This window comes from Rhodococcus ruber, from assembly GCF_016804345.1.
Lineage (GTDB): Bacteria > Actinomycetota > Actinomycetes > Mycobacteriales > Mycobacteriaceae > Rhodococcus > Rhodococcus ruber.
This window is the reverse complement of record NZ_CP044211.1, coordinates 1,431,800-1,656,638: the sequence shown is the minus strand read 5'-3', so window position 1 is coordinate 1,656,638 and position 224,839 is coordinate 1,431,800. Positions and strand designations below refer to the sequence as shown.

Below are 224,839 nucleotides of genomic sequence, written 5' to 3'. Positions count from 1 at the left end.
TGTGGTCCCGGAGCCCGGTGAGTTCACCGAGGACGACCGAGCGTTGCTCGCGCAGGCCGACGCGCTGCTCGACAAGGTCCGGGCGGAGTTCGACGTGCAGGCGCTGCACCTCGCGCTCGAGTCGATCTGGCACGTCCTCGGCGAGACCAACCGGTACTTCTCCGCACAGGCGCCGTGGGTGCTGCGCAAGACCGATCCCGCCCGGATGGCCACGGTGCTGTACGTGACGCTCGAAGTCGTGCGGATCGTCGGCCTGCTCGTGCAGCCGGTGATGCCGGACTCCGCCGCCAAGATCCTGGATCTGGTGGGGCAGGATCCGCAGGCGCGGCAGTTCGCGGACATCGCCACGCGCCTCGCGCCGGGCACGCAGTTGCCGGCCCCGGCCCCGGTGTTCCCGCGCTACGAATAGCGCCACGCCGCCTGTCGGTGGCCTCGTGCACACTCCGCGCATGGGGCGAGATAGAACACACTTTCGACAGGCGGCGACCGGGTCCGGCGCATCCGAGGAGATCTTCCACCTCGGAATCCGGCCGCTACTCGACGAACTGGGCGCCGCGTACGAGCGCGGCTGGCAACCGGTCGACGTCCTGCACGTGACGGCCCGTTCCGGCGACACCACGGACGTCCCACTGGCGGCCGCCGCGGTGCTTTTCGACGCCCGCCGCAGCGGCGCGGCCGACCGGGCACCCCTCGACTGGGTGCGCCAGCTCGGTGCGATCGCGCAACGCTGTCCCGCCGCCGCGCGGATCGCCGACCGGGTGCCACCCGACGCGCCCGCCCGCCAGTTGGGCGCGGAACTGCTGCGCGAGCTGCCCGGCCTGTCCCGCTTCCAGGTGATGGGGCTGGCGTTCGCCTGGAAGTACCTGCCGCAGTTCTCCCCACTCCTGCCGCTGCCCTCGCAGTGGCCGCCGCTGCGACCGGTCCCTGCGGCCGGCGAGGCCGCGACCCCGGATCCGCGGGTGCTCGCCCGGATCCGCGGCCTCCTGGCGAAGGCCGAGTCCACGGACTATCCGGAAGAGGCCGAGACCCTCACCGCCAAGGCCCAGGAACTGATGACCCGGTACGCGATCGGCACGGCCCTGGTCACTCGTGCGGGCGCGGACACTGCGCGAGGACGCCGCGTGCACGTCGACAATCCGTACGCGAAGGAGAAGGTTCTGCTGCTCACCGCGATCGGGAACGCGAACCGCACGCGCACGGTGTGGTTCACCAAGGTCGGAATCGCCACGATCGTCGGCGCCGACGTCGACCTGCAGCAGGTGGAGCTGCTGTTCGCGTCGCTCTCGGTGCAGGCCGCCCGGGCCGTGCGTGCCGCCGGGACGGGTGGCCGCACCGGCGGCGCGGCGACGGCGTTCCGCCGTGCCTTCCTGACCGGATACGCATATCGGGTCGGCGAACGGCTGCGGCAGGCGGACGCATGCGCGACCGCGACCGCCGCGGCCGACGCGAGCATGTCCGTCACACAACTCGCGCCGCTGCTGGCCCGTCGCTCCGAGGCCGTGGACTCGGAGTTCCGCCGCCTGTTCCCGACGACCCGGTCGACCCGTACACGCAGCGTCGATGCCGAGGGATGGTTCGCCGGCCGCGACGCCGCCGAGACCGCCTTCCTCGCATCCCCGCCCGGGTGAGCACTGCCCCGGTCGCCGCCTGTCACGTTCGGGGGCCGAGCGGTGTCCCATGTGCGACCGCGGACATCGTCGACAACAGAAGGGGTGGTCAGGATGACAACCGATGTGGTGGTGCTCGGAGCCGGGTACGCGGGAGTGATGGCAGCGAACCGTCTGCTCGCCACGCATCCGGGGGTATCGGTGACGGTCGTCGCGCCGCGACCGGTGTTCGTCGAGAGGGTGCGGTTGCATCAGGTCGCCGCCGGCTCCGGTGCGGCCACACACGACCTCGCCGACGTGCTGCATCCGGCGGCGGCCGTGCACGTCGGCACCGCAGTGCACATCGGAGCGGACCGGGTGCTGCTCGCCGACGGGACGACGTTGCCGTTCCACGTCGCGATCTACGCCGTCGGCAGCGGCGCCGCCGTACCCGCGATCCCGGGCGCCGACCGGCTGCACTCGACGGCCGAGCTCGAACGCGCCCTGGACACGGCCGCCGCGCTCGGGGAACTCGGCGACGGGGCGGGCGTGGTGGTCGTCGGCGGCGGGCTCACCGGCGTCGAGTCGGCCGCCGAGATCGCCGAGGCGCATCCCCGCCTGTCGGTCACCCTCGTCGGGGATCCCGTCGCACACCTGCCCGGGTCCACCCGGCGGTTCGTCGCCGCGCGGCTGCGACGGCTCGGTGTCCGGATCCGGCCGGGCCGGGTCGTCGCCGTCGAGGACGGCGCGGTGCTGCTCGCCGACGGCGACGCGGTACCGGCCGAGCTCGTCGTCTGGGCGGGCGGATTCACGGTGCCGGACCTGGCCCGGCGCAGTGCTCTGCCCGTCGACGAGACGGGCCGGCTGCGGGTCGACGCTACCCTGCGGAGCGCGGACGGAGCGAACGTCGTGGGCGTGGGCGACGCCGTGACCGTCGACGGCCAGGATCACATCCGGATGAGCTGCCAGGCGGCGCTGCCGCTCGGCGCCCACGGCGCCGACACCACCTGGGCACTGCTGACGGGTACGGATCCGCGGCCGCTGTCGCTGGGGTTCGCGGCGCAGTGCATCTCGCTGGGCCGCTCCTCCGGCGTCGTGCAGCGCACCCGTCCCGACGACACGCCCCGCTCCCTCGCGCTGCGCGGTACGTTGGGGTCGTTCGGCAAGGAGGCGGTGGTGCGCGGGACGGTCTGGATGCTGCGACGGCAGGCGCGAGGGCACAGCTACCTGTTCCCCGCGGGTCCGGCCCCCGCGTCCGAGCCGATCGCGGTCCGTCGATGACCCCCGACGACACGCCTCGCGACGAGACGACGCACGACAAGACGACCCACGATGAACTGTTCACCCGGCACCGAGGCCTGCTGTTCGGCATCGCGTACGAGATCACCGGCAGCGTCGCCGACAGCGAGGACATCCTGCAGGACAGCTACCTGCGCTGGGCCGAGGTGGAGCTCGACGAGGTGGCGAACCCGCGTGCTTATCTGAGCCGCGTGGTCACCCGGCAGGCGCTGAACTCGCTGCGCACGGCGCAGCGGCGCCGGGAGGACTACGTCGGGCCGTGGCTGCCCGAACCGGTGCGGACCGCCCCCGACGCCGCCGAGGACGTGCTGCTCGCCGAATCGGTGTCGATGGCGATGATGCTGGTGCTCGAGACACTCGGCCCGCTCGAACGAGCGGTGTTCGTGCTGCGCGAGGTGTTCGGCTTCGACCACGCCCAGATCGCCGCGGCCGTCGGCAGGCAGGAGGCGACGGTGCGGCAGATCGCGCACCGCGCCCGCAGCCACGTGCAGGCGCGTCGCCGGCGGTACGCCGCGTCCGACGAGCAGGCGCGCCGGGTCGTGACGGAGCTGCTGTCCGCCGCTGCCGGCGGGGACGTGGAGGCACTCATGGCGGTACTCGCACCGGACGTCGTCTACGTCGCCGACGGCGGCGGCAAGGTGACGGCCGCGCGGGTCCCGGTGAGCGGAGCGCGGAAGGTCGCACGCGTGCTGAGCGGCCTGAGCCGCCGGCCGCTGCCCGACATGCGAGTGGAGTTCGCCGCGTTCAACGGCCTGCCCGCGCTGGCCGTGTACTCGGGCGAGCGACTCGATCTGGTCATGCTGATCGAGATGGACGCGGGCCTGGTCACCGGCCTGTATGTGGTGCGGAACCCGGACAAGCTCGGTGCGGCGGACCGGGTGATGCCGCTCGTCCGCTGACCGCCCGGCGGGATTCGGTCCGTTCCGGGGCCGCGTGGGAAGCTGTGCCCATGCGGATGGAACGGCTCGGCACCGGGGGCAGCCCGGCGCAGGTGCTGCGACTGCTGGGCGCCCGGGCCGAGGCGGCGGGCGCCCCGCCACCGGCTGCACTGACCGGAACGTGGTTCGGCGCAGCTGCGGTCCTCGCGCCCCACGTGCGTGCCGTCGCCACCCCACCGGCCGACGCCTTCGTCCTGCGCGGCCGCTCGGCCCCGGGCCGCGGCGAACCGGTCGTCGGCGGGGGGTGGATCGGCTATCTCGCATATCCGGACCGCACGCCCACCCACCCGGCGCTGCCTCGCGCGGCCGGAGGATGGACGGACACCGTCCTGCGGCTCGACCACGACGGCTGCTGGTGGTACGAGAGCCTCACCGACGCGGCGTGCCCGGCCGGGCTCGCCGCCGCCGTCCGCGAGGCGCCCGACGCCTCCGCTCGGGCACCGTGGCGCATCGACTGGACACCGCCCGATCGCGACGCCCACCGCCGCGGCGTGCGGCAATGCCTCGAGGCGATCCGCGCCGGCGAGGTCTACCAGGCGTGCGTGTGCACTCGTTTCACCGGTGCCTGGTCCGGCAGTCCGCTGCACTTCTTCGCCGACGGGATCGAGCGCACCGCCCCGGCCCGGGCGGCGTACGTCGCGGGCGACTGGGGTGCGGTCGCGTCCCTGTCACCGGAGTTGTTCCTCGCGCGCCACGGCGACCGGGTGACGTCGAGCCCGATCAAGGGCACGCTCCCGATCGGCGCCGATCCGGCCCGGTTGCGCGCGTCCGTCAAGGACGTCGCGGAGAACGTGATGATCGTGGACCTCGTGCGCAACGACCTGGGGCGCGTTGCCGAGACGGGGAGCGTCACCGTGCCGGACCTGCTCGGGGTGCATCCGGCCCCCGGGGTCTGGCACCTGGTGTCCACCGTCGCGGCCTCGTTGCGGATCGGGGTGGACACCGCGCGGTTGCTCGATGCGGCATTCCCCCCGGCGTCGGTGACCGGCTGCCCCAAGATCCGGGCGCGGGAGTTCCTGCAGGTCTGGGAGCCGCACCCGCGGGGCGTGTACTGCGGCACGGTGGGCATGGCCAGTCCCGTCGCCGGGGTGGAACTGAACGTGGCGATCCGCACCGTCGAGTTCGGCCGCGGGGACGCGGACACGCCGGGCTCGTGCGGGCTCGGCGTCGGCGGCGGCATCACCATCGATTCCGATCCGGACGCCGAATGGCAGGAGTGCCTCGACAAGGCCGCCAGCATCCTGGGGCTCAGCCCTCGCACACCGTCCGGCCGGCCACCGGCAGATCGGACTGTGGCAGCGTCTCGGTGATCCGGCCCGTCGTCGAGGCGCAGATCCGCGCGACGATCGACTCGACGTCCAGGCTCCAGGTGCGCACCGTCCCGTCGCCGCCCGCCGCGATCACGGCGTTGCGGCCCGGCAGGAAGCCGACCTGCCACCGTCCGACACCGATCTCGGTGATCGGGCCGCCCACCGGGTGCATGTGCTCCGAGTCGGCGACGTGCCACAGTCGTACCGTGCCGTCGTCGCTGCCGCTGACCACCTCGCTGCCGTTCGGGGTGACGGACACCGAGTAGACGGTGCCGGTGTGGCCGCGCAGCGCGTCGGGCCGGACGGTGAACGATCCGTCGGGTCCGCGGTCCCACACGCGGACCGTGTGGTCGTCGCCGCCGGTGGCGAGGACGTTGCCGTCGGCGCTGAACGCGAGGGCGTTGACGCCGGCGGTGTGACCGTCCGACACCGGCAGCGCGACGGGGGCGGACGGATCGGTGACGTCCCACGCATAGAGCGAGCCGTCCGCGCTGGTCACGACCAGATGCCGGCCGTCCGGCGTGAACGCGGCCGCCCGCACGAGATTCGTCGGGCCCCGCAGCGGTGCTCCCCGGCGCACCGGACGCGCCGGATCCGACACGTCCCACAGCACGAGAGAGTGGTCGTCGTGGCCGGTGACGAGGGTGGTGCCCCCGGGGCCGAAGTCGAGTTCGGACGTGAACCGGGTCTCGGTCACGATCGGGTCCACCCACAGCCGCGGGGCCGTGGGGTCGCGGACATCCCACAGGTGGATCTCGCCGTCGGTCGTCGAGGCGGTGACCAGAGTCGCGGCGGAGGGCGACAGGGCGGTGGTCACCGCGCCGCCCACCGGTCTGGGACGATCCACGACGCCGAGCGGCGCCCAGTGCCCGTCGGAGCCGATCCGCCACAGCGGCACGGAGGAGTTGTACCCGCCGGTGGCGACGAACGAGCCGGAGCGATCGATCGCGGGCAGCGTCAGCGCAGAGTCCGCGACCGCGACGCGTCCGCGCGGCAGCGTCCAGATCCGGATGTTGCCGTCGTGCCCGCCGGTGACCAACGCGGCGCCGTCGGGGGTGAACGCGAGCGCGGGGACGCCGCCGCCGTTGCCTGCGAGAGCCGGCCGCATCTCGTCGATCATCCGCGTCTTCGGGTCGACCGCCCACAGCTTCGCGGTCCCGTCCCACGACGCGCTCGCCAGGGTGCGGCCGTCGGGTGCGAACGCGACGGTCCACACCCCGCCGGTGTGCGCCTGCACGGGAGGGCCGGTCGGGCGCACCGCCGCCGGGTCCGTGGTGTCGAACATCGTGACGACACCGTCGTCGCTGCTGACCGCGAGGGTCCGGCCGTCGGGGGCGAACGCGACGGAGTGCGCCACGTCGCGGAAACCGGTCAGCGCAGCGCCGACGGGCACGGCGGCGGCCGGGTCGGTCATATCCCACAGCCGCACCGACCGATCGTCGCTCGACGTGGCCAGCACGGTACCGCCGGGGTGGAACGCCACGGTGCGCACCGCCGCGCCGTGCGCGGGCAGGACGGTGCGGGGAAATCCCCGCGTCCGGGGCTCGCTCGTGTCGACGAGCACGACCGATCCGTTGTCGTACGGCACCGCGAGCGACCGGCCGTCCGGGCCGAACCGCACATTGTGGACGACCTCCGGCACGAACACCTCGCCGGTCAGCAGCGCGACGGGCCGGTCCCGGTCGGTGACGTCCCAGATCCACACCGCACCTGTTGCACCACCCGCCGCGAGCAGGGTGCCGTCCGGGCTGAAGGCGACCGAGGCCAGATACTCGGGCTCGTCGGACACCAGCGCTCCGAGCGGCCGCGGCGCGCCCCGGTCGGACAGATCCCACAGGCGGACACTGCCGTCGTCGCTCGCAGAGGCCAGGGTGGTGCCGTCCGGGGCGATCGCCAGCCCGTAGACGGGACCGCTGTGGCCTTCCAGGGGCAGTGCCAGCGGCATCTGCTCGGTCGCGACGAGCCGCGAGTACGCGACCTCGCTGTCCGGACGCAGGCGCCACGCCGCGAGCGCCAGCTGGGCCGCGGTGGACGGGTCCCGCTCCCGCATGGAGTCGGCGAGCGCGACGACCTGCTGGAACTGGGCGGCGCTGCGCTCGGCCTCGGCGCGGCTCTTGCCCGCCCAGGCCAGCGTCCCCATCACCACTGCGACGACGGTGGAGAGCACGAGGGCGGCGATGGCACCGTTGCGGACGCGGGTCCGGCGACGGATCTGCCGCCGCGACTCCTGGAGGAAGGCCACCGCGGTCGGACTGAGCGCGGCCTCGACGCCGCCGGCCGGGGTCCGCCCCACCAGCTCCCGGTCCTCGTGCTCGGCGACGAGGTCCATCCGGCCCCGCCGGTACAGCAGGTCCGCGTGCCGGCGGCCCGCGACCCAGCCCGCCGCGTCCGCCTCGATCTGCTGGCGCAGCGCGGCGTACGAACGGTCGGCACGGATCCACGACTTCAGGCGCGGCCAGGCGTCGATCACCGTGTCGTGCACCAGCTCGACGCTGCCGTCGTCGACGACGAGGACGCGGGCGGTGACGAAGTGGTCGACCACCCGGCGTCCCGCCTCGGCGTCGTCGCCGGCGGCGGCGAGCAGCCGATCCAGCGGGCGCCGGATCTTCACGTCGGTGCCGGTGCCGGTCACGTAGACCAGGTGGACGAGCATCGCGCGCGCGAGTCGGCGGCCGCGGTCGTCGAGCTCTTCCCACGCACGTTCCGCGCTCGCCGCGATCGATCCGCGTACCCCGCCGGTAGCGCGGTACCCGGCCACGGTCAGGTGACCGCCGCGCCGGCGTTCCCACAGGGCGTCGAGCAGGTGTGACAGCAGGGGCAGTTCGGCCCCGCCGACGTCGTCGTCGGTCAGCACTCCGAGGTCGTGCAGGATCAGTTCGACCAGGCCCGGCTCGAACCGCAGACCGAGCAACCGCGCCGGCGCGGTGATCACCTCGACCAGGTCGTCCCGGGTCAGGGGCTGGACCGTCTTGCTGTGCCGCTCCAGCGCCCGGGCCAGCACGGGATAGGTCACGGCCCGCTCGTAGAAGTCCGATCTCAGCGTGGCCACCACCGAGACCGGTGTGTCGCCGTCACCGACGGTCGCGGCCTGATCGAGCAGCGCGAGGAACGCCGAGCGTTCGGCCGCGTCCTCGCAGTGGGTGAACAGCTCCTCGATCTGGTCGACGACGATCAGCAGGCCCGCGCTGCCCTCTCGGGCGGCGGCGGCGTGCAGCCGCGCCACCGCGGTCGGCTCGTCCGCATCCGAGATGTCGGCGAGTTCGGGTACGCACTCGACGAGCTGCGCCACCGGGTGCCGTCCCGGGGTCAGGACCACCGGCCGCCAACGGTCGTCACGGCACAGTTCCGGGACCAGGCCGGCCTGCACGAGGGAGGACTTGCCGACGCCGGAGGCACCGGTCACCACCACGATGCCGTGACCGTGGGCGGCGACGACGGTCTCGGCGAGTTCGCGCACGCTCCGGGCCCGGCCGAAGAACAGCTGCGCGTCCCGATCGCGGTACGCCTCGAGACCGCGGTAGGGCCGCACGCCGGGGGGCAGTGCCGCGGCGGGCGGCTCGGTGGGCTCCGTCCGGGCCCGCCCGGCCGGTCCCCGGGCGTGTTCCCACCACCGCTCCCACTGCTTGATCGAGTAGAGGCCGGGCGTCGGCGGCTGCGCGTGCAGAGCCCGGGCGGAGCGGATCAGCACCACCAGGACCGGACGGATCGTCTCGAACGTGGCGGGTACCCGGGCACCGGATCGCCAGTCGCTGATCCGCTGCACGGACACGGTGCGCTCGCTGCCCACGGAGCGGGCGACGGCCGACGCCTCGGAGGCGACCTTCTTGAGCGCGGGACGTCCCGCCGCCGCGAACAGCGTCCGGAGCTGGTCGGCGAACAGCTGCCGGGGCTCCGCCGCGGTTCGCTCGTCGACCGGTTCCATCTCCCGCATCCTCCCTGCTCCGCACCCCCCGAGGGCCCGGATCGTCCGCTGCGGAAAAACTCCTCACCGGTCCTGACCTGGGATGATATCGCGAGCGGGACGCGAACCGGTTGGTCACCCGGGATATCCCCGACAGAGTTGTTCCCGAGCGGGAAGACCCCGCGACGCGCTGCACCTCCACACCGGCCGGAACCCGACGAGGGGTGGTTCCGCCCGGTGCGGAGGGAAGGCGGCGCGCGACCCGAACCGAGGGACCGTGTACAAGCTCGTCGACCGGATCGTCCACGGCGTTCCGCCCACGTTGGTCGCGGCCCTGATCGTCGCGGTCGCCGTGCTGCTGATCGTCGCGCTCTCCTCGGCCGCGCCGTAACGCCCGGCCGCGGCTACCGCGTCGGCGTGCGGCTGTCCTTCGCGCCGAGCAGGTACGGATCCCGGGCGAGGTACTCCTTCGTCTCGCGGGCGATGAGTCCCGAGAGGATGAGCAGCCCGATCAGGTTGGGCAGTGCCATCAGGCCGTTCATCACATCGGAGAAGTTCCACACCACCTCGAGCTCGGTGGTGGCGCCGACGTAGACGACGAGTACGAAGATCGCCCGGTACGGGAGGACGCCGCCGCGGCCGACGAGACGTTCGACGCAGCGGTCGCCGTAGTACGACCACCCGAGAATCGTCGAGAAGGCGAAGAACACCACGGAGATCGTGACGATCCAGCTGCCCCAGTCACCGCCGAGGCCGTCCGAGAAGGCGAGGGAGGTCATCGCCGCGCCCTGCTCCTCGGATGTCCAGGCTCCGGTGGTGATGATGACCATGCCCGTGAAGGTCACGACGATGATCGTGTCGATGAAGGTCTGGGTCATCGACACCAGGCCCTGCCGGACCGGGTGGGTGGTCTGCGCGGCGGCAGCGGCGATCGCGGCGCTGCCCATGCCGGACTCGTTGGAGAAGATGCCGCGGGCCACGCCGTAGCGCAGGGCGATCATGAACACCGAACCGATGAAGCCGCCGGTCGCGGCGGTGCCGGTGAATGCGTCGGTGAACACGAGGGCGAACGCCTCGGGGATGTCGGTGATGTTGACCGCGAGGACGATGATCCCGGCGCCGACGTACAGCAGGATCATCGCGGGCACGAATCCGGCGGTGACCCTGCCGATGGACTTGATGCCGCCGAGCAGCACCGCGGCGGCGAGCACCGTCATGACGATCCCGGACAGCCAGGTCGGTACCCCGAACGTGGAGTCCATCTGGGTGGCGACGGTGTTGGCCTGCGTCATGTTGCCGATGCCGAAGCTGGCGAGCACCGCGAACACCGCGAACATCAGGCTCAGCACCAGACCGAACTTGTTGGGGATGGCGCGGGCCAGGTAGTACTGCGGGCCGCCGGACTGCTCGCCCTTGGCGTCGGTGACGCGATACTTGACACCGAGGAACGCCTCGGAGTACTTGCTGGCCATGCCGACGAGGCCGGTGATCCACATCCAGAACAGAGCCCCCGGCCCGCCGAAGTAGATGGCGGTGGCGACACCGGCGATGTTGCCGACGCCCACGGTGGCGGCCAGGGCGGTCGTCAGTGCCTGGTACTGAGAGATGTCACCTTCGGTGGCGTCCGGGTCCTTCCGGATGATCAGCCCCAGCCGCAGGGCCGGCCACAGCTTGCGGAACTGCACCCCCCGCAGCCGCACCGTCAGGATCACGCCGGTGCCCAGCAGCAGCGGTATGAGCATGTACGGGCCCCATACCACCGACGCGACCTCGACGAGGAATTCGTTCACCGACTCCATCCGTACCTCCTGCTGCGCGGTAAGGGGCAGAGTCTACGACGACGACTCGTCCTGCCGCGCGGCCAGTACCGCGTCGTACAGTTCGCGTTTGGAGACCCCGGCGGTCGCGACCTGGGCGCACGCGTCCTTCAGCCGCACCCCGTCCGCCACGAGCTGTTCGACCGCGTCGACCAGGTCGGCAGGCTCCGCCACCTGCGCCGAGGCGCCCTCGAGCACGACGGTGATCTCGCCGCGGGCACTCTCGGCGGCCCACTGCGCCAGCTCCGCGAGCGTGCCGCGACGCACCTCCTCGTAGGTCTTGGTCAGTTCCCGGCACACCGCGGCGCGTCGCTGCCCGCCGAGCACGTCGACCGCGTCGGCCAGGCACGCGGCGAGGCGGTGCGGGGCCTCGAAGAACACCACCGCGCGCGGCTCGGCGGTCAGGGTCTGCAGCCACGCGCGACGCGCGCCGGCCTTGCGGGGCGGGAAGCCCTCGAAGCAGAACCGCTCGACCGGCAGACCGGACAGCGCGAGCGCGGTGGTCACCGCGGAGGGACCGGGCAGGCACGTGACGGGCAGCCCGGCCGCGACGCACGCCGCCACCAGCCGGTAGCCGGGATCGCTGACGGACGGCATCCCGGCGTCGGTGACCAGCAGCACCGTCCGGCCCGCCTCGATGTCGGCGACCAGCGCCGGGGTCCGGGCGGACTCCACCTGGTCGTAGAAGCTGACCACCCGCCCGGTGACGGTGACCCCCAGCGCGGCGGCGAGCGACCGGGTCCGACGGGTGTCCTCGGCCGCGACGACGTCGGCGGTGCCGAGCGCGTCGCAGAGCCGTTTGGAGGCGTCGCCGATGTCGCCCATGGGGGTGGCGGCGAGCACGAGCCGGCCCTGTCCCGGATTGTCTGGCTGCATGCGCCTCAGCCTACGATCGGGACGTGACCGTGACGGACGAGCGCCCTGCCGAGGCATCGGACCGTCGCCGGATGCACAGCCCGGGTCCGACGGTGCCGGCATCGGATTTCGGTCCGGTCGACCGCGGCCGGGGCTGGGTGGTGACGCTGTTCGTCACCGCGATCGCGGCGATCACCCGGTTCACGATGCTGCACTACCCCACCGACGCGAAGACACCGGTGTTCGACGAGAAGCACTACGCCCCGCAGGGCTGGCAGGTGCTCACCGGCGGCGGGATCGAGGACAACCCCGGCTACGGCCTCGTCGTGCACCCACCGGTGGGCAAGCAGCTCATCGCGCTCGGCGAGGCGTTGTTCGGTTACAACGGGTGGGGATGGCGGTTCTCGGCCGCCGTCGCCGGGACGTTGCTGGTCCTGCTGGTGGTGCGGATCGTGCGGCGGTTGACCCGCTCGACCCTGCTCGGCGGTCTGGCCGGGATTCTCCTGATCGCCGACGGCGTCACCTTCGTCTCGTCGCGCCTCGGGATGCTGGACATCTTCCTGGCGCTGTTCGCGGTCGCCGCGTTCGGGTGCCTGATCGTCGACCGGGACGAGGTGCGGGCGCGGATGGCGCGCGTGCACGCCGAGGGACGCATCGCCGACACGGTGTGGGGTCCCCGGCTGGGCGTGCGGTGGTGGCGGTTCGGGGCCGGTGTGCTGCTGGGCCTGGCGGTGGGCACGAAGTGGTCGGGGCTGTATCTGATCGCGTTCTTCGGGTTGATGTCGGTGGCGTTCGACGTCGCCGCGCGCCGCGCCTACGGCGTGCGACGACCGTGGCTCGGGACCGGTCTGCGTGACGTCGGCCCGGCCCTCTACGCGCTCGTGGTGGTGCCGCTGGCCGTGTATCTGGCGACGTTCTGGGCGTGGTTCGCGGGCGAGACCGGGGTGTACCGGCATGCGGTGGGCCGGCAGATCGGCACGGACGGGGCGTTCTCGTTCGTGCCGGACGCGCTGCGCTCGCTGTGGTACTACAGCGCCTCCGTGCTCGAGTTCCACTCGGGTCTGACGAACTCGGCCGGCAACGTGCATCCGTGGGAGTCCAAGCCGTGGACGTGGCCGATGGGGTTGCGTCCGATGCTGTACTACTTCGCCGACGGCGAGCAGATCCGTGGGTGCGGCGGTGAGCAGTGCGTCAAGGCCGTCATGCTGGTGGGCACCCCGGCGATGTGGTGGCTGGCACTGCCGATGCTCGTGTGGGGCGGATGGCAACTGCTGGTGCGGCGGGACTGGCGGTGGGCCGCGGTGCTCACCGGGTACGCGGCGACGTTGCTGCCGTGGTTCGCCACGCTCGACCGGCAGATGTACTACTTCTACGCGGTTCCGCTCGCGCCGTTCCTGGTCATGGGGCTGACACTGGTGCTCGGCGACGTGCTCGGATCGCCGCGGGCCTCGACCGAGCGGCGGTCGACCGGTCTGCTGGTCGTGTGCCTCTACGTCGGCCTGGTGGTGGCGAACTTCGTGTGGCTGTGGCCGATCCTGACGGCCGCGCCGATCACCGTGGAGACGTGGCACCAGCAGCTGTGGCTGCCGAGCTGGCGGTGACGTCCGCGGGCGCGGCCCGCACGCCGACGGTCCGGCCGCCCTCGACGATGTCGACGATCGCGTAACCGCAGCGCGAGAGCAGCGCGCTGATCCGCATCGACACCGGTCCGACGGCCAGCCCCGGAGGGGGTTCGTCGAACACCCACAGCTCGCCGGTGGGTCGCAACAGCGACGCGACAGCCGTCGGCGCGGCGGGGTCGTCGCTGCGGAAACTGGGGACGTTGACGGCGAAGACGAGATCGAACGACCCCGGCAGGTCGACGCCGGGGAACTCGCCGACACGCAGTTCGGCGAGCCCGGCGTCGAGGCCGTCCCGGATGCGGCGACGCGCCCGGTCGATCTGCGTCGCCGAGCGGTCCACCCCCACGACGCAGCCGCGGCGGCGCAGCCGCTCGCACACGAGCGCGAGCGCGACGCCCCCTCCGCAGCCGATCTCGAGCACGTCGCTGCCCGGTTGCGGATCCATGGCCTCGACCGCGAACGCGATGCGCGCCGGCACGGTGCCACTCATGGGAAACTCCTCGTTGACGGGTGGGTGTCGGTGGTTTCAGGCGCCGCGCAGCGCCGCGACGACGAACTCGAGCACCTCGTCGTCGGACATGCCGAGGGTGCGCAGTTCGCGGACGTAGCCGGTGGCGGCGCGCTGGGCGAGCGTGCGGGTCGGGTCACCGGAATCCGCGACGAACGTGCCCGCCCGGCCCCGCGTCTCGATGATGCCGAGCTGCTCGAGCTCACGGTAGGTCTTGGCCACGGTGTTCGGGGCGATGCCGAGGTGTTCGGCCAGCCCGCGGACGGTGGGCAGCTTGGTGCCGGCGATCAGTTCGTCGCGCCGCACCATCGTGACGATCCGCTGGCGCAACTGCTCGTACGGCGGGACCGGCGAGCCGGGGTCGATGACGATGTCGAGCATCGGGGCGTCCTCAGGTGGGCTGATGGTGCGTCGAGGCTAACAGTGCCGGCCGACCGTTCCCGAATGCGCCGCGGCACCCCCGCACTCGCCCGTGCCGCACGGCAGAATGTGGCCATGGCAACGACCGCGACGATCTACCACAACCCCCGGTGCAGCACGTCCCGCAACACCCTGAAGGTGTTGCAGGAGGCGGGCCTCGAACCGACCGTCGTCAAGTACCTCGAGACCCCGCCGTCGCGCGACGGGCTGCGCAAGCTGCTCGACGACGCCGGCCTGGTCCCGAGCCAGGCGATCCGGCGGAAGGAGTCGCTGTTCGGCGAGCTGAACCTGGCGGATGCCTCCGAGGACGAGTTGCTCGACGCGATGGTGGCCCATCCGATCCTCATCGAGCGCCCGATCGTGGTCACCGACAAGGGCACCGTCCTGGCCCGGCCCGTCGAGAAGGTGCGCGAGATCCTCTAGGTCCCCGCCTCGCCCGCGGTCGGCCGGGCGCGGGCGAGCGGGCAGGACATGCAGCGGGGCCCGCCGCGTCCGGAGCCCAGCTCGGACCCGGCGATGCGCAGCACCTCGATGCCCGCGTCCTCGAGGCGCGTGTTGGTCTCGAGGTTGCGTTCGTAGGCCACCACCACGCCGGGCGCGAGGGCCAGGGTGTTGTTGCCGTCGTCCCACTGTTCCCGTTCGGCGACGACCGGATCGAGGCCGGTGTCGATGACGCGGAGCTTCTCGATCCCCATCGCGTCGGCGGCCGCCTCGAGGAACCCGCGCGGCCCACTGATCCGGACGTCACCGTTCTCCCGGCGGAGAGTGAAGGCCTGCAACGTCTCCCGCACCGCCGGGTACATCACCACGGCGTCGACGTCCACCATCGTGCACACGGTGTCCAGATGCATCGAGGCCCGCTGCTGCGCGATCGGCACCGCCAGCACGGTGTGCGCGAGACCGTCCTCGAAGACGCTCCGAGCGAGCGCTTCCGCACCCGCCGGGGTCGTGCGCTCCCCCACGCCCACGGCCACGACGCCCGGAGCGAGCAGCAGCACGTCCCCGCCCTCGACCGGCGCGGTGTGCGATTCGTAGGCCCGCCGCACCCCCAGGAACCGCGGGTGGAACGCGTAGATCAGGTCGGTGAGCGCCGCCTCCCGGCGCCGGGCCGGCAGGGCCAGGGTGGGGATCGCGACCCGGGGACCGACCCAGAACGACGAGTCCCGGGTGAACAGCAGGTTCGGCAGCGGCTCGATCACGAAGTCGGCACCGTGGTGCATCAACCGCACCAGCGACGGCGCGGCCCCGAGTCCCGCGGCGGGCAGTTCGTCGAACGTCATGCCCGCGACGAGGACGCGGGTGAGGTCCGCGGCGGACATCGCGCGCAGGTGGGCGGCGAGTTCGTGCGCCAGCCCGTGCCCGAGCCGGCGCGGGTCCACCGCGGACGACACCCCCTGGACGCGGGCGGCGCCGCTGACCTCGAGGGTCTCGGTGAGCAGGTCGGACAGGAGCAGCACCTCCACGCCCCGCCCCCGCAGCAGCTCGACGAACGCGTCGTGTTCCTCCTGCGCCCGCGCCACCCAGGGCAGCGCGTCGAACAGCAACTGGTCGTTGTTGCGGGGAGTCAGGCGTTCGAGTTCCGCGCCCGGCCGGTGCATGAGCACCGCTCTCAGCGCCCCCACCTCGGAGTCCACACCCAGCGCAGCGTTCATGGAATAGACCGTAATGCCGCGGGCCGCCTCACGGTGCGCCGAAACTCCCCGAACCCGACCCGGCGTCCATCCGCGGTGGCAGGATCGGCGGTGCCCGACGACCGAGGAGACATTCATGACCGACACCGACCCGCTCGGTGACCTCGCCGACTTCGCCGGCCGCTGGGTGGGCGGCGGCGAAGGCCACTACCCCACCATCGAGGACTTCACCTACGACGAGACCATCGACTTCACCGCCGTCCCGGGGAAGCCGTTCCTGATGTACGTCAGCCGCACGAAGAACCCCGGCACCGGTCAGCCCATGCACACCGAGAACGGCTACCTCCGTCTCGCCGACCACGACGTGGAGCTGCTGGTCTCCCAGCCGACCGGATTCGTCGAGATCCAGCGCTCCCGGCTCACCCAGGGCGTCCTCGACTTCACGCCCGTCCACCTCGAGCGCTCTCCGCACGCCAAGCCGGTGCACGAGCTGCGGCGGCGGTTCGTACTCGACGGCGACGACCTGTCCTACGACCTGTGGATGGCGCACGCGCAGACCCCGCTCACGCACCATCTGCACGCGACGCTGCGACGCGCCGGCTGACCCTCAGAGCAGGCCGCGCTCGCGTGCCGCGGCGACCGCCGCGGTGCGCGAGTCCACACCCAGCTTCGAGAACGCGTGCACCAGATGGGACTTGACGGTGGCTTCGCTCACGAACAGTTCCTTGGCGACGGCCCGGTTGGACAGGCCGCGCGCCACCGCGGCGAGCACCTCGATCTCGCGGGCGCTCAGCTCCACCCGGGGTGTCTGCATGCTGCGGTAGAGACGTTGCGCCACACCGGGATCCAGCACGGTTTCGCCCCGCGCCGCCCGGGTCACCGCGTCGACGAGCACGGCGGGGTCGGCGTCCTTGAGCAGGTAGCCGGCCGCCCCCGCCTCGACCGCGCGCAGAATGTCGGAGTCGGTGTCGTACGTGGTCAGCACCAGCACCTTCGGCGGATCCGGCGCGGCCGCGAGTTCGGCCGTCGCGTCCGCCCCGTCCATCCCGGGTCCGAGCCGCAGGTCCATCAGCACCACGTCCGGGCGGTGCGCGGCGTTCTGGGCGACGGCCTCCTGCCCGGACGCGGCCTCGGCCACCACCTCGAGCCCGGGCTCCGACGCGAGCAGCGCGCGCAGGCCCGCCCGCACGACGGGATGGTCGTCGACGAGCAGCACCCGGATCACGGCAGCATCCGCACGGGAAGCGTTGCGGCCACGGCGGTTCCGTCGCCGGGCGCCGACTCGACGACGACCGCGCCGCCGAGTTCGGCGAGCCGATCCCGCATGGCGGTGAGCCCGAAGCCCCCGCCCGAACCGGCCGCGTCGACGTCGAAACCGGCTCCGTCGTCGACCACGTCGAGCCGGACCTCGTCCGGGGCGTAGGCGAGGGTCACCCGCACGCGGCGGGCCCGCGCATGCAGCCGGACGTTCGCCAGCGCGCTCTGCGCCACCCGCAGCAACGCCACGTCGAATCCCGTGGGCAGCGGCAGCGGTTCACCGTCCACGCGCAGTTCGGCGTCGATGCCGGTGTCACCGCGCAACCGGTCCAGGACGCGGCCGAGGGCTGCCGCCAGCGGCGCGTCGTCGAGGTCGGACGGACGCAGCTTGTCCACGACCCGGCGGGCCTCGACGAGATTGCGCCGCGCGGTCTCCTCGATCCGGCCGAGCAGCGCCGCGGTGTCGCCGCCGGTCCGCAACCCGGCGCGGGCGAGCAGCAGGATCGACGAGAAGCCCTGGGCCAGCGTGTCGTGGATGTCGCGGGCGAGGCGGGCCCGTTCGGCGGTGGCGCCGGTCTCCCGCTGCAACCGCACCAGCTCGTCCTGGGCGTCGAGCAGTTCGCGGTGCGCCGCGGTGAGTTCGGTGAGCAGCGCGTCGCGTTGCTCCGCGTCGCGCACGAGCTGGCGGTAGATCAGGGCCGTGCCGGACGCCACGAGCGCCCCGAACAGGGGCCCGAGCACGGCGGCCGTCGGGTTGGCGGTGCCGTGCCCGATGCTCGCGGCGATCGCGACCGCCGTCAGTGCCGCGGTCGCCGCGATCGCGGCGACCGTGGGCAGCAGATGGAAGCACAGGAAGAACAGCGCGAAGGCGAGCCACACGAAATCCGGCGCGAGCAGCACCAGCGCCAGCCACCCGGCCAGCAGCACCGCCAGCCAGATTCCGCCGCGGGATCCGCGCCGGGCGAACCACAGCCCCGAGACGTACCAGGCGAATTCGGCGCCCGCGAGGACCAGCACCCCCGCCGAGCCGGCACCGCGCAGTGCCCCGACCAGCAGCAGCAGCACGAACAGCGCGTGCTGGCCCAGCTGCATCGCACGCAGCACCGGGACCGTCCCCTCGGGAGGGTGCGGTCGGGCGGTCTGCATTGCACCGACGCTAACACCGCCGACCACGCCGCCGCCTCCTACTTTCGATTGATCCGCGAACCCATCCGCCGAGCGATGCGCGGGCACCGTCGCGCCGGGCACGGTGGAACTCATGTTCCTCGCACTGCGCGATCTGCGCTTCGCCACGGGGCGCTTCGCCGTCATGACGGCGGTGCTCGTCCTGATTTCGTTCCTCGTCGTCATGCTCTCCGGCCTCACCGCGGGCCTGGGCAACCAGTCGATCGCCGCGATCCGCGGCATCGGCGCCGAGCACTTCGCCCTCGACGGCGGCGGCACCGATCCGTCCGACGTGTCGTTCGGCGAGTCCACCGTCACCGACTCGCAACGCGCCGCACTCGCCGCGCAGCCCGGTGTGGCCGACACCGCCGTGCTCGGGGTCGCGCCCGGCCGCGTCGGGTCGGGCGGACGCGAGGTGGCGGCGGCCCTGTTCGGGGTCGCTCCCGGGTCCTTCGCGGCACCGGCAGGCCTGCGCCCGGCGACGGCGGCCGTCGACGCGCAACTCGCCGCAGACAACGGCTGGTCGCCGGGCACGATCCTGACCGTCGGCGGCCGGGAGGTCACCGTCGCCGCCCTCGTCGAGGACTCCTACTACAGCCATCAGCCCGTCGTGTGGCTCGACCTCGGCACCTGGCGCGACCTGCCCGCGACGGCCGGCGCCGACGGGACGGTGATCGCGCTGCGGACCGGACCCGGGTTCGACGCGCCCACGGTCGCGACCGCGACCGGCACGAGCGTGCTCGACACCTCCGCGACCCTGGACACCATCGGGTCGTACACCTCCGAACGCGGGTCGCTGCTGCTGATGCAGGCCATGCTGCTCGTCGTCGGCGCCCTCGTCGTGGGGGCGTTCTTCACGGTGTGGACCGTCCAGCGCAGCCGGGACATCGCGGTGCTGCGCGCGATCGGTGCCTCCACCTCCTACCTGCTGCGCGACGCCCTCGGACAGGCCGCCGTGGTGCTCGTGCTCGGAACCGGGCTGGGCACCGTCGCCGCCACCGCCGCCGGGGCGGCCGCCGCCACCGTCGTTCCGTTCACGCTGAGCGCGGCCACGACCGTCCTGCCGTTCGTCGCGCTGGTCGGGATCGGCCTCCTCGGTGCCGCGGCGGCCGTCGCCCGCATCGGCTCCGTCGACCCGCTGACCGCGCTCGCCGCGGCCCACTGAGCTGTTCGAGAGATCCGTTCGAGAAAGGCACCACCATGAGCGTGCGGCTCACCGACATCGTCCTCACCTATCCCGACGGAGACGCCACCCTGCGCGTCCTCGACGGCCTGAACTTCCACGCCGAGGCCGGCGAGACGGTCGCCGTCACCGGCCCGTCCGGATCCGGCAAGTCGAGCCTGCTCGCCGTCGCGGGACTGCTCACCGTGCCCGATTCCGGCCGAGTGGTCCTCGACGGCGTGGACACCACGGATCTCGACGCGGCGACGCGGACCCGGCTGCGGCGGGACCGGATCGGCTTCGTGTTCCAGCAGGCGAACCTGCTGCCCTCGCTGACCGCTACGGAGCAGCTCGCGCTGGTCGCGCACCTGAGCGGGCGCCGGATCGACCGGGCCCGCGCCCGCGACCTGCTCGCGGCGGTGGGGCTGACGCAGCAGGCCGACCGCCGTCCCCACCAGCTCTCCGGCGGGCAGCGGCAGCGGGTCGCGATCGCCCGCAGTCTCGTCAACGATCCTGCGGTCCTGCTGGTCGACGAACCGACGTCGGCGCTGGACGCCGACCGCAGCCGCGAGATCGTCGAACTGCTCGAACGCACGGCGCGCGAGCGCGACGTCGCCGTCGTGATGGTCACGCACGATCGGGAAGCGCTGCGGGCGGGAACGCGGTTACGCGAGTTCGCCCTCGACAAGACCTCGGCCTGAGCGTCACCGGCGGGTGCGGACGGCCTCGAGGGTGCGGGAGAAGTAGTTGTTGGCCAGTTGCATCACCACGTTGTACGGCGGGGCGAACTTGCGGGCCCACCAGTAGCCGAAACGCACGTCGAACGACGTGTACACCAGGAAGCGGTTCTTCCGGATCCCGGCGAGGATGCACCCGGCGACCTTCTCCGGCGACGCGGCGTGCCGCTCGAACCGGGCGGTGAGCTTGCGGGCGGCCGGATGGTCGCGGTCCACGCCGACGATCTGCACGGAGTTCACCAGCGGGGTGCGGACCGCACCGGGCACGACGAGCGAGACCCCGATGCGATGCCGGTGCAGGTCGAACCGCAGCACCTCGGACACGCCGCGCAGACCGAACTTGCTCGCGCTGTACGCCGCGTGCCACGGCAGGGCCAGCAGTCCCGCCGCGGAGGAGACGTTGACGAGATGCCCACCGCGGCCGGCCTCGATCATCGGCGGCACGAAGTTCTCGATGACGTGGATCGGCCCCATGAGGTTGACGTCGACCATCTGCTTCCAGTGCCGGTGCTCGAGCGCGTCGACCGTGCCCCACACCGACGTTCCGGCGACGTTGGCGACGACGTCGAGGGCCCCGGCGCGCTCGTGGACGTCGGCGGCGAAGGCGGTGACGGCGTCGTAGTCGGAGACGTCGAGCGCCGCGGCGTGCAGCACCGAGCCCCCACGTTCGCGCACGGTGTGGACCGTGTCGTCGAGACCGTCGGCGGCGAGGTCGGTGAGCACCAGTTCGGCGCCCTCCGCGGCGGCGGCCAGGGCCAGTGCCCGGCCGATACCGCTGGCCGCTCCGGTCACGAGGAACTTCCTGCCCCGCAGGTCCTTGATCGCCATGCCCGCCCCCGCTCTCGTCGTCTGCGGGCCACCTTAGCGCGACGTCGACCGCCGCGGCGCCGCGCAGGTGCCGTGGTGCAAGGAGCGTTCGTCCTCCCGTCCGCGGGGTGAGTCAGAGGCGCTGGGCCATTTCCTCCTGGTACTTGCGGATCGTCTCCTCGATGCCGTCGGCGTCGGCGTCGCGGCCTTCGCTGCGGGCGCTGTCGGCACGTTCGCGGAGCACTCGAATAGCGCGCCGCAACTCGTCGTCACTCATCCTGTGTTCCATGTCACACAGTCTCCCCGACCGCGCGGCTGTTCGGCCCGCAATCGGCGGCACGACATCGACGACGAAAGGCGCCTCCCGGCCCGGGAGACGCCCTTCGGTGGTGGAGCTGAGGGGAATCGAACCCCTGACCTCTTCGATGCGAACGAAGCGCGCTACCAACTGCGCCACAGCCCCGCGGGTTCCGTTCGGAACCGCCCGCAAACTGTAGCAAACGTGCGCGCCGGAGACGAAATTGAGGTATCGGCACAGGTCACGGCGGCGGACAATCGACCTGTGGATGCAGTGCGCCTACGTGGGGACCAGGCCCTGCGGGAGGGTCGGTGGGCCGCCGCGCTGGCCGACCTGACGTCGGTGGCGGCCGCGACCGACGATCCGGCGGCGTGGCTCGGCATCGGCGAGGCGTCGTGGTGGCTCGGGCGCCTCGACGACAGCGTCGCCGCCTGTCGCAGGGCCTACACGACGGCTCTCCGGAGCGGCGACCGGGAGAGCGCGGTTCGCTGCGCGGCGTGGCTGAGCATCAGCTACACGTCCGATTTCGGCAATCGGTCGGTGGCCCACGGTTGGGTCCGCCGGGCGCAGCGACTGCTGCCCGAGGGGGCACCGGGCGCGTTGCACGCCCTGGTGTGGGTGGCACACGCCCACCGCCTGCTCCCGGACGCCGCGGCGGCCGCGCCGTGGGTGGCGCGCGCCCTGGACGCCGCACGCCGATGCGGCGACCGGGATCTCGAACTGGTGGCACTCGCCCAGTCCGGACACGTGGCTGTGGCCCGGGGCGACCTGGAACCCGGATTCGCGCTGCTGGACGAGGCCGCGGCGGCCGCCCTGGGCGATGCGGACCGCCGATTCGACACCGTCGTGTTCGTCTGCTGCGACATGCTCGGCGCGTGTGCGCTCGCCGGCGACACCCGTCGCGCCGGCGAGTGGTGCCGCGTCGCCGAGGACTTCACCTCCCGCCGGGGGTGCCCCTTCCTGTACGTCGAGTGCCGCACCCTCTACGGGGCACTGCTGCTCACCGCGGGCCGCTGGGCGGAGGCGGACCGTCTGCTGACGGCGGTGCTCACGCTCGACGAGAAGGTCTGCCCCGCTGTCCACGCGCGCGCCGTCGCGGCCCTCGCCACGCTCCGGGTCCGGCAGGGGCGGCTCGACGAGGCCCGGGCGATGCTGGATCGATCCCCCCGCCCGACCGCGGAGTTGGACACCGCTCGCGCCGAGGTCGCCCTCGCCGACGGTGACCCCGCAACCGCCCGGCGGCTGCTCGAACGTCGCGGCGCCACGTCCCTGCTGTGCGCCCGGGCCCAGGCGGCCACGGGCGACCTGGACGCGGCGACGGCCACCGCGGCGGCGCTCGACCCCGACGGTCCCGAGGCGGTGGAGGCGGCGGGGCTGACCGCCGCGGCGCGGGGCCGCGTGGTGGCCGCAGTCGATGCCTTCGAGACGGCCGCTGCTCGCTGGGCGGACCGCGCGGCGCCGTTCGAGGCGGCCCGCTGCCTGCTCGAACTGGCCGAATCGGCGATGAACGACGATCCCACCCTCGCGGCCGCACGGGGGCGAACGGCGGTGACGATCTTCCGGGAACTCGGAGCCGTCGCCGCCGCGGACCGCTCCGCGGCCCTGTTGCGGCGTCTCGGGGTGCGCGGCCCCGGCATCCGCGCCACCGCTCGCACCGCCCCGGGCCTCGACAGCGGCCTCACCGCCCGCGAACGCGAGGTGCTGGACCTGCTCGCGGTGGGCCTGACGAATCCGGAGATCGCCGGCCGGCTGTTCGTCTCCCGCAAGACGGTGGCGCACCACGTGAGCCATATCCTCCGCAAGCTCGGCGTGCGGAACCGCTCGGAGGCCGCCGCGTATGCCGCCGCCCACCCGGAAGATGGGTCACCTGCCCGATGCGCCGTACCCGGGCGCGGCGCCACCCTCGGGACATGACGAACACGACCGAGAACTTCGGGATTTCACCGGCGGCCGCGGAGGTGTACGAGTCACGCTTCGTACCCGCGCTCTTCGCGCAGTGGGCGCCACGGCTGCTGGACCAGGCTGCGATCACGACGGGCACACGGGTGCTGGACGTGGCATGCGGAACCGGGATCGTCGCGCGCGTGGCCGCCGACCGGGTAGGGCCGTCGGGCCGGGTCGTCGGTGTCGATGTCAGCGAGGCCATGCTGGCGGTGGCACGCCGGATGTGTCCCGACGTCGAATGGCGCCGGGGTGACGCCGGCGCGCTGCCGTTCGCGGACGGTTCGTTCGATGCGGCGCTGTGCCAGATGGCGCTGATGTTCTTTCCCGATCGTGCCCGGGCGCTGCGCGAGATGCGACGCGTGGCGACGGAGGTGGTCGCCGTGTGTGTGCCGGCCGCGTTGGACGAGCAGCCGGCCTACCGGGACTTCGTCGACGTCGCGGTCCGGCACGCCGGTCCGCCCGCGGCGTCTCTCCTGGGCACCTACTGGAGTTGTGGGGACCGCGACGAACTGCGGGGATGGTTCCGCGACGCCGGACTCACCGTCGATCGGTTCACCACGCACACCGGAAGCGCGCGGTTCCCGTCCGTGGATGCGATGGTGGCGACCGAGGTCGAGGGCAGCCCGTTGATCGAACGGATCGACGCCGGCACGTACGAGGCGATCACCTCGGAGGCCCGATCGGTGCTGGCCCGGTTCACCGACCCGGACGGCTCGGTGTCGGCGCCTCTCGTGGCACACATCGTCACCGGGCGCTGAATACTCCCGAGCGGACCGACGGCTACTCGCCGGATGCCCGGCGCACCGGGTAGTCGTCGGCGTCGTAGCGGGGTTCGTACGCCTCGTAGGCGGGTTCGTCGTCCGCGTAGCGGTCCAGGTGCTCGAACACCGGGTCCTCGTCGTCGGCCTCGAGCACGACCGCGCCGGGACGGCGCAGCCGCGCCGGGACGAGACGTAACTCGTCGTCGCTGTGCGACTCGACGCCCAGGCGCGAGCGGTTCAGGCGGGCCATGCGACGACGACGGATCTCCTGTTCGACGCGCACCTGACGACGAAGGTAGACGAGGTAGCCCGCGAGGGCGGCCGTCGCGACCGCGCACAGCCACCACAGCGCCGACGAGACGACGAGGGCGAGGGCGGCGGTCATGATCGCTGCGAACAGCAGGCCGAGCACGGTGCGCTGCCGGAACTCGTAGCGCGCGGCGCGGGCCATGGCGTCGGCCTGGGGATCGAATCCGCCGCGTCCGCGGCGCTGAGGCACGAACTCCCGGGCGGGAGCACGTTCGGGACGGTCGTCGAAGTCGGTGTCGTGGTCGGTGTCGAGCTGTGTGTCCATGCGGTCCTCCGCTGGGTGGCGGTGTCTGCGGTCGTCCACCGTGCGGACGCGACCGGAGTCGTCGCCGGCAGTGGGACGGGCGGAATCCCGACTCGGACGCCAGTGGGGATCGCGGCGATGACCTGCGGCCGGCCCGCGCGGGGCGAGTGGCTCGTCGTCACCTCGGTGCAGAACCCGGGTTGCGAGTGCGGCGTCGGTCGTCTGACGGATACGGGGGCGCTTCGTGACCAGCATCGGCACCAGAACGAACAACCACACGGCGACCAACCCGATCCACAGGAGCGAGTTCGGCATTCGGCGGCCCTCCTCCCAGTCGTCGCCTACCAGTCCGTCGACGCCACTGACCCCGTCAGGTTAGCGGCCCCGAGGCCGTCACCAGGACAGAAACGCCGACTCAGATGACTACAGCTGTCACACGAGTCACGCGAACCATGTGACACTCTCTTCACTCTAGTCACACGCATATACCCACGTGTGGGTATTACTACGCATCGCTACACGTAATCTGCGTTACAGCCGTCAGGCCCAGCCGGCCCGGCCGCCCCGGATCAGCACGTCGGACACGCTGCCGGGTACCTCCTCGACCGTCATGGCGACCAGCAGATGGTCGCGGAAGCGCCCGTCGACGTCGAGGTAGCGCCGCAGCAGGCCCTCCTCGCGGAAACCCACATTGCGCAGCACCGCGCGGCTCGCGACGTTCTCCGGCCGCACCGTGGCCTCGACCCGGTGCAACCCGGCCGGGCCGAAGCAGTGGTCCAACCCGAGCGCCACCGCGGCCGTGGCCACACCCAGGCCGTTGACGTGCTTGGCCACCCAGTAGCCGATCCACGCCGACCGCAGCGCACCGCGCACGACGTTGCCCACGGTGATCTGTCCACAGAACTCCCCGTCGAGCTCGATCGCCATCGGCAGCATGTGACCCCGGCGGGCCTCCGCCCGCAGGCTGCGGTACAGCCCGGGCCACACCGTGATGTGATGGCGCATCTCCCAGGGCACGTCCCCGGTGGGCTCCCACGGCTCGAGGTGCGCCCGGTCCCGGATCCGCAGCCGGCTCCACGCCGCCGCGTCGCGCAACCGGATCGGCCGCACCGTGACCAGTCCACCGGCAACCCGCAGCGGACCCAGCTCCGCCGGCCATCCCGGATGACGGCTCATCAGCCGCGCTGTCCGAGGAAGGCGACGTCCACCGGATCGCCGGTGCGCACCTCGGTCACCTCCGGATCGATCAGCACCAGACAGTTCGCCTCGGCCAGCGTCGCCAGCAGGTGCGACGACGCGCCCGCCGCACCACCGAGCGCCTGGACCATGTACTCGCCCGTCGCCTCGTCGCGCATCAGCTGCCCCCGCAGGAATCCCTTGCGATCCGGGATCGAGGTGATCGGCGTGACGGTGCGGGCCGTGACGACGCGTCGCATCGGCTGCCGGCGCCCGAGCGCGATACGGATCAGCGGCCGCACCATCACCTCGAACACGACCAGCGCGCTGACCGGATTCCCCGGGAGCAGGAAGGTGGGCACCTCGTCGCGGCCGAGCTGGCCGAATCCCTGCACCGAGCCGGGGTGCATCGCCACCCGCTCCACCTCGAGCTTGCCGAGGTCGGCCAGCGCCTCGCGCACCTCCTCGAGCGCACCACCGCCGACGGCTCCCGCGACCACGACGATCTCGGACCGGATCAGCTGGCCCTCGACCACCTCCCGCAGGCGCTTCGGGTCGGTGCTGGCGATCCCCACGCGGTTGACGTCCGCGCCTGCGTCGCGGGCGGCCGCCGCCAGGGCGTACGAGTTGACGTCGTACACCTGGCCGGGACCCGGGGTGCGGTCCACGTCCACGAGCTCGCCGCCGACGGAGATCACCGACAGCCGGGGACGCGGATGGACCAGCACCTTGTCGCGGCCGACCGCCGCGAGCAGACCGACCTGGGCGGCGCCGATGATCGTGCCGGCCCGGACCGCGACATCGCCGGGCTGGACGTCGTCGCCCGCCCGGCGGACGTACTCACCCGACCGGACGGGACGCAGGACCTTGATACGCGCGCGGCCACCGTCGGTGCGGTCGAGCGGAAGGACGGCGTCGGCGAGGGTCGGCAGCGGCGCCCCGGTGTCCACCCGCACCGCCTGCCGCGGCTGCAGCCGGATCGGCTGACGCGACCCGGCCGAGACCTCGCCCACCACGGGCAGCGTCAACTCGATCGGTTCGCCGTCGTCGCCGATCGCATCGGTGCCCGCACCCTGGACGTCGACGCTGCGCACCGCGTAGCCGTCGATCGCGGCCTGATCGAAGCCGGGCAGGGGCCGCTCGGTGACGACCTCCTCCGCACAGAGCAGGCCCTGCGCCTCGGAGATGGCGACCCGGACCGGCCGGGGCGCCACCGCTGCCGCCGTGACCCTGGCCTGTTGATCCTCGACCGACCGCATACCGCTTCTCGTCCTCCCGACCTGTCGCGCCGTCAGTGCTTCAGGCGCTCGACGAGCCACTCCCGCAGGGAGGGGCCGTACTCCTCGCTGTTCAACGCAGAGTCAACCGCAGCGCGCAGATAGCCGCCGGGATTTCCGAGGTCGTGTCGAGTGCCCCGATGGACCACCACGTGCACGGGGTGACCCTCCTCGATGAGCAGGGCGATTGCGTCGGTGAGCTGCAGTTCACCGCCCGCACCGGGAGTGATCCGGCGCAGCGCGTCGAAGATCGCCCGATCGAGCAGATAGCGCCCGGCGGCGGCGAACGTGGACGGCGCATTCTCGGGCGCCGGCTTCTCGACCATGCCCACGACCTTCAGCACGTCCGGGTTCACGGCGTCGGGCACCTCTTCGACGTCGAAGACACCGTAGGCGCTCACCTGGTCCTTGGGCACGTCGATCGCGCACAGCACCGTGCCGCCGCGCTTGGCCCGCACCCGCTGCATGGTCTCGAGGACTCCGCGCGGCAACACGAGGTCGTCCGGCAGGAGGACGGCGACGGAGTCCTCGTCGGGATCGAGGGCGGCCTCGGCGCACGCGACGGCGTGCCCGAGTCCGAGCGGCTGCTCCTGCACCACCGACTCCACTTCGAGCAGCCCCGGCGCCTTGCGGACCTTCTCGAGCAGGTGGTACTTGCCGCTCTCCTTCAGCTTCGACTCGAGAACCAGGTCCTCGACGAAATGGGCGACGACGCCGTCCTTGCCCGGCGCCGTCACGATCACCAGTCGCTCGGCACCCGAGTCCGCGGCCTCCCCCGCCACGAGCTCGATTCCCGGCGTGTCCACCACCGGGAGGAGTTCCTTCGGCACGGTTTTGGTCGCCGGCAGAAAGCGCGTACCGAGGCCGGCCGCGGGAACCACTGCCGTGCGGAAATGGCCCGCTGCACCGGTCGCATTGTTCGTCATAGATCCCACCCTAACTTTCGGCTACCACCCGGTAGATAGGTCAGATCCTAAGGTGACGGATATGAGCGCACTCTCCAAGTCACAATGGCGGGCCCGAATCGTTGCTGCGCGACGGGCCCGTGACGACGAGGAGCGCCGCGGTGAGGACGCCGCCCTCGCCGCGGCGGCACGATCCCTGGCCCCCACCCGGGCGACGGTATGCGCCTACGTGCCGGTGGGGTCCGAGCCCGGCGCGTTGTCCCTGCTCGATGCTCTCTGCGAGGCCGGAAACCGGGTGCTGCTGCCGCTCACCCGTGCGGACAGCACCCTGGACTGGGCGCAGTACACCGGGGCCGGCGCACTCGCCCCCGCCGGGTACGGCCTGCTCGAGCCCACCGGACCGGCCCTGGGGCCGGAAGAGGTGCGCCGCGCGCACACCGTGCTGGTGCCGGCGCTCGCAGTGGACGAACGCGGCGTCCGGCTCGGTCGCGGAGCCGGCTTCTACGACCGGACGCTGCATCTCGCGGCCGCCGACGCCGTCCTCGTGGCAGTGGTCCGGGACGAGGAACTCGTACCGGAGCTGCCGGAGGATCCCCACGACATCCGGATGGGCTGGGCCCTGACGCCCGGCCGCGGCCTGGTGCCGCTGAACGGGTCGGGGAATAGAGAACCCAGGTAGCGATGTTGGCACTGTCGGCTGTAGAGTGCTAATGCTGCGGTCGCCAACCAACTCGCGGAGGATCCACCGGTGCCCACTTACTCCTATGCCTGTACGTCCTGCGACAACCGATTCGACATCGTGCAGTCGTTCACCGACGACGCCCTGACGGAATGCAACGAGTGCTCGGGCAAGCTGCGCAAGCTGTTCAATTCGGTCGGCATCGTCTTCAAGGGCAGTGGTTTCTACCGCACCGATTCCCGCAGCGGAAGCAGCACCGCCAGCGAGCCGGCCAAGTCCGACTCGTCGCCGGCCGCATCGTCGAGCACCTCGTCGTCGAGCAGCTCGTCCTCGAGCACCTCGGCACCGGCCGCAGCCGCGAGCTGACACCGTTCATCCACAAGCGGACGATTCATCCACAGTCCGCCCCTGATCGGCGCTTCGACGGGCCGGCGGGTACGACCCGACCCCTAGGGTTCGGGCCATGCCCGCCGGCCCGTTCTCGTTCCCGCACCTGCGCAATCCGCTCGACCCCACGCTGACCGACCGGCTCACGGCGCTGACTCGGCCCGGCTGGGCGCGCACCGTCGCCGTGCGCCGCGCGATCGCGGCCGGTCTCGTCGGTGTCGCGGCGGTCTCCGCCGTCACCGGCGGCGCGTCGGACGACCGGACCCGCACGGTCGTCGCCGCGCGCGACCTGCGCCCCGGGCAGACCCTCACCGTCGACGACGTCATCGTCATCGAACGCGACGCCTCCCAACTCCCGTCCGGGGCCCTCACCGACCCCGCCGAGGCCCTCGGCCACACCCTGGCCGGCCCGGTGCCCTCCGGCGAAGTCCTCGTCGGGGTGCGGATGCTCGGGCCGCGGCTCGCGGCGGCCACGACCGGCGACAGTGCGGCTCGGGTAGTGCCCGTCCGATTGGCCGACCCCGGCGTCGGGGATCTGCTCCGCGAGGGCGACCTCGTCGACGTCCTCACCGTCGCCGACGCCTCTGCTCCGTCGGCACCGGAGGTACGGGTGCTGGCAACGGGGGCGACGGTCGTGCTGGCTCAGGGAACGGAGGAGACGAACATTCGCGGAGAGAAGGTGGTGCTGCTCGCGCTGCCGCCCGAGCCCGCCACAGCCGTGGCAGCGGCCTCCCTCGTCAGCGCACTGACGGTGACCTTGCACTGAGCCGGACGACGTCCCCGCATTTCGGGTTGAACGTCATACCGGCTGGTTTATGGTGCGACTGCGAGCACGACGACAACACCTGCCTAGGAGACGCACCATGCTGAAGGGCTTCAAGGATTTCCTGCTCCGCGGAAACGTACTCGACCTCGCCGTCGCGGTCGTCGTCGGCACCGCGTTCACGGCCATCGTCACCGCCTTCACCAGCTACATCATCGAACCGCTCATCGCGGCGATCGGTGGGGACAACGAGATGGGCTGGGGCGTCCAGGTCCTGCCCGACAACCCCGAGACGTTCCTCAACTTCGGCGCCGTGGTATCGGCGATCATCAACTTCATCATCATTGCGGCCGTCGTCTACTTCGTGCTGATCGTCCCGGCGAACGCCGCCAAGAAGCGGTTCGCCACCGAGAAGGACGACACCAAGGCGAGTGCCGAGGACCTGCTCATCCAGATCCGCGACATCCTCGAGGCGCAGAGCGGTCAGAGCGGTGCGCACGCCAAGCCGAGCCTCGAAGAGCAGGAGCGATAGGCACGCACTGCGCCGGACAACGAAACAGGTTGGGCCCGCTCGGAATTCCGAGCGGGCCCAACCTGTTTCAGCCTGCGGCCGGAACGTCGCGTCAGACGGTCCAGGGCTTGCCGTAGGTGGTCACGTTGTCGCCGTTCGCGGTGATGGCGCGGACGAACGGACGGACCTGGACGGCGCCGATGACGCCGGAGGCGGTGCCGTGGACGTTGGAGAACTGGACGGTCTTGAAATCACCGTCGAACTCGCCCTCGGCGACGACGAGCTCCTCGATGCCCGGAGCCGGGGTCAGCTCGAGCTCGGCGTAGGCCTGCGGGAGGATGTCGGTCACGGTGGCGGTGGCACCGTCCGCAGCCGAGAGCTCGAGCTCCAGCTGCGGAGTGGAGTAGGTGACGCCGATGGCGCCGTCGATGCTGCCGGCCCACGCGAACTGGTAGCCGAACTGGAACGTGGTGCCCTCGGCGTCGGCAGCATCCTCACCGATCAGGTTCGCGGTGCCGCGGCCGTTGTGGAACCACTCGCGGTTGAAGGGGCTGCCACCCAGGGCCGGCACGCCGTGGATGAAGGTGTCCTCCTGGGTCACGACGACCTCGAGGCCGTCCGAGACGATCCGGTTCTGATCGTCGACCGCAGCCTGCGCGGAGCCGGTCGCACCGAGGACCAGGCCCAGGACGGCGGCACCGGACACCGCGGCGTTACGTGCGGCCTTGAAGCCACGCGACTTGATTCCCATGATTTCTCCGTATTTCTTGGTGGGGATTACTGCAGGGTGGGGCGGAGCAGGACTAGATCGTCCAGACCTTGCCGTAGGTGGTGACGTTGTCGCCGTTCGCGGTGATCACGCGGACGAAGGGGCGGACCGAGACCGCGCCGAGGACGCCGGTGGCGGCGCCGTGCACGTTGGCGAACTGCACGTGCTTGTAGTCACCGTCGAACTCGCCCTCGGCGACGACGAGCTCCTCGATGCCCGGAGCCGGGGTCAGCTCGATGCCGGCGGTGAACTGGGGCAGGATGCTGTCGACGGTGAGGGTGTTCTCGACGTCTACGGCGCTGGCATCCGGATCAATCGTGTACGCCGGGATCTTGTCTTCCGGATTGTCCGAGTTCGGATCATCGATCAGGACCGGGCGAGTCTGGTCCGGGTTGTTCGGGTCCGGTTCCGTAACAGGTACGTACACCTTGCCGGGCGAAGCTGCGACCTCGAGCTCGGCCTGCGGGCTGGACCACGCGATGCCGATCGAGCCGTCCAGGCTGCCCGACCACGCGAACTGGTAGCCGAACTGGAAGGTCGAGCCCTCGAAGTCCGCGGCGTCGGGGCCGACGATGTTGGCGATGCCGCGGCCGTTATGGAACCACTCACGGCTGAGCGGGCTGCCGCCGATCGGGGGGACACCCTGGATGAAGGTGTCCTCCTGGGTCACGATGACCTCGTGACCGTCCGACACGATCCGGTTCTGGTCGTCGACCACAGCGCCGGCGGTCCCGGTCGATCCCAGAACCAGGCCGAACACGGCGGCGGCGGCCACCGTGACGTTGCGGGCGGCCTTCACACCGCGTCGCGTCTGCATCTTCATGAATGCCTCATCCATTCTCTGCGTGCCGGGTCACGCACACGCGTCCGACAACTGCCCTGTCGCCCGCGAGGCATGCCACACCATGAACACCGGCGGGCACCCGCCCGCCGGTGCGACGTGTGCGTCATCCGCACGGTTGCGTTTCCGATTCGTGATGAAGACCGCGACGTGTGCCGTTGATCTTGACCTCAGCGAACCACGACAGAGACTAGACCGTGACCTCGAACCCCAGCAACGGCTACGTCGGCGCGCAGAGCCCCGCCGGGACGGAAATGTTTCGGCCCAGTGAAACAACGGGTGACCAGCACCCACGGCGGCACACAGAGGCCGCGCGATGTCAAATCTTAGGTTCGGCTTATCCGCATTCGTGCATACCCACAGGTGACACCCGCAAACCGGGGTGTGATGCGGTGCATCCGCCCGGTGCGACGGTGATCGACCTCACCTGAAAGGGTGCCGATGATCAAGGTGAAACGCCGAGCGGAAGGGTTACGAAGAGATTTCGAACGGTCGGCCGAGAAATGAACGACCGCCCCTCGGGAAACAACTTTAAGTGGGGTAGATCACACACTGCCGTGGTGGGGCGGGACCTGCCGTCGCAGCCACTCGTCCGAGTCGGACGACTCGTCGCCCGGCGAGCGCTCGTCGCGAGTCGTCTCGGGGAGCACGTCACCGAAGACGCGGCGGAGCCGGGCCCGGTCGATCCGGGCCCGGCCGGCGTCGCCGCGCTGCGGTGCGTCGTCCGGCGACGCACCGGCAGCACTCTCGTCCGTGCCTGTGATGGCTATCCCTCCACTCGCGACAGTTCCTCGATCACGTGCGAGGCGAGCGGCAGCAGCGTGGCCATGCCGTCGCGGATCGCGGCGCGCGACGAAGCCAGATTGGCGACCAACGTGGACCCGGACAGGCCGACCAGACCGCGGGACAGCCCGGCATCCATCGCGCCGGCGGAGAAACCGGACGAGCGCAACGCCTCCCCGATCCCCTGGAGCTCCCGGTCGAGCACATCGGACGTGGCGTCAGGCGTCACGTCGCGCGGCGACACCCCGGTCCCACCGACGGAGATCACCAGGTCCACGCCGCCGATGACGGCGGTGTTGAGGGCGTTGCGGATCTCCACCTCGTCGGCCGACACGGTGACGACACCGTCGACGGCGAACCCCGCCTCGGCGAGCAGTTCGGTCACCAGCGGTCCGGCGGAGTCCGGGTTGTCGCCGTGCGCTACCCGGTCGTCCACGATCACCACGAGGGCTCGTCCGGTCCTGGGGGTTTCGAATTCCATGATGCCCACCGTAGTTCCCCTGTCCGTCGAACGAGCTGTATGTCCGAGAATGAATCCGACGGTCGATTCTGCTCTCATCGGCCACCCGCCTCGGCCTCTGCGAGCTGCACCTCGACGGTCTTCTCGCCGCCACCCTGGGCATCGGTGTAGGTGATGCGGACGGTGTCACCGGGCGCGTAGGAACGCACGGCCGCGATCAGGGAGTCTCCGTCCGTGACGAGCCGGTCGTCCACCTTGGTGATGATCACGCCGCTCGGAATTCCGGCCCGCTCCGCCGGGCCGCCCGCGGTGACCTCCATGACCCGTGCGCCGCGCACGTCGCTCTGCGACGGCACCTGCACGCCGATGATGGCGTGGGTGGCCTTCCCGGTCTCGACGAGCTGGTCAGCGATGCGACGGGCCTGATCGACCGGGATGGCGAACCCGAGGCCGATGGATCCGGACTGTCCACCGGCGGTGGCAATGGCCGTGTTGACGCCGATCAGCCGGCCGTCCATGTCCACGAGCGCGCCACCGGAGTTGCCGGGGTTGATCGCGGCGTCGGTCTGCAGCGCGTCGATGACGGTGTTCTGGTTCCCGGTCTCCCCGCTGGTCGACACCGGCCGGTCGAGGGCCGAGACGATCCCCGTGGTCACCGTGCTCTCGAGCCCGAGCGGTGAGCCGACCGCGACGACCTGCTGGCCCACCTGCACGGCGGCGGAATCGCCGAGCTCGATCGGCGTGAGGTCGGTGCGGCCCTCGGCCCGGATCACGGCGATGTCGGAGATCGGATCGGTCCCCACGACGGTCGCCGGAGCGGAACTTCCGTCGGAGAAGTATGCGGTGAGCTGCGCGCCGGCGCCGCCGCCGGCGACGACGTGGTTGTTGGTGAGGATCAGGCCGTCGGAGGACAGGATCACCCCCGAGCCCTCGCCCTGTGCCGTGCGGCCGACCACCTCGATGCGCACGACGCTCGGCACGACCTTCTGCGCGACGGCCTGCACCGACCCCGCGGGCGCGGCGGCGACCGTCGTCGTGGACGGCCTCGGCGCGTCGAGAGCATTGGTGACGGACGCACCGCCGGTCGACTGTTGCGTGGTCCACGCGCCGACCGCGCCGCCGATGCCGCCGCTGACCAGTGCCAGCGCGACGGCGCCGAGGGCGAGCAGGCCCCGCGCGGACCGCGGTGCGCCCTGGGGTCCCGGCGCGGGCTGGGGCGGGGCGCCGAACGGCGCGGTGTGCCCGTACCCCGGACCGGAGGGGGCTTGGTAGGGATTCGGCTGGGGCGGTATCGGCTGGTGGGGCTCTCGGTGGCCGCCACCCTGGGTGGGGTCCTCGCTCATCTCATCGCTTTCGTGTACACGGCCGCCGGGTCGGTGGCTCGTCGGCTTCCAGCATGCCCGCGGCGGCTGAGAGTCCGCTTAGACCCGACGCCGATTTTCCTGTCAATCCGCCGGGTGTTCGAGGTGCGGCGCGCCGGGCAGCACGATCCGGACGAGGGCGCCCCCGCGCGACGAGGCGTCGACCGCGATGGTGCCGCCGTGCTTCATCACGACCTGCCGCACGATCGCGAGGCCCAGGCCGGATCCGGGCATCGACCGCGACGCGGTCGAACGGTAGAACCGCTCGAACACCAGCTCGCGGTCCTCCTCCGGGATGCCGGGGCCGGCGTCGTCGACGGTCAGTTCCATCAGGCCGGGCCCGAGCTGGCGCATCGACACGAGCACCTCGGCGTCGGCGGGACTCCATTTGGCGGCGTTGTCGAGGACGTTGAGCACCGCCCGCGACAGCGCGGCCTGGTCGCCGTAGACGAACCACGGTTCCGTGTGGGCCGTGAAGTCGAGGTCGGAGCGGCGCCGCCGGGCCCGTTCGAGGCTGCGCTCGACGACGTCGGAGATGTCGACCGGCTCGAACACCGTCTCGGGTGCGTCCTCGCGGGCGAGGTCGACGAGGTCCCCCACCAGGGTGGACAGCTCCTCTATCTGCGCCACGACGTCGGCGCGCAGTTCCGCCATGTCCTCCTCGGGCAGGCTCGGGGCGTCCGGCCGGCTCGCCGCGATGAGCAGTTCCATGTTCGTGCGCAACGACGTCAGCGGGGTGCGCAGCTCGTGGCCGGCATCGGCGACGAGCCGGCTCTGCCGCTCCCGCGACTCGGCGAGCGCGCGCAGCATCGTGTTGAAGCTCTCGGTGAGGCGGGCCAGCTCGTCGTGCCCGGTCACGCGGATCGGCCGCAGGTCGTCGGTGCGGGCGACCCGCTCGGCCGCCGCGGTGAGCCGCGCGACGGGGCGCAGACCGGTGCGTCCGACCGTCGCACCGGCGGCCGCGGCGAGCACCACCCCGCACCCGCCGACAACGAACAGCACGCTCGCGAGCCGTTTCAGGATGTCCGCGGTGGGCTGCAGTCGCTGCGAGATGACGATGGTGCTGCCGTCGGGGATGCGCTGCGCGAGCACCCGCTGATGACCGACGGTGCGCAGCGACGACTCCCGTTCGCCCTTCGCGACGGCGAACTCGGCGCTGCCGATCGGGACGGAGGATCCGGGTGGCACGTACTGCCCCAGGTCGGGATAGACGAGCGCCACGCTGATGTCGGAGCTGTAGAGCTGGGCGCCACCGATGTAGCGGGGGTCGTAGGTGATGAGGGTGCTGCTCTCGACGAGCGCGGCGGCGCGCGCCCGCAACTGCTTGTCGACGTCGGCGTAGAGAGCGCGCGCGACCACCGCATACGCCGCGATCGAGGTGACCGCGACGGCGATCGCCACGGCGCCGGCCGCCAGCAGCGTGACACGACGGCGCAGCGGCACCGACCGGGTCAGCAGCAGCGGGGGCCGCATCGGGCGCCCGGAATCCGGGTCGGCGCCTTCGAGTCGGGTCACGGCGGGGTTTCCCGCAGGACGTAGCCGACGCCGCGCACCGTGTGGATCAGGCGCGGCTCACCCTCGGCCTCGGTCTTGCGGCGCAGGTACCCCACGTAGACCTCGAGGGCGTTGCCCGAGGTGGGAAAGTCGTAGCCCCACACCTCCTCGAGGATCCGGCTGCGGCTCAGGACGCGGCGGGGGTTCGCCATGAGCATTTCCATGAGGGCGAACTCGGTGCGGGTGAGACTGATCGAGCGGGCACCGCGGGTGACCTCACGGGTGGACGGGTTCAGGGTCAGGTCCGCGAACCGCAGCGTCTCCTCCGACTCGGCCGGGTCGGGTGAGGCGCGACGGAGCAGCGCGCGCAGCCGGGCGAGCAGTTCCTCGAGCGCGAACGGCTTGGGCAGGTAGTCGTCGGCGCCGGCGTCCAGGCCCGCGACGCGCTCGGAGACGGAATCCCGGGCGGTGAGCACGAGGATGGGGAGGTCGTCGCCGGTGCTGCGCAGTCGGCGGCACACCTCGAGGCCGTCGACCCGCGGCATCATCACGTCGAGGACCATCGCGTCGGGCCGTTCGGCCGCGACGTGTTCGAGGGCGTCCTGCCCGTCCGTGGCGAGCTCGACGCTGTATCCGTTGAAGCTCAGTGATCGGCGCAGGGACTCCCGCACCGCCCGGTCGTCGTCGACCACCAGAATGCGCATGGCTTCCAGTGTGGACCCGACCGCTGAGAGGTGTCTGAGAGGAGGGCGGCGTGTCCGGCGAGGGAATCGCGGGGGGTTGCGATCCCCTCGCCGGCCGTCACACCTCGTTGGGGTCGATCACTCCGAGCCGCACGGCCTTGACGAGCCGTCGCGGCACGTGGTGGGTGACACCGGCGACGGTGACCGGCACCAGGGCCGGGGCCTGCGCGTTCCACTGCGAGCGTCGGCTGCGGGTGTTGGACCGGGACATCCGGCGCTTGGGTACTGCCATCGTGGTTCTCCTCGGGTGGGTCGGTCAGGGACGGCGGCGCTTGCCGTACTTGCGTTCGAACTTCTCGACGCGGCCCGCGGCGTCGAGCACCCGGGCAGTTCCCGTCCAGAAGGGGTGGGACTCGCTGGTGGCGTCCACGACGATCAGCGGGTAGGTGTTGCCGTCGGACCATTCGACCGTGCGGTCGGAGGTGACGGTGGAGCGGGTGAGGAACGTCGATCCGGTGTTCGCGTCCTGGAACACCACGGGGCGGTAGTCGGGGTGGATGCCGGGCTTCATGCTCGTCCTTCTCCTTCTGTCGGTGCGGCGTCGGCTGTGGGTGCCGGGAGGTCGTCGCACGGGTCTTCGTGGTAGTCGCCGAACGGGTCGTCCCATGTCGGCCAGGCCGCCGGGTCGGCGAACTCCTCGTCGGTGAGCAGCGCCCACTCCAGGGCGCGACGGATCTCGTCGGGGTCGGCGTCGTGGGTGAGGATCACCATCGAGGTGTCGCGGTCTCCGTAGGTGTCGTCCCAGCGCAGCGCCGCCATGGCGCGCCGTTCGCCGGAGACTCGTTGCTGCTGCTCGGGAGTCATCGCGGCGAGCCACGGTCCGGCGTGGGCGACGCGCAGCCCTTCCCCGGCGGACTCGATCAGCAGCGCGGTGTCCGGTTGCGTCGCGACCCAGGCCCGCCCGCGAGCCCGGACGACGCCGTCGAGGAGGACGTCGATCGCCTCGTGCAGGCGCTGCGGGTGGAAGGGCCGGCGGGCACCGAACTCGAGCAGCCGCACGCCGCAATCCTCGCCGAGCGGTGGCTGGCCGCGCAGCAGCGGCGAGTGGGCGTCGGAGACCGTCCCGCGCCGCGCCCCGGCGGGGATCTGCCGGAGCAGGTGTTCGACGTCGACGTCCTCACCCCACGCGACGGGGGCGTCGGGCGCGAGCCGGGCGAGCACCGCATGCAGCTTCGCCTGGTGCCAGCCGTCGGCGCCGGGCCGGACGACGAGAGCGTCGGCGAATTCGACCTGGCCCACGACGACCTGGGCGACGGTGCGGTCGTCGTCGAGTTCCTCGTCGCCGGTGGCGTCGGCGAGCCACGTGGCGGCGTCGATGCAGGTGACGGTGGCCTCGATCCGCACGTCGTGGGCGGCGGGTCCGTCGATCTGCCCGACGATGCCGGAGACGACGACGTGCTCGACGGCCCAGCACAACGCCTCGGGTTCGAGCAGCGGGTCGAGCAGCAGGACGATGCGGTCGACGTTGCTGCGGGCATGCAGGCGGCGCAGCAGCGGGAGCAGATCCTCGCGGAGGGTGCAGGAGACGCAGCCGTGGGCCAGTTCGAGCACGTCGAGGCGGTGATCGTGCTCGGTGGTGAGGGTGCGGCGCACGACGCCCTCACCGACGTGGACGAGGTCGTGATGCACCACGACGGTCCCCGGACGCAGCAGGGCCCGCGCGGTCCGTTCGGTGGGTCCGCGCCGGCCGGAGACGACGATCAGCGGCGTTCTGGTGTCCACCGGAGCCCCTTTCGATAACGATTGTCATTAGCTCGCCGAGAGCGTACAGTCGCTCGGGCCATTTGTCGAAAACGATTGTCGTTACGCCCACGGGGCGCCGACAGAAGGGAGCCCGCCGTGTCGGCGCACTGCCAGGTGACCGGACGCAAGCCCGGCTTCGGGAAATCCGTCTCCCATTCCCACGTCCGCACCAACCGGCGCTGGGACCCGAACATCCAGCGCAAGACCTACTACCTGCCGTCCGAGGGACGCCGCGTCACCCTGACGCTCTCCGCGAAGGGCATCAAGACCGTCGACCGCGACGGCATCGAGGCCGTCGTCGCCCGTCTCCGCGCCCGGGGAGTGAAGCTCTGATGGCCCGCAACGAGATCCGGCCCATCGTCAAGCTCCGCTCCACCGGCGGCACCGGCTACACGTACGTCACCCGCAAGAACCGGCGCAACGATCCCGACCGGCTCGTCCTGCGCAAGTACGATCCCGTGCTGCGCCGCCACATCGACTTCCGCGAGGAGAAGTAGGTCATGGCCAAGAAGTCGAAGATCGCACGCAACGAGCAGCGGGCGCTCGTCGTCGCCCGCTACGCCGAACGTCGCGCGGAGCTGAAGGAGATCGTGCGGCGACCGTCGAGCACCGACGCGCAGCGCCGCGCCGCACAGACCGCCCTGCAGCGTCTGCCGCGCGACGCCAGTCCGGTACGATTGCGCAATCGAGACGCTGCGGATGGACGTCCGCGCGGCCACCTGCGGAAGTTCGGGCTCTCACGCGTGCGCGTGAGGGAGCTCGCGCACCGCGGCGAGCTGCCCGGCGTCCACAAGTCGAGCTGGTGAGGAGCGAGTCATGGCAGTCAAGAGGGGCCCGTCGAAGAAGTCGCGTGCCGTGGAAGGCCGCAAGCCCAAGAAGAACCCGCTGTTCGCGGCGAAGATCGAGTACGTCGACTACAAGGACGTGAACCTGCTCCGCACGTTCATCTCCGATCGCGGCAAGATCCGCAGCCGTCGCGTGACCGGCCTGACCCCGCAGCAGCAGCGTCAGGTGGCCACCGCGGTGAAGAACGCCCGCGAGATGGCCCTGCTGCCCTTCACCACCACCAGCAAGTAGAGCTCCACTCGCGGCGAGGGCCGCGCGGGCACGTGCCCGCGCGGCCCTCGCCGCATTCGTGGACCGTCGAGTGCGCAGTTCTCGTGCCACTGCCCGGCGTGTCGCCACGAGAAGTGCACACTCGCGCGAGTTGTCCACAGGACCCCGTGACCGCGGTTCCCTCCGGTACGGCCACCGGGCATTCTCGGCGATCATGGGGGAATTCGACGAACCGTTCCTGGGGACGCACGCCGTCCAGGCGGGCATTCTGACGCCGCATCAGCTCCGGCGATTCCGGCGCGTCCATCGGAATGTGTACATCCACCGGGACGCGGCCGTCGCACCGTGCAGCCGCGCGCGAGCGGCATGGCACTGGGCGGGGGGCGACGGAGTGCTGGCCGGCTACTCGGCTGCGGCCCTGTTCGGCAGCCGGTGGATCGATGCGACCGCGCCCGCGGAGCTGATCCGGCGCGGTAGCCGCAGGGGTCGTCGTGCACGCCGGGACGCTCCCCGACGACGAGGTGTGCGAGTTGGCAGACATGCGAGTGACGTCACCGGCTCGCACCGCGTTCGACCTCGGCCGTCGCCTCGCCCTGGATGCCGCGGTCGAACAGCTCGACGCACTGTGTCGTGCCACTCGCTCCGATCCTGCGTGTGTCGCCGAACTGGCCGATCGGCACAGCGGCGCCCGTGGCGTGCAGCGGTTGCGGGAGGCCCTGGCGCTGGTGGACCCAGGAGCCGAGTCGCTTCCGGAAACGCGGGTGCGGCTGCTTCTCGTGCGCGGCGGCCTCCCCCGCCCCAGCACCCAGGTCCCGGTCGTAGGGGTGGACGGACGCATTCTGGGCTGGGCCGACCTGGGCTGGAAGCAATGGCGCACCGTCGTCGAGTACGACGGCATCCATCACTGGACGGACGAGCGCCAGCGCACCAAGGACATCGAACGATACGAGGCCTTCGCGGCGCTGGGCTGGTCCGTCGTCCGCGTCAACTCCGAGCAGCTTCGCCTGCGCCCCGCGTCGATCGTGGCACGCGTGCGGGCGCGACTTCGATCGGCGGGCGCTCCGGTCTGACCGCCGAGTGCGCACTTCTCGTGCCACTGCCCGGCGTGTCGCCACGAGAAGTGCGCGCTCACGGGACTTGACCTCACGGGACGACGGACGCCCGCAGGGCAGGCGCGGCGGGCCGACGCAGGGCGTGCGCGACGTCGTCGAGCCGGACCGGTGCCGCGACGAGCTCGTCCCACGGGTACGTCCCCGCGGTGCGGGTCAGGAAGGCCACGGCACGACGCAGGTGGGCGGGCTCGTAGTTGTGGACTCCGGTGACGGTGAGCCACCCGCGCACGACGGCCTCGGGGTCGACGGGCACCGATGGGCCGGGCGTCACGGATCCCGCCAGGACGAGGCGGCCGCCGACGTCGAGCCGGTGCAGGCACTCCCCCACCGCGACGACGGATCCCGAGAAGTCGAGCGCGACGTCGACGGAGCCGCCTTCGTCGCCGACGCCTCCGAACCGCTCGGCGACCGCGACCCGCTCCGCGTCCGGGTCGGCGACGCGCACATCGGCGCCGGCCTCCGCGCACAACGCGGTCGCAGTGACCCCGAGCATGCCCGCGCCGCACACCAGGACCCGCCGTCCGGCGACGTCACCGGCCGCCTCGACGGCGGCGACCGCCGTCGCCGTCGCACATGCCGCCGGGGCCGCGACGACGTCCGGCACCGTGTCCGGCACCCGGACCACGCCCACTCCGGCCGGCAGCACGATGTGCCGGGCGTAGGTGCCGGACAACCCCCAGGCGCCGTCGAAAGGTTCGTGACCCACCTTGCGCAGGGTCCGGCACTTGGCGGTCCGGCCGGACCCGCACCTGTCGCACGCACCGCACGAGGCCGTGACGGTCCACACGACCCGCGTGCCGACGACGGTCCCCGCACCGGGTCCGGCCGCGACGACCTCGCCGACGGCCTCGTGTCCGAGCACCGACGGCTGGGGCCCGGCCCGTCGTCCGGCGACGGTGTGCAGGTCGCTGCCGCACACCGTCGCGAGCCGGATCCGTACCAGCAGTTCCCGGTCACTGAGGCGCGGGACGGGCACGTCGCGCACGTCGACGCCGGTGCCCGTCCACACGGCCGCGCGCGTCAGACCACCAGCGACCGGATCCATCCCGACACCCTTTCGATCAGGTAGACGACGGCGAACACGACGAGCACGATCGCTCCGGCGAACTCGAAGTTCAGGGTCCGGATCGCCTCGAAGAGCAGGAAGCCGACTCCGCCGGCGCCGACGATGCCGAGCACCGTCGAGGTGCGGATGTTGACGTCGAGCAGGTAGAGGCTCGAGCCGATCACGGACGGCACCGCCTGCGGAATCACCGCCGCGAACAACGTCTTCCACCAACCGCAGCCCACGGCCCGCGCCGCCTCGACGGGACCGGGGTCGATCTCCTCGACGGCGTCCGCCACGAGCTTGCCGAGGAATCCCACGGATCCGAGAGCGAGCGCGCACGCCCCGGCGACGGGGCCGAGTCCGATCGCGGCGACGAAGATCACCGCGAGGATCAGTTCGGGCACCGCGCGGACGAACAGGATCACCGAGCGCGCCGACCAGTACACGGCCGGATGCGGGGACACGTTGCGGGCGGCGAGTATCCCGAACGGCAGCGAGAGCACGATGCCGGCGGCCGTGGCGACCGCACCGATCGCGAGGGTTTGGAGCACGGCGTCGACCAGCTTGCCGCCGACCGCGGTGAAGTCCGGCGGGAGCAGACGGGTGAACACCTCGAGCGAGGGGCCGATCCACGTGAGCAGCGCGCGCGGGTCGATACGCAGGCTGATCAGCGCACCGACGGTGGCGGCGGCGACCGCGCCGGAGAAGATGAGTCGCGCGGCCTTCTCGCGGCGCGGATCCGGATCGGTGGGTGCCAGCAGGGTCCGCCGGACGAGGACCGCGAGCACCTCCATCGCGGCGATGATCGCGAGGATCACGCACACGATGCCCAGCGCCCGCGGATACACCAGACCGCGCAGGGCGTCCTGGAGCGCGAACCCGATGCCGCCGGCGCCGACGAATCCGAGCACGACGGAGGTGCGCAGGTTGATGTCGATGCGGTAGACGAACGTCCCCAGCCAGGCGGGAACCACCTGGGGCAACACGGCATTGATCATCTCGCGGACGTACCCGGCCCCCGTGCTGCGGACCGCCTCCCGGGGCCCGGGCTCGGTCTGCTCGACGGGGTCGGCGAACAGCTTGCCGAGCATGCCGATGGAGTGCAGGGCGAGCGCGAGCACGCCGGGTAGGACGCCGATCCCGAGGGCGCGGACGAACAGCACCGCGAACAGCAGGTCCGGCACCGCCCGGCAGAAGGTGATCACCGCGCGCGCCACCGTGTACACGGCGGGGTGCGGGGTGGTGTTGCGGGCGGCCAGGAAGGCCAGCGGCACCGACGCGACGGTCGCGAGCACCGTGCCGAGCACCGCCATCAGCAGGGTGTCGAGGGCGAGCTTCCAGATCCGGCCCGGATCGTCGAGGGTTGGGGGCAGCATGCGGCCGAGCAGGCCGGCGACGTCGTCGAGCCCGTCGAGCAGCGCCGCGGGGGCGAAGTCGATGTAGCGGGCGGAGGCCAGGACGGCGAGGAACGCGACAGCCCCGCACGTCCCCAGCAGACGCCGGCGGCGGACGGCCGACCCCGGCAGGTGCCGCCCGACGCGGTCGGGCGGCGCGGGCGCGAGGGCGGTGCTCACGACGGTCCCGTCGGCGCCGAGGCCGGCTGGGCGGCCGGGTCGACCCGTCGATAGATGTCCATGGCGTCGGCCCGGCTCAGTTCCACGGCGGGCCGGTCGAGCACCTTCCGCCCGCCGCGCAGGCCGACGATCCGATGGGCCCAGCCCAGCGCAAGGTCCACCTGGTGCAGGGTGCACACGACGGTGAGCGTGTCCTCCATGCACACCCGGAAGAGCAGGTCCATCACCACCCCGGCGTTCTCGGGGTCGAGGGACGCGACCGGTTCGTCGGCGAGCAGGACGGTGGGGCGCTGCATCAGCGTCCGCGCGATCGCGACTCGCTGCTGCTGCCCACCGGAGAGGGTGTCGGCGCGGCGGTCCGCGAGGTCGGCCAACCCGACGCGGTCGAGATGGGCGAGGGCCTCGGTGCGCATCCGCCTCGGGTACGTCGCGGCGCCGTAGCGGGGAACGCGCAGCCGTCCGAGTCCGCCGACGAGGACGTTCTCGAGGCAGCTGAGCCGGCCGACTAGGTTGAAGTGCTGGAAGACGAACCCCACGTCCCGGCGCAGGTTGCGCAGCTCGGCGCGCGACGCCAGATCGACGCGGGTGCCGGCCACCTCCACGGCCCCGTCGGTGACGCTGTGCAGGCCGTTGAGGCAGCGCAGCAGCGTCGACTTGCCGGAGCCGGACAGGCCCAGCAGCACGACGAGTTCGCTGCGGTGCACGGCGAGGTCGACACCGTCGAGAGCCACGGTACCGCCGAACTTCTTCGTGACGCGACGGGCGGAGACGACGACGTCGTCGCCCGCGACGGTCGGGGCGTCGTCGCCCACGACGGTGTGATCGCTGTTCAATTCAGTCCTTGCACTTGTCGGATTCGGTCAGGGCGCACACCTCGCGCACGCCCTCGTAGTCGGCGTCGGTCGCGGAGACGACGCCCCATGCCCGTTCGTCGGTGATACGGCACTCGCCCTCGCACAGTCCTGCGGCGCGCATGTGATCGGCGTTGGCCTTGTCGACGAAGATCGCGCGGAGCCGGTCGACGACGTCGGCACCGAGCGAGTTGCTCGCCACGAACAGCGAGCCGGCGATCGTCTCGGACTCCCAGACCTTCTTCAGTTCGCCTTCCTCCAGGTCACCGCTGGCGATCATGGTCTCGTCGACCATGGTGTCGAAGGCGAAGCCCGCATCGCAGTCGCCGGCGGCGATCGCGAGGGCCGACGCGTCGTGGCCGCCCGCGTAGACCGGGTTCACACCGGCGGCGACGGCCTGCTCGGTGCCGGATTCGACGACGCCGGCCTCGATGAGTCCCGCGGAGGGGTACAGGAATCCGGACGTGGAGCCCGGATCCACGAAGCACACGTCCTTGCCGGCGAAGTCGTCGATGCCGTCGATCTCGGTGTTGTCGGAGCGGGTGAGGCCGTAGGACCGGTAACCCGGCTCTCCGCCGGGTTCCTGGACGACGGCGCCGAGCGGGCTGACGGCGGCGCCGTTGACGCCGGCCACGACGTAGGCGAACGGACCGAAGAAGGCGAGGTCGACGTTGTCGGCGATGATGCCCTCGACCACGCCGGCGTAGTCGGAGGCCTGCACGAACTCGACCTCGGCGCCGGTCTCGCGCTCGAGGAGCGCGAGGAGCGGATCGTAACTGGCCTGCAGATCCGCCGAGTTCTCCGCGGGAATCGCGGCCAGGGTGAGCTTCTCGGGGAAGCCCTGAGCATTGACGGCGTCGGGATCGGAGCCGCCGCAGGCGGTGAGGGTGAGAGCGAGGCCGGTCGCGAGCGAGGCCGCGGCGACCGTGCGGCGGGAGAAGTACGGGTGCATGTCGGGAGTCCTCGGGGTCGGAGGTGTCGGTCAGGACTGCAGGAGCAGATCGGGCAGGTCGGCGACGGAACCGACGATGTGGGTGGCCCCGGCGTCGCGCAGCGTCTGTTCGTCGTGGGCGCCGGTGCGGGTGCCGACGACGACGGAGGCGCCGGCGCGGCGCCCGGAGAGAATGTCGCCCACGGTGTCGCCGACCACGGCGACCTCGCGCACGTCGTCGATCTCGGCGCGCAGCAGCGCGGTGAGCACCAGGTCGGGGTACGGCCGGCCGCGACCGGCGTCGGACGGTGCGAGGGTGAGGTCGGCGAGGTCCTGCCAGCCGAGCGCCGAAAGCAGCCGGTCCTGGGTGGCGCGGCTGAAGCCGGTGGTGAGCGCCACGACGAGCCCGGCGTCGCGCAGCCGGGTGATCGCGTCCGCGGCTCCGGGGATCGGCTCGACCTCGCCGGCGTCGACGAAGTCGTCGTAGGCACGTTCGAAGGCGGCGTTGGCGGCGCGGGCGCGCTCCTCGGAGCCGAACAGGGACCGGAAGACGACGATCTTGGACCGGCCCATCGTGTCGAGTACGTAGCGCCGGGCGGCGTCGCGTTCGGGTCCGTCGGTGGGCAGTCCGACGCTGGTGGCGGCCGCGTCGAAGGCGCGCAGGACGAGGCCACCGTCGGCGACGGTGGTGCCGGCCATGTCGAGCACGGCCAGTCGGATGACAGTCATCGGTACTCCGGAATGGTTGCGAGAGAGGATGTTCAGAGACTCAGGAGGTCGGCGGTGCACTCACCGAGGTAGGGGCCGAGGGTCATGCCGCGGCCGCCCGGTCCGGCGATGATCCAGACGTCGTCGTCGACGCGGGCACGGTGGACGAGTTCGGTGGGATCGAGGCACTGGCTGTAGACCCCGGCCCACCGGCGCACCACGGGCGGGAGCCGGCGTCCGAGCAGCTCCTCGGTGACGGTGACGAGGTGCTCGTACGGGGCCTCGTCGACGTCGAACGCGAACGGTTCGTCGTACTCGTGCGTGTCGCCGAGGGTCAGCCCGCCGTCGAGTCGCTGCACGCACAGCAACTGCATGCGGTGCTGCTCGGCGGTGAGCGCCTGCGGTTCGCGCGCCTTCAGCTCGTCCAGCGCGGCCCCGGCGAATCCCGGGTAGTAGCGCAGGCTGTCGCCGTCGGCGACGGACGTGGTGAGCTTCTCGCCCAGCGGTGCGGTCTGCATCATCTGCAGGCGCACGCGGCGCAGGGGCAGGTCGCCGCCGAGTTCACGGGCGAGACCGGACAGGGTCGCCCCGGGGCACACGAGCACGAGGTCGGTCTCGTGGACGGTGCCGTGGTCGTCGCGCACCTGCACCGTGCCGTGGGCGGTGCGGGTCACGCTGCGGGCCTCGGTCTCCGGCCGGAAACGGTACCGCCCGGAGGTGGCGAGGTGCCACCGGATCGCGGGCAGGGCGACGCGGGATTCGACGGCGGCGTCGGTGCTGCAGTGCAGGCCGGCGGCGAACTTGCCCCGGAGGGCGGGATTGAGCCGGCGGATCGCTTCGGCCTCGAGCAGGGTGAAACCCCGGTCGCGGGCGTCGGCGCGGTCGGCGGCCGCCCGGGCGACGACCACCTCCGCGTCGCTGCGGAGAAGGGTGATCGAACCGTTCGCCCGGAAACCGATGCCGGGGACGCGGGCGCCGAGGTCGGCCCACAGCTCGCGGGAGCGCAGGGTGGCGGCCAGTTCGTCCTCGGTGCGCCCGGAGACCCACACGAGGCCGAAGTTGCGGACGGTGGCGCCCCGGGCTTCCGGCTCGCGTTCGAGGTGGACGACGTCGTGTCCGCGGCGGACGGCGGCGTCGGCGTGGGCGGTGCCCAGGATGCCGCCGCCGATGATCAGGACTCGCATGACCCGAGCCTGAGTGATGGTCTAGACCAATAATGGGACGGCAGGCGAACGCCCGGTGAACAATTGGTATAGACCAGAATCCGGTACGATTCGACCGTGCCAGAAACCGCTCGCGAGACCCGGGTCCCCAAGCACCAGATCGTGCGGCATCAGGTCACCGCCCTGCTCGACGAGCTCTCCGTCGGCGACCCGGTGCCCTCCGAGCGTGAACTCGCCAGCCGGTTCGACGTGGCCCGGGAAACCGTCCGCCAGGCGCTGCGCGAGCTCCTCGTCGACGGCCGCATCGAACGCCGCGGCCGGGGCACCGTCGTCGCGAAGCCCAAGATCCTGCAACCGCTGATCATCGGTTCCTACACCGAGGCGGCCCTCGCGGAGGGCCGGAGCGCGGGACGCATCCTCGTCGGCTGGACCGACCTCGCCGCCGACCCCGACCTCGCCGCGGTCCTCGCGATCGCCGTCGGCGATCCCGTCCTCGAACTCGAACGCGTCCTGCTCACCGACGGCGTCCGCGTCGGACTGGAACGGACCCGCCTGCCCGCCGCCCGCTTTCCGGGACTCGCCGACAGCTTCGACGCCACGTCGTCGCTGTACGCGGCGATCCGCGCACGCGGCATCACCTTCGCGCGCGCGGTCGAGTACATCGAGACCACCCTGCCCGACGCACGCGAGGCGGCGCTCCTCGACGCCGACATCCGCACGCCCATGCTCCTGCTCAACCGCGTTTCCTACGATCGGCACGAGGCACCGATCGAGCAGCGGCGCTCGCTCTACCGTGGGGACCGGATGACGTTCGTCGCCACGGTGACGCCCTGAGCCGTTCCCGGGGCCCGGCAGACCTCACGAACCGTCGTCGCCCCAGACGCCGAGATGCTGCAGGACCAGTTCCTGCCGCCGTACGAGCCGCTCCGAGAGCGTCCAGTCCGCGTGCTGATACCGCGGATGCTGGGCCAGCGCGATGACGTTGGCCGGGGGATGAACAATCGGGTCGGTCGGCATTTTTTCAGCATCGCAGATTCCCGGCCCCGGTGCCCGGTCGGCGTCCGTTCGCGGCGTCTCACCGGACGGGGCGACAAGGGCGGGATGTGCCCCGTGCCGTTACCGCCGGTAAGGTTCTCGGTCTGGCGTGCAGCGCCTGCATATCGTGTGCTTTCGAAGGGTTGTGTCGGTGTCGGGCGTGATCGCGGGATTCAGCGTCATCTTCGTGATCATCGCGATCGGATTCGTACTCGGCCGGACGGGCACGCTCGGACCCGAGGCCCAGTTCGTGCTCAGCCGGATGGTGTTCTTCGTCGCCACCCCCGCGCTGCTGTTCGACTCGCTGGCCACCTCCGACCTGTCGGTGATCTTCTCCCCCACCCTGTACGTCGCCGCAGCCACCGCGTTCGCCGTCGCCGCGCTCTACCTCGTCGTCGCGAAGCTGTGGCTGCGCCGGCCCCTGCCGGAGCTGACGATCGGCGCGCTTGCCGCCTCGTACGTCAACTCCGCCAATCTCGGCATTCCGATCGCTGTGTTCGTCCTCGGCGACGCCTCGTTCGTCGCGCCGCTGCTGCTGTTCCAGATCGTGCTGTTCTCCCCCATCGCCTTGACGATGCTGGACCTGTCGACGATGCGCCCCGGCGCGTCACGACGGGAGACGATCACCGCCCCGTTCAAGAACCCGATCGTGCTGGCGGGCGCGGCCGGACTCGCCGTCGCCGTCGCCGGCTGGACGCCGCCTGCCGCGCTGATGCAGCCGTTCCACCTCCTCGGTGGCGCCTCCGTACCGGGTGCCCTGCTCGCATTCGGCCTGTCGCTCCAGGGGGTGCGGGTGCTCGAGAAGGGCACCAGCCCGCGCCGCGACGTCGCGCTCGCATCGGTGCTCAAGATCGTGGTGCAGCCCGTCCTCGCCTACGTCATGGCCCGGCACCTGATGGGCCTGGACGGGCACGAACTCTTCGCGATCGTCGTGGTGGCGACGCTGCCGACCGCACAGAACGTGTTCGTCTACGCGAGCCGCTACGGCCGCGGCATGGTGCTCGCCCGCGACGCCGCGCTGGTCACCACCCTCGCCTCGATCCCCGCGATCGGCGTCGTCGCCGCGCTCCTCGCATGACGGGCGCGGCTAGGTTGAGAGCCATGCGATTGCCGGTGCTCGCCGTGTGCTGCGTCCTGGCCGTCGCGTGCGGTCCGGGCGGCGCCGGCGTCCCCGCCCTGCCCGAGGCGCCGACGCCGGAGGGGGCAACGGTCTTCACGGCCCGCGACGATCTCGTCGACCCGCACCCGATCCCGATACAGTCGTGGACCCGCGTCGGCGGCGACCGCATCGCCGTCCACTTCGAGACCGGCACACCCGAGTGTTTCGGGGTCGAAGCCACCGTCACCGAGTCCGGCACCTCCGTGACGGTGGCGCTGCGCGGCGGCACGCTGCCCGAGGCGGTGGACCGGGCGTGCATCATGATCGCCGTCACCGGTGTGCTCGAACTGACGCTGCGGGCGCCGCTCGCCGACCGGATCGTGACGGCCGGCTGATCGATGGCCCGCACCCCCCGGCACTGGCTGCTGCTCCTGTGCACGGCGACGGCGCTGCTGCACGCGACGTTCCAGTCGGTGCGCGTCCTCGTCTCCTACCGCGTTCTCGCCCTCGGCGGCGACGCGGCCGTGATCGGCGTGGTGACGGCCCTGTTCGCCCTCGTTCCGCTGGTGCTCGCGGTGCCACTCGGCCGGGCCGTCGACCGCCGGCACGCGGCCGGAATCCTCCGGGCCGGGGTGGTCGTGTCGGTGGCCGGTGCGCTGATCATCGCCCTCAGCCCGGACCTGCTGGTGCTCGGTCTCGGCAACGCCGTCCTGGGTCTCGGTCAGCTCCTGGTGACGGTGTCGGGGCAGGCGTTCGTGTCGATCCTGTCGCCGCCGGGCGAGCTCGATCGCGGCTTCGCGGGCATCACCCTCGGGGTGTCGGTCGGTCAGGCGATCGGGGTGCCGCTCGCCGGCGTGATCGCTGCGGCGAGCAACGGCGAGACCGTCGAGACCACGCCGGCGCTGCTCGTGATGACGGTTCTGGCCGCGATGGCCCTGCCGTTCGTCGTCGGCCTGCGCGAACCACCCGGTTCCGGACGCACCCCGGACGACGCGCCCCCGCAGTCGGTGCTGTCGATGCTGCGCACGCGCGGGATGAAGCCCGCGATGTTCTCGAGCCTCGTGGTGCTGGCGTCCGTGGACATCGTCGTCGCGTACCTGCCGCTGCTCGGTGAGGAGTTCGGATTCGGGGTGCTGCTCGTGTCGGCTCTGCTCACCGCCCGCACCGTCGCGTCGATCGTCTCGCGCGCGGTGCTGCCGTGGGCGCTGCGGACGATCCCGCGGCGACGTCTGCTGCTGTCGGCGACGGCGTGCACTGCGCTGCCCGTCGCGGCCCTACCGTTTCTGCCCAACCCGTGGGCGCTGGGCGCGCTCCTGGCGCTCTGCGGCGCCTTCTGGGGTTTCGGGCAGCCGCTGACCATGACGTGGGTGGTCGAACTGGTGGCACCGGCGGACCGGGCGTCGGCGCTGGCGGTACGCCTCACCGGCAACCGTCTCGGCCAAGTGTCGGTGCCGTTGGCAGCCGGCGCGATCGCCGGGGTCGCCGGCACCGCCTCGGTGTTCCTGGTAACCGCGGGACTGCTCTCGACCGCCGCGGTGAGCACGTGGCGGGCGCTGCGCAGGTAGACGCCACCCGTGCGCGTTTCCGGTAGTTCCCGCTACCAGAATCGCGCACGGGGTGGGTCAGCGGCGGCGCAGCCGCACGTAGTCGCCTACGACGGCGGCCCCGAGGCCGTCGACGTCCGGCGCGACGACCCGGCCACCGACCCGGCGGGCCATCCGGTCGACGATCCGCGCCAGCCCGGGATCGTCGCCGAGCCGGAAGATCGTCACGTGCGCCCCGACGCGGGCGAGATGGTCGAGCTCACGGACCGTCATGCCGAGCGTGCGGGCGCTGGGCGGATAGTCGAACGCCGCGTAGCCGTCCGCCTCGAGATGCGCGGTGGGCTCACCGTCGGTGACCACCAGCACCACCGGCTGGGCATTGGAATGCCGGCGCAGGTGCCGGCCGGCCAGCATCAGCGCGTGGTGCAGGTTCGTGCCCTGCTCGTACACCCCGTCCAGCCCGGCGAGTTCGGAGGCGGTGACGACGCGGGCGTGCCGGCCGAACGCGATCAGCTGCAGCGCGTCGCCGCGGAACCGGGTCGAGACCAGGTGGTTGAGGGCCAGGGCCGTGCGCTTCATCGGCACCCACCGGCCGTCCATCACCATCGAGAACGACGTGTCCACCAGCAGCGCCACCGCCGCCTGGGTGCGCTGCTCGGTCTCGACGACCTCGACGTCGGTGACATCCATCCGCACCGGGATCCGCGCGGGGGCGCGCAGGGTCGCGTTGGTGAGGGTGCGCACCACGTCCCACGGCTCGGTGTCGCCGAACTCCCACGGGCGCGACGCCCCGGTGGGCTCACCGGTGGCCCCCGCCCGGCGGGTCTCGCGCTGCCCGCCCCGGGTGGACAGCTGGTCCATGACGTCGCGCAGCGCGGTCCGGCCGAGTTCGCGCATCGCCTTGGGCGACAGGCGCCACTGCCCGTCGGCGCCCCGGTCGAAGAACCCCTGCCGCTGCAGTTCCTTCTCGAGCTGGGCGAGCGTGCGCGCATCGGCCGCGGCGTCGTCGCCGAGCTGGCGGGCCAGCGCGTCGAGGTCGATGTCGTCGAGGGAGGCGCCGGCGTACTGCTGGGAGAGCTGCTCGGCGAGTGCGTCGAGTTCGGCGACGTCCTGCAGCGCCCCCGTCGCTTCGCCCAGGCCCATTCCCCGGTCCCCTCGGAACCGCTCCGACCCGGTCCAGTCCTCCCCCGGGCGGGCGGCACGCAGGTGCGAGTCGAGACGGTCGAGCTGCGACATCAGGCTCGGCGAACCGAACGCCTGCTGAGCGAGGGCGTCGAGCTCGTCGCGCTGTTCCTGGCTGAGCGAGTTGCGCAGGCGCTGCGCCGCCGCCGCGCGCTGGGCCAGCGAGTCGAGCAGTTCCTCCACGTTGCCGGGATTCTCCGGGAAGAAGTCGCCGTGTTCGGCCATGAACCGCTCGAAGTCCTCCTGGGTGTCCTCCCCGCGGGAATGCTTGTCCAGCAGATCGTTCAGATCCTCGAGCATGCGGTTCACGCGCTCACGGTCCTCGTCGGTGGCACCTTCGAGGGCCTGCTTCATCCCGGCGAACCGCTGGTCGAGCACCTCGCGGCCCAGCAGGTCACGGATCTTCTCGTAGTCCTCCCGGGCCTGCGGGCTGCGCCAGTCGTAGTCGGCGAGCTCCTGCACGGCCTGCGCGGTGGAGGCGGGCAGTTCCTCGATCCGCATCTCCGCGAACCGGGCGTCGTCGTCGAGTGCGCGTGCGAGGGCCTTGCGTTCCTCGAGGACGGCCCGGTCGAGCAGCTCACGCACCTCGCGCAGCGTGCCGTCGAGGTTCGTCCGGTCCAGCAGCTCCCGCCGACGCCGATTCGCCTGCGCCGCAAGGCGGTCCAGCCCGCGCATCGAGCCGTGACCGCGGCGCAGCAGTTCCCGCAGCGCACGTCGCGGCGAACTGCCGGCCAGCACGTCCTCGCCGATCGCGGCGAGGGCCTCACGCAGATCCACCGGCGGGGCGAGGGGGTCGCCGCCGTCGTAGGGCCCGTACCGCGCGCCCCGGCTCATCAGGAGTACACCGCGGCGCCGTCGTCGTCGGCGTGCTTGGCGATCCGCCGCGCGAGGTAGAGGCCCTCGAGCGCGAGTTCGGCGGCGGCAGCCCGCGTTCCGATGTCCTCCGCGCCGAGCCGCTCGGCGACGACGTCGAGGACGGGCAGGTCGGGCAGTTCGTCCAGCAGCGCCTTGGCGGTGATCCGTTCCCCGGTCACCACCGGCTGTCCCTGCTCGACGGCGGTGACGAGCGGGCCGAGGTTCACCCCGGCGAGCCGGGTGCGGGCGGCGTCCGCGGTGGCCCGCCTCAGGAGGTGATCGAGGACCTCGAATTCCCTTCCCTCCTCGCCGGATTCGAACTCGACCTTGCCCCGCAGCACCTCCACGACGGTGCCGAGGTCGACGGGACGCGCGACGGGGTCGGCCTCGCCGAGCACGGCGCCGCGACGCATCGCCGCGGCGGCGACGGTCTCGGCGCCGGCGACGGCGAAGCGCGCCGACACACCGGAACGCTGGTCCACCGAGGTGGATTCACGCAGCAGGCGGGTGAAGCGGGCGAGGATCTCGAGCAGGAAGTCCGGGACCCGGGCCTGCAGCTGCGCCTCCTGCTCGATGACGGCGATCTCGTCGTCGAGCTGCGTCGGGTAGTGGGTGCGGATCTCGGCGCCGAACCGGTCCTTGAGCGGGGTGATGATCCGGCCGCGGTTGGTGTAGTCCTCCGGATTGGCGCTGGCGACGAGCAGGACGTCGAGCGGGAGCCGCAGCGTGTACCCGCGCACCTGGATGTCGCGTTCCTCCATGACGTTGAGCAGCGAGACCTGGATGCGCTCGGCGAGGTCTGGCAGCTCGTTGACGGCGACGATGCCGCGGTGGGCGCGCGGCACGAGACCGAAGTGGATGGTCTCGGGGTCGCCGAGGCTGCGGCCCTCGGCGACCTTGACGGGGTCGACGTCGCCGACCAGGTCGGCGACGGAGGTGTCGGGGGTGGCGAGTTTCTCGGCGTAGCGTTCGCTGCGGTGCCGCCAGGCGACGGGCAGGTCGTCGCCGAGTTCGGCGGCGCGGCGGATCGAGGCGGGGGTGATCGGGTCGTAGGGGTGCTCGCCGAGTTCGGAACCGGCGATAACCGGTGTCCACTCGTCGAGCAGCAGCGGCAGGGTGCGCAGCAACCGGGTCTTGCCCTGCCCGCGTTCACCGAGCAGCACCACGTCGTGGCCCGCGAGCAGCGCACGTTCGAGTTGCGGAACGACGGTGTCGTCGAATCCGACGATGCCCGGCCACGGGTCGAGGCCGTCGCGCAGGGCGGCGAGCAGGTTCTGCCGGATCTCGTCCTTGACGGAGCGGTGCTCGTGTCCCGAGGCACGCAGCTCTCCGACGGTGGACGGCCTGAGTGTGGGTGACGTCACCCCTCCCAAGGTACGAGCGTTCGGTGATTTCGGCACCTGCAGCCGCGGCGGTGCCCCACCCGGAACCGGCGCCGTACCGGCAGCTCTTCCCGGATCGGGCCGTGCCGGAGCGCGCTGTCGGCACCGATCCCTAGACTCCCGCCATGGACACCTGGCTCCTCGCGGCACTGCTGGGCATCGGGCTGGCCGCCGCCACCGGCCTGCGCACCTTTCTCCCGCTGCTGATGCTCGGCACCGCAGTGCACTTCGGCCTGTTCGGAATCGCGCTCAACGAGTCGATGCAGTGGGTCGGGTCGACGGGCGCGCTCGTCGCCCTGGCGATCGCCACCGTCGTCGAGGTCGGCGCCGACCTCGTCCCCTTCGTCGACAACGTCCTCTCGGCCGTCGCGACCGTCGTGCGGCCCGTCGCGGGCGCGCTGGCCGCCTGGGCGGCGTTCGCCGATCTCGACCCGGCGATGGCCGCTCTCGCCGGCATCGTCGTCGGCGCCCCGACCGCGATGGCGGTGAGCACTGTGCAGACCGGCACCCGCGCGGCGAGCACGGTCACCACCGCGGGACTCGGCAACCCGGCGCTGTCGCTGCTCGACGACCTGCTGTCGTTCGTCACGTCGCTGATCGCGCTCGTCGTCCCGCTGCTCGTCGTGCCCCTGCTCGCGGGCTTCGTGTGGGCCGTCCACCGCGGGTATCGACGGCTGAGCCGCCTGCGGACGGTCTGACCGGTTCTGATAGACACGACGCATGGCGGACACCGACATCTCCTTCTCCAGCGGCGACGTGACCCTGCACGGCAGCCTGCGCGTGCCCGCCGCGAGCGACGGAAACGTCCCCGCCGTGCTGCTGCTCGCCGGCAGCGGTCCCACCGATCGCAACGGCGACAGTGCGCTGCTGCCCGGCCCGATCGGCACGCTGCGCCACCTCGCCGACGTGCTCGAGCGCAACGGCTTCGCGAGCCTGCGCTACGACAAGCTCGGCAGCGGTGTGACCGGCCTCGGCCCGTACGACGTCGCCGACGTCGCCGACCTCGGGTTCTCCACGTTCATCGACGCCGCCACGGACGGCCTCCGGTTCCTCGCCGCGCAGCCGGGCATCGACGCCGAGCGGCTCTACGTGGTCGGGCACAGCGAGGGCGCCCTCATCGCCCTCACCCTCGCCGACGCCGGTGCCCCGGTCGCAGGCATCGCGCTGCTCGAGCCCTTGGCCGTGCGGTTGCTGGACCTGCTCACCGCCCAGATCGACGCCCAGCTCGACGCGGTCGTCGACGCCGGTCAGCTCCCGATCCAGGTCGCCGACGAACTGCGCCTGGCCCTCGCCGGCGCCGTGGAATCGCTGCGCGCCGACGGCACCCTCAGCGACACCCTGCCCGAGCCGCTGCGCAACGCCGGTCTGGTCTCGGCCAACGCCAAGGCCCTCGCCGAGGAGGACGCGCTCGATCCGCGGATGCTCGCGGCTCAGCTCGAGGGCGGGCTGCCGGTGCTGACCAGCGTCTCGGCGAAGGACATCCAGGTGCGGGTCGAGGACGTCGACGCCCTCGACTCGGCGCTCGTGCACACGAACCTGACGTCCCTGCGCCTGTACCGGTCCAACCACGTGCTCAAGGACATCGGCGACCAGCAGTCCACCGGTGCCGACTACATCGCCGATCTGCCCTTCTCCGACGAGTTCACCCGCGGTTTCGAGGCGTGGCTCGCCAAGCTCTGACCCCTCGCCCGAGACGGGCGGAACACAAGAGATGTCAGATTCGCTTTACTCGGGTATGGTGTCCGGTTAACCCGTAGGAACACACGAGAAAGGTACGGTCCGATGCGAGACGACAAGGTCATCGCGGCGAAGTCGATGCGCGTTGCCGTACCCAGCTGGTGCCGACACACCTACGCGTACTTCCACTTCGCCAAGTGGCGACCCCGGGAATGAGTCGACGACTCGATCGATTCCTTCTCGGGCACCCGGGCACATCGCCTCGGGTGCCCTTTCTTTTCCCCGCATACCGATCTTGTCCAGTAAGAGGAGAACACGATGAAACTGCGACTCGGCGCCACCGGCGCCGTCCCCAAGGACCTGCCCGACGATCTCACCGGTCACGCGATCACGATCGACCTGAGCCACGTCGGCACCGAACAGGCTGCGGCCGCTGCGGACCTCATCCGCGAACTGCTCGACCGCGGTGCCGCCCGGCTGGTCATCTCCGACGCCCGCGACGCCGCGCCGCGGACGGTGACCCGCCCGGCGACCGGGCACCCGCACGCGGCCTGACCGGCGCGTGCGGGCGGCCGGCGTCGCTCAGTGCGCGAAGTGGCGTGCGCCGGTGAGGTACAGGGTCACGCCGGCCTCGCGAGCGGCCTCGATGACCTCGTTGTCGCGCACCGAACCGCCCGGCTGCACGACGGCCCGGACACCGGCCTCGGTGAGCACCTGCAGGCCGTCCGCGAACGGGAAGAACGCGTCGGATGCGGCGACGGATCCGACGACCCGGTCCCCGGCGCGGGAGACCGCGAGCCGGGCGGAGTCCACACGATTGACCTGCCCCATGCCGACACCGACGGTGGCGCCGCCCGCGGCGAGCAGGATCGCGTTGGACTTCACGGCCCGGCAGGCACGCCACGCGAACTCGAGATCCGCGAGGGTCTCGGCGTCGGCGGCCTCGCCGCAGGCCAGCTCCCAGTTCGCGGCCGAATCGCCCGGCGCGGTGAGGGTGTCGCGCTCCTGCAGCAGCATTCCGCCTGAGATCTGCCGCAGTTCGATCTGCGCCGCCTGCGGCGAGTCGGCCCGCAGAATGCGGATGTTCTTCTTGCGGCTGAGCACCTCGACCGCGCCGTCCGCGTAGCCGGGGGCGATGATCACCTCGGTGAAGATCTCGGCGACCTGCTCGGCCATCGCCACGCTCACTTCACGGTTGACGGCGATCACGCCGCCGAACGCACTCACCGGATCGCACTCGTGTGCCTTGCGGTGCGCCTCGGCGACGGACTCCGCGACCGCGATCCCACACGGGTTGGCGTGCTTGATGATCGCGACGCACGGCCGGTCGTGGTCGTGCGCGGCGCGCCAGGCCGCGTCGGCGTCCTGATAGTTGTTGTACGACATCTCCTTGCCGTGGAACTGCTCGGCCCGCGCCAGACCCGGCTCGCCCGCCTCGTTCACGTACAGCGCCGCCGCCTGGTGCGGGTTCTCGCCGTAGCGCAGCACGGCCGCGCGCTCCCACGTCGCACCGGCCCACGCCGGGAACTGCTCGGCGGTGTCGGCCTCCCCGGCGGCGTAGCCGGCGTTCATCCAGCTCGCCACCGCCACGTCGTAGGCGGCGGTGTGCTGGAATGCCTGGGCGGCAAGGGCTTTGCGCTGCGACAGGGTGAAACCGCCGCCCTTGACGGCGTCGAGCACGTCGTCGTAGCGGGCCGGGTCGACGACCACCGCGACCGACGGGTGGTTCTTCGCGGCGGCACGCACCATGGACGGGCCGCCGATGTCGATCTGCTCGACGCACTCGTCGGCGGTGGCGCCGGAGGCGACGGTCTGCGTGAACGGGTACAGGTTCACCACGACCAGTTCGAACGCCTCGACACCGAGTTCGGCGAGCTGATCGAGATGATCCTGCTTGCGCGTGTCGGCGAGGATGCCGGCGTGCACCCGCGGGTGCAGCGTCTTGACCCGGCCCTCGAGACATTCGGGGAATCCGGTGAGGTCCTCCACCTTGGTGACGGGGATTCCGGCGCCGGCGATGGTGGCCGCCGTGGACCCGGTGGAGACCAGCGCGACACCCGCCTCGTGCAGGCCCGTCGCCAGTTCGACCAAACCGGTCTTGTCGTAGACGCTGACGAGTGCGCGTCGCACAGCCTTACGTTCGGTCACTGGGGATCACGGCCTTTCGTCCATCGGATACAACTCCACGGGTGGCGACGGCGGCGACCACGTCGGCCAGCAGTCGTCGCTCCACAACCTTGATGCGTTCGTGCAGGGTGGCCTCGTCGTCGTCGTCGAGGACCGGCACGGGTTCCTGCGCCAGGATGGGACCGGTGTCGACACCCGCGTCGACCAGGTGCACGGTCGAGCCGGTGACCTTCACCCCGTAGGCGAGGGCGTCCGGCACGGCGTGTGCGCCGGGGAACGCGGGCAGCAGCGCCGGATGGGTGTTGACGATGCGGCCCCCGAACCGGTCCAGGAAGACCGGCCCCAGGATCTTCATGAAACCGGCCGAGACCACCAGGTCCGGCTCGTGCGCAGCGACGGCGTCGGTCAAGGCGCGGTCCCACGCGGCCCGGTCCGGGTGCTCGCGCAGAGCGACACGGACATGGGGAATACCGGCGGCCTCCGCATGCCCCTCGGCGGCACACTCGCGGTCCACTCCGACGGCGACGATCCGGGCGGGATATCCGTCCGTGTGCGTCGCGTCGATCAGCGACCGCAGCAGGCTGCCGGTGCCCGAAGCGAGGACGACGACCCGTGCCGGCACAGTGGGCGGCAGCTGGTCACGCGAGGCAGTCAGCGCTCTACTCCTGGAACTCGAGAGGGGGCGGCCGGAGGCTCGGCCGGGTAGAGCCTAGCCCTTGGGGGGTGTGGCACCCTCCGGCAGGTCGCCGTTGGGCTCCGGTGGCGCGCCGGCATCCCGGTCCCTCTCGACGGGCCGGGCCGGCTCGTCGGCCGCGTCCTCGATCGTCGCGTCGACGTCCGTACGTTCGGCGACGGGGTCCTCGGTGTCCGGGTCCTCGGTGTCCGGGTCCTCGGTGCCCGGGTCCTCGGTGTCCGCGTCCTCGGTGTCCGGGTCCGCGGTGTCCGGGTCCGCGGCGACGGGCGTATCGGCGGCGGCCGAGGGGTCGTCCTCGACGATCTCGGCATCGAGCACGTCGGCGGCCGGTGCCGCCTCGAGCTCCCGGACGTCGTCGTCGGGGTTCTCGTCCGGCTCGTCGCCGGGGCCCTCGGCCGCCTCGTCGCCGGGCTCCTCGTCGGCGAGCTGCTCTCCGGCGACCTCGTCATCGGTGAGCTTCTCCTCGGCGGCCGACTGCCGGGCGGCTTCCACCGCAGCCAGGCGGTGCTCGCGCCACAGCAGCAGCTGCGAGGTGACGAGGCCGAGCAGTCCCGTCCACGCGAACACCAGCACCCCGGCCAGCCACCAGTTTCCGCCGACCACACCGAAGACCCCCAGCGGGCCACCGGCAGCCCACGTGGCCAGCGCGGTCGTCGCACCGGCGAGCGCCGCCGCAGCAACCACCGTGAGGGCGGCGTCGGTGGACGACACGCGTTCCCCTCGGGCGCGTGCCTCGAGGTGGCACCGGGCGACGTACCGCCCGAGCAGCGCGCCCACCGTCGCGGGGACGGCGAGCAGCACGGGCCAGAACGGCGCGGCCGGTCCCGGTGGGATCACGGCAAGCACCGGCAGGGCAGGCAGGTCCCCGCCGGTCGCCTCGAACAGGCTCACGCGCACGTCGCCGAACTGCACCGTGCTGCCGGTCACCACGGCGGCGGCCCCGATCAGCACGTTGGGCAGGTACAGCACCGACAACACCGTCAGCCCGAGGGCGCCGACCGCTCCCCCGCCGCGGCCGATCAGGTCACCGACCACGGTCCACGACCACAGCAGCGCGAGCACGGTCACCACCCCGCCCGCGGCGAACATCCCCAGCACCGTCCGGGCCGCGGGACGCACGGCGGCGACCAGCCAGTTCGGCACCCCGTAGCGGGACGCCAGCGGCCGCCACGTCCGGGAACCGATGCCGAGCCCGGCCCCGACCAGGTACAGCGCGGTCACCCACGCCAGCGCGGACGCGGGATTGGGGGTGACGACAGGCAGGACACTTGCCGCATCCTGGATCACGATCAGTGCCGCCACCGTGATCACCGTCGGACCGGCGAGGGTGGCCGCCGCGATGCGCGAGGCGTTCCGGCGATCGAGCGGACGGCCACCGAGGGCGACGACACCATCGGTGGCCGACCGTGCGGCCCGAGCGGTCAGCCACACCAGCACCGCTGTCGGCAGCAACGGCAGCACCCCCAGCGGTACCCCGTCGATCGTCAATGTCACCTGGTGCAGGGCCAGCCAGCTGCCCGCGATGGCCGCGTAGATGCCGGTCAGGTCGCTGCTCGCGGCCACCATCGTGGTCACCACCAGCGTGGCGATCAACGCGAGGGTCACCGCCGGCACCTTGGCCGCCGTGCCGAGCAGGATCCGCAACTGCTCCGGTTCGACCGGGGTGCCTTCCGGGGTCGTGTGCCGGTCGGACCGGCCTAGCGTCGAGGTCATCGTGTCGAGAGTGTCACCCGGCGACGATCGGGACGGTCAGGCGCGCCGCAGCATGTGCGGGAGCCCTCACCGCGGTTCGTCGCCGGGACGGAACGCCTGCGTCGGCGCCGGATCCGACGTCCGCTCGGTGTCCCCCTCCGAGGAACGGCCGGTGGCCTCCCGCTCGGAGTCTGCGTCCCGGGGGGCGAGCACCGTCGGCTCGTCGACGTCGCCGCCGGCAGACTCGCCCGTCCGACCGGCGGGACCCGGAGTCCCCGCACCGTACGGCGCCTGCGCGCCCGTCGGGGTGTAGGCCTGCTGTCCGGGGTGCTGGCCCTCGGAATGCTGCCGGTCGACGCGCAGCGGCTGGCTCAGGTGTTCGGTCTGGGCGCCGGCGTCCGGGCTGGGGTAGTGCTCGCGCGGCTGCGCCCCCGAGTACTGGGTGCCGGGGTACTGGCCCCCGGCGTACTGGCCGGAGGGGTACTGGCCGGACGGGTACTGGCCCGACGGGTACTGGCCCGACGGGTACTGACCGGACGGGTACTGACCCGAGGGGTACTGCGCCTGCTGGTAGCCGGGGTACTGCGCCGAGGTCCCGGACGGGTAGGCCGAGGTCCCGGAGGGGTAGGCCGAGGATCCGGAAGGGTACCCGGAGCCCGGCGTTCCGTATCCGCTCGCCGTCGCGCCGGGAGCGTAACCCTGCCCCCCACCGGCACCCTGCGCACCGTAGCCCTGCGCACCGTAGCCCTGCGCTCCGGCACCCTGCGCTCCGTAACCCTGCCCGCCGTAACCCTGGCCGCCGAACGACTGCGCGGGCGAACGACGCTGGCCGGGCACCAAAATCCCGATCCCGAAGAGCAGCGCCATGAGCGCGAGCGCGGTCTGCAGGAAACCGAGGACGAGGATCGACACCCCACCCCAGGAGATGCCGGTGTCGTCCGGGAGGTGGAAGAGCTGGAACAGCGACACCACGAAGCCGACCGCGGAGGCCGCCACCGCGACGGAGCGCAGGTCCTGACCCGGCAGCAGCGACAGCGCAGCGGCCGCGCCGCCGAAGAGCAGGAAGGCCAGCGGGACGACCGCGAACCCGAAGTCGAACGACGACAGCGCGACCTGGGTGCCGAAGGAGATGCGCACGTACGGCGCCAGGCCGAGCAGGAAGTTCAGCACCGCCAGCACCGCGACGGCGATCGGCAGGAGCAGCGGCACCACCTTGTCGGAGACGCCGCGGGCGGCGGACCCGGGTCCTGCCCCGGTCGACGACCCCGAGGGGCCTGCCGGGTTGTCGGACCGGCCCGTTCCCGAGCCTGCTGGGTAGGTCATCGCTCCTCCTGATGTCGTCGGCTGCTCTGCGACCAGCCTAGGCACGATCACCGTGGGCGGCAGGAGTCCCGCGAATCCGGCGAATCCCCACCGGCGAGAATGTGCCCATGCCCAGCACCCTCGAGCCCGGACCGGACGTCGTCGCCGAGACGGAGATCAAGCACTCCCGCTTCCTCGCCGTGCTGCGCCGCGTCGACTCGGACACCGCCGCGCTCGCCTTCGTCGAAGAACAGCGGCGGCTGTATCCCGATGCGCGGCATCATTGCTGGGCCTTCGTGGTGGGCGACGAGCCGGCGCACCGGGCGGAGCGGTCGAGCGACGACGGGGAGCCGGGTGGCACGGCCGGGGTGCCGATGCTGCAGGTGCTGCACCACCGCGACCTGGTGAACGTCGCGGTGGTGGTCACCCGATGGTTCGGGGGCATCAAGCTCGGCGCGGGCGGACTGGTCCGAGCGTATTCGGGTGCGGTGGCGGTTGCGGTCGACGCGGCGACGCTGGTGCCGCGGGAGCGGCGGGAGGTGTTCACGCTGGCGGTGGGGCACGGTGATGCCGGACGCGTGGAGTCGGAACTACGGGGCCGCGGAGTGAGCGTGCTCGACGTGTCCTACACGGAGCGTGTCGTCTTCACCGTCGCGGCGCGGGATGCGACCGACCTGCAGAGCGTGGTGGCGTCGGTGACGGCCGGTGCGGGGGAACTCGTGCCCGTCGGCACCGAATGGGTCGACGGGTAGGCAGCGGAGCCGCCGGTGTGTCCTTTGGGCTGCCTGGACCGCCCAAAGGACACACCGGCGGCGAAGCCGCTCCGCTCTGTTCTAGAGCGACTGCAGGATCTCGCGCGCGAGAGCGGCGGTCTCGGACGGCGTCTTGCCGACCTTCACGCCGGCCGCCTCGAGGGCGTCCTTCTTGGCCTGCGCGGTGCCCGAGGAGCCGGAGACGATGGCGCCGGCGTGGCCCATGGTCTTGCCCTCGGGAGCGGTGAACCCGGCGACGTAGCCGACGACCGGCTTGGTCACGTTCGCCTTGATGTAGTCGGCCGCGCGCTCCTCGGCGTCGCCGCCGATCTCGCCGATCATGACGATGAGCTTGGTCTCGGGATCCTTCTCGAACGCCTCGATGGCGTCGATGTGGGTGGTGCCGATGACCGGGTCGCCGCCGATGCCGATGGCGGTCGAGAAGCCGAAGTCACGCAGCTCGAACATCATCTGGTAGGTCAGCGTGCCGGACTTCGACACCAGGCCGACCGGGCCCTTGCCGGAGATGTTGGCCGGGGTGATGCCGACCAGCGACTCGCCGGGGGTGATGATGCCGGGGCAGTTGGGGCCGATGATCCGGGTCTTGCTGCCCTTCTCGACGTTGTAGGCCCACGCGTACGCGGTGTCCTGCACCGGGATGCCCTCGGTGATGACCACGAGCAGCGGGATCTCCGCGTCGATGGCCTCGATGATGGCGTCCTTGGCGAACTTGGGGGGAACGAACGCGATCGAGACGTCCGCGCCGGTCTCCTTCATCGCCTCGGCGACGGTGCCGAAGACGGGCAGCTCGACGGCGGAACCGTCGGCCGCGGTGTGGGACACCGTGGTGCCGGCCTTACGGGCGTTGACGCCGCCGACGACCTGGGTCCCGGCCTTGAGCATCAGGGCGGTGTGCTTGGTGCCCTCGCCGCCGGTGATGCCCTGGACGATGACCTTCGAGTCCTTGTTGAGGAAGATAGACATGTTCTCCGTGTGTCCTTACTTCGCGGCGTACGCCAGCTCGGCGGCCTTGTCAGCGGCCTCGTCCATGGTTCCGACCAGCGTGACCAGCGGGTGGTTGGCGTCGGCCAGGATCTTGCGGCCGGCCTCGACATTGTTGCCGTCCAGACGGACGACCAGCGGCTTGTTGGCCTCGTCGCCGAGGATCTCGAGCGCCTTGACGATGCCGTTGGCGACGGCGTCGCACGCGGTGATGCCACCGAACACGTTGACGAACACGCTCTGGACCTGGGAGTCGTTCAGGATCACGTCCAGGCCGGCGGCCATGACCTCGGCCGAGGCGCCACCGCCGATGTCGAGGAAGTTGGCGGGCTTGACGCCGCCGTGCTTCTCACCGGCGTACGCGACGACGTCGAGGGTCGACATGACCAGACCCGCGCCGTTGCCGATGATGCCGACCTGACCGTCGAGCTTGACGTAGTTCAGGTCGTGCTCCTTGGCCTTGGCCTCGAGCGGATCGGTGGAGTCCTTGTCCTCGAGCTCGGCGTGCTCGGGGTGACGGAAGCCCGCGTTCTCGTCGATGGTGACCTTGCCGTCCAGGGCGAGGATCTGATCGTCGGGGGTACGCACGAGGGGGTTGACCTCGACCAGGGTGGCGTCCTCGGCGACGAAGACCTCCCACAGCTTCTGGATGGTCACGGCCGCGGCGTCGAGCACCTCGGCGGGCAGGTGGCCCTGCTCGGCGATGCTGCGCGCGAACGCGAGGTCGACACCCTTGACGGCGTCCACGGACACCTTGGCGAGACGCTCGGGCTTGGTTGCCGCGACCTCTTCGATCTCCATGCCGCCCTCGACCGAGCACATGGCCAGGTAGGTGCGGTTGGCACGGTCGAGCAGGAAGGAGATGTAGTACTCCTCCGCGATGTCGCTGGCCTCGGCGACCAGCAGCTTCTTGACGATGTGACCCTTGATGTCGAGGCCGAGGATGTTCTCGGCGTGGGTCTTCGCATCCTCGGGGGTGGCGGCGTACTTCACGCCGCCGGCCTTGCCACGACCACCGGTCTTGACCTGGGCCTTGACCATCACAGGCTTACCGATTTCCTCGGCGATAGCCTTGGCATCGTCGGCCGTGTCGGTCACACGACCCAGCGACGTCGGCACACCATGCTTGGCGAAGAGTTCCTTCGCCTGGTATTCGAAGAGATCCATCTGCTCACCGTCTCGTCTGCGTTGACGCCCGCTCGAGGGGTATGAGCGGGTCCGTTCGGACTGTAACTAGTCGGAAGTCCCACCAAACGCCCGCACTCCTGGTATGTGTCGCATGTCACCGGAGTGGGGCCCCGAGGGGTACCTCACGGATTTTCCTCCCGGATTGTGAGCCACGCCGCAGCCAGGAGGAGCACCACCCCCAGGATTGCAGGCAGCGTGAGGACTCCGTTCACCGGCTCCTGCTCCGGGGTCCGTACGAGCACCCACGAGGCCGCGTACAGGGCCACCGAGGCCGCCGCACCGAGCAACAGCACACTGCCGCGGGCCGGCCGCGCACGCGCTGCGACCAGCACCGCGGCGACCACCGCGACGGCGAGCACCGCCCGCCCCCACACGTCGTACCCCCAGGGGTAGCTCAGCACCGAGCCGGCGCCGGGCTGCAACGGCAGCAGCACCCCGGCACCGGCAGTGAGCGCCGCCGCCGCGCCCACCGTGCGCGCGACGGGCCCGGCGATCCGTTCGACGGAGGTGTCGATGCCGTCGCGTTCCGCACCTCCCGCGAGGACGACGAACACGCCCGTCACCGCCGCCCCCAGGATGGCGGCCCCGGCCAGCCAGGTGCCCGGCCCGGCGCCGACACCGGGCAGGCCCGCGGCGAGCACCCAGGACTGCAGCACCGCCCCGGCGGCGGTGACCACCCCGGCGGCCGGCACCACGACGGCGGGTCGCAGCGGAGCAGCGAACTCGGAGAGCAGCAGCCACACGCTCAGTGCCAGCACGAGCAGACCCGCGGCGAACAGCATGCGGGCGGCAGGCAGTTCGGGCGCCGCACCGGCGGGCACCGACAGCGCCGGCAGCAGCGAACCCACTGTCGCGACGGCGCCGGTGACGAGCCCCGCGACACCCGCCTGCCGATGCCGCGCCGCGGGAGCGGACGGCAGCACCCTGGGCACCGGCCCGGCGGCGTGATCGGACCGTGCGACGAGCCGGGGCAGCGCGGCCGCGGCCGCGACGAGCAGGACGGCAGCGAGCACGCCGACGGCGGCCGCGGACGACGGCGTCAGCCGCGCACCGCTCAGTCCCGCCGCCAGCCGGGGCCCCAGGATGCCCAGCGCACCGAGCCCCGCACCGGCCAACGCCCCGGCTGCGGCGGCCGACGACGAGGTCACCAGCGCCCACGTCGCCGCCAGCAGCACCGCGACCGCCGCCACCAGGGCGCCGATCGCCGCAGCCGGCGTGGCGTCGAGGACGCCGGAACCGAGCAGGACCGGGTCGTTCGACACGAAGGGCGGGGCGAGCAGCGCACCGGCCGCGGCAAGTGCAGCTCCCGCCACACCGGCCGCCGCCGGAGCCCCGGTGCGGGCAACCGCGGGCCGGTCCTCGCCGGGGAGGTGGGCGTCGGGCTCGGCTTCCAGTTGCCGGACCGCGACGGCTCCGAGGGCCCCGGCGAGGACCGAGGCGAGATGACCGGCGAGGACGACGCCCGCGCCGGGACCTGCCGCGAGTCCCGCGGCGGTGACGGGCCGGAACAGCTCGAGGCGGTCCGCGTCGAGGGCGTCGGTGAACAGCGCGACGTCGAGCAGGGCCGCGCCGAGTGCGACGAACCCCGCTCCAGCGAGAAGCGCGGCGGCCCGGACGGCGGGGAGGGGGCCGCGCCGGCGGGCAAGACTCACCGCACCGGCGGGAACCGCGAGCGCGACGACGGCAGCGACGAGGGACGCGGCGCCCGAGGCGGCGCCGACCGGTCCCGTGTCGGCACGGACCACGGGCAGGAGCGGCGCGACCGCCACCGCGGTGGCTCCGAGCGCGGCCAGGACGAGCGCAGCGAGAAGTACGGGCGGGCGGCTCGGCACGATCCGACGCTACGACGGCCTTCCGGTACATCCCGGCGTGACACACCGTAAGTCTTCGGTATCGCCCCGTAACCAGGGAAATGTTTCCAGATTTGCCCAGCTCAAACTGTGATGCCGGTCACAAGGTCCGATTTCCTGCCCGTTTAGGTTGCCACGCTTGCGATCGTTTCGTTACCGTCGCTTCGGTCCGAGTAACGGTCAGGTCACGAACGGAGGACGGCAGTCGATGCACACTTGCACTCCCCGCGCCGACAGCCGTCCCGACAGCGAGTTCGACGATATCGACTTCGCAGGGGCGACCGACCGCCTCTACCCGGGCCACTGGCAGCCGCACGAGCACTACTTCGACGAGGGCCCTGCGGACGATCCGGACGTCTCGAGCATTGTGAATTTCCGTAACACCAGCACCACCGAGCAGTACGAATTCTACGGCGACGAGCCGGCCCGCCCGCTCACCGCCCTCGCAGTGTCCGACGGTGATCCGGCCGCCCCGCCTCGTCGCGGCGGCGCCCACCGCGTTCCCACTCCGCCCGCCGCCCTCAAGGGCCGTGCCGCGGTCCTCGCGGTCGCCGCCGGCGCCGTCGTCGCCGCGGGTCAGGCCGCCACCAGCGGCCCCGCTCAGAACTCCGAGCATTCCGAGGTCGCCCTCGCCGCCGACACCACCGGCTCGAACGTCATCACCGCCACCGCGGTGCCGCAGGCCGCCCAGTTCGCCGCGGAGACCGAGTCCGAGAGCGCGACTCCCTCCCAGGCCCCTCAGGTCCTCAACATCGCGGACCCGAACGACCTGTCCCAGTTCTCCAATCTGCTCGCCAAGGGCCAGCGCTTCAGCGAGGAGCGCGCCGCCCGCGAGGCCGCCGCCCGTCGCCCCCTGTTCGTCCTGCCGGCCGCGGGCGTCTTCACCTCCAGCTACGGCGCCCGCTGGGGAACCCTGCACGCCGGTGTGGACATCGCCGGTCCCATCGGAACCCCGATCCTCGCGGTCGCCGACGGCACCGTCATCGACTCCGGTCCGGCGTCCGGGTTCGGCATGTGGGTGCGTCTGCGCCACGCCGACGGCACCGTCACCGTCTACGGTCACATCGACCAGTCCTTCGTGACCGTCGGTCAGCAGGTCATGGCGGGTGACCAGATCGCCACCATGGGCAACCGTGGCCAGTCCACCGGCCCGCACCTGCACTTCGAGGTCCACCTCAACGGCATCGACAAGATCGATCCGCTGCCCTGGCTCGCGACTCGCGGCATCTCCCTCGGCATCCGGAACGACTGACCGCCGACCGCATTCGCGATACGGGCCCCGCACCGGCTGGTGCGGGGCCCGTATCGCGTCCGGCTCAGAGTTTGACCATCGGCACGCCGCCGACGAGCATCAACCGCACCTTCCCGGCGCTGCCGAAGTCGACGACCACCGTCGCGGTCGGCCCGGAGCCGCGGGTTTCGAGGACCGTGCCGAGGCCGTACTTGTCGTGGCTGACCCGATCGCCGACGGCGAGCACGAGATGGTTGTTGCGCGAACGCCCGGAACTCGGCGTCGACGGCCGGTCCCCGCCGAACCGGGAAGTCCCGCCCCCGAAGCCGGAACCGATTCCGCCGTAACCGCTCCGGCCCCGCCCGGCACCGATGGCGTGCCCACCGGCGACCCCCGGATCCTCCCGGCGCCATTCCACGAGTTCCTGCGGGATCTCCTGGAGGAAACGCGATTCCGGATTGGTCACGGGCTGCCCCCAGGCCGAGCGCAGCACCGCGCGGCTCAGATACAGGCGGTGCCGCGCACGGGTGAGGCCGACATAGGCCAGGCGCCGTTCCTCCGAGAGTTCGGCAGGGTCGCCGAGAGCGCGCATGTGCGGGAACTGCCCGTCCTCCCACCCGGTGACGAACACCACCGGGAATTCGAGCCCCTTGGCGGTGTGCAGCGTCATCAGGGTGACGACCCCGTCGCCCTCCTCGGGGATCTGATCGGCGTCGGCCACCAGCGACACCCGCTCGAGGAACGCCGCCAGGGAACCGGGCTCGGGCTCCCCCTCCGGCACCTCGCGTTCGTCCTCGAGACCCGCGGCGTTGCGCGCGTCCGAACAGAATTCTCTTGCGACGCTGACCAACTCGTTGAGGTTGTCGAGCCTCGTGCCGTCCTGCGGGTCGTCGCTGGCCTCGAGCTCGGCGCGATATCCGGTGCGATCGAGCACCGCTTCGACGATGTCGCCGATGTCGACGAGGTCGTTGCCGTCGGCGTCGGTCTCGGTGAGCATCGCCCGTAGTTCGTCCATGAGGTCGACGAACGCGGCGACGGCCTTCTGCGAGCGGGAATTCAGCAGCGGCACGGTCCCCTCGGCGGCGTCGCGCAGGGCCCGGCCGAACCCGACGCCCGTGCGTTCGGCGTGCACCGCCACGCAGGCCTCGGCGCGGTCGCCGATGCCGCGACGGGGGGTGTTGAGGATCCGGCGCAGGCTGACCGTGTCGTCCGGGTTCGCGAGCACCCGCAGGTACGCGACGAGGTCCCGCACCTCCTTGCGCTCGTAGAAGCGCACGCCGCCGACCACCCGGTAGGGCACGCCGTGCCGGATGAACACGTCCTCGAGGGCGCGCGAGGAGTTGTTGGTGCGGTAGAAGACGGCGATGTCGGCGAATTTCGCGTCCCCGGCGTCGACGAGCCGGTCGATCTCCGCGGCGACGAACTGCGCCTCGTCGTGCTCGTTGTCGGCGACGTACCCGGTGATCGGCTCCCCCGCACCGGAGTCAGTCCACAGCCGTTTCTCCCGACGCCCGGTGTTGCGGGCGATCACCGCGTTCGCCGCGGAGAGGATGGTCTGGGTGGAACGGTAGTTCTGCTCGAGCAGGATCGTGCGAGCCTCGGGATAGTCGCGTTCGAACTCCTCGATGTTGCGGATCGTCGCGCCGCGGAACGCGTAGATGGACTGGTCGGCGTCGCCGACGACACACAGTTCCGCCGGCGCGACCGCGTCGTCCGACACGGTGTCGTCCGCCCCGCCGACGAGCGTGCGCACGAGCACGTACTGCGCGTGGTTGGTGTCCTGGTACTCGTCGACGAGAACGTGGCGGAACCGTCGGCGGTAGTACTCCGCCACCGGCGGATGCGCCTGCAACAGCGCCACCGTCTCCCCGATCAGGTCGTCGAAGTCGAAGGCGTTGGCCGCGCGCAGCCGCTGCTGGTAGTGGGCGTAGACCGTCGCGACGATCCGCGGCAGGTCCGCCGCCTCGCGATCCGCGGCGGCCGCGGCCTCCTCGGGACCGATCAGCTCGTTCTTGAGATTGGAGATGTGCGTAGCCAGCAGCCGCGCGGAGTACCGCTTGACGTCGAGGTCGAGATCCTTGGCGATCATGGTGAGCAGCCGCCGGGAGTCGTCGGCGTCGTAGATGGTGAAGTTCGAGTTCATCCCCGACAGCAGCGCCGACTGCGCGCGCAGGATCCGCACGCAGCTCGAGTGGAACGTCGACACCCACATGCTGTTCGCCCGCGGGCCGACCAGGTGGGCGACACGCTCGCGCATCTCGGCGGCCGCCTTGTTGGTGAACGTGATGGCCAGGATCTGGCCCGGCGTCACCCTCCGCTCCCCCAGCAGGTACGCGATGCGCCGCGTCAGCACCGCCGTCTTCCCCGAGCCGGCGCCCGCGACGATGAGCAGCGGAGAACCCGTGTGGGTCACCGCCTCCCGCTGCTGTGGGTTGAGGCCCTCGAGCAGAGCGTCGGAGGTCGTCGCTCGCACCCCCGGGTTCGGGGCGGGGACGGGACGGCCGGAGGCAACGGGAGTGTTCATCGTGGTACCAAACTACCGGCGATCGCCGACAGCCGTGCCGGCCGGGCGGGGGCGATTCGACAGGTATGCCTTACTTGGCCGGTTCGGGGACGGGTGGCAAACTGAACGTCATGTCATGTGCTCCACGTCGCCGCTACCGGCGACACTGCCATCGGTGTGAGAGCCGATGACCGAGGCCTGACCGCACCCCGAGGCTTCGGCTGCCGCGCCACCGAAGCCCGAGCCGACGGCCGGACCGGTAACGCCCGCAGAATCCGAAGCGATCCCAGAGCTGACGCGAGGAGACGACATGAGCACCAACACCGAGGCCACCGGTTCCGGAGCCAGCGCATCCGATGCTGCCCTGCCCACCACCGAGGCGGAGATCGACGAGCTCCGCAAGGAGATCGATCGGCTCGACGCCGAGATCCTGGCGGCGGTCAAGCGCCGCACCGAGGTCTCGCGCATCATCGGCCAGACCCGGATGGCATCCGGCGGCACCCGCCTGGTCCACAGCCGGGAGATGAAGGTCCTCGAGCGCTTCAGCGAGCTGGGCCAGGAGGGTCACACGCTGGCCATGCTGCTGCTGCGACTCGGCCGCGGCCGCCTGGGTCACTGAGGCCGCGGCCGCCTGGACCCACCGAGGCCGCGGCCGCCTGGACCCACCGAGGCTGCGGCCGGGGTCACCGAGGCACCCCGGCCCCGGTACGCCCCCGAGCACGCGACGGTCGGGGGCGTAGCCGTCGCGCAGGTCACTGCAGCGCGATGTACTTCGTCTCGAGGTACTCCTCGATGCCTTCGCTGCCGCCCTCGCGGCCCAGCCCGGAGGCCTTGACGCCGCCGAAGGGCGCCGCGACGTCGGAGATCACGCCCCGGTTGACGCCCACCATGCCGGATTCGAGGGCCTCGGACACCCGCAGCGCCCGGTCCAGGTTCTGCGTGTAGATGTACGCGGCCAGTCCGTATTCGGTGGCGTTGGCCGCGTCGATCGCCTCCTGCTCGGTGTCGAATCCGGTCACAGCGGCGACGGGACCGAACACCTCCTCGCGCAGGATCCGGGCGTCGGCCGTCACTCCGTCGAGCACGGTCGCGGGGTAGAACCACCCCCGACCGTCGGGGACGTCCCCGCCGAGCCGCACGCTCGCACCGGCCGCGACCGCGTCCTGCACCAGCGTGCCGACGGTCTCCCGCTGGCCCGCGTTGATCAGCGGACCGAGCGTGGTGCCGGGGTCGGTACCCGGCCCGAGCCGGTACTGCGCCATGCGCTCGGTGAGCTTCTTCACGAACTCCTCCCGCACCGGGTTGGCGACGTGGAAGCGGTTCGCGGCCGTGCACGCCTCGCCTCCGTTGCGCAGCTTGGCGGCCAGTGCTCCCTCCACCGCGGCGTCGAGGTCGGCGTCGTCGAACACCAGGAACGGCGCGTTGCCACCCAGTTCCATCGACGTGCGCAGCATCGCCTTCCCGGCCCGTTCGGACAGGGTCCGGCCCACCTCGGTGGAACCGGTGAAGGTCAGCTTGCGCAGGCGGGGATCGTCGATCAGCGGGCCGGTGACCGCGCCGGCACGCGAGGTCGGCAGCACCGACAGCACCCCCTTCGGAAGCCCGGCCTCGGCGAACAGCTGGGCGAGCAGCAGCATCGTCAGGGGGGTCTCCGACGCGGGCTTCATCAGGATCGTGCAGCCCGCGGCGAGGGCGGGACCGATCTTGCGGGTGCCCATCGCGAGCGGGAAGTTCCACGGCGTGATCGCCAGGCACGGTCCCACCGCTTGCTTGGTCACCAGGATCCGTCCGTTGCCGGCGGGTGCGTGCGTGTAGCGCCCCGAGATCCGCACCGCCTCCTCGGCGAACCAGCGGAAGAACTCGGCCCCGTACTTGGCCTCGGCCCGGCTCTCCGGCAGGGCCTTGCCCATTTCGAGAGTCATCAGGAGCGCGAAGTCCTCGGCCCGTTCGGTGATCCTCGCGAACACCGAACGCAGCAGTTCACCCCGCTCGCGCGGCGCGGTCGCCGCCCACTCGTGCTGGGCGGCCACCGCGGCGTCGAGGGCGCGGACGGCGTCGGCGGGGCTCGCGTCGGCGACGTCGGTGAGGATGTCGCCGGTGGCGGGATCGTGGACGGTGAAGGTGGCGCCGTTCTCGGCGGCCACCCATTCCCCGCCGAGGAACAGTTCTGTCGGTACGGTCCGGATCAGTTCTTCGGTGTCCATGTCCCACATCATGCGCTCCGGGACCCGGGCGGGTTCCGAACCCGCCGGTAACTACGGGCCCGCACTAGGCTCTGAATTCATGAGCGACGTGACTCGAACCGCACCGTGGCAGCAGCTGTCCCAGCACCGTTCGGAGCTCGAGGCGGTGGATCTGCGAGGGTTGTTCGCGGCGGATCCGGGTCGGGCGCAGCGGTTGTCGGTGACCGCGGGCGACTGGTACATCGACTACAGCAAGCACCGCATCACCGACACCACCGTCGCGTTGCTGCTGGATCTGGCCCGGGCCGCCGGGGTCGAATCCCGCCGCGACGCGATGCTCGCCGGGGAACGCATCAACAGCACCGAGGACCGGGCGGTGCTGCACACCGCGCTGCGGCTGCCGCGGTCGGCGACGCTGCCCGTGGACGGCGCCGACGTGGTCCCCGACGTCCACACCGTGCTCGACGCGATGGCCGGCTTCGCCGAGCAGGTCCGCTCCGGCACCTGGCGCGGCGCCACCGGGGAGACGATCACCACGGTGATCAACATCGGCATCGGCGGCTCGGACCTGGGCCCAGCGATGGTGGCGCGGGCGTTGCGGCACTACGCCGACGGCCCGGACGCCCGGTTCGTCGCCAACATCGATCCGGCGGATCTGACCGCGCAGCTGTCCGACCTGGATCCGGCCCGGACGCTGTTCGTGGTGGCGTCGAAGACGTTCACCACCATCGAAACGCTCACCAACGCCACCGCCGCGCGGCGCTGGCTGGTCGCCGCCCTCGGCGAGGACGCCGTCGCGGCGCACTTCGTGGCGGTGTCCACCAATGCCGCCAAGGTCGCCGAGTTCGGTATCGACCCGGCGAACATGTTCGGGTTCTGGGACTGGGTGGGTGGGCGGTACTCGGTGGGTTCGGCGATCGGCCTGTCGGTGATGTGCGCGATCGGCCCGGTGCGGTTCGCCGAATTCCTGGCCGGGATGCACACCGTCGACGAGCACTTCGCCACCGCGCCGCTCGAGGCGAACGCGCCGGTGCTGCTCGGGCTGCTGGGGGTGTGGTACGCGTCGGTGCTGGGAGCGCAGACGCGGGCAGTGCTGCCCTACAGCCAGGACCTGGCGCGGCTGCCGGCGTATCTGCAGCAGCTGACCATGGAGTCGAACGGCAAGTCGGTGCGACTCGACGGCAGCCCCGTCGACCACGACACCGGGGAGATCTTCTGGGGTGAGCCGGGCACGAACGGTCAGCACGCGTTCTTCCAGCTGCTGCACCAGGGCACCCGGCTGATCCCGGCCGACTTCGTCGGGTTCGCCACCGCGCTCGAGGATCTGCCCACCATCGACGGCACCGGCAGCATGCACCAGGTGCTGCTGGCGAACATGCTCGCCCAGGCCAAGGTGCTCGCGTTCGGCAAGACCGCGGCCGAGGTCGCCGCCGACGGCACCGACCCGGCGCTGGTGGCGCACAAGGTGATGCCCGGCAACCGGCCCTCGACCACCCTGCTCGCCCCGGCGCTGACGCCGGCGACGCTGGGCCAGTTGATCGCCCTGTACGAGCATCAGGTGTTCGTCCAGGGGGTGATCTGGGGTATCGATTCGTTCGACCAGTGGGGCGTCGAACTCGGCAAGACCCAGGCCCTGCAACTGACACCCGCCCTGACCGGCGCGGCGGACCCCGACACCGGCGACACCTCCACCGACACCCTCGTCCGCACAATCCGGCGGTGGCGTAAGAACTAGAGCAGACACCCGTTGTGGCGGGCTTGCACCGGTTTCCGACTGCGGAAACGGGGGCAAGCCCGCCGATTCGGGCGCAAGCTCTGCCGCTCAGGCGGCGTGCGGGCGGGACCAGCGGCGGGTCGTGTGGACCCGGTCGCCGTCGACGAGGCGGGCGGCCAGGTCGTACTGCTCGAGCCACCGCACCGCGGGCGCTCCGCGGCGCAGAGCTGCCGCGGCCGCGGCGTCGGCCCACAACGCGTCCTCGGCGATGACGGTGACCTGCACCCACCGTCCGGAGACGTCCTTTCCGCCGTCCTGCTCTGCGTCGGAGTCGTCGCGCACGCGCGTCGCTATGGCGCTTCCGGCCGGGAGTTCGACGGTCCCGGCGCCGGGGACGGACACCTGCCACCCACCGGCGGGACTGTGACCGGCGGTGGCCGTCACGTCGCCCATCCGCACCAGGACACCGCATTCGAGGCTGCGGGCCACGGTCGCGGCGGCCCGATCGGCGGTGTCGGCCCTGGCCGTCTCGGTGATGTCGAGGTTGACGCCGAACGGGGCCAGCACGGTCTCGCCGTCGAGGTGGATGTCGCTGTAATCGGGGAGCGGATGGATGGGCGGGGTGGCGTCCTCGTCGATCCCTGCGTCGTCGGCCGCCAAGGGACTCACCGTCCCGTCGGTCATCCGGGCGACCCAGAGCGCCGAGCGCAGCAACGCCGACAGCCGCGGGCTGACCTGGACGGGAATGCCCTGGGCGAGGTTGACCTCGTGGATCTCCGCGTCGCCGCGCTGCGGGTTGCACGCCGCCTCGGATTCCGCGATCGCGGCACGCACCCGCGTTTCGGCCTCCGCCAGGGCGGCGTACTCCGTGACGGCCACCGTCACCGGGACCCCCCATTCCCGCCATTCGCTGCTTCTGATCATGAGGGGCTCCGGGCTCGCTCGACGATCGTTGTCGTTACCTCCAGTATGCCCTGACCTCCAGGATGCCCTGTGGGTCGTCGCCCGTCGGCTCGCGTGAGGGTCGCCGCGGATCAGACGCGCGCGAGGATCGCCGCGGTGTCCAGGCCGGTGGGCATGGTCCCCAGGGCGATGCCCCAGTCGTCGCCCAGCCGGGTGGCGCAGAAGGCGTCCGCGACGGCCGGATGCCCGTGCCGCACGAGCTGTGCACCCTGCAGGACCAGCGCCATCAGTTCCACGATCCGGCGGGCCCGGTACTCGACGTTCTCGAGATCGGCGAGTTCCTTGCCGACGCGCGCCACGGCGTCGTCGAGCCGGGAGTCGGCGCCCTCGGCCAGGCGTACCTCGGCGAAGAACGCGTCCACGGTCTCGGGCTGCTTGACCATCGCGCGCAGTGCGTCGAGGGCGGCGACGTTGCCCGAGCCTTCCCAGATCGACATGAGCGGTGCCTCGCGGTACAGCCGCGGCATCCCGGATTCCTCGGCGTAGCCGTTGCCGCCGAGGCATTCGAGGGCCTCCGCGGCGTGGGCGGGGGCGCGCTTGCACACCCAGTACTTGGTGACCGCGAGGGCGATGCGGCGCAGCGCCGCCTCCTGCGGATCCGTCGATGCGCGGTCCGTCGCACCGGCCAGCCGCATCATCATGGTCGTCGCGGCTTCCGACTCGACGATCAGGTCGGCGAGCACGTTCCGCATGAGCGGCTGGTCGACGAGCAGGGCGCCGAACGCCTTCCGGTGGCGGGCGTGGTGGACGGCGCGCAGCGTCGCCGCGCGCATTCCGGTCGCCGAGCCGATCACGCAGTCCAGGCGCGTCATGTTCACCATCTCGATGATGGTGTTGACGCCGCGGCCCTCCGCGCCGACGAGCCAGCCGGTTGCGCCCTCGTACTCGATCTCGGAGGACGCGTTCGACTTGTTCCCGAGCTTGTCCTTGAGCCGCTGGATGCGGATGCGGTTGCGGCTGCCGTCGGGAAGCACCCGCGGCAGCAGGAAGCACGAGAGGCCGCTGGTGGTCTGCGCCAGCGTGAGGAACATGTCCGACATCGGTGCGGAGGTGAACCACTTGTGTCCGACGATGCGGTAACTGCCGTCCGCCTGAGGGGTCGCGGTCGTCGTGTTGGCCCGCACGTCCGATCCGCCCTGCTTCTCGGTCATGGACATGCCGGCGATCAGGCCGCGCTTGGTGGACGGTTCCCGGAGCCCGAAGTCGTAGTGCGGGGCGGTGAGCAGCGGCTCGTACGTCGCGGCGAGTTCGGGATTGTGCCGCAGCGCCGGTATCACCGCGTACGTCATGGAGATCGGGCACATGTGTCCCGCTTCGGCCTGGCCCCACACGTAGAACTTGGCGGCCCGGGCGACGTGCGCCCCGGCCCGGGGGTCGCGCCACGGTGCCGCGTGCATGCCGTGCTCGACGGCCACCGTCATGAGGTCGTGCCAGTGCGGATGGAACTCCACCTCGTCGACGCGGTGCCCGTAGCGATCGTGGGTGTGCAGCACGGGCGGGTACTCGTCGACGAGCCTGCCCCATTCCTGCGCACGCGTCCCTCCGGCGAGCGCGCCGATCTCCCGGACTTCGTCCTCGGCCCAGGCGGCTCCTTCGCGGCGCAGGCCCTCGAGCAGTGCCGCGTCGTCGGCCGCCTGGTACGGCACGAGGTCGGGCACCTGGTTGAACACCTCGTGGGTGGCGGGAAACGTGGGTGATTCGGTCATGGCCGGGCTCCTAGTGCGCGTAGGGCGAATGCGACGAGTTCGGGGACGGTGTCGGTGGCGGCCACGCCGGACTGCAGCGGGCCGGTGAGAACCTCGCCGACCGCCCCGACGAGGGCGGCGGCGGACAGCGCCGGGTTGCGAGAGGTGAGATCGCCCGAGTCGACACCGCGGCGCAGGGCGTCCTCGAACGCCGCCGCGAAGGCGCGGCGCAGCACCAGGCGTTCGGCGTCGACGGCCGCGTCGACGGGTTCGGCGAGCAGGGCGTAGGCGAGGGTGGGGTTGCGCAGGGCGCGGCGGGCGAAGGTCTCGACGACGGCGGCCACCTGTGCGGCCGCACCGTCCGGCCGGGCCGCGTCGGCGGCCGCGACGACGGCGTCGACCTCCCGGCCGCACAGGCTGCGGAAGATGCGCACCATCAGTTCGGACTTGTCGGCGTAGTGCCGGTAGACGCTGCCGGTGGCGACGCCGGCGCGCTCGGCGACCGCCGCGATGGACAGTCCCTGGTAGCCGCGCTCGGACAGCAGGCTCACGGCGGCGTCGGCGATCGCCTCGCGTTGCGCGTCGAGCCGCTGCTGCACGGCGGGGGTCCGGCGGTAGGCCACGAAAGAATTGAACCTCGATTCACAGCTTGGGTCAAGGACGGCGGCTACCGTCGGGACCGTGAACCGGCTCAGCGTGGTGGACGAGATCTTCCTGTACAGACATCGCGGCCTCGGCCTGCCCGTCGCACTGCAGGGACTGTGGCGCACCGGCGACACCGTGGGCGCCCCCCTGCTGATCTCGCTGCACGACGCACTCGGCCGCGGCCCCCTCGGCCGCCGCGTGGTTCGCCCGCACGTCCCGGGCGCCCGCCCCCGGCTCGAGCCGGGCCTGCGCAGCTACCCGCTGCGCTACCCACCCGAGCCGATCCCCACCACCGACGTCCTCACCTGGGCGGACCAGCAGGCGGAAGTGGACGTCGACCCCGAACTCGGACCGGGCTGGGCGCTGACCGCCACCCGCGTCGAGGGCGGCGGAACGGTCGTCTCGCTGGTGTGCTCGCACGTGCTCGCCGACGCGCGCGGTCTGATCGACGCCGTCGCCGACGCGCTGGCCGAGCGGATCCGTCCGTCCGACCCCGAGCGCGTCTCCGACCTCCGCGACGCCGCACGCCTGGTCCGTCGCGTCGCCCGCGGCCTGCGCCGGGCCCGCTGGTCCCCCACGACCGGCAAGCCCCCGCGTCCCCGTCCGATCCGCTCACCGGCGCGGACGGCACTGCTCGACGTGGACGCGCTCGCCTGGGACACCGCCGCCGACACGGCCGGCGGCACCCCCAACTCGCTCTTCCTCGCCCTCGCCACGGGCGTCGCGCACCGCGCCGGGCTCGACTGGCCGGTGCGGATCGCGGTGCCCGTCGACGGCCGCACCGCCGCGCCCGGGCTCCCCGGCGCCGGCAACGGGGTGACGATGACCGAGGTGGTGGTCGACGCCTCCGATACCCCGGCGTCGATCCGCCACCACGCCCGGGCGGCGTACACCCGCGGCCGGGAGGGGGCGCCGCACGGCCTGCCGGACGAGGCGCTGCAACTGCTGCCCGACCGGCTCGCCGCGCGCCTCGCCGCCGGGGCCGGTGAGCGGGACCTGCTGTGCTCCAATATCGGACCGTTGCCCGCGGTGCTCGACGGCTTCGGGCCGCACCGCACCACCGGCGTCGCGACCCGCGCCGTCCACCCGGGACTCGCGACCGCCCGGGCCGCGACATCCACCCGGCTCGCCGCATACCTGTGCCGTCAGGGGGACCGCTACACCTTGGCCCTCGTCGCACTCGACGACGAGTGCTTCCCCACCCGGGCCACCCTGCGCGCCCACACCGACGCCGAGCTCGCCGCCCACGGCCTGCACGGCCGGCACTGGTAACGCGGCACCTATGACCGGCCGTCACGTACAGTTCGAACATGGCGGACGAGACCCTTGTCACAGTTTCCGACGGTGCCCTGCGGGGCACCCGCATCGGCGACCTGCTCGCCTGGCGCGGAGTCCCCTACGCAGCTCCTCCGGTCGGCCCGCTGCGACTGCGCGCCCCGCAACCGGTGCAGCCGTGGACCGGCGAGCGCGACGCCACGCACTTCGGTGCCGCGGCGAGCCAGCACCCACGGGGCCTGACCATCGGCTTCCGGAAACAGCAGCCCGCGAGCGAGGACTGCCTGACGCTCAACGTGCTGGCACCCGCGGCCCCCGCCGCGGCACCCCGACCGGTGATGGTGTTCATCCACGGCGGCGCCTACACGCTGGGCACTACGGCGCTGCCGCTCTACGGCGGGGAATCGCTGGTACGCCGCGGTGACCTGATCTACGTGTCGATCAACTACCGGCTCGGCAGCCTCGGCTATCTCGACTTCACCGAATTCTCCACGGCCGAAAGACCGTTCGACTCCAATCTCGGACTACGCGACCAGGTTGCCGCGCTGGCGTGGGTGCGCCGCAACATCGCCGCCTTCGGCGGCGACCCCGACAACATCACGATCTTCGGCGAGTCCGCCGGCGGCAATGCCGTGACCACGCTGCTCGCCACCCCGGCGGCCGAAGGACTGTTCGCCCGCGCCGTCGCCCAGAGTTCGGCACCCAACCTCGTCGTCGACGCCGAGCATGCGGCCGAGTGGGCGCGACGTTTCGTCGAACTGCTCGGCGCAGACCGGGATTCCGCGGTCGAGGCACTCGGGTCCGCCACTCCGGTCGACTTCGGCCGTGCCGCCCGGCGGCTCAGCGGGCGCATCCTGCACGAGACTCCCGGCCTGCACGCGTTCGGTCCCGTCGTCGACGGCGACTACCTCCCCACCACCCCCGTCGAGGCCTACGAAACCGGTGCCGCACATCGGGTTCCGCTCGTCATCGGCACCAATGCCCGGGAGGGGACGCTGTTCCCGCGGGTCCTCGACGCGCTGCCGACCAATCAACTCCGCATCGAGCAGATGTTCGGGCTCACCGATCCCACGGCGCAGGAACGCGTCGTCGCGGCCTATCCCGGGTATCCGGACGCCCGGGCGGCCGTCGACCTCGGCGGCGACCTCACGTTCTGGCATCCCTCGATCGAGATCGCCCAGGCCCACTCCCGCCACGCCCCCACCTACAGCTACCGGTTCGACTACGCGCCGCCGCTGCTGCGCTGGACCGGCTTCCACGCCACCCACGCCTTCGAACTGCTCTCCGTGTTCGGCCAGGCCGACACCGCCCTGGGACGGGTGGTCACCGCCGCCGGGGGCCGGCGTGCGCTGCGCACGGTGAGCGACGCGGTGCAGCGCCAATGGCTGCACTTCGCGCACGTGGGAGAGCCGCTGCCGTCGTGGCCGCGCTACGACGAACACGACCGCGCCACCGTCGTCTTCGACGACCCGACGCACGTGGAGTACGACCCGTGGCGGGAGCGGCGACTCGCCTGGGCCGGGTACCGCGGCTACCGCGGAGTGGCGCTGCCGCAGCGGTGAGCGCTCACTTGACCACGGTCAGCAGGAACACGACGTCCTCGAGCGCGGTGACGCTGTGCCGGACGGTGGGCAGCACCAGATAGTCGCCGGTCGAACCCTTCCAGGAATCGTCCCCGGCGATCAGGGACAGGCGCCCGCTGAGCACCTGCAGGGACCCCTCGCCGGGGCCGTCGTGCTCGGCGAGTTCGTGTCCGGCGAGCAGCGCGACCATCGTCTGCCGCAGATGCCTGGCGTGCCCGCCGAAGATGGTCTGCGAGCTGCGGCCGCTGCTCGATGCCGCCGCCAGCTTCAGTTGCTGTCGCGCCAGAGCCGTGAGGGATAGCTTGTCCATGGCTGCCCTTCCTGGTCGGGGTACGCCCTCGCAGTATGGCCCACCGGACGCGCCACCGGTCAGGTTCGCGTGTACCGGACGAAACGGAACCCGATTCCGTCGCCGGATTCCTGCCGCTCACCGACGTCCACGGCCGTCCACTCGGAACCGATCGGCGGGGCGAAGGCATCCGCTCCGGTGTCCAGGTCCACCTCCGTGACGAGCAGCTGCGTCGCGTGCGGTACGGCCTGCGCGTAGATCTGTCCGCCACCTATGACGCAGACGTCGCCGTCCCCGGCGAGCGCCAGGGCCTGCGGCACCCCGTGGGCCACCTCGGCGCCCGCGTCCGACCAGGCCGGGTCGCGGGTGACGACGATGTTGCGCCGGCCCGGCAGCGGCCGGAAGCGCGGCGGCAGCGACTCCCACGTCAACCGGCCCATGATCACCGGCTTTCCCCGCGTCGCGGCCCGGAAGTGCGCCATGTCCTCGGGGATGTGCCACGGGATCGCACCGTCGCGGCCGATGCCCCCGGCGCGGTCCTGCGCCCAGATCAGGACGACGTCCCCCGCCGCCGTCATACCGCGACCGGGGCCTTGATGGGCGGGTGGTGCCGGTAGCCGGTGACCTGCACGTCCTCGTACTCGTACTCGAAGATCGACCCGCGCCGGTTCAGCTCCAGGGTGGGGTACGGATAGGGCTCCCGGGCGAGCTGCTCGGTGACCTGCTCGACGTGGTTGTCGTAGATGTGGCAGTCCCCGCCCGTCCACACGAACTCGCCCGGCTCGAGATCGGTCTGCTGAGCGACCATGTGGGTGAGCAGCGCATAGCTGGCGATGTTGAACGGCACGCCGAGGAACAGGTCGGCGCTGCGCTGGTACAGCTGGCAGCTGAGCCTGCCGCCGGCGACGTGGAACTGGAAGAACGCGTGGCACGGCGCGAGCGCCATCTTGTCGATCTCGCCGACGTTCCACGCGGAGACCACGATGCGCCGCGAGTCGGGGTCGGTGCGGATGGTGTCGATCGCCTTGGTGATCTGGTCGATGTGCCCGCCGTCGGGGGCCGGCCAGGACCGCCACTGCACCCCGTAGACGGGACCGAGCTCGCCGTCGGCGTCGGCCCACTCGTCCCAGATGGTCACGCCGTGCTCCTGCAGCCACTTGACGTTCGAGTCGCCGCGCAGGAACCACAGCAGCTCGTACACGATCGACTTCAGGTGCACCTTCTTGGTGGTGATCAGCGGAAAGCCCTGCGCGAGGTCGAAACGCATCTGGTGCCCGAACAGGCTGCGCGTACCGGTGCCCGTCCGGTCCGCCTTCGGCGTGCCGGTCTCGAGCACCAAGCGGAGGAGGTCTTCGTACGGGGTGGGCACGGCAGTCACCCCGACAGGCTATCGCCCGTGCGTGGTTGTGGTCGTCGGGGCAGCCCGAAGCACGCACGAGCGCGATAGCCTGGCACCATGCCCGAGCTGCCCGAGGTGGAAGCCCTGGCGGTGTTCCTGCGCGAGCACGCCGTCGGTGCCGTCGTCGGCCGGATCGACGTGGCGGCGCTCAGCGTCCTGCAGACCGCCGACCCGCCGGTCACCGCGCTGCAGGGCCGCGACGTCACCGGCGTGTCCCGATTCGGGAAGTTCCTCGCGGTCGACTGCGCCGGGCTCTGGCTCGTCGTGCACCTGTCACGCGCCGGGTGGCTGCGCTGGCAGGACAACCCGTCGCCGGCCCCGCCGAAGCTGGGCCGCGGCCCACTCGCGCTGCGGGTACATCTGTTCACCCCCGAGGCCGCCACCCCCGCCTTCGACCTCACCGAGGCCGGCACCCGCAAACGTCTGGCCGTGTGGATCGTCGACCGCCCGCAGCAGGTGCCCGGCATCGCCCGGCTCGGTCCCGACGCCCTGGCCGTCACCGCCGACGAGCTGGCCGCGCGACTGGCCGGCAGCACCGCCCGCCTGAAGACCGCCCTCACCGACCAGCAGGTGCTCGCCGGGATCGGCAACGCCTACTCCGACGAGATCCTGCACGTCGCCCGGCTGTCGCCGTTCGCGCCGGCGGGCCGGCTCGGCGACGAGCAACGACAGGCGCTGTACGACGCGATGCGCACGGTGCTGCTCGACGCCGTCACCCGTTCCGTGGGGCAGGACGCCGCACGGCTCAAAGGCGAGAAGCGGTCGGGGATGCGGGTCCACGCCCGCGCCGGGCTGCCCTGCCCGGAGTGCGGCGACACCGTCCGCGAGGTCGCCTACGCCGAGCGCTCCTTCCAGTACTGCCCCACGTGTCAGACCGGCGGCAGGATCCTCGCGGACCGGCGGCTGTCGCGGCTGGTCAAGTGAGCGGTGCCGTGCGGACCCGCGCCGACCCGGACGGACACCCGGCGGTAGCGTGCGGCTGTGACGGTTCTCGACGGTCTCCGCGGGTGCGCCCGCACGCTCGACCCCGGCTACTTCGCGCTCGTGATGGCGACCGGCATCGTGTCGATCGGCATGCATCTGCACGGCCTGACGACGGTGTCGGCCGCGTTGCTGCTGGTCTCCGCCGTCGCCTACGTCGTCCTGCTCGCGCTGACCGGGTGGCGGCTCGTGCGGTTCCGCGACGAGGTCCGCACCGACCTCACCGACGCGAGCCGCGCATTCGGATTCTTCACGTTCGTCGCGGGCAGCAACGTGCTGGGGATCCGACTGACCATGGACGGGTGGCACTCGACGGCCGCGGTCCTGCTCGCCGGCGCGGCCGCGACGTGGCTCGTGCTCGGCTACGTCATCCCGTGGACGGCGGTGCTCGGCACCCGCCGGCGCCCGGTGATCGCCAAGGCCAACGGCAGCTGGTTCGTGTGGGTGGTCGCAGCCCAGTCGGTCGCACTCGCCGCGGCGACCCTCGAGCCGGTCTACGACGACCTGCGCCGGCCGCTGTCGCTGGTGGCGGTGTTCGCGTGGTCGGTGGGCCTGTTCCTCTACGCCGCGGCGGGCGTGTTCGTCGCGGCACGGATGATGCAGTATCCGCTGCGGCCGGTGGACCTCACGCCGTCGTACTGGGTGTCGATGGGGGCCGCGGCGATCACCGTGGTGGCCGGTTCCCGCATCGTGGCCATGGAGTCGGCCCCGATGGTCGACGCCACCCGCGGACTCGTCGCCGGGCTGGTCGTGGTGTTCTGGGCGTTCGCGACGTGGCTGCTGCCCGCCCTCGTCGCCGCCGGATGGTGGCGGCACCGCACCCACCGCATCCGGCTGCGCTACGAACCGGGCCTGTGGTCGATCGTGTTCCCGCTCGGGATGTACGGCGTCGCCGGGATCTACCTCGCCGAGGCCGACGAGCTGCCGTGGGTCGGTGTCGTCGGCCGGACGGAACTGTGGGTGGCCGTGACGGTGTGGGCGGCGGTGTTCGCCGCGATGCTCGTGCACCTGTGGCGCACGGTGCTGCGTCCGCGTCCGGCTACCGTGGGCCGGTGACGACCGAGGCCCTCGACGACGATTCGGTGCACGGCGTGCTGCATCACCCCGACGGCGCTCCGCGCGGTGCGGTGGCCCTGACCCACGGGGCGGGCGGCAACTGCGACGCGGCGATCCTGCGGCAGCTGTGCGGCGCGTTCGCCGACGCGGGGTTCCTCGCGTTGCGCTTCGACCTGCCGTTCCGGCGCCGACGCCCGAAGGGGCCGCCGCAGCCGTCGCGGGCCGCGGAGGACCGGGCCGGGATCGCGGCGGCGGCCGAGGCGATGCGGGCCCGCACAGTCGGCCGACTCGTGCTCGGCGGCGTCTCGTACGGCGGCCGGCAGACGTCGATGCTCGCGGCCGAACGGCCCGGCGTCGCGGACGCGCTCGTCCTGCTGTCCTATCCGCTGCATCCGCCGGGCAAGCCCGAGAAAGCGCGCACCGAGCACCTGCCCGCGCTCGCCGTGCCGGCGGTGTTCGCCCACGGTGACCGCGACCCGTTCGGCACCCTGGACGAGATGCGCGACGCGGTGCCGCTGATCCCAGCGCCCGTCGTGCTGCTCCCGGTGACGGGCGCGGCCCACGACCTCGGCAAGTCGAGGACCGATCCGGCACCGTCGATCGTGCACGCCGTGTCCGGGCTGCTCTCGGACACGGCGTCCCGGGCGTAGCACCCCCGACCGCGGGCGGGGCGTCGGTGGCCGGGTCTCGGGTGGATCCTCCCCGACGACGGCCGGGGCGGTCTCTCGCATCCAGCCGAACCGCCGTTGCAGCCGGTGTCCGGCAGTCGATTCGGCCCTCCAACCTCCGACGGGACGCGGAATCCGGGGGTTAGAGTCGATCACGTCGGACCTGGGAGCAGGGAGGTGGGCGGTGCCTACGTCTCGGTTGCAGACCCCCGCGAGGACCCTGCCGATCATCCTGGCCCTGTCCCTCGCCTTCACGATCACGGTCGTCGACCCGCTGGTGCTGAGCCTGAACATGCCCCAGGTGAGCCGTGCCCTCGATGTGCCACCGCAGCTCGTCGGATTGCTCGGCGGCACGGCGACACTGGTGATGGCCGCAGCCGTCCTCGCCGCGGGCAACCTCGGCGACGCGTTCGGGCTTCGACGCCTGCTGATGTCGGGACTGGTCGTCGTCACCGTCGCCGATCTGCTCTCCATGCTCTCGCCCCACTACGCCTTCCTGCTTGCGATGCGGGTCGTGGCCGGATTGGGAATGACGGCGCTGCTCGGAGTGCCGCTGGCACTGCTCAAGACGTCCGTGACGGACAAGCAGCGGCCGACGGCCATCGGCGTCTTCGTGGCCGTCGAGATGATTCTCTGTGGGATACTCCCTGCGTTGACGGGCTGGGCGGTGGCGGCCGCCGGCTGGCAAGTGGTGTTCCTGGTCGCACCGCTGCTGGCCGTGATCTCGCTTCTGCTGACGGCGAGGTTCGTCCCGGAGACGCCCGTTCAGCATCGCGCTCGGCTGGACGTGGCCGGCGTCGTCCTGGTCGGTACGGCGCTCCTGGCACTCGTCATCGGGCTGGCAGCCGCGCAGAACGGCATCCTCCGGCCCCAGACATGGCTCCCGTTGGCTGTCAGCGTGGTCGCCGCCGTGCTGTTCGTTCGCCACGAACGTCGCACCCCCGTACCGGCACTGGACCTGGCGCTGTTCGGAAGCCGGGCCTTCAGCGTGGCCCTGGCGGCGACCTTCACGCTGAATTTCCTCATGGCCGGGCTCGGCATCGTCCTGGGGCAGTTCGGCAGTGTGGTGCTCGCGCTGTCGCCGGAGACCGTCGGCCTGCTGTTCCTCCCCGGCACGCTGCTGATCGCCGGTTTCGTGGTCTGGTCCGGGAGCCTGGTGGGGAGGTTCTCGCCGAGACCGGTGATGGTCGTCGGCCTCCTGTTCATGGCAGCCGGCGGACTGCTGATGGCGGGCACGATCGATCCGGCAATGGCGCTGTGGTTGCTCGTCTCGGCCGTGTGGCTGTACAACCTGGGCTCGATGGTGACCTCCACCTCCGTGTCCGAGACGGTGCTCTCGCAGGCGCCGAGCGGGCAGTCCGGAACGGTGGCTTCCGTGCAGCTGGCCTTCGGGATGACCGGCTATGCGTTCGGGCCCACCGTGTACCTGCTGCTTCTCAACGTGTTCTTCCAGCGAGAATGGCTGGCCGACACCGAGGCACGCGGGCTGACGGCGACCCAGGGCGAGCAGGCCGTGGATGCCGCGCGTAGCGCGGTGGCGCAGAGCCTCGGTGGCGCCGGGTACGACCCGAACCTGCTCCGGCAGGCGGGCGGTCTCGATCTCGGCGCGGACCTGGCCGACGCGGTGCGCCTCACCATGCTGACGGTCAGCGTCCTGCCCGTCGCCGTGGCGGTGGCGGCCTTCGTGCTCATGTCCCGCCGCACGGGGCCGACGGAGCGAAGGTGACCACCAGCACGTCCCTCCGCGCCGGCTTTCCGGGGTCGACGGGCCGGATCGGCGAAACACCGTGCCAGGTGCAACGGTCGTCGCCCAGGAGGAAGGTGCCGGGTTCGCGCAGGGTCGTCGTCACGAGTCGCTCGCCGTCCGGGCCGAACACCGAGCTTTCGCCCCCGGCGGCGTTGTCGACGCCGATCAACAGGGAACCGACCAGCGTGACGCCGTCGCGGTGCACGCCCTCGGGTGTGGGCCGGCCCTCGTTGTCTGCCGAGGCGACCACACGGAACGGATGCACCCACACCGTCCATTCGGGAGCTTCGTCGAGGACCGGCGCGATCCGGCCCACGAGCTTCACCGTGCGCTCGAACAGCGGATCTTCGAGGAACGCGGCCCTCAGCGGTTCGAAACGGCGGTCCCGGGCGAGGTAGAGGACGTTGGAGCCGTCCGGCTGGACGAAGTCCCGGTGCGCCGCGGGCTCCAGCGCGCCGTCGGCCGTCCGGTACCGGAATCGGCCGTAGCGCCGCAGCCGGTGCACACCCTGTTCTGCCGCGTACGGGTCGGGCTCGAGCTCCTCCCAATGCGCGGAGAACCGGACCCACGCATCGGCGTCGGCACCGAGGGATCGCCACAGGTCTGCCGCCGGCATCAGGAACGTACCCACGGAGGCGAGCGCACGCCGTGCGGCGTCGACCGGATCCGTGCCGGACTCCGCACCCCCCGCAACCGTCATCGACTCAGAATCGGCGAGGACGGCCCCCAGCGCAACCGTCGCCGGTGCAGACCACGCCGCTGCCCACAACGCCGCTGCCCACCGAAGAGCCGCCGAAGGAAACCCATGGGGTCGACGAGCGCGAACGCCACCGTCGGCACGGCGAGCTGCCCAGGAAGCGGCCTCCGCCCGCCGCGGCAGTCAACCGGTCAGGGAGCCTGCCGAGCACCGCGCAACCGATCCAGATCGTCCTGCACCCGTGCACTCACCGCCACGGGATACGGCGCCCCCGCCTCGTCGAGGGAACGAAGCGCCGTCGGAAGGGCGTCGATCTGCTGCCGTGCACGCCGTCGCGCGTCGTCGAGTCCTGTGTCGTACTGCGGCAGCCGCCGGCCGGCTCTCATGACGGGCACCAGCAGCGGCTCACCCGGGAGGTCCTCGTCCGGCCGGCCGATGGTGTCGCCGGCGAATACGCCGCCGTCGGTCCGCCGGAACACCTGCTTGCGCCCGGGATGGAGCACCTTGCCGCTCGACAGCTTCGTACGTCCGACGCCGGCGTACTCGACCAGCTTGTACGCCATGTCGAGGGTCGGCGCGTCCTGGGCGATCGACAGGTGGGTGCCCACACCGAAGCCGTCGACGGGGCAACCGGCGTCGAGCAGTGCCGCGATGCTGTACTCGTCGAGGCCCGACGAGGCGAAGATCCGGACGTCGTGCAGCCCCGCTGCGTCGAGCCGGGCGCGCGCGGCCTTCGACAGGGCACCGAGATCACCGGAATCCAGCCGGATCGCGCGCACGTCGAACCGATCGCCCAGCCTCCCGGCCAGGTCGACGACGAGGTCCACGCCGCGCAGGGTGTCGTAGGTGTCGACCAGCAGCGTCGTACCCGGATACAGCCGGGCGAACGCCTCGAAGGCCTCGGCCTCGTCGTCGAAGGCCTGGACGAAGCTGTGCGCCATCGTGCCGAACGCCGGAATCCCGTACTCCCTGGCGGCGAGCAGATTCGACGTTCCGGCGGCTCCCGCGAGGTATCCGGCGCGGGCGACTTCGAGCGCGGCGTCCGTGCCGTGCGCCCGGCGTGCGCCGAAATCCACCACCGGGCGCCCCTGCGCGGCCTCGACGATGCGCGCGGCCTTGCTGGCGAGGACGCTCTGCAGGTGGATCCGGTTCAGCACGAACGTCTCGACGAGCTGTGCCTCCAGGATCGGCGCGACGACCTGCACGATCGGTTCGTTCGGGAAGACCACCGTGCCCTCCGGCACCGCCCACACGTCGCCGGTGAAGCGCACCGCAGCGAGCTGTCCGAGGAACTCGTCGGAGAACAATCCGAGCCCGCGCAGGTATCGCAGGTCGTCGTCCTCGAACCGGAACGCCTCGAGGAAGTCGAGCACATCGGGCAGGCCGGCGGCCACCACGTACGACCTTCCGGGCGGCAGCTTCCGGAAGAACGTCTCGAACACGGCCGTCTCCGACATGCCCCGGACCGCGTAGGCCTGCGCCATCGTGACCTCGTACAGGTCGGTGAACAGCGCGGCGCCCGGGAATCGCACGGCGACCGTCACCCGAGCCCGGTCCGGGCCGGTGTGTTCTCCATACCCGAATTCTCACACGCCGGCGAGGCGCCGGCGGCCGGTTGCGTCCGGTGCACGAGAGGGGCCGTCTTCGACGGCACCTATGCTGACGGTGTGAGCACTACCGGTGACGCTACGACCGCCGGCACCGCCGTCGGTCGCCCCGGTGACGGCACCGCCGTCGGTCGCCCCGGCGACCGCACCGCCGACATCGACGGACTGCTCGCCGAGATCCGGGATCGGCTGACCGACACCGTCACCACCCGCGCGAGCCTGCAGAGCCTGCTCGAGGCGGTGCTCGTCGTCGGGTCGGGTCTCGAACTCGACTCGATGCTCCAGCGCATCGTCTCCGCGGCCGTCACGCTGCTCGACGCCCGCTACGGCGCGCTGGGCGTGCGGGCTCCCGACGGTGGACTCTCGGAGTTCGTCTACGTGGGTATCGCCCCCGAGGCGCGCGGCCGCATGGGGCATCTGCCGGAGGGCCGCGGCCTCCTCGGTCTGCTCATCAACGACCCGAGGCCGGTGCGCATCGCGGACCTGTCCCGGCATCCCGCGTCGATCGGCTTCCCTCCGGGACATCCGCCGATGAAGAGCTTCCTCGGGACCCCGATCATGGTGCGCGGCAAGGTGTTCGGCAGCATCTACCTCACGGAGAAGGTCGGTTCCCCGGCGTTCACCGAAGAGGACGAGGTGATCCTGAAGGTGCTCGCGACCTCCGCGGGCGTCGCGATCGACAACGCGCGCCTGTTCGAGGGCTCCGTCACCCGCGAACGCTGGCTCGAGGCGGTGGCGACGATCAACTCCCGGCTGCTGGTCGGCGGCTCGGTCGACGAAACGCTGGAACTGCTGGTCGACCGCGTGCGCGACCTCGCCCACACCGACGGCAGCTACGTCGTGCTCGTCGACGGCACCCAGGGCACGGTCCGGGCCGCCGCCGCACCCGGCCCGCCGTCGGTCGGCACTCGCCTCGACCTCACCGGTTCTCCTGTGCTCGAGGCGATCCGGACGCGGCGCACCCTGCTCACCGACAGTCTCGAGGGCATCCCGGACGCGGCGGGCACCGACGGCCGCGCCGTCGTCCTGCCGTTGTCCGCCACCTCCGGCGCGAGCGGCGCCCTGATCGTCACCCGGGCGGCCCGATCCGACGCGTGGGACGACGAGGACGTCACGCGGCTCGAATCCATGGCCGATCTCGTCACCGTCGCGCTGGAGTTCGCCACGCAGCAACGCAAGAAGCGGTTGCTGGACGTGCTCGCGGACCGCGACCGCATCGCGCAGGATCTGCACGACAACGTGATCCAGCGGTTGTTCGCCACCGGGATGAGCCTGCAGAGCACGCTGGTTCCCGGCACCGACCCCGACCGGGTCGCGAACGTGGTCCAGCACGCCGTCGAGCAACTCGACCGCACCGTCCGCGAGATCCGCACCACCATCTTCGATCTGCACACCACCGGCGCCGCGGCATCGACCAGCCTGCGGCGGCGGCTGCTGGACGTGGTCGGCGACCTGACCGCCCAGTCGCCGGTGGCGCCGAACGTCCAGTTCTCCGGGCCGATAGACACTCTGGTCCCCGCCCGCATCCATCCGCACGCCGAAGCGGTGCTGCGGGAAGGACTCAGCAACGCGTTGCGTCACTCGCAGTCGGAGAAGATCTCCGTATCCGTCTCAGCGGGAGACGAATTCACGATCGAGATCGTCGACGACGGCATCGGGCTGCCGGACGCCCCGCGCCGCAGCGGCCTCACCAACCTCGAGCGTCGCGCCCAGCAGTGCGGCGGCCGCTGCAGCATCGGCCCCGGTGCGACGGGCGGCACGCGCGTGGTGTGGCAGGCGCCGCTCTGACGGGTCGGCGTCAGACCTCGCGCTGCTTGCGCAACTCGGTGGCGAGCACCGCGGCCTGCGTGCGACGCTGCATCCCGAGCTTGGCCAGCAGCCGCGAGACGTAGTTCTTGATCGTCTTCTCCGCCAGGAACAGCCGCTCGGCGATCTCGCGATTGGTCAGGCCCTCCCCGATCAGCTCGAACACGGCCCGTTCCTGGTCGGACAGTTCGGCGAGCGGATCCGCCGTGCGGGACGCGCGGATGCGTTCCATGAGCGCGGCCGTGGCCCGGCTGTCGAGCAGCGAGCCGCCGGCCGCGACGGTCCGGATCGCCGACACCAGGTCGGTGCCGAGGATCTGCTTGAGCACGAATCCGGACGCACCCGCCATGATCGCGTCGAACAGGGCCTCGTCGTCGGCGTAGGAGGTGAGCATGAGAGCGCGCAGCTCCGGCATGCGGGCCCGCAGCTCACGGCACAGTTCCACGCCGTTGCCGTCGGGCAGGCGCACGTCGAGGACCGCGACTTCGGCTCCGCTCCCCGGGATGCGGGCCAGCGCCTCGCCGACCGACGCGGCCTCCCCGACGACCGTGAAGTCGGGCACGCTGTCGAGCAGGTCGACCAACCCGCGCCGCACGATCTCGTGGTCGTCGACGAGAAATACCCGAGGCATCGTCCCTCACCTTTCCTGGCACCGGTGTTGCGGTGACCATGCTCGCACACCACCTGCCGCGGGCCGTTCGACGGCAGTTTCGGGACCTTCGGCACATGCGCCCGGCACAGTCCACGGGCGATGCTCGGAACGTCGCCCCGATGAGCCGTGCGGGGGTGACCGACCAGGACGAGGAGGCTGCGATGTCCACGGTGCCCGACACCTGGTCCACGAGTGACACCGAGGTCATCGCGCGTGCCGTGATCGAGGCCCCCTCCATCCACGACACCCAGCCGTGGAATCTGCGTCTCCCGGCGCGCACCGCCGAACTGGAGGAGCGGGTCGAGTTCGCCGCGCCCGGTCCGGACCCGTTGCGCCCGGATCGCCTCATCTCGTGCGGGGCCGCCGTCGCCAATCTCGAACTCGGCATCCGGGCGCTCGGCTGGAGCACCCGGACCCTGCTGCTACCGGAGCCGGAGCGGCCCGAGCTGATCGCGCGGATCGAGGCGGCGGCTCCGGCCACCCCGTCGAGCACCGATCTGGGGTACTTCGCCGCGATCTCGCACCGGCGCAGCCACCGCGAGTCGTTCGCCCGGATCCCGGTGCCGGCCACCACCATCGCCGACGTGATGGCGGCCGCCGACATCCCCGGTGTCCGGGTTCGCCTGCTGGCCTCGGACGAGGCACCGGCCCTCGCCGACATGCTCACGTACTCGGCCGAGGCGATGCGCCGCAACCCGCACTACCAGCGCGAGATGTTCCGGTGGACGTCGCACTGGCATCCGGAGGGCAACGCCGAGGTGGTGACCGACTGGGGCGCCGATCTGGACGCCGGCGGAGCGGCCGGGCGCGCACTGATCACCACCGGCGTGCCGGACACCGCCGAACTCGCGGCGGCCATCGACCGGGAGACCGTGCTGGTCTTCTCGGTACAGTCCGCCGATCCGATCGACCTGGTGCGGGTGGGCATCGCATCCGAGCGGGCGTGGCTGGCGGCGGTCGATGCCCGGCTGTCCGCCTCCGTGCTCACCTATCCACTGCGCGTGGAGGACTCCGCGGCCCGGCTCGCCGAACGGATGGACCTCGACGGTCTTCCGCAACTGATCATGCGTATCGGGTTCTGACCGGACCGAACGGGGCGTCGCAGGGGGGCGCCCCGACCAATCAGAGAGGGAATGCATCACTGTGACAAGGGAACTCACGGACCTGCAGCTGCTCCGGGAGCTCGAGCCGATCGCCGAGGACAACGTCCACCGCCACCTGGCGATGGCGAAGGACTGGCATCCGCACGACTATGTTCCGTGGGACGAGGGCCGCAACTTCGCCGCCCTCGGCGGCACCGACTGGGATCCCGCCCAGTCCGCGTTGTCCGACACCGCCCAGGCAGCGATGATCACCAATCTGCTCACCGAGGACAACCTGCCCTCCTACCACCGCGAGATCGCCGAGCACTTCAGCCTCGACGGCGCGTGGGGCACGTGGGTGGGACGCTGGACGGCCGAGGAGAACAAGCACTCCGTCGTCATGCGGGACTACCTCGTGGTCACCCGCGGGGTGGACCCCGTCGCACTCGAGAACGCGCGCATGGCGCACATGACCACCGGCTTCGACCCGGGGTCGACATCGATGCTCGAGTCCGTGTCGTACGTGACCTTCCAGGAACTGGCGACCCGGGTCTCGCACCGCAACACCGGCAGGGCGTGCGGCGACCCGATCGCGGACCGCATGCTCGCCCGCGTCGCCGCGGACGAGAACCTGCACATGATGTTCTATCGCAACATCGTCGACGGCGCCCTCGACATCGCCCCCGACCAGACGTTGGCCGCGATCATGAGCGTGCTGACCCGGTTCCGGATGCCCGGTGCGTCGATGGCGAACTTCCGGCGCAACGCCGTCCTGATCGCCAAGGGCGGCATCTACGACCTGCGCCAGCACCTCGACGACGTGGTGCTGCCGGTGCTCCGCAAGTGGCGCGTGTTCGAGCGCACCGACTTCGGCGGCCGCGGCGAGCAGCTGCGCGAGGACCTCGACGTCTTCCTCACCGATCTGCAGACGAAGGCCGAGCGGTTCGAGGAAGCCCGGGACCGCGCGCTCGCACGTCAGGCCCACCGCGACGAGCACGCGGGGGCGAGCGCATGACCAGCGTGCGCGAGCCCGGGACCGGAACCCCCCGGACCGGAACCCCCCGGACCGGAACCACCGACAGCAAGCTGTTCGGCTCGGTTCTGGACATGGCGCGCGCCGCGAAGCGCGGCGACGTGTCCGGCTGGCTGACCGCCAAGAGCAGTACCCACCGCCCGGAGGACGTCGCCTACCTGAGCTCGGTGCTGCTGGGCGTCCTCATCGAGAACGACGCGGTCCGTCGCGGCATCCATCCCGCCGACGTCTGGCGCGAACTGCGCGAGCGTGGCCTCGACGACTTCGGCTGACTCGCGCACCGAGGAGACCACCGTGCGACGATGCCCGGCACCCGCTTCCGGGTGCCGGGCATCGAGCGTCCGGGTACGGTCGCGCGGTGCGGTGCTTCTCGCGCGCGTGAGAACGCGCGCGAGAAGCACCCAGCCGCGCAACCACATGCGGCGCAGGCCGGGACGGGAGGGCTACTTCTCGCCGTCGGGCCGGACGATCAGCACGGGGCAGTCGGCGGTCTGCATCAGCGCATTGCTGGTCGATCCGAGCAGCAGGCCCTTGAAGCCGCCGCGGCCTCGGGAGCCGACGACGATCAGCTGGGCGCGTTCGGCGTACTCGCTCAGCACCCGCACCGGCCGGTCCCGCGCGACGACGCGTTCGACGACGACGTCCGGGTAGCGCTCCTGGAACCCGGCGAGGTTCTCGGCGAGCACGACCTCCTCGCCCGTCTGGATCCGGCTCCACTGCGGATCCTCGGGCACCGCGCCCAGCGACGGCTGCACGCTCACGTCGCTCCACACGTTCACCGCGACGAGCGTGGCCTTGCGGGCGGCCGCCTCGGCGAACGCCACCTCGACGGCGCGCACCGACGCCTCGGAGCCGTCGACGCCCACCACGACCGGGCCGTCGGAGGGGGGTGCCCCGTCGAGGGTGCGGCCGCGCACGATCGCGACCGGGCAGTGGGCGTGCGAGGCGAGACCGAGGGTGACGGAGCCGACGAGCAGCCCCTTGACCTCGCCGAGGCCGCGGGAGCCGAGCACGACGGTGTCGGCACGGCGCGAAACCTCGACGAGGGTGGGGACGACCTTGCCCTCGATCTGCTCGGTGGTGATCTCGACCGGGCCCTGCTCGTCGGCGATGCGCTTGGCGAGCACCACGGCGCTGTCGAGCCGGGCCCGCGCCGTCTCCTTCATCTCCTCGTGGAAGCTCTCCGCGAGGTAGGGCTCGGAGTAGTAGAAGGCGGGGATGTGCACGACGGTGACGATGTGCAGCGGCAACGCACGGGCCGCGGCGGCGCGGGCCGCCCAGATCACCGCGGTGGCCGCCGCGTCGGATCCGTCGACCGCGACGACGATCGGTTGGGTATCGGTCATAGGTGTCCCCTCTGTCGGCGGGCCGGCGGCCCGGTTCTCGCGAGCGTCAGTTGCAGATCTCCCGCAGCTGTTCGATCAGTCGGACCCGGCCGGCGGTGTTCTCCGCGATCGGGGTGACGGTGAGGGTGGTGACGCCGGCTTCGGCGAACGCGGCGACCCGCTCCCGGACGTAACTCTCGGGGCCGATCAGCGAGACGGCCCGCACGAGGTCGTCGGGCACTGCGGCGGCCGCCTCCTCCTTGCGGCCGGCGAGGTACAGGTCCTGAATGGTCTCTGCTTCCTTCGCGTAGCCGTAGCGGACGGCGAGATCGTTGTAGAAGTTCTTCCCCTTCGCACCCATGCCGCCGATGTACAACGCCAGGTGCGGGCGCACGAAGTCGAGGAGGAAGTCGACGTCGTCACCGATCGCGAGGGCGGCCCCGACGTAGACCTGCAGGTCGCCCAGCGAGGGGTCGCGCTTGGCCTTGCCGCGCGCGAGGGAATCGCCCCAGACGTCGGCGGCCTTCTCCGGATGGAAGAAGATCGGCTCCCAGCCCTCGGCGATCTCGGCGGTCATCTCGACGTTCTTGGGGCCGATCGCGGCGATCAGGACGGGGATGCGTTCCCGCACCGGGTGGTTGATGAGCTTGAGCGGTTTGCCGAGCCCGGTGCCCTTCTCCGGCGGCAGCGGGATCTGGTAGTACTTGCCCTGGTATTCGACCTTTTCCCGGCGCCACACCTGACGGCAGATGTCGACGAGCTCCCGGGTGCGGCCGAGCGGCGCGTCGTACTTGACGCCGTGGAATCCCTCGATGACCTGCGGGCCGGACGCACCGATCCCCAGGACGAAACGGCCGTCGGAGACGTAGTCCAGTCCTGCGGCGGTCATCGCGGTCAGGCTCGGCGTGCGGGTGTAGATCTGGAAGATGCCCGAGGCCAGCTCGAGTCGTTCGGTCTTGGCCGCGAGGTAGCCGAGCTGACTGACCGCGTCGAACGAGTACGCCTCCGGCACGAAGATGATGTCGAGGCCGGCCCGTTCCAGATCGGCCACCTCCGCCGCCGTCTCGGCGAAGCCGCCGCTGTAGTTCAGTCCCATCCCGATGCGCATCGGCATACCCCGTGATCCGTTGGTGCGTGCCCGGACGGGCACGCTCGTACCGTTTTCCCGGTACCCTACCGCCGGGGCGCGGCACCGATCCTCAGGACTCGTCGGGGCGCACGACCATCACGGGGCAGTGGGCGTCCCGGATCAGCGAGTTGCTGGTGGAACCGAGCAGCATGCCGGTGAATCCGCCGCGTCCGCGGCTGCCGACCACCAGCAGCTGCGCCTTCTCGGACCAGGCGAGCAGGTGAGCGCGCGGCCCGTCGACGTACACCTCGCGGCGCACGTTCACGTCGGGGTAGCGGTCGTGGAATCCGGCGAGACGCTCGGCGAGCAGGGCCTGCTCGGATTCCGCGAACGCGTCGGGATCGATCGAGACCTCGACGGCCTCGTCGAACGTCCCGCGCCGCATGTCGCTCCACACGTGGACCGCGACCAGGTCGACACCCCGCAGACCGGCCTCCTCGAACGCCGCGTGCACGGCCTTCTCGCTGAGGGTGCTGCCGTCGACCCCGACGACGACGGGCCGGGTGTCGGGCAGGGACTCCGGTGCCTCGCCGCGAACGACGACGACGGGGCACCGGCCGTGGCTGGCCACGGAAACGGGGGTGGAGCCGAGCAGGGCCTCGCCCACCCGGCCGGTGCCGGAGGAACCGAGCACGAGCATGCGCGCGTGGGCGGACAGGTCGATGAGCCAGCGGGCGCTGCCGGTGGCGGCGAGTCGGGTGGTGATCTCGAGCGCCGGCGCGACGGTGCGGGCGACCTCCTCGGCCCGTTGCAGCAGCGTCTTGCCCTCGTCCTCGACCCATTCGAAGACCTGCGCGGTCTGGATGAACGGCGCCCCGCTGTACCCGCTGGGGGCGAAGTCCAGAGCGTGCACGATGTGCAGCGGCAACCCGCGGTCGGCGGCGGTCGCGGCGGCCCACCGGACGGCGTCGTCGGAGGCCGGAGAGCCGTCGATCCCGACCACCACGGTGTTCGACCGCACCGCCTCGTCGTGCGCGGGTTCGTGGTGCGTCTTGCTGCCGGGGAACTTCACGTCGGTCACCGCTCTCGTCGCAGGGATCGTCCTCGGCCTCGAGGTTAACCCGCTCCCCCTGGGCCAGGAATGGTCTTTGGTCCTTCTCCGGGAAGTCCGGAGCCACTGGTCCGGCGGGGAGGATGCGGCCACAATCGTGGGGAGAGGAGGCGCGTCATGTCCGGTGGTCCGATCCGCGTGACGGATGCCGCGGCCCGCAAGGTCCGCGCGGCGGACGTGATGAGCACGCCGGTGCTGGCGGTGACGGTGGACGCCACCTTGGAGCGGGCCGGGGAGGTGCTGGCGCGCAACGGTTTCACCACACTTCCGGTGGTGGACGAGTACGGCCGGTTGTGCGGCCTGATCACCGAGGAGGCCCTGGCGGGGGCGCACCTGGCGCGGCTGTCGGTGTATGCCGATCTGCCCGAGCCGATCGTGAGCGCGATCCGCCGGCCGCTGACGGTGCGGGCGGTGGCGCTGCCGCCCGTCGCCCTCGACGCGGACGCGGAGCTGTTCGACATCGCGCGAGCGATGCTGCAGATGCGGCTGCGGTCCGTGCCGGTGGTGCGCGACGGCCGGCCGATCGGAATCGTCAGCTGGCGCAATATCCTTCCCCTGCTCGAGCACTGAAGACCGGAAAGCGATCTGCGTCACATTAAATTGTCATTTGGGATGACAATTATCTAGTCTCGGTTCATGCAACTCACCCAGTTCACCGATCTCGGACTGAGAGTTGTCATGTACCTGGCGGCCGCCGCGCCCGACAGCTCCCCCAGTACCAGAAGCGTTGCCGAGCAACTGGAGTTGTCGTACGCCCACACCACCAAGGTGGTCGCACGACTGAGCGAACTCGGCGTCGTCACGACCCGCCGCGGCCGCGGCGGCGGACTGGCCATCACCGAACTCGGCCGGTCCGCCACCGTCGGATGGCTCGCCCGGCAACTCGAAGGCGACAACGAGGTCGTCGCCTGCGAGGGCGACAAGCCGTGTCCGCTGCGCGCCGGGTGCAGCCTCCGGGGCGCACTGCGACGCGCCCAGGAGGCGTTCTACACCGCCCTCGACGCCGTCACCGTCGCCGACCTCGCCCGCCCGCCCACCCGCACCGTCCTGCTCGAACTCACCCGCCCCGCCGTCTGACCGCAGGGTTCCACAGCCCGCGAACCCGCCCAGCCCGATCGAAACGGAGTCCACGATGCCGCTCTCAGCCGAGTCCAAGGAAGTCATCCGCGCCACCCTCCCCGCCGTGGGTGCCGCCATCGGCGACATCACCCCCCTGTTCTACAAGAAGATGTTCGCCGCGCACCCCGAGCTCGAGCGGAACCTGTTCAACCGCGGCAACCAGAAGCAGGGCGAACAGCAGAAGGCCCTCGCCGGCTCCATCGCCGCGTTCGCGACCCTGCAACTCGACCCCGATCCCGCCCGGGTCGAGGCCATCCTGTCCCGCATCGCGCACAAGCATGCCTCCCTCGGCATCAAGCCCGACGAGTACTGGATCGTCCACAAGCACCTGTTCGAGGCCATCGTGGAGGTCCTCGGCGAAGCCGTCACCCCCGAGGTCGCCGCGGCCTGGGACGAGCTGTACTGGCTGATGGCCAACACCCTCATCAAGCTCGAGGACGACCTGTACAAGGCCGCGGGCGTCGCACCGGGCGACGTGTGGCGCACCGTCCGCGTCGCCGAGCGCCGGCACCAGTCCGCCGACACGGTCTCGTTCGTCCTGACCTCGCTCGACGGCGCCCCGCTGCCTGCTTTCCGCCCGGGCCAGTACCTCTCGGTGGGCGTCGTGCTCCCCGACGGCGCCCGCCAGATCCGCCAGTACAGCCTGACCAACGCGCCGTCGCAGGGAGACTGGCGCATCACCGTCAAGCGGATCCTGGCGACCACCACCCCCGACGGCGCCGTCGCGCCGGCCGGTGAAGTGTCGAACTTCCTGTACGACAACGTCTTCGAAGGCGACGATCTGCAGGTGACCACGCCGTTCGGCGACCTGGTGCTGCCCGACGACGGCGCCCCGCTGCTGCTGGCCTCCGCCGGCATCGGCTGCACCCCGATGATCGGCATGCTCGCGCATCTGGCGGAAACCGGTGACGAGCGCAAGGTTTCGGTGCTGCACGCCGACCGCTCCGTCGCCAACCACGCCCACCGGCACGAACTCGCCACCCTCGTCGAGCGCATCCCGTCCGCCGAGGTGCACCGCTGGTACGAGGATCTCGGTGCCCGCGAACCGCTCGAGACCGTGCGCGTGGGCCGGGCCGACGTGTCGGACCTGCCGCTCGACCCGAACACCAAGGCGTACCTGTGCGGTCCGCTGCCGTTCATGCTCTCGCTGCGCGAGGCCCTGATCGAGCGCAACGTGCCCGCCGAGAACATCCACTACGAGGTGTTCGGCCCGGACAGCTGGGCCCCCAGCGCCTGAGTCCCAGCGCCTGAGTCCCAGCGCCTGAGTTCCCTGCGACCGTGCCCCGGCCCCGGCCGGGGCACGGTCGTCTCCACGATCCGGCGCTAGGCTCGCTCGCATGGACGACGTCGCGGTCCCCGCCCGTGCGGACACGCCCCGCGGTCCCGTCCGGATCGGACTGCTCGTGCTGCTCCTCGTCGCGCTCACGGCCACGCTGCGGACCCCGGTGGCGCCCGCGCCGGCCGACACCCCACCGACCGAGTTCAGCGCCGCCCGCGCGACGGCGCACGTCGAGGCGGTGGCCGCGCAGCCGCGCCCGCCCGGCTCGGCCGGCCATGCCGCGGCGCGGGACTACCTGGTCCGCGTCCTCGACGGACTCGGCTGGGCCGCCCGCGTCGACGACGGCGTCGGCTGGTCGACCACCGCCGTGCAGGGCACCCAGCGCGGCGGCCGGGTCGCCAACGTGGTCGCCACCCTCCCGGGCACCGACCCCACCGGTTCCGTCGTGCTCGCCGCGCACTACGACACGGTCCCCGCTTCCCCCGGCGCGGGCGACGACGGGATCGGAATCGCCACGGTCCTCGAGGCCGCCCGGGCCCTGTCCGCCGGCCCCCGTCCCCGGAACGACGTGACGGTGCTCGTCACCGACGGCGAGGAACGCGGCCTGCTCGGCGCCGAGGAGTACACGAGGCGGCAGCCGGCCGACGCGCGGCCGACCGTGGTGCTCAACCACGAGGCCCGCGGCAACGGCGGCGTCCCCGTCACCTTCCGGATCTCCTCACCCAACGCCGGTCTCGTGGGTGTGCTGTCCGACGTGCCGGGCACGACCGCGGACTCGTTCACCCAGACGGCGTTCGAGTTGCTGCCCAACGACACCGACTTCCGCCGCCTCACCGAGGCCGGCCTGCACGCCGCGGACACCGCGGTCGCCGGCGGCGGCGCCTACTATCACAGCCCCGTCGACACCGCGGACCGGCTCGACACCTCGTCGCTGCAGCGCATGGGCGAAACGACCCTCGCTGCGGCACAGCGATTCTCGTCCATCGACCTGGCCGAACTCGGTTCCGGCGGCGACGACGTCGTCGTCACCCTGCCCTGGGGACCGGTGCACTTCCCCCGCTGGCTCGAGATCGCCCTGACCGCGCTGCTCGCCGCCGTCACCGGTGCCCTCGTGGCCCGGCGGATCCGGGACGGCACCGCCTCGGCGGGCCGGCTCGCGGCATCGGGCGGGATCTCGATCGCCGTGGCGGCCGCGGCGGCGGGTGCGGCGTTCGTCCCGTGGTGGCTCGCGCTGCGGATCGCCCCCGGGCAGGCCTCGGCGGTCCTGCGGGAACCGTACCGGCCGGTGCCCTATCAGGTTGCCGCGGTGGCCGCGGCCGTCGCCGTCCTGCTCGCGGCGTACCCGGCGGTGCGCCGCCGCGTCGGCCCGGCGGCGTTCGCGACGGGCGCGCTGCTCGCCGTCGCGGTCACCGCCGTGGCCGCGCTGCCCTTCCTGGGCGTCGCGACCGTCCTGGTCCTGCCGGCGCTGCCGGCCGCGGTCGCCGCGCTCGTCGTGGACCGGCTGCCGGCCGACCGGCGCGGGTGGCGGACGCCCGTGACGGTGGCCGGGACCGTGCCGGCGGTCGTGGTGCTCGTGCCCGGCGCGGTCGCGTCGTTCGACGCCGGTCTGCTCACCGGAGCGCCGCTCGCGGGCGTGTTCGTCGCGGTGCTGTTCGCGCTGGCGCTGCCGCTCGTCGACGCCGCCGGCGACCCGTCGCAGCTGCGGCTCGCCGCGATCGCCGCCGCGGCGGTCGTGGTGGTGGCCGCGCCGACCGGGGGTTGGGTCAACCGCGACGGCGCCACCCCGCCGCGGCAGGAACAGCTCCTCTACGCACTGAACGCCGACACCGGCGCCGCCGTGTGGGCCTCGCCGCGCGCCCCCGCGTCGGACTGGAGCCGCGCCCTGTTGACCGAGGCGCCGGCCACCCTGCCGGACGCGTTCCCGTGGCGCAGCGAGACCAGGTTCGCCCACGGCCGGGCACCGGCCGCGCCGCTGCCCGCGCCCGGGCTCGACGTCGTCGCGGACGTCACCGACGGCGACGAGCGGACGCTGACGTTGCGGCTGACGTCACCGCGCGGGGCGCCCACGGTCGGGCTGTGGGTGGACGAGACGACCGCGGAGGTGCGCGAGGTCGCGGTGGCCGGCCGGAACGCCGCACCGGCCGCGCCGTTCGGGTTCCTGTTCTCGGGGACGCCGGCCGAGGGCATCGAGGTGCGGCTGACCGTCGTTCCGCGCTCCGGTACCACCGTGCTGCACGTCGCCGATGTCACCGACGAGCTGACCGCGGTCCCGGAATACCGCGCTCCGGACGACCGGGTCGTGGTCACCCCGGCGGTCGCGGTGACCCGGACCGTCCGGTTGTGATCACACCGCGCCGAGCGGCCACTCGTGAACGGGCTTGCCACCGAGCATGTTCCGGATGTAGTCGCGCATCATTCCGTGGAGGGCGGTGCGCCGGTCGGCGCCGGCGTCCTCCCGTTCGACGACCTGCGCGCGCTGCCACGCCGCACCGGTCTGCCGGTTCAGGCACCGGCCCTCGATGATGCCCAGGTACCTGTCCCGCGCCTGCTGCGACAGGCCGAAGGCGGTCAGCCCCGCGTCCGCCATCGGCAGCAGCCGGCGCAGCACGAGTTCGTCGGCTCCGACCCACCCCAGTCCGGGCCAGTACAGCCGCGCGTCGAGACCGTACTTGGCCCCGATCCCGAGGTTCTCGCGGGCGGCGTCGAAGCTCATGAACCGGCACAGCGGCACGTCGGCGTCGACGAGAGCCCGCAGCGCCCCGTAGTAGAACGCGGCGTTGGCCATGACGTCGAGCACCGTCGGCCCCGCCGGCAGCACCCGGTTCTCGAGCCGCAGGTGCGGGTGGTCGTCGGCGACGTCGTAGACGGGCCGGTTCCAGCGGTAGATGGTGCCGTTGTGCATCTGCAGCTCGCGCAGGCCCGGAGTCCGTCCGGCATCGAGCTCGGCGAGCGGGTCGACCTCGGAGACCTCGGGAAGCAGTGCCGGAAAGTACCGCGAGTTCTCCTCGAACAGGTCGGTCACCGAGTCGATCCAGCGCTCGCCGAACCACACCCGCGGGCGCACCCCCTGGTTCTTCAGCTCCTGAGTGCGGGTGTCGGTGGCCTGCGCGAACAGCGGAATCCGGCTCTCGTGCCACAGCGCCTTGCCGGCGAGGAACGGGGAGTTGGCGGCGAGCGCCACCTGCACCCCGGCCAGGCACTGGGCGGCGTTCCAGTGTTCGGCGAAGTCTTCCGGAGCCACCCGCAGATGCAGTTGCAGCGACGTGCACGCCGCCTCCGGCACGACCGAGTTGGCATCGGCCCGCAGTTGTTCGGCACCGTCGCGGCCGGGCAGGGGCACGCCGTCGAGATCGAGTTCGATGTCTTCGCCGCGCGCGGCGAAGATCTGCTCGTTGAGGGCCTCGTAGCGCGGATTGGCGGTGATGCGTTCCCGGTCGAGGTGGGCGAGCTCGAGCGTCGGCAGCATGCCGATCATGACGAGCTGGGCGTCCTGTCGGTGCATCCGCGTGTCGGCGCGGCGCAGCGACTCGCGCAGGGAGTTCTCGATGTCGAGGACGGCGTCGCCGGCGAACGGCCCGGGGTCGACGTTCATCTCGACGTTGAACTGGCCGAGCTCGGTCTGGAACACGGCGTGATCGTCGATCGCCTGCAACACCTCGAGGTTGCACATGGCCGGTTCCATGTCGTCCTGGACGAGGTTGAACTCGATCTCCATGCCCAGGAGCGGCTCCGGGCGTTCGCGCGCATCGGTGAAGGCGCCTTCGCGCAGCATCCGCTCCAGGGCGGCCAGGCAGGCCTGCACCTTGGTGCGGAACTCGCGCCGGTCGGCGCGAGTGAAGGACCGAGCCTTGATCTGCGTGCCCATGGAGCCGTGTCCCTCTCCCCCGCTAGGTGATGATTCGTCAGCCTAGCGGCCGAGCGACCGCAGGTGGGGGCGAGCGTCAGACGGCGCGGTAGCTGCTCCAGTCGGCGACGACGCCGCGTGTGCTGAGCCAGGCGTTGGGGTCGGTCTTGCCGCCGGCCTGATCCCACACCTCGAAGTGCAGGTGCGGTCCGGTGGACCAGCCCCGGTTGCCGACGGTGGCGATCTGCTGACCGGCGGTGACCCGCTGGCCGGCGCTGACCTGGTAGGTGTCCACGTGGCCGTAGACCGCGGTGGTGCCGTCGTCGTTGAGGACGCGCACCCACTGGCCGTAGCCGGAAGCGGCGCCCGCGTCGAGCACGGTGCCGTCGGCGGCGGACTTGATGGGGGTGCCGATGGGGGCGGCGATGTCGATGCCGCCGTGGTGGCTGCCCCAGCGGGGGCCGAAGTCCGAGGTGAGCGTGCCCGAGACGGGCTGCACGGTGGCGGGCTTGGCCGGGTTGAGGTTGTTCAGCCAGCCCTGACCCGTGGCGAACTGGTCGACCAGGGCGTCGAGCTCCGGCGGCAGGGCGGGAGCGGCGGCATGCCCGTGGCCGTGTTCGTCGGCGGGGGCGGGCGCTCCGGGCAGCTGCGGGAGCTCGAAGCCCTCGGGCAGCAGACCCTGGGGCACCTCGAAGGGCAGCGTGCCGGTCTGAGCGGGGGCGGGGGCGGCACTGGCCGTGCCGGCGGTGAGCTGCGCGCCGACGGCGAAGAAGGCGCCGGTGGCGGCGGCGACGGTGGCGGCCTTCACGGGCGCCGACGGGCCGGCGGGCTCGACGCGGTGCCGGCCGCGGCCGGAGGACGCACCGGACAGGTCCATCTCGAAGGTGGTCGCCTCGTCGCCTGCCCGCTGGTGCCGTCCCACAGTTGCTACCTCATCCGTCGTCCGTTGCGCGCCGGGTGACCCCCGGCCGTTTCTGGCGACTCAAAGTAACAAAACGATATAGGCCAGCGCCAGCGTTACGTTTCGGACACCGTCGCGGTGGGTAGGGCGGCCGACGCCGCGGCGCCGTCGTCGGCTGTCGCGCTTCCCGCGCCCTCGTGAACAGCGGAAACCCGTCCTGCGGTGGGCACGACACGGCGGAAGCGTCCACCGGACCCCGACGCCGCGTCCCACTCCCGCACAACCGGCCGGAGCCGCCTCCGGTTATGTGATTGTGATCACAGCGGTTCGCCTGCCGCCTCAGCCGACATACGCGAGGGGCGCGTCGGGGACATAGTCGACGCACGAGAGCAACGGCGTCGGCGACGGGCTGAGGTAGCCGGTATCGAATGCCTGGATGCGCTGCTCGACGGTGCCGTGGGTGCGCTCCGGCCCCTTGTCCTCCCCCACCGCGGCGAACGCCCGCCCCAGTGATGCCAGGTCGGCCTGCTCGATCGTGACGCCGAGATCCCGTTCGGAGTACGCGACGAAGGCGCCCGATCCGCAGTCGGCCTGGTTCTCGTACGGGATTGCGCTGTTGGGTTCTGCCGGGTCGGGCTGCGGCAGCCCCAGCATCGTCTGGAAGTGATGCGTCACCTCATGGCTCAGCACCGCGGCAACGGCGATCTCCCCGTAGTCACTCACCAGTTCCCTCGCCGCCTTCTCGCCGATGTAGAGGCTGCGGTCGGCCGCGCAGTACATCAGCGAGTTCTCGTCGTAGGCGCAGCCGGGCGCCGCCTCCCCCGGCTTCCCGGCCGATACCGCGTAGTAGGCGTTCGGATGCGGCATGTCCGTATAGGTGGCGTCGATCCACGACTCGATCGACGGAAGGAAGCACTGCACATACGGTCCCATCATCTCCGTCGTGTACTGCCCGGTGGGCCCGGCGGCGAACGGACACTCCGCCGTGGGCGAAAGCTGTTGCAGTGCAGCCTCGTCCTCCGCGGCGGCCGGAGCGACGGCACCGAGGGCGGGCACCACGGCGACGACGGCCACGGCGGCGAGGCGGATCGTGCACGAAACGGAACGAGGCATGAGCACTCCCGGGGGACGAGGATTCGGCTTGCGGATCCACCCTCCGGCGTGCGGGGGTCTCGATCCAGGGCTCTTCGGGCTGCGCCCCGTCACCCCGAGGGGGACGTTTCCCACCCCCGGGATCACTGGCCGCACCTCCGCCGGGATGCGCCCGACTGCCGCCGCCGGGGTGCGCCCGACTGCCGCCGCCGGGGTGCGCCCGACTGCCGTCGCCGGGGTGCGCCCGACCGAATGTCACATGCGTTCGGCTGGATCGACGGCGTGTGACATTCGGTCGGGCGGAGTGGCCGGGCGGAGTGGGCGGGTACAACCGCTGCGCCCCAGGTCCGCGACCGTTTCACACCGGTACCCCGATCCCGGCTACACTCACACCGCGCATCGAATCGAACCGGTTCACCGCGCGCCGCCCTCGTAGCTCAGGGGATAGAGCACGGCTCTCCTAAAGCCGGTGTCGCAGGTTCGAATCCTGCCGGGGGCACACGGGAACGCCGGCCGAGTTCCGCTGCCGGCCCTGGATCAGTCGACCTTCGCTTCAGGGGCGACGTCGAGCCGCAGGTACGACCGGACGCCGAACAGGCGGTGCATCCTTCTCGATGCCGGTGTCAGATGCGGTTCCGCTTCCGCTGCGGGCACGATCACGGGAGCGACGACGTCGTAGCGCACGCCGGCCTGCTCGAGGGTGCAGCCCCCACCGGCCAGGACGTTGCGGCACCAGTCGACGTCGGTGCCGTAGGGCAGATGGACGAAGAACGACTGTCCGGCTCGTTCCGCCCAGACCGGGGTGACGTACGGCTTCCCGGATCGGCGGCCGACGTGGTGCACCGCGGTGACCGTCGCCCCTCTCCTCTTCAGGATCACCGGGTTGAGGACGGACTTGTTGTACCGGCGCACGGCAGTCAGGGCGGGCTTCCAACGCGAGCGCCACACGGCGACACGCACCACCGTGAAGGCTGTGTCGACGACGAGCACGGCGCCGTCGTACACCCGCTCGGCCAGTCGCCGGAGCACGGACCGGCCGGTCGCAGCTCCACCCTCGTCACTCACGGAGGATATCGGCCTTGCTCGCCGTGTCGGCCGAGCGGCCGTCGGCATCCGGTCCGTCCGCGGAGTTCGCCCACCGGAGGAACCTCGCTGCGAGGTCGGCACGTAGTTCAGCGAAGAGGTCGCCGTCCCGCGCGGGGTCCAGGTGCTCGACGGTGTCCAAGTGCGCCCGTACCGTCACGGATTCGTCGCCGCGAAGGCTGGCGATCCACCGCTCCACCGGGCCGGGCGGAGCGGGAACCGGACGGGGCACCACCACGTACTTCTCGAAGACCTTCCGAAACCGCTCCCAGCATTCCTGTTCCTGCTGCAGGAGGTACCACGGCCACTCGACGACCCGCCCCCGGAGGCACACCCTCGTCGAGGGGCCGTACTCGAGCGGATTCCACTGTGGCGGACGCGTGAACACCACCTGCAGGTCCACACAGCCCCGGTCGCTGCCGGGTGTACTCATCAGCGACAGGGTGTGCAGGTTCCGACCGTCCCCGGGACACCGGTACCGGATCGCCGGCGCACCCTGGCACGGCGCGTAGTAGCTTGCCGGCACGATCGCCGCGCCGTCGACGATCCAGCCGACGGACAGATTCTCGTGGCCGTGCTCGAAGGAGATCAGCACGGTTTCGGAGAAGTCGATCTGCCGGCCGACCCACACCCCGTGTCGGCAGAGCGACGGCGTCTTCGTGTAGTCCTCGGTCACGAGATGCCGCCCGGTTTCCGAGCGTTCCCGGGTCTTCTCGACGAGCGGGTAGGTCATTGCTCCCCCTCTCGGCTTACTCGACTCCACGGTAGACCGAAGAGCAGGCGGCGGAGCCGGTTTCCTGCTGCGGAGCGGACAGCTACCTGCTCAGTCCGATCGTCCGTGCGACTCGTACGCGGCCTGTTCCGCCGCCACGGCCTCGGCGACGTGCGCTTCGGCGACGGCGGCGTCCACCCCGAGACCGCCGAGAACGCCGCTGCCGTTCTCGTGGTCGAGCAGGGCGAGGAGGATGTGCTCGGTGCCGATGTAGTTGTGCCCGAGCCGCAGCGCCTGCCGGAAGGTCAGTTCCAGCACTTTCCGGGCGCGCGCGTCGTAGGGGATCAGGTCGGGCACATCCCCCGTCGCCGGCGGGAGCGTCGCCGCCACGGCGCGACGGACCGCGTCCGGCGACACATCCTGCGCGACGAGCGCGCGCATCGCGAGGGCTTCGGGTTCGCTCAGCAGACCGAGCACGAGATGCTCCGGGGCGATCTCGGCATTGCCGGCCGCCCGGGCCTCGTTCTGTGCCGCCACGACGACGTTCCGGGCACGTTCGGTGAATCGGCTGAAGCCTTGTTCGGAATCGAGATCGGCGGACCCCTTGGGCACGAAACGTTTCTGGGCCGCCTGCTTGGTGACGCCCATACTGCGGCCGATGTCGGTCCAGGACGCGCCGGAGCGACGGGCCCGGTCGACGAAGTGGCCGATCAGGTGGTCGGCGACCTTTCCGAGATGCTCGGCGGCGAGAACGGCGTCCGTCAGTTGTTCGAGGGCATCGGAGTGGACCTTCTCGATGGCGTCGATGAGGTCGTCCAGCCGCACGGGATTGCTCATGGGGATCGGATTCGTCATTCGTCAACCATAGGTTGACGGATGACGCTCGTCAACGCTCGGTTGACGACGATTCCGGCGTGCCTCCCACGTGCGCCGACTCCGGGTACCGTCGTCGCATGGACCCCGATGTCCGCACCGGCCCCGGCCGCCGCCGCGAGCCCCTCATCGCACCCAGCCTGGCCTCGGGCGACCTGGCGCGTCTCGCGGACGAGGCGCGGATCGTGGCCGGTGGATCCGACCGCGGAGCCGACTGGCTGCACATCGACGTGATGGACGGGCACTTCGTCCCCAACCTCACCTTCGGGCTGCCGGTCGTGCGGTCCCTCGCCCGGCACACGCCGCTGCCGCTCGACTGTCACCTGATGATCGAGGACCCCGACCGGTGGGCAGTCGACTACGCCGAGGCCGGCGCGTACAACGTCTCCGTGCACATCGAGGCGACCCGCGACCCGATCGCCCTCGCCGGTCGCCTGCGAGCCGCCGGCGCCCGTGCCGGTCTCGCGTTCGCACCGCAGACCCCGCTCGAACCGCACCTCGGCACGCTCGCGCACTTCGGCACGCTCCTGGTGATGAGCGTGCCGCCGGGTTTCAACGGTCAACGGTTCATTCCCGAGATGCTCCACAAGGTGCGCACGGCGCGACGCCTGGTCGACGCACGTGAACTCGACCTGCTCATCGAGGTCGACGGAGGGGTGAACCTCGACACCATCGGGGCTGCGGCGACGGCCGGTGCCGACTGCTTCGTGGCCGGCACCGCCGTCTACGGCACGGACGACCCGGCCCGCGCCGTGCGCCTGCTGCGGGAGAAGGCCCGGACGGCGTACGGGAGACCGTGACACACGGGAGACCGTGACACACGGGAGACCGTGACACACGCGAAACGGGCGCCGAGAGACATCCCGGCGCCCGTCGTGACGGCTCAGCTACCCAGCGCGTCGATCGCCGCCTGCAACCGCCGCGCGGCCTCGTCGGCGACCGGCTGCAGCTCGGGGTCTTCGGCCACCTGCACCATCAACTGCGGATTCATGGCTTCGACGTGGACCGTGCCGGAGTCCTCCGGATCGCGCCGGACGACGACGTTGCACGGCAGCAGCAGCCCGATCTGCCGGTTGGCCGACACGGCCCGGTGCGCGAGCGGCGGGTTGCACGCCCCGAGAATGACGTACGGCTCCATGTCGACGTCGATCTTGGTCTTCAGGGTGGCCTGCATGTCGATCTCGGTGAGCACCCCGAAGCCTTGCTCCTTCAGTGCCGCACGAGTGCGCTCGACGACGTCGTCGAGCGGGGCGCGCAGCGTGGTGGCGAGGGCGAGTGTCATAGCGCTCCTTCGTGATTCGCTGATGTCAGGCGAGCGCGAGGAAGAGCTTCTCGAGTTCCTCCTCGGTCAGCTTGTCGACGCAGGTGTCGTCCTGCTCGTCGAGGACGCACTGCCGCAACCGGGTGGCGACGATCTTGAAGCCGGCCCGGTCCAGGGCACGCGAGACCGCGGCGAGCTGGGTGACCACCTCGCGGCACTCGCGCCCGCTCTCGATCATGGAGATGACCCCGGCGAGCTGGCCCTGCGCACGGCGCAGCCGGTTGAGAACCTGGGTGGTGGATTCTGCGGCATTCACGGTGTTAACTGTCATGGTCGGCCCCTTCATACTGAAGATGAACACATCATACCCCGTGGGGTATTCCCGCGCCCACCTTCCGACTCGATGCCGCCTCCCGGATCACGGGCCGCTCGATCCGGCGTCGCCTTCAGCGGCGACCGCCCCTGACCACCCGCTCCCCGGCCCGTTCCCAGGCGATCATGCCGCCACGCAGCGAGGCCACGGGCGCCTGCGCCTCCGGGGCGAACATCCGCGCGGCGCTGGCCGACCGCATGCCGGAGTGACAGACGAACACCACCGGTCGGTTGCGGACGATCCGCGCCGCGCGCGTGGGGACCTGGGACAGCTCGCAGTGCTGTGCGACGGGCGCGTGCCCGGACCGGTACTCGGCGGCGGACCGCACGTCGACGAGGACCGCCCCGGCCTCGAGCAGCTCGCGTGCGCGACGGACGTCGACCGTCTCGTAGGGTTTGGCGAAGCGCGCCTTGACCTTCTCGAGCAGGCTCATCGGGTGCCACCCTGCTCGACCGGGTGACCGGCCCGCAGCCAGCCCTTGGTGCCGCCGGCGACCGAGACCGCAGGCCGCCCGGACGCGGACACGATGTCCGCCCCGCGCAGGCTGCGATTACCGGAGGCGCAGACGACGTAGACGAGGTCGGCTCCCGGGATCTCGGCGAGTCGGGACCCGAGTTCGCCGAGCGGAATCCACTGGGCGCCGGGCACGTGCGCCTGCTCGTACTCGTAGTCCTCGCGCACGTCCACCACGGTCGCGCCGGACTTCCACGCGTCGGCGAATGCGGTGATGTCGATTTCCCTCATGTCCACTCCTCGGCCCACACCGGTGGGCATCGTGCCGTCGTTCGAGGTTCATACCCCGAGGGGTACTACATACCCTAGGGGGTATATGCAGATCTGTCCACCGTCCCCGCCCGGGCGACGGCCGCCCGGGTCCGGCGCCGCGACCGTTCCGGTAGCGTCCGAGACGATCCCCGACCCGATGCACCTGGGAGGAATCGCCGATGAGCGAGGGACCCGTGGCGCCGCAGCCCGGCGCGGGCCGTGCCCGTCAGAACGTCATCTACCGGGCCGGAGTGCTCGGGCGCACTCCCCCGGTGCCGACCGACTTCGCCGGGCTGGAACGTCTGGCGCGACGGAAGACGAGCCGCCGCGGCTGGGCCTACATCGCCGGGGGCGCCGGTGAAGGCGCGACGATGCGCGCCAACCGGGAGGCGTTCGACCGCTGGAAGATCGTCCCCCGCGTCCTGCGCGACGTCTCCCACCGCGACCTGAGCGTCGAACTGTTCGGCCGCACCCTGCCCGCCCCGGTCCTGCTGGCGCCGGTCGGCGCCGCCGAACTCGCGCATCCCGACGCCGACGTCGCGATCGGTGGCGCGGCGGCCGAACTCGGTGTGCCCTACATCCTCTCCAACCAGGGCTGCGCGCCGATGGAGGCCACCGCGGCGGCGATGGGAGATGCCCCACGCTGGTTCCAGTTGTACTGGAGCAGCGACGACGACCTCGTCGACAGCCTGCTCGCCCGCGCGAAGGCGATCGGCGCGGACGCCGTGGTCGTCACGTTGGACACCACCCTGCTGGGCTGGCGGCCGCAGGATCTCAACCTCGGTTCCCTGCCGTTCGCCCGCGGCGAGGGGATCGCCCAGTACACCTCGGACCCGACGTTCGTGCGCATCGTCCGCGACCGCATCGCGGCGGCCGCCGGTGCCCGTCCCGAGGTGGAGGTGACCCTCGGCGCGATCAGGTCACTGCTCTCGATGAGCCGGCGCTACCCCGGCCGCCTCCTCGACAACCTCCGCTCCCCCGAACCCCGGGCCGCGGTCGAGACGTTCCTCGACATCTACTCGCGACCCTCCCTGACGTGGACGGAGATCGAGTCGCTGCGCGAACGCACCGATCTCCCCGTGCTGCTCAAGGGCATCCTCCATCCGGACGACGCCCGCCGTGCCCTCGACGCCGGGGCCGACGGCATCATCGTCTCCAACCACGGCGGCCGCCAGGTCGACGGCGCGATCGCCGCCCTCGATGCCCTGGTCGGCATCGTCCCCGCCGTCGACAGCCGGGTGCCGGTACTGCTCGACAGCGGAATCCGCACCGGATCGGATGTGTTCAAGGCGCTCGCGCTCGGCGCCGACGCGGTCACCGTCGGCCGCCCCCACCTGTACGGCCTGGCCGTCGGCGGCCGGGACGGAGCCCGCGACGCCGTCGCGAACATCATTGCCGAGTTCGACCTGACGCTCGGGCTCAGCGGGCTGACGTCGGTGAAGGAGATCACCGCGGACGCGGTGACCCGCACGTGACCGGTGCACACCGGATGCCGATCTTCGACGCCCACTTCCACATCGTCGATCCCCGCTTCCCGGTGATCCCGAACCAGGGATACGTGCCCCCGCCGTTCACGGTGACCGACTATCTCGAGCGGGTCCGCGGGCTCGGCGTCACCGGTGGCGTCGTCGTGTCCGGCTCCTTCCACGGCTTCGACCAGAGCTACCTGCTGGACGCCCTCGCGCTGCTCGGACCCGGCTTCGTGGGAGTCACCCAGCTGCCGGCGACCGTGACCGACGACGAGATCACGCGGCTGAACGACGCCGGGGTGCGGGGCATCCGGTTCAACCTGCGCCGCGGCGGTTCGGAATCCGCCGACCACCTCGGCACGCTCGCCCGCCGGGTGCACGACGTCGCCGGCTGGCACACCGAGTTGTACGTCGACGCGCGCACACTGCCCACCCTGACCGGGACGATCGCCGCCCTCCCCGCGGTCAGCATCGACCACCTGGGCCTGTCCGCCGCCGGACTTCCCCACCTGGCGGCACTCGTCGACCGCGGGGTCCGGGTCAAGGCGACCGGTTTCGGCCGAGTCGACTTCGACGTCGCCCCCGTGCTGCGCGCCGTGGCCGACCGGAATCCCCACGCCCTGATGTTCGGCACCGATCTACCGTCCACCCGGGCCCCGCGGCCGTTCCTCGACGCGGACGTCGAGATCGTCACCGACACCCTGGGCCCGGAACTCGCCGCGCGGGCACTCCACGACAATGCCGCGCAGTTCTACCGCGTGCGTTGACATCCCCGGCAACCAAGATCTGCGAAACGTCGTCTGCTCCGCCGTCCGCGATCTACACTCGGGGGCGTCATTCGGTGCGCGGGGCGCGCCGCCGGCGGGGCGCGGCGGTCGGCACCCGGACGTGACATTCCGATCCCAGGAGCATCAGCATGAGCGCCGCCCGAACCACCCGAGCAATCCTCGCCACCGCCGCGCCGATCGCGGCCGCCGTCCTGTTCGCCGGCAGCGCCGGCGCCGCACCGCCCCAATCCCTCGGCACGGCACTGACCTTCGGATGCCTCAACCAGGGCAGCCTGGCCTCGATCACGGCGATCACCGCGCAGGCCGGACCGGAGGCGAATCCCGGGATCCCACCCGGGCACGTACTGTTCTCCACCGCACCGGGACTGGGTCCCATGCCTGCCGCCGGGCAGGTGTCGGTCGCGTGGCTCAATCAGAGCACCGGCCAGGCGGGGATCGTCGACCTCGAGGGGACGTACCCGAACCTGGCGAAGGTGGTGAACACCGGTCCGGGCACCGTGCTCACCACCGTGTTCGGTTCGGTGAACCTGAGCAGCGGCCCGATCTGCAATTCGACACCGGCCGTGGGGACGGTGACCGTCGGCTGACTTCGTCGGAATTCAGCGCGGGCTGTACATGATCAGCGCCACGCCGAGCAGACAGACGAGCGCCCCGGCCACGTCCCACCGGTCGGGGCGGAAGCCGTCGACGATCATCGCCCACCCGAGGGATCCGGCGACGAACACTCCGCCGTAGGCGGCCAGGATGCGGCCGAAGTTCGCATCCGGCTGCAGCGTTGCCACCATCCCGTACGCGCCGAGCGCGATCACCCCGGCCCCGACCCAGATCCAGCCGCGCTGTTCCCGGATCCCCTGCCACACGAGCCAGGCGCCGCCGATCTCGAACAGCGCCGCCACGGCGAACAGGGCGAGGGACTTCGCGATACTCACGCGAAGCACCCTACGGCGTTGCACGGCTCCGGTGCGGGGCGCCCGCACCGGAGCCGGCCCGGAACATGGTCAGGTTCGGCTCACCGCGCGCGGGCGCGGTACCAGCCGGGGCACGCGGGCGCTGTAGTCGCGGTACCGGTCGCCGAACGTCTCGGTCAGATCGTGTTCCTCGAACCGCAGTGCGACGAGGATGTATCCGGTGGTGACGGCGGCGAACAGCAGGTGCCCCACGCTCATCGTCGGCGCCACCCAGAACGCGATCAGGAAACCCAGATACAGCGGATGGCGCACCACCCGGTACAGCATCGGGGTGCGGAACTCGGCTTCGGCCGGCGACTTCCCGGCGAAGTTCCGCAGCACCTGGCGCAGGCCGAACAGGTCGAAGTGGTCGATCGCGAACGTCGATGCGAGCACGAGACCCCATCCGGCGAACGACACCGCGTACAGGGCCACGCGCACCGGGGTCGCGTCCACGTCCCAGACCTCCTGTGGCAGCGGACGCCACTGCCACATCACCAGCGCGAGGGCGGCGGTGGCGAACAGTACGAACGTGGAGCGTTCGATCGGTTGCGGGACGATGCGGGTCCACCGGCGCTTGAACCACGGCCGGGCCATCACCGAATGCTGAACGGCGAACACGGACAACAGGGCCAGGTTCACCATCACGGCCACGACGACGGGCGTCTGCGGCCCCTCGTCGATGGTGCGGGGCACCACGAGACCTTCGACCCACCCGATCGAGTACAGGAACACCGCGAAGAACACGGCGTAGGCGACCGCGCCGTACGCGGTCATCAGGGTACGGCTCAGGCCACCCCTGTCGGTCGTCTGCAACATCGTGAACCTTCCTCCTCCGGGCGCGGCGCCCGTGCCACAGTCGGCGGATGTGCCGTGTGACCACGGTGCGCCGACGCGGCGGAGGAGGACAGGCACCCCGGGGTGAGTTTTCCGGCACCCCGGCGGTCGTCCACCGCCCGGACTTGCTCGCACTTTCGGTATCTGCCCACGCCGTGGCCTGGGCGAATTCCGAAGATGCGAGCGAGTTCTTCCCCGTGCGGGCGCGCCGGAGCCTGTGCGCGAGACGCTCTGCCGCGCAGGGTGTCCGGACGGCGTGCCGCAGGCCCGCTGCGATGGCTACCAGTACCGGTGCCGCTTTCCGTCGGTGTCGGCGACGAAGACGATCGCGTCGGCGCCGTCCAGGTCGGCCGGGCCCAGCGGGATGTGGCCGGGCACGATCGGTGGGCCCGGGACGATCGACGGGTCGAGCGCGGCGCGCAGAGCCGGCGCCGGGAACAGGGCGCGTCGGGTCGTCGCCTCGGTCAGCACACGCTGAAGGGTGCCCGGCTCGCTGTGCGGGGCGGCGTCGGTCGCCACGACGAGGTAGCGCTCGCCGAGGGCGAGCCCGACGTGCGCGCCGGCGCTTCCCCACTGCGCCCCGTCCTCGCCGGCCTGCATGCGGGACTGCGCGCGTTGCAGGTGCGCATTGTGCGCGAACACCAGGACGGGTCCGCGTCGCCGCTCCTGCGCGACGATCGCGAGCAGGTTCTCGGCCATCATCTCGGCGCGCACGCCGAGCAGGGTGGCGATGCGATCGGGGGCGGGATGGGCCATGGCCGCGTGATAGCGCAACAGGCCCTGGGCGGTGCGCGCGTGCGCGACGGCCCGGTCGTAACCGGCCGGGTCGGCGGCACGCAGGGCCGGTGCCGCGCGCCGCAGCGCGCCGGCGATGTCGTCGGCGACGACGCGCAGAGCGCGGGCACGATCGGAATCGCCGACGGACGCCGCCGGGTCGAACATGGCCGCCTGGTCGGTCCAGTCCGCGTCCTCGCCGAGGAGGGCGTCGAGGTCGTGGACCGATCGGGGGCGCAGCGCCGCGGGCAGGTAGTCCCCGGCCCGGACCAGGGTGTGTCGCGGGCTCGGTGCACCGGAGTACTCCACCGGCGCATCGAAGCCGTGGAAGCGAACCCGATCCTGCGGCGCGCACCCGGCGTTGTGCGCGCGGAGCCACTCCACGAGTTCCCGGTTTCCCGGCACGGCGCCGAACCCGTGGCTGAATCCGGTCGCGAGCACCGTGTCGATCTCTCCTGGCGCCCCGGCCGCGTAGTCGTCGACGACGGAGGCGGCGAAGAAGTCGGTCTCCAGAACGATCGACCGGAACCCCCGTTCGACGAGGTGAGCGAGCAGTTCGTTACGCAGCAGCGGGAACGCCTCGATCCCGTGGGTCGGCTCACCGAGGGCCAACAGGACCGGCGGCTCGCTCCGCGCGGCGAGCAGGTCGTCGAGGGCACGGTCCACGCCGGCCGGGTCGTCGAGCGGACGGCCGATCCCGCGCAGTGATACGGCAGATGACATGACACTCCTTACGGAAGGAACTGCCCTCGACGCTATCGTTGAAGAATCGAGTGAAGCTTCTGCGAACTCGACCTGCGATCGGCAGATCGAACCTTCAAACCGGAGGTGCGCGGTGCGACCCGTCGACCTGGCCCGGCAACACGGGTTGTCCGCACAGGCGATCCGCAACTACGACGACGCGGGAGTCTTCCCCCCGACCGAGCGCAGCGAGGCCGGCTACCGGCGCTACACGCCCCTGCATGCACAGGCGCTGCGCACCTTCCTCGCGTTGCGCGGGGGCCACGGACACCGGCCGGCGACGGAGATCATGCACGCGACCAATCGCGGCGACACCGAATCCGCCTACCGGCTCGTCGATGCCGCGCACGCCGCGCTGCTCGCCGAACGTGACACCCGCATCGAGGTGGCGACCGCTCTGGACGCCCTGGCCACCGCGACATCGACCCCCGTGCGCGGTCGACCGCTGACGGTGGGTGAGCTCGCGCGCCGGCTCCGCGTGCACCCGGCCACGTTGCGCACCTGGGAATCCCACGGCATTCTGCGGCCCGACCGCGACCGGGCCACGGGCTACCGCGAATACGGGCCGGAGTGCGTGCGCGATGCCGAGATCGCACGGCAGCTGCGGCGGGGCGGCTATCCGCTGACCCAGGTCGCCCGGTTCGTCGACTCCCTGCGCACGGCAGACGGCGCCGCCGCGTCGACGGCTTTTCTCGACGCCTGGCAGGACCGGCTGACCACGCGCAGCCGCGCTCTTCTCGCCGGCGCGGCCCAGCTCGACACCTACCTCACGATGCTCGAGCGGGCACGGCAGACGTAGCCGACGACCCCGCGCGGCCACGGATCCGGTTTCTACTGCGCGGGCCTCTTCACGTCCTGGGGGTCGATGTCGTCGCGCAGCCCGCGCCAGCTCGGATGCCAGAGCTTGCCGGCGTCGGTCCATTCCCGGAACCGCACCTCCCCCACCAGTTTCGGGGTCACCCACACAGCGTCCCGCGCGTCCTCGCGCGGAACGTCACCGGCGAAGGGGGTGGTGCGGCGCCGCAGACCGGCCAGGGCGACCGACAGATCGGCGAGCTCGGGTTCGTCGAAGCCGGTGCCGACACGGCCGACGTACTCCAGCCCGGCCTCGCCGTGCACGCCGACCAGCAGCGAGCCGAAGGTGCCGGCACGAGCCCCCTTCCCGAGGCGCCAGCCACCGATGACGACGTCCTGAGTGAGCCAGTTCTTCGACTTCACCCAGTCGGGGCTGCGCCGGCCCGGCACGTACACCGAGTTCCGCCGCTTGGCCACCACGCCTTCCCAGCCGCGCCGGGTGCTCTCCTCGAGCGCCTCGGATCCGTTGCCGCGCAGCACGTCCGGCACGATCAATCCGTCGGTCGCGGCCGCGAGCGCGTCGAGCACGCGTCGCCGGTCGGCGTAGGGCTTGCGGTACAGGGTCACCCCGTCGAGGTAGAGGACGTCGAACACGAAGTACTGCGGGGTGCCGCCGGTCCGCAGCAACGGAAAGCTCGTGACTCCGCCGGGGTCGCACGCGACCACCTCCCCGTCGAGGACGACGTCGTGTCCGTCGAGGACGCGGGTGAGGTCGGCGAGGGCGGGGTAGTCGCCGGTGATGTCGCGGCCGGAGCGCGAATGCAGCCGCAGCTGCCCGTTCTCGATCTCGGCCACGGCGCGGTAGCCGTCCCACTTCCCTTCGAAGGCCCATTCGTCGGCGTCGAGACCGGTCACCTCACCCGGTGTCGCGAGCATGGGCTCGAGGTCGCGCGGAAATCCCGAGGGCGGACCCGCCTGTCCGCCCTGGTCTTTCATGCGGTGGGCGAGCCACTGGTTGCCCGCCGTGCGGATCAGCGCGTACCGGCCCTGCACCCGCGCGCCGTGCAGGCGCACGATCACCTCGTCGTCGCGCCACTTCTCGGTCTCGTAGCTGCCGGTGTCCCAGATCGTCATGCTGCCGGCGCCGTACTCCCCCTTGGGGATGACGCCGTGGAAGGTGAGGTACTCGAGCGGATGATCCTCGGTGCGCACCGCGAGGTTGTTGCGGCCCGGGTCGTCCGGCAGGTTCTTCGGTACCGCCCACGACGCGAGCACCCCGTCGCGTTCGAGCCTCAGGTCGTAGTGCAGCCGGCGGGCATGGTGTTCCTGGATGACGAAGGCGTTGCCCGGCCCGGAACCCACGGCGGCGGGAACGGGTTCGGGCGTGCGGGACGGGTCGCGTTTGCCCCGGTACTCGGTCAGGGCGTCGGGCTCGGGCCGCGGCGGGTCGAGGTCGGCGAGCGGGTCGGGAGCGGTGTCCAGTCGCGCGAGCACCTCGTCGAACCGCAACTGGCGCAGCCCGGGATCGTCGAGTTCGTCCCAGGTGCGGGGCGCGGCGACCCACGGTTGCTCGCGGCCGCGCAGGGAATACGGGGCGATGGTCGTCTTGGCCTGGTTGTTCTGGCTCCAGTCGAGGAACACCCGCCCGCCGCGTGCGGCCTTGGCCATCGTCGCGGTGACCAGGTCCGGATGCAGAGTCTCGAGGTTGATCGCCACCTGCTTCGCCACGGCCGACGCCCCACCCGGGGCGAGTTCGCGGTCGAGCGGAACATACAGGTGTATCCCCTTGCTGCCGCTGGTGACCGGGTAGGCCGGCCAGCCCAGCCCGCCGACCATGTCGCGCACCAGCCGGGCCACCTCGGCGCACTGGACCAGGGTGACCCCCTCCCCGGGGTCGAGGTCGAACACGATCCGCGTCGCAGGGCCCGGAACGGAACCCGCGAACCGCCACTGCGGCACGTGCAATTCGAGTGCCGCCTGCTGCCCGAGCCAGGCCAGCGCCGCGACGGAGTCGAAGACCGGATAGGTGACCGAACGCTGCTTGTGGTGAACCGTCTTACGGGTGAGCCACTTCGGCGCGTGGGAGGCGACGTTCTTCTCGAAGAACGACTCGCCGCCGACACCTTCGGGCCAGCGCTTGCGGGTGCCGGGCCGGCCCGCGACGTGCGGCAGCATCACCGGGGCCACGGCCACGTAGTAGTCGACCACGTCGGCCTTCGTGGTGCCCGTCTCCGGGTAGAGCACCTTGTCGAGGTTCGTCAGGTTCAGACGACGGCCTTCGAACGTGCGGGTCGTCATCGCCTCATTGTGCCGAGCGCGGCCGGCGAGCGTGCAGTTCTCGCGCCGGCCTCCGCGTGTCGCCCGCGAAAAGTGCATCCTCGGCGCAGCTCATGGGCGGCTCAGCCGTACAGTTCGGCGAATCGGCGCAGCGAGGCTTCGATGTCGCCGTGCAGGGCCCGCGCGACACCCGAGCCGATCGGCCCGAACAGCGGCGCCCCGCCCAGGTCGATGTTCAGGCTGAGCACGGAACCGACCCCGACGGCCCGGACCGTCATCCGCAACTTGAAGCGGGTGCCGCCCTTGCCGGAACCGTGCAGGACGAGGTGGTGCGGCGAGTCGATCTCGCGGACGGTCCACGCGACCCGGTTGCGCATCCCCTTCACCGACACGACCGACTCTGCGGTGGTGCCGACGACGAGTTCGCTCGGCAGGTCGCTGCGCCACCCGTCGTGGATGGTCAGCCACTCGTCGAATCCGTGCAGGTCCGACGCGCGCACCCAGGTGAGGTGCGGTTCGAGCGGAAGGTCGGTCGATACCTCGAGTTTGGCCATGCCCGGCAGCGTAGACGCCGAAGCGCGGGCCCGGGGTGATCGACCCCGAACCCGCGCTCCGTGGGTGTTGCCTAGTGGGCGACAGCCTTTTCGACACCGACACCGGTGAGGGAGCGGACCTCCATCTCGGCCTGCTTGGCCGGATCCTCCAGCTTGCGGCGCCCGATGAAGGTGCCGACGATGCCGAGGACGAAGGCCAGCGGGATCGACACGATGCCGGGGTTGGCGAGCGGGAAGAGGGCGAAGTCCGCGTCCGGGAACATCGAGGACGGCTTGCCGGAGACCGCCGGGGAGAGGGCGATGAGCAGCAGGCAGCTGATCAGGCCGCCGTAGATGCTGAACAGGGCGCCGGTGGTGTTGAACTTCTTCCAGAACAGCGAGTACAGCAGCGTCGGCAGGTTGGCGGACGCGGCGACCGCGAAGGCCAGGGCCACGAGGAAGGCGATGTTCTGGCCCATCGCGAGGATGCCCAGCACGATCGAGACCAATCCGATCACCACGACGGTGATGCGGGAGACCCGCACCTGGTCCTCCTCGGAGGCATTGCCGCGCTTGATCACGCTGGCGTAGATGTCGTGGGCGAAGGACGCGGACGCGGTGATCGCGAGGCCGGCGACGACCGCAAGGATCGTGGCGAACGCGACGGCGGAGATGATGCCGAGGAAGATGGTGCCGCCGAGTTCGAAGGCGAGCAGCGGCGCGGCCGAATTCTCCTTGCCGGGGGCGCCGAGGATGACGTCCGGTCCGACCAGCTTGGCGGCGCCGTAGCCGAGCACCAGGGTGAACAGGTAGAACCCGCCGATGAGGGCGATGGCCCAGGTCACCGAGCGACGTGCTTCCTTGGCGGTGGGCACGGTGTAGAAGCGCATCAGCACGTGCGGCAGGCCGGCGGTGCCGAGCACCAGGGCGATGCCGAGCGAGACGAAGTCGAGACGGGTCATGTCGCTGATGCCGTACTTGGCGCCCGGAGCGAGCACGTCGCGACCGGCGACGGCCTCGTTGGTGGAGCTGTTGACCATGGCCTGCGCGTCGGCCAGCAGCTGCGAGAAGTTGCCGCGGACAGCCAGCAGGACGAGCACGAACATGATGCCGGCGCCGGCGACGAGCAGCACGGCCTTGACCATCTGCACGTAGGTGGTGCCCTTCATGCCGCCGACGAGCACGTACACGATCATCAGGACGCCGACCACGGCGACGACGATGCCCTGGCCGAGCTGGCCGTCGATGTTGAGCAGCAGCGCGACGAGGCCACCGGCACCGGCCATCTGGGCGAGCAGGTAGAACAGCGACACCGCGAGGGTGGACAGCGCGGCGGCCATGCGCACGGGCCGCTGCTTGAGCCGGAAGCTCAGCACGTCGGCCATGGTGAACCGACCGGTGTTGCGGAGCAGTTCGGCGACGAGCAGCAGGGCGACGAGCCAGGCGACGAGGAAGCCGATGGAGTACAGGAAGCCGTCGTACCCGTAGACCGCGATGGCGCCGGCGATGCCGAGGAACGACGCCGCCGACAGGTAGTCGCCGGCGATCGCGAAGCCGTTCTGCGGGCCCGAGAACTGCCCGCCGCCGGTGTAGAAGTCGGAGGCCTTCTTGGTCGAGCGGCTGGCCCGGATGACCAGGCTCATCGTCACGACGACGAACGCGACGAAGATCGCGATGTTGAACAGCGGGTTGCCGACGTCGGTGGCACCCTGAGCCAGAACTGTCACATGCGCGAGCGCATTCGTTGTCACTGGGCCGGTCCTTCCAGCTCTTCGCGGATCGCGGCGGACCGCGGATCCAGGTCACGATTGGCGAACCGCACGTAGAGCGCGGTGATGACGAACGTCGAGACGAATTGGCCGAGTCCGAGGATCAGGCCGAGGTTGATGTTGCCGAGCACCTTGGTCGCCATGAAGTCGGCGGCGTAGGTGGCCAGCAGGACGTACACGAAGTACCAGGTGAGGAAGAGCCCCGTCATCGGGAAGACGAACCGCCGGAGCCGGCGGCGCAAGTCCTGGAACTCCGGACTCGCCTGCATGTCGACGAAGTCCTGCGCATCGGGCGTGCGGCGTTCGAGCGCCCCGCCCTTGCCGAGGTGAGCTGTGGTCACTGCCGACTCCTTGGTCGTGGCTTCAGGGATCGCCCCTGTGAGGCGTACTACCAGTAGACCGTAGTGAGACCGGAGTCACACGAAAAGAAGGTGGCACCGGTCACACGGTGAGCTGTCGCCCGGTGCGGCGAACGGTCTGCCGGGCGCGACGAGTGGCAGCTCAGTGCTCCCCACGCGGGGACGGCTGGCCCGGTCCGCGGGGCTCTGCGGGAACGCCGGTGTCCTCGAACGCCCCGAGTTCCCGGTCCCGGCCCATCCCGAGCCGCTCGGGCACGTGCATGCGGGAGAAGACCCGCCCGACGTCCGCCGGGACGCGAGCGCGGGTGGCGAGGCTGACCACGAGCATGGTGGCGAACGCGAGCGGCACACTCACGGCGGCCGGGTAGCCGACGACGGCGGCGACCCAGCCGCCACCGGCCTCGGGATCGATCCGCACCAGCACGACGACCAGGGCCGCGCCCCCGGCCACCACCGCGCCGGTCACCATGCCGGCGGCCGCGCCGACCGCGGTCAGCCCACGCCACCAGATGCCGAGCATCAGCAGCGGGCACAGCGTGGAGGCGGCCACCGCGAACACCAGGCCCACGGCCCGCGACAGGTCCAGCGACGTCACCGCCAGCGACAGGCCGAGGGGCACCAGGCCCGCGAGGACGGCCGCGATCCGGAAGTCGCGCACGCGTCCGCGCAGCACGTCGGTGGACAGCACACCGGCGACGCTGACCAGCAACCCCGAGGACGTGGACAGGAACGCCGCGATCGCCCCCGCGGCGACGAGCGCGGCGAGCAGCTGGCCACCCAGTCCGGAGAGCACCGACCCCGGCAGCAGCAGCACGGCCGCATCGGAGCGGCCCGTGATGAGCAGTTGCGGCACGTACAGGCGTGCGAACACCCCGAGCAGCGTCGGGAACAGATAGAACACGCCGAGCAGGGCGATCACCGCGAGCGACGTCATGCGGGCCGCTCGCCCGTCCGGGTTGGTGTAGAAGCGCACCAGCACGTGCGGCAAGCCCATCGTGCCGAGGAAGGTGGCGAGGATCAGCGAATACACCTGGAACATGGGGTGGGCGCCCCCGATCCCACCGCCGGGAGCGACCCAGTCGTCGTTGGTGGCGGGTGCCCCGGCCACCACCGGCACGGCCGCGCCGGGCTCGAGCACCAGCGCCGTGCCGGCGGCCACCTCGTGCTCACCGGGCGCGAGCAGCACGGTGCCGTCCACGGTCCGTCCGTCGACCCGTCCGGTCGCCGTGACCGCGAGGGGCTCGCCGACCTGGACGACGACATCGGTGGTGACGTCGACGGTGGTGCGCTCGGTGACCGTCGGGGGCGCCGGCCGGCCGACGGCGCGATCGTCGTCGAAGAAGTGGACGACGAGCACGAGGGCGGGCACCGCGACGGCGGTGAGCTTGAGCCAGTACTGGAACGCCTGGACGAAGGTGATCGAGCGCATGCCGCCGCCGACGACGTTGCCGACGACGATGACGGCGACCGCGACGACGCCGACCCAGTCGGGAACCCCGAGCAGGATGTTCAGCGTCAGTCCCGCGCCTTGGAACTGGGGGACGAGGTAGAGCACGCAGACGACGGCGACGATCACCATCGACAGGGTGCGCAGCCATCGCGCACCGAGCCGGAACTCCGCGAAGTCCGGCACGGTGTAGGCGCCGGACCGGCGCAGCGGGGCGGCGACGAACAGCAGCAGACCCAGGTAGCCCGCGGTGAAGCCCACCGGGTACCACAGGGCGTCGGCGCCGTACTTGGCGATGAGTCCGGCTACGCCGAGAAAGGAGGCAGCGGAAAGGTATTCACCGGAGATCGCGGCGGCGTTCCAGCGGGGTCCGACGCTGCGGGAGGCGATGAGGAAGTCGGAGGTGGTGCGGGCCAGCCGGACTCCGTAGATGCCGATCGCGACGGTGGCGGCGGCGGCGAAGACGAGACCGACGACGGTGGCGACGGGGATCGAACCGGTGTCCATGGGCCGCTCAGTCGTCGACCAGGTCGGTGAAGTCCTGCTCGTTGCGTTCGGCCAGGCGGACGTAGAGCCGGCCGATGCCGAGCAGCAGCGGGTACCCGACGAAGCCGAGCAGCAGCCACGGCAACCGGATGCCGAGCACGGTCACGTCCGTCAGGTGCGGCACGAAGTGGAACAGCACGGGCAGGGCGCACAGCAGGCACACCGCGACGAGCGCGAGCCGCGTGGCGAGGCCGAGCTGGGCGCGGACCAGGCCGCGCACCATCGCCTCCCCGACCTCGGTCTGTTCCTGGACCTCCACGCGGGTGCGCACCATGCGGGCACCGCGGCGCTGGGCGAGCACCACCCGTTCCCGCGGCGGCGGGCCGCCCGAACCACGCGGCGGCGGGCCGCCCGAACCACGCGGCGGCGGGCCGCCCGAACCACGCGGCGGCGGGCCGCCCGAACCACGCGGCGGCGGGCCGCCCGAACCACGCGGCGGCGGGCCGCCCGAACCGCTCCCCGAGCTGCGCGACGGTGAGCCGCCGGACGGACTCATCTGCTCGTCCAGGTCTGCATCGGGCCGCGGATCAGGCGGTCCTTGAGTTCGCGGGTGTGACGACGACTCACCGGCAGTTCGACGGCCGGCTTGCCCTCCTCGGCGCGCAGGCACACCACGAGGCCGGAACCGACGCTGCGGATGCCGGTCACCAGGGGCAGCGCCACCAGATAGGAGCGGTGCACCCGCAGGAACCCGGCGTCGGCCCAGCGGCTCTCGAGCGTGGAGATGGGGATGCGCACGAGGTGGGAGCCGGTGCCGGTGTGCAGGCGTGCGTAGTCGCCGTCGGCCTCGACCCACTGCACGGACGACCGCGGCACCAGCGTGGTCACGCCGCCGAGTTCGACGGGGATCACCTCGTCCGAGGCCGCGGCACCCGCGGCAGCGGATTCGGTTTCGCGGGTGCGGCGGCGCTCGGCGATGCGGCGCACCGCCTCGGCGAGCCGCTCCTCGCGCAGGGGTTTGAGGAGGTAGTCGACGGCCCCGAGGTCGAACGCCGCCACCGCCCGGTCGTCGTGCGCGGTCACGAACACGACGGCGGGCGGGTTCGCGAAGTTGCGCAGGATGCCGGCGAGCTCGAGGCCGTCGAGGCCGGGCATGTTGATGTCGAGGAACACCGCGTCGATTCCGCCGTCGCGCAGCAGCCGCAGGGCGGTGGTCGCCTCGCCCGCGGTGTGGACGTGGCCGATCTCCTCGCGCCGCCGCAGCAGGTACGCGAGTTCGTCGAGGGCCGGCGGTTCGTCGTCGACGGCCAGCACGGTGAGGGTGTCGGTGGTCTCGTTCACAGCCGGTCCATCGTGCCATGCCGGACCGTCCGAGCGGAGCGGACCGGGCCACTCGCGCCCAGGGTGACCGGGTAGCGGAAGGGTCGCGTCATGCCCGGATCCCGGGACGGAACTTCGGTACCCGCATGCTGACCTTCGTCCCGGCCCCGGGGGCAGTCTCGACGACGAGGCCGTAGTCGTTGCCGAACGCCGCGCGCAGGCGGTCGTCGACGTTGGCGAGTCCCACGTGCGCCGCCTCCTTGGCGCTGGTGCGACCTTGTCCCTCGGCGACGGCGTCGAGGTCGCCCGAGCGCAGGAGTTCGGGGTCCATTCCGACGCCGTCGTCCTCGACGCTGATGACGCAGTCGGTGCCCTCGTCCGCGGCGACGATGCTGATGGTGCCGGTGCGGGTGCTCTTGCCGGCGATGCCGTGCCGCACCGCGTTCTCGACGAGGGGTTGCAGGGCGAGGAACGGCAGCACCACGTTGAGGACCTCCGGCGCGACCTGCAGCCGCACCTCGAGGGCATTGCCGAAGCGGGCCCGTTCGAGCGTGAGGTAGCGGTCGATGTTGCGCAGTTCGTCGGCGAGCAGGGTGTACTCCCCGGCTGCCCGGAAGGAGTACCGGGTGAAGTCGGCGAATTCGAGGAGCAGTTCGCGGGCGCGTTCGGGGTCGGTGCGCACGAAGGACGCGACGGTGCCGAGGGCGTTGTAGATGAAGTGCGGGCTGATCTGCGCGCGCAGGGCCCGTACCTCGGCGCGGTCGAGACGGGCGCGGGAGGCGTCGAGTTCGGCGAGTTCGATCTGGCTGCAGGCGTAGCGGGCGACTTCGGTCAGCACGCCGAGCAGGGCCGGTCCGGGTTCGGTGGTTGTGACGACGCCGAGCGCGCCGACGACGCCGACACCGTCGATGACGAGCGGCTGCACGATCACGGCCCGTGCCGCCTGATCGTCGGCGCCGCGCACGAGGTCGCCGTGACCGACGAGGACGCGCCGATCCTCGGCGACGGCGCGGTGGGCGGCGGCGAGCAACTGCTCGGACAGCCCCTCGAAGGGACCGCTCCACGCCAGGCAGGTGCCGTCCGCGTCGACGAGCGCGACGGAGGGTGTGCCGGTGAGGGAGCGCAGGTGCGGGGCGGCCTCCTGCGCGGATGTCGCGTCGAGGCCCCGCCGCAGCGGCCGGGCGGCGAGCGATGCGGTGTGCAGGGTGGCGTGCACGGCGCGTTCGGCCGGTGTGGTCAGGCCGCGCCGGGTGCGCAGCCACAGGGCGGCGACGCCGGCGAGGACGAGCACCGCGACGGCGAGGAGGGCGACGACCGTGCCGTTCACCGCGTCACCGGTTCCGGCCGATGCTCGCACCCGGCCGGCGGCGGAGGCGACGGGTGGACGCATGCACGGTCGAGCGGGTCGGTCATGGCTCCACGCTACGAGTTGCCGATTCGCGGCGCGGGCAGAGCACCGAAGGCGGCGCGGCGCCGAATCGGCCGTGGGAGACTCCCGGGGGTGGCCGCTCGACGTGGGCCCCGCCCGTTCGACTACTCGCTCGACTACGCGAATCTCGACCTGCGTCGGCAGCCGCACCTCTACCGTGTCGGCCGCGGGGAGCAGGGCGTGCTGAAGGTCGAGCCGTACAAGTCGGAGTTGCTGCCGCACTGGCGGTTCGCGACGGTCGAGCAGGCCCGGACGAGTGCCGGCACGATCCTGACGATGTTCTTCTCGTATCTCGACGAGGGGGATTTCGTGGGCGCGGACATGGCCCGCAAGTTCCTCCAGATGGGGTACACGCGGGCACGCCGGTACGCCGCTCGTCCGGGTGGTCGCAAGTACGACGGGCCCGTCCCGCAGGACCGCCGGGGTCGCAGCGGCGCGCACGGCCGCGCGGAGCTCCCCCGGGGTCCCGAGGACGCGGAGAAGGCTGCGGCCGCAGCGGTGTTCAAGCAGGCGTGGGACCGGGCCGCGGCGGAGCCCCGGTACGTGGAACAGCGGCGGCGGCACCGGGAGCTGTACGGCTGATGGTCCACCCGTCCGGGCCGAACGGTCAGCGACGCCGACGGTTGATCCGTTCCTCCGCGGCCGCCTCCTCGATGTCGAGTCCCTCCAGCACCGTGCGCAAGGTCTCGTCGTCGAGGTCGCCGTCGTCGCGCGCAGCGATCAGAGCCTGCCGCTGGGCGCGCAGCACCGAGCGGCGGAACGTTTCGAACAGCGCCGCCGCGTGCAGCACGGACGGATCGCGCTCCCCCGCGTCCTCCGCCTGTTGCGCCTCGGCGCGGGACTGCATCGACCGGTTCACCCGGTCGAGGATGCGCTGCAGGTCGTCGGCGTCCACGCCGTCCGGTGGATTCGCCGCGAGTTCGGTGAGGTGCTGTCGTGCCGCCGCGGCCGAGATGGTGCGCGCGAGTTCAGTCTGTTGCTCGGTGTAGAGCCGCTCGTACGGGTCGGCGACGTTCAGCGCGCGGATGAGCGCCGGCATCGTGGCGCCCTGGACGAGCAGGGTGCCCACGGCGACGACGAAGGCGATCACCTGGACGATCTCGCGTCCGGGAAACGGCTCACCGGAGGCGAGGACGAACGGGATGCCGCCGGCAGCGGCGAGGGTCACGACCCCGCGCATCCCGGCCCAGGAGATGACCAGGTACTCGCGTCCGCTGAACTGATCCCGGCCCAGCCGGTCCAGCCCGATGCTCCGCGTGAGACGTCGTCGCGCCCAGTGCAGCAGCACCCACAGGGGGCGCACGGCGATCACCACGCCGAGGATCGCGAAGCCGTAGAGGAAGGCGACGTGGACGTCGAGGCCGTTGTCGCGGACCTCGTCGATGACGAACTTCAGCTGCAGACCCATGTAGGCGAAGACGAACATCTCGAGCAGAATGTCGAGGCTCTCCCACACGGCCCGCTCCTGGATCCGCGTGGCCACCGACGCGTCGGTGGCGCGGTGCCCCATGTACAGCCCGGCCGCGACGACGGCGAGCACACCGGAGGCCCCGATCTCCTCGGCGGCGAGGTAGGCGGTGAACGGAAGGACCAGTCCGAGCACGGTTTCCAGCGGAGAATCGTACATTCGGCCCCGAATCAGGTGCACCACCGTGGCAAGCAGCAGGCCGATCGCCACGCCGCCGATCACCTCGTACCCGAAGAACGCCAGCGGGGAATCCGTCGCGAACACCCGGGTGCCGGCGACCGCCGACACCGCGACGGCGAACAGTGTCAGTGCGGTCACGTCGTTGACCAGGCCCTCACCGGTGAGCACCGCGATCACCCGCTTGGGCAGGCCGAGCTTCCGCCCTACGGCGACGGCACTGACCGCGTCGGTCGGCGCCACCACCGCACCGAGCACCAGCGCCGCCCCGAGGGTCAACTCCGGGACCAGCCAGGACGCGGAGAGCGCGACGGCGAACGCCGTCGCGAGAACCGTGAAGATGCCGAGCCGCAGGATCGGGGTGAGGTGCCTGCGGAACGTCGCGACGGAGAAGCGCAGTGCCGCGGAGTAGAGCAGAGGGGGCAGCACCACCCCGAGGATGACGTGCGGGTGGAGCTCGAGCCGCGGCATTCCGGGAATGAAGGACGCGAGCGAGCCGATGGTCACGAGGACGAGTGGGGCCTGCAGGTTGCTCCGGTTGGCGAGACCGGTGACGGCGATGGCGGCGATGACGACGAGCAGAATCCAGGTCCCGTTCACCCGTCGATTGTGACGTGGGTGGGGGTTCGACGGCGTCGGACGAGCCGGTGGCCGGGCGTAGGCGTCGTCCACGTGTGTGCGTCAGGAGTGCGCGTCAGGGGTGCGACGGGGCCTCTCGGCCGGACGGTCGCGCGGACGGCGACTCGAGTGCGTCCGGTTCGACGACGAGCACCGGCACCCGGGCGTGCTCGACGAGGTGCGCGGAGACGCTGCCCAGCAGTCGCCGCGACATGCCGCGGCCGCGTCGGCCGACGACGATCACGTCCGCCTTGCCGTCGGCGGCGTACCAGCACAGCGTCTCCCCCGGCGGCCCGGCCAGCACTTCGTGGCGGACCTCGACGCCGGTGACGTCCGCGGTTGCCGCCGCGAGCCGGCCGGACACCTCGTCCGTCGCCTCGGCGCAGTCCTCGTCCGCCGTGTCGAACGAGACCACCTGCGCCAGGCTCAGCGTGCCGAGCCGGGAACCGAAGATCGCCCGGGCCTCCCGCAGCGCCTGCTCCGCGTGGGGCGATCCGTCGAACCCGATCAGCACCCGCAGGCCGTCCGGCTCCGAGAGGACCGGCGCTGTCGGAGACTCGGGACGGGCGGAGCGTGGCTGCCGCTCGACGCGTTCGTAGGCGATCGGCACGAACAGCGGCCCCAGAGCAACCGCGATCAGGGTCCATCTCGGGTCGTGCCCGCGCCTGGCCATCCACAGACCGGTCGCCAGGCCGATCAGCACCCACACGATCAGGAAGACGACGAGAATTACCGGCCGCATCGTCCCATGGTCACACATTCCAGCCGGGAGTCCGACCTTGCGGACGAATCGGGCGATATACACACGTGCCTGCCGCGATCGCGATCCGGCAGCCATGAGGACCGGATTCGCCGTCGTGCCGACCATCCGCTGCGATCCACCTGGTCAGCACTCGGTCAGCGCGGTCTATTCGGGGCGCAGCGCCTTCCGGGCCGCGTCCTGCACCTTGTCGACCTGGCCGGCGTACTTGCCGTCGGTCTTGCGGTCCGCGAGGTCCCCGGCCTTCTCGATCGCGTCGTCGATCTTGTCGGGGTTCTGTGCCGCGAACTCCTTGCCCTTGTCGACGATCCCCTTGACCGAATCCATGAAGCCCACGTCGCATCCCTTTCGTCCGAATGAGCGAGCGGGCCCAGCCTGCCACACAGCAAGGCCGCGACCGGACGTGGGCCGTGTCCGCCGAGTCGCTATCGGACGCCGGGTCCAGGATCCGGGCCGGGCCCGTGATGTTCGGTGCCGAGGGTCTTCTTCACCGCGTCCTGCGCCTTGCCGACATGCCGGGAGTACTTGCGCGGTCCCTTGGTCCGGGCGACATCGCCGGCCTTGTCGATGGCGCGATTCACCGTGCCCGGGTTCTTCCGGGCATAGTCCTTGCCCTTGTCGACCAACCCCTTGACCGAATCCATGAATCGCATCGCAGGCTCACCCCTTCTCCGTGTGCATTCGTGGGTCGTCACCAGCGTGCCACCGGCCGAGGCGGTCGTGCCACCAGCCGAGGCGGCCGTGCCACCGGCCGAGCGGGAGACCCCCGGCCGGGATCTCCCGCCGAGCACGTGCGCACCTACGGCGTGCGCGGGCCCGGTTGCGCCTGCGGACCGGGATCCGACTCCGGCCCGGGTTGTCCGCCGGGGGCCGGCGTCGTTCCGGGGACGGGATTGTCCGCGGTACCGAGGTGCTTCTTCGCGGCGTCCTGAATCTTGTCCACGTGCTGGGCGTACTTGCCGCCCGTCCGGGCATCGGCGGCGTCGCCTGCCTTGTCGACGAACCGGTCGGCCTTGTCCGGGTTCTTCTCCGCGTAGGCCTTGCCCTTGTCGACGAGACCCTTGATGGAATCCTTCAGGCCCATCGGCCTGCTCCTTCCGCTCGGGGGATCGATGCCTCAGCGTGCCACCGCAGGCCCGATCCCAAACCTGCCGCGGCCGGGGCAGTGATCTCGTCCCCGGCCGCGGCCGGGCAGTGATCTCGTCCCCGGTCAGTGCTCGCCCGGCAACAGGTCTTCACTGGCGGCGAACAACCGACGGTGCTCACCGTGGATCCGCCCGGTCACCCACCATGAGACCTCCACGAGGACCACGCCGATCGCCCCGCACGTGAACGCCGTGACCATGGCGCCGACGTTGGAGATGTCGAGCGCGAAGAACTCGCGGACGGCCGGGAACGCGAACAGGACGACGTAGCCGAGCACCGAGCCGCCCAGCAGCACCAGTTTCCACCACACGTACGGCCGCGCCACCACGGCGAGCACCCACAACGCGATCATGATCAGGGTGATCAGCGCCGCGGTGCCGGCCTGCATCTTCTGCGCCTCGGTCTGCTCGGGCCCCGCGTACACCAGCAGGTAGCAGACGAAGGTGCTGATCCCGATGATCACACCCGACGGGATCGCCAGGCGCATCACGCGCGAGACGAATCCGGAACGGGCCCGTTCGTTGTTGGGAGCGAGCGACAGGATGAACGCGGGGACTCCGATGGTGAACCAGGCCGCGATCGTCACGTGCCGCGGCAGGAACGGATACGGCAGCGGCTCGTAGTCGAACACCTGGGACAACGCACCCGACAGTCCGACGAGGAAGGCCAGCAGCACGGAGTACACGGTCTTGGTGAGGAACAGGTTCGAGACCCGCTCGATGTTGCCGATCACCCGGCGGCCCTCGGCGACGACGTAGGGCAGGGTCGCGAACTTGTTGTCCAGCAACACGATCTGCGCGACCGCGCGGGTGGCCGGGCTCCCGGAGCCCATCGCGACCCCGATGTCGGCGTCCTTGAGCGCCAGCACGTCGTTGACCCCGTCGCCGGTCATGGCGACGGTGTGCCCGCGCGATTGCAGCGCACCGACCATCGCGCGTTTCTGGTCCGGCCGCACGCGACCGAACGTGGTGGCCGAGTCGAGGGTGTCGGCGAGCCGGTCGCGGTCCTCCGGCAGGGCGCGGGCATCGACGGGATGCTCGGCGTGCGGCAGGCCGAGCGACGTCGCGACAGCGCCGACCGAGACGGCGTTGTCGCCGGAGATGACCTTGACGTCGACGTGCTGGCTCGCGAAGTACTCGAGGGTGGGCTTGGCGTCGGGCCGCACCCGCTGTTCGAGCACGACGAGGGCCTGCGCGGTGACGGCGCCGGGGGCCTGCGGGTCGTCGACTGCCCGGTCGCATCGGCCCAGCAGCAGCACCCGCAGTCCCTGTGCGCCGAGTTCCTCCGCGCGCCGGGCCGTCGCCGAGGCCGGATCGAGAAGCACGTCGGGGGCGCCGAGCACCCAGTTGCCGTGAGTGCCGTAGGACTGGCCGCTCCACTTCTTCGCCGACGAGAACGGGGCGACGGCGGTGGCCTCTCCCCAGCCGGGGTCGTCGGGCAGGGCCTCGCGTACGGCGAGGACGCTGGCGTTGGGACGCGGATCGTCGGCCGCCATCGCCGCGAGGGCGGCACGGACGGCGGCCTCGTCGCTGCCGTCGACGCACACGAGGTCGGCCAGGCGCATGCCGTTCTCGGTGAGCGTGCCGGTCTTGTCGGCGCACACCACGTCGACGCGGGCGAGTCCCTCGATGGCCGGCAGTTCCTGCACGAGGCACTGCCGGTGACCGAGACGGATCACGCCCACGGCGAACGCGATCGACGTCATCAGTACCAGCCCCTCGGGGACCATCGGCACGAGCGCGGCGACCATGCCGCTGAGCGCGGGACCGAGGGGCTGGCCGCTCGAGAACAGCTGGTTGTAGATGATGAGCAGGCCCGCCGGAATCATCAGGTAGGTGATGAATTTCAGGATCTTGTCGATCCCGGCGCGCAGTTCCGAGTGCACGAGCGTGAACTTGCTGGCCTCCTCGGCGAGCCGGGCCGCGTACGCATCGCGGCCGACCTTCGTGGCGCGATAGGAGCCGCTGCCCGCCGCGACGAAACTGCCGGAGAGGACCCGCGCGCCGAGTTCCTTGTGCACGGGGTCGGCCTCGCCGGTGAGCAGCGATTCGTCGAGTTCGAGTCCCTCGGTCTCGACGACGACGCCGTCGACCACCGCCTGGTCGCCGGGTCCGAGTTCGATGATGTCGTCGAGCACCACGTCGTGCGGCGGCAGCTCGGCCACCACCCCGTCGCGGCGGACGAGCGGCTTGGCCTGGCTGACGATCGCGAGCCGGTCGAGGGTCCACTTGGCGCGGATCTCCTGCACGATGCCGATGGCGCTGTTGAGGATGATCAGCAGGCCGAACATGCCGTCGATGATCGATCCGGTGGCCAGGACGATGGCCAGCAGGACGCCGAGGATCGCGTTGATGCGGGTGAAGACGTTGGCGCGGACGATCTCTCCGACCGACCGCGACGCCCGGTCCGGCACGTCGTTGGTGGCGCCCCGGGCCACCCGTTCGGCGACCTGCTCGGTGGTCAGGCCCAGCGCGACGTGCCGCGCGTCGGTCGGGGGCACAGCTGCCTGGTCGGCGACCGCGGTGGGCTCCTCTGCTGCCATGGGAAACAGGCTAAGCCACCCGTTGCGATCCACCCCCACACCGTGACGCGGCTCGCGACCCGGCTCAGCGGTCCGGGCGGACGAACTCGGGCTGGTCGAGCACCCGCAGCCAGCTGCCGTCGGGCTGGCGGCGGGCCACCTGGGCCCGGGCGCCGGCGCCGTCCTTCGGCGGTGTGGCGGTCAGCGCGAGGTCACCACTGATGAGGGTCGGCAGCGACGGCTCGGGCTCGAATCGGGGCGCGTGCTCGAGCACCTGCTCCCACAGGCGGCGGATGGCCTCGCGTCCCACCGTGCGACTACCCGGCGGGTAGGCCATCACGGCGTCCTCCTCGTACAGGGCGGCGACGCCCGCCGCGTCGCCGGCGTTGGAGCGCTCGACGAACAGGCGGGTGAGATCCTCGGGCTGCCAGGCCTTCTCTGCATCGGACACGGCGATCCTCTCTACGGACGGGTGGGACTCCTCCAGCCTCCGACTCCTGCAATGAGAAGTCCAACAGATTGTTCTGATCGAAACTAGAATCCGAGCTTATGGAACTGCGGCAGCTCGCGTACTTCGTCGCGGTGGCCGAGGAGGCGAACTTCACCCGGGCCGCCCACCGCGTCCACATCAGCCAGTCCGGGATCAGCGCCCAGATCCGCCAGCTCGAGCACGACCTCGGCGCCGCCCTGTTCGACCGCTCCACCCGCGCCGCCACCCTGACCGCGGCCGGGCAGGCGGCGCTGCCGCACGCCCGGGCGGCGTTGGCCTCCGCCGCGGCCGCCCGGCAGGCTGTCGAGGAGGTGACGACCCTGATCCGGGGACGGCTGGTGGTCGGCATGGTCACCGCCTGCACCGTCACCGGGCTGTTCGACGCGCTCGCCGCGTTCCACCGCGCGCACCCGGGGGTCGAGATCACCCTCGTCGAGGATGCCTCCGACCGGCTCGTCGAGCGGGTACGTGCCGCCACCGTGGACCTCGCCCTCGTCGGCACCGCCGCCGCCCCGCCCCCGGGCCTCGAGGCGCTCACCCTCGTCAGCGAACCGATCGTCGCCGCCGTGCCGCCCGGTCACCCCCTGACCGGACGCGCACCTCTCACCCTCGCGGACGTGTGCGCCCATCCCGTCGTGTCCATGCCCCCGGGCACCGGGATCCGGACCGTGTTCGACCGGGCGTGCGCCGCCGCCGGCCTGCGCCCCGACATCGCCCTGCAGGCCAGTTCCCCTGACACCGTCGCCGACCTGGCCGCCCGTGGACTGGGCGTGGCGATCCTCAGCCGCTCGATGGCCGCGCACGTCGAGGGCCGGTTGTGCGGGCTCGCCGTGGACGACGCCACCGCGCCCGCGGTGCTGTCGCTGATCTGGTCCGATACCGGCGCGCCGGCACTGCGCGAACTCGTCCGGCACAGTCGCCGCGCCTTCGCGCTCGCAGGGACCTTGGGCACTTCCCCGGCGCCCGGTCACGGCCGAGAATGAGGGGCGCGGCCGGCCGGCCGGAGTCGAATCCACGACGGACAGGGGGCGGAAGTGAATCTCGAGGACCTGATGGCCAAGGCGCGCGACACGGTGACCGTCAAGCGCGTGTACTCGGAACCGATCGAGAAGGACGGCCTGACCGTCATCACCGCGGCCGTGGTCTCCGGCGGTGCCGGCGGCGGCGGAGGCTACTCACCCGACGGGGAGAACGGCGAAGGCGGCGGCTTCGGGGTGGGTGCTCGCCCGGTGGGCGCGTACGTCATCAGCGGCGGCAAGCTGTCGTGGCAGCCGGCCGTGGATGTCAATCGGCTGGTGCGCACCGTCGCGAGTGTGGCGATCGCCTTCTTCGTCACGCGGGCACTCGTCGAACGCAGGCGGGCCGCCGCGGCGAGCTGACGTCGCTCACAGCGTCGCGAGGACGAACGAGAGCACGAATCCCGCGGCGGTGCTCAGCGCCACCGTGGGACCGCCCTTCTCGTAGGCCTCCGGCATCAGGGTGTCGGCCAGCGAGGCCAGCACCGCGCCCGCCGCGAACGCCAACGGCAGGGAGATCGTCTCGGGCGGGGTCACCGCGAGCGGCCCGGCCCCGACGACGACGGCGACGGTCAGCAGTGCGGCGCACGCCACCCACATCCCGACGATGTACCTCCGGGACCGGCCCTGGGCGCGCATGGAGGCGCTGCCGACGAGCGACTCCGGGAAGTTGGACACGAAGATCGCGACCAGCAGAGCGAGACCGCCGGTGCCCTCCCCCAGGGACACGCCCAGCGCCACGTTCTCGGGCACCCCGTCGAGGGTGACCGCCGCCAGCAGCGCCAGACCGGCCGCCCCGCTGACCGAGGACGACGACGGCGCGGTTCCCTCGGCGGCGGCATCGACGTCGAGTTTCTCACTGCCGTGGTCCTTTTCGCGCCGCCCCTCGGCCACCCGGTCCAACCACGCGCTGAGCGCGGTGAACACGATCGCGCCGACCGCGAGGCCGATCGCCGCGCGCCAGATGCCGCCCTTCTCGTACGAATCCTCGAACAACTCGAACGACAGGGCGGTGATGAGCGCGCCGGCGGCGAACGCCAGCATCGCCGCGAGAACGCGTTTGGGGATCTCTACCCAGCCGCCCACCAACGCCCCGAGCACCAGTGCGCTCGACGCGACGATCCCGAAGATCAACGATTCGACGATGACCGGCCTCCCTCCGACTCGCCCCGACGGACGGCCGGATACCCCGTGTGGCAGGCCGGAAACCCTACCGGCGCACCGAAGTCAGCCGAGCGGAACCCACCACGGAACCTGCGAGCCCGGCCGCAGCACGTCGATCCGCTGCCCCGGCATCGGTACGGCCGTGGGTACCCCTTCCGCGCGCGCGGCCGGCAGGAGCCGCGCGATCGGCTCGGACCATGCGTGAAACGCCAGATTGAAGGTGCCCCAGTGTACGGGGACGAGCAGGCTGGGATGGTCACCGCCGCCGAGGTCGGTGTGGGTGCGCACCGCCTCCTCCGGGTTCATGTGCACGTCGGGCCAGCGCGGGTCGTACGCGCCTACCGGCAGCAGCGTCAGGTCGAAGGGCCCGTAGCGGTCCCCCAGGTCGGCGAACCGGGGTGTGTAGCCGCTGTCGCCGCCGAAGAACACCCGTCGCGTCGGCCCGGCGATCACCCACGAGGACCACAACGTGATGTTGCGGATCAGGCCGCGGCCGGAGAAGTGCCGCGCCTCGGTGCAGGTGACGGTGAGCGCACCCACCTCGGTGTGCTGGTCCCAGTCCAGCTCGACGATCCGGTCGGCGGGGATCCGCCACCGGCGCAGGTGCGCGCCCACACCGAGCGGGACCAGGAACCGGGCCTCGGGCTGCGTGGCCGCCAGCGCCTCGACGGTCTCGCGGTCGAGGTGGTCGTAGTGGTCGTGGGAGATCACGACGGCGTCGATCGGCGGCAGTTCCGTGAGTTCGACCGGCGACGGGTGCAGCCGGGCCGGGCCCACGGCGGCCGACGGCGAGACCCGCTCGCTCCACACCGGGTCGGCGAGGATCCGGTGGCCGTCGATCTCGAGGAGGGCGCTCGAGTGTCCGTACCAGGTCACCGCAAGCTCCGCGGCCTGCACCGGCGCGAGCGGCGGCGCGAGCGGCACCGCGTCGCGCGGCACACCCGAGGACCGGCGGGTGAGCATGTCCTTGACAAGGCTGCCGCCGGCCTCGGGCAGCACGGTGCTGCTCGGCTCCGAGTTGTGGAAGCGCCCGTTCCGATACCGGGGTGAGCCGGCGGCGTACGGACGGATGTCCGCCGGGGTCGCGCCGATCGAGCCCGGGACGCCGCGGGCGGCCCGCGCCACCCACAGCAAGCCGGCACCGGCAAGGGCGGACGAGGCGGTCTGCTTGACGCTCACCCCACCACTGTAGGGGCGCGGGCGCGCACGGCTGCACGAGCGCGGGCGCGCACGGCTGCACGAGCGCGGGCGCGCTCAGCTGCACGAGCGCGGGCGCGCTCAGCGACCGCGGAAGACCGGCGCCCGGCGTTCCGAGCGGGCCTGGCGCGCCTCCTGGGCGTCCTCGCTGAGCCACGCCGCGGCGAGCGCGGCCGTCTGCTCGGGCGACGGCTCGTCGCGCGTGCCGTCGTCGTTGAGGAACAGCTTCATCGCGTGCAGCGACAACGGGGCGAGTTCGGCGATCTCGCGTGCCCAGGACTGCGCGGCGACGAGGTCGCCGATCCGGTTGGCCAGACCGCGGTCGACCGCCTCGTGGGCGTCGACCGGTTCGGCGGCGAGCAACACGGCCCGCGCGGGGCCGCCGCCGAGCAGGGAGACCAGCCGCCGGACCGTCCACCGGTCCACCGAGATACCGAGACGCGCCGCCGGAATCGCGAATCGGGCGCCCGGGGCGACGACCCGCAGGTCCGCCGCGAGAGCGAGCTGGGTGCCCGCACCGATCGCGGGGCCGTTGATCGCGGCGATCACCGGGACGGGCGCCTCCTGGATCGCACGGAGCATCTCCCCTAGGCTGTCGAGGAATCCTTCCGCGTAGACGTCGCCCGACAGGTCGGCGCCGGCACAGAAGCTCGAGCCGCGCCCGGTGATCACGACCGCACGCGCACCCCCGTCGAGGGCCTCCTCGAGCCCCTCCCGGACCTGGACGCACAGCTCGGTGTTGAGCGCGTTGCGGCGCTCCTCGCGCCGCAGTTCGAGCGTGACCACGTCGCCGTCACGGCTGATCCCCATCATGTGTGCTTCACCTTTCGTCGACGGCACGCATCATCGCACCCGCCGGGGGCGGGCGCGAGGGCGCTCCGCGTCAGTCCTCGTCCGCGCGCGGCCGGCCGGGCTTGCGGATGCGCCCGGCCTCGCGTGGCATGCGTCCGGCCTCGCTCAGCGCACGACGGAGCAGGAACTCGATCTGGGCGTTGGTGCTGCGCAACTCGTCGGCGGCCCAGCGTGCGAGGGCGTCGTGGACCGCAGGGTCGAGCCGGAGCAGCAGCTTCTTGCGTTCGGCCATCGTGTCGACGACGCGTCAGGCGTAGAGCGATCCGGTGTTGAGCACCGGTTGCGCGCTCTGGTCGCCGCACAGGACCACGAGCAGGTTGCTCACCATCGCGGCCCTGCGCTCCTCGTCGAGTTCGATGGTGTGTTCCTTCTCGAGCTGTTCGAGGGCGGTTGCGACCATGCCGACCGCGCCCTTGACGATCTGCTCACGCGCGGCGATGACCGCACCCGCCTGCTGCCGGCGCAACATGGCCTGCGCGATCTCGGGCGCGTACGCGAGCCGGTTGATCCGGGATTCGACGACCCGCACGCCGGCGGATCCGACCCGCTCGTCGACTTCGGCGGACAGCCTCGTGGTGATCTCGTCGGCGTTCTGCCGCAGCGACAACGTCTCCGGGCCCGCGTCGTACGGGTAGCTGCCGGCGATGTGACGGACGGCCGCCTCGGTCTGCACGGCGACGAACTCCTCGAAGTCGTCGACATCGAACACGGCCCGGGCGGTGTCCTCGACCTGCCACACGATGACCGCCGAGATCTCGATGGGGTTGCCGTCGGCGTCGTTGACCTTCGCGATCCCGGTCTCGTGGTTGCGGATCCGGGTCGAAACCTTGCGGCGGGTGTTGAGCGGGTTCATCCACCGCAACCCGTCCTTCCGGAGGGTGCCCGAGTACGAGCTGCCGAGCAACTGCAGCACCCGCGCCTCGTTGGGCTCGACGAGGACCAGGCCGGCGAGCGCGACGGTGGCCGGGACGACCAGCACCGCGCCGACCACGACGAGCGCGACGTTGTGGTTCAGCGCGCCGAACACGGCGAGCGCCACGGCCGCGATGTCCACGGTGAGCGCGATCGCGAGGACGGACCAGCCGTTGACGGACCTTCCGGGCCGCTCCGTGACGACGGAGGAGGTGGCGGACATGGCGGGACTCCCTTTCCGGAGACTCCAATGAGATATTAAAGTGATATCACATTATCGGCCGGCCGGACAGCGGCGACGGACACGTCGGTGCATCATGCGACGGACACGTCGGTGCATCATGCGACGGACACGTCGGTGCATCACGCGACGGACACGTCGGTGCATTATGAAGACGGACCCACGGAAGGGAGAGCGGTGATGACGACGGACACACCGGCCACCACCGTCGACGTCGTCGTGATCGGCGCGGGTCAGGCCGGGCTGTCCACCGCCTACTTCCTACGGCGATTCGGCGTCGAACCGCAGTCCGGGTTCGTCGTCCTGGACCGGTCGTTCGGCCCCGGCGGCGCATGGCAGCAGCGGTGGCCGTCCCTGACGCTGAGCACCGTCAACGGAGTGCACGACCTGCCGGGGTGGCCGTTCTCCGAGGCGGTCGACACCACCGCAGGACAGGTCCCGGCCTCCTCCGCGGTGCCCGAGTACTACCGCGCCTACGAGGCGCGCTTTCACCTGCCGGTGCACCGCCCCGTCCAGGTCGGCGTGGTGTGCGACCGCGGCGAGCGCCTGCGGGTGGAGACCGACCACGGGGTGTATTCCGCCCGCGGGCTGGTCAACGCCACCGGCACGTGGGAACACCCCTTCGTGCCCTGGTACCCGGGGGCGACGCGCTTCCGCGGACGACAGCTGCACACCCGGGACTACCGCAGCGCCGACGAGTTCGCCGGCCGGCACGTCCTCGTCGTCGGGGGCGGCATCTCGGCGGTGCAGCTGCTCGACGAGATCTCCCGCGTCACCGACACCACCTGGGTCACCCGCCGCGAACCTGCTTGGCGTGACGAGGATTTCACGCCGGAGCTCGGGCGGTCCGCCGTCGCACTCGTCGAGGACCGGGTCCGGCGGGGCCTGCCGCCCGGATCGGTGGTGTCGGTGACCGGTCTGCCGGTCACGCCCGCGATCCGCGCGGCGCGTGAACGCGGCGCACTCGACCGCCTCCCGATGTTCGACGAGATCACCGAGACCGGCGTCCGATGGTCCGACGGCACCACGCTCGACGTGGACGTCATCCTCTGGTGCACCGGTTTTCGCAGTTCCCTCGACCACCTCGCCCCCCTCGGCCTGCGCAATCCCGGCGGCGGCATCACCATGACGGGCAAGCTGGCGACGCAGGTCGCCGCGGACCCGCGGATCCATCTCGTCGGATACGGGCCCTCGGCGTCGACCATCGGCGCGAACCGCGCCGGTCGCGCCGCCGCCCGCGAACTCGTCGACCACCTCGCGGCCACCGCGCCGGGGCCGTGATCCGCCGCCTCGGCGCCGTTTTGGCGATGGTGGCCGCCGGCCTGGTGCTCACCGCACCGGCGACGGTCGAGATCGCTGTGCCGCCACCACCGCCCGCGGCGCCCGCTCCGCCGATCGTGCCGCCGACGGCGGAGGAGGTTTCGGCACGGATCGCTCCGGCCGTCGTCACCCTCACCGCGAACCGCGGCTGGCGCGGCATCTCGGGCACCGGCATCGTCCTCACGGCCGACGGCACGGTGCTCACCAACCACCATGTCGTCACCGGAGCCACCGACATCAGCGCGGTGAGCCCCCACACCGGCGCGAGCTACGACGTCGCGGTGCTCGGCTACGACTCCACCCTCGACATCGCCGTACTGCAACTCGGCTCCGCCGCCGGTCTGCCCGTCGCGGCCGTGACCGAGACGCCCCTTCCCCAACCGGGCTCGCCCGTGACGGCCTTCGGCAACGCGGACGGCGGCGGCGTCGTCGTGCCGGCACCCGGCACGATCGTCGCCGTCGACAAGACGGTGTCGGTGCGCGACTCGATGGACGGATCGCTACGTCGGTTGCGCGGAATGCTGCAGGTCAGCGCGGCGATCCGGCCCGGAGACTCCGGTGGTCCGCTCGTCGACGCGTTCGGCACCGTCGTGGGGGTCAACACCGCCGGGGCGGTCGAACCGGACCCGGCCGCCGTCCCCGATCCACCCGAGGCGTACGCAGTGCCCATCGGAACCGCCCTCGACGTGGTGGACCAGGTCCGTACCGGGACGAGCGCGGGGACGGTGCACGTCGGCCCGACCCCGCTGCTCGGCGTGAGCGTCACCACCGACCGGACCGGCAACGAGGAAACGGGCGCCGAAGTGCTGTGGGTCGGCTACGGCACCCCCGCCGCCGGCACCGGCCTCGAGATCGGCGACGTCATCGTCGCGTTCGACGGGCGCCCCGTCTCGACCACGGTGGACCTCGAGGACATGCTGATGGCGCGCCGTCCGGGCGACAGCGTGGAGATCGGCTGGCTCGACGTCACCGGCCGGCACCGCACCGCCCGCGTCGTCCTGGACGTCGGCCCGCCGCGCTGACCCCCGAACCCCTTTGGCCGAATGTCACATTCAGTCGATCACATCGACCGGATGTGACATTCGGCCCACGGGCAGCTCAGGCGAACCGGTGCGTGGTCTGGCCGAACGGGCCCTTGGCGAAGACGAGCACCTTGCTCGGCACGACGCGGAAGACCCAGCCCGGATCGTCCACCGGACCGACGGCGTCACCGTGGACCTCGAAACGCCACTGCTGGCCGTACTTGACGTAGTACGCCTCGGCGACGGCGTGTAGCGCGTCGCCGTCGGTGACCCGGTGGGCGCGGCCCTCGACGACGACGTCCGTGCCGGCCGCCCAGGTCGCGACACCCGTGGTGACCGCGACGGCATCGTTGTGCCGCAGGTTGTGGGTCTTCTGCTCACCCGGACCCGTGCAGAAGACGAATCCGCCCGCATGCCACAGTCCGATCAGCGGCGTCACATGCGGGACGCCGTCGCGCCGGACCGTGCTGAGCCAGTACAGCTGTGCGGACTCGAGCAGCTCCTCGGTGTCGGACCACGGCAGGGGCGGCTCCCCGTCGTCCCCGAAACGCGCATCGACGGTGGTGGTGACCGGTGTACTCACGACGACTCCTCTCCCGGCTCCGGCCGGAGCCCGTATCGATACGGACCGGCCAGACCGGGAGAACTCATCGTGCAGGCCGCACGTGCAGGCCGAACGCGGTGACCGAATGTCACATTGCGTCGATCAGATCGAACGCGTGTCACATTCGGTCACCACGACCACCACGACCACCACGACCACCGCCGCCGCCGCCGATCAGGAGAACGTGCTGGGGTCGCCGCCGATGCGGCCGCTGTCGTCGTGCAGCCCGCGGATCCGGTCGAGGTCTTCCGCGGTCAGCTCGAAGCCGAAGACGTCGAAGTTGCTCGCGATGCGCTCGGGGGTGACGGACTTGGGGATGACGATGTTGCCGAGCTGGATGTGCCAGCGCAGGATCACCTGCGCGACGCTGCGGCCGTGAGCCTGCGCGATCGAGGTCAGCGTGGGGTCGTCGAGCACGGTGCCCTGGCCGAGGGGACTCCACGCCTCCGTGGCGATGCCCTTGCCGGTGTGGTAGGCCCGCAGCTCGGCCTGGTTGAACCGCGGATGCAGCTCGATCTGGTTGACGGCCGGGACCTCGCCGACGGTGTCGATCAGCCGGTCGAGGTCCTCGATCCGGAAGTTGGAGACACCGATCGAACGGGCCCGGCCTTCGGCCTTGATCTTCTGGAAGGCGCGGAAGGTGTCGATGTAGCGGTCCTGGCCCGGTGCCGGCCAGTGGATCAGGTACAGGTCGACGTAGTCGAGGCCGAGCCGAGCGAGGCTCGTGTCGAAGGCGCGCAGCGTCGAGTCGTAGCCCTGGTCGCTGTTCCACAGCTTGGTGGTGACGAACAGCTCGTCGCGGGGGACGCCCGAGTCGCGCAGCGCGCGGCCCGTGCCCGCCTCGTTGCCGTAGATCGCCGCGGTGTCGATGCTGCGGTAGCCCACCCGCAGCGCCTCGGTCACCGCGTCGTAGCTCTGCTCGTCCTCGACCTGCCACAGGCCGAAGCCGAGCTGCGGAATCGTGTTGCCGTCGTTGAGGGTGATCGTGGGAACGGTCATGATCGACGCAACCGGATCCGGCCGCCCGGTGTTCCCCGCATCCCACCATCCGGAAACCCCGCGGCGGGCGTGGGGATAATCGAGAGGTGACTGCAACACTGCGCATCAGCGGCCTGTCCGCCTCCCGGGGCGAACGCACCCTGTTCACCGACCTGAACCTGACCGTCGCGCCCGGCGACGTGATCGGTCTGGTCGGCGCGAACGGCGCAGGCAAGTCCACCCTGCTCGCGACGCTCGCCGGGGTCGGCACCGCCGACGTCACCGGCACGGTCGCGTTCGGTCCGCCCGACGCCACGGTCGGGTATCTCGCCCAGGAACCCGAGCGCGTCCCGGGCGAGACGATCCTCGGCTTCCTCGGCCGTCGAACGGGTGTCACCGCGGCCGAGCACGCGATGAACGCGGCGGCCGAGGCGCTGGGGAGCACCGACGTCGACGACTACACCCCCGCCCTGGAGCGGTGGCTCGCGCTCGGCGGCGCGGATCTCGCCGAACGCGCCGAGAAGGTCGTCGCCGACCTGGGCCTCGACGTCGGGCTGGACGCGCCCATGACGGGGCTGTCGGGAGGGCAGGCGGCGCGGGCCGGGCTGGCGGCCCTGCTGCTCTCGCGGTACGACGTGCTGCTGCTCGACGAGCCCACCAACGACCTCGATCTGGCCGGGCTCGATCAGCTCGAGCGGTTCGTCGCCGAGACCCGCACCGCGCTGATGGTGATCAGCCACGATCGCGAGTTCCTGGCCCGCACGGTCACCGGGATCGTCGAACTGGATCCGGTCCAGCAACAGATCGCGGTGTACGACGGCGGCTACGAGGCGTACCTGGTCGAGCGGGAGGTGGCACGGCGGCACGCCCGCGAGACGTACGAGGAGTACGCGGACACCAAGCAGGAGCTCGAGGATCGCGCCCGGATGCAACGCAACTGGCTCGAGCACGGGGTTCGCAACGCCCGGCGCAAGTCCAAGGACAACGACAAGGTCGGCAGGAAGTTCCGCGCCGAGGCCACCGAGAAGCAGGCGGCGAAGGCGCGGCAGACGCAGCGCCGCATCGAGCGCCTCGACGTGGTCGAGGAACCGCGCAAGGAGTGGGAGCTGCGCATGTCGATCGCCGCGGCACCGCGCAGCGGCACGGTGGTGGCCACCCTCGACGGCGCCTGCGTCGACCGCGGCGACTTCGTGCTCGGGCCCGTCACCACGCAGGTGCAGTGGGGCGACCGGATCGTTCTCACCGGCCCGAACGGCGCCGGGAAGACGACCCTGCTACGCACGCTGCTGGGCCGCATCCGCCCCGACGCCGGCACCGCGACCCTCGGGTCGGGCGTGAAGATCGGCGAGGTCGACCAGGCACGCGCGCTGTTCGAGGGCGACGAGCCGCTCGTCGACGCGTTCGCCGCGCAGGTGCCGGACTGGCCGGACGCGGACGTGCGGACGCTGCTCGCCAAGTTCGGGCTCAGGGGTCACCACGTGCTGCGGTCCGCGTCGTCCCTGTCGCCGGGGGAACGCACCCGGGCCGGACTCGCCCTGCTCCAGGCCCGCGGGGTGAACCTGCTGGTGCTCGACGAACCGACGAACCATCTGGACCTGCCCGCGATCGAGCAGCTCGAGCAGGCCGTCGACAGCTTCGAGGGCACGCTGATGCTGGTCACCCACGACCGCCGGATGCTTGCGACCACCCGTTCGACCCGCCGATGGCACCTCGACGGCGGGCGGCTGACGGAGGAACCGGCATGACGCCGGGCAGTGTGCGGGTGGACAGCTGGACCTGGGCGGTACGCCTGTTCAAGACGCGCTCCGCGGCTGCGGCCGCGTGCCGGGGCGGGCACGTACGGGTCAACGACACCCCCGCGAAGCCGTCGCAGGCGGTGAAGGTCGGCGACGAGGTGCGGGTCCGGGTCGCCGGGGCGGAACGGATCGTGCGGGTGACGCAGCTGCTCACCAAGCGGGTGGGTGCACCGATCGCAGCACAGGCCTACGAGGACCACAGTCCCCCACCCCCGCCCAAGGAGATCCTCGCCTCCCTCCCCCGCCGCGACCGCGGCACGGGCCGGCCCACCAAGCGGGACCGGCGCGAGATCGACCGGCTCCGCGGGCTGCTCGAGTAGCCTCACCCGTTTCGGACATCGGCGAACCTACCGAGAGTTGTCGATGTCCGTTTCGCGCGCTCCCCCGCGACCCCCACTTGACGAAACATTGGGTTTTTACAACAATTCGTTGTATGAGCCCGGTACGTCGGGGGGAAACCCTGCCGATCCACAACCGCATCCGCGTCCTGCGCGCGGAACGCGGAATGAGCCGCGCGCAACTCGCGGAACTCGTCGAGGTCAATCCCCAGACCGTCGGCGCCCTCGAACGCGGCGACCACTACCCGAGCCTCGACCTCGCCTTCCGCATCTGCGACGTCTTCGGCCTCCCGGTCGAAGCCGTGTTCTCCCGCACCGAGTTCGGGCCGCTGTCCACCGAGGTGTACCGAATCCGCACCGCAACCGAAGGACGTGACGCACAGTGACCGAGATGCCCGTCCACGATGCCACTCTCCTCGAACGGTACGAGGCCTACCGCACCCGGCGCTTCCTGAGGAACGAGGAGAAGTTCCGGAACATGTTGCCGCGCTGGCGCACTCGACGACGCCGTCGCATCCTCGTCGTGGCCCTCGCCGCCACGTTCGTCCTCATGTTCACCGTGGGCGTGCTGTGCCACTTCTTCGAACGGGGACCACTGCTGTGGCTGCCGGCGTGCCTGGCGTTCTTCCCCCTGTGGATCTCACTGCAGATCGTCTCCGGCAGGCAGGGCGACGCCCCGCGCGCGGCACTCGACGAACGAGAGATCCAGGAACGCAACAGTGCTCGCTCGATCGCCCTGACCGTGACCCAGTCGCTGGTGATGATTCCGGTGCTCTATCTCGTCGTCGGCAGCGTACAGACCGACGGCATGCATCCCAGGATGGCCTATGCGGGCGGGCTCATGACGCTGACCGCGACGCTGATCGGCGGGTGCCTGCCCGCGATGATCCTCGCCTGGAACAGTCCCGATCCCGACGAAACCGACTGACGCAGAGAACGACCCGAGGAAGACGGAGGAAACGTGACGCTCACGATCAACGGTGTCTCGAAACGATACGGCGACGTCGTCGCACTCGACGACGTCACCTTCGATGTGCGACCCGGGGAGTTGTTCGGCTTCGTCGGCAGCAACGGCGCCGGGAAGACCACCACCATGCGGATCGTCCTCGGTGTCCTCGCCGCCGACTCCGGCGAGGTGCGGCTCGGCGGCCGGCCCGTCGACCTCGACGTGCGCCGCACCATCGGGTACATGCCGGAGGAACGCGGGCTGTACCCGAAGATGAAGGTCGGAGCGCAACTGTCGTACCTTGCTCACCTGCACGGACTGTCACGATCCGAGGCCGACGCCGCCGTCGCACGATGGACGAGCCGGCTGGGCATCGCCGAGCGCGTGGACGACGCCGTCGACGCGCTCTCCCTCGGCAACCAGCAGCGGGTCCAGCTCGCGGCCGCCCTGGTGCACGATCCGAAGGTGCTGGTCCTCGACGAGCCGTTCTCGGGCCTGGACCCCGTCGCCGTCGACGTCATGAGCGACGTGCTGATCGAGAAGGCCGAAACCGGAGTGCCGGTGATCTTCTCGAGCCACCAACTCGACCTCGTGCAGCGGCTCTGCCACCGGGTCGGGATCATCTCCAAGGGAACGATGCGCGCCGTCGGCACCGTCGACGAGCTGCGCGGCCACGGCGCGGCCCGGCTCGAGGTGCACGCCCCGCACGCCCCCGAGGGCTGGGCCGCCGACCTGCCCGGCGTCACCACCGTCGCCCACGGCGGTGGCCGCACCGTTCTGCTGCTCGGGAAGGGCGCCGACGACCAGCAGATCCTCCGGGCCGCCCTCGCCACCGGTCCCGTGCACGAATTCTCCGTCCATCGCCCGACGCTGACCGACCTGTTCCGAGAGGTGGTGGCCGCGTGAGCGCCCCGCTGAGTCCCGTCCACGCCGTGGCCCTGGTGGCCCGCCGCGAGTTCCTCACCCAGGTCCGCAAGAAGAGCTTCCTGATCAGCAACGCGATCGTCCTGCTCGCCATCGTCGGCGGCATCGTCGCCGTGTCGCTGTTCGCCGGCGCCGACGAAGCCGCCACCGTCGGCGTCGTCGGCGACCCGGCGCTCGGCGCAACGATCAGCGCGATCGGGGACGCCACCGGCAGCTCCGTCGACGTCTCCGAGGTCCCCGACGCCGGGGACGGTCGCGACCGGGTGCGCGACGGCGAACTCGACGTCGCGCTGATCCCGGGCCCGGGAGGTTCGGTCACGGCCGTCGCCGAATCGGAGATCGATCCGGCCCTGCGCGCGACGATCGACACGGCCGTCGCGCAGCAGGCCCAGGTCGACGCCCTCACCGCGCGCGGCGTCGACCCGTCGGCGCTGGCGGCGGACACCGCCCGCGCCACCGTGACCGTCGAAGCGCTCGATCCCCCGGACCCGGAGCAGGGGCAGCGCACCACCCTGGCGATCGCCGCGGTCGTGCTGCTGTACATGCAGATCATGATGTTCGGCATGTACGTGGCGATGGGCGTGGTCGAGGAGAAGTCGTCGCGCGTGGTGGAACTGCTGCTGTCGACGCTGCGCCCGCTGCAGCTGCTGTGGGGCAAGATCGTCGGCATCGGCGCCGTGGGGCTGCTGCAACTCACCGCATACGGAGTGGCCGGGGTCGGTGCCGGTCTCGCGACCGGGACGCTCACCGTGACCGGCACGGCCCTGGGCACGCTCGCCGGCACCCTGGGCTGGTTCGTCCTCGGGTTCGCGTTCTTCGCGGTCCTCTACGCCGCTGCCGGGTCGATGGTGTCCCGGCAGGAGGACGTGAACGCCACGGCGTCGCCGCTGATGGTGCTCATCGTCGCGATGTTCTTCGCGGCCTTCTCCTCGGTCGACGACCCCGAGTCGACGTGGAGCACCGTGCTGAGCTGGATCCCGCCGTTCTCGGCGATCCTGATGCCGCTGCGCATCGCTGCCGGCGTGGCGACACCGCTGCAGATCGTCGGCACCATCGTGCTGATGCTGCTCGTGACCGCCGCCCTGAGCGTGCTCGGGGCGCGGATCTACCGCCGGTCCATCCTGCGCATCGGCCGCGTCGTCACGTGGAAGGAAGCCGTGGGCGCGTAGCGGCGGTGTGTCCTTCGGGAGGCTGGAGGCGCCCGAAGGACACACCGCTAGGGTCGTGCCATGGCCCCCAGGATCTCGGCGCAGGAGTTCATCGACAGCGTGCTCGACGCAGGCAGCTTCCACTCCTGGGACACCGCCCCCGTCGACGTGCACCCCGACGAGCAGTACCGTGCGGAGCTCGAGGCCGCGGCGGCGAAGTCCGGGGTGGACGAGTCCGTGATCACCGGCGTCGGAACCGTGCACGGCCGGCGCATCGCGGTGATCGCCTGCGAGTTCGCCTTTCTCGCCGGATCGATCGGGGTGGCGGCGGCCGAGCGCATCGTCCTCGCCGTGGAACGCGCCACGCGGGAGAAGCTGCCGCTGCTCGCCTCCCCCACGTCCGGCGGCACCCGGATGCAGGAGGGCACCCTCGCGTTCGTGCAGATGGTCAAGATCGCAGCGGCCGTCACCGCCCACAAGGCCGCGCACCTCGGCTATCTCGTGTACCTGCGCAACCCCACCACCGGCGGGGTGTTCGCCTCGTGGGGTTCGCTCGGGCACGTCACCGCCGCGGAACCCGGTGCCCTCGTCGGCTTCCTGGGACCCCGCGTCTATCAGGCGCTCTACCACGAGGACTTCCCGGAGGGCGTGCAGACCGCCGAGAACCTGTCCCAGAAGGGCGTGATCGACGGGGTGGTGCCCCTCGCCGCGGTCCGCCAGCTCGTGCACCGGATGCTCCGCGTGCTCACCGAGCCGACGACCGTCGACGCGTCGGCGGGTCCCGCGGTCACCTCCGCCGCCGCCGTGCCCGACGTTCCGGCGTGGCAGTCGGTGATGCTCTCCCGCCGGCGGGATCGTCCCGGCATCCGGCAGTTGCTGCGGCATGCGGCATCCGCGCAGGTTCCGCTGTCGGGCACCGGGCAGGGCGAGTCCGACCGCACCGTGCTGGTCTCGCTCGCCCGGTTCCGCGGCGCGTCGTGCGTGCTGTTCGGTCAGGACCGCAGCGGCCAGTCCGCGGCCCGGACGATGGGTCCGGGCGCGCTGCGTGAGGCGCGGCGCGCGATGCGGCTGGCCGACGAGCTCCGCCTTCCGCTGGTGCTGGTGATCGACACGCTCGGAGCCTCGTTGTCGAAGGAGGCAGAGGAGCGCGGACTCGCGCCGGAGATCGCCCGCTGCCTGGCCGACCTGGTGACTCTGCCGACCCCTACGGTGTCGGTGCTCCTCGGACAGGGCACCGGCGGCGGCGCCCTGGCGCTGCTGCCCGCCGACCGGGTGCTGTGCGCCCAGAACGGCTGGCTCGCCCCGCTGCCGCCCGAAGGCGCCAGCGCGATCGTGCACCGCGACACCGCGCACGCCCCGCAGATGGCAGCGGCCCAGGGCATCCGCTCCCGGGATCTGCTGCGCGACGGTGTCGTCGACGGTGTGATCCCCGAGTTCCCCGACGCCGCGGAGGAGCCCACCGAGTTCGCCAAACGCGTCGGGGCCGCCGTCGCCCGCGAACTCGGCGTGCTGGTCGGTCAGGACGCGACGCTGCGGTACCGGCGGCGGCTCGAGCGCTACCGGAAGCTGGGCCTGCCCCGGTAGCTGCCACCCCGCTCACCGACGCCGAGGCGCCGCCCGGCGCACCGGCCGAACGGGCAGTGCCTTCCGGCGGGGAATCTCGAATAGGGTGGTCGGCGTCACAAGCTGTGGTCAGAGAGGATGCGAATCGATGAGCTCGTACGCGGAGGCCTTCCGGCAGAGCGTGGAGGATCCCGAGGGATTCTGGCTCGAGGCGGCCCGCGCCGTGGACTGGGTGGCCGCGCCGACGCGGGCCCTCGACGGCTCGCAGGCACCGTCGTTCCGCTGGTTCCCCGACGCCACGCTCAACACCAGCTTCAACGCCCTCGACCGGCACGTGCAGGCCGGGCACGGCGACCGGCCCGCTCTGATCTGGGATTCGGCGATGGTCCCCGCCAAGCACACCTACACCTACGCCGAGCTGCTGGACGAGGTCGCGGCATTCGCCGGGGTGCTGCGCGATCAGGGCGTCGTCGCCGGGGATCGCGTCGTGATCTACATGCCGATGATCCCGGAGGCGGCGATCGCGATGCTCGCGTGCGCCCGCATCGGCGCCGTGCACTCGGTGGTGTTCGGCGGGTTCGCCGCCAAGGAGCTCGCCACCCGCATCGACGACGCCCGGCCCGTTCTGCTCGTCACCGCCTCCGGCGGACTCGAACCGGGTCGCACCGTCGAATACCTGCCGATGGTCGACCAGGCGCTGTCGCTGTCGCAGACCCCGCCGCACACCGTGATCGTCAAGAACCGGGAGATGATCCCGGGCACGGCGGCCGACTACAAGACCTCCCTGGCCACGTGGTTCGACTGGGACGAGCTCGTCGCCGACGCGGCCCCCGCCGAACCGGTGACCGTCGCCGCCACCGACCCGCTGTACATCCTCTACACCTCCGGCACCACGGGGAAGCCGAAGGGCGTGGTGCGCGACAACGGCGGGCACGCGGTGGCCCTGACCTGGTCGATGCGCAACATCTACGACATCTCCCCCGGCGACGTGTGGTGGACGGCCTCCGACGTGGGCTGGGTCGTCGGCCACTCGTACATCGTCTACGGCCCGCTGCTGATCGGCGCGACCACCGTGATGTACGAGGGCAAACCGGTGGGCACGCCGGATGCCGGTGCGTTCTGGCGGATCATCAACGAGAACGACGTCGTCGCGTTGTTCACCGCCCCCACCGCGATCCGCGCGGTCCGCAAGGCGGACCCCGAGGCGAAGGAGCTGGAGAACTACGACATCTCCTCCCTGCGGACGCTGTTCGCGGCGGGCGAGCGGCTCGACCCGGACACCTACGAGTGGGCGACGAAGGTGCTCGACCGGCCCGTCGTCGATCACTGGTGGCAGACCGAGACCGGATGGGCCATCGCCGCGAACCTGCGCGGACTCGAGCCCCTGCCGATCAAGGCCGGCTCGCCGACGGTGCCGGTGCCCGGCTACCGCCTCGACATCGTCGACGCGGAGGGTAAGCCGGTCGGACCGAACACCGAGGGCAACATCGTGATCGCGCTGCCGCTGCCGCCGGGCACCCTGACCGGACTGTGGCAGGACGAGGACCGCTACCGGCGCTCGTACCTGGAGACGTTCCCGGGCTACTACCTCACCGGCGATTCCGGCTACGTCGACGAGGACGGCTACGTGTTCGTCCTGGGCAGGTCGGACGACGTCATCAACGTCGCCGGTCACCGCCTGTCGACCGGAAGCATGGAGGCCGTCGTCGCGTCGCATCCGGCCGTCGCCGAGTGCGCGGTCGTCGGCATCCGCGACGAGCTCAAGGGTCAGCGGCCGTCCGGTTACGTGGTGCTCAAGTCCGGTGTCGAGATCGATCCGGAGACGCTGCGGCAGGAACTCGTGGCGATGGTGCGCGAGCAGATCGGCGCGGTGGCGACGTTCCGGGACGTCACCGTGGTGCAGGCCCTGCCGAAGACCCGCTCCGGCAAGATCCTCCGCAAGACGATGCGGCAGATCGCCGACCACGAGCAGTACACGGTGCCGTCGACGATCGAGGACCCGTCCGTGCTCGAGGCGCTCGAGCAGCAACTGCGCGGATAACCGCTCGCCCGCCGGTCATCCGCTTTTCCGATCGTCACAGCGGATGACTGGGGGCCGAGCGGCTGCGATGGACGGCTCGCCGGAGTCGCTCCACGACCACGTCGAACCGGAACAGTTCCGGCCACGTCCACCGCACCACCTGCAGCCCCAGGTCACGCAGCGCGTCCTCGCGGTGCTTCTCGGCGCGCACGTCGTCGACGGTGCCGTACTTGACCATCCCGTCGAATTCGCCGACGAGGCCCCACTGCTCCCAGAAGAAGTCGACGCGCGCGACGAACACACCGCCCGGGGTGTGGATCGTCCGCTGCAGGACCGGGACCGGGAGACCCGCGTCGCGCAGGCGCAGCCGGCTCAGGGACTCGCCGGGGCTTTCGCTCCGGGCGTCGAGGAACCCGACGACGCGTCGCGCCGCGGCGATCCCCGCGCGCGGCGCGTCGAAGTGAGCTCGGAAGTCGAGGTCGGGATATCGGCGCAGCGCGCTGTCCCCGACGACGACGGCCTCCTCCACGGGCAGCGTTCGCGCCAGGTCGACGACGGTGCGCGCCGGTGAGGTGACCCGCACGCCGTCGAGCTGCACGACGTCGCCGCCGAGCACCGCCGCGTGCACGTAGCGCGTTGGGCCCCGGCGCCCACCGGCGGAGCGCCCGTTGGTGGTGTGGATCAGAGCGAGATCGGTCTGCCACACGTCGAATTCGTGCAGGACCGCCGCGGAGATGTGGCTGATCGCGGCGGCCGGACGGAGTCCGGTGCCGACGGTCCGCGCCAGCAGTCGGTGCCGCCCGACGTCGTCGAGGAGCTGCACGCCGTCGGCGTCGAGATACACGCCCGGGGTCAGGCGCTGGAGTTCCCCGCGTCGCACCGCGCGCCGCAGCTCGGCGTCGGTGTGTCCCGCGGCCAGTGCGGAACGTCGCAGCAATGGTTCGGTCACCGCTTCAGCGTGCCGCGACGGTGACGGGAACGGGCCGCTCGTGCCACCGAACGGCCGAATCTGTGGATGGAACGCCCACCTGTGGACAACACCCGCTTCGCACACAGTCATCCGCTGCGACCGTCGTCGCAGCGGATGACTGTGTAGTGAGCGGATGTCAGCGTCGGCGACGGCGCCGCACCACCGCCCGCACCGCGAGCGCGGCCACCACGCTGCCGACGACAGCGGCGACGATCTGCGGTTTCTCGGCAGCGGTCTGCTTGGCGGCTTCGACCTTCTCGTGGGCGGCGGCCTTGGTGCGTGCCGGCACGTCCACGCGCTGCGCGAGTTCGTCGACGGTTGCGGCGAGCTCGGCGCGCTGCTGCTCGACGGACGGTACGGGTTCGGGACCGGTCATCGCACATGCTCCTTCACGGTGTTCACGTCCTTGCGGACACTCTCCGCCGTCTCGCTGGGCACCGGTGGGGCCGAGTTCTTGGCCCGCGACGCGCCGACAGCGGCCAGGGTGCCGCCGACCGCCAGGACGATCAACGAGACGATCAACGCGGCCAGCCACGGGGAGAGCACGGTGGCGAGCCCCAGGATCGCGGTCGCGATGAGGGCGCCGACGCCGAGGTAGATCAACATCAGCCCGGCGCCGGCGACGCCGACGCCCACGCCGACGCGGGTACCCTTGGCTTTCACCTCGTCGAGGGCGTGGGTGACCTCGGTGCGCACGAGGGTCGGCACCTGAATGCTGAGCCGCTCGATCAGTTGCGCGGTGGACAGTTCGCTCGGGTCCGTGGCACTGTGCGTGCCGCCGGGGGACGCGGTCATCGTCGAGTCCTTTCCGTGTCGTGCGACGTCTGGGGCCGGTCTGTCGCCCTCCGCATCGTCGGCGCCTTCGCGGCCCGACGCGGCGTGCGCGAGCCGGAGTTCGCGGCCGCGCTCGATGTCTTCCTGCCGCTTCTCCTCGTTCTTCTCGATGTTGCGGGTGTCCCGGGGCGGCAGCTGCAGCGTCTCCTCCGCCTCGATACCGGCCTGCAACTGACGTCCGCGCTCGAGCTCGGCGTCGAACTCCGCGCCGAACAGCAGCGCGAGGTTGGTGATCCACAACCACAGGAGGAAGACGATCGCGCCGGCGAGCGAGCCGTACGTCTTGTTGTAGCTACCGAAGTTGGAAACGTAGAAGGCGAACGCGAGGGACGCCACGATCCACGTGACGATCGCGATGGTCGCGCCCATGCTGATCCAGCGGAACTTGGGCTGCGACACGTTCGGCGTCGCGTAATACAGAACCGCGATGATCATGATCACGAGCAGCAGGATGACCGGCCACTTCGCGATGTTCCAGATCATCACCGAAGTCTCGCCGAGCCCGATCACGTCTCCCACGGCCCGGGCGATGGGACCGCTGACGACGAGCATGAGCGCCGTCGCGCCCATTGCGATCAGGGCGAGCGCGGTGATGAGGAGCATCCAGGGCCGCAACTTCCAGATCGGTCGCCCCTCCTCGATCTCGTAGATGCGGTTCATGGCCCGGCCGAACGCACCGACGTAGCCGGAGGCCGACCACAGGGCGCCGGCGATACCGAGGATCAGAGCCAGGCCCGCGGTCGGTGCCTGCACCAACTGTTCGACGGGGCCGCGCAGCGTGTTCACCGCGTCGGTGGGCCCGAGGTCCTCGACCAGTTGCAGCACCGTGTCCACCGTCGTCCCCCCCTGGCCGAACACGCCGAGGAGCGACACGACCACGAGGAGAGCGGGGAACAGCGACAGGACGGCGTAGTAGGTGAGGCCGGCGGCGAGGTCGGTGCACTGATCGTGACTGAACTCGCGAGCGGTCTTGCGCAGCACGTACTTCCACGACGGTGTGGTCAGGTCGGTCGGCGAGTCGGGCTTGCGCGAATCGTCGGCCGGGGCCTCCGACCCGTCGCGGACCCGGTGATCTGCGGTCATGGTTCCCGATGTACCCGTGGCACGGACGGACCAAACGCCACGGCCGGCACGCGACCGCCGCCGGTGCGGTGTGCCGGGCCCCCGGACCGCGGCGGAGCGTGGTGTGATCGAGCGATGCGGCGCCTCGACGATCCGACCTGCCCGGCCCGTCCACTCGACGACGACGAGCTGCGGGCCCTCTACGCCTACCCGCCGGACCTGTCCTCCCCGTGGCTGCGGGTGAACTTCGTGTCGTCCCTCGACGGTGCCGTCGCCGTGGAGGGACGCTCGGGTGGGCTCGGCACGCCGTCGGACAAGAAGGTGTTCGGTCTGTTGCGGGCGCTGGCCGAGGTGATCGTCGTCGGCGCGGGCACGGTCCGCAGCGAGAACTACGGCGGCGCCCGCACGAGCGGGGGACTGCGCGCGCGCCGCGCCGAGGCGGGGCTGCCGGAGATTCCGCCGGTCGCGGTCGTCACCGCGACGTGCGACCTCGACCCCGACTGCCGCTTGTTCACCGACACCACCGTCGCGCCGGTCGTCCTCACGTGCGAGACGGCACCGGAGGAACGCCGCCGGGCCCTCGCCGCCGCCGGTGCGGACGTGCGACTGGTCGCCGAGCACTCGATCGACGGGCACGCGGTGCGGGACGCCCTCTCGGCGGCGGGCTGGAGTCGTGCGCTGTGCGAGGGCGGGCCACGGCTGTTCGGTCAGCTGATCGCCGACGGCGTGGTCGACGACCTGTGCCTGACGTTGGCGCCGCTGCTCGCCGCCGGCCCGGCGGGCCGGATCGCCACCGCCCCGCGGACGGCGCCGACGTCGATGCGGCCCGCCCACATCCTCGCCGACGACGACGGCACCGTGCTCACGCGGTGGGTACGCGGGACGTGACAGGCAGGAGTGTGCGCACCACGTCGAGGTCACCGTGGGTCCGCAGCACCGGTGCGACGCGGTCCAGCAGACGGGTGAGCAGGTCCCGAGCCGGGATCCGGGCGCCGGTGTGCACATCCACCGCCGGACCCTCGAGACCGTACCGGGCGGCACTCCACACCGCCGCCGCACCGACCTCCGGTTCGACGGCCTGCGCCTCGACACCACGGCGCAGATCGTCGAGCGCCGCGCCGACCAGACCCCGGACCAGGGCGGCCTGCACGACCGTGCCGTCCACCGTGGCCGCGGTGTCGGCCGCGCGGATCTCCACCGTCGGCACGTGCACCGACGGCCGGGCAAGCCAGAAGGTCATCCGCGAGTCGAGCAGCACCCCGGCGCCGACCAGGCGTGCGACGAGGTCCGCGGCGTGCTGGGCCGAACGCAGGTACGGGGGCAGGCCGAAACCGGGAAACCGGCTCTGTTGCACGATGCGCCAGCTCGCGTATCCCGTGTCACGCCCGTCGTGCCGCCGGGAGTTGGCCCCGAGCGCGACGAGGGTGGGCAGCCACGGGGTCAGATGGTTCACCACGGCGGCCGCGGTGTCCCGGTCGGCGACGCCGACGTGCACGTGGCAGCCGCAGGCATGGTAGTCGTCGACCAGCGCGCGGTACCGGTCGGCGATGGCGGCCCGGCGCCCCGTCCCGACGACGGTGCCGGGGCCGGCGTCGCGTTCGGGCACCCCGGTGGCGGCAATGCGCATCCCGCAGCGGAGGGCGGCACCGTGGAGGGCGGACCGGGACGCGGTCAGCTGGGCCCGCAGGTCGTCGAGGGTTCGGCACACCCCGCCCACCGCCTCGATCTGGGTCGGGTGCAACTCGCCGACGAAGTTCACCCCGGGCACCTGCGGAAGCTGTTCGTACAGGGCGTCGAACCCCGGTGTGGGACGGCCCGACGCCGGGTCCACGAGCAGGAACTCCTCCTCCACGCCCATGGTGACGCCGTCGCCCGGATCCGGGCGGGAGGTTTCGGAGTTCATGGTTGCGGGCTACCCGTTGCCGCCGGCGACGACACGCCGGCCGGTACAGTCCGGACAGCATCCGGCGGAAGGAGTTCCCCATGCCCGACGACGTTCCCGAAGGTTCGGCGCGGTCCAGCGCCACCGCGGAGCGGATCGGCGGACTCGCCGCCGACCGCGGCCTGACCGTCGCGTGCGCCGAGTCGCTCACCTCCGGCGCCCTGGCCGCGCGGCTCGGCGCGGCGCCGGGCAGCGCCGAGTGGTTCCGGGGCGGGGTCGTCGCCTACTCGCGGGACGTGAAGCACTCGCTGCTGCGGGTGCCGGAGGGTCCGGTGGTGTGCGAGTCCGCGGCGCGCGCCATGGCCGAGTCGACGGTCGACCTGCTCGGTGCCGACGTCGCGGTGGCGGTGACGGGCGCGGGCGGCCCGGACAGCCAGGACGGGCAGGAGCCGGGGACGGTGTGGTTCGGGGTGGCCGGGCGCGGGCCTACGCACGCCGAGGAGAAGTTCTTCCCGGGCGAGCCCGAGGAGGTGCTGGCCGAGACGGTCTTCCGTGCGCTCACTCTGCTCGCGGAGCGGGTGGGGCGCTGAGGGGGCCGGTGCCCGGCCGGGCGAGCAGCCGGGTGACGAGCGCGGTGACGAGTTGGTCCGGGGTGGCGTCGGCGCCGATCGAGGTGGTCAGCAGATCCAGCAGGAGCCCGTCGATCGCGAAGTGCAGCAGGGCGACGTCGAGCGCGGTGGCGGGTAGTCCTGCCGCATCGTTGAACTCGACGTCGAGCCGGTAGTTGCGGGAGAGCGTCGCGCCGAGCACCTCGGCGAGTCCGGGACTTCGGCGGGATTCGAGGCGCAGTTCCATCAGGGCGACGGTCAGGTCCGGCTGGGCGGTCGTGCGCTCGACGAGGTAGCGCATGTAGTCGACGTAGAGGTCGACATCCGGGGTCCGGCCGGCGAGCGACTCGAGCCGGTCCGGCTCGGGGGCGAGCCGCTCGAAGATCCGCGCGCCGAGGGCGCCGAGGAGTTCGTCCCGTGTCGGAAAGTAGTTCGCGCAGGTGCCCAGGGGCACCCCGGCTTCCCGGTCGACGGCGCGGTGGGTCAGCTTGCGGGCACCGTCCGCGCCGAGTACGCGCAGACCGGCGTCCGCGAGCTGGGCTCGGCGCTCCGGATTCGCTGCCACGGAAAAACCCTAGCACCGAACACAACACCTGTTGTAGTTTGACCACCACAGGTGTTGTAGTCGACGACGCGAGGAGCTTCCGTGCGAAAACTGACCTACTACGTGGCGACCACGCTCGACGGCTTCATCGCCGACCCGGCCGGGGGCTACGACTTCTTCCCCCTCGAAGGTGACCACGCGCACTACCAGGTGCAGGAGTTCCCCGAGACGATCCCGACGCCCGCCCGCGGGCCGCTCGGCATCGAGGGGCCGCCGAAACACTTCGACGCCGTCGTGATGGGCCGGCGCACGTGGGAGCCGGCCCGGGACGCCGGCTGGACGAGCGGCTACCGGCACCTGCAGCAGTACGTGTTCACCACGACGATGACGCAGGCGCCGGACGAGACGGTGACCCTCGTCGCGACCGACCCGCTCGAGTACGTGCGCGACCTCAAACAGCAAGACGGGCTGGGCATCTGGCTCTGCGGCGGCGGTTCGCTCGCCGGCGCGCTGCTGCCCGCGATCGACGAGCTGGTGCTCAAGGTCCACCCGATCGTCGCCGGGGACGGAATCCCGTTGTTCCGGCACGGTTTCGAGCCGCACCGCTTCGACCGTCTCGAGACGAGAACCTTCGACAGCGGAGTGACGGTGTGCCGCTTCGCGGCCGGTGTGCCTTTTGGGCGGTCCTGACCGCCCAAAAGGCACACCGGCGGCGCAGCCGCCTCCTAGAACCAGGTGGGCAGTACGTCGAGCGTGGTTCGGTCGAGGCTGTCGAGCAGATCGAACTGCGGACCGGTCTTCGGCAGTTCGAACGCGAAGAAGTACCGGGCGGCGGCGCGCTTACCGTCGTAGAAGTCGCCCTCCCGGGACCCGGCCGCGAGGAGCTGCTCGAGCCACATCCACGCGACGACCACGTGCCCGACGGCCTCGAGGTACACCGACGAATTGGCCAGCGCCAGTTCGGGATCGCCGGTACCCCACAGCCGGGCGGTGGTGGCGCCCACCCGCGTCACCGCCGCCTGCAACTGCTCGGCGTAGCGAGCCACGTCGCCGCCGGCCTGCGCACCACGCGCGACGGTGCGTCCGATCGTCTCGCCGAGCAGCGCCAGCCCCGCCCCGCCCCGCATGACCACCTTGCGCCCGAGCAGGTCCAGCCCCTGGATGCCGTGCGTGCCTTCGTGAATGGGGTTGAGGCGGTTGTCCCGGTAGTACTGCTCGACGTCGAACTCGCGGGTGTAGCCGTAGCCCCCGTGCACCTGGATCGCCAGGCTGTTCGCCTCGAGGCACCACTGCGACGGCCAGGACTTCGCGACGGGCGTGAGCATGTCCAGCAGCAGCCCGGCTCGGGCGCGCGCGTCCTCGTCCTCGGCGGTCTGCTGCTCGTCGACGAGCTGCGAGCAGTACAGCCCCAGCGCCAGTGCGCCCTCGACGTAGGCCTTCTGGGCGAGCAGCATCCGGCGTACGTCGGCGTGCTCGATCAGCGGTACGGGCGGGGACGACGGGTCCTTGTCGCCGAGGGGGCGGCCCTGGGTGCGGGTGCGGGCGTACTCGAGGGACTGCAGGTAGCCGGCGTAGCCGAGCGAGGTGGCGAGGAATCCCACGCCGATGCGGGCCTCGTTCATCATGTGGAACATGTACGACAGGCCCTTGTGCGGCTCGCCGAGCAGGTAGCCGACGGCGCCGGCGCGGCCCGCGGGGGTGAAGGTGCCGTCGCCGAAGTTCAGCAGCGTGTTGGTGGTGCCGCGGTTGCCCATCTTGTGGTTGAGGCCGACGAGGGCGACGTCGTTGCGCTCACCGAGCTGCCCGTCCGCGCCGACGAGGATCTTCGGGACGATGAACAGCGAGATGCCCTTGACCCCCGCCGGGCCGCCGGGGATCTTCGCAAGCACGAGGTGGACGATGTTCTCGGACAGTTCGTGGTCGCCGCCGGAGATCCACATCTTGGTGCCGGTGAGCCGGTAGCTGCCGTCGTCCTGCGGCACGGCCCTGGTGGTGATGTCCGCCAGCGACGAGCCGGCCTGCGGCTCGGACAGGCACATGGTGCCGAAGAACCGGCCCTCGAGCAGCGACGGCACGTACGTGGCGATCTGCTCCTCGCTGCCGTGGGTGGCGATGAGGTTGGCGTTGCCGACGGTGAGGAACGGATACGACGAGGTGCCTGCGTTGGCGGCCTGGAACCAGGCCATCGCCGCCCGCAGCACGGTGACCGGCAACTGCATGCCGCCGAGTTCCTCGTCGAAGGAGGAGCCGATGAGCCCGGCCTTGGCGAACAGCTCCAGGGCCGCCTTGACCTCGGGGATGATCTCGACCCTGCCGTCGGCGCCGATCCGAGGCTCCTGGGCGTCCGCCTTCTTGTTGTGCGGCGCGAAGTGCTTGGTAGCCAAGTCCGCACTGAGGTCGAGGACGGCGTCGAACGTCTCCCGCGAGTGCTCGGCGAACCGGCCGCGTGCGGTGAGCGACTCGACGTCCAGCCATTCGTAGAGCAGGAAGTCGAGGTCACGCCGGGACAGGACGGGAGCGGGCATGGAGGTTCCTTTCACAGGGCCGCAGATTCACTAAGCGCTCACTTAGTAGAGCAACGACGGTGCATGATGTCAACGGACCAGCACGGCGACGGAGAGAACCCAGCATGATCGACACGCCCATCACCGACGACCTCGCCGGCATCTTCACCGAGGTCGAATCCGACGTCGCGCGTCGTCTCATCGGCTCGGCCGTGGAGTCCTTCGCCCGCCGCGGCTACCACGCCACCACCACCCGTGACATCTCCGTCGGCGCCGGCCTGAGCCCGGCTGCGCTGTACGTGCACTTCAAGTCCAAGGAGGAGGTGCTGTTCGAGGTCAGCCGCATCGGGCACCAGCACGTCCTCGACGCCGTCGTCGCCGCCGCCGCCTCCGCCACCGATCCGGCCGGCCGGATGCGGGCGATCGTGGACGGCTTCGTCCGCACCCACGCGGTGCACCACACCGTCTGCCGGGTGTCGCAGTACGAACTGCACGCCCTCACCCCGGAGCACTACCGGACGATCGCCGCGATCCGCCGCGACACCGATGCGGTGATCCGCGCCGAGATCGAGCACGGCATCGCGGCCGGGGCCTTCGCCGTCCGGGACGTGCCGACCACCGCCCTGGCGATCCTGTCGCTCGGCATCGACGTCGCCCGCTGGTACCAGCCCGGCCGCATCGACGTCGACGCCCTGGCCGGCAACTACGTCGAGCTCGTCCTCGGCATGCTCGGCGCGGGCACAATGCAGGAGTGATCGAACCAGCCACCGTCCTCGTCGTCGACGACGACGAGGACGTCCTGTCCTCCCTGCAGCGGGGGCTGCGCCTGTCCGGCTTCGACGTGCTCACCGCCGCGACCGGGACACAGGCGCTCGAGGTCGTCGCGCGCCGGCGGCCGGACGCGATGGTGCTCGACATGAACATGCCGGTCCTCGACGGCACCGGGGTGGTCACCGCTCTGCGCTCGAACGGCAACGACATCCCGATCTGTGTGCTCAGCGCCCGCAGCACCGTCGGCGACCGCATCGCGGGACTCGAGTCCGGCGCCGACGACTACCTGACGAAGCCGTTCGTGCTCGCCGAGCTCGTGGCACGGATCCGGGCGATGCTGCGGCGCAGCGCGCCCGGCACCCCCGGCGCCGGCTCCGTCGTCCGGGCCGGCGGGCTCGAGCTCGACACCGCGGGCCGCCGAGCGCGCATCGACGGCACCGAGGTGGAGCTGACCAAGCGCGAGTTCGAACTGCTCGAGGTGCTCGCCCGCAACGCGGGCATCGTCCTGAGCCGCGACCGGCTGCTGGCCCTCGTGTGGGGCTACGACTTCGACGCGGACACCAACGTCGTCGACGTGTTCGTCGGGTACCTGCGCCGCAAACTCGAGGCCGGGGGGCGGCCGCGGCTGCTGCACACCGTGCGCGGGGTGGGCTTCGTGCTGCGGGATGCGGCGTGACGCACCGCTTCTCGCTGCGGGCGCGGGTCGCCGCGGCCACCGCGCTCGGCACCACGCTCGTCGTCGCGGTGCTGGGTGTGCTCGTCGCCCTGGCCATCACCCGGAACAACCTCGCGCAGCTCGACCGCCGCCTCGAGACGGCCACGCAGGTACTGGTCGCCAATGCCGGGACCGCCGGCCTGTTCCTGCCCGCGCTGGGTGACGCCGGAGCCTTCGCCGTCACCATCCGCACCGAATCCGGAGGGCTGCTCAGCAGCACCCCGACCGAACTACCCGCCCTCTCCCCCGGCGCCCACACCGTCGATCTCGGCGGCACCGCCTACCGGACGTACACCGCGCCGACCGACCGGCTGCCCTCGCTCCTGTCCGTCGCGGTGCCCTATGCCGAGGCGCAGGACATCACGACCGAGCAGCACCGGCAGCTCGCCGTCGCCGGTGCGATCGCCGTCGCGGTCGCGACGGCCCTCGGCTGGATCTTCGGGGGCCGCGCCGTGCGACCCCTGGTCGACCTCACCCGCCGGATCGTGGCCCGCGCACCCACCCTCGAGCCGCGGCGCTCCGGCATCCGCGAGGCCGACGAACTCGCTGCCGCAGCCGGCGACATGCTCAGCGACGTCGCCCGCGCCCAGGCCGCCACCGACGCCGCTCTCGCCACGGCGCGGGACTTCGCGGCCGCCGCCGCTCACGAGCTGCGGACCCCGCTGACCGCGATGCGCACCGACCTCGAGGTCCTCTCCACCCTGGACCCGGCCGGTGACGTCCTGAGCGACGAGGAACGCACCGAGATCCTCGGCGACCTCACCCGGATGCAGAGCCGTGTCGAATCCACGCTCGACGACCTCGAGCGGCTCGCCCGCGGTGATCTGTCCACCTCGCGGGACTTCGTGCCCACCGACCCGGTGGAGATCTGCGACGCCGCGGCCGCCGACGCGACGAGCCGGCATCCCGGCGTGCAGATCGAGGTGGTCGGCGAGACGGGGCGCGAGATCCGGGCGCTGCCGAGCGGGCTGCGGCTCGTCGTCGACAATGCCGTGGCCAACTCGGTACGGCACGGCCGCGCCCGCCGGATCCGGCTGGCGGTCACCGCCGACGGCACCGACACCGTGCTCACCGTCGACGACGACGGCCGCGGGGTGCCGGCCGGTGAGCGCGGCGCGGTGTTCGAACGGTTCCGCCGGGGCAGCGGCGCCGCCCGGGGCGGTTCGGGGCTGGGCCTGGCGCTCGTGGCGCAGCAGGCGGCGTTGCACGGCGGTACGGCGCGGCTAGAGGAGAGCCCGCTCGGCGGGGCGCGGCTGACGGTGCGGTTCGCCGCGGGGTGACCGTATTCCACCCCTCGGGTCCCTACGACACGGGACGGGGCGGGCGCAGGATCGTATGCATCCCCTCCACCGATCCCAGGAGATCCGAATGTCGAAGAGCCGCAAGCTGATCGTCACCGCCGCGCTGATCGCCCTGCCCGTCTTCGGCGGCGCCGGGACGGCGGCCGCGTCCTCGGACCACCACGACGACCACGATCGCCACGACCGTCGCGACCGTGGTTGCGCGATCACGCATTTCGACCGGAACGGCAAATTCCTGCGCACCGAGTTCCGCAGCCCCGGGTCCCGGTTCGACGGGCGGATCTGCCGCAGCGACGATCAGTGGCACTTCCTCGACAGCGGCGACATCGCCCCCACTCCCTTCGTCCGGCACTGACCCACCGGGACCCCCGGATGCGACGGAGCCCCGCAGCGCGAAAAGCGGTGCGGGGCTCCGGCCGTGCGCAGACCTACTCGGTGCCGAGGAGGTCGATGACGAAGACGAGGGTCTTGCCGCCGAGCGGGTGCCCGGACCCGGCCGGACCGTAGGCGAGCTGCGGGGGCACCGTCAGCTTGCGGCGACCGCCGACCTTCATGCCGGGGATGCCCTCCTGCCAGCCGGGAATGAGGCGGCCGAGCGGGAACTTGACGGACTCGCCGCGGGCGAACGACGAGTCGAACACGTCGTTCGTGTCGTACTCGACGCCGTGGTAGTGCACGTCGACGACCGCACCGGGCTGCGCCTCGGTGCCGTCACCGACGGTGATGTCCTCGATCACGAGTTCGGCGGGAGCCGGCCCGGTGGCCGGTTCGATCTCCGGCACCTCGGGCTTGGCCTCCACGTCGAGCAGGTCGATGACGAACACCAGGGTCTTGCCGGCGAGGCGGTGCCCCGAACCGGCCGGGCCGTACGCCATCTCCGGCGGGATCGTCAGCTGACGGCGGCCACCGACCCGCATGCCGGGGATGCCCTCCTGCCAGCCGGCGATCAGGCCGCTGAGCGGGAAGGTGATGGACTCGCCCCGGCTCCACGACGAGTCGAACTCCTCGCCGGAGTCGAACTCGACGCCGACGTAGTGGACCTCGACCTTGGCCCCGGGCGTCGCCTCGGCGCCGTCGCCGACGGTGAGGTCCTTGACGACCAGACCGGTCGGGGCGGGGCCTTCCTGGAATTCGATCTCGGGCTTGCTACTCATGTGTCGGTCTTCCGGTAGGGGACGGGTCAGCGCGCGTCGATGCTGCTGTAGTCGCGCTCGGTGTAACCGGTGTAGATCTGCCGCGGGCGGCCGATCTTGAGGCTCGGGTCGGAGTGCATCTCGCGCCAGTGCGCGATCCAGCCCGGCAGGCGGCCGAGCGCGAACAGCACCGTGAACATCCGGGTGGGGAAGCCCATCGCCCGGTAGATCAGGCCGGTGTAGAAGTCGACGTTCGGGTACAGCTTGCGCTCGATGAAGTAGTCGTCGGTGAGCGCGGCCTCCTCGAGGGCCTGCGCGATCTGCAGCAGATCGTCGTCGCCACCCAGCTTGGCGAGCAGGCTGTCGGCGGTCTTCTTCACGATCGCCGCGCGCGGGTCGTAGTTCCGGTAGACGCGGTGTCCGAAGCCCATGAGCTTGACGCCGTCTTCCTTGTTCTTGACCTTGCGGACGAACTCCTTGACGTCGCCGCCGCCGGTCTTGATCGCGTCGAGCATCTCGAGCACGGCCTGGTTGGCGCCGCCGTGCAGCGGGCCCCACAGCGCGTTGATGCCGCCGGAGATCGAGGTGAACAGGTTGGCGTCGGACGAACCGACGAGGCGCACCGTGGAGGTCGAGCAGTTCTGCTCGTGGTCGGCGTGCAGGATCAGCAGCATGTCGAGGGCCTGGGCGATCTCGGGATCGACCTGGTACGGCTCGGCCGGGAAACCGAAGGTCATGCGCAGGAAGTTCTCGACCAGGTTCAGCGAGTTGTCCGGGTACAGGAACGGCTGGCCGACCGACTTCTTGTAGGCGTAGGCCGCGATGGTCGGCAGCTTGGCCATCAGCCGGATGGTGGACAGCTCCACCTGCTCCGGGTCGTCGGGATCGAGCGCATCCTGGTAGTACGCCGAGAGCGCGTTGACGGCGCTGGAGACGACGGGCATCGGGTGCGCGTTGCGCGGGAAGCCGTCGAAGAAGCGCTTGAGATCCTCGTGCAGCAGCGTGTGCCGGCGGATCTTGTCGGTGAAGACCTCGAGCTGCTCCGCGGTGGGCAGCTCGCCGTAGATCAGCAGGTAGCTGACCTCGATGAAGGTGGACTTCTCCGCCAGCTGCTCGATGGGGTATCCGCGGTAGCGCAGGATGCCTTTCTCCCCGTCGATGAAGGTGATGGCCGACGTGGTGGAGGCGGTGTTGACGAAACCGGGGTCAAGGGTGGTGTACCCGGTCTCTGCAAGGAGCTTGCCCAGCTCGATGCCGTCGTTGCCTTCCGTCGCCTTGGCGATAGACATTGTGTGCTCGCCACCGGGGTAGCTGAGGGTGGGTCGGGTGTCATTCTCAGCGGGCACGAAGGATCCCTCTCAAGCTCAGATCAACGCGATTCTTCCGAACATTCACGTAGAACCTAGCCCTTGCGCAGGCCATGTGCCCAGGGAGGGTCCGTCGAAGGTCCCCGATCGGGCCGGCGCGGCGCCGCGCCGCGCGCACGCCGGAGCGTCCGAATGCCCCCTCCGGCACGGCGCTCACCTGCGTCGATATTGCATATCACGTTCCCGCCGCCGGCGCGGTGAGCACCCGTCCGCGTGTCCGGGCAGCGGCGCACCGGCGGTGCAGGATCCCGTCCTGCGGACGGCGGTGCAGGATCCCGTCCTGCGGACGGCGGTGCAGGATCCCGTCCTGCGGACGGCGGTGCAGGATCCCGTCATGCGGACGGCAGGGCGGTCAGGCCCCACCGACCCGTCCACGTCTGCCCGGGTTGCAGCACGACGAGATCGATGCCGAGGTTGAAGGCGTCCGGCGGGCACGTCATCGGTTCGAGCGCCAGCGCCCGCCCCCGTCCCGGATACTCGAGTTCGGGGACGGCGCCGGCGGTGAACACCTGCAGCCAGCCGAACTCGCGCCCGGCCCACAACCGCACCCCCCGCCCGTCCGGGCCCCGCAGGTCGTGCCGGGACCGGCCATCCACGTCCACGTCCAGCGCGCTGTACGGAAGGTCGAGCTCGACTCCGCGCAGCGGCCGCGGCGAGGTGAAGTCGAACTCGGTGCCCTCGACCGGCTGCGAGTACGCGTTCGGCAGTCCGCGCCCGGGATCGAGCGGCAGCCGGGTGCCGGCGGCCAGGCGGAGCGTGCACTCGTCGAGCGGCGCGGCGCCCGCCCGGACGTACGGATGCACGCCGAGCCCGAACGGCGAGTGGTAGCCGCCGATGTTGGTGGCGGTGTGCGTGACGGTGAGGCCGTCGTCGCCCACCTCGTGGGTCACGGTGAGCCGCAGCTGGTACGGCCACCCCTTGTGCAGTCCCACGTCCAGCTTCTGCTCGACGCGGAAGTCGTTGTGGGAAACCAGGACCCAGTCTCGATGCCAGGCGAATCCGTGCACCGCGTTGCCGCGTTCGGGTTCGGTGAGCGCGAGCTGATGCTCGATGCCGTCGAAGTAGAAGTGCCCGTCCCGGATGCGGTTCGGCCACGGGGCGAGCACCGTGCCGGAGCGCAGCGGGGGCCGCTCGTTCGCCGGCCAGCTCTCCGTCAGCGGGTACGGCCCGTCCGCCGATTCGTGCTCGAGTGCCCGCAGCGCCGCCCCAGAGCTGGACACCTCCGCGCGGTACCCACCCCTTCGGATCCGGTAGTTCGTCGGATCGGACATGGGCCCAGTGTCCCGCGGACGGGCGCGGCGGGTCGGGGATTCGACGATCACGGCGGCGACCTCGCCGATCGCGGTGGTGTCGCCGGGCCGGATCGGGCCGCCGGTGCGCCTCCGCGCCTACGATGACCGGATGCGACTGCGCCTCGGCCGCCCGGATCTCGCCGCCTACGCCGACCGGTTCGACGTCCCCGCCGCGACGGCGGCATCCCGCCCGGCCGTGACGTTCCTCGGGGTGTCCACCCTGCTCGTCGACGACGGCACCGACGCGCTGCTGACCGACGGCTTCTTCACCCGCCCGGGTCTCGGCGCCGTCGCGCTGGGCCGGCTCGCACCCGACCCGGCCCGGATCGACGCGTGCCTGACCCGGGCCGGCGCGACGCGGCTCGCGGCCGTCCTGCCCGTCCACAGCCACTTCGACCACGTGCTCGACTCCGCGGCCGTCGCCGAGCGGACGGGCGCGGTGCTCGTCGGCGGCGAATCGACGGCGAACGTCGGGCGCGGGCACGGCCTCCCACCGGAGCGGATCGTCGTCGCCACGCCCGGCGAGCCGCTGCGGTTCGGCGGGTTCACCGTCACGCTCGTCGCGTCCGAGCACTGTGCGCCGGACCGGTACCCGGGCACGATCGACGCGCCCGTCGTCCCGCCCGCGCGGGCCGGGAGCTATCGGTGCGGCGAGGCATGGTCGACGTTCGTCGCGCACGCCGACGGCCGGTCCCTGCTGATCCAGGGCAGCGCCGGTTTCCGGCCCGGGGCGCTGGCCGGCCGGCGCGCGGAGGTCGTCTATCTCGGCGTCGGCCAACTCGGGGTGCAGAGCGAGGAGTACATCCGCAGCTACTGGGCGGAGACCGTCGGCACGGTCGGAGCGCGAGGGGTGGTGCTCGTGCACTGGGACGACTTCTTCCGCCCGCTCGACCGGCCGCTGCGCGCGCTGCCCTACGCCGGGGACGATCTCGACGTCACCATGCGGGTCCTCGGCCGGCTCGCCGAGCGCGACGGGGTGGAGCTGCATCTGCCGCAGGTGTGGCGGCGCGAGGATCCGTGGCGGTGACGGATTTCCGTACCCGAGACCATCCGGGCACCCCGAGGGAGCAGGCGGTCCGGCCCCGATCGGTGAGAGGCGGGGACGGGTTCCGCGAATGTGCCGGTGGTCATCCGCCCGCAGTGTGAGTGGCCGCGAAGACGATGAACACCACGAACAGCGCCGCGATACCCAGGACCGCGCCCGCCAGGGCCTCCCCGTGGTTCGTCGCCGACCCCTTGTCCACCCGGTCCAGGCCGACCCAGCCGCACACCACCGCAGCCAGTCCCGCGGGGATCGTGACCAGATCACCGAGGAAGGGGACGAAGGCGCACCCTGCGGCGACGATGCCCGCGACGAGGGCTGCGGTCCCCGCTCCGTTGCGGTCCGGCGATCGGACGAGACGATTCGATGGCATACCGGCTCCCGCGTCAGGGTGTGCGATCACGTCCGTCCATCGTGCCCTGCCCGCGTGGATACCGCACGAGCTCCGGCTCGAACACCGCCGGGCCGACGGGCCCGGGGCACCGCCGTCTGCCGAGCGCCGCAACCGTTCGGTCACGAGGTCCTGGTGGCGACCAGCACCAAGCTGCGCCCGAGACCGAGACGTTCTTGTACCTGTGTCCACCGCCGCGCGCCGAGGACCCGGCGACCGAGCCCGCTCAGGTAGCGGTTGCGCATCAGCCCGACCCATCCCCGATCGCCACCCGGGGCACAGGTGTGCAGAGATCGCACCACGAACCGCGGCGCGAACAAGGCGCGCAGCCGGCGGCGTGACGGCCAGTTGCGGATCTGCCCGGGTCCGGGCGGGCGCAGGGCGCTGGTGCGGTTCCAGACCGTCGGGTTCTGGGTGGTGAGCACCACCGTGCCGTGCGGGACGAGCACCTCGGCGATCCGGTCGACGAACCGCGCCTGGTCCGGGACATGGGCAATAGTCTCCAGAGAGACCACCACGTCGTAGGTGCCGGGAAGCTCGAGGTGGAGGAAGTCGCCGCTGATCCATTCGATCTGCGGATCGCTCTCGCGCAGGTGTGTCAGCGCCTCGGAGGGCAGATCGACCGCGGTCACGTGCCCGAACGAGGTCAACAGCCGCGCCAGCCATCCGGTTCCGCAGCCCACCTCCAGGATGCGCAGGCCCGGTCCGGCCACCGATTCCACCGCCTCCAGTACGTGCGCGGCGCGTCGGATGTTGTCCGGGTCGGTGTCGCGTCCGGCGGCGTGACGTACCCAATCGGTCCAGAATTCGACCTGGGCGGCCATCGACGGGTCGGAATCCATGCCGGTGTCCCTCCGTCCTTCGGACGTTCCGCGGCGATCCCCGTCTGCGCACCGCCGTCGCGGCGAGGCGCTCACAGCTGACGGAAGATGCCTCCGACGTCACCGTACTGCGTTCCACTGCGGTCGGTGGACGGGTCAGTGGATCGTGCGGTCCACCCGGTACCGCACGAACGCGGGGAAGGCGAGCACACACACCAGCACACCGGCCACGACGAGGACCCCGCCGCCCGCCGCGGCGACCGCGGTGCCCACCAGCGCCGCCGCCCCGCCGTGCAGGACGTCGCCGATGCGGGGTCCGCCGGCGACGACGACGATGAACACGCCCTGCAGCCGGCCCCGCATCTCGTCGGTGGCGACGGACTGCAGCATCGTCGAGCGGAACGCCGCGGAGACCATGTCGACCGCGCCGCCGAACGCGAGGAACGCCAGGGCGATCCACAGCCACACCGCGGTGCCGCCCGGTTCGGCGAGGCCCACCGCAACGCCGAAGCCCACCATCGCCAGACCCCAGGCGACGATGCACACGATCACCGCGAGCCCCTGCCGGCGCACCCGTGGCAACCAGCCGGAGAACACCCCGCCGAGCACCGCACCGACCGACATCGCAGCGAACAGCAGCCCGAGCGCGAACCCGCCCTCGGCGGGGTCGCCGAACGAGTCGTGCGCGATCTGCGGGAACAGGGCCCGCGGCATGCCGAACACCATCGCGACGATGTCGACGACGAACGAGGCGAGCAGGATCTTCTGGGTGGAGAGGTAACGGAACCCGTCGAGCACCTCGCGCAGGCCGGCACGCCGAGCCTGCCCGGTCGGCGGGATCGGCGGCAGCGCGAGCACCGCCCACAGGGTCGCGAGCAGTGCGACGGTGTCGATCAGGTACAGGGTGGGCAGACCGAGCACGGGGATCAGGGCGCCCGCGAGCAGCGGCCCGGCGATCGCCCCGAATTGCATCACCGTCATGTTCAGCGAATTGGCGGCGGCCAGTTGGCCGTTCGGGATGAGCCGCGGGATCACCGCGCCGCGGGTGGGCTGATTGACCGCGAAGCAGGCCTGCTGCAGCGACAACAGCACCAGCACCAGCCACACGTTCGCCAGGCCCGCGGCGGCCTGCGCCCACAGCAGCAGCGACGTCACGCCCATGCCGAGCGTGGTGAATGTGAGCAGCCGGCGCCGGTCCATCACGTCGGCCAACGCACCGCCCCACAGCCCGAACACCACGAGCGGGACGAGGGCGAACACACCGGTCAGACCCACGTACGCCGAGCTGCGGGTGATCTCGTAGATCTGTTGCGGCACCGCGACGACGCTGAGCTGGGCGCCGACGACCGTGACGATGCCGGCGGTCCACAACCGACGGTAGTCGCGGTTCTCGAGCGGCGTGGTGTCGGCGAGCAGCCGCCTCACGGCTGCAGACGCTCGGTGAGCCACCGCCCGTCGACCAGCCGGGTCCGCACCCGGTTGTGCAGACGGTTGGGCCGGCCCTGCCAGAACTCGACTGACTCGGGGCGGATCCGCAGTCCACCCCAGTGCGGCGGCACCGGGATCTCGGCGTCCATGCCGTAGCGCTCGGCGACCTCGACGAGCGCATGCTCGAGCGCCGCCCGGGACTCGATCGGCCGGGACTGCTGCGAGGCCCACGCGCCGAGGCGGGAGCCGCGAGGCCGGGAGTGCCAGTACTCGGCGGTCTCCTGCGCGCCGACCCGCTCGACGGGCCCGCGGACGGTGACCTGGCGGAAGATCGGGACCCAGGTGAACGTGGCCGACGCATAGGGCGTCGCGGCGAGTTGCCGGCCCTTGTCGGAGTCGTAGTTGGTGAAGAAGGCGACCCCGTCCGCGTCGACTCCCTTGCACAGCACGGTGCGGGTCACGGGCCGACCGTGCTCGTCGACGGTGCCGAGGACCATCGCATTCGGTTCGGGCAGTCCTGCCGCGGCGGCGTCGAGGAGCCAGCGGCGCAGCACCGGCAGCCAGCCGTCGGTGAGCCACTCGGGTTCGAGATCCTCGTCGACGGCGGACGCGCCCTGAGGGCCGGCAGGGGTGTAGTCGACACGCATCGACGCCAGATCGGCGTGCTCGTCCGCACTCGGAGGCAGCCCCTCGGCGTTCTCGGCGCCGGGCCGTGGATCGGTGGACACGATGCTGGACACTACTCCCGGGTATCCGGGCGCCGATCCTCCCGCCCGGGGGACTACAGTCGCACCGACGAACGGAGTGGGGCGCCGATCACATCCGCCGAGTCCCGCTTCACCGGCAGTGCTGCCCGGACCGGGTTGCACCGAACGAGGAGAGCCCAACCGTCATGGCATCGCGCGCGTCTGTACCCGAGGATTTCGTCGCCGGCCTCGAAGGCGTGGTCGCCTTCACCAGTGATATCGCCGAACCCGACAAGGACGGCGGTTCGCTGCGCTACCGCGGCGTCGACATCGAGGATCTCGTCACGCGCGGGGTCACGTTCGGGGACGTGTGGGCCCTGCTGGTCGACGGCAGGTTCGGCCAGGGCCTGCCCCCGGCCGAGCCGTTCCCGCTGCCGATCCACACCGGCGACGTCCGTGTCGACGTCCAGGCCGGCCTGGCGATGCTCGCCCCCATCTGGGGCTTCGAGCCGCTGCTCGACATCGACGACGCCACCGCGCGGGAGAACCTCGCCCGCGCCGCCGTGATGGCCCTGTCGTACGTCGCGCAGTCCGCGCGCGGCATCTATCAGCCCGCCGTGCCGCAGAAGCGCATCGACGAGGCCGCGACCGTCACCGAGCGGTTCATGGTGCGGTGGAAGGGCGAACCCGACCCGGCCCACGTCGCCGCGATCGACGCGTACTGGGTCTCGGCCGCCGAGCACGGCATGAACGCCTCCACCTTCACCGCCCGCGTCATCGCCTCCACCGGCGCCGACGTCGCCGCCGCGCTGTCCGGTGCGGTCGGCGCGATGTCCGGCCCGCTGCACGGTGGGGCCCCGGCACGCGTGCTGCCGATGATCGAGGAGACCGAGCGCAGCGGCGACGCCCGCGCGCTGGTCAAGGGCATCCTCGACCGCAAGGAGAAGCTGATGGGCTTCGGGCACCGCGTCTACCGCGCCGAGGACCCCCGCGCGCGGGTGCTGCGCGACACCGCGAAGCGACTGAACGCGCCGCGCTACGAGGTCGCCGCCGCCCTCGAGCAGGCCGCCCTCGCCGAGCTGCGCGAGCGTCGCCCCGACCGGGCCATCGAGACCAACGTCGAGTTCTGGGCCGCGGTGATCCTCGACTTCGCCGAGGTCCCGGCCGCGATGATGCCGGCGATGTTCACCTGCGGCCGCACCGCCGGCTGGTGCGCGCACATCCTCGAGCAGAAGCGCCTGGGCAAGCTGGTGCGCCCGGCCGCGATCTACACCGGCCCGGACGCCCGCAGCCCGGAGAGCGTCGAGGGCTGGGATTCGATCACCCACAACTGATCCACCGAGCCGGACGGACGGGTCCCCGCACCGGGTGCCCGTCCGTCCGGCCGACCGGCGGGGGCCGTCTAGACTACCGGTGCACTCGTTCCTCGACGTTTAGGACACGCATACCGATGGCTGACGCTACACCGATCATTCCCGCCGATCTCAAGCCCGCCGACGGCCGCTTCGGCTGCGGTCCCTCCAAGGTTCGCCCCGAGCAGCTGCAGTCCCTGGTCGAGGTCGGTGCCTCGGTGTTCGGTACCAGCCACCGGCAGAAGCCCGTCAAGGACGTCGTCGCCCGCATCCGCTCGGGACTGCGCGAGCTGTTCGCCCTGCCCGACGGCTACGAGGTGGTGCTCGGCAACGGCGGCACCACCGCGTTCTGGGACGCCGCGGCGTTCGGCCTGATCCGGGAGAAGTCGCAGCACTTCACCTACGGCGAGTTCTCGTCGAAGTTCGCCACGGTCGCCAAGAAGAACCCGCTGATCGGTGACCCGATCGTGGTGGACAGCGCGCCGGGAACCGCACCGGAGATAGTCGCCGACGGATCGGCCGACCTCATCGGCTGGGCCCACAACGAGACCTCGACCGGTGTCGCGGTGCCGGTCACCCGCCCGGCCGGCTCCGAGAACGCCTTGATCGCCATCGACGCGACGTCCGGCGCCGGCGGCCTGCCCGTCGCCGCGGAGGACTTCGACGTCTACTACTTCGCGCCGCAGAAGTGCTTCGCCGCCGACGGTGGCCTGTGGATCGCCCTGATGAGCCCGGCCGCGCTGGCGCGGGTGGACGAGATCAAGGCCTCGGGCCGCTTCACTCCCGAGTTCCTGTCGCTGCCGATCGCCGTCGACAACAGCACGAAGGATCAGACGTACAACACCCCCGCGGTGGGCACGCTGCTGCTGCTGGCCGACCAGATCGAGTGGATGAACGGCAACGGCGGCCTGGCCTGGACGACGGCCCGGACCGCGGACTCGTCGTCGCGGCTGTACGCGTGGGCCGAGGCCTCCGAGTACGCCACCCCGTTCGTCGCCGATCCGGCGCTGCGCTCCCAGGTGGTCGGCACCGTCGACTTCGCCGACTCGGTCGATGCCGCGCAGGTTGCGAAGATCCTGCGCGCCAACGGGATCGTCGACACCGAGCCCTACCGCAAGCTGGGCCGCAACCAGCTCCGCGTCGGCATGTTCCCGGCAATCGACCCCGACGACGTCACCGCGCTGACCAAGTGCATCGACTGGGTGGTCGACCGGATGTAGATCGGTCGCTCGACCGTGAGGACGGGGTCGGATCCGGGTCGGGTCCGGCCCCGTTCGCCGTCCCGGAGCCTTCCCGAACTCTCGACAACGAGTCGAGACTTTCGGGGAAACCTTGGACAATAGCGCCACGTCGGCGGATTCGTGCCACCGGGCCCCCGGCGTGTCGGCGTGTCCTGCTCCGCAGGCATCACGAGTCCGTTACAGTCGGGCGGGTCAATCGCGATTCCCCGCGAGGAGGTCATGGTGCGAGAGCTTCGAGTGGTCGGCCTCGAGCCCGACGGAACGCACGTCGTGCTCGCCGATCCCGAAAACGGCGACAGATTCCGCATCCCGATCGACGACACGCTCCGCGCCGCCTCCCGTGGTGATCTCGCCCGCCTCGGGCAGATCCAGATCGAGACCGCCAGTCAGCTGCGACCCCGCGAGATCCAGGCCCGCATCCGCTCCGGCGCATCCGTCGAGCAGGTCGCCGAGGAGGCCGGGATCCCGCTCGCGAAGGTGGAGCGGTTCGCCTACCCGGTGCTGCTCGAGCGCTCCCGCGCGGCGGAGATGGCTCAGCAGGGTCATCCGGTGCGTCCGGACGGCCCGGCCGTGCACACCCTCGCCGAGATCGTCGCCCAGGCGTTCCGGGCACGCGGGCACAGCATCGACGCCGCCACCTGGGACGCGTGGCGCGACGACGAGGGTCACTGGGTGGCCCAATTGCAGTGGGACGCCGGCCGGTCCACCAACGCCGCGCACTGGCGCTACCAGCCCGACGCCCACGGCGGGACGATCCTCCCGCTCGACGACACCGCCACCGAGCTGATCGATCCGGACTGCGGGCGGCCGCTGCGCTGCCTCACACCGGTGTACACGGCGCGCGATGTCGACGACACCGGCGACAACGACGGGTCCGAGCGGGAGGACGTCGTCGCCGAGACGATCACCCTCGATCCGCCGCCCGCGGTCATCGACGCCGAAGTCGAGGAGGTCCGTCCCGCGGCGGCGCGCCTGCCCGAGCCCGACGTGGAGGAGGACCGGCCGAAGCTGGCGCCGCAGCAGAATCCGGGTAAGGACAAGCGCGGCAAGCCCGCCCTCCCCTCGTGGGACGACGTGCTGCTCGGCGTGCGCAGCAACGGGCGCGGCTGAGGACCGGACCCACCGATGGCGGCCGCGACGGTGTCGACCATCTGGTACGTCGACGCCCCCGACCCCGGCGAGGTGCTGCGCGATGCGCGGGCCGACTGCACGACCGCCCACGCTCTCGTCGGACGGCTGCATCCGGGACTGTCGTCCGAGCCGCTGGGCCGGGTGCCGCTCGCGCAGGCCGCAGCCGGGGCGGCCGGCCGGGTCTACGTGGGCAGCTTCCCCGGGGTGACGGTGGTGTGCAGCCCGGACCTTGCGGCGACGCGTCCGTCGCAGCTGCCCGAACGCTGGAGGCACACCGTCGCGTCCGAGAACACCTATCTCGTCGTGTCGGATCCCACCGGGGCGCGGGGCGCCGTCGGTGCCTGGCGGCGCGGCACGCCGCGACGAGCGTTCGACGCCACGCCCGTCGCCATCACCGAGGACGACGGGCTGCCGTTCGTGTGGGAGCGGCCGTTCTGGGGCGGCGAGTTCCCCATCCGCTGGCCGCTGGATGTACTGCCCCACCCCGAGGCGTTGCCGTTCCACCCCCGCCGGTTCGCCGAGGCCGCCAACGCGGCGTGGCTCGGGTTCCGTTACACGGCCCGCGCCGCCGGCGAGCTCGACCCCCACGAGATCGAGGTGTGGGACTTCGCGTTGTACCGCGACGGCGAGCGGCCACCCGCCGACCGGGACGCACCGGGCGCCCGGCCCGCGCGACGGCGGTGGTGGCCGCGGCGGATCTCCGCGCCCGGCCGCGCACTGCCCGGCCGTACGCGCGCGGAATAACCGGTGCGCCTGGCAGATTCGTTCGCGGCCGTGGATCCGCTCAGAACGCCGCCGCGGCGAGCAGGACGATCCAGCCGACCGGGACACCGGCGGCGACGCCGGCGGCGATCCACCGCCACAGCGGCACCCGACGCCACCACCACAGGGTGGGGGCGATCCCGGCCGCGGCGACGAGGTTGACGATCACCACGAGCAGGGGGTGCACGCGCCCGAGTTCGAGCCCGAACGCCACGATCGTCACCACCGTGACGGCGAGGGCGAAACCCGTCAGCGTCAGTCCCGTCGACCACGGTGTCGACGGGGCGCGCGGGGGCGCGATCACCGCGGGATCCGTACCCGCTCGTAGAACGCCATCGCCGCGGCCGTGGCGACGTTGAGCGAGTCGGTGCCCGGGGCCATCGGAATGCGGGCCCGCACGTCCGTCGCGCGCATCGCGTGCTCGGTCAGCCCCGGACCCTCGGCACCGAGGAGCAGCGCGACCTTCTCCCCCGTCATCGCCTCGGCCAGCGGCACGGCCTCGGGATTCGGAGTGAGCGAGATGAGCTGGAAGCCGCGCGCCCGCAGCAGGTCCAGATCGTCCGGCCACGTTTCGACGTGCGCGAACGGCACTCGCAGGACATGACCCATCGAGACCCGCACCGACCGCCGGTACAGCGGGTCGGCGCAGCCCTTGCCGAACACGACGGCGTCGACACCGAGGCCGGCGGCGTTGCGGAACATCGAGCCGAGGTTCTCGTGGTCGTTGACATCCTCGAGCACCGCCACCGTGGTGGCCTTCTCGAGGACGTCGTCGAGGGCGAGCGCCGGCGGCCGGTGCGCCACGGCGAGCACCCCGCGGTTGAGGTGGAAGCCGACGACCTCGGCCATGACCTCGGCCGAGGTGCGGTAGAACGGCACGTCGACGTCGCGCAGGTCGTCGGCGAGTTCACCGAGACGACGATCCACCCCGAGCAGGCTGCCGGGTGTGAATCGCGAATCGAGCATCCGCTGGACGACGAGCACGCCCTCCGCGATCACCAACCCCTTGCCGGCCGGCAGGTCGGGCCGGCGATCCGCCGAGTTGAGGTCTCGGAAGTCGTTCAGCCGGGGGTCGGCGGGATCCTCGATGTCGACGATGTGCACCACGCCGTCGATTCTCCCAGGCCACGTCCCGGGCTCGTCAGCGGGTTCGCCGGGCACATCCCGGCCACGAGGACCGGGATCGGCTCACTCCGCTTCGCTGACCAGCTTGTTGATGATCTCCACCGCGTCCCCGAGCGTGGCGAGGCTGGCCTCGTCCAAGGTGGCGAGGCGTTCGGTCAGCCACGCCTCCCGGGCCTGCTGCTCGTCGATCAGCAGTGCCCGGCCCGCGTCCGAGAGCGAGACGATGACCTGCCGGCCGTCCGTGGGATGCGGGGTCCGTTCGACGAGCCCGATCTCGTCGAGCGAGGCGATCACCCGCGTCATGGACGGCGGCTGGACCTTCTCGCGTGCGGCCAGCGCACCGGGGGTCATCGCTCCCTCCTGCCTCAGCGTGGTCATGGCCGACAGCTGAGTCAGGGACACCCGGGAATCGGAGCGCCGCCCCCGCAAATGGCGCGTCAGGCGCACGACTGCCAACGAGAGGTCGCCAGCGAGCGTGCGATGTTCCGATGTCATGGCGTGCACAATACGGGACCGACCGGACACATCGCGCCGCATGTCAGGTGAGCAGTTCGGTGATCGGGTCCACCGCGAAGTAGGCGACGAACAAGCCTGCCACCACCCACAGCAGCGGATGCACCGTCCGCGCCTTTCCGGCCGCGGCGTGCAGGACGACCCACGTGATGAAGCCGACGCCGATGCCGTTGGCGATCGAGTAGGTGAACGGCATGACGACGATCGTGAGGAACGCGGGCAGTGCGATGGCGAACTGGGTGAAGTCGATGTCGCGGACCTGCCCGATCATGAGGGCGCCGACCACCACGAGAGCCGGGGCGGCGGCCTCGACCGGCACCATCTCGTAGAGCGGGGTGAGGAACATCGCGGCGAGGAACAGCACGCCGGTCACCACGTTCGCGAGACCGGTGCGCGCACCCTCGGCGATGCCGGAGGCGGACTCGACGAACACCGTGTTCGACGACGCGGATCCCACACCACCGGCGACGGCACCGGTGCCCTCGACGACGAGGGCACGGCCGATGCCGGGCAGGTTGCCGTTCTTGTCGGTGAGCCCGGCTTCCTTGCCGAGGCCGGTCATCGTGCCCATCGCGTCGAAGAAGTTGGCCAGGACGAGTGTGAACACGAGCAGTGTCGCGGCGATCACGCCGATCCGGGTGAACGCGCCGAAGAGGTCGACGTTGCCCACCAGGCTCAGATCCGGCACGCCGGCCACCTTGTCGGGCACCTCCGGGGTGCTCAGGTTCCAGCCCTTCGGGTCGGTGCCCTGCGACGGCCCGACGCCGGCGACCGCCTCGACGATCGCGGCCACCACCGTGGTCGCGACGATGCCGATGAGCAGACCGCCGGGCACCCGGCGCACGACGAGCACCCCCATCAGCAGCACGCCGAACACGAACACCGCGGTCGGCCACGACGCGATCGAACCGTCGATGCCCAGCCCGACGGGGACGGTGGTGCCGGCCGCGTCCGGCAGGCGGCGCACGAATCCGGCGTCGACCATGCCGATCAGGGCGATGAACGCACCGATACCGGCCGCAATGGCCGCCTTCAGCTCGGGCGGGATCGCGTTGAACACGGCGGTGCGGAAACCGGTGACGGCGAGGATCACGATGATGATGCCGTCGATCACCACGAGGCCCATCGCCTCGGGCCAGGTGACCTGGGGCGCGATGGTGACCGCCAGCAGGGTGTTGATGCCCAGGCCGGCCGCGATGGCGAACGGATAGTTGGCGACGATGCCGAAGACGATGCTCATCAGTCCGGCCACCAGCGCGGTGACGGCCGCGACCTGGTTGACCGGCAGGATGTTGCCGAGCACGTCGACCTTGGCCGTGGCGTCGTCCGGGGAGAAGCTGCCCAGGATCAGCGGATTGAGCACCACGATGTAGGCCATCGCGACGAACGTGACGACACCACCGCGCACCTCCCGCGAGACCGTCGATCCCCGTTCGGTGATCTTGAAGTAGGTGTCGAGGAAGGAGGTGCCGACCGCCGTGCCGGACTTCCGCTCTGAGGATTGGGCCATATCGACTTCCGCTCTGGGGTGGGGGCTGCGTCGCAACGGGAGATTATTGCAACCGGGCTGGACTAGCCTGAAATCGTGAACGACGCACGCACGATCGCCGAGCGGACCCGGCGCCTCGCCGATCCCCGCGCCGCACTGGCGATCGGCACGGCGCTGTGGACGGTGGCGACGATCGTCGTGCTCGTCGCGGACGAGCGGTGGTCGGCCGCACTGCCCGTGTGTGTAGCCGGAATCATCGTGGGACTCTTGGGATTCACCCTGTTCCTCGTGCAGCGCCGGGCCGCACGGCTGGGCCGGCGCGGCGCTCAGGTCGGACTGGACTGACGAGAGGGCGCGTGCCGCCCGGCGTCACGGCCGTGGTGACAGCCGGGACTGCACCCGCGTGATCAACCCCACCCACAGCAACGCCCACAACGACCCCAGCACCCACCCGGCGACGACGTCGGTCAGCCAGTGCGCCGCGAGGTAGACCCGCGAGAGCCCGACCGCGAGCGTGTAGGCGCCGAGAGCGCAGTACGCCACGAGGGCCCCGTGGCTGCCGGGCGGCGACCGCCGGGCGATCACGACGGCGAGCACCGTCGCCAGCATCGCGGTCATCATGGCGTGACCGGACGGGAACGAGTGGGTGGTCAGTTCGACGAGGCGTTCGGGCTGCGGGGGGCGTTCCCGGCCGAACTGCAGCTTGAGCAGGCTCATCAGCGGCCAGCCCGTGAGGATCGTCGCGGACAGCAGCAGCGCATCGTCGCGGCGGCCCGCGCGCAGCATCAGCACCGTCAGCACCGCCGTGACGACGGCGATCGCGGTCATGCCTCCCGAGTGGGTGACGACGGTGACCAGGGCGGTCAACGCGGGTTCGCGCAGGTCCACCACCCCCTCGAGGGTCGTCGTGTCGATACTCATCGCGGCTCCGCCGGCGCGAGCGCCGCGACGGCGGCGGCCAGTCCCGATGCGGTGCAGTGCGTCGTGCCGCTGCCGTCCACCCACCACGCGACCTCGTGCTCGCCGGTGACCGCGCCCGAGCAGCGCACGGTCAGCCGCTCGTGCACGACGAGCGGTCCGCGCGGCACCGTCCGCCCCGCGACGGCCGCGGCGAGCACCGCGGCCGGCTCGTTCCGCCATTCGGTCGCGCGCCCCGGGCCGGTGACATGGCCGGACACCTCGGCCGAGGCGAGGGGCACGTCGAGGAGGTCGGCGAGGACCGGCGCGGCCGGCAGGGTGCCGAGCACGAGCCGGTCGGCGGGGATCACGGCGGCGAGCCAGGGCCGGTCCAGGACCAGTGCGTGCGCGGCATCGACGGTCGTCCCGGCGAGGCTGCGGACGGCGTCGGGCAGGTGCAGGTCGTCGAGGTCGAGTACGCCGGCGGCGCTCGCCGCGGCCAGGGCGGCGTGGGTGTGGACGGTGACGACCGGGACGGGGATGCGGTCGGGATCGGCCAGGAGGTCGAGGAGCAGCGCGGCCGCCTCCGTGCTCTCGACGTCCGTCGCGGCCAGACACGCCCGCAGACGGTCCGCGTCCGGGTGCGGGCAGGGGTCGAGCAGCCCGGCGAACGCGTCGTCGTCGGGGGCGCGCAGGTGCCCGAGCGTCCGGCCGTCCAGCGTCGCGAAGGTGCGCAGCCACCAGGCGGTGTAGCCACGGCGATCGTCGAGGACCGCGGCGGTGCCGGGATCGGCGACGAGGAGCGACAGGGCCCGGTCCCAGCACGCGTCGTCGACCAGGTCGAGATCGCGCACGGCCACGAGCAGGTCGGGGTCCCCGTCGAGGGTTTCCCACCACTGTTCCTCGTCGGGCAGGTCGTGATCGGGACCGGTGGGCAGTTCGGCGCGCAGCACGGTGAAACCCCATCCGACACCGACCGCCCGCAGCGCGTCGGCGTCGTACCGTTCGACCACCTGCGGGTCGAGGGTGGCGAACGGCGCGTCCGGCACCAGCACCTCGGCGAGGGGTGCCCCCGGCAGCAGCAGTTCGTCGGCGGGCACGAGTTCACCGTCGACGTCGGGCAGCAGCAGCGCTCCGAGCTCCCGGGGCACCGCCGCGGCCGGTACCTGTGCGGCCAGCCGGAGTACGACGTCCGCCAGTTCGGTCGTCGCCTCGCAGTCCGCGGCGTCGACGTCCTCGACCGCCGCGAGCAGCGCCGGATCCGCGAGCAGATCCGCCGCCGTGACCGTGCCGGCGCCGAGCCGGGTGAGCAGCGGATGTGCGGCGTCGGGATGCACGAGACGCACCCACGGCAGCCGTAGATGCCCGACGTCCGTGCCCAGCACGGTGGTCCGCGGCCCGGTCACGGTGCGCCCGTCCGACAGCGGGACCGGGATCGCGGCGAGTTCCTCGGCGACCACGGCGTCGACGACCAACGGGGTGAGCGCCTCGTACAGCCGGTACCACCATGCGGGTTCACGCTCGACGCCGGCGAGCAGTTCGGCGATCCGCGCCGGCCCGAGCCGGTGCACGTCGACGGCGCCGAGCGCCGCCGCGTGCCGCGGCCCGCACAGATCGGGCCGGATCAGGCCGGGCACGACGTCGGCGAGGACACCGGCGAGCTCGTCGGTCAGACCGGTCAGTGCGGTGGCGCGGTCCGGGAGCAGATCGTCGCCGCCGTCGGCGGGGGGCAGCCACGGATGCGCGCGCAACTCCTGCAGCACGGCCTCCCGCAGCAGCGCGTCGACCTCGCTGCGCGCGAAACCGGGAACCGGAACCATCGACGGCCGGTGCCGCGGGGGCAGGGCCGCGACGAAGTCGGCGTAACCGCGGACGAGCCCGGCCACCGGGGCGCCGGGGAGCAGGCGGCGCCGGTCGGGTTGCATCGGCACGTCGGCGATCACCAGCGCGGGCAGCGAGAGTTCCTCGTCCGAGCGGGTGGGGGCACGCAGCACGTCCTGGGACACCGGCACCGGCACCCCGTCGACGACCGGAACGAGCCAGCGGGCGTGCGGGCCCGTGTACTCCCACCAGGTCCGCTCGCCGACGGCGACGACACGCAGCCCGGACTCGGTGTCGGTGCAGGTGCGGGTGAACGTGCGAGCGCCGACCGTGACGGTGGTCAGGGCGGGCAGTTCGAGGAGCAGGTCGACGGCCTCCGCGGCGAACCCGTCGAGCAGCGCGTCGGCGTCGATGCCGGCACGCAGCCGCAGCACCACCTCGGTGTCCCAGCCCGGCGCGGGTGGTGCGGGAACCGGCCAGGCGAGACGCAGCACCGGGATGCCGGATTCCGGGACGGGCAGGTCGCGGTCGGCGAGGGCGTCCCGGGTGCGTGCGGCGGAGAAGCGGATCGAGCCGGAACGCGAACGGATCTCGATGTCCGCGCTGACCGCGGCGACGGCGGTGAACCCGACCCCGAACCGGCCGACCCCGCCCGTCTTGCTCGACGCGCGCAGGGCCGTCAGCGCCTGCACGCCGGCCTCGTCGAGCACCGCGCCGGTGTTCGCGACGTGCAGGTCGTCGCCGTCGCGCCACAGGCACAGCACCCCCGGCACGCCCGCGCGCGCGGCCGCGTCGGCCGCATTCTGCGCGAGTTCGGTCAGCACCCGGTCCCGGTAGCCGGCCCGGACGAGGTCGGCCTCGGTGGCGGCGTCCTCCCGCAGCCGGGTCGGGGACGATGCCCAGGCCAGCAGGGTGCCCTCGCGCAGCCCCGCTGTCCCGAAGGGGTCGGGGCGCGGCATCGTCAGTCGGTCTGTTCCGGCGGCTCGGCCCCGGCCGGCTCGGCGGCCACGGTCTCGGTGCTCTCCGCGGTCTCGGTGTTCGCTGCAGTCTCGGCGCTCTCCGCCGTCTCGGTGCTCTCCGCCGTCTCGGTGTTCGCTGCAGTCTCGGCGCTCTCCGCCGTCTCGGCGCTCTCCGCGGTCTCGGAGCTCTCCGCCGTCTCGGTGCCAACGGTCCCGCTCTCCATCGCGGCCTCGTCGACCACTGCGGCGGCGGCGTCCCGGTCGTCCGCGCCGGGACGGTCCTGCTCACCTTCGGCGGCGGGCGGCAGGACGACGACCTCGACAGCGGAGTCGTCGTACGGCTCGTGGACCGGGGAGCCGGCGCCGGTCGGCAGGGTGGTGTCCGAGTGGGCTCCGCACCCGTACGCCGAATGCACCACGTGGCCGTCGGCGGCGAATTCGTTGCCGCACACGCCGAACGCCGCGCGCAGGGAACCCGCGAGGGGCAGGTAGAACCCGCACAGCCGGCACGTCGAGGGCGCCGCCTTGGCCATCTCCGACTCCGGACCGTAGTCGCCGTCGTACCAGCGCTGGGCCGCCTCGAGACGTCCCTCGAGGCTCATGACCTGTTTGCGGCCCAGGCCGATCTCGCGGGCCGTCTCGTCGATCTCGGGGTCGCCGGTGGCGACATAGCCCGGCACGAGGCGCGGATCCCCGGCCGGAGGGGCGAGCAGATCACCGGGGCCGAGGTCGCCGGGCCGGATCCGCTCGTTCCACGGCACCCACCGGGGCGCGACCAGGGCGTCCGGTCCGGGCAGCAGCGCCATCTCGCTCACGGTCACCCGATCCGAGCCGGGCGCGGCGGCGACGACGACGGCCCACTGCCAGCCCCGGTACCCGGGCAGTTCCGCGGCGAACCGGTGGGTGGCGGCGCAGTCGTCCTCGGCGGCGACGCCCAGGTACGCGCCGACGCCGGTCTCTCCGGCGTCCAGCAGCGCGGCCCGCGCGACGTCGACGGCGTCGGCCAGCAGAGGCTGTACGAGCTGTTCGGTAGAGGCGGACGCGGAGCCGGACGCAACTGAGGAAGGCACACCACTCACGGAGCCCATTCTGCCGCACGGAACCGTCGCCGCGAGCCTCGGCTGCCATCATGTGGGCATGCGCCGACGTCCGCTCTCCGTCGTGGCCGGTGTCGCGGCCGCGATCGTGGCCGGTGTCGCGGCGGCCGCGTGCGACTCCGCCCCGGCGGATCCGGGTCCGCCGGCCGAGCGCCTGCGCACAGAGATCGTGGCCGTCTACCCGCACGATCCTGCCGCGTTCACCCAGGGGCTCGAGGTGTCCGGCGACGAGCTCCTCGAGGGCACCGGCCTGTCCGGCCGGTCGTGGATCGCGGCGCGATCGCTGGCCACCGGCGCCGAACGGGTCCGGGTCCCGGTGCCGGACGACATGTTCGGCGAGGGCATCACGGTCGCCGGCGCCACCGTGTGGCAGCTGACGTGGCAGGACGGGGTCGCGATCGCCCGCGACCGGGACACCCTGGCCGAACGCGGCCGCGCCGGCTACGACGGGGAGGGCTGGGGACTGTGCGCCCAGGACGACCGGCTGGTGATGAGCGACGGCACGGCGGAGCTGACGTTCCGGCACCCCGGGACCTTCGCCGAGACGGGCCGGGTCACGGTACGGCGCGAGGGCCGCGCCGCCACCCGGCTCAACGAACTCGAGTGCACCGACGACGGCGCGGTGTACGCGAACGTGTGGAAGACGGACGAGATCCTGCGCATCGACCCGGACGCGGGCCGGGTGACCGCCGTGATCGACGCGGGGGCACTGCGCGAACACCTCCCCGAAGACCGGCGCGAGCGCATCGACGTGCTCAACGGAATCGCCCACCTGCCCGGTACCGATCGCTTCCTCGTCACCGGCAAGTACTGGCCGTCGATGTTCGAGGTGCGGTTCGTGCCGTGAACGCGGCACCGGGTACGCCACCGAACGCCGATCCGGCCGGTGCGACAGAATTGTTCCGTGACCGATTCGGACGAGGAACGCGCGCACGACGACGCGGACCGTCGTGCCGACGTCGGCGGTCGTCCCCGCCCGTCGGCCCGGGCCCCGCACCCCGGCAACGGCAACTATCCGCCGCCGCGGCGCACGTCCGCGCGGCGTACCCCCCTGCCGCCGCTGCACCCGGTCGAGGACGTCCGCCGGCACCGGGGCGACGACACGCCCCGCGGCGAGCGCGCCGGCGCCCCGCGGGCCCCGCGGATGCCGCGGAAACTGACGGTCACCCGTGTCGCGGCGCTGCGCAGCCGTGAGCTCACGAGCAAGGGCATCGCGACGTTCCGCCGCGCCGCCACGGCGGACGGCGCGGACCGCTCGGGCCTGACGGCCCTGACCTACGCGACGATGGCGAACTTCGCGAGCGACGCCGCGGTCGCCGTGGCCCTGGCGAACACCCTGTTCTTCTCCGCGGCGACGGGTGAGGACAAGACCAAGGTCGCCCTGTATCTGCTCATCACGATCGCCCCCTTCGCGGTGATCGCCCCGCTGATCGGCCCGCTGCTCGACCGGTTGCAGCACGGCCGCCGGCTGGCACTGGCCACGTCGTTCGCGGCCCGCACCGTGCTCGCCGTGGTGCTGGTGTTCAACTTCGACAGCTGGGGCCTGTACCCCGCGGCCCTGGCGATGATGGTGCTGTCCAAGTCGTTCGCCGTGCTCAAATCGGCGGTGACGCCACGAGTGCTGCCACCCGAGATCGACCTGGTCCGGGTGAACTCGCGGTTGACGGTCTTCGGCCTGGTGGGCGGCACGATGGGCGCCGGGGCGGTTGCCGCCGCCGCGGCCTGGCTGTTCGGCTCGTCGGGGGCCCTGTGGCTGTGCGCCGTCATCACCGCGTTCGGCGCGTACCTGAGCATGCGGATTCCCTCGTGGGTGGAGGTCACCGAGGGTGAGGTGCCGGCCACGCTGTCGTACCACGGCGCCGAGCCCCGCGTCGGAACCCGCACCGAGGTGGTCGCGGCACCCGGGCGCGCCGCCGGCGGGAAGGGCCGTCGCCAGCCGCTGGGACGGGCCGTGCTCACCGGACTGTGGGGTAACGGCACGATCCGGGTACTCACCGGTTTCCTGACCTTGTTCATCGCCTTCGTCGCCAAGTCGAGGACCGAGCACGAGCCCTTGGTCCAGGCCGCCATGCTGGGCCTGGTCGGCGCGGCTGCCGCCGTCGGCAACTTCACCGGCAACGCGACCGGCGCGCGGCTCACCCTGGGCCGGCCGGCCCTGATCGTGGTGCGCTGCACCGCGGCCGTGACGGTGGTGGCGGCGCTGGCCGCTGCGACCGGCAGCCTGTTCACCGCGGCACTGGTGGCGCTGGTGGGGTCCTGCGCGAGCGCACTGGCCAAGGTGTCGCTGGATGCGTCGCTGCAGCAGGACCTCCCGGAGGAGTCCATCGCGTCCGGGTTCGGTCGTTCGGAGACGGTGCTGCAACTGAGCTGGGTGTTCGGTGGGGCGCTGGGGGTGCTGCTGCCCACCGAGTACTGGCTCGGGTTCACCGTGATCACGGTCGTGCTGGCCCTCGGGCTGACGCAGACGATCCTCACCTACCGTGGAGGCACCGTCGTTCCGGGCTTCGGTGGCAAACGCCCGGAACACGCCACCCAGGAGACCACCGGTCGCAGCCCGCGGCCAGGCGGACGTACGACGAGAAACGGAACCCGATGAGACTGCAGCCCCGGACGAAGAAGACGATCGCGATCCTGGTGGTCGTGGCGCTGATCACGATCGGCGGGCTCACCGCGGTCGTGGTCTCCCTCGTCCGGTCGGCACCGCCGAGCCTGCCCACGGTGACGGCGTATGCGCAGGGCCGTGCGGTCACGGTCGAACCCGGCCTGTGCAGCGCCGACGGCACGTGCGCCGGTCTCGAGGCGGTGATGCTCGAGGTTCCGGCCGGCCGGCCGCTGCAGCTGTCGCTGCCGTCGGAGATCGCGGACTCCGACTGGCGGCTCAACGTCACCTACGGTGATCCGCGCACCGGCGAGATCTTCGAGGGGTTCCGCGACTACACGCCCGGGCAGGCCCGGGCCGTGACGGTGCCGTCCGACCCCGGGGCGCAGTTGCTGAACGTGGTGCTGCAGCTGCCCGCGACCGGGGAGCAGGCGCCGGTCTGGGCGATCCAGACGTTCTGAGCACCAGCGCGCACGCGCTCCGGGCCACAGCGCGCACGCGAGAGGGGCCTTCCGGTGCAGCACCGGAAGGCCCCTCTCGCTCGGGTGTCAGGAGTCGAGCTCGCGCGCGACGGCGCGCATGACCTCGGAGATCCGCTGGGCGGTCTTGCGCTCGGGATGACGGCCCTTGCGCAGCTCGGGCTGCACGGTGGCCTCGAGCAGCTTGATCATGTCCTCGACCATGCCGTGCAGTTCGTCGGGGGTGTGCCGCTTCTGGGGAGCCGCCTCGCGCCGGCCACCCTGGCGGACCGAGGGCAACGGATCGAGCAGTTTCAGACTGAGGGCCTGCGGCCCACGACGCCCCGCGGCCATGCCGAACTCGACCCGCTGACCCGGCTTGAGGCCCTCGACCCCGGCCGGGAGCGCGGACGCGCGTACGTAGACGTCCTCGCCCTCCTCCTGGGACAGGAAGCCGAAGCCCTTCTCCACGTCGTACCACTTCACCTTGCCGGTAGGCACTGCGTTCACCCGCTCCTCGACAGCCGTGCCCCGCGGGGCACGAGTGGATATGCAAAACAACGCGCCCCGCTTCGAGTGCGGGACGCGCAGACTTGCGTCAGTGTACCCGGGGCGCAGTCCGCTTCCGAAAGTCCGGCGACGGCGTGCCGGGCCGCGGAAGCACTACGGTGGAACGCGTGGGTACCTCCAGTTCTTCCGTACCGGGCAACGGCCTGCTCAAGGCCGCACTGGCCTGCTTCGCGGTCGGGGTCGTCGCCGTCGTGGCGATCTTCCTGACCCCCGTCGTCACCGACGGCCGGCCGGGCCTGGTCCTGTATCTGCTGACTCTCGCCTGGCCGCTCGGTTTCGTGCTGGCCTTGACCTTCGCGCTGCGCTCCGGCCGGCGCGCCCGCGGAAGGGACCGCACGTGAGGATTCTGCTCAACATCATCTGGCTGGTCTTCGGCGGCCTGTGGCTGGCGCTGGGGTACTTCGTGGCGGGCCTGATCTGCTTCGTGCTGATCATCACCATCCCGTTCGGGATCGCGGCGTTCCGCATCGGTGTGTACGCGCTGTGGCCGTTCGGCAAGACGGTGGTGGACAAGCCCACGGCGGGGGCGGGTTCGCTGATCGGCAACGTGATCTGGGTGATCGTCGCCGGCATCTGGCTCGCCCTGGGGCATGTCGTGACGGCGATCGCGATGGCGATCACAATCATCGGCATCCCGTTGGCGGTCGCGAACCTGAAGATGGTGCCGATCTCGCTGCTGCCGCTCGGGAAGGACATCGTCCCGGTGGACAACCAGCCCAGTTACATGTGACGTTCCTCACATAACGCGGGCATAACGAGGGGGTCGCGGACCGGGACCGGCGATGGACTTTCGGCCCTACCTGCGACTTCATCGCGTCACACCGGGCACCCCTGCACCGCCGGCGCGACGCTCGGCGTTATCAATTGGTGACAATCACCGTCTCGAGCCGTTACCGTCGTGTCCGGCCGGTTGGTTCGGCCACCCCGGGTCCGTCGCGCCAAATCCTGCTCCGCGGATTCCGGGTGTCCCGACGAACGATCCACGGGAGCAGGAAGCGGGGGACCCAACGGTCTCCCAGGGAACACCGATTCCCAGGAGGCACCCGGATCGCCGCCCCGGCGACGGTCCTTGGGGTGAAGCCGAATCGCCCACCGGCGAGGAGGCCGGGCTACCTCTTCAGCCCGAACCCGACAGCTGACCTCGTAGGCGCGTACGGAGAGGAATCGGAACCGACATGAGCGGACGCCATCGCAAACCCACCAACACCGGCCGCACCGTCGCCAAGTTCGCGCTGACCAGCGCTGTTCTCGGCGTCACGGGCGTCGCCTTCAGCGGCACCGCCAACGCCGCTCCCGACTCCGACTGGGATCGCCTCGCGCAGTGCGAGTCCGGCGGCAACTGGGGCATCAACACCGGCAACGGCTACCAGGGTGGCCTGCAGTTCTCCCCCAGCACGTGGAACGCCTACGGCGGCGGCGAGTATGCCGCGACCGCCAACCAGGCCAGCCGTGAAGAGCAGATCGTCGTCGCCGAGCGCGTGCTGGCCGGCCAGGGCTGGGGCGCATGGCCGTCCTGCTCCTCGAGCCTCGGCCTGAGCAGCGCGCCGACGCAGCGCAGCGCGCCGTCCACGAGCGCCGGCACCGTCCAGAACACCCCGGTCGTCGAGGCCGCCCCCGAGGCGCCCGAGCTTCCTGCCCTGCCCGCCGAGGCCCAGGGCCTGCGGGCCGGCTTAGAACAGGGCCTCGAGGCCCTGCGCCAGGCCGGCATCGCCGTCGACCAGAACCTCGTCGACGCGGTCAACGCCGCACTGCCGAACTGACACCCGGCACAGCCACACGAAAGAGCCCCGCACCTGCAGGTGCGGGGCTCTTCTGCAATCCGGGTCAGCGGTTGATGACGGTGCGGGGGTGGGTGTACGGCAGGGCGTCGACGGGCAGCGGGAACTCCATCTCCTCGCCGTACGGGGACAGCGGGCCGGAACGAGTCGAGGACAACTCGGTGACGGCGTGGTCCCCGTCCGCCACCTTGGGCCACCCCGGATCGACGTACTGCTTCTTCGAATTGTCAGCCATGCGCTCATTTTGGCAGGCACGTTCACGGATAGCCACTTCAGGTCTCTAATCTTGGTGTCGATGACCGCCACCGACCCCGCCGCGCCGGAGACCGGCCCGGAGTCACTCGCCCGCTGGCTCGCCGACCGCCGCGACGCCGACCTCGGCGAGCTCCTGCGCGCCCGCCCCGACCTGGTGGTCCCGCCACCCGCCACGATGACCGTCCTGGCCGGCCGCGCACAACAGCGCGCGTCGGTGTTCCGCGCCGCCGACGAGCTCTCCGTCCTCGACTTCGGGGTGGTCGAGGCCCTGACCCGGCTGGGTGCCGACCGGGTGCCCGTCACGCGCCGCGCTCTGCTCGACTCCCTCTCCGGTCGGGTCACGGCCAAGAACGTCGACCGGTCGCTCGAGGCCCTGCGCCGGCTCTCCCTCGTATGGGGCCCGGCCGAGGGGCTGCGGGTCGTCGAGGCCGCCGCCGCGACCGTGCCCTGGCGCCTCGGGCGCGGCCCCGACCCCGATCCCGACCCACAGGACCTCGGCGCCGTCCTCGCCGACCTCGACCCGGCCCGGCGCAGCCTGCTCGACACGCTGGCGCGCACCTCCCCCGTCGGCCGGACCCGCGACGCCGCACCGGACACACCCGCCGACCGGCCCGTGCAGCGCCTGATCGCGGCCGGCCTGCTGATCCGGCTCGACGACGAGACCGTCGAACTGCCGCACCGCGTCGGTCAGGCGCTGCGCGACGAGGCGCCGTTCGACCCCGCCGCCCTGACCCCGCCCCGGCCGCTGCCCGCGACGCACGTCGTCGCCGACGTCAACGCCACCGCGGCGGGTGCCGCCCTCGAGCTGCTGCGGCACTGCGAGAACCTGATCGACGCGCTCGGCGCCCTCCCCGCTCCCGCGCTCAAGTCCGGGGGTCTCGGGGTACGGGAGCTGCGTCGCCTCGCCAAGACCGTCGACGTGGACGAGCAGCTCGCCGCGCTGCTCGTCGAGGTGCTCGCCGCCGCCGGACTGATCGCACGGGGCATGCCGCAGCCGGCGCCGACCACGGACATCGACGACTACTGGGCGCCGACCACCGCCGCCGACGGCTGGTCGAACGCGCCGCCCGCGCAGCGCTGGGCCGTGCTCGCCGGCGCGTGGCTCGACGCGCCGCGCCGCATGTGGCTCGTCGGGCGTCGCGACGCCACCGACAAGCCGATCGCCGCACTCTCCGACGAGGCCCGGTCCACCGCCGCACCCCGTGAGCGGCGCCTGCTGCTCGAGCTGCTCGCCGAGGTACCCGGGTCGGCGCCCGACGCGGACGCGGCTCGAGCCGTGCTGGCCTGGCGGCGGCCGCGGTGGGCGGCCCGGCTCGGCGGTGACACGGTGGCCGAGACGCTGCGCGAAGCGACGGCCCTGGCCGTCGTCGCGCACGGTGCTCTCGCCTCTCCCGGCAAGGCACTGCTGCACGGCGGCGACCCCGACGCCGAGATGGCCGCGGTCCTGCCCGAGCCGGTCGACTACGTGCTCGTCCAGGCCGACCTGACGGTGGTCGCGCCCGGCCCCCTGGTACCGGAACTCGCGGACCGCATCGCTCTCGTCGCCGACGTCGAGTCGGCGGGCGCCGCGACCGTGTACCGGGTGACCGAGGCGGGCGTGCGCCGCGCCCTGGACGCCGGCACCGGCGCCGCCGACCTGCACGCCCTGTTCGCCACGCATTCGCGAACGCCCGTCCCCCAGGCGCTGACCTACCTGATCGACGACGTCGCCCGCCGTCACGGCCGGCTCCGCGCCGGGGTCGCCGCCTCGTTCGTCCGCTCCGACGACCCCGCGCTGCTGGCCGAGGTGCTCGGGCACCCCGTCGCCGCCCGCCTCGCCCTGCGGGCCGTCGCGCCCACGGTCGCGATCTCGCAGGCGCCGCTGGCCGAGGTGCTCGCCGAGCTGCGCGGTGCCGGATTCGCGCCGGCCGGCGAGGACGCCACCGGCGCGGTGCTGGACCTGCGGCCGCGAGGCGCCCGGGTGTCGGTGCCGCGGGCACGGCCCCGCTACGCCGGCCCGATGCCGCCCACCGGGGAGCAACTCGACACCCTGATCCGCACGCTGCGCGCCGGGGACCGGGCCGCGGCCGCCCCGCGCGGGGCCACGGTCCGCGGGGACGGCTCCCGCACCGGTGGTGCCGCGACGATGGCGCTGCTGCAGCTCGCCGCGCACGACAAGCGCAGCGTCCGGATCGGCTACGTCGATGCGCAGGGTGTCGCCACCCATCGCATCGTCGATCCCGTCGCCGTCGGCGGCGGACAGCTCGAGGCCTTCGACCCGGCCGCGGGCACGGTCCGCAGTTTCGTGCTGCACCGCATCACCACGGTCGCCCTCGTCGACTGACGGCGGCGGTGGCGGCCCGGCCGTCCCGCCTGGAGAATAGAGAGGTTGTTCTCTGTTCCCGTGCTAGGAGGCGTCCGTGCCCGACGGACCGTTGATCGTCCAGTCCGACAAGACCCTGCTCCTCGAGGTCGACCACGCGCTCGCGAACGAGGCCCGGCAGGCGATCGCCCCGTTCGCCGAACTCGAACGCGCCCCCGAGCATGTGCACACCTACCGCGTCACCCCGCTGGCGTTGTGGAACGCCCGGGCCGCGGGGCACGACGCCGAGCAGGTCGTCGACGCCCTCGTCAGCCACTCCCGGTTCGCCGTCCCGCAGCCGCTGCTCGTCGACATCGTCGACACCATGGCCCGCTACGGACGGCTGCAGCTGGTGAAGAATCCCGCGCACGGCCTGACCCTGGTCAGTCTCGACCGGGCGGTGCTCGAGGAGGTGATGCGCAACAAGAAGATCGCCCCGATGCTCGGCGCGCGGCTCGACGACGACACCGTGATCGTGCATCCGAGCGAGCGTGGCCGGCTCAAGCAGATGCTGCTCAAGGTGGGCTGGCCGGCCGAGGACCTCGCCGGCTACGTCGACGGGGAGGCGCACGCGATCAGCCTCGACTTCGAGTCCCACCCCTGGCATCTGCGGGACTACCAGGAGATGGCCGCGGACTCGTTCTGGGCCGGCGGCTCCGGCGTGGTCGTGCTGCCCTGCGGGGCGGGCAAGACGATGGTGGGTGCGGCCGCGATGGCCAAGGCCGGTGCCACCACCCTGATCCTGGTGACCAACACCGTCGCGGGGCGGCAGTGGAAGCGCGAACTGATCGCGCGCACGTCGCTCACCGAGGACGAGATCGGCGAGTACTCCGGGGAGAAGAAGGAGATCCGCCCGGTCACCATCGCCACCTACCAGGTGATCACCCGCAAGTCGAAGGGCGAGTACCGCAACCTCGAACTGTTCGACTCCCGCGACTGGGGGCTGATGATCTACGACGAGGTGCACCTGCTGCCCGCACCGGTGTTCCGGATGACGGCCGATCTGCAGTCCCGGCGCCGGCTCGGCCTCACCGCGACGCTCGTGCGCGAGGACGGCCGCGAGGGCGACGTGTTCTCGCTCATCGGTCCCAAGCGCTACGACGCGCCGTGGAAGGACATCGAGGCCCAGGGCTGGATCGCGCCCGCGGAGTGCGTGGAGGTGCGGGTGACCCTGACCGACGCGGAACGGATGGCGTACGCGGTCGCCGAGCCCGAGGAACGGTACAAGCTGTGCTCGACCGCGCACACGAAGATCGCGGTGGTGAAGTCGATCCTGGCCCGGCACCGCGACTCCCCCACCCTGATCATCGGCGCGTACCTCGATCAGCTCGACGAACTCGGCGCGGCGCTCGACGCCCCGGTGATCAAGGGCTCGACCCGGAACAAGGAGCGCGAGGAGCTGTTCGACCGCTTCCGCGCCGGCGAGCTGAAGGTGCTCGTCGTGTCCAAGGTCGCGAACTTCTCGATCGACCTGCCCGAGGCCTCGGTGGCGGTGCAGGTGTCCGGCACGTTCGGCTCGCGTCAGGAAGAGGCGCAGCGTCTCGGCCGGTTGCTGCGTCCCAAGCACGACGGCGGGCAGGCGCACTTCTACTCGGTCGTCGCGCGTGACACCCTCGACGCCGAGTACGCCGCGCACCGGCAGCGGTTCCTCGCCGAACAGGGCTACGCGTACCGGATCACCGACGCCGACGATCTGCTCGGGCCCGCCATCGGCTGATCGCGGTTCAGCCGGCCGGGAGGCGATACTCCTGTTCCGGTCGTCCCGTGCTGCCGTACCGCAGCTGCATCCGCAGCTGCCCCTTGGTGACGAGCGCGGCGAGATAACGCTGAGCCGTCGCGCGGGACACCCCGATCGTCACCGCCACCTCCCCTGCCGACATGGGCGTCGCCGACGACGAGAGAGCCTGCAGAACAAGCTCTTTGGTCACCGAACGGGGAGCCCGGTCTGCGGCGCCCGACGGGGCGGGCCGCAGCGCGGCCAGCGCCGAGTCGATCTCGGCCTGGCTGAGTTCGGCTCCGGCGACCAGACGCCGGTACTGCGCGTACGCCGACAACCGCCGCGCGAGTTCGGTATTGGGAAACGGCTTGACCAGATACCCCGAGGCGCCGGCGGCCAGCGCGGCCCGCACCGTCGTGCCCTCGGCCGCCGCGCCGAGTACGAATGCGTCGCAGTCGAGTTCGCGGATCAGATCGATGCCGGAGCCGTCGGGCAGGTACACGTCCACGAGCGCGAGATCGATCGCGGTCTCGCGGACCGCGGCCCGGGCGGCCGCGAGGGTGCCGGCGACCGCCGCCACCCGGAACCCGGCGACCGCGGCCACCACGCTCTCGTGCAGCTCCGCGACCCGGAAGTCGTCGTCGACGACGAGCACCGTCAGATCGGATCCGCCCATCCGGTGTCTCCTTCGTCGAGTACGTCGATCAGGGTGGCGACGAACACCGCGCCGCCCGTGGGATTGTCCGGGGTGCGCCGCCCGCCGGGATCGGCGAGGGTCACATCGCCCCCGTGCTGCCGGGCCACCTGCCGCGCCAGGGCCAGGCCCATGCCGCGACCACCCGGGACGGCGCCGTCGGCGTGGGTGGTGACGCCCTCCCCGAAGATCTCCTCGGCCCGCCCGGCGGCGACCCCGGCACCGGTGTCCGCGACGGCCACATGCAGGTCGCGCCCGGCCTCGACGAGTTCTACCTCCACCTCGGCGGGGTCGTGCCCGCGCTCGCGAGCCGCCTCGATCGCGTTGTCGAGCAGATTGCCCAGCACGGTCGTGACGTCCACGGGGCATCGGACGGTGCCTCGCACCCAGGTGTTCTCGCCGAGAACCAGCGTCACCCCGCTCTCCCGCGCGTGGGCAGCCTTGGCGGTGAGAAAGGCGTGCAGGTACGGATCGGCGACGGCGTCGAGCCCGTCGAGTGGCCGGCCCGCCGGTCCGGCTCCGAGGAGCTGCTCGAGGTACTCGGTGGCCTGCGCGCTGCGCCCCTGCTGCAGCAGGCCGTAGAGCAGATGCAGACGATTGGCCGTCTCGTGGCGCTGGGCCCGCAGCGCGGTGGTCAGCGACTGCACGGCGTCCAGCTCGCGGGTGAGCTTCTCGACGTCGGTCCGGTCGCGCACCGACATCACGGTGCCCAGGTCGCGCCCGTCCCGCCGGACGCGACGCGCCACGGCGAGGACGATCCGGTCCCCCACGGCCGCAGCCACCGGCTCGTCGCGGGGGCTGCGTGCGACGTCGAGCAGGCGCGGGGTCAGGCCGATGCCCTCGAGCCGGTCCCCCACCCCGCCCCGCAGGTCGAGCAGCCGGCGGGCCTCGGCGTTGACGACGGTGACCGTGCCCTCCGTGTCGGCACCGATCACCCCTTCCCCGATGCCGTGGAGCACCACCTCCTGCTCGCGGACCAGCTCGGCCAGCTGCTCGGGTTCGAGGCCGAGGGTCAGCCGCTTCCACCGCCGGGCCAGCAGCGCCGAGCCCGCGGCACCGCAGGCCAGGGCGCCGGCTGCGACGAGAGACGCCTGTGCGACGTCCTCGCGTAGTTCCGACCGGATGCGGTCCGTGGCGATCCCGACACTGACCTCGCCGACGACCCGATCCGAGCCGGGCGCGACGACCGGCACCTTGGCCCGGACGGAGTCGCCCAGGGTGCCGCGCTCGCTGCGCACCACCTCGCGGCCGGCCAGGGCCTCGTCCGGGTCGGTACTGACGCGTAGTCCGAGCAGGTCGGGGTCGGGGTGGGCCAGGCGCAGCCCCTGCTCGTCCGTGACCACCACGAACAGCGCACCCGTGGCGTCGCGGACCGCCTCGGCGGCCTGCTGGACGGTGCCGGAGGCGAGTTCCGGGTTGCCGGGGGCGACGACCCCGTCGTCGGCGGCGGCGAGCCGGGCCACCTCGGCCCGGACCGTGGCATCGACTGCCACGGTCCGGGCGACGGCGAGGGCTCGTTGTCCGTGCTCATCGGTGACGCGGTGCTCGGTGGTGGTGACGAACGCCGCGAACCCCAGCCCGAGGGCCGCCGCGACCACGGCGGACTGCAACAGCAGCACCTGGGTCCGCAGCCTCACGACGCCTCCGGTGGTTCCGGGTCCGACACGATCGATCCGTTTCCCGCGACGGTACGTCGCCGCCGGGCTCAGCCGAGCGGGATCTGACCCAGTGCGACGCCCACGACCAGCATCGTGAGCGAGACGATCGTCGCACGCCACAGCACCTTGCGGTGGTGGTCGGCGAGCTGCACGCCGGCGAGGGTGACGAGCAGCAGGATCGCGGGTACGAGGGGGCTCTGCATGTGTACGGGCTGGCCGGTGATCGACGCGCGGGCCATCTCGACCGGTTCGATCCCGTACTGGGCGGCGGTCTCGGCGAGCACCGGTAGCACCCCGAAGTAGAAGGCGTCGTTGGTCATGAAGAACGTGAACGGAATGCTGAGCACCCCCGTGATCACCGCGAGGAACGGGCCGAGCGCGTCCGGGATCACCCCGGTCAGCCACAGCGCCATCGACTCCACCATGCCGGTGCCCTGGAACACCCCGGTCAGGACGGCCGCGGCGAACACCATGGCGACCACCGACACGATGCTCGACGAGTGCCGGACGATCGCCTCGGACTGGTCGGCCACGCGCGGGAAGTTCACCGCCAGCGCCAGACCGGCGGCGATCATGAACAGCACGGGGATGGGCAGGACGTCGAGGCCGAGGACGACGAGCAGCGCGACGGTGAGCAGGGCGTTGAACGGCAGCAGCTTCGGTCGCAGGGTTGCGCGGTTCGGATCGAGGGCGGCGGCGAATCCGCCGGTCTGGTCGTCGCTGTCGCCGGCGTCGGCCCCCGGGCCGGTCCCGGTCGCTCGGGATCCGCCCGATCCGCCGGAGCCGGTCGATCCGCCGCGGCCGACACCCGCGAGGACCGGTTCCGCGGTCCACACCAGCTTGCCGAGTCGCCGGCGCTCCATGACACCGAGGTGCAGCGCGAAGCCGAGCACGACGACCAGGCCCACGAGCAGCGAGGGGATCATCGGCACGAACACGTCCGACGGGGACAGGCCCAGGGCGCTGGCGGCACGGACCGTCGGCCCGCCCCACGGGATGATGTTCATCGTCGCGTTCGCCAGGCCCGCGACGACCGTCAGGATCACGGGGCTCACCCGCAGCTTCAGGTACAGCGGCAGCATCGCCGACGTGGTGATGATGAACGTGGTCGAGCCGTCGCCGTCCAGGGAGACGATCATCGCGAGCACCGCGGTGCCGACGACGAGCCGCGCCGGGTCGTCGCGCACGAGCCGCAGGATCAACCGCACCAGCGGGTCGAACAGTCCGACGTCGATCATGATCCCGAAGAAGATGATCGCGAAGAACAGCAGCGCCGCGGTCGGGGCCAGGTCGGTGACGCCGTCGACGATCATGTCGCCGAGATCGAGACCGGCGCCGGCGAACAGCCCGAAGGCGACCGGGACGAGGATGAGACCGACGACGGGCGTGGCCCTCTTGGAGAGGATCAAGTACATGAAGACGGCGACCATGAGGAAGCCGAGGAAGACAAGCACGATCTGCTCGCTTTCGTCTGGGGACGGTGCGGAGGGGGTTCGAGAAACCGGGCCGCCGCCCGGTGTGATCCCTGCTACACCGAAGTGTGAGGCCGCCCACTCCGAGTGGTCACCGTTGCGTGCGATAGCCCCGTTGTGCGCATTCTGCTCGAGTTGAGGCCGGAGCCTCACGACAGGTTTCCCCGGCACCGCCGGGGGTAGCCGTAGGTATGGGTGCACGGGGCACAGCAGAGGGTCGGACCGCACGCGGCGCCGGCCGAACGGCCGGGGGCAGGGAACGCACATCTCGCAGACGGGCAGCCGCCCCGAAGTCGACGACCGCGGCCACGACGACGTCGGCCACGACGCGGTCGGACACCGCGAAGTCGACGACCGCGCGATCCGGCACCGCGAAATCCACCACCGCACGATCCGGCACCGCGAAATCCACCACCGCACGATCCGGCACCGCGAAATCCACCACCGCACGATCCGGCACCGCACGATCCGGCACCGCGAAATCCACCACCGCGAAATCCACCACCGGGAAATCGACCACCGCGCGGTCGGCCACGGCTGCGCCACGGCGGACGGACCCGGATCGGCGAGCCGGACGCGCCGCCGCCGGAACCCGTACGGCGCCGGACGCCCCACGGCGCGCCCGGACGCAGGACACCGCTACGCGCCGGACCCGTCCGCGGACGCAGACCGCCGACGAGCAGGCTCGGTCGCGGACCCGTGAGAGGCCGCGCACGTCCACCGGCTCCCGGCCCCGGTCGTCCGAGCGCCCACCGGTGGCGACATCGGAACGTCCCGGACCGGGGCTCGACGACCGCGCTCCGCGTCGCAAGCGCCGGCCCTTCGCGGCCGCCGTCGAGTGGCTGAAGACCCACGTTCGCCGGCTCGCCCGGGCGGTGCGGAAGCGCCGGGACGCGGTGCTGCGCGATGCCCCCGCCTCGACGGACCAGCTCATCGATACCGTCACCGAGGGCAGTGCGAGCACAAGAGCCGTCCTCAAAGGCGCCGGGGCCGCCCTGACCGGCAAGAACCCCGTGTGGGCCGCCGTCAAGGGCCTGATCTCCGGCCTGAGCACCAGGACGAAGATCCTGTTGGCCCTCCTCGCCGTCCTGGTCGCGCTGCTGGCTCCGGTCCTGCTCGTGGTCGCGCTGCTGGCCCTGCTCGTCGCGTGGCTGGTCGCGGCGGTACGGGCCGCCACCCGGTGAGCGCCCCTCGGCACCACGCCCCTCGACACCACGCCCCTCGACACCAGGCCACGGCCAGCCCCGGCAGGACTCCACCACGGCGGGCCGGTCGCATAAGCTGACGTCGTGCGTCGTTTCGACTTTCCCGTGGACCTGCCCCACGCCAAGGCCGTCAATCAGACCGTCGCCGAGGTGCGACGACTACGGGTGTCGGCGATCGTGCTGGCGGTGCTGTTCACCGTAGCCGCCGTATGGCTGATCGCGGTCGGCCGGGCGTGGTCCTTCGTCGTCGCGGCCGTGGTCGTCGTCGCCGCGCTCACTTCCGCGTGGGTCGCGGTGTGGGCTCCGCGCAAGGTGGGCACGATCCAGGATCTGTACCGGGACAGCCCGCTGGTTCCGGCCGTGGTCTCCGAAATCCGGCCGCGCGGGATGACGCTGCTCGCGCTCGTCGACATCGCCAAGCCGCAGACCGACGGTCACCGCTACGCCCTGGTCGCCCGGGACGTCACAGCCGTACCGGGGCACCGGGTGCGGGTCGGCGAGCGCGTGCCGTCCGTCGCGGTGCTGTCGGACCGCACCACCCGCAACACGAGCGGCGTGTGGCAGATGGTCAGCCCGATGCCGATCGCATGGGGCACCCGGGACGCTTCGGTGCTGCGCGAGGCCGCCGCCGCGATCGACGAGACCGAGTGGAAGGTGCTCGAAGGCAAGCTTTCCCGCTCGGACGAGGTCGCGGCCAGCGAGGAGCGCCGGCTCGTGCTGGACCCGAAGGACCTGCCCGCCGACCTGCGCTGACCATGCGCCCCGTCGTCCTCACCGGAAGCACCGTCGTTCTCACGGTGCCCCGGGCGGGCGACGTCGACGCGATCACGGCCGCCTGCCGGGACCGGTCGATCGTGCGGTGGACGACGGTCCCGGACCCCTACACGCGGGCGGACGCGCAACGGTTCGTCGGCGACGTGGTGCCCGCGGGCTGGGCGGCGCACAGCCCGGTATGGGCGGTGCGGACGTCCGCCGACGGTCCGCTGTTGGGGACCGTCGGGTTGATCGAGCGGGACGCGTCGGCGGCGGAGATCGGGTACTGGATTGCCCCGGCTGCCCGCGCCCGCGGACTCGCGACGGAGTCGGTGAACCTGCTGTGCGACTATGCTTTCCGCTCGGACGGATTGAAACTGGACCGCATCGAGTGGCGGGCGCTGGCCGGGCACCGCGCGTCGGCGGCGGTGGCCCGCCGGGTCGGCTTCCGCTTCGAAGGCGTGCAGCGGCGCGGGATACTGCAGCGCGGGTCCCGGCACGACGCGTGGGTCGCGGGCCTGTTGCCCGACGACCCACGCGTACCGGCCGACGGATGGCCGATGTGATCGACGGGGCCGGTCAGAGCAGTTCGGGCAGGACCTCCTTCTCGAACAGTTCGATGCCCGAGGTGTCGTAGGCGGCCTCGGGGAAGTAGAGGATCGCGTACGTCATGCCCTGCTTCTTCAGCGCCCTGAAGTTCTCGACGATCTGCTCGGGTGTTCCCACGGCGGGCAGACCCCGGAAGGCGTCGAGCGCACCGTCGGCCTTCTCGGGCCCGACGTACGGTTCGAGCCGGGCCCGCAGCGTGCCGAGACGCTCCTGCACCTCGGCCTCGGTGCGGCCGATGGCGACGTTGTAGTTCGCCGAGCGCACGATGGCGTCGAAATCGGTGCCCACCTCGGCGCAGTGCCCCCGCAGGATCTCCGACTTGTGGGCGAAACCCTCCGGGGTGCCGTCGAAGTTGGTGTACTGCGCGTACTTCGCGGCGATCTTCAGCGTCACCTTCTCCCCGCCACCGGCGATCCACAACGGGATGCCGCCCTCCTGCAGCGGCAGCGGCCGCACGACGGCACCGTCCACCTGGTAGTGCCGGCCGTGCAGGGTGGCCGTGCCGGTGGTCCAGGCCTGACGGAAGATCTGCACACCCTCGTCGAGGCGGCGCAACCGCTCCGGCGGGGACGGGAAGCCGTATCCGTAGGCGCGCCACTCGTGCTCGTACCATCCGCCGCCGATGCCCATCTCGATGCGGCCGCCCGAAACGATGTCCGCGGTCGCGGCGACCTTCGCCAGGTAGGCGGGGTTGCGGTAGCCCATGGCGGTGCACATCTGCCCGATCCGCACCCTCTCGGTGACCGCGGCGAACGCCGACACCAGCGACCACGCCTCGTGGGTGGCCTCCTCGGTGGGCACCGGCACGGTGTGGAAGTGGTCGTACACCCAGATCGACTCCCACGGTCCGCTGTCGGCGCGCTGAGCCAGGTCACGCATCACCCGCCACTGCTCGGCGGGTTCGATGCCGACGAGGTCGAGCCGCCAGCCCTGGGGGACGAACATTCCGAATCGCATGTGGGATTCCTGTCTTCGAGATCGGGGCCTGCATGCCGATCCCCAGTATCGCGGACCGGCCCCGGTCGCGCGGGGTTCCCTCCGCGCGACCGGGCCCGTGCACTCAGGCCGTCGCCGCCCGAGCCGGCACAGCGTCGAACCGGCCGGCCGGGCGGTCGAGCCCGTAGTGGCCGCGCAACGTCGTCGAGGTGTATTCGGTGCGGAACAGTCCCCGATCCCGGAGAATCGGCACGACCTGCTCGACGAAGTCCTCGAGACCACCGGGCAGGTAGGGCGACATGACGTTGAAGCCGTCCGCGGCTCCGCCCTCGAACCACAGCTGCAGGTCGTCGGCGATCTGCTCGGCGGTGCCCGCGAACGTGCGGTGCCCCCGTCCGCCGCCGAGCTTGCCGATGAGCTGGCGCACGGTCAGGTGCTCGTTCTCGGCGAGGTTCTTCACCAGCTCGTAGCGGCTCTTGTTGCCCTGGATCCGGTCGAGGGGCGGCAGCGGGGGCAGCGGCGCGTCGAGAGCATGGTCGGTGAGGTCCACCCCCACCATCCCGGAGAGCTGACGCAGCGAGTAGGCCGGCGAGATCAGGTCGGTGAACTCCTGCTCGAGCGCCTTCGCCGCGACCTCGGTGTCGCCGATGAACGGCACGATCCCGGGGAGCACCTTCAGGGAGTGCGGATCCCGCCCCGCCGCGGCCACCCGCGCCTTCAGATCGCGGTAGAACGCCTGTCCCTCGGCCAGGGTGCGCTGCGCGGTGAACACGGCCTCGGCGTACCGGGCGGCGAAGTCCTTCCCGCTCTCCGACGATCCGGCCTGCACCAGGACGGGACGGCCCTGCGGGGAGCGCGGGGTGTTGAGCGGTCCGCGTACCGAGAACCGCGGGCCGTCGTGGTCGACGGTGTGGACCTTGTCCGGGTCCGCGAAACGACCGCTCTCGACGTCGAGTTCGACGGCGTCGTCCTCCCAGCTGTCCCACAGACCGGTCGCCACATCGACGAACTCGGCGGCGCGGTCGTAGCGACCGGCGTGGTCGGGGGTCTCGTCGTATCCGAAGTTGCGGGCTTCGTCGGCCCCTCCGGAGGTGACGATGTTCCAGCCGGCGCGGCCGTGGCTGATGTGGTCGAGGGAGGCGAACTTACGGGCGAGGTTGAACGGTTCGCTGTAGCCGGTGGACGCGGTGGCGATGAGGCCGATGCGCTCGGTGACGACGGCCATCGCCGAGAGCAGGGTGATCGGTTCGAAGATCGCCTGAGCGTTGTGCTCGACGCGCGGCCCCACTGCGAGGCCGTCGGCGAAGAACACCGAATCGAGCGTGCCGCGTTCGGCGATCTGCGCGAGCTCCTGGAAGTGTGCGACGTCGAGGACGCGGCGCGCGTCGGTGCGCGGGTGCCGCCAGGCGGCCTCGTGATGACCGACTCCCATCAGGAAGGCGTTGAGGTGGAACTGCTTCGGGGACTGCGACATGACAACCTCTCCAGGTGTGGGGGAACGAGGGGACTACCGGTCTGCGCGCCAGCGGGAGAGCCGGCGCTCGACCGCGACGAGGATCCCGTTGAAGGTCAGACCGACGAGAGAGATGGCGACGATGCCGGCGTACATGTTCGGGATCTGGAAGTTGAGTTGCGAAGCGGTGACGAGATAGCCGAGACCCGCCTTGGCGCCGACCATCTCGGCCGCGATGAGCACGAGGATGGACGAGGCCGCGGCCATCCGGATGCCGGTGAAGATCGTCGGCACCGCGGCCGGCAGGATCACCTTCTGGAACAGGCGGTACGAAGGCAGACCGAGGGAGCGGGCCGATTTCACCAGGAGCGGATCCACGGTGCGCACGCCGGAGACGGTGTTGAGCAGGATCGGGAAGGTGCTCGCGTAGGTCACCAGCGCCACCTTCGAGGTCTCGCCGATGCCCAGGATCAGGATGAACACCGGCAGCAGCGCGAGCGCGGCGGTGTTGCGGAACAACTCGAGGATCGGATCGAGGAACTCGGCCACCGGCCGGTACCAGCCGATCGCCACACCGAGCGGGATCGCGACGAGCACCGCGATCCCGAAGCCGGTGACGGCCCGGGACAGGCTGGCACCGAGGTGCTCGGCGAGCCGGCCGTCGCCGATCAGCTGGGCGAAGGCGTCCGCGACCACGGTGAAGGGCGGCAGGAACACCTCGTCGACGAGTCCGAGCCGGGGCGCGATCTCCCAGACCGCGAGGAAGGCGAGGATCGCGACGGCCGGCTTGAGCCCGCGCCACACGAAGGCACCGATCCAGGGGCCGGTCCCGGCGCCTCGAGCCGGCGGGGCCGGTGCGGGTCGTTGCTCCGCCAGGGCCCCGTCGAGCGCGACGGGGTGGATCAACGTGGCGCTCGGACTAGACATGGTGGACCTCCTGGATTGCGGCACCGTGGTTCTGCGCGCGCTCGACGTCCGAGTGCAGCAAGGACCAGATCCGGTGTCGATAGTGTCGGAACGCCTCGCCGGAGCGGACGTCGTCGACGGTGCGATCGATGTCGATGTCCACGACGGCCTCGACCCGTCCGGGCCGGGACGTCAGGACGGCCACGCGCTGTCCGAGGTAGACCGCCTCGTCGATGCCGTGGGTGATGAACAGAATCGTCTTGCCGGTCTCGTGGCGGATCCGTAACAGCTCGTCCTGCAACGATTCCCGGGTCTGCGCGTCGAGCGCAGCGAACGGCTCGTCCATGAGGAGCACCTCGGGGTCGAACGCCAGGCTCCGGGCGATCGCGACGCGCTGTTTCATGCCACCGGACAGCTCGTGCGGATAACGATCTCCGAATCCACGCAGCCCCACGAGCTCGAGGTAGTGCTCGGCGCGCTCACGCCGCTGCCGCCGGGACAGCCCCTTCGCCTCGAGGCCGAATTCGATGTTGTGCCGCGCGGTGCGCCACGGCAGGAGTGCGTACTGCTGGAAGACGATGCCCCGGTCCAGGCCCGGCCCGGAGATCGGCTGTCCGTCGAGCAGGATCCGGCCGGACGTCGGGCTGCTCAGCCCACCGAGCAGGTCGAGCAGGGTGGACTTGCCGCAGCCGCTGGGGCCGACGAGGACGAGGAACTCACCGTCGGCGACGTCGAGGCTGACGTCGTCGAGGGCTGTGAACGCGGTGTCCGTACCGCGGACCGGGAACCGCTTGGTCACGTGCTCGAGACGGAGCTTCGGGGTGGTGCTCATTTCGCCTCCTCGACGGGTTCACCGTTCGGACCGCTCGACGGTTCGTAGGTGCCGTTGGCGTAGGGGTTGAACTCGTTGGTGTAGATGTCGGATGGGGTGAACGTGCCGTCGGGCAGTTCGCCGTTCCGGGCGAGCCAGTCGAGCCAGGTCCGGATCTCCTGTTCCGTGATCGTCCCGCCCGGTCCGGCGACGCCGGGGCTCTGGTAGAACTCGACCAGGTCGGTGCTCTCGTTGCGGCCGCGGCTGCCGATGATCTCCTTGAACTCGGCAATGACCGTGTCGCGCGGGGTGGTCTGCGCCCAGCGGATCGCACGTGCGGTGCCCTGCACGAAATCCGCCACCGCATCCCGGTTCTCGGCGATGAAGTCGTCGCGGAAGACGTACGTGCCGTAGCTGAACGCCCCGAACAGGGACTCGTCGGTGAACAGCGGTCGGATTCCGCCGCGCGCGACCGCGGTCTCGCGGAACACGCTGCCGAGGGTGCCCACGTCGATCTGTCCCTCCCGCAATGCCTGTTCGGTGTTCACCGGCGGCACGACGATCAGTTCGACCTGCCCGATCTCGTCCGGGGTCAACCCCTGCCGGGCGAGCCATTCGCGGACGAGGAACTCGTGGTGCGCACCGAGCGTGTTCATCCCCACCTTCTTGCCGATCAGATCCCGGGCGGTGCGGATCGGGCTGTCCTCGAGCACGTAGTAGCCGTTGAACGACTGCTCGTCGGAGCCGTAGTAGCTGATGACCGATGTGATCGGCGAGTCGGCGGCGGCGAGCTTGATGACGGCACCGTTGAATGCGCCGCCGAATTCGGTCTGCCCGGTGGCCGCGGACTGGATGTCCTGCGGACCGCTGGTGGTGTCACCCACCCAGTCCAGCGCGACGTTCTCGTAGTAGCCGAGGCTCTCCGCGAGTTCGGGGTAGGTGACCTGGCCGGCCGAGCCCTGGTAGCGCAGAACGGTGCGCCCGTCGTCGGTGGTGGCGGTCTCCGACCCCGGGGAGCACGCCGCGACCCCCGCGGCGAGGGTGACGAGGGTGGCTGCGACCGCAACCGGCCGGGCCAGCCGGCTGCGCAGCATGGAATACGACATCGCGAGAGTTGTCCCTTACGTTCGGCGAGGAGGCCCGGCACAGCGGGCACGGAGAAGTGCGGTGCGGCGACGGCGAGGCGTCCACGGCACCGGGATTCGCGGTGCAGCAACGGAAGATCGAGTGCCGGCGTCCGGACGGGCCGGACGGGCGGGCTACACCGGGAGGGTCAGCGACAACAGTCCGGACACTCGTACACGGTGGACTCCTTCTGCGGCGATCGGACTCCGGAAGTCTGGCCCGGGCCGCGGCGACGGGGCAACGCTTCGGCGCATCCGTGTGCGAATCCCTTGACTTGTCCGATCCGCTACCGTACCGGCCGCGAACCGGATGCCGGTCGGTACGATCGGCCCATGCGCACCGCCGTGCTCGCCGACGCCTTCGAGCAGCATCGGCCGCACCTGCTCTCCGTCGCCTACCGGCTGACCGGCAGCGTCGCCGACGCCGAGGACGCGGTCCAGGACGCCTGGCTGCGACTCGACCGCGCGGACGCGGACGGGATCGACGATCTGCGGGCGTGGCTGACCACCGTGGTCGGACGTCTGTGCCTGGACCGGCTGCGGTCGGCCGCGGTACGTCGCGAGAACTACGTCGGCCAGTGGCTGCCCGAACCGATCGTCACTCCGGTCGGCGGACCGTCCTCCCCCGATCCGCTGGACGCCGTTGTGCGGCAGGAGGACAGCCGGATGGCGGCGATGGTCGTGCTGGACACGCTCACCCCGGCCCAGCGCGTCGCCTTCGTCCTGCACGACGGCTTCGCGGTGCCGTTCGACGAGATCGCCGCCATTCTCGACGTCACGCCGGCGTCCGCGCGCCAGCTCGCCTCCCGCGGCCGGCGGGCCGTCGCGGCCGCGCCGCCGCCCGTGCCGGCCGCCGAGCACGTCGAGGCGGTACAGCGGCTGATGACGGCCCTCGCCTCCGGGGACCTCGCGGCGGTGGTCGCGGCGCTCGACCCCGACGCCCGGGTGATCGGGGACGCGGGCGGCACCACCCGCACCGCGATCAACGTCGTCGTCGGCGCCGACCGGTTCGCCCGGTTCTTCCTGGGCCTGATGCAGCGCTACGGCGCCGAGGCGTTCCTGGCCGGCACGCCGGCGCTCGTCAACGGCGAACTGGGGTTCGTCAGCGCCGGTTCCCCCGGCGACGGGACCCGCCGCGCGTTCGCCGGGCGGGTCGTCGGCTGCACCGTCCGTGACGGGCGGGTATGGGCGGCCTACGACATGGCCAATCCCGACAAGCTCCGCGGCGTCCGCCTCGACGGTTAGAGTCGCGGTCATGGAGCCCCGACTGAGCTTCGTCACCCTTGCCGTCGCGGACCTCGAGCGCACCCGGCGCTTCTACGTCGACGGGCTCGGCTGGACGCCCGTCGTCGATGTGCCCGGCGAGGTGCTGATGATCCAGGTCGGACCGCACCTCGTCCTGTCCCTGTGGGACGAACAGCACTTCGCAGCCGAGGTCGGGCCCGTTCGCCGGAGCGGCGTCCCGCCCGTGACGCTCGCCCACAACGTCGCCGACCGAGCGGATGTCGACCGGGTACTGGACACCGCCCGACGCGCCGGAGCCGATCCGGTCTCCGACGCGGTCGACCGCGAGTGGGGCGGCTACACAGGATATTTCGCGGACCCCGACGGATTCCGGTGGGAGATCGCCTGGAATCCGGGTCCCATCGGTCAGCTCGTGCTGCCCTGAGCCGCGTCGTCCTGCAGCCACGGCACCCGGCACGCATCGGTGCTGAAACCCTGCTCGTGGATGCCCAGGGCCGAGTTCATCCGGGCCCGCATGTTCTCGAGCGCGATCTGGTAGGTCAATTCGACCACCCCGGCCCGTCCGAAGCGCCGCTCGAGGTCGGCGACCTGCTCGTCCGTCACCGTGACGGCCGCACCGCCGTCGCCGCCGGCTCCCGTCATCGCGTCGGCGTACGCGATCGCCGCACGCTCGTCGTCGCTGTAGGCGTCGGAGGTCGCATAGTCGGCGATGTGCTCGAGGCGGTCCACGTCGAGGCCGTCGAGCCGCTGCAGCATCGTGCCGAAGTCGACGCACCAGGAGCACCCGACGCTCCAGGCCACCCGGTACACCGCGAGTTCGCGCACGTGCGGCGGCAGCACCGTCGACGCGCGCTCGACGAGCGTCTCGTGCACGGCGCTCGCCCGCATCAGCGCCGGATGGTGGGCGTAGACGGCGAACGGCTCGGGCACCTCCCCGAAGCGGCGCCGGGCCATCCGATAGGCGATCTTCGTCGCGACACCGGCCTCGGCCGGTGTCACCGCGGGAATGCGCGCCATGATCTACTCCGTTCCCCGGGTCCCGGACGGGACCGTTCACCTCTTCAGACGAGACAGCCCCGCCGGATGTGACACGACCGCTGCCGGGGGTCGCGAAGGACGCGGCTAAGCTGCCGAAATGGCAGAAATCGCGTCCTCACGCCGGGTCCGCACGGTCGAAAGGCTGCGGCCGTTCGCCTCCACGATCTTCGCCGAGATGACCGCTCTGGCCGTGACGCACGACGCCGTGAACCTCGGCCAGGGCTTTCCCGACACGGACGGCCCCCGCGCGATGCTCGACGTCGCGCGCCAGGCCATCGCCGACGGCGTCAACCAGTATCCGCCCGGGCCGGGCACGCCCGAACTGCGGCGGGCGATCGCAGCGGACCGGGCGGCCCGGTACGGACTCGAACACGACCCCGACGGCGAGGTCCTCGTCACCGTCGGTGCCACCGAAGCGATCAGCGCCGCCGTCCTCGGTCTCGTCGAGCCCGGTGAGGAGGTGCTGCTCACCGAGCCCTACTACGACTCCTACGCCGCGTCCGTCGCACTCGCCGGGGCTACCCGCCGCACCGTTCCGCTCACTCGTGCCGGATCGGGGTTCGTCCTGGACGTCGACGCGCTGCGCGCCGCGGTCACCGACCGCACCCGGATGCTGGTGGTCAACACCCCGCACAATCCGACGGGGACGGTCTACGACGACGAGGCGCTTCGCGCGCTCGCGGAACTGGCGTGCGAACGCGACCTGCTGGTGCTGTCCGACGAGGTGTACGAGCATCTGGTGTTCGACGGCCGGCAGCACCGGCCGATCGCGTCCCTGCCCGGCATGGCCGAACGCACCGTCACCGTGTCCAGCGCCGCGAAGATGTTCAACGTCACCGGCTGGAAGATCGGGTGGGCGCTCGGGCCCCGCGAACTGATCGACGGGGTGCGCACGGCGAAACAGTTCATGTCCTTCGTCGCCGGAGCGCCGTTCCAGCCCGCCGTCACGTACGCGCTGACCCACGAGCAGCCCTGGGTCGCCGCCCAGCGCGACGATCTGCAGCGCAGGCGCGACCTGCTCTCCGCTGCGCTCACCGACGCCGGATTCGGCGTGCTGGACTCGGCCGGAACGTATTTCGTGTGCGCGGACGTCACCCCTGTCGGTGTGACGGACGGTGTCGCCTTCTGCAGAACCCTGCCCGAGCGCATCGGCGTGGCCGCGGTCCCGGTGAGCGCCTTCGTCGACGACCCCCGGCAATGGAATCACCTGGTGCGGTTCGCCTTCTGCAAGCGCGACGACGTCCTCCTCGAGGGTGTCCGGCGGCTGCGCAGCCTGCGGGAGCACGGCTGATTATGACCGCCCCCGCCACCATTCCCTCCGACTTCGTGCGCCGTTCGGTGGTGCTGGCCGAGGTGAACGGGGTGGATCTGGCCCCGGCCCTGAACGCGGCACGGATCAGCCGCGCGGTGCTCGCCCACCCGCACGCGCGCCTGACCCCCGAGCAGGTCACCCGGTTCACCCAGAAGACCTGGGAACTCACCGGTGACGAACTGTTCGGGCTCGGACCGGGACCGGTACCCCGCGGCACGTTCCGGGTGGTGTGCCTGACGCTGATCCACTGCCGGGACCTCGCGCAGGCCCTCGAGCGGATGATCCAGGTCAACCAGGTGCTGCCGACGCTGCCGCGGCTACGGCTCACCCCGGGGCCGCGGACGACCCGGCTCGAGGTGGTGCTGGAGTCGTACGACGACAGGACCCGCGTCATCATCGACTTCCTGCTCATCCTGCTGCACCGCTTCGCGGCCTGGCTCGTCGGGGGCCGGGTACGGCTGGCGTCGGTCTCGGTCCCCTACGGCGAGCCGGATCCGGTGCTGGCGAAGAACTACGACGCGATCTTCGGGGTGCCGGTCACCTTCGAGGCCGCCGGCGCGGTGCTCGAGATCGACAACGCGGCCCTGCGGTCGCCCATCGTCCAGACCGAGGAGACCCTCGAGGACTATCTGCGCGAATCACCGAATCTGATGATGTCGGAACGCGACTACGACTCCACCGCCGCGTCGCAGGTGCGGCGGATCCTCGAGTCGGGCATCGAGGGTCGCACGGCGACCGCCGAGGACGTCGCGGAGATGCTGTCGGTGAGCGCCCCGCATCTGCGGCGTCTGCTCAGGCAGGAGGGCACCTCGCTCGGGCAGTTGCGCGAGGAGGTGCTGCGCGATACGGCGATCGCCGGGTTGCGCCGCGGCGAGGCGGTGGACGCCCTGTCGGCCCGGCTCGGCTTCTCCGAGCCGAGTGCGTTCCGGCGCGCCTTCAAGCGATGGACGGGCAAGACCCCCCGCGCATACCGGTAGGTCGCCGGTTCACGCGACGCAGAACTCGTTGCCCTCCGGATCGGACATCGTGATCCACTCGTTCGGCCCCTGCCGGCCCCGGTGCAGGACGGTCGCGCCCGCCTCGGCGAGCCGGCCGGCCAGCGCCTCGCGGTCCTCCCCCGCCCGGATGTCGAAGTGCAGCCGGTTCTTCACCGTCTTGCCTTCGGGCACCAGCTGGAACAGCACGCGCGGACGCGCGGGCACCTCGGGATCGGAGATCGCGGCGCCCGCCTTCCACACGAGGACGCCCTCGAAGATCTCGGTGTCCTCCTCCCGGGCGTGCCCGGCCGCGACCAGGCCGCGGATGAAGTCCTCGTTGCTCGGCTCCACCCGCCAGCCCAGCGCCGCCGCCCACCATTTCGCCAGCGTGTGCGGGCTGCTCGAATCGACCGTCACCTGGAATCCGTAACCCATGCGGTGACGGTACGACGGCACCCCGACACGTCAGGGCTGTACAAGGATCCGGATCGGATCCCCGACGTGGTCGCGCAGCTTCGCGATGCCCTCGGCGATGTTCTCGAGCGGGACGATCTCGCTGACGGAGCGGGAGATGTCCAGGCGCCCGCGGGAGACGAGTGCCGCGAGCGTCTCGATGTCGACGTTCTTGTACCCGAGGTGGCCCATGACGTGCTTGCGCGACAGGCCGAACGTGGCCGTGGGGCCGAGGGAGGCCTCCTGCCCGCTCAGCCCCACCACCACCACGCGGCCACCCGTCATGACGCACTGCAGGGCCTGGTCGAAGGTGACCTTCAGGCCCGCAGAGTCGAAGGCCACGTCGAGCATCTTCCCGCCCGTCGCCTCGGCGACCTTCCGGACCAGGTCCGGGTCGCGGGAATCGAACACGTGGTCGGCGCCGAGTTCGAGGGCCCGCTCCCGCACCGCGGGGTTGATGTCGAACGCGAGGATCGGCACGGCGCCGACCAGCCGGGCGAGCTGCACGATGTGGGTGCCCACCCCGCCGACTCCCCACACGCCGACGGCCTCGCCCACCGCGACCTGGCCGGTGCGCACGACCGCACCGAACGGGGTCGACACCGCGTCGGCGAGAATCGCCGCCTGCTCGAGCGGGACGTTGTCGGGCACACGGGTGAGACCGCCCGCCTGGGCGACGGTGTACTCGGCCCACGCCCCGTCGTACGCGAACGCCATCAGCTGGATGTTCGGGCAGTTGGTCAGGTCGCCCCGCCGGCAGAAGCGGCACTGCAGGCACGGTCGGCCCGCGGCGGGGACGACGCGGTCCCCGACCGCCCAGCCCGTCACGCCGTCCCCGACGGCGGCGATGGTCCCGGCGGCTTCGTGCCCCCGGGGTGACCACGGGCAGCAGGGCCGGGAACGTACCGTCCAGCAGGCTCAGATCCGAGTGGCAGATCCCGCAGAACGCCACCTTCACGAGCACCTCGCCGGGGCCCGGCGACGGAATCGGAACATCTTCCAGCACATTGGTTCCGGTGTCGGCATGAAAGCGCGCGGCGCGCATCGTCCCGGTCATGGTCCCCTCATCCTGTTGTGCGGCGGCAGCCAGGGGCGACCCTACTCCCGCCGCATGCGCGAGTGCGCATGTTCGTGCTGCGGATCTCCGCGACGGGTTGCATCCGCCGACGGTGAGTGAGAGCGTCGAGGAGAACCGTCATCGACTTCGAGAGGGTGATTCGCAACAATGCAGACGGCCGTCATCGACGCCTACCCGACCCGGAACCGCACGAAGTGCGTGAGCGTGTCCCGGCCGGATCCGGTGGTGTGGGGATCAGCCGCGGGGCCGCTGGACGCGTCGGCCGTCGCCGAGTACGACCGGCGCGGGTTCCACACCGTGGACGCGCTCCTGCCGGCGCACGACGTCGGAAATCTGCTCGACGAGACAGCACGTCTGGGCCGGGAGCTGGCCGACGACAATCGGGTCGTGCGGGAGGCCGGCAGCGGGGACGTGCGCTCCGTGTTCGACGTGCACCGCCTCTCCGACACCGTCGGCGAGATCATCCGGCGACCGGAGATCGCCGGGATCGCCCGCCAGCTCCTCGGCTCGGAGGTCTACATCCACCAGTCGAGGCTGAACGTCAAGCCGGGATTCCGCGGCGGACCGTTCTACTGGCACTCGGACTTCGAGACCTGGCACGCCGAGGACGGCATGCCGCGGCCGCGGGCGCTGAGCATCTCGGTCGCGCTGACCGAGAACTACGGTTACAACGGCGGTTTGATGATCATGCCCGGTTCGCACCGGACCTTCGTCTCGTGCGCCGGCACGACGCCCGACGACTACTACCAGCAGTCGCTGGTCACGCACGTCCCGCCCACGGGTTCACCCGACGAGGACACGCTGACCTCGATGGCCGCCGAGCACGGCATCGCCACGTTCACCGGCTCGGCCGGTTCCGCGACGGTGTTCGACTCGAACTGCATGCACGGCTCGAACGGCAACATCACCCCGTTCCCCCGGTCGAACCTGTTCGTGGTGTTCAACAGCGTCGAGAACACGCTCGGCGAGCCGTTCTCGGCACCGAAGCCGCGCCCCGACTACCTCGGCAGCCGCGACTTCACGCCGCTGCGCTGACACGAACGGATGCGGGGGTGCGCCCGGGACGAGTCGGGCGGACCCCCGCATCGCAGGACTCATACGCGGACGGTGTCCGCCACGTCGATCGGCAGCGTGCGGGCACGCGGTGTGCGCAGCAGCCGGGTGAGCGTGAATCGGCCCTGCTCCGGATCGTAGGGCCGATAGGCTAGATACACGAGCACGTGGAACGCCCAGTGCGCCCTCAGAATCCGGCGAAGCACCGGATTCATCCGGCCGTGCAGTTCGAACGTGGCGGTTCCGGAGCGGATGTACTTGGTGTACTCCCGCGGCGGCGTCAGCGCACGCCGGGGGGAGATGTCGACGAACAAGTCGGAGAGCTGGGCGATCTCGATGTCGGCCTCACGCAGGCACAAGGCCAGGTCGAGGTCTTCGTGGATCCCGGCATCCGTGCTGACCGCGTCGCGGACGCGCTGCCACGCCGACCGGCGCACGGCCATGTTGGCACCGTGCAGATTGTCGATTCGGCGCTCACCGCCGAAGAACCCCTTGCGCACGCGCTGCTCGATATACCGGCGCTTGAGCTCCCGATACGGCGAGTCGTAGGAGTTGCTGAGTCCACTGACGGCTCCGACGCTCGCGGTGTCTGCACGCGCGAAGAAGTCGAGGATCGTGTGGGCCCATCCGGGACGGACCCGCGTGTCGGCATCGATCCTGCCGAGAAGATCTCCTGTCGCCCAGTCGAACCCGGCATTTCGAGCGAATGCGACACCTGGGCGGGGCTCGAAGATCCGGCGGACGATCGGAGACCGCTCGGCAATCGCATCGACGATCTCGCCCGTCCTGTCCGTCGAGTTGTTGTCCACCACCGCGATTTCGTGGATATCCGCCTCCTGCTCCAGCAGGGCCGCAAGACACTGACCGATGTACTGTTCCTCGTTGTACGCCGGCACGACCACCGACAGCGTGTGCTGATGCATGCCTCCGACGCTACCGCGACCGTCCGCGTGCCTCGGAACGCCGAAGGCAGGAACCGTGGCGGGACACCCCGACACGGTTCCCGCACCCTCAGGAGCGACGGCGGCGCACGGCGTCGGCCAGCCGATCGAGCTGGGCGGAGGTGGTCGCCCAGTCGAGGCACGCATCGGTGATGGACTTGCCGTACTCGAGCTCGTCCGCCCGGCCGAGCGTGAGGTCCTGCCGGCCGGCCTCGAGGAAGCTCTCCAGCATGACTCCGGCGATGCCCTGCTCGCCGGCCTCGAGCCGCTCGGCGATGTCGGTGACGACGTCGACCTGCTTTTCGTGGTCCTTGCTGCTGTTGCCGTGGCTGGCGTCGATCACGACGCGTTCGGGCAGACCGGCCTTGCGCAGGCGGGCCATCGTGTCCGCGACGGTCTCGGCATCGTAGTTCGGGCCCGCGGAGCCGCCACGCAGGATGACGTGGCAGTCCGGGTTGCCGACGGTCTCGATGAGGGCGGCCTGGCCGTCGAGGTCGGTGCCGGGGAACACGTGACTCGCGGCGGCGGCGCGGGTGCCGTCGACGGCCACCTGCACGTCACCCTCGGTGGAGTTCTTGATGCCCACCGGCATGGACAGCGCGCTGCACAGCTGCCGGTGCACCTGGCTGGCCGCGGTGCGGGCACCGATCGCGCCGTAGGTCACCAGGTCCGCGTAGTACTGCGGCAGGATCGGATCGAGGAACTCGCACCCCACGGGCAGACCGAGGCCGGAGACGTCGAGCAGCAGTTTGCGGCCGATGCGCAGTCCGGTGTTGATGTCGTAGGTGCCGTCGAGATGCGGGTCGTTGAGCAGGCCCTTCCACCCGAGGGTGGTGCGCGGCTTCTCGAAGTACACCCGCATCACCACGTGCAGGTCGTCACGCAGCTCGTCGGCCTTCGCGGCGAGACGTCGCGCGTAGTCCATCGCGGCGGCGGGATCGTGCACCGAGCACGGCCCGACCACGACGAGCAGGCGGTCGTCGGTGCCGTCGAGGATCGCCACGGTGTCGGCGCGGCCCGAGCGCACGGTCGCGGCGGCGACCTCGTCGGGGGCGTGTTCGCCGCGGACGACGGCCGGAGCGACGAGCGGGCTGATCCGCACGGTCCGCTGTTCGTCGAGATTCGCGGTGGAGATGGAGGTGCTGGTGGTCATCGGGGTTCGGTTCCTGTTCCCGGGCCGACCCTGGCTGAACCTTCGGTGATTCCAGCGAGCCGGTCCGTGTCCGGCTCGTAGGTGGAAGAAGTCAGCGCGCGGTTACGCCGACCGACCCACCCCGGGCCGGCCTGCTAAACCAGAAATATGCGCGCTGCATGCGGACCACCGTAACAGGCCGCCCTCCCCCGCGCCACGGCGCCCCCCGTGCGCGGTTTCGGTAGCGGGGGCTACCGAAACCGCGCACGGGGGGCGGGCACGCACCCCTTCGGCACGCCGATCAGGTTCGGGTTCCGACATCGGTGCGCAGCCGGAATCCGGACGGAACGCAACACCACGACAACGGTCGATAGTCGGCCGCTTCGGGTGTGGAAACGCGCGAACCGGGGCACCCTTGGAGAGTCTGTCCCGCGAAGCGACGAGCACGGAGGTGCCATGCCAGACCTGGACGGCGGAACTGCCGCCCCATCCCTGGGCGTAAGCCCGCCCGGAGCGAATCCACCCGACGAGAACGCTCGGGGGACAGGACCGGAACACACCGCCGACGGACACCTGGTCGAGGCCCAGTCCGAGGACTTCTCCCATGCCAGAAATCTCGCGGTGGATCCGGACTGGTTCAAGACCGCGGTGTTCTACGAAGTCCTGGTGCGCGCGTTCAACGACTCGAACCACGACGGGACGGGTGATCTGCGCGGGCTGACCGAGAAGCTCGACTACATCGCCTGGCTGGGCGCCGACTGCATCTGGCTGCCCCCGTTCTACGACTCCCCCCTGCGCGACGGCGGGTACGACATCCGGGACTTCCGGGCGGTGCTGCCGGAGTTCGGCACGGTCGACGACTTCGTCCTGTTTCTCGACGAGGCGCACAAGCGCGGCATCCGGGTCATCACCGATCTGGTCATGAACCACACGTCGGACACGCACGCGTGGTTCCAGGAGTCGAGGACCGACCCGGAGGGCCCGTACGGCGACTTCTACGTGTGGTCCGACACCGACGAGCGTTACCCGGATGCGCGCATCATCTTCGTCGACACCGAATCGTCGAACTGGACATGGGATCCGGTGCGCAAGCAGTACTACTGGCACCGCTTCTTCTCGCATCAGCCGGACCTGAACTACGACAATCCCGAGGTGCAGGACGCGATGATCGACGTCCTGCGCTTCTGGCTCGACCTGGGTATCGACGGGTTCCGGCTCGATGCGGTGCCCTACCTGTTCGAACGCGAAGGCACCAACTGCGAGAACCTGCCCGAGACGCACGCGTTCCTGAAGAAGTGCCGCGCGGTGATCGACGCGGAGTACCCGGGCCGCGTGCTGCTCGCCGAGGCGAACCAGTGGCCCAGCGACGTGGTGGAGTACTTCGGCGAACCGGAGGTCGGCGACGAGTGCCACATGGCCTTCCACTTCCCGCTCATGCCGCGCATCTTCATGGCGGTGCGTCGCCAGAACCGGTTCCCGATCTCCGAGATCCTCGCCCAGACACCGCCGATCCCGAGCAGTGCGCAGTGGGGCATCTTCCTGCGCAACCACGACGAGCTGACCCTCGAGATGGTCACGGACGAAGAACGTGACTACATGTACGCCGAGTACGTGACCGACCCGCGGATGCGGGCGAACATCGGTATCCGCCGCCGGCTGGCGCCGCTGCTCGAGAACGACCGCAACCAGCTCGAACTGTTCACGGCGCTGCTGTTGAGCCTGCCCGGGTCGCCGGTGCTCTACTACGGCGACGAGATCGGGATGGGCGACAACATCTGGCTCGGTGACCGCGACGCGGTGCGCACGCCGATGCAGTGGACCCCGGACCGCAACGCGGGCTTCTCGCGAGCGGATCCCGCGCGGTTGTACCTGCCGACGATCATGGATCCGACCTACGGTTACCAGTCCGTGAACGTCGAGCGGCAGATGAACTCGACGAACACCCTGCTGCACTGGACGCGGCGGATGATCCAGGTCCGCAAGCAACATCCGGCGTTCGGCAAGGCCGCGTTCACCGAACTCGGCAGCGCCAACCCGGCCGTCCTGTCCTACCTGCGGGAGATGCCGCTCGGACCGGACCGCAACTACAGCGACGTCATCCTGTGCGTGAACAATCTGTCCCGGTATCCGCAGGCCGTCATCCTGGACCTGTCGCGGTTCGCGGGGTGGATTCCGGTGGAGCTCACCGGTTCCGTCCCGTTCCCACCGATCACGGAGGAGGGGTACATGGTCACCCTGCCCGGTCACGGCTTCTACTGGTTTGCGCTGCAACCGGATCCGACGAAGGAAGGCGTCGGCGAACATCCGGTGAGCAGCGAGGCCGAGGCGGCGGTACAGCCATGACGGAGCCACACGTGCAGCATTATTCCGACGCGGAGCTCGAGGCCCTGCTGGCCGAGTGGCTCCCCCACCAGCGCTGGTTCGCCGCCAAGGGCCGGACCGTCGCCGCCGTACGCATCAAGCTGCGGGAACACCTCACCGACACTCCCGCATTCGGGGCGGACCACCTGCTGGTGACCGTCGAGTTCGAGTCCGGCGACGAGCAGATCTATCAGGTGCCCCTCGGCTACCGCCTCCACCTGCCCGACGAGCTGGCACCCTGGGCGCTGCCGCGGCCCGACGGCAGCGGCGACGATCGCACCCACGCCTACGACGGCCTGCGCGATCAGGAGATCATCGACCTGTACGCGCACTCGATCGCCACCGGGCAGGTGTACGGCCCGGTCGAGTTGCACACCGTGCCCGGCACGGTCATCGAGGAGGGTCTGCGGGGACGGGCGCTCAGCGCCGAGCAGTCCAACACCTCCGTCGTGCTCGGCGAGCAGTTGCTGCTCAAGCTGTTCCGCCGGATCACTCCGGGGGTCAACCCGGATGTGGAGCTGCATCTCGCGCTCGGGGAGGCGGGCTGCCGGTCGGTGGCCCCGGTGCGCGCGTGGATCGACGCCGAGATCGGTGGGGTGCGCACGACCCTGGCGATGGTGCAGGACTTCGCCGCCAACTCCGCCGACGGCTGGTCGATGGCGCTGGGCAGTGTGCGGGACCTGCTGCTCGAGGCGGACCTGCGGGCGGACGAGGTGGGCACGGATTTCGCCGGGGAATCGCAGCGGATGGGCGCCGCGGTGGCCGAGGTGCACGCGCTGCTGGCGCAGTCCCTCGGGACGTCCCAGCGAGCCGTGGGCGACATCGTCGACGGGATGCTGCGCCGCCTGGATGCCGCCGGCGCCGTCGTACCCGAACTGGCGGAGATCGCCCCGGGGGTGCGGGCGCGGTTCGCGGAGGCTGCGGCCACCGGCACGACGACGGTCCAGCGGATCCACGGGGACCTGCACCTCGGGCAGGTGCTGCGCACCCCCGAGCACTGGCTGCTCATCGATTTCGAGGGCGAGCCCGCCAAGTCCCTCGACGAACGTCGGGAACCGGACAGCGCCCTGCGCGACGTCGCGGGGATGCTCCGCTCGTTCGACTACGCGGCCCACCACTCCCTGCACGATGCGACGTCGGAGGCCGCTGCCGCGCAGCGCGAGTTCCGGGCGCAGGAATGGGCACAGCGCAACTCCGCGGCGTTCTGTGACGGTTACGCGAGCGAGTCCGGCGTGGATCCGCGCGAGTTCGCCGCGCTGCTGCGCGCGTACGAGCTGGACAAGGCCGTGTACGAGGTCGTGTACGAGGCCCGTCACCGTCCCCAATGGATCCGTTTGCCCCTGAACGCGATTCGCCGGATGACGCAGGCCGGCTGACGTGGCCGCAGACGCGGACGGGCGGTGACCGGATGCCGGTCACCGCCCGCGCTTCGCGTGCCGGTGTCTAGCCCACCGAGAGCTCGAGCTCGTCGTCGGCCACGTCGACGCGGATCTGACCGCCCTCGACGAGCACGTCGTCGAGCAGCAGATCGGCGATGCGGTCGTCCACCGCGCGCTGGATGGACCGGCGCAGCGGCCGCGCCCCGAACTCGGGCTGATGCCCGTGCTCGGCGATCCAGTCGACGGCGGCCTCGGTGAACTCGACCTCGATGCCCTTGGCCTGCAGACGCTTGCGGCTGTCGTTCAGCAGCAGATCGGTGATCCGGTGCAGCTGCTCGGTGTCGAGCTTGCGGAAGATCACGATCTCGTCGATGCGGTTGAGGAACTCGGGCCGCATCGACTCGCGCAGCCGGCCCATCACCCGGTCCCGCAGCGGCTTCTCCGCTGCCTCGGCATCGCCGGTGCTGAAGCCCAGCGCCCCGCCGCGGCTCGAGATGATGTCCGAGCCGAGGTTGCTGGTCATGATCACCACCGTGTTGGTGAAGTCGACCGTGCGTCCCTGACCGTCGGTGAGCCGGCCGTCGTCGAGCACCTGCAGCAGGGTGTTGAACACGTCCGGGTGCGCCTTCTCGATCTCGTCGAGCAACACCACCGAGTAGGGGTTGCGCCGCACCTGCTCGGTGAGCTGGCCGGCCTCGCCGTAGCCGACGTAGCCGGGGGGCGCTCCCACGAGACGGCTGACGGTGTGCCGCTCGCCGAACTCGCTCATGTCCACCCGCAGCATCTTGCGTTCGTCGCCGAACAGCACCTCCGCCAGCGCCTTCGCCAGCTCGGTCTTGCCCACGCCGGTGGGTCCGAGGAACAGGAAGCTGCCGACCGGCCGGTGCGGGTCGCTCATGCCGGCGCGGCTGCGCCGCACGGCCCGGGCCACGGCCCGGACGGCTTCGTCCTGCCCGACGACCCGCCGGTGCAGCTCGTCCTCGAGGCCGCGCAGCCGCTCCTTCTCGGCCTGGGTCATCCGTGTCGCGGGGATGCCGGTGGCGCGGGAGACGACCTCGGCGATCAGTTCGGCGGTCACCTCGGGCACCTCGGTGTCGGCGGGCGCCCCGGCGTCGAGACGGGCCTGCACCTCGGTGATCTGGTCGCGCAGTCGCGAGGCCTGCTCGTAGCGTTCCTCGGCGACGGCACGGTCCTTGTCGGCTTCGAGCCGGGACAGCTGCTCGCGCAGCGCCGTCTCGTCGACGCGCGGGCTGCGCAGCCGCAGCCGGGCACCGGCCTGGTCGATCAGGTCGATCGCCTTGTCCGGCAGGTGCCGGTCCGGCAGGTACCGCACCGACAGGTCGACGGCGGCGTCGAGCGCGTCGTCGGTGTACCGCACGCCGTGGTGTTCGGCGTAGCGGTCCCGGAGACCGCGCAGGATCGCGACCGCGTCGTCGTGGCCGGGTTCGCCGACGGTGACGGGCTGGAAGCGCCGCTCGAGCGCCGGATCCTTCTCGATGTGCTTGCGGTACTCGTCGAGCGTGGTGGCGCCGACGATGTGCAGTTCCCCGCGGGCGAGCTTGGGCTTGAGGATGTTTCCGGCATCCATCGCGCCCTCGTTGCCGCCGCCCGCGCCGACGACGGTGTGGATTTCGTCGACGAAGACGATCAGCTCGTCCGAGTGCGCGGTGATCTCGTCGAGCACCTTGGTCAGCCGCTCCTCGAAGTCGCCGCGGTACCGCGTACCGGCGACCATGCCGGTCAGGTCGAGCTGCACGATCCGCTTGCCGCGCAGGCTGTCCGGGACGTCGCCGTCGACGACGCGCTGGGCGAGGCCCTCGACGATCGCGGTCTTGCCGACCCCGGCCTCGCCGACCAGCACCGGGTTGTTCTTGGTGCGGCGGGAGAGGATCTCGACGGTCTGCTCGATTTCGTCGGCACGGCCGATGACGGGGTCGATGCCACCGCCACGGGCCCGCTCGGTCAGGTCGACACCGAACTTGTCCAGCGTGGGGGTGGCGGACTGTTCCTGCGCCGCCTCGGTCGCCGCACCGGGCTGCAGCGCGGCCTGGAGCGACTGCGCGGTGATCCCGGCCGAGACGAGCAGGCCCCCGACCCCGTGCTCCTGGTCGGCGGCGAGAGCCACGAACAGGTGCTGCGGTTCGATGTAGGTCGCGCCGAGGGCGCGGGTGAGCTGGTGCGCCTCGAGCAGCACCGTCTTGATCGCCCCGGTGAGGGCGGGAGCGGTGACTGCACTGCGGCTCTGTTCCTGCGGGAGGCGCTGTTCCACCGCGGCCAGAACCTCGGCGGGGTCGGCTCCGGCGCGGGTCATGACGGACCGGACCGGGTCCTGCTCCGCCATCACGTGCAGGACGTGGAGGGCGTCGAGGTCCGTGTCACCGCGTTCGGCGGCGAATCGGGCCGCAGCGGCCATCAGTTCCTGGGTGCCACGGCTCAGGTAGCGGGTGATGTCGATACGCCCAGGGCCACCAGGCCCGAAGAATGCCGGCATTCCGAAGCCTTTCTCTCGGACTTGAGTCTTTCTCACTCAACTAACGTGGCGGGCCGTCTGTCAATTCCAACCGTGAAGTGATGTGCGTCACGGTAGGCTCCCGCCGATTTCGATTGTGCACAACATAGCGGTGCGCTACTTTATTTCTCGTGTCCGATGATCTCGCGCTCGACCGGCAGGTCTGCTTCGCGCTCTACTCCGCCTCCCGGGCCACCACGGCCGCCTACCGCGGCATGCTCGACCGGCTCGGGGTCACCTATCCGCAGTACCTCGTCATGCTGGCGCTGTGGGAACGCGACAGTCGCGGGGTGCGCGAGCTGTGCGACGCCCTCCACCTCGACACCGGCACCCTCTCGCCGCTCCTCAAGCGGCTCGAGGCCGCCGGTCTCGTCGAACGCCGCCGGCAGAGCACGGACGAGCGCCGCGTGCGCATCCACCTCACCGACGCCGGGAGCGCGCTGCGCTCACAGGCTGAGGACATTCCGGCGCGGCTGGCCTGCGCCATCGGTCTCGACCCCGGCGAACTCGCCGGCCTGCGCGACACGCTCCACCGCCTGACCGCCGCCCTGCACGGCATCACCGACGACACACCCGACCGGGACAACTGACCCGCCCCACCGACAGGAGAAACACATGCACGTGCTCTACACCGCCGAAGCCCTCGCCACCGGGGAGGGCCGCAACGGCCGCGCCCGCACCTCCGACGGCAAGGTCGACGTGAAACTGTCGGTCCCCACCGAGATGGGTGGCGACGGCAAGGGCACCAACCCCGAGCAGCTCTTCGCCGCCGGGTACGCGGCGTGCTTCCACTCGGCGCTGCAGCTCGTCGCCCGGCAGGACAAGGCCGACGTCGCCGACTCGGCGGTCGGGGCACGCGTGGGCATCGGCCGCACCGACGGCGGCGGCTTCGGCCTGAAGGTCACCCTCGAGGTGTCCCTCCCCCACGTGCCGCGCGCCCAGGCCCTCGAACTGACCGACAAGGCCCACCAAGTGTGCCCGTACTCGAACGCCACCCGCGGCAACATCGAGGTCGAGCTCGAGGTCACCGAGGACTGACACCCGCGCGGCCCACCGTCGGGCGCGCGTAGCGTGGAGTGCGTGTGCAGGCAGGACGGGCCGCGGCTCGCGCAGTTCACCGCGGGACTCGGATTCACCCTCGACGACTTCCAGGTCCGCGCCTGCCGCGCCCTCGACGAGGATCGGGACGTGCTCGTGTGCGCTCCCACCGGAGCCGGCAAGACGGTCGTCGGCGAGTTCGCCGTCCACCTCGCGCGCGCCGCAGGCGGCAAGTGCTTCTACACCACCCCGATCAAGGCCCTGAGCAACCAGAAGTACGCCGATCTGGTCGCGCGGCTCGGGGACGAGCAGGTGGGGCTGCTCACGGGCGACGTCTCCCTCGACCCGCACGCACCCGTCGTGGTGATGACCACCGAGGTGCTGCGCAGCATGCTGCACGGCCGCTCGCCCCTGCTCGACGGGCTCACCCACGTCGTGATGGACGAGGTGCACTTCCTCGCCGACCGTGAACGCGGGGCGGTGTGGGAGGAGGCCATCCTCTACCTCCCCGCCCCCGTGCGGCTGGTGAGCCTGTCGGCGACGGTCAGCAACGCCGAGGAGTTCGGCGCGTGGCTGGGCCTCGTCCGCGGTGCGACCACCGTCGTCGTCGAGGAGACCCGGCCGGTGCCGCTGCACCAGCACGTGCTCGCCGGTGGACGGCTGTTCGACCTGTTCTCCCCCACCACCGGGGCGATCGACGAGAATCTCGTGCGGTACGTCGCGCATCGCCAGCTCGTCGACGCCGCCCCCGCGGTTCCGTCCCGGCGCCGGCGTCGCCGCTCCGCCACGCCCGGCCCGGCCGGCGTCGACCGGCCCGAACTCGTGGCGCGGCTCGAAGCCGAGTCGCTGCTGCCGGCGATCTGGTTCCGCTTCAGCCGCAGCGGCTGCGACGAGGCCGTCGCCGAATGCCTGCGTTCGTCGTTGCGGCTCACCGAGGCCGCCGACGTCACCCGCATCCGCCGCATCGTCGATCGGCACACGGCCGGGGTCTCCCCCGCCGACCTCGATGCGCTCGGATTCGCCGACTGGCTCGACGGACTCGAGCGTGGCTTCGCCGCCCACCACGCGGGCATGGTGCCGGTCTTCCGGCACGCCGTGGAGGAACTGTTCGGCCTCGGCCTCGTCCGGATCGTCTTCGCCACGGAGACCCTCGCCGTGGGCGTCAACATGCCTGCCCGGACCGTCGTGCTCGAACGCCTCGTCAAGCACACCGCCGCCGGACCGGTCCGGCTCACCGCCGGCGAGTACACCCAGTTGACGGGACGGGCCGGTCGTCGCGGCGTCGACCGGGAGGGTCACGCGGTCGTGCTGTGGAGTCCGGAGGTGCAGCCGGCCACCGTCGCCGGACTCGCCTCCACCCGCACCTATCCGCTGAACAGCTCGCTGCGGGTGGGCTACAACACGGCCGTCAACCTCGTCGACAGGCTCGGGGTCGCCGGAGCCCGGGACCTGCTCGGACGGTCCTTCGCCCAGTTCCAGGCGGAGCATTCGGTGGCCGCGCTCGCCTCCGCCGCGACGACGAACGCCGCGACGCTGCGTCTGCTCGACGCCGAACTCGGGGACGCCGAGGGTTTCGCCGAGTACCAGCAGTTGCGGGAGCGGTTGGCCGTCGCGCGTACCACCGGAACCGCCGACGCGGTGACCGCGCTCGCGCGGGCCGTGCGTTCGCACCCCGGTCACCGGTACCCCGATCGGGAACGCCTGATCGCCGTCGCCGAGCGCCGGCGGGCACTGGCCGCCGACACCGAGGTGCTGCGCGGACAGGTCGCCGCCGCCACCGGTCGGCTGGTGGGCACGTTCGACCGAGTCCTCGGCCTGCTCGACGAACGCGGATACCTGCTGTCCGATCCGTATTCCGGCGAGGCGGTGGTCACCGACCACGGCCGGATCCTGGGCCGGATCTATTGCGGCAGCGACCTTCTCGTCGCCGAGTGTCTGCGGACCGGCGTGTGGGCGGGCCTGGATCCGGCGGAGCTGGCCGCCGTCGTGTCGAGCGTGCTCGGCGAAGCGCGCCGTCCGGCTCCCGGTGGCGGGGCCCTCACGGCCGGCGTCGACGCCGCCTACCGCGCGACGGTCCGGCTGTGGCGGGAGGTGTCGGACGCCGAGCGCCGGCACGGCCTGCCCGAGGGCCCCGAACCGGACCCGGTGGCGATGCGGGCGATCCACCGGTGGGCCCGGGGCGACGGGGTGTCCGCGGCCCTGCGTGAGGCCGCGGAGTCGGATCTGTCGGCCGGCGATCTCGTCCGTCGCTATCTGCGCACCCTGGACCTGCTCGGGCAGATCGGCAGGGGCGGGCACCCCGTCGAGCCGGTCGGCTTCACCGCGGCCGGGTACCCACAGCGCTCTCCAGTTCGCTGAGTGCGCCCTCGAGGAGTTCGACCAGCCGGTCGAGGGCGGGCACGGCATGACGGTCGCCGACCACCCCGAGATCGAGCCGGCCGTCGTTCCCCATGAGGGTGATGCCCAGCGCCTGTCCGTTCAGCACCGCAGGCACGGGGTAGATGCCGGTCAGCCGCGCACCGTTCCAGTAACGGGTGCGCGCGGGCCCGGGAAGATACGAGATCAGCACGTTGAACGGCGGCGGGATCTCGTCGACGAACCGCCGCACCGGCTCGAGCGCGAGCGGGCTCAGCGACAGCGCGCTGAGCATCAGGAACTGGGTTCCGCTGAGCGCGGTGACCACCCGGTCGGTGTGGACGAGCGAGTCGGCGATCCGGGCGAGCCGCACCGCGGGATCGGGTTCGTCGGTGGCCAGGCCGATCACCATCGCTCCCACTCCGGGTTCACGACCGCCGGGACCGACCGCGGCCCCACCGAGGTTCATCGGCACCGGGAGCATCGCGGTCAGCGGTGACTCCGGGAGCGCGTACCGCTCGGACAGATAGGCGCGCAAGCCGCCGGCGCACATCGTGAGCGCGACGGCGTCGATCGTGGTGCCGGACGCGGTCGCGACCGCGTGGAGCCGCTCGATCTGCCAGGAACGCGCCGCGAAGGTCCGGCCCCGGCCCACCGCGACGTTGAAGATCGTGGGCGGTGTCTGCCACGGCAGCGCCACCCGGTGCCGGCGCACGCCGTCGGTGACCAGCCTGCCGATTTCCGGGGTCATCGCGAACACTTCCGTGCCCGCCCGCAGCCCGGCGCGCAGCCACGACGTGGGCAGTGTCGACAGCCGAGCCCGGGGGGCGACCACCTCCGGGCTCCACGGGGCGGGACAGTCGCAGGCCTCGGGGTCGGTGGACATGCTCCGGTGCAGCAGGCGCAGGCCGGCCGGACCGTCGGCGAGGGACAGATGGATCTTCGCGTACATCGCGGTGCGCCCGTCGTCGAGTCCCTCGATGACGTACACCTCCCACATCGGGCGGAGCGGGTCGAGTGGGGACCCGTGGATCCGGGAGACGAGGGCCAGCAGGTCGGTCATCGAACCCGAGCCGGGAACGGCGGTGTGGCGCACGTGGAATCCCAGGTCGACGTTCTCGGGACGCGACCACAACGGGTAGCCGGCTCCGCGCAGGGTCCGGACGGGACGCCGCCGCAGCGGGTCCGCCACCTCGTCGTGGGTGAGCAGGATCTCGTACATGCGGCGGGCGTGATCGTCCCCGGCCTCCGGCGGCGGTTCGAACAATACGAGAGCACCGAGGTGCAGTGGACGCGACGGAGTTTCGAGCAGTACGAACAGCGCCTCGGGAAGGCTCATCACCTGCATTCCCCCATCGTGGCGCCGAAACGTCCCGCGTGTGCGGTAACCCTGCCATCTCCGCACAAGAGGCGCACGTGCTGCGCCGGACGCCGTGACGTCTCCGCATCGTCCCGGACTACCCCTCGTCCAATCCCGGACGACGCGGAGACGTCGAGGCCGGGCTCCCGGATCCGGCCTGCGACGACGCTATCAACAAACCGGTCGAACGGTATCTGTTTTGCTCGACTTTGACCTCACTTCCGTCGACGGGCGGGTTTCGACCGGGGGGTGCGCGGCTATAGCCCTTGTACGCGCACCGCCCCACGAGTGCTCTCCCCGCGCGACCGGCGGCACGCGAACCGCCGAGCGACAGCAAGGAGCGCGGATCATGACCATCCAATCCGGAGGCGGAGGCGGCGGCGGCACGATGGCGAGGCCGAACTCGTCCGGCCTCGCCGACGTCATCGACACCATTCTCGACAAGGG

223 protein-coding genes, 2 tRNA genes, 3 pseudogenes and 1 riboswitch (2 of these 229 cut by a window edge) are annotated in these 224,839 nt (G+C 71.5%); of the genes and pseudogenes, 100 read left to right on the top strand and 128 right to left on the bottom strand.

Annotated elements, in window-relative coordinates; all coding sequences use genetic code 11:
• From metG to F1734_RS07805, 5 genes are all read left to right on the top strand, one after another.
• Positions 1-409 carry the 3' end of a methionine--tRNA ligase gene (metG, locus tag F1734_RS07825; protein WP_010592983.1) on the top strand. It extends 1,139 nt beyond the left edge of the window, so the window shows 409 of its 1,548 coding nt (coding positions 1,140-1,548); its start codon lies off the left edge, out of view; it ends in the stop codon at positions 407-409.
• Between the two features lie 40 nt (positions 410-449).
• Complete coding sequence (locus F1734_RS07820) at positions 450-1,628, top strand: DUF2786 domain-containing protein (protein WP_082170355.1); 1,179 nt, start codon at positions 450-452, stop codon at positions 1,626-1,628.
• Positions 1,629-1,721: 93 nt separating this feature from the next.
• Positions 1,722-2,867 carry an NAD(P)/FAD-dependent oxidoreductase gene (locus F1734_RS07815; protein ID WP_238424124.1) on the top strand — a complete coding sequence of 382 codons (1,146 nt, stop codon included), beginning with the start codon at positions 1,722-1,724 and terminating at the stop codon, positions 2,865-2,867.
• Positions 2,864-3,784 carry an RNA polymerase sigma-70 factor gene (locus F1734_RS07810; RefSeq protein ID WP_010592986.1) on the top strand — a complete coding sequence of 307 codons (921 nt, stop codon included), beginning with the start codon at positions 2,864-2,866 and terminating at the stop codon, positions 3,782-3,784. Before F1734_RS07815 ends, F1734_RS07810 begins: the two co-directional genes overlap by 4 nt.
• A 50-nt stretch (positions 3,785-3,834) precedes the next feature.
• A complete protein-coding gene (locus tag F1734_RS07805; RefSeq protein ID WP_010592987.1) occupies positions 3,835-5,133 on the top strand; it encodes an aminodeoxychorismate synthase component I in 1,299 nt (432 codons plus the stop codon).
• Here the strand turns inward: F1734_RS07805 and F1734_RS07800 are convergent.
• The 3 genes from F1734_RS07800 to rsmI all read right to left on the bottom strand — a co-directional run bounded on the left by F1734_RS07800 (position 5,072) and on the right by rsmI (position 11,727).
• Positions 5,072-9,055 carry an nSTAND1 domain-containing NTPase gene (locus F1734_RS07800; protein WP_203011499.1) on the bottom strand — a complete coding sequence of 1,328 codons (3,984 nt, stop codon included), beginning with the start codon at positions 9,053-9,055 and terminating at the stop codon, positions 5,072-5,074. The genes F1734_RS07805 and F1734_RS07800 overlap by 62 nt on opposite strands.
• 383 nt (positions 9,056-9,438) lie before the next feature.
• Positions 9,439-10,833 carry an alanine/glycine:cation symporter family protein gene (locus F1734_RS07795; RefSeq protein WP_203011498.1) on the bottom strand — a complete coding sequence of 465 codons (1,395 nt, stop codon included), beginning with the start codon at positions 10,831-10,833 and terminating at the stop codon, positions 9,439-9,441.
• Between the two features lie 33 nt (positions 10,834-10,866).
• Complete coding sequence (rsmI, locus tag F1734_RS07790; protein ID WP_017679473.1) at positions 10,867-11,727, bottom strand: 16S rRNA (cytidine(1402)-2'-O)-methyltransferase; 861 nt, start codon at positions 11,725-11,727, stop codon at positions 10,867-10,869.
• Between the two features lie 71 nt (positions 11,728-11,798).
• Between rsmI and F1734_RS07785 the strand changes: the two genes are divergently transcribed.
• Positions 11,799-13,307 carry a dolichyl-phosphate-mannose--protein mannosyltransferase gene (locus tag F1734_RS07785; RefSeq protein WP_174557556.1) on the top strand — a complete coding sequence of 503 codons (1,509 nt, stop codon included), beginning with the start codon at positions 11,799-11,801 and terminating at the stop codon, positions 13,305-13,307.
• On the opposite strand, the gene F1734_RS07780 is transcribed toward F1734_RS07785, so the two are convergent.
• Entirely contained in the window at positions 13,258-13,818 is a 561-nt protein-coding gene (locus F1734_RS07780) for an SAM-dependent methyltransferase (RefSeq protein ID WP_017679471.1), read from the bottom strand. The two genes, F1734_RS07785 and F1734_RS07780, sit on opposite strands and share 50 nt — an antisense overlap.
• 36 nt (positions 13,819-13,854) lie before the next feature.
• Positions 13,855-14,217, bottom strand: a complete 363-nt coding sequence (locus F1734_RS07775) for a GntR family transcriptional regulator (RefSeq protein WP_017679470.1) — start codon at positions 14,215-14,217, stop codon at positions 13,855-13,857.
• A gap of 114 nt (positions 14,218-14,331) precedes the next feature.
• Between F1734_RS07775 and arsC the strand changes: the two genes are divergently transcribed.
• A complete protein-coding gene (arsC, locus tag F1734_RS07770; RefSeq protein WP_026137470.1) occupies positions 14,332-14,679 on the top strand; it encodes an arsenate reductase (glutaredoxin) in 348 nt (115 codons plus the stop codon).
• Here arsC and arcA read toward each other — a convergent pair.
• A complete protein-coding gene (gene arcA / locus F1734_RS07765; protein ID WP_017679468.1) occupies positions 14,676-15,908 on the bottom strand; it encodes an arginine deiminase in 1,233 nt (410 codons plus the stop codon). The two genes, arsC and arcA, sit on opposite strands and share 4 nt — an antisense overlap.
• Positions 15,909-16,023: 115 nt before the next feature.
• On the opposite strand from arcA, the gene F1734_RS07760 reads away from it, so the two are divergent.
• Positions 16,024-16,491, top strand: a complete 468-nt coding sequence (locus F1734_RS07760) for a heme-binding beta-barrel domain-containing protein (protein ID WP_010592996.1) — start codon at positions 16,024-16,026, stop codon at positions 16,489-16,491.
• 3 nt (positions 16,492-16,494) lie between these two features.
• On the opposite strand, the gene F1734_RS07755 is transcribed toward F1734_RS07760, so the two are convergent.
• Positions 16,495-17,112 (bottom strand): response regulator, encoded by a 618-nt coding sequence (locus tag F1734_RS07755; RefSeq protein ID WP_017679467.1) that lies wholly within the window; start codon positions 17,110-17,112, stop codon positions 16,495-16,497.
• Entirely contained in the window at positions 17,109-18,290 is a 1,182-nt protein-coding gene (locus F1734_RS07750) for a sensor histidine kinase (protein WP_051009366.1), read from the bottom strand. The genes F1734_RS07755 and F1734_RS07750 overlap by 4 nt, the downstream gene beginning before the upstream one ends.
• 112 nt (positions 18,291-18,402) lie before the next feature.
• Here F1734_RS07750 and F1734_RS07745 point away from each other — a divergent pair, with 112 nt between their 5' ends.
• Together F1734_RS07745 and F1734_RS07740 are read left to right on the top strand one after the other, a co-directional pair.
• Positions 18,403-19,473 (top strand): ABC transporter permease, encoded by a 1,071-nt coding sequence (locus tag F1734_RS07745; protein WP_010592999.1) that lies wholly within the window; start codon positions 18,403-18,405, stop codon positions 19,471-19,473.
• 35 nt (positions 19,474-19,508) lie between these two features.
• On the top strand, positions 19,509-20,171 hold the full coding sequence (locus F1734_RS07740) for an ABC transporter ATP-binding protein (protein WP_010593000.1): 663 nt from the start codon (positions 19,509-19,511) through the stop codon (positions 20,169-20,171).
• Between the two features lie 3 nt (positions 20,172-20,174).
• On the opposite strand, the gene F1734_RS07735 is transcribed toward F1734_RS07740, so the two are convergent.
• From F1734_RS07735 to F1734_RS07725, 3 genes are all read right to left on the bottom strand, one after another.
• Positions 20,175-21,035 carry an SDR family oxidoreductase gene (locus tag F1734_RS07735; RefSeq protein WP_040274443.1) on the bottom strand — a complete coding sequence of 287 codons (861 nt, stop codon included), beginning with the start codon at positions 21,033-21,035 and terminating at the stop codon, positions 20,175-20,177.
• A 112-nt stretch (positions 21,036-21,147) separates the two neighbouring features.
• Complete coding sequence (locus F1734_RS07730) at positions 21,148-21,291, bottom strand: hypothetical protein (protein ID WP_155621893.1); 144 nt, start codon at positions 21,289-21,291, stop codon at positions 21,148-21,150.
• Positions 21,292-21,401: 110 nt separating this feature from the next.
• A tRNA-Ala gene (locus tag F1734_RS07725) sits at positions 21,402-21,477 on the bottom strand.
• Between the two features lie 99 nt (positions 21,478-21,576).
• Here F1734_RS07725 and F1734_RS26415 point away from each other — a divergent pair.
• Both F1734_RS26415 and F1734_RS07715 read left to right on the top strand, forming a co-directional pair.
• A complete protein-coding gene (locus F1734_RS26415) occupies positions 21,577-23,226 on the top strand; it encodes a LuxR family transcriptional regulator (RefSeq protein ID WP_274382445.1) in 1,650 nt (549 codons plus the stop codon).
• The gene (locus F1734_RS07715) at positions 23,223-24,014 is read left to right on the top strand and encodes a class I SAM-dependent methyltransferase (protein ID WP_017679461.1); all 792 of its coding nucleotides are present in this window, start codon (positions 23,223-23,225) and stop codon (positions 24,012-24,014) included. Before F1734_RS26415 ends, F1734_RS07715 begins: the two co-directional genes overlap by 4 nt.
• A gap of 22 nt (positions 24,015-24,036) precedes the next feature.
• Here the strand turns inward: F1734_RS07715 and sepX are convergent, their stop codons facing one another.
• From sepX to F1734_RS07695, 4 genes are all read right to left on the bottom strand, one after another.
• A complete protein-coding gene (gene sepX, locus F1734_RS07710; protein WP_010593004.1) occupies positions 24,037-24,885 on the bottom strand; it encodes a divisome protein SepX/GlpR in 849 nt (282 codons plus the stop codon).
• Between the two features lie 225 nt (positions 24,886-25,110).
• A complete protein-coding gene (locus F1734_RS07705; protein WP_140188366.1) occupies positions 25,111-25,746 on the bottom strand; it encodes a GNAT family N-acetyltransferase in 636 nt (211 codons plus the stop codon).
• Positions 25,746-27,005, bottom strand: a complete 1,260-nt coding sequence (gene glp / locus F1734_RS07700; protein WP_010593006.1) for a molybdotransferase-like divisome protein Glp — start codon at positions 27,003-27,005, stop codon at positions 25,746-25,748. The genes F1734_RS07705 and glp overlap by 1 nt, the downstream gene beginning before the upstream one ends.
• Before the next feature lie 32 nt (positions 27,006-27,037).
• Complete coding sequence (locus F1734_RS07695; RefSeq protein ID WP_003937797.1) at positions 27,038-27,949, bottom strand: UTP--glucose-1-phosphate uridylyltransferase; 912 nt, start codon at positions 27,947-27,949, stop codon at positions 27,038-27,040.
• Between the two features lie 61 nt (positions 27,950-28,010).
• Here F1734_RS07695 and F1734_RS07690 point away from each other — a divergent pair, with 61 nt between their 5' ends.
• From F1734_RS07690 to mscL, 4 genes are all read left to right on the top strand, one after another.
• Entirely contained in the window at positions 28,011-28,607 is a 597-nt protein-coding gene (locus F1734_RS07690; protein ID WP_140188365.1) for a 5-formyltetrahydrofolate cyclo-ligase, read from the top strand.
• Between the two features lie 69 nt (positions 28,608-28,676).
• Entirely contained in the window at positions 28,677-28,973 is a 297-nt protein-coding gene (locus F1734_RS07685; RefSeq protein WP_010593008.1) for an FmdB family zinc ribbon protein, read from the top strand.
• 97 nt (positions 28,974-29,070) lie between these two features.
• On the top strand, positions 29,071-29,760 hold the full coding sequence (locus F1734_RS07680) for an SAF domain-containing protein (RefSeq protein ID WP_140188364.1): 690 nt from the start codon (positions 29,071-29,073) through the stop codon (positions 29,758-29,760).
• A gap of 97 nt (positions 29,761-29,857) precedes the next feature.
• Positions 29,858-30,289 (top strand): large-conductance mechanosensitive channel protein MscL, encoded by a 432-nt coding sequence (gene mscL, locus F1734_RS07675; protein WP_140188363.1) that lies wholly within the window; start codon positions 29,858-29,860, stop codon positions 30,287-30,289.
• A gap of 91 nt (positions 30,290-30,380) precedes the next feature.
• Here the strand turns inward: mscL and F1734_RS07670 are convergent, their stop codons facing one another.
• From F1734_RS07670 to mrf, 9 genes are all read right to left on the bottom strand, one after another.
• Entirely contained in the window at positions 30,381-31,019 is a 639-nt protein-coding gene (locus F1734_RS07670) for an MspA family porin (protein WP_010593010.1), read from the bottom strand.
• A 52-nt stretch (positions 31,020-31,071) separates the two neighbouring features.
• Positions 31,072-31,860, bottom strand: coding sequence for an MspA family porin (locus F1734_RS07665; RefSeq protein ID WP_140188362.1), 789 nt, complete (start codon positions 31,858-31,860; stop codon positions 31,072-31,074).
• 784 nt (positions 31,861-32,644) lie between these two features.
• A complete protein-coding gene (locus F1734_RS07660; RefSeq protein ID WP_026137469.1) occupies positions 32,645-33,142 on the bottom strand; it encodes a MogA/MoaB family molybdenum cofactor biosynthesis protein in 498 nt (165 codons plus the stop codon).
• A gap of 74 nt (positions 33,143-33,216) precedes the next feature.
• On the bottom strand, positions 33,217-34,464 hold the full coding sequence (locus F1734_RS07655) for a S1C family serine protease (RefSeq protein ID WP_203011497.1): 1,248 nt from the start codon (positions 34,462-34,464) through the stop codon (positions 33,217-33,219).
• A gap of 102 nt (positions 34,465-34,566) precedes the next feature.
• Positions 34,567-35,955: a HAMP domain-containing sensor histidine kinase gene (locus F1734_RS07650; RefSeq protein ID WP_238424164.1), complete on the bottom strand. Its 1,389-nt coding sequence runs from the start codon at positions 35,953-35,955 to the stop codon at positions 34,567-34,569.
• Between the two features lie 38 nt (positions 35,956-35,993).
• Positions 35,994-36,680, bottom strand: a complete 687-nt coding sequence (locus F1734_RS07645) for a response regulator transcription factor (RefSeq protein ID WP_017679452.1) — start codon at positions 36,678-36,680, stop codon at positions 35,994-35,996.
• Between the two features lie 97 nt (positions 36,681-36,777).
• Positions 36,778-36,951 (bottom strand): 50S ribosomal protein L32, encoded by a 174-nt coding sequence (rpmF, locus tag F1734_RS07640; protein WP_040274431.1) that lies wholly within the window; start codon positions 36,949-36,951, stop codon positions 36,778-36,780.
• 24 nt (positions 36,952-36,975) lie between these two features.
• Positions 36,976-37,230: a type B 50S ribosomal protein L31 gene (locus F1734_RS07635; RefSeq protein WP_203011495.1), complete on the bottom strand. Its 255-nt coding sequence runs from the start codon at positions 37,228-37,230 to the stop codon at positions 36,976-36,978.
• The gene (mrf, locus tag F1734_RS07630; RefSeq protein ID WP_040274427.1) at positions 37,227-38,441 is read right to left on the bottom strand and encodes a ribosome hibernation factor-recruiting GTPase MRF; all 1,215 of its coding nucleotides are present in this window, start codon (positions 38,439-38,441) and stop codon (positions 37,227-37,229) included. Before mrf ends, F1734_RS07635 begins: the two co-directional genes overlap by 4 nt.
• 117 nt (positions 38,442-38,558) lie before the next feature.
• Between mrf and rpmB the strand changes: the two genes are divergently transcribed.
• From rpmB to F1734_RS07605, 5 genes and pseudogenes are all read left to right on the top strand, one after another.
• Positions 38,559-38,795 carry a 50S ribosomal protein L28 gene (gene rpmB, locus F1734_RS07625; protein ID WP_017679448.1) on the top strand — a complete coding sequence of 79 codons (237 nt, stop codon included), beginning with the start codon at positions 38,559-38,561 and terminating at the stop codon, positions 38,793-38,795.
• Positions 38,795-38,959 (top strand): 50S ribosomal protein L33, encoded by a 165-nt coding sequence (rpmG, locus tag F1734_RS07620; RefSeq protein ID WP_003937781.1) that lies wholly within the window; start codon positions 38,795-38,797, stop codon positions 38,957-38,959. The genes rpmB and rpmG overlap by 1 nt, the downstream gene beginning before the upstream one ends.
• Before the next feature lie 3 nt (positions 38,960-38,962).
• Positions 38,963-39,268, top strand: coding sequence for a 30S ribosomal protein S14 (gene rpsN / locus F1734_RS07615; protein ID WP_203011494.1), 306 nt, complete (start codon positions 38,963-38,965; stop codon positions 39,266-39,268).
• 10 nt (positions 39,269-39,278) lie between these two features.
• Positions 39,279-39,539, top strand: coding sequence for a 30S ribosomal protein S18 (gene rpsR / locus F1734_RS07610; protein WP_003937779.1), 261 nt, complete (start codon positions 39,279-39,281; stop codon positions 39,537-39,539).
• A gap of 193 nt (positions 39,540-39,732) precedes the next feature.
• Positions 39,733-40,588: pseudogene (locus F1734_RS07605) on the top strand (DUF559 domain-containing protein).
• A 73-nt stretch (positions 40,589-40,661) separates the two neighbouring features.
• On the opposite strand, the gene F1734_RS07600 reads toward F1734_RS07605, so the two are convergent.
• Genes F1734_RS07600 through F1734_RS07575 form a run of 6 tightly spaced genes read right to left on the bottom strand, consistent with a single transcriptional unit; the run spans position 40,662 to position 46,926 of the window.
• The gene (locus F1734_RS07600; protein ID WP_203011493.1) at positions 40,662-41,675 is read right to left on the bottom strand and encodes a zinc-binding dehydrogenase; all 1,014 of its coding nucleotides are present in this window, start codon (positions 41,673-41,675) and stop codon (positions 40,662-40,664) included.
• Positions 41,651-43,252 carry a phosphonate ABC transporter, permease protein PhnE gene (gene phnE / locus F1734_RS07595; protein ID WP_203011492.1) on the bottom strand — a complete coding sequence of 534 codons (1,602 nt, stop codon included), beginning with the start codon at positions 43,250-43,252 and terminating at the stop codon, positions 41,651-41,653. The genes F1734_RS07600 and phnE overlap by 25 nt, the downstream gene beginning before the upstream one ends.
• Complete coding sequence (phnC, locus tag F1734_RS07590; protein WP_017679443.1) at positions 43,249-44,085, bottom strand: phosphonate ABC transporter ATP-binding protein; 837 nt, start codon at positions 44,083-44,085, stop codon at positions 43,249-43,251. The genes phnE and phnC overlap by 4 nt, the downstream gene beginning before the upstream one ends.
• A 1-nt stretch (position 44,086) precedes the next feature.
• Entirely contained in the window at positions 44,087-45,055 is a 969-nt protein-coding gene (locus F1734_RS07585) for a phosphate/phosphite/phosphonate ABC transporter substrate-binding protein (RefSeq protein WP_203011491.1), read from the bottom strand.
• Between the two features lie 30 nt (positions 45,056-45,085).
• Positions 45,086-45,763, bottom strand: coding sequence for a phosphonatase-like hydrolase (locus F1734_RS07580; RefSeq protein WP_010593023.1), 678 nt, complete (start codon positions 45,761-45,763; stop codon positions 45,086-45,088).
• 32 nt (positions 45,764-45,795) lie between these two features.
• On the bottom strand, positions 45,796-46,926 hold the full coding sequence (locus F1734_RS07575) for a TIGR03364 family FAD-dependent oxidoreductase (protein WP_048771998.1): 1,131 nt from the start codon (positions 46,924-46,926) through the stop codon (positions 45,796-45,798).
• Between the two features lie 96 nt (positions 46,927-47,022).
• On the opposite strand from F1734_RS07575, the gene F1734_RS07570 reads away from it, so the two are divergent.
• Positions 47,023-47,739, top strand: coding sequence for a GntR family transcriptional regulator (locus F1734_RS07570; RefSeq protein ID WP_010593025.1), 717 nt, complete (start codon positions 47,023-47,025; stop codon positions 47,737-47,739).
• 24 nt (positions 47,740-47,763) lie between these two features.
• Here the strand turns inward: F1734_RS07570 and F1734_RS07565 are convergent, their stop codons facing one another.
• Positions 47,764-47,922 (bottom strand): hypothetical protein, encoded by a 159-nt coding sequence (locus F1734_RS07565; RefSeq protein WP_017679440.1) that lies wholly within the window; start codon positions 47,920-47,922, stop codon positions 47,764-47,766.
• 169 nt (positions 47,923-48,091) lie between these two features.
• Here F1734_RS07565 and F1734_RS07560 point away from each other — a divergent pair, with 169 nt between their 5' ends.
• The 3 genes from F1734_RS07560 to F1734_RS07550 are packed head-to-tail and all read left to right on the top strand — an operon-like array spanning position 48,092 to position 50,604.
• Complete coding sequence (locus F1734_RS07560; protein WP_029539917.1) at positions 48,092-49,018, top strand: AEC family transporter; 927 nt, start codon at positions 48,092-48,094, stop codon at positions 49,016-49,018.
• Between the two features lie 23 nt (positions 49,019-49,041).
• Positions 49,042-49,434 (top strand): hypothetical protein, encoded by a 393-nt coding sequence (locus tag F1734_RS07555; protein ID WP_203011490.1) that lies wholly within the window; start codon positions 49,042-49,044, stop codon positions 49,432-49,434.
• Between the two features lie 3 nt (positions 49,435-49,437).
• Entirely contained in the window at positions 49,438-50,604 is a 1,167-nt protein-coding gene (locus F1734_RS07550) for an MFS transporter (RefSeq protein WP_203011489.1), read from the top strand.
• A gap of 57 nt (positions 50,605-50,661) precedes the next feature.
• Here the strand turns inward: F1734_RS07550 and F1734_RS07545 are convergent, their stop codons facing one another.
• Complete coding sequence (locus F1734_RS07545) at positions 50,662-52,599, bottom strand: vWA domain-containing protein (RefSeq protein WP_203011488.1); 1,938 nt, start codon at positions 52,597-52,599, stop codon at positions 50,662-50,664.
• Positions 52,599-53,984 (bottom strand): sigma 54-interacting transcriptional regulator, encoded by a 1,386-nt coding sequence (locus tag F1734_RS07540; RefSeq protein ID WP_010593030.1) that lies wholly within the window; start codon positions 53,982-53,984, stop codon positions 52,599-52,601. The genes F1734_RS07545 and F1734_RS07540 overlap by 1 nt, the downstream gene beginning before the upstream one ends.
• Before the next feature lie 143 nt (positions 53,985-54,127).
• Between F1734_RS07540 and F1734_RS07535 the strand changes: the two genes are divergently transcribed.
• The 3 genes from F1734_RS07535 (at position 54,128) to F1734_RS07525 (ending at position 56,234) form a co-directional block, all read left to right on the top strand.
• Positions 54,128-54,700, top strand: a complete 573-nt coding sequence (locus tag F1734_RS07535) for a DUF4126 domain-containing protein (RefSeq protein ID WP_010593031.1) — start codon at positions 54,128-54,130, stop codon at positions 54,698-54,700.
• A gap of 22 nt (positions 54,701-54,722) precedes the next feature.
• Positions 54,723-55,682 carry an alpha/beta hydrolase family protein gene (locus F1734_RS07530; RefSeq protein ID WP_048774052.1) on the top strand — a complete coding sequence of 320 codons (960 nt, stop codon included), beginning with the start codon at positions 54,723-54,725 and terminating at the stop codon, positions 55,680-55,682.
• Between the two features lie 315 nt (positions 55,683-55,997).
• Positions 55,998-56,234 carry a hypothetical protein gene (locus F1734_RS07525; protein ID WP_006945013.1) on the top strand — a complete coding sequence of 79 codons (237 nt, stop codon included), beginning with the start codon at positions 55,998-56,000 and terminating at the stop codon, positions 56,232-56,234.
• Between the two features lie 27 nt (positions 56,235-56,261).
• On the opposite strand, the gene purH is transcribed toward F1734_RS07525, so the two are convergent.
• The 4 genes from purH to F1734_RS07505 form a co-directional block, all read right to left on the bottom strand.
• Positions 56,262-57,827, bottom strand: a complete 1,566-nt coding sequence (gene purH, locus F1734_RS07520) for a bifunctional phosphoribosylaminoimidazolecarboxamide formyltransferase/IMP cyclohydrolase (RefSeq protein WP_064065668.1) — start codon at positions 57,825-57,827, stop codon at positions 56,262-56,264.
• Positions 57,814-58,428 (bottom strand): phosphoribosylglycinamide formyltransferase, encoded by a 615-nt coding sequence (gene purN, locus F1734_RS07515; RefSeq protein WP_010593034.1) that lies wholly within the window; start codon positions 58,426-58,428, stop codon positions 57,814-57,816. The genes purH and purN overlap by 14 nt, the downstream gene beginning before the upstream one ends.
• 87 nt (positions 58,429-58,515) lie before the next feature.
• Positions 58,516-60,213 carry a cell division protein PerM gene (locus tag F1734_RS07510; protein ID WP_203011487.1) on the bottom strand — a complete coding sequence of 566 codons (1,698 nt, stop codon included), beginning with the start codon at positions 60,211-60,213 and terminating at the stop codon, positions 58,516-58,518.
• A gap of 66 nt (positions 60,214-60,279) precedes the next feature.
• Complete coding sequence (locus tag F1734_RS07505; RefSeq protein WP_203011486.1) at positions 60,280-61,515, bottom strand: DUF5336 domain-containing protein; 1,236 nt, start codon at positions 61,513-61,515, stop codon at positions 60,280-60,282.
• Between the two features lie 107 nt (positions 61,516-61,622).
• Here F1734_RS07505 and F1734_RS07500 point away from each other — a divergent pair, with 107 nt between their 5' ends.
• Entirely contained in the window at positions 61,623-62,246 is a 624-nt protein-coding gene (locus F1734_RS07500) for an IMPACT family protein (RefSeq protein ID WP_017679430.1), read from the top strand.
• Positions 62,247-62,327: 81 nt separating this feature from the next.
• Here F1734_RS07500 and sucD read toward each other — a convergent pair whose 3' ends face one another.
• The 3 genes from sucD to F1734_RS07485 form a co-directional block, all read right to left on the bottom strand.
• Positions 62,328-63,230, bottom strand: a complete 903-nt coding sequence (gene sucD / locus F1734_RS07495; protein ID WP_010593038.1) for a succinate--CoA ligase subunit alpha — start codon at positions 63,228-63,230, stop codon at positions 62,328-62,330.
• Between the two features lie 15 nt (positions 63,231-63,245).
• Positions 63,246-64,415, bottom strand: a complete 1,170-nt coding sequence (sucC, locus tag F1734_RS07490) for an ADP-forming succinate--CoA ligase subunit beta (RefSeq protein WP_010593039.1) — start codon at positions 64,413-64,415, stop codon at positions 63,246-63,248.
• Between the two features lie 143 nt (positions 64,416-64,558).
• On the bottom strand, positions 64,559-66,268 hold the full coding sequence (locus F1734_RS07485; protein ID WP_010593040.1) for a hypothetical protein: 1,710 nt from the start codon (positions 66,266-66,268) through the stop codon (positions 64,559-64,561).
• A 226-nt stretch (positions 66,269-66,494) separates the two neighbouring features.
• Here F1734_RS07485 and F1734_RS07480 point away from each other — a divergent pair, with 226 nt between their 5' ends.
• A complete protein-coding gene (locus F1734_RS07480) occupies positions 66,495-67,538 on the top strand; it encodes a M23 family metallopeptidase (RefSeq protein ID WP_203011485.1) in 1,044 nt (347 codons plus the stop codon).
• Positions 67,539-67,602: 64 nt separating this feature from the next.
• Here the strand turns inward: F1734_RS07480 and pcrA are convergent, their stop codons facing one another.
• The gene (gene pcrA, locus F1734_RS07475; RefSeq protein ID WP_082900265.1) at positions 67,603-70,041 is read right to left on the bottom strand and encodes a DNA helicase PcrA; all 2,439 of its coding nucleotides are present in this window, start codon (positions 70,039-70,041) and stop codon (positions 67,603-67,605) included.
• A gap of 289 nt (positions 70,042-70,330) precedes the next feature.
• Between pcrA and F1734_RS07470 the strand changes: the two genes are divergently transcribed.
• Complete coding sequence (locus tag F1734_RS07470; protein ID WP_003937752.1) at positions 70,331-70,639, top strand: chorismate mutase; 309 nt, start codon at positions 70,331-70,333, stop codon at positions 70,637-70,639.
• 133 nt (positions 70,640-70,772) lie between these two features.
• On the opposite strand, the gene F1734_RS07465 is transcribed toward F1734_RS07470, so the two are convergent.
• Positions 70,773-72,224: an NAD-dependent succinate-semialdehyde dehydrogenase gene (locus tag F1734_RS07465; RefSeq protein WP_026137462.1), complete on the bottom strand. Its 1,452-nt coding sequence runs from the start codon at positions 72,222-72,224 to the stop codon at positions 70,773-70,775.
• Positions 72,225-72,303: 79 nt separating this feature from the next.
• Here F1734_RS07465 and pgi point away from each other — a divergent pair, with 79 nt between their 5' ends.
• On the top strand, positions 72,304-73,938 hold the full coding sequence (gene pgi, locus F1734_RS07460; protein ID WP_119699496.1) for a glucose-6-phosphate isomerase: 1,635 nt from the start codon (positions 72,304-72,306) through the stop codon (positions 73,936-73,938).
• 87 nt (positions 73,939-74,025) lie between these two features.
• On the opposite strand, the gene F1734_RS07455 is transcribed toward pgi, so the two are convergent.
• From F1734_RS07455 to F1734_RS07445, 3 genes are all read right to left on the bottom strand, one after another.
• Complete coding sequence (locus tag F1734_RS07455; protein ID WP_119699495.1) at positions 74,026-74,841, bottom strand: FAD:protein FMN transferase; 816 nt, start codon at positions 74,839-74,841, stop codon at positions 74,026-74,028.
• A gap of 110 nt (positions 74,842-74,951) precedes the next feature.
• Positions 74,952-76,586 (bottom strand): acyl-CoA dehydrogenase family protein, encoded by a 1,635-nt coding sequence (locus F1734_RS07450; protein WP_048774062.1) that lies wholly within the window; start codon positions 76,584-76,586, stop codon positions 74,952-74,954.
• Positions 76,583-77,188 (bottom strand): TetR/AcrR family transcriptional regulator, encoded by a 606-nt coding sequence (locus F1734_RS07445; protein ID WP_010593048.1) that lies wholly within the window; start codon positions 77,186-77,188, stop codon positions 76,583-76,585. The genes F1734_RS07450 and F1734_RS07445 overlap by 4 nt, the downstream gene beginning before the upstream one ends.
• 58 nt (positions 77,189-77,246) lie before the next feature.
• On the opposite strand from F1734_RS07445, the gene F1734_RS07440 reads away from it, so the two are divergent.
• Together F1734_RS07440 and F1734_RS07435 are read left to right on the top strand one after the other, a co-directional pair.
• Positions 77,247-78,482, top strand: a complete 1,236-nt coding sequence (locus F1734_RS07440; RefSeq protein WP_203011484.1) for a hypothetical protein — start codon at positions 77,247-77,249, stop codon at positions 78,480-78,482.
• A 38-nt stretch (positions 78,483-78,520) separates the two neighbouring features.
• Positions 78,521-80,047: a carboxylesterase/lipase family protein gene (locus F1734_RS07435; protein WP_010593050.1), complete on the top strand. Its 1,527-nt coding sequence runs from the start codon at positions 78,521-78,523 to the stop codon at positions 80,045-80,047.
• A gap of 4 nt (positions 80,048-80,051) precedes the next feature.
• Here the strand turns inward: F1734_RS07435 and F1734_RS07430 are convergent, their stop codons facing one another.
• From F1734_RS07430 to F1734_RS07420, 3 genes are read right to left on the bottom strand one after another with little or no spacing between them, the layout of a single operon-like run.
• Positions 80,052-80,378 carry a cupin domain-containing protein gene (locus tag F1734_RS07430; RefSeq protein ID WP_010593051.1) on the bottom strand — a complete coding sequence of 109 codons (327 nt, stop codon included), beginning with the start codon at positions 80,376-80,378 and terminating at the stop codon, positions 80,052-80,054.
• Positions 80,379-80,437: 59 nt separating this feature from the next.
• Entirely contained in the window at positions 80,438-80,935 is a 498-nt protein-coding gene (locus tag F1734_RS07425; protein ID WP_017679422.1) for a dihydrofolate reductase, read from the bottom strand.
• Positions 80,932-81,726, bottom strand: coding sequence for a thymidylate synthase (locus F1734_RS07420; RefSeq protein WP_010593053.1), 795 nt, complete (start codon positions 81,724-81,726; stop codon positions 80,932-80,934). Before F1734_RS07420 ends, F1734_RS07425 begins: the two co-directional genes overlap by 4 nt.
• A gap of 87 nt (positions 81,727-81,813) precedes the next feature.
• Here F1734_RS07420 and F1734_RS07415 point away from each other — a divergent pair, with 87 nt between their 5' ends.
• The 4 genes from F1734_RS07415 (at position 81,814) to F1734_RS07400 (ending at position 86,187) form a co-directional block, all read left to right on the top strand.
• Entirely contained in the window at positions 81,814-82,680 is an 867-nt protein-coding gene (locus F1734_RS07415) for an Fpg/Nei family DNA glycosylase (RefSeq protein ID WP_017679420.1), read from the top strand.
• A 57-nt stretch (positions 82,681-82,737) separates the two neighbouring features.
• On the top strand, positions 82,738-83,793 hold the full coding sequence (locus tag F1734_RS07410) for a tellurite resistance/C4-dicarboxylate transporter family protein (RefSeq protein ID WP_203011483.1): 1,056 nt from the start codon (positions 82,738-82,740) through the stop codon (positions 83,791-83,793).
• Entirely contained in the window at positions 83,748-84,443 is a 696-nt protein-coding gene (locus tag F1734_RS07405; RefSeq protein ID WP_017679419.1) for an alpha/beta hydrolase family protein, read from the top strand. Before F1734_RS07410 ends, F1734_RS07405 begins: the two co-directional genes overlap by 46 nt.
• Before the next feature lie 217 nt (positions 84,444-84,660).
• Positions 84,661-86,187 carry an MFS transporter gene (locus F1734_RS07400; RefSeq protein ID WP_203011818.1) on the top strand — a complete coding sequence of 509 codons (1,527 nt, stop codon included), beginning with the start codon at positions 84,661-84,663 and terminating at the stop codon, positions 86,185-86,187.
• Here the strand turns inward: F1734_RS07400 and F1734_RS07395 are convergent.
• The gene (locus tag F1734_RS07395) at positions 86,150-86,908 is read right to left on the bottom strand and encodes a 2OG-Fe dioxygenase family protein (RefSeq protein WP_010593058.1); all 759 of its coding nucleotides are present in this window, start codon (positions 86,906-86,908) and stop codon (positions 86,150-86,152) included. The genes F1734_RS07400 and F1734_RS07395 overlap by 38 nt on opposite strands.
• 188 nt (positions 86,909-87,096) lie before the next feature.
• On the bottom strand, positions 87,097-88,437 hold the full coding sequence (locus F1734_RS07390; RefSeq protein WP_371851028.1) for a nicotinate phosphoribosyltransferase: 1,341 nt from the start codon (positions 88,435-88,437) through the stop codon (positions 87,097-87,099).
• A 231-nt stretch (positions 88,438-88,668) separates the two neighbouring features.
• Here F1734_RS07390 and F1734_RS07385 point away from each other — a divergent pair, with 231 nt between their 5' ends.
• On the top strand, positions 88,669-90,300 hold the full coding sequence (locus F1734_RS07385; RefSeq protein WP_026137461.1) for a sensor histidine kinase: 1,632 nt from the start codon (positions 88,669-88,671) through the stop codon (positions 90,298-90,300).
• Positions 90,301-90,310: 10 nt separating this feature from the next.
• Here F1734_RS07385 and F1734_RS07380 read toward each other — a convergent pair whose 3' ends face one another.
• Positions 90,311-90,949, bottom strand: coding sequence for a response regulator (locus F1734_RS07380; protein WP_003937734.1), 639 nt, complete (start codon positions 90,947-90,949; stop codon positions 90,311-90,313).
• 182 nt (positions 90,950-91,131) lie between these two features.
• Between F1734_RS07380 and F1734_RS07375 the strand changes: the two genes are divergently transcribed.
• The 3 genes from F1734_RS07375 to F1734_RS07365 all read left to right on the top strand — a co-directional run bounded on the left by F1734_RS07375 (position 91,132) and on the right by F1734_RS07365 (position 93,357).
• Complete coding sequence (locus F1734_RS07375) at positions 91,132-92,052, top strand: nitroreductase family protein (RefSeq protein ID WP_064065678.1); 921 nt, start codon at positions 91,132-91,134, stop codon at positions 92,050-92,052.
• Between the two features lie 61 nt (positions 92,053-92,113).
• Positions 92,114-93,067: an acyl-ACP desaturase gene (locus F1734_RS07370; protein ID WP_017679413.1), complete on the top strand. Its 954-nt coding sequence runs from the start codon at positions 92,114-92,116 to the stop codon at positions 93,065-93,067.
• Positions 93,064-93,357 carry a hypothetical protein gene (locus F1734_RS07365; RefSeq protein ID WP_172603597.1) on the top strand — a complete coding sequence of 98 codons (294 nt, stop codon included), beginning with the start codon at positions 93,064-93,066 and terminating at the stop codon, positions 93,355-93,357. The genes F1734_RS07370 and F1734_RS07365 overlap by 4 nt, the downstream gene beginning before the upstream one ends.
• A gap of 171 nt (positions 93,358-93,528) precedes the next feature.
• Here the strand turns inward: F1734_RS07365 and F1734_RS07360 are convergent, their stop codons facing one another.
• The 3 genes from F1734_RS07360 to F1734_RS07350 form a co-directional block, all read right to left on the bottom strand.
• Positions 93,529-94,431: a universal stress protein gene (locus F1734_RS07360; RefSeq protein ID WP_010593065.1), complete on the bottom strand. Its 903-nt coding sequence runs from the start codon at positions 94,429-94,431 to the stop codon at positions 93,529-93,531.
• Positions 94,432-94,477: 46 nt separating this feature from the next.
• Positions 94,478-95,518: an LLM class F420-dependent oxidoreductase gene (locus tag F1734_RS07355; protein ID WP_010593066.1), complete on the bottom strand. Its 1,041-nt coding sequence runs from the start codon at positions 95,516-95,518 to the stop codon at positions 94,478-94,480.
• Positions 95,519-95,609: 91 nt separating this feature from the next.
• Entirely contained in the window at positions 95,610-96,560 is a 951-nt protein-coding gene (locus F1734_RS07350; protein WP_010593067.1) for a universal stress protein, read from the bottom strand.
• Positions 96,561-96,707: 147 nt separating this feature from the next.
• Between F1734_RS07350 and F1734_RS07345 the strand changes: the two genes are divergently transcribed.
• From F1734_RS07345 to F1734_RS07330, 4 genes are all read left to right on the top strand, one after another.
• A complete protein-coding gene (locus F1734_RS07345) occupies positions 96,708-97,160 on the top strand; it encodes a CBS domain-containing protein (RefSeq protein WP_010593068.1) in 453 nt (150 codons plus the stop codon).
• A 66-nt stretch (positions 97,161-97,226) separates the two neighbouring features.
• Entirely contained in the window at positions 97,227-97,667 is a 441-nt protein-coding gene (locus tag F1734_RS07340) for an RrF2 family transcriptional regulator (protein WP_010593069.1), read from the top strand.
• Between the two features lie 55 nt (positions 97,668-97,722).
• A complete protein-coding gene (locus F1734_RS07335) occupies positions 97,723-98,946 on the top strand; it encodes a globin domain-containing protein (RefSeq protein WP_010593070.1) in 1,224 nt (407 codons plus the stop codon).
• 100 nt (positions 98,947-99,046) lie between these two features.
• Entirely contained in the window at positions 99,047-101,332 is a 2,286-nt protein-coding gene (locus F1734_RS07330; RefSeq protein ID WP_203011482.1) for a M28 family peptidase, read from the top strand.
• Here the strand turns inward: F1734_RS07330 and F1734_RS07325 are convergent, their stop codons facing one another.
• From F1734_RS07325 to F1734_RS07315, 3 genes are all read right to left on the bottom strand, one after another.
• A complete protein-coding gene (locus tag F1734_RS07325; protein WP_010593072.1) occupies positions 101,333-102,853 on the bottom strand; it encodes a glutamate-cysteine ligase family protein in 1,521 nt (506 codons plus the stop codon). It lies immediately after the preceding gene.
• Positions 102,854-102,929: 76 nt separating this feature from the next.
• Positions 102,930-103,754 (bottom strand): M23 family metallopeptidase, encoded by an 825-nt coding sequence (locus F1734_RS07320; protein WP_017679408.1) that lies wholly within the window; start codon positions 103,752-103,754, stop codon positions 102,930-102,932.
• 318 nt (positions 103,755-104,072) lie between these two features.
• Complete coding sequence (locus tag F1734_RS07315) at positions 104,073-104,846, bottom strand: neutral zinc metallopeptidase (RefSeq protein WP_010593074.1); 774 nt, start codon at positions 104,844-104,846, stop codon at positions 104,073-104,075.
• A 405-nt stretch (positions 104,847-105,251) separates the two neighbouring features.
• Between F1734_RS07315 and F1734_RS07310 the strand changes: the two genes are divergently transcribed.
• A tRNA-Arg gene (locus F1734_RS07310) sits at positions 105,252-105,324 on the top strand.
• 38 nt (positions 105,325-105,362) lie between these two features.
• On the opposite strand, the gene F1734_RS07305 is transcribed toward F1734_RS07310, so the two are convergent.
• The 3 genes from F1734_RS07305 to F1734_RS07295 form a co-directional block, all read right to left on the bottom strand.
• Positions 105,363-105,890: a nitroreductase family deazaflavin-dependent oxidoreductase gene (locus tag F1734_RS07305; RefSeq protein ID WP_048774076.1), complete on the bottom strand. Its 528-nt coding sequence runs from the start codon at positions 105,888-105,890 to the stop codon at positions 105,363-105,365.
• Positions 105,883-106,641 (bottom strand): hypothetical protein, encoded by a 759-nt coding sequence (locus F1734_RS07300; RefSeq protein WP_203011481.1) that lies wholly within the window; start codon positions 106,639-106,641, stop codon positions 105,883-105,885. The genes F1734_RS07305 and F1734_RS07300 overlap by 8 nt, the downstream gene beginning before the upstream one ends.
• Before the next feature lie 90 nt (positions 106,642-106,731).
• The gene (locus F1734_RS07295) at positions 106,732-107,475 is read right to left on the bottom strand and encodes a Clp protease N-terminal domain-containing protein (protein WP_203011480.1); all 744 of its coding nucleotides are present in this window, start codon (positions 107,473-107,475) and stop codon (positions 106,732-106,734) included.
• 98 nt (positions 107,476-107,573) lie between these two features.
• Between F1734_RS07295 and rpe the strand changes: the two genes are divergently transcribed.
• Complete coding sequence (rpe, locus tag F1734_RS07290) at positions 107,574-108,293, top strand: ribulose-phosphate 3-epimerase (RefSeq protein ID WP_203011479.1); 720 nt, start codon at positions 107,574-107,576, stop codon at positions 108,291-108,293.
• 83 nt (positions 108,294-108,376) lie between these two features.
• On the opposite strand, the gene F1734_RS07285 is transcribed toward rpe, so the two are convergent.
• The 4 genes from F1734_RS07285 to F1734_RS07270 all read right to left on the bottom strand — a co-directional run bounded on the left by F1734_RS07285 (position 108,377) and on the right by F1734_RS07270 (position 109,871).
• Positions 108,377-108,775, bottom strand: a complete 399-nt coding sequence (locus F1734_RS07285) for a DUF302 domain-containing protein (RefSeq protein ID WP_010593079.1) — start codon at positions 108,773-108,775, stop codon at positions 108,377-108,379.
• A 25-nt stretch (positions 108,776-108,800) separates the two neighbouring features.
• The gene (locus tag F1734_RS07280; protein WP_040274363.1) at positions 108,801-109,085 is read right to left on the bottom strand and encodes a metal-sensitive transcriptional regulator; all 285 of its coding nucleotides are present in this window, start codon (positions 109,083-109,085) and stop codon (positions 108,801-108,803) included.
• A gap of 115 nt (positions 109,086-109,200) precedes the next feature.
• Entirely contained in the window at positions 109,201-109,560 is a 360-nt protein-coding gene (locus tag F1734_RS07275; protein ID WP_010593081.1) for a rhodanese-like domain-containing protein, read from the bottom strand.
• Positions 109,557-109,871 carry a rhodanese-like domain-containing protein gene (locus F1734_RS07270; protein ID WP_010593082.1) on the bottom strand — a complete coding sequence of 105 codons (315 nt, stop codon included), beginning with the start codon at positions 109,869-109,871 and terminating at the stop codon, positions 109,557-109,559. The genes F1734_RS07275 and F1734_RS07270 overlap by 4 nt, the downstream gene beginning before the upstream one ends.
• A gap of 200 nt (positions 109,872-110,071) precedes the next feature.
• On the opposite strand from F1734_RS07270, the gene F1734_RS07265 reads away from it, so the two are divergent.
• The 3 genes from F1734_RS07265 to F1734_RS07255 all read left to right on the top strand — a co-directional run bounded on the left by F1734_RS07265 (position 110,072) and on the right by F1734_RS07255 (position 112,736).
• Positions 110,072-111,367, top strand: a complete 1,296-nt coding sequence (locus tag F1734_RS07265; protein ID WP_010593083.1) for a lactate 2-monooxygenase — start codon at positions 110,072-110,074, stop codon at positions 111,365-111,367.
• Complete coding sequence (locus F1734_RS07260; protein WP_017679401.1) at positions 111,364-112,128, top strand: amidohydrolase family protein; 765 nt, start codon at positions 111,364-111,366, stop codon at positions 112,126-112,128. Before F1734_RS07265 ends, F1734_RS07260 begins: the two co-directional genes overlap by 4 nt.
• A 149-nt stretch (positions 112,129-112,277) precedes the next feature.
• Complete coding sequence (locus F1734_RS07255) at positions 112,278-112,736, top strand: hypothetical protein (RefSeq protein ID WP_203011478.1); 459 nt, start codon at positions 112,278-112,280, stop codon at positions 112,734-112,736.
• A 12-nt stretch (positions 112,737-112,748) separates the two neighbouring features.
• On the opposite strand, the gene F1734_RS07250 is transcribed toward F1734_RS07255, so the two are convergent.
• From F1734_RS07250 to F1734_RS07240, 3 genes are all read right to left on the bottom strand, one after another.
• Complete coding sequence (locus F1734_RS07250; protein WP_010593086.1) at positions 112,749-113,078, bottom strand: YnfA family protein; 330 nt, start codon at positions 113,076-113,078, stop codon at positions 112,749-112,751.
• A 69-nt stretch (positions 113,079-113,147) separates the two neighbouring features.
• Positions 113,148-113,915: a methanethiol S-methyltransferase gene (gene mddA, locus F1734_RS07245; protein WP_010593087.1), complete on the bottom strand. Its 768-nt coding sequence runs from the start codon at positions 113,913-113,915 to the stop codon at positions 113,148-113,150.
• A 297-nt stretch (positions 113,916-114,212) separates the two neighbouring features.
• Positions 114,213-115,430, bottom strand: coding sequence for an erythromycin esterase family protein (locus tag F1734_RS07240; RefSeq protein ID WP_203011477.1), 1,218 nt, complete (start codon positions 115,428-115,430; stop codon positions 114,213-114,215).
• Between the two features lie 112 nt (positions 115,431-115,542).
• Here F1734_RS07240 and F1734_RS07235 point away from each other — a divergent pair, with 112 nt between their 5' ends.
• Complete coding sequence (locus F1734_RS07235; RefSeq protein ID WP_010593089.1) at positions 115,543-116,247, top strand: MerR family transcriptional regulator; 705 nt, start codon at positions 115,543-115,545, stop codon at positions 116,245-116,247.
• A 32-nt stretch (positions 116,248-116,279) separates the two neighbouring features.
• Here F1734_RS07235 and F1734_RS07230 read toward each other — a convergent pair whose 3' ends face one another.
• The 8 genes from F1734_RS07230 to F1734_RS07195 form a co-directional block, all read right to left on the bottom strand.
• A complete protein-coding gene (locus F1734_RS07230) occupies positions 116,280-118,541 on the bottom strand; it encodes an ATP-dependent DNA ligase (RefSeq protein ID WP_203011476.1) in 2,262 nt (753 codons plus the stop codon).
• 101 nt (positions 118,542-118,642) lie between these two features.
• Entirely contained in the window at positions 118,643-119,074 is a 432-nt protein-coding gene (locus tag F1734_RS07225; protein ID WP_010593091.1) for a type II toxin-antitoxin system Rv0910 family toxin, read from the bottom strand.
• A gap of 71 nt (positions 119,075-119,145) precedes the next feature.
• Positions 119,146-120,780 (bottom strand): solute symporter family protein, encoded by a 1,635-nt coding sequence (locus F1734_RS07220; protein ID WP_010593092.1) that lies wholly within the window; start codon positions 120,778-120,780, stop codon positions 119,146-119,148.
• 20 nt (positions 120,781-120,800) lie between these two features.
• Complete coding sequence (locus F1734_RS07215; RefSeq protein ID WP_010593093.1) at positions 120,801-121,163, bottom strand: DUF485 domain-containing protein; 363 nt, start codon at positions 121,161-121,163, stop codon at positions 120,801-120,803.
• Positions 121,164-121,323: 160 nt separating this feature from the next.
• Positions 121,324-123,135 (bottom strand): sodium/solute symporter, encoded by a 1,812-nt coding sequence (locus tag F1734_RS07210; protein ID WP_203011475.1) that lies wholly within the window; start codon positions 123,133-123,135, stop codon positions 121,324-121,326.
• Positions 123,136-123,142: 7 nt separating this feature from the next.
• Positions 123,143-123,448, bottom strand: coding sequence for a hypothetical protein (locus tag F1734_RS07205; RefSeq protein ID WP_225222349.1), 306 nt, complete (start codon positions 123,446-123,448; stop codon positions 123,143-123,145).
• A 218-nt stretch (positions 123,449-123,666) separates the two neighbouring features.
• Positions 123,667-124,455, bottom strand: a complete 789-nt coding sequence (locus tag F1734_RS07200; RefSeq protein WP_017679397.1) for a LytR/AlgR family response regulator transcription factor — start codon at positions 124,453-124,455, stop codon at positions 123,667-123,669.
• An 88-nt stretch (positions 124,456-124,543) separates the two neighbouring features.
• The gene (locus F1734_RS07195) at positions 124,544-125,761 is read right to left on the bottom strand and encodes a sensor histidine kinase (protein ID WP_026137457.1); all 1,218 of its coding nucleotides are present in this window, start codon (positions 125,759-125,761) and stop codon (positions 124,544-124,546) included.
• A 174-nt stretch (positions 125,762-125,935) separates the two neighbouring features.
• On the opposite strand from F1734_RS07195, the gene F1734_RS07190 reads away from it, so the two are divergent.
• Positions 125,936-126,445, top strand: coding sequence for a DUF4385 domain-containing protein (locus F1734_RS07190; protein WP_203011474.1), 510 nt, complete (start codon positions 125,936-125,938; stop codon positions 126,443-126,445).
• Positions 126,446-126,470: 25 nt separating this feature from the next.
• On the opposite strand, the gene F1734_RS07185 is transcribed toward F1734_RS07190, so the two are convergent.
• From F1734_RS07185 to F1734_RS07155, 7 genes are all read right to left on the bottom strand, one after another.
• Positions 126,471-128,108 carry a Na+/H+ antiporter gene (locus tag F1734_RS07185; protein WP_203011473.1) on the bottom strand — a complete coding sequence of 546 codons (1,638 nt, stop codon included), beginning with the start codon at positions 128,106-128,108 and terminating at the stop codon, positions 126,471-126,473.
• Between the two features lie 94 nt (positions 128,109-128,202).
• Positions 128,203-128,868 (bottom strand): universal stress protein, encoded by a 666-nt coding sequence (locus tag F1734_RS07180; protein ID WP_225222247.1) that lies wholly within the window; start codon positions 128,866-128,868, stop codon positions 128,203-128,205.
• Between the two features lie 165 nt (positions 128,869-129,033).
• Complete coding sequence (locus F1734_RS07175) at positions 129,034-129,222, bottom strand: antitoxin (RefSeq protein WP_010593101.1); 189 nt, start codon at positions 129,220-129,222, stop codon at positions 129,034-129,036.
• Between the two features lie 89 nt (positions 129,223-129,311).
• Positions 129,312-129,530, bottom strand: a complete 219-nt coding sequence (locus F1734_RS07170) for an antitoxin (RefSeq protein WP_225222245.1) — start codon at positions 129,528-129,530, stop codon at positions 129,312-129,314.
• Positions 129,531-129,685: 155 nt separating this feature from the next.
• A complete protein-coding gene (locus tag F1734_RS07165; RefSeq protein ID WP_203011472.1) occupies positions 129,686-129,970 on the bottom strand; it encodes an antitoxin in 285 nt (94 codons plus the stop codon).
• 126 nt (positions 129,971-130,096) lie between these two features.
• Positions 130,097-132,574: an HAD-IC family P-type ATPase gene (locus F1734_RS07160; RefSeq protein WP_010593104.1), complete on the bottom strand. Its 2,478-nt coding sequence runs from the start codon at positions 132,572-132,574 to the stop codon at positions 130,097-130,099.
• Positions 132,575-132,638: 64 nt separating this feature from the next.
• Positions 132,639-133,004: a YybH family protein gene (locus F1734_RS07155; RefSeq protein WP_048774094.1), complete on the bottom strand. Its 366-nt coding sequence runs from the start codon at positions 133,002-133,004 to the stop codon at positions 132,639-132,641.
• A gap of 98 nt (positions 133,005-133,102) precedes the next feature.
• Here F1734_RS07155 and F1734_RS07150 point away from each other — a divergent pair, with 98 nt between their 5' ends.
• The gene (locus F1734_RS07150; RefSeq protein ID WP_010593106.1) at positions 133,103-134,026 is read left to right on the top strand and encodes a LysR family transcriptional regulator; all 924 of its coding nucleotides are present in this window, start codon (positions 133,103-133,105) and stop codon (positions 134,024-134,026) included.
• 51 nt (positions 134,027-134,077) lie between these two features.
• Positions 134,078-134,422, top strand: coding sequence for a sporulation protein (locus tag F1734_RS07145; RefSeq protein ID WP_010593107.1), 345 nt, complete (start codon positions 134,078-134,080; stop codon positions 134,420-134,422).
• A gap of 6 nt (positions 134,423-134,428) precedes the next feature.
• Here F1734_RS07145 and F1734_RS07140 read toward each other — a convergent pair whose 3' ends face one another.
• The 5 genes from F1734_RS07140 to F1734_RS07120 all read right to left on the bottom strand — a co-directional run bounded on the left by F1734_RS07140 (position 134,429) and on the right by F1734_RS07120 (position 138,407).
• On the bottom strand, positions 134,429-135,193 hold the full coding sequence (locus F1734_RS07140) for a ZIP family metal transporter (RefSeq protein WP_017679394.1): 765 nt from the start codon (positions 135,191-135,193) through the stop codon (positions 134,429-134,431).
• 93 nt (positions 135,194-135,286) lie between these two features.
• Positions 135,287-136,402, bottom strand: coding sequence for an MBL fold metallo-hydrolase (locus F1734_RS07135; RefSeq protein WP_010593110.1), 1,116 nt, complete (start codon positions 136,400-136,402; stop codon positions 135,287-135,289).
• Between the two features lie 99 nt (positions 136,403-136,501).
• Positions 136,502-137,233 carry an enoyl-CoA hydratase gene (locus F1734_RS07130; protein ID WP_010593111.1) on the bottom strand — a complete coding sequence of 244 codons (732 nt, stop codon included), beginning with the start codon at positions 137,231-137,233 and terminating at the stop codon, positions 136,502-136,504.
• A gap of 70 nt (positions 137,234-137,303) precedes the next feature.
• Positions 137,304-137,504 carry a type II toxin-antitoxin system antitoxin gene (locus tag F1734_RS07125; protein WP_003936370.1) on the bottom strand — a complete coding sequence of 67 codons (201 nt, stop codon included), beginning with the start codon at positions 137,502-137,504 and terminating at the stop codon, positions 137,304-137,306.
• 15 nt (positions 137,505-137,519) lie between these two features.
• Complete coding sequence (locus tag F1734_RS07120; protein ID WP_010593112.1) at positions 137,520-138,407, bottom strand: SPFH domain-containing protein; 888 nt, start codon at positions 138,405-138,407, stop codon at positions 137,520-137,522.
• Positions 138,408-138,605: 198 nt separating this feature from the next.
• On the opposite strand from F1734_RS07120, the gene F1734_RS07115 reads away from it, so the two are divergent.
• Both F1734_RS07115 and F1734_RS07110 read left to right on the top strand, forming a co-directional pair.
• Positions 138,606-139,706 carry an NAD(P)-binding domain-containing protein gene (locus tag F1734_RS07115; RefSeq protein ID WP_203011471.1) on the top strand — a complete coding sequence of 367 codons (1,101 nt, stop codon included), beginning with the start codon at positions 138,606-138,608 and terminating at the stop codon, positions 139,704-139,706.
• Positions 139,703-140,767 (top strand): S1C family serine protease, encoded by a 1,065-nt coding sequence (locus F1734_RS07110; RefSeq protein WP_203011470.1) that lies wholly within the window; start codon positions 139,703-139,705, stop codon positions 140,765-140,767. The genes F1734_RS07115 and F1734_RS07110 overlap by 4 nt, the downstream gene beginning before the upstream one ends.
• Before the next feature lie 76 nt (positions 140,768-140,843).
• Here F1734_RS07110 and F1734_RS07105 read toward each other — a convergent pair whose 3' ends face one another.
• Positions 140,844-141,350, bottom strand: coding sequence for a pyridoxamine 5'-phosphate oxidase family protein (locus F1734_RS07105; protein WP_010593115.1), 507 nt, complete (start codon positions 141,348-141,350; stop codon positions 140,844-140,846).
• A gap of 195 nt (positions 141,351-141,545) precedes the next feature.
• On the bottom strand, positions 141,546-142,370 hold the full coding sequence (locus F1734_RS07100) for an aldo/keto reductase (RefSeq protein WP_203011469.1): 825 nt from the start codon (positions 142,368-142,370) through the stop codon (positions 141,546-141,548).
• A gap of 86 nt (positions 142,371-142,456) precedes the next feature.
• Between F1734_RS07100 and F1734_RS07095 the strand changes: the two genes are divergently transcribed.
• The 8 genes from F1734_RS07095 (at position 142,457) to F1734_RS07060 (ending at position 151,105) form a co-directional block, all read left to right on the top strand.
• Entirely contained in the window at positions 142,457-144,094 is a 1,638-nt protein-coding gene (locus F1734_RS07095; protein ID WP_010593117.1) for an ABC-F family ATP-binding cassette domain-containing protein, read from the top strand.
• A complete protein-coding gene (locus F1734_RS07090) occupies positions 144,091-144,465 on the top strand; it encodes an RNA-binding S4 domain-containing protein (RefSeq protein ID WP_010593118.1) in 375 nt (124 codons plus the stop codon). The genes F1734_RS07095 and F1734_RS07090 overlap by 4 nt, the downstream gene beginning before the upstream one ends.
• Before the next feature lie 113 nt (positions 144,466-144,578).
• Positions 144,579-144,869, top strand: coding sequence for a helix-turn-helix transcriptional regulator (locus tag F1734_RS07085; RefSeq protein WP_010593119.1), 291 nt, complete (start codon positions 144,579-144,581; stop codon positions 144,867-144,869).
• Positions 144,866-145,411 (top strand): hypothetical protein, encoded by a 546-nt coding sequence (locus F1734_RS07080; RefSeq protein WP_017679388.1) that lies wholly within the window; start codon positions 144,866-144,868, stop codon positions 145,409-145,411. Before F1734_RS07085 ends, F1734_RS07080 begins: the two co-directional genes overlap by 4 nt.
• A gap of 33 nt (positions 145,412-145,444) precedes the next feature.
• On the top strand, positions 145,445-146,335 hold the full coding sequence (locus tag F1734_RS07075; protein WP_203011468.1) for an ABC transporter ATP-binding protein: 891 nt from the start codon (positions 145,445-145,447) through the stop codon (positions 146,333-146,335).
• The gene (locus F1734_RS07070; RefSeq protein WP_203011467.1) at positions 146,332-147,522 is read left to right on the top strand and encodes an ABC transporter permease; all 1,191 of its coding nucleotides are present in this window, start codon (positions 146,332-146,334) and stop codon (positions 147,520-147,522) included. Before F1734_RS07075 ends, F1734_RS07070 begins: the two co-directional genes overlap by 4 nt.
• Positions 147,523-147,582: 60 nt before the next feature.
• Entirely contained in the window at positions 147,583-149,085 is a 1,503-nt protein-coding gene (locus tag F1734_RS07065) for a carboxyl transferase domain-containing protein (protein WP_017679386.1), read from the top strand.
• Positions 149,086-149,212: 127 nt separating this feature from the next.
• Entirely contained in the window at positions 149,213-151,105 is a 1,893-nt protein-coding gene (locus tag F1734_RS07060) for a propionyl-CoA synthetase (protein ID WP_010593124.1), read from the top strand.
• Between the two features lie 34 nt (positions 151,106-151,139).
• Here the strand turns inward: F1734_RS07060 and F1734_RS07055 are convergent, their stop codons facing one another.
• The 3 genes from F1734_RS07055 to F1734_RS07045 form a co-directional block, all read right to left on the bottom strand.
• Complete coding sequence (locus F1734_RS07055; RefSeq protein ID WP_010593125.1) at positions 151,140-152,033, bottom strand: hypothetical protein; 894 nt, start codon at positions 152,031-152,033, stop codon at positions 151,140-151,142.
• 157 nt (positions 152,034-152,190) lie between these two features.
• On the bottom strand, positions 152,191-152,430 hold the full coding sequence (locus F1734_RS07050; RefSeq protein WP_010593126.1) for a DUF3618 domain-containing protein: 240 nt from the start codon (positions 152,428-152,430) through the stop codon (positions 152,191-152,193).
• Positions 152,427-153,971, bottom strand: a complete 1,545-nt coding sequence (locus tag F1734_RS07045) for a YhjD/YihY/BrkB family envelope integrity protein (protein ID WP_010593127.1) — start codon at positions 153,969-153,971, stop codon at positions 152,427-152,429. The genes F1734_RS07050 and F1734_RS07045 overlap by 4 nt, the downstream gene beginning before the upstream one ends.
• Before the next feature lie 114 nt (positions 153,972-154,085).
• Between F1734_RS07045 and F1734_RS07040 the strand changes: the two genes are divergently transcribed.
• On the top strand, positions 154,086-154,838 hold the full coding sequence (locus F1734_RS07040) for a pyrimidine reductase family protein (RefSeq protein WP_010593128.1): 753 nt from the start codon (positions 154,086-154,088) through the stop codon (positions 154,836-154,838).
• Here the strand turns inward: F1734_RS07040 and F1734_RS07035 are convergent.
• Positions 154,813-155,853, bottom strand: coding sequence for a carboxylate-amine ligase (locus F1734_RS07035; RefSeq protein ID WP_010593129.1), 1,041 nt, complete (start codon positions 155,851-155,853; stop codon positions 154,813-154,815). The genes F1734_RS07040 and F1734_RS07035 overlap by 26 nt on opposite strands.
• Before the next feature lie 80 nt (positions 155,854-155,933).
• Between F1734_RS07035 and F1734_RS07030 the strand changes: the two genes are divergently transcribed.
• On the top strand, positions 155,934-156,422 hold the full coding sequence (locus F1734_RS07030; RefSeq protein ID WP_064065845.1) for a CinA family protein: 489 nt from the start codon (positions 155,934-155,936) through the stop codon (positions 156,420-156,422).
• On the opposite strand, the gene F1734_RS07025 is transcribed toward F1734_RS07030, so the two are convergent.
• Positions 156,391-157,005: a TetR/AcrR family transcriptional regulator gene (locus F1734_RS07025; protein WP_010593131.1), complete on the bottom strand. Its 615-nt coding sequence runs from the start codon at positions 157,003-157,005 to the stop codon at positions 156,391-156,393. The genes F1734_RS07030 and F1734_RS07025 overlap by 32 nt on opposite strands.
• Positions 157,006-157,086: 81 nt before the next feature.
• Between F1734_RS07025 and F1734_RS07020 the strand changes: the two genes are divergently transcribed.
• Positions 157,087-157,674, top strand: coding sequence for a dihydrofolate reductase family protein (locus tag F1734_RS07020; RefSeq protein WP_017679381.1), 588 nt, complete (start codon positions 157,087-157,089; stop codon positions 157,672-157,674).
• A 35-nt stretch (positions 157,675-157,709) separates the two neighbouring features.
• On the opposite strand, the gene F1734_RS07015 is transcribed toward F1734_RS07020, so the two are convergent.
• Positions 157,710-159,509 (bottom strand): acyl-CoA dehydrogenase, encoded by a 1,800-nt coding sequence (locus F1734_RS07015; protein WP_203011466.1) that lies wholly within the window; start codon positions 159,507-159,509, stop codon positions 157,710-157,712.
• A gap of 104 nt (positions 159,510-159,613) precedes the next feature.
• On the opposite strand from F1734_RS07015, the gene F1734_RS07010 reads away from it, so the two are divergent.
• The 4 genes from F1734_RS07010 to F1734_RS06995 all read left to right on the top strand — a co-directional run bounded on the left by F1734_RS07010 (position 159,614) and on the right by F1734_RS06995 (position 162,630).
• Positions 159,614-160,243 carry a TetR/AcrR family transcriptional regulator gene (locus tag F1734_RS07010; protein WP_017679379.1) on the top strand — a complete coding sequence of 210 codons (630 nt, stop codon included), beginning with the start codon at positions 159,614-159,616 and terminating at the stop codon, positions 160,241-160,243.
• Positions 160,240-160,935 carry a response regulator transcription factor gene (locus F1734_RS07005; RefSeq protein ID WP_017679378.1) on the top strand — a complete coding sequence of 232 codons (696 nt, stop codon included), beginning with the start codon at positions 160,240-160,242 and terminating at the stop codon, positions 160,933-160,935. Before F1734_RS07010 ends, F1734_RS07005 begins: the two co-directional genes overlap by 4 nt.
• Positions 160,932-162,254 (top strand): sensor histidine kinase, encoded by a 1,323-nt coding sequence (locus F1734_RS07000; RefSeq protein WP_017679377.1) that lies wholly within the window; start codon positions 160,932-160,934, stop codon positions 162,252-162,254. Before F1734_RS07005 ends, F1734_RS07000 begins: the two co-directional genes overlap by 4 nt.
• A gap of 88 nt (positions 162,255-162,342) precedes the next feature.
• Positions 162,343-162,630 carry a hypothetical protein gene (locus F1734_RS06995; RefSeq protein WP_010593137.1) on the top strand — a complete coding sequence of 96 codons (288 nt, stop codon included), beginning with the start codon at positions 162,343-162,345 and terminating at the stop codon, positions 162,628-162,630.
• A 73-nt stretch (positions 162,631-162,703) separates the two neighbouring features.
• Here the strand turns inward: F1734_RS06995 and F1734_RS26225 are convergent, their stop codons facing one another.
• The 4 genes and pseudogenes from F1734_RS26225 to F1734_RS06980 form a co-directional block, all read right to left on the bottom strand.
• Positions 162,704-163,057, bottom strand: coding sequence for an FKBP-type peptidyl-prolyl cis-trans isomerase (locus F1734_RS26225; protein ID WP_371851027.1), 354 nt, complete (start codon positions 163,055-163,057; stop codon positions 162,704-162,706).
• 21 nt (positions 163,058-163,078) lie between these two features.
• A pseudogene (locus tag F1734_RS26220) lies at positions 163,079-163,429 on the bottom strand (FKBP-type peptidyl-prolyl cis-trans isomerase); the annotation flags it as partial.
• 26 nt (positions 163,430-163,455) lie between these two features.
• A complete protein-coding gene (locus F1734_RS06985) occupies positions 163,456-164,754 on the bottom strand; it encodes a citrate synthase (protein ID WP_040274279.1) in 1,299 nt (432 codons plus the stop codon).
• A 353-nt stretch (positions 164,755-165,107) separates the two neighbouring features.
• Positions 165,108-166,046: an aldose 1-epimerase family protein gene (locus F1734_RS06980; RefSeq protein WP_203011465.1), complete on the bottom strand. Its 939-nt coding sequence runs from the start codon at positions 166,044-166,046 to the stop codon at positions 165,108-165,110.
• Positions 166,047-166,176: 130 nt separating this feature from the next.
• Here F1734_RS06980 and F1734_RS06975 point away from each other — a divergent pair, with 130 nt between their 5' ends.
• Positions 166,177-167,094: an MBL fold metallo-hydrolase gene (locus F1734_RS06975; protein WP_203011464.1), complete on the top strand. Its 918-nt coding sequence runs from the start codon at positions 166,177-166,179 to the stop codon at positions 167,092-167,094.
• A 100-nt stretch (positions 167,095-167,194) separates the two neighbouring features.
• On the opposite strand, the gene F1734_RS06970 is transcribed toward F1734_RS06975, so the two are convergent.
• From F1734_RS06970 to pdxH, 4 genes are all read right to left on the bottom strand, one after another.
• Positions 167,195-167,482, bottom strand: coding sequence for a hypothetical protein (locus F1734_RS06970; RefSeq protein WP_203011463.1), 288 nt, complete (start codon positions 167,480-167,482; stop codon positions 167,195-167,197).
• A 140-nt stretch (positions 167,483-167,622) separates the two neighbouring features.
• On the bottom strand, positions 167,623-168,342 hold the full coding sequence (locus F1734_RS06965; protein ID WP_203011462.1) for a class I SAM-dependent methyltransferase: 720 nt from the start codon (positions 168,340-168,342) through the stop codon (positions 167,623-167,625).
• A gap of 135 nt (positions 168,343-168,477) precedes the next feature.
• The gene (locus F1734_RS06960; RefSeq protein WP_203011461.1) at positions 168,478-169,746 is read right to left on the bottom strand and encodes an MFS transporter; all 1,269 of its coding nucleotides are present in this window, start codon (positions 169,744-169,746) and stop codon (positions 168,478-168,480) included.
• Entirely contained in the window at positions 169,743-170,435 is a 693-nt protein-coding gene (gene pdxH / locus F1734_RS06955) for a pyridoxamine 5'-phosphate oxidase (RefSeq protein WP_026137453.1), read from the bottom strand. Before pdxH ends, F1734_RS06960 begins: the two co-directional genes overlap by 4 nt.
• Before the next feature lie 206 nt (positions 170,436-170,641).
• On the opposite strand from pdxH, the gene F1734_RS06950 reads away from it, so the two are divergent.
• The 4 genes from F1734_RS06950 (at position 170,642) to F1734_RS06935 (ending at position 174,903) form a co-directional block, all read left to right on the top strand.
• Positions 170,642-171,769, top strand: a complete 1,128-nt coding sequence (locus F1734_RS06950; RefSeq protein WP_017679370.1) for a citrate synthase 2 — start codon at positions 170,642-170,644, stop codon at positions 171,767-171,769.
• 116 nt (positions 171,770-171,885) lie between these two features.
• Positions 171,886-173,007 (top strand): phosphoserine transaminase, encoded by a 1,122-nt coding sequence (gene serC, locus F1734_RS06945; RefSeq protein ID WP_010593989.1) that lies wholly within the window; start codon positions 171,886-171,888, stop codon positions 173,005-173,007.
• Positions 173,008-173,250: 243 nt separating this feature from the next.
• Positions 173,251-174,138, top strand: coding sequence for a septation protein SepH (sepH, locus tag F1734_RS06940; RefSeq protein ID WP_192811070.1), 888 nt, complete (start codon positions 173,251-173,253; stop codon positions 174,136-174,138).
• Positions 174,139-174,153: 15 nt separating this feature from the next.
• A complete protein-coding gene (locus F1734_RS06935; protein ID WP_048772342.1) occupies positions 174,154-174,903 on the top strand; it encodes a DUF6928 family protein in 750 nt (249 codons plus the stop codon).
• Positions 174,904-174,943: 40 nt separating this feature from the next.
• On the opposite strand, the gene F1734_RS06930 is transcribed toward F1734_RS06935, so the two are convergent.
• From F1734_RS06930 to F1734_RS06915, 4 genes are all read right to left on the bottom strand, one after another.
• On the bottom strand, positions 174,944-175,225 hold the full coding sequence (locus F1734_RS06930; RefSeq protein ID WP_010593986.1) for a DUF2537 domain-containing protein: 282 nt from the start codon (positions 175,223-175,225) through the stop codon (positions 174,944-174,946).
• Positions 175,222-176,028, bottom strand: a complete 807-nt coding sequence (locus F1734_RS06925; RefSeq protein WP_203011460.1) for a TrmH family RNA methyltransferase — start codon at positions 176,026-176,028, stop codon at positions 175,222-175,224. Before F1734_RS06925 ends, F1734_RS06930 begins: the two co-directional genes overlap by 4 nt.
• 81 nt (positions 176,029-176,109) lie before the next feature.
• A complete protein-coding gene (locus F1734_RS06920; protein ID WP_010593984.1) occupies positions 176,110-176,541 on the bottom strand; it encodes an Rv0880 family HTH-type transcriptional regulator in 432 nt (143 codons plus the stop codon).
• A 43-nt stretch (positions 176,542-176,584) separates the two neighbouring features.
• Positions 176,585-178,069, bottom strand: coding sequence for an NCS2 family permease (locus F1734_RS06915; RefSeq protein ID WP_010593983.1), 1,485 nt, complete (start codon positions 178,067-178,069; stop codon positions 176,585-176,587).
• Between the two features lie 75 nt (positions 178,070-178,144).
• Between F1734_RS06915 and F1734_RS06910 the strand changes: the two genes are divergently transcribed.
• Complete coding sequence (locus tag F1734_RS06910) at positions 178,145-178,393, top strand: DUF2530 domain-containing protein (RefSeq protein WP_010593982.1); 249 nt, start codon at positions 178,145-178,147, stop codon at positions 178,391-178,393.
• A 24-nt stretch (positions 178,394-178,417) separates the two neighbouring features.
• Here the strand turns inward: F1734_RS06910 and F1734_RS06905 are convergent, their stop codons facing one another.
• Genes F1734_RS06905 through F1734_RS06895 form a run of 3 tightly spaced genes read right to left on the bottom strand, consistent with a single transcriptional unit; the run spans position 178,418 to position 182,813 of the window.
• A complete protein-coding gene (locus F1734_RS06905; RefSeq protein WP_010593981.1) occupies positions 178,418-179,053 on the bottom strand; it encodes a phosphatase PAP2 family protein in 636 nt (211 codons plus the stop codon).
• Positions 178,966-181,725: a sacsin N-terminal ATP-binding-like domain-containing protein gene (locus F1734_RS06900; protein WP_048772345.1), complete on the bottom strand. Its 2,760-nt coding sequence runs from the start codon at positions 181,723-181,725 to the stop codon at positions 178,966-178,968. Before F1734_RS06900 ends, F1734_RS06905 begins: the two co-directional genes overlap by 88 nt.
• Before the next feature lie 2 nt (positions 181,726-181,727).
• Entirely contained in the window at positions 181,728-182,813 is a 1,086-nt protein-coding gene (locus F1734_RS06895) for a DUF3027 domain-containing protein (RefSeq protein ID WP_203011459.1), read from the bottom strand.
• Positions 182,814-182,862: 49 nt separating this feature from the next.
• Between F1734_RS06895 and F1734_RS06890 the strand changes: the two genes are divergently transcribed.
• From F1734_RS06890 to F1734_RS06880, 3 genes are read left to right on the top strand one after another with little or no spacing between them, the layout of a single operon-like run.
• A complete protein-coding gene (locus F1734_RS06890) occupies positions 182,863-183,669 on the top strand; it encodes a glutaminyl-peptide cyclotransferase (RefSeq protein ID WP_010593978.1) in 807 nt (268 codons plus the stop codon).
• Between the two features lie 57 nt (positions 183,670-183,726).
• Positions 183,727-185,418, top strand: coding sequence for an MFS transporter (locus F1734_RS06885; RefSeq protein WP_017679361.1), 1,692 nt, complete (start codon positions 183,727-183,729; stop codon positions 185,416-185,418).
• A complete protein-coding gene (locus tag F1734_RS06880; RefSeq protein WP_010593975.1) occupies positions 185,415-185,882 on the top strand; it encodes a DUF2771 family protein in 468 nt (155 codons plus the stop codon). Before F1734_RS06885 ends, F1734_RS06880 begins: the two co-directional genes overlap by 4 nt.
• 87 nt (positions 185,883-185,969) lie before the next feature.
• Here the strand turns inward: F1734_RS06880 and F1734_RS06875 are convergent, their stop codons facing one another.
• A complete protein-coding gene (locus tag F1734_RS06875; RefSeq protein WP_010593974.1) occupies positions 185,970-186,380 on the bottom strand; it encodes a cold-shock protein in 411 nt (136 codons plus the stop codon).
• 167 nt (positions 186,381-186,547) lie between these two features.
• Between F1734_RS06875 and F1734_RS06870 the strand changes: the two genes are divergently transcribed.
• The 3 genes from F1734_RS06870 (at position 186,548) to F1734_RS06860 (ending at position 188,209) form a co-directional block, all read left to right on the top strand.
• Positions 186,548-186,790, top strand: a complete 243-nt coding sequence (locus F1734_RS06870; RefSeq protein ID WP_010593973.1) for a hypothetical protein — start codon at positions 186,548-186,550, stop codon at positions 186,788-186,790.
• Positions 186,787-187,179 (top strand): YccF domain-containing protein, encoded by a 393-nt coding sequence (locus F1734_RS06865; protein WP_203011458.1) that lies wholly within the window; start codon positions 186,787-186,789, stop codon positions 187,177-187,179. The genes F1734_RS06870 and F1734_RS06865 overlap by 4 nt, the downstream gene beginning before the upstream one ends.
• Positions 187,180-187,390: 211 nt before the next feature.
• A riboswitch (cyclic di-AMP (ydaO/yuaA leader) is annotated at positions 187,391-187,615 on the top strand.
• Between the two features lie 9 nt (positions 187,616-187,624).
• A complete protein-coding gene (locus tag F1734_RS06860; protein ID WP_203011457.1) occupies positions 187,625-188,209 on the top strand; it encodes a resuscitation-promoting factor Rpf1 domain-containing protein in 585 nt (194 codons plus the stop codon).
• 64 nt (positions 188,210-188,273) lie between these two features.
• Here F1734_RS06860 and F1734_RS06855 read toward each other — a convergent pair whose 3' ends face one another.
• Positions 188,274-188,462 (bottom strand): hypothetical protein, encoded by a 189-nt coding sequence (locus F1734_RS06855; RefSeq protein WP_003936421.1) that lies wholly within the window; start codon positions 188,460-188,462, stop codon positions 188,274-188,276.
• Between the two features lie 60 nt (positions 188,463-188,522).
• Here F1734_RS06855 and F1734_RS06850 point away from each other — a divergent pair, with 60 nt between their 5' ends.
• A complete protein-coding gene (locus F1734_RS06850; RefSeq protein ID WP_040274158.1) occupies positions 188,523-190,805 on the top strand; it encodes a helicase-associated domain-containing protein in 2,283 nt (760 codons plus the stop codon).
• A 76-nt stretch (positions 190,806-190,881) separates the two neighbouring features.
• Positions 190,882-192,540, top strand: coding sequence for a DNA repair helicase XPB (locus F1734_RS06845; protein WP_017682144.1), 1,659 nt, complete (start codon positions 190,882-190,884; stop codon positions 192,538-192,540).
• Positions 192,541-192,547: 7 nt separating this feature from the next.
• Here the strand turns inward: F1734_RS06845 and F1734_RS06840 are convergent, their stop codons facing one another.
• The 4 genes from F1734_RS06840 to F1734_RS06825 all read right to left on the bottom strand — a co-directional run bounded on the left by F1734_RS06840 (position 192,548) and on the right by F1734_RS06825 (position 196,899).
• Positions 192,548-193,216 (bottom strand): response regulator, encoded by a 669-nt coding sequence (locus F1734_RS06840; protein ID WP_203011456.1) that lies wholly within the window; start codon positions 193,214-193,216, stop codon positions 192,548-192,550.
• On the bottom strand, positions 193,198-194,871 hold the full coding sequence (locus F1734_RS06835) for a sensor histidine kinase (protein WP_140188335.1): 1,674 nt from the start codon (positions 194,869-194,871) through the stop codon (positions 193,198-193,200). Before F1734_RS06835 ends, F1734_RS06840 begins: the two co-directional genes overlap by 19 nt.
• A gap of 68 nt (positions 194,872-194,939) precedes the next feature.
• Positions 194,940-196,346: a CitMHS family transporter gene (locus tag F1734_RS06830; protein WP_010593965.1), complete on the bottom strand. Its 1,407-nt coding sequence runs from the start codon at positions 196,344-196,346 to the stop codon at positions 194,940-194,942.
• Between the two features lie 109 nt (positions 196,347-196,455).
• On the bottom strand, positions 196,456-196,899 hold the full coding sequence (locus F1734_RS06825; RefSeq protein ID WP_064065849.1) for a hypothetical protein: 444 nt from the start codon (positions 196,897-196,899) through the stop codon (positions 196,456-196,458).
• 220 nt (positions 196,900-197,119) lie between these two features.
• Here F1734_RS06825 and F1734_RS06820 point away from each other — a divergent pair, with 220 nt between their 5' ends.
• The 3 genes from F1734_RS06820 to F1734_RS06810 all read left to right on the top strand — a co-directional run bounded on the left by F1734_RS06820 (position 197,120) and on the right by F1734_RS06810 (position 198,888).
• Positions 197,120-197,548, top strand: coding sequence for a hypothetical protein (locus F1734_RS06820; RefSeq protein ID WP_048772363.1), 429 nt, complete (start codon positions 197,120-197,122; stop codon positions 197,546-197,548).
• A gap of 105 nt (positions 197,549-197,653) precedes the next feature.
• A complete protein-coding gene (locus F1734_RS06815) occupies positions 197,654-198,322 on the top strand; it encodes a DUF3239 domain-containing protein (RefSeq protein ID WP_026138092.1) in 669 nt (222 codons plus the stop codon).
• 2 nt (positions 198,323-198,324) lie between these two features.
• Entirely contained in the window at positions 198,325-198,888 is a 564-nt protein-coding gene (locus tag F1734_RS06810; protein ID WP_010593962.1) for a GNAT family N-acetyltransferase, read from the top strand.
• Positions 198,889-198,901: 13 nt separating this feature from the next.
• On the opposite strand, the gene F1734_RS06805 is transcribed toward F1734_RS06810, so the two are convergent.
• The 5 genes from F1734_RS06805 to F1734_RS06785 form a co-directional block, all read right to left on the bottom strand.
• Positions 198,902-199,888, bottom strand: a complete 987-nt coding sequence (locus F1734_RS06805) for an LLM class F420-dependent oxidoreductase (RefSeq protein WP_040274152.1) — start codon at positions 199,886-199,888, stop codon at positions 198,902-198,904.
• 103 nt (positions 199,889-199,991) lie between these two features.
• Complete coding sequence (locus F1734_RS06800; protein ID WP_203011455.1) at positions 199,992-201,341, bottom strand: LLM class flavin-dependent oxidoreductase; 1,350 nt, start codon at positions 201,339-201,341, stop codon at positions 199,992-199,994.
• Between the two features lie 33 nt (positions 201,342-201,374).
• On the bottom strand, positions 201,375-202,247 hold the full coding sequence (locus tag F1734_RS06795; protein WP_010593959.1) for an ABC transporter permease: 873 nt from the start codon (positions 202,245-202,247) through the stop codon (positions 201,375-201,377).
• A complete protein-coding gene (locus F1734_RS06790) occupies positions 202,240-203,058 on the bottom strand; it encodes an ABC transporter ATP-binding protein (RefSeq protein WP_203011454.1) in 819 nt (272 codons plus the stop codon). The genes F1734_RS06795 and F1734_RS06790 overlap by 8 nt, the downstream gene beginning before the upstream one ends.
• Entirely contained in the window at positions 203,055-204,143 is a 1,089-nt protein-coding gene (locus tag F1734_RS06785; protein WP_407040643.1) for an ABC transporter substrate-binding protein, read from the bottom strand. Before F1734_RS06785 ends, F1734_RS06790 begins: the two co-directional genes overlap by 4 nt.
• A gap of 351 nt (positions 204,144-204,494) precedes the next feature.
• Here F1734_RS06785 and F1734_RS06780 point away from each other — a divergent pair, with 351 nt between their 5' ends.
• Positions 204,495-205,406 (top strand): sigma-70 family RNA polymerase sigma factor, encoded by a 912-nt coding sequence (locus F1734_RS06780; protein ID WP_203011453.1) that lies wholly within the window; start codon positions 204,495-204,497, stop codon positions 205,404-205,406.
• Between the two features lie 10 nt (positions 205,407-205,416).
• Positions 205,417-205,830: a VOC family protein gene (locus F1734_RS06775; protein ID WP_203011452.1), complete on the top strand. Its 414-nt coding sequence runs from the start codon at positions 205,417-205,419 to the stop codon at positions 205,828-205,830.
• Here F1734_RS06775 and F1734_RS06770 read toward each other — a convergent pair.
• Complete coding sequence (locus F1734_RS06770) at positions 205,812-206,423, bottom strand: carboxymuconolactone decarboxylase family protein (protein ID WP_010593954.1); 612 nt, start codon at positions 206,421-206,423, stop codon at positions 205,812-205,814. The genes F1734_RS06775 and F1734_RS06770 overlap by 19 nt on opposite strands.
• A 118-nt stretch (positions 206,424-206,541) precedes the next feature.
• Between F1734_RS06770 and F1734_RS06765 the strand changes: the two genes are divergently transcribed.
• Positions 206,542-207,735: a pyridoxal phosphate-dependent aminotransferase gene (locus tag F1734_RS06765; protein ID WP_010593953.1), complete on the top strand. Its 1,194-nt coding sequence runs from the start codon at positions 206,542-206,544 to the stop codon at positions 207,733-207,735.
• Positions 207,736-207,737: 2 nt separating this feature from the next.
• The gene (locus tag F1734_RS06760) at positions 207,738-208,733 is read left to right on the top strand and encodes an AraC family transcriptional regulator (RefSeq protein WP_203011451.1); all 996 of its coding nucleotides are present in this window, start codon (positions 207,738-207,740) and stop codon (positions 208,731-208,733) included.
• Between the two features lie 9 nt (positions 208,734-208,742).
• Here the strand turns inward: F1734_RS06760 and F1734_RS06755 are convergent, their stop codons facing one another.
• Complete coding sequence (locus tag F1734_RS06755) at positions 208,743-209,168, bottom strand: VOC family protein (protein WP_029539995.1); 426 nt, start codon at positions 209,166-209,168, stop codon at positions 208,743-208,745.
• A gap of 30 nt (positions 209,169-209,198) precedes the next feature.
• Positions 209,199-210,243 (bottom strand): annotated as a pseudogene (locus F1734_RS06750) (zinc-binding dehydrogenase).
• A 168-nt stretch (positions 210,244-210,411) separates the two neighbouring features.
• Between F1734_RS06750 and thpD the strand changes: the two are divergent.
• The gene (gene thpD, locus F1734_RS06745; protein WP_059174883.1) at positions 210,412-211,299 is read left to right on the top strand and encodes an ectoine hydroxylase; all 888 of its coding nucleotides are present in this window, start codon (positions 210,412-210,414) and stop codon (positions 211,297-211,299) included.
• Between the two features lie 59 nt (positions 211,300-211,358).
• Here the strand turns inward: thpD and F1734_RS06740 are convergent, their stop codons facing one another.
• A complete protein-coding gene (locus F1734_RS06740) occupies positions 211,359-212,240 on the bottom strand; it encodes a glycosyltransferase family 2 protein (RefSeq protein WP_010593948.1) in 882 nt (293 codons plus the stop codon).
• 88 nt (positions 212,241-212,328) lie between these two features.
• Positions 212,329-213,411 (bottom strand): 3-deoxy-7-phosphoheptulonate synthase, encoded by a 1,083-nt coding sequence (locus F1734_RS06735; RefSeq protein ID WP_010593947.1) that lies wholly within the window; start codon positions 213,409-213,411, stop codon positions 212,329-212,331.
• 600 nt (positions 213,412-214,011) lie between these two features.
• Here F1734_RS06735 and treS point away from each other — a divergent pair.
• Both treS and F1734_RS06725 read left to right on the top strand, forming a co-directional pair.
• Complete coding sequence (gene treS / locus F1734_RS06730; RefSeq protein ID WP_010593946.1) at positions 214,012-215,733, top strand: maltose alpha-D-glucosyltransferase; 1,722 nt, start codon at positions 214,012-214,014, stop codon at positions 215,731-215,733.
• Positions 215,730-217,127 carry a maltokinase N-terminal cap-like domain-containing protein gene (locus F1734_RS06725; RefSeq protein ID WP_026137797.1) on the top strand — a complete coding sequence of 466 codons (1,398 nt, stop codon included), beginning with the start codon at positions 215,730-215,732 and terminating at the stop codon, positions 217,125-217,127. The genes treS and F1734_RS06725 overlap by 4 nt, the downstream gene beginning before the upstream one ends.
• 67 nt (positions 217,128-217,194) lie before the next feature.
• On the opposite strand, the gene F1734_RS06720 is transcribed toward F1734_RS06725, so the two are convergent.
• Positions 217,195-219,621 (bottom strand): ATP-dependent Clp protease ATP-binding subunit, encoded by a 2,427-nt coding sequence (locus tag F1734_RS06720; protein ID WP_203011450.1) that lies wholly within the window; start codon positions 219,619-219,621, stop codon positions 217,195-217,197.
• A gap of 149 nt (positions 219,622-219,770) precedes the next feature.
• Here F1734_RS06720 and F1734_RS06715 point away from each other — a divergent pair, with 149 nt between their 5' ends.
• The 3 genes from F1734_RS06715 to F1734_RS06705 are packed head-to-tail and all read left to right on the top strand — an operon-like array spanning position 219,771 to position 223,035.
• A complete protein-coding gene (locus F1734_RS06715) occupies positions 219,771-220,229 on the top strand; it encodes a MarR family winged helix-turn-helix transcriptional regulator (protein WP_003936448.1) in 459 nt (152 codons plus the stop codon).
• Positions 220,230-220,254: 25 nt separating this feature from the next.
• Positions 220,255-220,677, top strand: coding sequence for an organic hydroperoxide resistance protein (locus tag F1734_RS06710; protein ID WP_119699472.1), 423 nt, complete (start codon positions 220,255-220,257; stop codon positions 220,675-220,677).
• Positions 220,678-220,719: 42 nt separating this feature from the next.
• On the top strand, positions 220,720-223,035 hold the full coding sequence (locus F1734_RS06705; protein WP_010593940.1) for a DEAD/DEAH box helicase: 2,316 nt from the start codon (positions 220,720-220,722) through the stop codon (positions 223,033-223,035).
• Here the strand turns inward: F1734_RS06705 and F1734_RS06700 are convergent.
• Positions 222,995-224,380: a wax ester/triacylglycerol synthase family O-acyltransferase gene (locus tag F1734_RS06700; RefSeq protein ID WP_203011449.1), complete on the bottom strand. Its 1,386-nt coding sequence runs from the start codon at positions 224,378-224,380 to the stop codon at positions 222,995-222,997. The two genes, F1734_RS06705 and F1734_RS06700, sit on opposite strands and share 41 nt — an antisense overlap.
• A 361-nt stretch (positions 224,381-224,741) precedes the next feature.
• Between F1734_RS06700 and gvpJ the strand changes: the two genes are divergently transcribed.
• Positions 224,742-224,839, top strand: partial view of a gas vesicle protein GvpJ gene (gene gvpJ / locus F1734_RS06695; RefSeq protein WP_017680869.1) — the start only. 313 nt of this gene lie beyond the right edge of the window; the window shows 98 of its 411 coding nt (coding positions 1-98); the start codon lies at positions 224,742-224,744; its stop codon lies off the right edge, out of view.

Bases quoted from the DNA above. Each gene is read 5' to 3' on its own strand.
- rpsN (WP_203011494.1), top strand. From the start codon at position 38,963: ATGGCCAAGAAGTCGAAGATCGCACGCAACGAGCAGCGGGCGCTCGTC.
- F1734_RS07775 (WP_017679470.1), bottom strand. From the start codon at position 14,217: ATGCTCGACATCGTCATCGACCCCGGCTCGCCGGTCCCGCCGTACGAG.
- F1734_RS06805 (WP_040274152.1), bottom strand. From the start codon at position 199,888: ATGCGATTCGGAATGTTCGTCCCCCAGGGCTGGCGGCTCGACCTCGTC.
- F1734_RS07030 (WP_064065845.1), top strand. From the start codon at position 155,934: ATGCCCGACGACGTTCCCGAAGGTTCGGCGCGGTCCAGCGCCACCGCG.
- F1734_RS07480 (WP_203011485.1), top strand. From the start codon at position 66,495: ATGCACACTTGCACTCCCCGCGCCGACAGCCGTCCCGACAGCGAGTTC.
- F1734_RS07580 (WP_010593023.1), bottom strand. From the start codon at position 45,763: ATGACTGTCATCCGACTGGCCGTGCTCGACATGGCCGGCACCACCGTC.
- F1734_RS06785 (WP_407040643.1), bottom strand. From the start codon at position 204,143: ATGTCGTATTCCATGCTGCGCAGCCGGCTGGCCCGGCCGGTTGCGGTC.
- F1734_RS07550 (WP_203011489.1), top strand. From the start codon at position 49,438: ATGGCCCGCACCCCCCGGCACTGGCTGCTGCTCCTGTGCACGGCGACG.
- F1734_RS07035 (WP_010593129.1), bottom strand. From the start codon at position 155,853: ATGAACTCCGAAACCTCCCGCCCGGATCCGGGCGACGGCGTCACCATG.
- F1734_RS07060 (WP_010593124.1), top strand. From the start codon at position 149,213: ATGAGCTCGTACGCGGAGGCCTTCCGGCAGAGCGTGGAGGATCCCGAG.
- F1734_RS07820 (WP_082170355.1), top strand. From the start codon at position 450: ATGGGGCGAGATAGAACACACTTTCGACAGGCGGCGACCGGGTCCGGC.
- F1734_RS07255 (WP_203011478.1), top strand. From the start codon at position 112,278: ATGAGCGCCGCCCGAACCACCCGAGCAATCCTCGCCACCGCCGCGCCG.
- F1734_RS07050 (WP_010593126.1), bottom strand. From the start codon at position 152,430: ATGACCGGTCCCGAACCCGTACCGTCCGTCGAGCAGCAGCGCGCCGAG.
- F1734_RS06880 (WP_010593975.1), top strand. From the start codon at position 185,415: ATGAGACTGCAGCCCCGGACGAAGAAGACGATCGCGATCCTGGTGGTC.
- pgi (WP_119699496.1), top strand. From the start codon at position 72,304: ATGAGCGACGTGACTCGAACCGCACCGTGGCAGCAGCTGTCCCAGCAC.
- F1734_RS06975 (WP_203011464.1), top strand. From the start codon at position 166,177: ATGCGACTGCGCCTCGGCCGCCCGGATCTCGCCGCCTACGCCGACCGG.
- F1734_RS07585 (WP_203011491.1), bottom strand. From the start codon at position 45,055: ATGCACCCGTACTTCTCCCGCCGCACGGTCGCCGCGGCCTCGCTCGCG.
- F1734_RS07670 (WP_010593010.1), bottom strand. From the start codon at position 31,019: ATGGGAATCAAGTCGCGTGGCTTCAAGGCCGCACGTAACGCCGCGGTG.
- thpD (WP_059174883.1), top strand. From the start codon at position 210,412: ATGCAGACGGCCGTCATCGACGCCTACCCGACCCGGAACCGCACGAAG.
- F1734_RS06995 (WP_010593137.1), top strand. From the start codon at position 162,343: ATGTCGAAGAGCCGCAAGCTGATCGTCACCGCCGCGCTGATCGCCCTG.
- F1734_RS07375 (WP_064065678.1), top strand. From the start codon at position 91,132: ATGTCCACGGTGCCCGACACCTGGTCCACGAGTGACACCGAGGTCATC.
- sepX (WP_010593004.1), bottom strand. From the start codon at position 24,885: ATGCCGAACTCGCTCCTGTGGATCGGGTTGGTCGCCGTGTGGTTGTTC.
- F1734_RS06775 (WP_203011452.1), top strand. From the start codon at position 205,417: ATGGAGCCCCGACTGAGCTTCGTCACCCTTGCCGTCGCGGACCTCGAG.
- F1734_RS07115 (WP_203011471.1), top strand. From the start codon at position 138,606: ATGACGACGGACACACCGGCCACCACCGTCGACGTCGTCGTGATCGGC.
- F1734_RS07335 (WP_010593070.1), top strand. From the start codon at position 97,723: ATGCCGCTCTCAGCCGAGTCCAAGGAAGTCATCCGCGCCACCCTCCCC.
- F1734_RS07735 (WP_040274443.1), bottom strand. From the start codon at position 21,035: ATGGCGATCAAGGACCTGCGGGGCAGGAAGTTCCTCGTGACCGGAGCG.
- F1734_RS07470 (WP_003937752.1), top strand. From the start codon at position 70,331: ATGAGCACCAACACCGAGGCCACCGGTTCCGGAGCCAGCGCATCCGAT.
- mscL (WP_140188363.1), top strand. From the start codon at position 29,858: ATGCTGAAGGGCTTCAAGGATTTCCTGCTCCGCGGAAACGTACTCGAC.
- F1734_RS07745 (WP_010592999.1), top strand. From the start codon at position 18,403: ATGTTCCTCGCACTGCGCGATCTGCGCTTCGCCACGGGGCGCTTCGCC.
- F1734_RS07810 (WP_010592986.1), top strand. From the start codon at position 2,864: ATGACCCCCGACGACACGCCTCGCGACGAGACGACGCACGACAAGACG.
- rpsR (WP_003937779.1), top strand. From the start codon at position 39,279: ATGGCAGTCAAGAGGGGCCCGTCGAAGAAGTCGCGTGCCGTGGAAGGC.
- F1734_RS07600 (WP_203011493.1), bottom strand. From the start codon at position 41,675: ATGGATCCGGTCGCTGGTGGTCTGACGCGCGCGGCCGTGTGGACGGGC.
- F1734_RS06895 (WP_203011459.1), bottom strand. From the start codon at position 182,813: ATGGGCTCCGTGAGTGGTGTGCCTTCCTCAGTTGCGTCCGGCTCCGCG.
- F1734_RS07225 (WP_010593091.1), bottom strand. From the start codon at position 119,074: ATGGCCAAACTCGAGGTATCGACCGACCTTCCGCTCGAACCGCACCTC.
- F1734_RS07285 (WP_010593079.1), bottom strand. From the start codon at position 108,775: ATGACACTCGCCCTCGCCACCACGCTGCGCGCCCCGCTCGACGACGTC.
- F1734_RS07680 (WP_140188364.1), top strand. From the start codon at position 29,071: ATGCCCGCCGGCCCGTTCTCGTTCCCGCACCTGCGCAATCCGCTCGAC.
- F1734_RS07415 (WP_017679420.1), top strand. From the start codon at position 81,814: ATGCCCGAGCTGCCCGAGGTGGAAGCCCTGGCGGTGTTCCTGCGCGAG.
- F1734_RS06840 (WP_203011456.1), bottom strand. From the start codon at position 193,216: ATGGGCGGATCCGATCTGACGGTGCTCGTCGTCGACGACGACTTCCGG.
- F1734_RS07170 (WP_225222245.1), bottom strand. From the start codon at position 129,530: ATGGATTCGGTCAAGGGGTTGGTCGACAAGGGCAAGGACTATGCCCGG.
- F1734_RS07785 (WP_174557556.1), top strand. From the start codon at position 11,799: ATGCACAGCCCGGGTCCGACGGTGCCGGCATCGGATTTCGGTCCGGTC.
- F1734_RS07455 (WP_119699495.1), bottom strand. From the start codon at position 74,841: ATGATCAGAAGCAGCGAATGGCGGGAATGGGGGGTCCCGGTGACGGTG.
- F1734_RS06755 (WP_029539995.1), bottom strand. From the start codon at position 209,168: ATGGGTTACGGATTCCAGGTGACGGTCGATTCGAGCAGCCCGCACACG.
- F1734_RS06915 (WP_010593983.1), bottom strand. From the start codon at position 178,069: ATGGCCCAATCCTCAGAGCGGAAGTCCGGCACGGCGGTCGGCACCTCC.
- F1734_RS07345 (WP_010593068.1), top strand. From the start codon at position 96,708: ATGTCCGGTGGTCCGATCCGCGTGACGGATGCCGCGGCCCGCAAGGTC.
- F1734_RS07740 (WP_010593000.1), top strand. From the start codon at position 19,509: ATGAGCGTGCGGCTCACCGACATCGTCCTCACCTATCCCGACGGAGAC.
- F1734_RS07780 (WP_017679471.1), bottom strand. From the start codon at position 13,818: ATGAGTGGCACCGTGCCGGCGCGCATCGCGTTCGCGGTCGAGGCCATG.
- F1734_RS06935 (WP_048772342.1), top strand. From the start codon at position 174,154: ATGGCGGCCGCGACGGTGTCGACCATCTGGTACGTCGACGCCCCCGAC.
- F1734_RS07805 (WP_010592987.1), top strand. From the start codon at position 3,835: ATGCGGATGGAACGGCTCGGCACCGGGGGCAGCCCGGCGCAGGTGCTG.
- F1734_RS06780 (WP_203011453.1), top strand. From the start codon at position 204,495: ATGCGCACCGCCGTGCTCGCCGACGCCTTCGAGCAGCATCGGCCGCAC.
- F1734_RS07380 (WP_003937734.1), bottom strand. From the start codon at position 90,949: ATGCCTCGGGTATTTCTCGTCGACGACCACGAGATCGTGCGGCGCGGG.
- F1734_RS06890 (WP_010593978.1), top strand. From the start codon at position 182,863: ATGCGCCGACGTCCGCTCTCCGTCGTGGCCGGTGTCGCGGCCGCGATC.
- F1734_RS07730 (WP_155621893.1), bottom strand. From the start codon at position 21,291: ATGAGTGACGACGAGTTGCGGCGCGCTATTCGAGTGCTCCGCGAACGT.
- F1734_RS06770 (WP_010593954.1), bottom strand. From the start codon at position 206,423: ATGGCGCGCATTCCCGCGGTGACACCGGCCGAGGCCGGTGTCGCGACG.
- F1734_RS07715 (WP_017679461.1), top strand. From the start codon at position 23,223: ATGACGAACACGACCGAGAACTTCGGGATTTCACCGGCGGCCGCGGAG.
- serC (WP_010593989.1), top strand. From the start codon at position 171,886: ATGGCTGACGCTACACCGATCATTCCCGCCGATCTCAAGCCCGCCGAC.
- F1734_RS07280 (WP_040274363.1), bottom strand. From the start codon at position 109,085: ATGACAGTTAACACCGTGAATGCCGCAGAATCCACCACCCAGGTTCTC.
- F1734_RS07100 (WP_203011469.1), bottom strand. From the start codon at position 142,370: ATGACCGTTCCCACGATCACCCTCAACGACGGCAACACGATTCCGCAG.
- F1734_RS07425 (WP_017679422.1), bottom strand. From the start codon at position 80,935: ATGACGGCGGCGGGGGACGTCGTCCTGATCTGGGCGCAGGACCGCGCC.
- F1734_RS06735 (WP_010593947.1), bottom strand. From the start codon at position 213,411: ATGACCACCAGCACCTCCATCTCCACCGCGAATCTCGACGAACAGCGG.
- F1734_RS06855 (WP_003936421.1), bottom strand. From the start codon at position 188,462: ATGGCTGACAATTCGAAGAAGCAGTACGTCGATCCGGGGTGGCCCAAG.
- F1734_RS07205 (WP_225222349.1), bottom strand. From the start codon at position 123,448: ATGGTGCGCACCCGCGTGGAGGTCCAGGAACAGACCGAGGTCGGGGAG.
- F1734_RS06720 (WP_203011450.1), bottom strand. From the start codon at position 219,621: ATGCCGGCATTCTTCGGGCCTGGTGGCCCTGGGCGTATCGACATCACC.
- F1734_RS07690 (WP_140188365.1), top strand. From the start codon at position 28,011: ATGAGCGCACTCTCCAAGTCACAATGGCGGGCCCGAATCGTTGCTGCG.
- F1734_RS07665 (WP_140188362.1), bottom strand. From the start codon at position 31,860: ATGAAGATGCAGACGCGACGCGGTGTGAAGGCCGCCCGCAACGTCACG.
- F1734_RS06810 (WP_010593962.1), top strand. From the start codon at position 198,325: ATGCGCCCCGTCGTCCTCACCGGAAGCACCGTCGTTCTCACGGTGCCC.
- F1734_RS07130 (WP_010593111.1), bottom strand. From the start codon at position 137,233: ATGATGGGGATCAGCCGTGACGGCGACGTGGTCACGCTCGAACTGCGG.
- F1734_RS06790 (WP_203011454.1), bottom strand. From the start codon at position 203,058: ATGAGCACCACCCCGAAGCTCCGTCTCGAGCACGTGACCAAGCGGTTC.
- F1734_RS07575 (WP_048771998.1), bottom strand. From the start codon at position 46,926: ATGCGAGTCCTGATCATCGGCGGCGGCATCCTGGGCACCGCCCACGCC.
- F1734_RS07295 (WP_203011480.1), bottom strand. From the start codon at position 107,475: ATGACGAATCCGATCCCCATGAGCAATCCCGTGCGGCTGGACGACCTC.
- mddA (WP_010593087.1), bottom strand. From the start codon at position 113,915: ATGTTGCAGACGACCGACAGGGGTGGCCTGAGCCGTACCCTGATGACC.
- rsmI (WP_017679473.1), bottom strand. From the start codon at position 11,727: ATGCAGCCAGACAATCCGGGACAGGGCCGGCTCGTGCTCGCCGCCACC.
- F1734_RS07090 (WP_010593118.1), top strand. From the start codon at position 144,091: ATGACGCCGGGCAGTGTGCGGGTGGACAGCTGGACCTGGGCGGTACGC.
- F1734_RS07535 (WP_010593031.1), top strand. From the start codon at position 54,128: ATGGACACCTGGCTCCTCGCGGCACTGCTGGGCATCGGGCTGGCCGCC.
- F1734_RS07300 (WP_203011481.1), bottom strand. From the start codon at position 106,641: ATGACCTACCCGCTCGTCGAGAAGACCCGGGAACGCTCGGAAACCGGG.
- F1734_RS07815 (WP_238424124.1), top strand. From the start codon at position 1,722: ATGACAACCGATGTGGTGGTGCTCGGAGCCGGGTACGCGGGAGTGATG.
- F1734_RS07435 (WP_010593050.1), top strand. From the start codon at position 78,521: ATGGCGGACGAGACCCTTGTCACAGTTTCCGACGGTGCCCTGCGGGGC.
- F1734_RS07355 (WP_010593066.1), bottom strand. From the start codon at position 95,518: ATGCGCATCGGGATGGGACTGAACTACAGCGGCGGCTTCGCCGAGACG.
- F1734_RS07230 (WP_203011476.1), bottom strand. From the start codon at position 118,541: ATGACGACCCGCACGTTCGAAGGCCGTCGTCTGAACCTGACGAACCTC.
- F1734_RS06900 (WP_048772345.1), bottom strand. From the start codon at position 181,725: ATGCCGCGCCCCGACCCCTTCGGGACAGCGGGGCTGCGCGAGGGCACC.
- F1734_RS06970 (WP_203011463.1), bottom strand. From the start codon at position 167,482: ATGCCATCGAATCGTCTCGTCCGATCGCCGGACCGCAACGGAGCGGGG.
- F1734_RS07545 (WP_203011488.1), bottom strand. From the start codon at position 52,599: ATGAGCCGGGGCGCGCGGTACGGGCCCTACGACGGCGGCGACCCCCTC.
- rpmG (WP_003937781.1), top strand. From the start codon at position 38,795: ATGGCCCGCAACGAGATCCGGCCCATCGTCAAGCTCCGCTCCACCGGC.
- F1734_RS07015 (WP_203011466.1), bottom strand. From the start codon at position 159,509: ATGCCCGCTCCCGTCCTGTCCCGGCGTGACCTCGACTTCCTGCTCTAC.
- F1734_RS06725 (WP_026137797.1), top strand. From the start codon at position 215,730: ATGACGGAGCCACACGTGCAGCATTATTCCGACGCGGAGCTCGAGGCC.
- F1734_RS06800 (WP_203011455.1), bottom strand. From the start codon at position 201,341: ATGTCGCAGTCCCCGAAGCAGTTCCACCTCAACGCCTTCCTGATGGGA.
- F1734_RS07695 (WP_003937797.1), bottom strand. From the start codon at position 27,949: ATGACGAACAATGCGACCGGTGCAGCGGGCCATTTCCGCACGGCAGTG.
- F1734_RS07240 (WP_203011477.1), bottom strand. From the start codon at position 115,430: ATGTCATCTGCCGTATCACTGCGCGGGATCGGCCGTCCGCTCGACGAC.
- F1734_RS07645 (WP_017679452.1), bottom strand. From the start codon at position 36,680: ATGCGCATTCTGGTGGTCGACGACGACCGGGCGGTGCGGGAGTCCCTG.
- F1734_RS07395 (WP_010593058.1), bottom strand. From the start codon at position 86,908: ATGACGGTTGCGGGGGGTGCGGAGTCCGGCACGGATCCGGTCGACGCC.
- F1734_RS07265 (WP_010593083.1), top strand. From the start codon at position 110,072: ATGAGCGAGGGACCCGTGGCGCCGCAGCCCGGCGCGGGCCGTGCCCGT.
- F1734_RS07760 (WP_010592996.1), top strand. From the start codon at position 16,024: ATGACCGACACCGACCCGCTCGGTGACCTCGCCGACTTCGCCGGCCGC.
- F1734_RS07750 (WP_051009366.1), bottom strand. From the start codon at position 18,290: ATGCAGACCGCCCGACCGCACCCTCCCGAGGGGACGGTCCCGGTGCTG.
- F1734_RS06860 (WP_203011457.1), top strand. From the start codon at position 187,625: ATGAGCGGACGCCATCGCAAACCCACCAACACCGGCCGCACCGTCGCC.
- F1734_RS07655 (WP_203011497.1), bottom strand. From the start codon at position 34,464: ATGAGCGAGGACCCCACCCAGGGTGGCGGCCACCGAGAGCCCCACCAG.
- F1734_RS07635 (WP_203011495.1), bottom strand. From the start codon at position 37,230: ATGAAGCCCGGCATCCACCCCGACTACCGCCCCGTGGTGTTCCAGGAC.
- F1734_RS06765 (WP_010593953.1), top strand. From the start codon at position 206,542: ATGGCAGAAATCGCGTCCTCACGCCGGGTCCGCACGGTCGAAAGGCTG.
- F1734_RS07530 (WP_048774052.1), top strand. From the start codon at position 54,723: ATGGCGGACACCGACATCTCCTTCTCCAGCGGCGACGTGACCCTGCAC.
- F1734_RS07525 (WP_006945013.1), top strand. From the start codon at position 55,998: ATGAAACTGCGACTCGGCGCCACCGGCGCCGTCCCCAAGGACCTGCCC.
- F1734_RS07800 (WP_203011499.1), bottom strand. From the start codon at position 9,055: ATGGAACCGGTCGACGAGCGAACCGCGGCGGAGCCCCGGCAGCTGTTC.
- F1734_RS07500 (WP_017679430.1), top strand. From the start codon at position 61,623: ATGCCCAGCACCCTCGAGCCCGGACCGGACGTCGTCGCCGAGACGGAG.
- F1734_RS06920 (WP_010593984.1), bottom strand. From the start codon at position 176,541: ATGACATCGGAACATCGCACGCTCGCTGGCGACCTCTCGTTGGCAGTC.
- F1734_RS06740 (WP_010593948.1), bottom strand. From the start codon at position 212,240: ATGCATCAGCACACGCTGTCGGTGGTCGTGCCGGCGTACAACGAGGAA.
- F1734_RS07450 (WP_048774062.1), bottom strand. From the start codon at position 76,586: ATGACCGAATCACCCACGTTTCCCGCCACCCACGAGGTGTTCAACCAG.
- F1734_RS07125 (WP_003936370.1), bottom strand. From the start codon at position 137,504: ATGGCCGAACGCAAGAAGCTGCTGCTCCGGCTCGACCCTGCGGTCCAC.
- F1734_RS07165 (WP_203011472.1), bottom strand. From the start codon at position 129,970: ATGGGCCTGAAGGATTCCATCAAGGGTCTCGTCGACAAGGGCAAGGCC.
- F1734_RS07010 (WP_017679379.1), top strand. From the start codon at position 159,614: ATGATCGACACGCCCATCACCGACGACCTCGCCGGCATCTTCACCGAG.
- glp (WP_010593006.1), bottom strand. From the start codon at position 27,005: ATGCGGTCGGTCGAGGATCAACAGGCCAGGGTCACGGCGGCAGCGGTG.
- F1734_RS07565 (WP_017679440.1), bottom strand. From the start codon at position 47,922: ATGCCGACCGACCCGATTGTTCATCCCCCGGCCAACGTCATCGCGCTG.
- F1734_RS07040 (WP_010593128.1), top strand. From the start codon at position 154,086: ATGCGGCGCCTCGACGATCCGACCTGCCCGGCCCGTCCACTCGACGAC.
- F1734_RS07150 (WP_010593106.1), top strand. From the start codon at position 133,103: ATGGAACTGCGGCAGCTCGCGTACTTCGTCGCGGTGGCCGAGGAGGCG.
- F1734_RS07180 (WP_225222247.1), bottom strand. From the start codon at position 128,868: ATGCGGCCGGTAATTCTCGTCGTCTTCCTGATCGTGTGGGTGCTGATC.
- F1734_RS07325 (WP_010593072.1), bottom strand. From the start codon at position 102,853: ATGGGCACGCAGATCAAGGCTCGGTCCTTCACTCGCGCCGACCGGCGC.
- F1734_RS06760 (WP_203011451.1), top strand. From the start codon at position 207,738: ATGACCGCCCCCGCCACCATTCCCTCCGACTTCGTGCGCCGTTCGGTG.
- F1734_RS07045 (WP_010593127.1), bottom strand. From the start codon at position 153,971: ATGACCGCAGATCACCGGGTCCGCGACGGGTCGGAGGCCCCGGCCGAC.
- F1734_RS07555 (WP_203011490.1), top strand. From the start codon at position 49,042: ATGCGATTGCCGGTGCTCGCCGTGTGCTGCGTCCTGGCCGTCGCGTGC.
- F1734_RS07315 (WP_010593074.1), bottom strand. From the start codon at position 104,846: ATGCCTCGTTCCGTTTCGTGCACGATCCGCCTCGCCGCCGTGGCCGTC.
- F1734_RS06850 (WP_040274158.1), top strand. From the start codon at position 188,523: ATGACCGCCACCGACCCCGCCGCGCCGGAGACCGGCCCGGAGTCACTC.
- F1734_RS07795 (WP_203011498.1), bottom strand. From the start codon at position 10,833: ATGGAGTCGGTGAACGAATTCCTCGTCGAGGTCGCGTCGGTGGTATGG.
- F1734_RS07120 (WP_010593112.1), bottom strand. From the start codon at position 138,407: ATGTCCGCCACCTCCTCCGTCGTCACGGAGCGGCCCGGAAGGTCCGTC.
- F1734_RS06965 (WP_203011462.1), bottom strand. From the start codon at position 168,342: ATGGATTCCGACCCGTCGATGGCCGCCCAGGTCGAATTCTGGACCGAT.
- F1734_RS07270 (WP_010593082.1), bottom strand. From the start codon at position 109,871: ATGAGGGAAATCGACATCACCGCATTCGCCGACGCGTGGAAGTCCGGC.
- arsC (WP_026137470.1), top strand. From the start codon at position 14,332: ATGGCAACGACCGCGACGATCTACCACAACCCCCGGTGCAGCACGTCC.
- F1734_RS07465 (WP_026137462.1), bottom strand. From the start codon at position 72,224: ATGGACACCGAAGAACTGATCCGGACCGTACCGACAGAACTGTTCCTC.
- F1734_RS07430 (WP_010593051.1), bottom strand. From the start codon at position 80,378: ATGGACAAGCTATCCCTCACGGCTCTGGCGCGACAGCAACTGAAGCTG.
- rpe (WP_203011479.1), top strand. From the start codon at position 107,574: ATGGACCCCGATGTCCGCACCGGCCCCGGCCGCCGCCGCGAGCCCCTC.
- F1734_RS07210 (WP_203011475.1), bottom strand. From the start codon at position 123,135: ATGGACACCGGTTCGATCCCCGTCGCCACCGTCGTCGGTCTCGTCTTC.
- F1734_RS07660 (WP_026137469.1), bottom strand. From the start codon at position 33,142: ATGGAATTCGAAACCCCCAGGACCGGACGAGCCCTCGTGGTGATCGTG.
- F1734_RS07065 (WP_017679386.1), top strand. From the start codon at position 147,583: ATGGCCCCCAGGATCTCGGCGCAGGAGTTCATCGACAGCGTGCTCGAC.
- F1734_RS07510 (WP_203011487.1), bottom strand. From the start codon at position 60,213: ATGACCTCGACGCTAGGCCGGTCCGACCGGCACACGACCCCGGAAGGC.
- F1734_RS07705 (WP_140188366.1), bottom strand. From the start codon at position 25,746: ATGAGCCGTCATCCGGGATGGCCGGCGGAGCTGGGTCCGCTGCGGGTT.
- F1734_RS07650 (WP_238424164.1), bottom strand. From the start codon at position 35,955: ATGCGGCCCCCGCTGCTGCTGACCCGGTCGGTGCCGCTGCGCCGTCGT.
- rpmF (WP_040274431.1), bottom strand. From the start codon at position 36,951: ATGGCAGTACCCAAGCGCCGGATGTCCCGGTCCAACACCCGCAGCCGA.
- F1734_RS06795 (WP_010593959.1), bottom strand. From the start codon at position 202,247: ATGTCTAGTCCGAGCGCCACGTTGATCCACCCCGTCGCGCTCGACGGG.
- F1734_RS07505 (WP_203011486.1), bottom strand. From the start codon at position 61,515: ATGACCTACCCAGCAGGCTCGGGAACGGGCCGGTCCGACAACCCGGCA.
- F1734_RS07340 (WP_010593069.1), top strand. From the start codon at position 97,227: ATGCAACTCACCCAGTTCACCGATCTCGGACTGAGAGTTGTCATGTAC.
- pcrA (WP_082900265.1), bottom strand. From the start codon at position 70,041: ATGAACACTCCCGTTGCCTCCGGCCGTCCCGTCCCCGCCCCGAACCCG.
- F1734_RS06980 (WP_203011465.1), bottom strand. From the start codon at position 166,046: ATGTCCGATCCGACGAACTACCGGATCCGAAGGGGTGGGTACCGCGCG.
- F1734_RS07085 (WP_010593119.1), top strand. From the start codon at position 144,579: ATGAGCCCGGTACGTCGGGGGGAAACCCTGCCGATCCACAACCGCATC.
- F1734_RS07365 (WP_172603597.1), top strand. From the start codon at position 93,064: ATGACCAGCGTGCGCGAGCCCGGGACCGGAACCCCCCGGACCGGAACC.
- F1734_RS06710 (WP_119699472.1), top strand. From the start codon at position 220,255: ATGCACGTGCTCTACACCGCCGAAGCCCTCGCCACCGGGGAGGGCCGC.
- F1734_RS07275 (WP_010593081.1), bottom strand. From the start codon at position 109,560: ATGAGCCTGCTCGAGAAGGTCAAGGCGCGCTTCGCCAAACCCTACGAG.
- sucC (WP_010593039.1), bottom strand. From the start codon at position 64,415: ATGGATCTCTTCGAATACCAGGCGAAGGAACTCTTCGCCAAGCATGGT.
- F1734_RS06700 (WP_203011449.1), bottom strand. From the start codon at position 224,380: ATGCAGGTGATGAGCCTTCCCGAGGCGCTGTTCGTACTGCTCGAAACT.
- F1734_RS07330 (WP_203011482.1), top strand. From the start codon at position 99,047: ATGGACGACGTCGCGGTCCCCGCCCGTGCGGACACGCCCCGCGGTCCC.
- F1734_RS07360 (WP_010593065.1), bottom strand. From the start codon at position 94,431: ATGACCGATACCCAACCGATCGTCGTCGCGGTCGACGGATCCGACGCG.
- F1734_RS06950 (WP_017679370.1), top strand. From the start codon at position 170,642: ATGGCATCGCGCGCGTCTGTACCCGAGGATTTCGTCGCCGGCCTCGAA.
- F1734_RS07160 (WP_010593104.1), bottom strand. From the start codon at position 132,574: ATGGCAGCAGAGGAGCCCACCGCGGTCGCCGACCAGGCAGCTGTGCCC.
- arcA (WP_017679468.1), bottom strand. From the start codon at position 15,908: ATGAACGCTGCGCTGGGTGTGGACTCCGAGGTGGGGGCGCTGAGAGCG.
- sucD (WP_010593038.1), bottom strand. From the start codon at position 63,230: ATGTCTATCTTCCTCAACAAGGACTCGAAGGTCATCGTCCAGGGCATC.